General features: G+C 45.6%; 194 protein-coding genes and 1 tRNA gene (2 of these 195 only partly in view). 106 read left to right on the top strand and 89 right to left on the bottom strand.

Features of this window, described 5'->3' with window-relative positions; translation table 11 throughout:
- From prsR to AC27G9_RS11430, 5 genes are all read right to left on the bottom strand, one after another.
- Window positions 1-143: the 5' portion of a PEP-CTERM-box response regulator transcription factor gene (gene prsR, locus AC27G9_RS11450; RefSeq protein WP_487074263.1), read on the bottom strand. The gene continues 1,219 nt to the left of window position 1, outside the view; the window shows 143 of its 1,362 coding nt (coding positions 1-143); its start codon is at window positions 141-143; its stop codon lies beyond the left edge, outside the window.
- An 84-nt stretch (window positions 144-227) separates the two neighbouring features.
- A complete protein-coding gene (prsK, locus tag AC27G9_RS11445) occupies window positions 228-2,255 on the bottom strand; it encodes an XrtA/PEP-CTERM system histidine kinase PrsK (protein ID WP_487074261.1) in 2,028 nt (675 codons plus the stop codon).
- A gap of 71 nt (window positions 2,256-2,326) precedes the next feature.
- Window positions 2,327-3,451 (bottom strand): beta-ketoacyl-ACP synthase III, encoded by a 1,125-nt coding sequence (locus tag AC27G9_RS11440; protein ID WP_487074259.1) that lies wholly within the window; start codon window positions 3,449-3,451, stop codon window positions 2,327-2,329.
- A gap of 182 nt (window positions 3,452-3,633) precedes the next feature.
- Window positions 3,634-5,346: a choice-of-anchor I family protein gene (locus AC27G9_RS11435; protein WP_487074257.1), complete on the bottom strand. Its 1,713-nt coding sequence runs from the start codon at window positions 5,344-5,346 to the stop codon at window positions 3,634-3,636.
- 237 nt (window positions 5,347-5,583) lie between these two features.
- On the bottom strand, window positions 5,584-6,045 hold the full coding sequence (locus AC27G9_RS11430; protein WP_487074255.1) for a hypothetical protein: 462 nt from the start codon (window positions 6,043-6,045) through the stop codon (window positions 5,584-5,586).
- Between the two features lie 155 nt (window positions 6,046-6,200).
- On the opposite strand from AC27G9_RS11430, the gene AC27G9_RS11425 reads away from it, so the two are divergent.
- The gene (locus AC27G9_RS11425; protein ID WP_487074253.1) at window positions 6,201-7,004 is read left to right on the top strand and encodes a M48 family metallopeptidase; all 804 of its coding nucleotides are present in this window, start codon (window positions 6,201-6,203) and stop codon (window positions 7,002-7,004) included.
- Window positions 7,005-7,061: 57 nt separating this feature from the next.
- Here AC27G9_RS11425 and AC27G9_RS11420 read toward each other — a convergent pair whose 3' ends face one another.
- The gene (locus AC27G9_RS11420; protein ID WP_487074251.1) at window positions 7,062-7,883 is read right to left on the bottom strand and encodes a mechanosensitive ion channel family protein; all 822 of its coding nucleotides are present in this window, start codon (window positions 7,881-7,883) and stop codon (window positions 7,062-7,064) included.
- A 350-nt stretch (window positions 7,884-8,233) separates the two neighbouring features.
- On the bottom strand, window positions 8,234-8,404 hold the full coding sequence (locus AC27G9_RS11415; protein WP_487074249.1) for a hypothetical protein: 171 nt from the start codon (window positions 8,402-8,404) through the stop codon (window positions 8,234-8,236).
- 91 nt (window positions 8,405-8,495) lie between these two features.
- Between AC27G9_RS11415 and AC27G9_RS11410 the strand changes: the two genes are divergently transcribed.
- The 6 genes from AC27G9_RS11410 (at window position 8,496) to ruvX (ending at window position 13,387) form a co-directional block, all read left to right on the top strand.
- Window positions 8,496-8,666 (top strand): hypothetical protein, encoded by a 171-nt coding sequence (locus tag AC27G9_RS11410; protein ID WP_487074247.1) that lies wholly within the window; start codon window positions 8,496-8,498, stop codon window positions 8,664-8,666.
- Between the two features lie 126 nt (window positions 8,667-8,792).
- Window positions 8,793-9,521 (top strand): 16S rRNA (uracil(1498)-N(3))-methyltransferase, encoded by a 729-nt coding sequence (locus AC27G9_RS11405; protein WP_487074245.1) that lies wholly within the window; start codon window positions 8,793-8,795, stop codon window positions 9,519-9,521.
- 128 nt (window positions 9,522-9,649) lie between these two features.
- Window positions 9,650-11,092, top strand: a complete 1,443-nt coding sequence (locus AC27G9_RS11400) for an ATP-binding protein (RefSeq protein WP_487074243.1) — start codon at window positions 9,650-9,652, stop codon at window positions 11,090-11,092.
- Window positions 11,093-11,431: 339 nt separating this feature from the next.
- Window positions 11,432-12,397, top strand: coding sequence for a glutathione synthase (gene gshB / locus AC27G9_RS11395; RefSeq protein WP_487074241.1), 966 nt, complete (start codon window positions 11,432-11,434; stop codon window positions 12,395-12,397).
- A complete protein-coding gene (locus AC27G9_RS11390) occupies window positions 12,397-12,963 on the top strand; it encodes a YqgE/AlgH family protein (protein ID WP_487074239.1) in 567 nt (188 codons plus the stop codon). The genes gshB and AC27G9_RS11390 overlap by 1 nt, the downstream gene beginning before the upstream one ends.
- Entirely contained in the window at window positions 12,956-13,387 is a 432-nt protein-coding gene (gene ruvX, locus AC27G9_RS11385) for a Holliday junction resolvase RuvX (protein ID WP_487074237.1), read from the top strand. The genes AC27G9_RS11390 and ruvX overlap by 8 nt, the downstream gene beginning before the upstream one ends.
- A 24-nt stretch (window positions 13,388-13,411) precedes the next feature.
- Here the strand turns inward: ruvX and AC27G9_RS11380 are convergent, their stop codons facing one another.
- Genes AC27G9_RS11380 through AC27G9_RS11370 form a run of 3 tightly spaced genes read right to left on the bottom strand, consistent with a single transcriptional unit; the run spans window position 13,412 to window position 15,912 of the window.
- On the bottom strand, window positions 13,412-13,747 hold the full coding sequence (locus AC27G9_RS11380; RefSeq protein WP_487074235.1) for a putative signal transducing protein: 336 nt from the start codon (window positions 13,745-13,747) through the stop codon (window positions 13,412-13,414).
- The gene (locus tag AC27G9_RS11375) at window positions 13,747-14,859 is read right to left on the bottom strand and encodes a PilT/PilU family type 4a pilus ATPase (RefSeq protein ID WP_487074233.1); all 1,113 of its coding nucleotides are present in this window, start codon (window positions 14,857-14,859) and stop codon (window positions 13,747-13,749) included. Before AC27G9_RS11375 ends, AC27G9_RS11380 begins: the two co-directional genes overlap by 1 nt.
- Before the next feature lie 9 nt (window positions 14,860-14,868).
- Complete coding sequence (locus tag AC27G9_RS11370) at window positions 14,869-15,912, bottom strand: type IV pilus twitching motility protein PilT (protein ID WP_487074231.1); 1,044 nt, start codon at window positions 15,910-15,912, stop codon at window positions 14,869-14,871.
- 30 nt (window positions 15,913-15,942) lie between these two features.
- Between AC27G9_RS11370 and AC27G9_RS11365 the strand changes: the two genes are divergently transcribed.
- The 4 genes from AC27G9_RS11365 to AC27G9_RS11350 are packed head-to-tail and all read left to right on the top strand — an operon-like array spanning window position 15,943 to window position 18,479.
- Window positions 15,943-16,650, top strand: coding sequence for a YggS family pyridoxal phosphate-dependent enzyme (locus tag AC27G9_RS11365; RefSeq protein ID WP_487074229.1), 708 nt, complete (start codon window positions 15,943-15,945; stop codon window positions 16,648-16,650).
- An 8-nt stretch (window positions 16,651-16,658) separates the two neighbouring features.
- Window positions 16,659-17,477 (top strand): pyrroline-5-carboxylate reductase, encoded by an 819-nt coding sequence (proC, locus tag AC27G9_RS11360; protein WP_487074227.1) that lies wholly within the window; start codon window positions 16,659-16,661, stop codon window positions 17,475-17,477.
- An 11-nt stretch (window positions 17,478-17,488) separates the two neighbouring features.
- Window positions 17,489-18,031: a YggT family protein gene (locus tag AC27G9_RS11355; protein ID WP_487074225.1), complete on the top strand. Its 543-nt coding sequence runs from the start codon at window positions 17,489-17,491 to the stop codon at window positions 18,029-18,031.
- A gap of 10 nt (window positions 18,032-18,041) precedes the next feature.
- The gene (locus AC27G9_RS11350; protein ID WP_487074223.1) at window positions 18,042-18,479 is read left to right on the top strand and encodes a DUF4426 domain-containing protein; all 438 of its coding nucleotides are present in this window, start codon (window positions 18,042-18,044) and stop codon (window positions 18,477-18,479) included.
- 37 nt (window positions 18,480-18,516) lie between these two features.
- Here the strand turns inward: AC27G9_RS11350 and AC27G9_RS11345 are convergent, their stop codons facing one another.
- Window positions 18,517-18,852 (bottom strand): VOC family protein, encoded by a 336-nt coding sequence (locus tag AC27G9_RS11345; protein ID WP_487074221.1) that lies wholly within the window; start codon window positions 18,850-18,852, stop codon window positions 18,517-18,519.
- 20 nt (window positions 18,853-18,872) lie between these two features.
- The gene (locus tag AC27G9_RS11340) at window positions 18,873-19,502 is read right to left on the bottom strand and encodes a glutathione S-transferase family protein (protein ID WP_487074219.1); all 630 of its coding nucleotides are present in this window, start codon (window positions 19,500-19,502) and stop codon (window positions 18,873-18,875) included.
- Window positions 19,503-19,678: 176 nt separating this feature from the next.
- Here AC27G9_RS11340 and AC27G9_RS11335 point away from each other — a divergent pair, with 176 nt between their 5' ends.
- The 5 genes from AC27G9_RS11335 to AC27G9_RS11315 all read left to right on the top strand — a co-directional run bounded on the left by AC27G9_RS11335 (window position 19,679) and on the right by AC27G9_RS11315 (window position 27,214).
- Complete coding sequence (locus AC27G9_RS11335) at window positions 19,679-20,794, top strand: hypothetical protein (protein ID WP_487074217.1); 1,116 nt, start codon at window positions 19,679-19,681, stop codon at window positions 20,792-20,794.
- 76 nt (window positions 20,795-20,870) lie between these two features.
- Window positions 20,871-21,260 (top strand): hypothetical protein, encoded by a 390-nt coding sequence (locus AC27G9_RS11330; protein WP_487074215.1) that lies wholly within the window; start codon window positions 20,871-20,873, stop codon window positions 21,258-21,260.
- Window positions 21,261-21,341: 81 nt separating this feature from the next.
- A complete protein-coding gene (locus AC27G9_RS11325; RefSeq protein ID WP_487074213.1) occupies window positions 21,342-22,637 on the top strand; it encodes a TolC family protein in 1,296 nt (431 codons plus the stop codon).
- A gap of 1 nt (window position 22,638) precedes the next feature.
- The gene (locus AC27G9_RS11320; protein WP_487074211.1) at window positions 22,639-24,120 is read left to right on the top strand and encodes an efflux RND transporter periplasmic adaptor subunit; all 1,482 of its coding nucleotides are present in this window, start codon (window positions 22,639-22,641) and stop codon (window positions 24,118-24,120) included.
- Window positions 24,110-27,214 (top strand): efflux RND transporter permease subunit, encoded by a 3,105-nt coding sequence (locus AC27G9_RS11315; protein WP_487074209.1) that lies wholly within the window; start codon window positions 24,110-24,112, stop codon window positions 27,212-27,214. The genes AC27G9_RS11320 and AC27G9_RS11315 overlap by 11 nt, the downstream gene beginning before the upstream one ends.
- A 20-nt stretch (window positions 27,215-27,234) precedes the next feature.
- Here the strand turns inward: AC27G9_RS11315 and AC27G9_RS11310 are convergent, their stop codons facing one another.
- From AC27G9_RS11310 to AC27G9_RS11295, 4 genes are all read right to left on the bottom strand, one after another.
- Complete coding sequence (locus AC27G9_RS11310; protein ID WP_487074207.1) at window positions 27,235-27,576, bottom strand: 5-carboxymethyl-2-hydroxymuconate Delta-isomerase; 342 nt, start codon at window positions 27,574-27,576, stop codon at window positions 27,235-27,237.
- Window positions 27,577-27,650: 74 nt separating this feature from the next.
- Window positions 27,651-28,841 (bottom strand): flagellar assembly protein T N-terminal domain-containing protein, encoded by a 1,191-nt coding sequence (locus AC27G9_RS11305; protein WP_487074205.1) that lies wholly within the window; start codon window positions 28,839-28,841, stop codon window positions 27,651-27,653.
- Between the two features lie 6 nt (window positions 28,842-28,847).
- Window positions 28,848-29,600 (bottom strand): flagellar basal body L-ring protein FlgH, encoded by a 753-nt coding sequence (locus AC27G9_RS11300; protein ID WP_487074203.1) that lies wholly within the window; start codon window positions 29,598-29,600, stop codon window positions 28,848-28,850.
- Window positions 29,597-30,424 (bottom strand): hypothetical protein, encoded by an 828-nt coding sequence (locus AC27G9_RS11295; RefSeq protein WP_487074201.1) that lies wholly within the window; start codon window positions 30,422-30,424, stop codon window positions 29,597-29,599. The genes AC27G9_RS11300 and AC27G9_RS11295 overlap by 4 nt, the downstream gene beginning before the upstream one ends.
- Window positions 30,425-30,847: 423 nt before the next feature.
- Here AC27G9_RS11295 and AC27G9_RS11290 point away from each other — a divergent pair, with 423 nt between their 5' ends.
- Window positions 30,848-31,753, top strand: coding sequence for a LysR family transcriptional regulator (locus AC27G9_RS11290; protein ID WP_487074199.1), 906 nt, complete (start codon window positions 30,848-30,850; stop codon window positions 31,751-31,753).
- A gap of 226 nt (window positions 31,754-31,979) precedes the next feature.
- Here AC27G9_RS11290 and yaaA read toward each other — a convergent pair whose 3' ends face one another.
- Window positions 31,980-32,756 (bottom strand): peroxide stress protein YaaA, encoded by a 777-nt coding sequence (gene yaaA / locus AC27G9_RS11285; RefSeq protein WP_487074197.1) that lies wholly within the window; start codon window positions 32,754-32,756, stop codon window positions 31,980-31,982.
- Between the two features lie 193 nt (window positions 32,757-32,949).
- On the opposite strand from yaaA, the gene tal reads away from it, so the two are divergent.
- The 3 genes from tal (at window position 32,950) to AC27G9_RS11270 (ending at window position 36,090) form a co-directional block, all read left to right on the top strand.
- Window positions 32,950-33,909: a transaldolase gene (gene tal / locus AC27G9_RS11280; protein WP_487074195.1), complete on the top strand. Its 960-nt coding sequence runs from the start codon at window positions 32,950-32,952 to the stop codon at window positions 33,907-33,909.
- Between the two features lie 134 nt (window positions 33,910-34,043).
- Complete coding sequence (pgi, locus tag AC27G9_RS11275; RefSeq protein ID WP_487074193.1) at window positions 34,044-35,693, top strand: glucose-6-phosphate isomerase; 1,650 nt, start codon at window positions 34,044-34,046, stop codon at window positions 35,691-35,693.
- Between the two features lie 220 nt (window positions 35,694-35,913).
- A complete protein-coding gene (locus tag AC27G9_RS11270; protein ID WP_487074191.1) occupies window positions 35,914-36,090 on the top strand; it encodes a DUF3545 family protein in 177 nt (58 codons plus the stop codon).
- A 108-nt stretch (window positions 36,091-36,198) separates the two neighbouring features.
- On the opposite strand, the gene ung is transcribed toward AC27G9_RS11270, so the two are convergent.
- The 10 genes from ung to AC27G9_RS11220 all read right to left on the bottom strand — a co-directional run bounded on the left by ung (window position 36,199) and on the right by AC27G9_RS11220 (window position 45,371).
- Window positions 36,199-36,852, bottom strand: a complete 654-nt coding sequence (gene ung, locus AC27G9_RS11265; RefSeq protein ID WP_487074189.1) for a uracil-DNA glycosylase — start codon at window positions 36,850-36,852, stop codon at window positions 36,199-36,201.
- Between the two features lie 2 nt (window positions 36,853-36,854).
- On the bottom strand, window positions 36,855-38,144 hold the full coding sequence (gene thrC / locus AC27G9_RS11260) for a threonine synthase (RefSeq protein WP_487074187.1): 1,290 nt from the start codon (window positions 38,142-38,144) through the stop codon (window positions 36,855-36,857).
- Window positions 38,145-38,155: 11 nt separating this feature from the next.
- Complete coding sequence (thrB, locus tag AC27G9_RS11255) at window positions 38,156-39,118, bottom strand: homoserine kinase (RefSeq protein WP_487074185.1); 963 nt, start codon at window positions 39,116-39,118, stop codon at window positions 38,156-38,158.
- 1 nt (window position 39,119) lies between these two features.
- A complete protein-coding gene (gene thrA, locus AC27G9_RS11250) occupies window positions 39,120-41,585 on the bottom strand; it encodes a bifunctional aspartate kinase/homoserine dehydrogenase I (protein WP_487074183.1) in 2,466 nt (821 codons plus the stop codon).
- Window positions 41,586-42,076: 491 nt separating this feature from the next.
- Window positions 42,077-42,532 (bottom strand): DoxX family protein, encoded by a 456-nt coding sequence (locus tag AC27G9_RS11245; protein ID WP_487074181.1) that lies wholly within the window; start codon window positions 42,530-42,532, stop codon window positions 42,077-42,079.
- 16 nt (window positions 42,533-42,548) lie between these two features.
- Window positions 42,549-43,331, bottom strand: a complete 783-nt coding sequence (locus AC27G9_RS11240; RefSeq protein WP_487074179.1) for an HvfC/BufC family peptide modification chaperone — start codon at window positions 43,329-43,331, stop codon at window positions 42,549-42,551.
- A gap of 38 nt (window positions 43,332-43,369) precedes the next feature.
- The gene (locus AC27G9_RS11235; protein ID WP_487074177.1) at window positions 43,370-44,239 is read right to left on the bottom strand and encodes an MbnB/TglH/ChrH family RiPP precursor modification enzyme; all 870 of its coding nucleotides are present in this window, start codon (window positions 44,237-44,239) and stop codon (window positions 43,370-43,372) included.
- A 24-nt stretch (window positions 44,240-44,263) separates the two neighbouring features.
- Window positions 44,264-44,554: a BufA1 family periplasmic bufferin-type metallophore gene (locus tag AC27G9_RS11230; RefSeq protein ID WP_487074175.1), complete on the bottom strand. Its 291-nt coding sequence runs from the start codon at window positions 44,552-44,554 to the stop codon at window positions 44,264-44,266.
- 10 nt (window positions 44,555-44,564) lie between these two features.
- Entirely contained in the window at window positions 44,565-44,891 is a 327-nt protein-coding gene (locus tag AC27G9_RS11225; RefSeq protein ID WP_487074173.1) for a thioredoxin family protein, read from the bottom strand.
- On the bottom strand, window positions 44,892-45,371 hold the full coding sequence (locus tag AC27G9_RS11220) for a YHS domain-containing (seleno)protein (RefSeq protein WP_487074171.1): 480 nt from the start codon (window positions 45,369-45,371) through the stop codon (window positions 44,892-44,894). It abuts the gene before it with no gap.
- Between the two features lie 161 nt (window positions 45,372-45,532).
- On the opposite strand from AC27G9_RS11220, the gene AC27G9_RS11215 reads away from it, so the two are divergent.
- Window positions 45,533-46,360 (top strand): AraC family transcriptional regulator, encoded by an 828-nt coding sequence (locus AC27G9_RS11215; RefSeq protein WP_487074169.1) that lies wholly within the window; start codon window positions 45,533-45,535, stop codon window positions 46,358-46,360.
- A 10-nt stretch (window positions 46,361-46,370) separates the two neighbouring features.
- On the opposite strand, the gene AC27G9_RS11210 is transcribed toward AC27G9_RS11215, so the two are convergent.
- The gene (locus AC27G9_RS11210; RefSeq protein ID WP_487074167.1) at window positions 46,371-46,736 is read right to left on the bottom strand and encodes a response regulator; all 366 of its coding nucleotides are present in this window, start codon (window positions 46,734-46,736) and stop codon (window positions 46,371-46,373) included.
- A 197-nt stretch (window positions 46,737-46,933) separates the two neighbouring features.
- On the opposite strand from AC27G9_RS11210, the gene aceK reads away from it, so the two are divergent.
- Complete coding sequence (aceK, locus tag AC27G9_RS11205) at window positions 46,934-48,658, top strand: bifunctional isocitrate dehydrogenase kinase/phosphatase (protein WP_487074165.1); 1,725 nt, start codon at window positions 46,934-46,936, stop codon at window positions 48,656-48,658.
- Window positions 48,659-48,742: 84 nt separating this feature from the next.
- On the opposite strand, the gene AC27G9_RS11200 is transcribed toward aceK, so the two are convergent.
- The 3 genes from AC27G9_RS11200 to AC27G9_RS11190 all read right to left on the bottom strand — a co-directional run bounded on the left by AC27G9_RS11200 (window position 48,743) and on the right by AC27G9_RS11190 (window position 50,341).
- On the bottom strand, window positions 48,743-49,072 hold the full coding sequence (locus AC27G9_RS11200) for a DUF3718 domain-containing protein (protein ID WP_487074163.1): 330 nt from the start codon (window positions 49,070-49,072) through the stop codon (window positions 48,743-48,745).
- Window positions 49,073-49,283: 211 nt separating this feature from the next.
- Entirely contained in the window at window positions 49,284-49,820 is a 537-nt protein-coding gene (locus AC27G9_RS11195; protein WP_487074161.1) for a DUF3833 domain-containing protein, read from the bottom strand.
- Window positions 49,817-50,341, bottom strand: a complete 525-nt coding sequence (locus AC27G9_RS11190; protein ID WP_487074159.1) for a chalcone isomerase family protein — start codon at window positions 50,339-50,341, stop codon at window positions 49,817-49,819. Before AC27G9_RS11190 ends, AC27G9_RS11195 begins: the two co-directional genes overlap by 4 nt.
- Before the next feature lie 413 nt (window positions 50,342-50,754).
- On the opposite strand from AC27G9_RS11190, the gene AC27G9_RS11185 reads away from it, so the two are divergent.
- The 3 genes from AC27G9_RS11185 (at window position 50,755) to nspC (ending at window position 54,198) form a co-directional block, all read left to right on the top strand.
- Window positions 50,755-51,642, top strand: coding sequence for a 1-aminocyclopropane-1-carboxylate deaminase/D-cysteine desulfhydrase (locus tag AC27G9_RS11185; protein ID WP_487074677.1), 888 nt, complete (start codon window positions 50,755-50,757; stop codon window positions 51,640-51,642).
- A gap of 198 nt (window positions 51,643-51,840) precedes the next feature.
- Complete coding sequence (locus AC27G9_RS11180; RefSeq protein WP_487074157.1) at window positions 51,841-53,043, top strand: saccharopine dehydrogenase family protein; 1,203 nt, start codon at window positions 51,841-51,843, stop codon at window positions 53,041-53,043.
- 18 nt (window positions 53,044-53,061) lie between these two features.
- On the top strand, window positions 53,062-54,198 hold the full coding sequence (gene nspC, locus AC27G9_RS11175; RefSeq protein ID WP_487074155.1) for a carboxynorspermidine decarboxylase: 1,137 nt from the start codon (window positions 53,062-53,064) through the stop codon (window positions 54,196-54,198).
- Here nspC and AC27G9_RS11170 read toward each other — a convergent pair.
- The 3 genes from AC27G9_RS11170 to rsmI form a co-directional block, all read right to left on the bottom strand.
- A complete protein-coding gene (locus tag AC27G9_RS11170) occupies window positions 54,195-55,325 on the bottom strand; it encodes an ATP-binding protein (RefSeq protein ID WP_487074153.1) in 1,131 nt (376 codons plus the stop codon). The genes nspC and AC27G9_RS11170 overlap by 4 nt on opposite strands.
- Before the next feature lie 143 nt (window positions 55,326-55,468).
- On the bottom strand, window positions 55,469-56,839 hold the full coding sequence (locus AC27G9_RS11165) for a M20/M25/M40 family metallo-hydrolase (RefSeq protein WP_487074151.1): 1,371 nt from the start codon (window positions 56,837-56,839) through the stop codon (window positions 55,469-55,471).
- A 23-nt stretch (window positions 56,840-56,862) separates the two neighbouring features.
- Complete coding sequence (gene rsmI, locus AC27G9_RS11160; protein WP_487074675.1) at window positions 56,863-57,702, bottom strand: 16S rRNA (cytidine(1402)-2'-O)-methyltransferase; 840 nt, start codon at window positions 57,700-57,702, stop codon at window positions 56,863-56,865.
- A gap of 135 nt (window positions 57,703-57,837) precedes the next feature.
- Between rsmI and AC27G9_RS11155 the strand changes: the two genes are divergently transcribed.
- The 4 genes from AC27G9_RS11155 to AC27G9_RS11140 are packed head-to-tail and all read left to right on the top strand — an operon-like array spanning window position 57,838 to window position 61,296.
- Window positions 57,838-59,730: a penicillin-binding protein activator gene (locus AC27G9_RS11155; RefSeq protein WP_487074149.1), complete on the top strand. Its 1,893-nt coding sequence runs from the start codon at window positions 57,838-57,840 to the stop codon at window positions 59,728-59,730.
- A 2-nt stretch (window positions 59,731-59,732) separates the two neighbouring features.
- Complete coding sequence (locus tag AC27G9_RS11150) at window positions 59,733-60,068, top strand: YraN family protein (RefSeq protein ID WP_487074147.1); 336 nt, start codon at window positions 59,733-59,735, stop codon at window positions 60,066-60,068.
- Window positions 60,069-60,093: 25 nt separating this feature from the next.
- Entirely contained in the window at window positions 60,094-60,693 is a 600-nt protein-coding gene (locus tag AC27G9_RS11145) for a phosphoheptose isomerase (protein WP_487074145.1), read from the top strand.
- 3 nt (window positions 60,694-60,696) lie between these two features.
- A complete protein-coding gene (locus tag AC27G9_RS11140) occupies window positions 60,697-61,296 on the top strand; it encodes a BON domain-containing protein (RefSeq protein ID WP_487074143.1) in 600 nt (199 codons plus the stop codon).
- A 65-nt stretch (window positions 61,297-61,361) separates the two neighbouring features.
- Here AC27G9_RS11140 and AC27G9_RS11135 read toward each other — a convergent pair whose 3' ends face one another.
- Entirely contained in the window at window positions 61,362-63,629 is a 2,268-nt protein-coding gene (locus tag AC27G9_RS11135) for a TonB-dependent receptor (RefSeq protein ID WP_487074141.1), read from the bottom strand.
- 681 nt (window positions 63,630-64,310) lie between these two features.
- Between AC27G9_RS11135 and AC27G9_RS11130 the strand changes: the two genes are divergently transcribed.
- The 6 genes from AC27G9_RS11130 to AC27G9_RS11105 all read left to right on the top strand — a co-directional run bounded on the left by AC27G9_RS11130 (window position 64,311) and on the right by AC27G9_RS11105 (window position 71,501).
- Window positions 64,311-64,967, top strand: a complete 657-nt coding sequence (locus AC27G9_RS11130) for a GntR family transcriptional regulator (protein WP_487074139.1) — start codon at window positions 64,311-64,313, stop codon at window positions 64,965-64,967.
- Window positions 64,968-64,984: 17 nt separating this feature from the next.
- A complete protein-coding gene (gene prpB, locus AC27G9_RS11125; protein ID WP_487074137.1) occupies window positions 64,985-65,863 on the top strand; it encodes a methylisocitrate lyase in 879 nt (292 codons plus the stop codon).
- 51 nt (window positions 65,864-65,914) lie between these two features.
- Entirely contained in the window at window positions 65,915-67,036 is a 1,122-nt protein-coding gene (prpC, locus tag AC27G9_RS11120) for a bifunctional 2-methylcitrate synthase/citrate synthase (protein ID WP_487074135.1), read from the top strand.
- 9 nt (window positions 67,037-67,045) lie between these two features.
- Window positions 67,046-69,631 (top strand): Fe/S-dependent 2-methylisocitrate dehydratase AcnD, encoded by a 2,586-nt coding sequence (acnD, locus tag AC27G9_RS11115; protein WP_487074133.1) that lies wholly within the window; start codon window positions 67,046-67,048, stop codon window positions 69,629-69,631.
- Between the two features lie 8 nt (window positions 69,632-69,639).
- Window positions 69,640-70,815, top strand: a complete 1,176-nt coding sequence (prpF, locus tag AC27G9_RS11110) for a 2-methylaconitate cis-trans isomerase PrpF (protein ID WP_487074131.1) — start codon at window positions 69,640-69,642, stop codon at window positions 70,813-70,815.
- Window positions 70,816-70,970: 155 nt separating this feature from the next.
- On the top strand, window positions 70,971-71,501 hold the full coding sequence (locus AC27G9_RS11105) for a hypothetical protein (RefSeq protein WP_487074129.1): 531 nt from the start codon (window positions 70,971-70,973) through the stop codon (window positions 71,499-71,501).
- A 13-nt stretch (window positions 71,502-71,514) separates the two neighbouring features.
- Here the strand turns inward: AC27G9_RS11105 and AC27G9_RS11100 are convergent, their stop codons facing one another.
- The 3 genes from AC27G9_RS11100 to arcB are packed head-to-tail and all read right to left on the bottom strand — an operon-like array spanning window position 71,515 to window position 75,968.
- The gene (locus AC27G9_RS11100; protein ID WP_487074127.1) at window positions 71,515-73,056 is read right to left on the bottom strand and encodes a PH domain-containing protein; all 1,542 of its coding nucleotides are present in this window, start codon (window positions 73,054-73,056) and stop codon (window positions 71,515-71,517) included.
- Window positions 73,057-73,059: 3 nt separating this feature from the next.
- Window positions 73,060-73,587 carry a PH domain-containing protein gene (locus tag AC27G9_RS11095; RefSeq protein WP_487074125.1) on the bottom strand — a complete coding sequence of 176 codons (528 nt, stop codon included), beginning with the start codon at window positions 73,585-73,587 and terminating at the stop codon, window positions 73,060-73,062.
- A gap of 29 nt (window positions 73,588-73,616) precedes the next feature.
- A complete protein-coding gene (gene arcB / locus AC27G9_RS11090; RefSeq protein ID WP_487074123.1) occupies window positions 73,617-75,968 on the bottom strand; it encodes an aerobic respiration two-component sensor histidine kinase ArcB in 2,352 nt (783 codons plus the stop codon).
- Between the two features lie 597 nt (window positions 75,969-76,565).
- Here arcB and gltB point away from each other — a divergent pair.
- From gltB to AC27G9_RS11045, 9 genes are all read left to right on the top strand, one after another.
- Window positions 76,566-81,032 carry a glutamate synthase large subunit gene (gltB, locus tag AC27G9_RS11085; RefSeq protein WP_487074121.1) on the top strand — a complete coding sequence of 1,489 codons (4,467 nt, stop codon included), beginning with the start codon at window positions 76,566-76,568 and terminating at the stop codon, window positions 81,030-81,032.
- 17 nt (window positions 81,033-81,049) lie between these two features.
- The gene (locus AC27G9_RS11080) at window positions 81,050-82,465 is read left to right on the top strand and encodes an FAD-dependent oxidoreductase (protein WP_487074119.1); all 1,416 of its coding nucleotides are present in this window, start codon (window positions 81,050-81,052) and stop codon (window positions 82,463-82,465) included.
- A gap of 184 nt (window positions 82,466-82,649) precedes the next feature.
- The gene (locus tag AC27G9_RS11075) at window positions 82,650-83,039 is read left to right on the top strand and encodes a hypothetical protein (RefSeq protein WP_487074117.1); all 390 of its coding nucleotides are present in this window, start codon (window positions 82,650-82,652) and stop codon (window positions 83,037-83,039) included.
- A gap of 270 nt (window positions 83,040-83,309) precedes the next feature.
- The gene (locus AC27G9_RS11070; RefSeq protein ID WP_487074114.1) at window positions 83,310-83,897 is read left to right on the top strand and encodes a DUF2726 domain-containing protein; all 588 of its coding nucleotides are present in this window, start codon (window positions 83,310-83,312) and stop codon (window positions 83,895-83,897) included.
- Window positions 83,898-83,990: 93 nt separating this feature from the next.
- Window positions 83,991-84,692, top strand: a complete 702-nt coding sequence (locus AC27G9_RS11065; RefSeq protein ID WP_487074112.1) for a 5'-methylthioadenosine/adenosylhomocysteine nucleosidase — start codon at window positions 83,991-83,993, stop codon at window positions 84,690-84,692.
- 6 nt (window positions 84,693-84,698) lie between these two features.
- A complete protein-coding gene (locus AC27G9_RS11060) occupies window positions 84,699-85,643 on the top strand; it encodes a cobalamin biosynthesis protein CobD/CbiB (RefSeq protein WP_487074110.1) in 945 nt (314 codons plus the stop codon).
- A 72-nt stretch (window positions 85,644-85,715) separates the two neighbouring features.
- A complete protein-coding gene (locus AC27G9_RS11055; protein ID WP_487074108.1) occupies window positions 85,716-86,096 on the top strand; it encodes a rhodanese-like domain-containing protein in 381 nt (126 codons plus the stop codon).
- Between the two features lie 68 nt (window positions 86,097-86,164).
- Complete coding sequence (locus AC27G9_RS11050; RefSeq protein ID WP_487074106.1) at window positions 86,165-86,548, top strand: DUF2721 domain-containing protein; 384 nt, start codon at window positions 86,165-86,167, stop codon at window positions 86,546-86,548.
- A gap of 257 nt (window positions 86,549-86,805) precedes the next feature.
- Window positions 86,806-90,477 (top strand): M4 family metallopeptidase, encoded by a 3,672-nt coding sequence (locus AC27G9_RS11045; RefSeq protein WP_487074104.1) that lies wholly within the window; start codon window positions 86,806-86,808, stop codon window positions 90,475-90,477.
- A 58-nt stretch (window positions 90,478-90,535) separates the two neighbouring features.
- Here AC27G9_RS11045 and AC27G9_RS11040 read toward each other — a convergent pair whose 3' ends face one another.
- The gene (locus AC27G9_RS11040; RefSeq protein WP_487074102.1) at window positions 90,536-92,563 is read right to left on the bottom strand and encodes a hypothetical protein; all 2,028 of its coding nucleotides are present in this window, start codon (window positions 92,561-92,563) and stop codon (window positions 90,536-90,538) included.
- Between the two features lie 207 nt (window positions 92,564-92,770).
- Window positions 92,771-93,970, bottom strand: coding sequence for a tyrosine--tRNA ligase (gene tyrS, locus AC27G9_RS11035; RefSeq protein ID WP_487074100.1), 1,200 nt, complete (start codon window positions 93,968-93,970; stop codon window positions 92,771-92,773).
- A gap of 191 nt (window positions 93,971-94,161) precedes the next feature.
- Between tyrS and AC27G9_RS11030 the strand changes: the two genes are divergently transcribed.
- Both AC27G9_RS11030 and AC27G9_RS11025 read left to right on the top strand, forming a co-directional pair.
- Window positions 94,162-95,472, top strand: a complete 1,311-nt coding sequence (locus AC27G9_RS11030; RefSeq protein ID WP_487074098.1) for an OapA family protein — start codon at window positions 94,162-94,164, stop codon at window positions 95,470-95,472.
- A gap of 7 nt (window positions 95,473-95,479) precedes the next feature.
- Complete coding sequence (locus AC27G9_RS11025) at window positions 95,480-96,589, top strand: anhydro-N-acetylmuramic acid kinase (RefSeq protein WP_487074096.1); 1,110 nt, start codon at window positions 95,480-95,482, stop codon at window positions 96,587-96,589.
- A gap of 1 nt (window position 96,590) precedes the next feature.
- On the opposite strand, the gene AC27G9_RS11020 is transcribed toward AC27G9_RS11025, so the two are convergent.
- Entirely contained in the window at window positions 96,591-98,366 is a 1,776-nt protein-coding gene (locus AC27G9_RS11020; RefSeq protein ID WP_487074094.1) for a trans-sulfuration enzyme family protein, read from the bottom strand.
- A 106-nt stretch (window positions 98,367-98,472) separates the two neighbouring features.
- Here AC27G9_RS11020 and AC27G9_RS11015 point away from each other — a divergent pair, with 106 nt between their 5' ends.
- Window positions 98,473-99,432: a D-2-hydroxyacid dehydrogenase gene (locus AC27G9_RS11015; RefSeq protein WP_487074092.1), complete on the top strand. Its 960-nt coding sequence runs from the start codon at window positions 98,473-98,475 to the stop codon at window positions 99,430-99,432.
- Window positions 99,433-99,441: 9 nt separating this feature from the next.
- On the opposite strand, the gene AC27G9_RS11010 is transcribed toward AC27G9_RS11015, so the two are convergent.
- The 3 genes from AC27G9_RS11010 to AC27G9_RS11000 form a co-directional block, all read right to left on the bottom strand.
- Window positions 99,442-100,017 (bottom strand): glutathione S-transferase family protein, encoded by a 576-nt coding sequence (locus AC27G9_RS11010; RefSeq protein ID WP_487074090.1) that lies wholly within the window; start codon window positions 100,015-100,017, stop codon window positions 99,442-99,444.
- A gap of 101 nt (window positions 100,018-100,118) precedes the next feature.
- Window positions 100,119-100,463, bottom strand: coding sequence for an iron-sulfur cluster insertion protein ErpA (erpA, locus tag AC27G9_RS11005; protein WP_487074088.1), 345 nt, complete (start codon window positions 100,461-100,463; stop codon window positions 100,119-100,121).
- A 127-nt stretch (window positions 100,464-100,590) separates the two neighbouring features.
- The gene (locus AC27G9_RS11000) at window positions 100,591-102,207 is read right to left on the bottom strand and encodes an HAD family acid phosphatase (protein WP_487074086.1); all 1,617 of its coding nucleotides are present in this window, start codon (window positions 102,205-102,207) and stop codon (window positions 100,591-100,593) included.
- A 721-nt stretch (window positions 102,208-102,928) separates the two neighbouring features.
- On the opposite strand from AC27G9_RS11000, the gene AC27G9_RS10995 reads away from it, so the two are divergent.
- A complete protein-coding gene (locus AC27G9_RS10995; RefSeq protein WP_487074084.1) occupies window positions 102,929-103,606 on the top strand; it encodes a transporter substrate-binding domain-containing protein in 678 nt (225 codons plus the stop codon).
- Here AC27G9_RS10995 and AC27G9_RS10990 read toward each other — a convergent pair.
- Window positions 103,603-104,304, bottom strand: coding sequence for a DUF6776 family protein (locus AC27G9_RS10990; protein ID WP_487074082.1), 702 nt, complete (start codon window positions 104,302-104,304; stop codon window positions 103,603-103,605). The two genes, AC27G9_RS10995 and AC27G9_RS10990, sit on opposite strands and share 4 nt — an antisense overlap.
- 144 nt (window positions 104,305-104,448) lie before the next feature.
- Between AC27G9_RS10990 and AC27G9_RS10985 the strand changes: the two genes are divergently transcribed.
- Together AC27G9_RS10985 and hemJ are read left to right on the top strand one after the other, a co-directional pair.
- On the top strand, window positions 104,449-106,125 hold the full coding sequence (locus AC27G9_RS10985; protein ID WP_487074080.1) for a chloride channel protein: 1,677 nt from the start codon (window positions 104,449-104,451) through the stop codon (window positions 106,123-106,125).
- Between the two features lie 20 nt (window positions 106,126-106,145).
- A complete protein-coding gene (gene hemJ, locus AC27G9_RS10980) occupies window positions 106,146-106,574 on the top strand; it encodes a protoporphyrinogen oxidase HemJ (protein ID WP_487074078.1) in 429 nt (142 codons plus the stop codon).
- Between the two features lie 473 nt (window positions 106,575-107,047).
- On the opposite strand, the gene AC27G9_RS10975 is transcribed toward hemJ, so the two are convergent.
- A complete protein-coding gene (locus tag AC27G9_RS10975; protein ID WP_487074076.1) occupies window positions 107,048-107,728 on the bottom strand; it encodes a UPF0149 family protein in 681 nt (226 codons plus the stop codon).
- A gap of 137 nt (window positions 107,729-107,865) precedes the next feature.
- Between AC27G9_RS10975 and AC27G9_RS10970 the strand changes: the two genes are divergently transcribed.
- A complete protein-coding gene (locus tag AC27G9_RS10970; RefSeq protein ID WP_487074074.1) occupies window positions 107,866-109,065 on the top strand; it encodes an Nramp family divalent metal transporter in 1,200 nt (399 codons plus the stop codon).
- Here AC27G9_RS10970 and AC27G9_RS10965 read toward each other — a convergent pair.
- From AC27G9_RS10965 to typA, 3 genes are all read right to left on the bottom strand, one after another.
- Window positions 109,051-110,187 carry a MalY/PatB family protein gene (locus AC27G9_RS10965; RefSeq protein WP_487074072.1) on the bottom strand — a complete coding sequence of 379 codons (1,137 nt, stop codon included), beginning with the start codon at window positions 110,185-110,187 and terminating at the stop codon, window positions 109,051-109,053. The genes AC27G9_RS10970 and AC27G9_RS10965 overlap by 15 nt on opposite strands.
- A 15-nt stretch (window positions 110,188-110,202) precedes the next feature.
- Entirely contained in the window at window positions 110,203-110,583 is a 381-nt protein-coding gene (locus AC27G9_RS10960) for a response regulator (RefSeq protein WP_487074070.1), read from the bottom strand.
- Window positions 110,584-110,766: 183 nt separating this feature from the next.
- Complete coding sequence (gene typA / locus AC27G9_RS10955) at window positions 110,767-112,599, bottom strand: translational GTPase TypA (protein ID WP_487074068.1); 1,833 nt, start codon at window positions 112,597-112,599, stop codon at window positions 110,767-110,769.
- A 493-nt stretch (window positions 112,600-113,092) separates the two neighbouring features.
- Between typA and glnA the strand changes: the two genes are divergently transcribed.
- The 5 genes from glnA to AC27G9_RS10930 all read left to right on the top strand — a co-directional run bounded on the left by glnA (window position 113,093) and on the right by AC27G9_RS10930 (window position 118,245).
- On the top strand, window positions 113,093-114,502 hold the full coding sequence (glnA, locus tag AC27G9_RS10950) for a glutamate--ammonia ligase (protein WP_487074066.1): 1,410 nt from the start codon (window positions 113,093-113,095) through the stop codon (window positions 114,500-114,502).
- Between the two features lie 80 nt (window positions 114,503-114,582).
- The gene (locus AC27G9_RS10945; protein WP_487074064.1) at window positions 114,583-115,095 is read left to right on the top strand and encodes a DUF4124 domain-containing protein; all 513 of its coding nucleotides are present in this window, start codon (window positions 114,583-114,585) and stop codon (window positions 115,093-115,095) included.
- A gap of 128 nt (window positions 115,096-115,223) precedes the next feature.
- Window positions 115,224-116,303, top strand: a complete 1,080-nt coding sequence (glnL, locus tag AC27G9_RS10940; RefSeq protein ID WP_487074062.1) for a nitrogen regulation protein NR(II) — start codon at window positions 115,224-115,226, stop codon at window positions 116,301-116,303.
- The gene (gene glnG / locus AC27G9_RS10935; RefSeq protein ID WP_487074673.1) at window positions 116,303-117,715 is read left to right on the top strand and encodes a nitrogen regulation protein NR(I); all 1,413 of its coding nucleotides are present in this window, start codon (window positions 116,303-116,305) and stop codon (window positions 117,713-117,715) included. Before glnL ends, glnG begins: the two co-directional genes overlap by 1 nt.
- 137 nt (window positions 117,716-117,852) lie before the next feature.
- Complete coding sequence (locus tag AC27G9_RS10930; RefSeq protein ID WP_487074060.1) at window positions 117,853-118,245, top strand: MerC domain-containing protein; 393 nt, start codon at window positions 117,853-117,855, stop codon at window positions 118,243-118,245.
- A 201-nt stretch (window positions 118,246-118,446) separates the two neighbouring features.
- Here the strand turns inward: AC27G9_RS10930 and AC27G9_RS10925 are convergent, their stop codons facing one another.
- The 3 genes from AC27G9_RS10925 to AC27G9_RS10915 all read right to left on the bottom strand — a co-directional run bounded on the left by AC27G9_RS10925 (window position 118,447) and on the right by AC27G9_RS10915 (window position 121,913).
- Complete coding sequence (locus tag AC27G9_RS10925) at window positions 118,447-118,881, bottom strand: MerR family transcriptional regulator (protein ID WP_487074058.1); 435 nt, start codon at window positions 118,879-118,881, stop codon at window positions 118,447-118,449.
- Between the two features lie 120 nt (window positions 118,882-119,001).
- Entirely contained in the window at window positions 119,002-120,720 is a 1,719-nt protein-coding gene (locus tag AC27G9_RS10920; protein ID WP_487074056.1) for a DUF4153 domain-containing protein, read from the bottom strand.
- Window positions 120,721-120,785: 65 nt separating this feature from the next.
- On the bottom strand, window positions 120,786-121,913 hold the full coding sequence (locus AC27G9_RS10915) for an HD-GYP domain-containing protein (RefSeq protein ID WP_487074054.1): 1,128 nt from the start codon (window positions 121,911-121,913) through the stop codon (window positions 120,786-120,788).
- Window positions 121,914-122,240: 327 nt separating this feature from the next.
- Here AC27G9_RS10915 and AC27G9_RS10910 point away from each other — a divergent pair, with 327 nt between their 5' ends.
- The 3 genes from AC27G9_RS10910 (at window position 122,241) to AC27G9_RS10900 (ending at window position 124,248) form a co-directional block, all read left to right on the top strand.
- A complete protein-coding gene (locus AC27G9_RS10910; RefSeq protein WP_487074052.1) occupies window positions 122,241-122,960 on the top strand; it encodes a 1-acylglycerol-3-phosphate O-acyltransferase in 720 nt (239 codons plus the stop codon).
- Between the two features lie 40 nt (window positions 122,961-123,000).
- On the top strand, window positions 123,001-123,390 hold the full coding sequence (gene rraB, locus AC27G9_RS10905; RefSeq protein WP_487074050.1) for a ribonuclease E inhibitor RraB: 390 nt from the start codon (window positions 123,001-123,003) through the stop codon (window positions 123,388-123,390).
- 183 nt (window positions 123,391-123,573) lie between these two features.
- Window positions 123,574-124,248, top strand: a complete 675-nt coding sequence (locus tag AC27G9_RS10900) for a hypothetical protein (RefSeq protein ID WP_487074048.1) — start codon at window positions 123,574-123,576, stop codon at window positions 124,246-124,248.
- 34 nt (window positions 124,249-124,282) lie between these two features.
- Here the strand turns inward: AC27G9_RS10900 and AC27G9_RS10895 are convergent, their stop codons facing one another.
- A complete protein-coding gene (locus AC27G9_RS10895; protein ID WP_487074046.1) occupies window positions 124,283-124,579 on the bottom strand; it encodes a hypothetical protein in 297 nt (98 codons plus the stop codon).
- A 122-nt stretch (window positions 124,580-124,701) separates the two neighbouring features.
- Here AC27G9_RS10895 and AC27G9_RS10890 point away from each other — a divergent pair, with 122 nt between their 5' ends.
- A complete protein-coding gene (locus AC27G9_RS10890; protein ID WP_487074044.1) occupies window positions 124,702-125,520 on the top strand; it encodes a helix-turn-helix domain-containing protein in 819 nt (272 codons plus the stop codon).
- A gap of 69 nt (window positions 125,521-125,589) precedes the next feature.
- Entirely contained in the window at window positions 125,590-126,294 is a 705-nt protein-coding gene (locus AC27G9_RS10885; RefSeq protein WP_487074042.1) for a choice-of-anchor H family protein, read from the top strand.
- Window positions 126,295-126,383: 89 nt separating this feature from the next.
- On the opposite strand, the gene AC27G9_RS10880 is transcribed toward AC27G9_RS10885, so the two are convergent.
- Window positions 126,384-126,515 carry a hypothetical protein gene (locus AC27G9_RS10880; RefSeq protein ID WP_487074040.1) on the bottom strand — a complete coding sequence of 44 codons (132 nt, stop codon included), beginning with the start codon at window positions 126,513-126,515 and terminating at the stop codon, window positions 126,384-126,386.
- A 57-nt stretch (window positions 126,516-126,572) separates the two neighbouring features.
- On the opposite strand from AC27G9_RS10880, the gene AC27G9_RS10875 reads away from it, so the two are divergent.
- Window positions 126,573-129,248 (top strand): hybrid sensor histidine kinase/response regulator, encoded by a 2,676-nt coding sequence (locus AC27G9_RS10875; RefSeq protein WP_487074038.1) that lies wholly within the window; start codon window positions 126,573-126,575, stop codon window positions 129,246-129,248.
- Between the two features lie 65 nt (window positions 129,249-129,313).
- Here the strand turns inward: AC27G9_RS10875 and AC27G9_RS10870 are convergent, their stop codons facing one another.
- From AC27G9_RS10870 to pepA, 3 genes are read right to left on the bottom strand one after another with little or no spacing between them, the layout of a single operon-like run.
- Complete coding sequence (locus AC27G9_RS10870; RefSeq protein WP_487074036.1) at window positions 129,314-132,166, bottom strand: valine--tRNA ligase; 2,853 nt, start codon at window positions 132,164-132,166, stop codon at window positions 129,314-129,316.
- An 8-nt stretch (window positions 132,167-132,174) separates the two neighbouring features.
- Complete coding sequence (locus AC27G9_RS10865; RefSeq protein ID WP_487074034.1) at window positions 132,175-132,600, bottom strand: DNA polymerase III subunit chi; 426 nt, start codon at window positions 132,598-132,600, stop codon at window positions 132,175-132,177.
- A 6-nt stretch (window positions 132,601-132,606) separates the two neighbouring features.
- The gene (pepA, locus tag AC27G9_RS10860; protein WP_487074032.1) at window positions 132,607-134,112 is read right to left on the bottom strand and encodes a leucyl aminopeptidase; all 1,506 of its coding nucleotides are present in this window, start codon (window positions 134,110-134,112) and stop codon (window positions 132,607-132,609) included.
- A gap of 270 nt (window positions 134,113-134,382) precedes the next feature.
- Here pepA and lptF point away from each other — a divergent pair, with 270 nt between their 5' ends.
- Window positions 134,383-135,486, top strand: coding sequence for an LPS export ABC transporter permease LptF (gene lptF, locus AC27G9_RS10855; protein WP_487074030.1), 1,104 nt, complete (start codon window positions 134,383-134,385; stop codon window positions 135,484-135,486).
- Entirely contained in the window at window positions 135,486-136,550 is a 1,065-nt protein-coding gene (gene lptG, locus AC27G9_RS10850; RefSeq protein ID WP_487074028.1) for an LPS export ABC transporter permease LptG, read from the top strand. The genes lptF and lptG overlap by 1 nt, the downstream gene beginning before the upstream one ends.
- Window positions 136,551-136,562: 12 nt before the next feature.
- On the opposite strand, the gene AC27G9_RS10845 is transcribed toward lptG, so the two are convergent.
- On the bottom strand, window positions 136,563-137,006 hold the full coding sequence (locus AC27G9_RS10845) for an RDD family protein (protein ID WP_487074671.1): 444 nt from the start codon (window positions 137,004-137,006) through the stop codon (window positions 136,563-136,565).
- A gap of 174 nt (window positions 137,007-137,180) precedes the next feature.
- Window positions 137,181-138,380: a serine hydrolase domain-containing protein gene (locus AC27G9_RS10840; protein WP_487074026.1), complete on the bottom strand. Its 1,200-nt coding sequence runs from the start codon at window positions 138,378-138,380 to the stop codon at window positions 137,181-137,183.
- A 392-nt stretch (window positions 138,381-138,772) separates the two neighbouring features.
- On the opposite strand from AC27G9_RS10840, the gene AC27G9_RS10835 reads away from it, so the two are divergent.
- The 3 genes from AC27G9_RS10835 (at window position 138,773) to AC27G9_RS10825 (ending at window position 140,286) form a co-directional block, all read left to right on the top strand.
- Window positions 138,773-138,859, top strand: a tRNA-Leu gene (locus AC27G9_RS10835).
- 373 nt (window positions 138,860-139,232) lie between these two features.
- Window positions 139,233-139,742, top strand: coding sequence for a hypothetical protein (locus tag AC27G9_RS10830; RefSeq protein ID WP_487074024.1), 510 nt, complete (start codon window positions 139,233-139,235; stop codon window positions 139,740-139,742).
- 103 nt (window positions 139,743-139,845) lie between these two features.
- Window positions 139,846-140,286 carry a DUF3010 family protein gene (locus AC27G9_RS10825; RefSeq protein ID WP_487074022.1) on the top strand — a complete coding sequence of 147 codons (441 nt, stop codon included), beginning with the start codon at window positions 139,846-139,848 and terminating at the stop codon, window positions 140,284-140,286.
- Between the two features lie 72 nt (window positions 140,287-140,358).
- Here AC27G9_RS10825 and AC27G9_RS10820 read toward each other — a convergent pair whose 3' ends face one another.
- From AC27G9_RS10820 to AC27G9_RS10810, 3 genes are all read right to left on the bottom strand, one after another.
- Entirely contained in the window at window positions 140,359-140,880 is a 522-nt protein-coding gene (locus AC27G9_RS10820) for a hypothetical protein (RefSeq protein WP_487074020.1), read from the bottom strand.
- 10 nt (window positions 140,881-140,890) lie between these two features.
- Window positions 140,891-142,996: an LruC domain-containing protein gene (locus AC27G9_RS10815; RefSeq protein ID WP_487074018.1), complete on the bottom strand. Its 2,106-nt coding sequence runs from the start codon at window positions 142,994-142,996 to the stop codon at window positions 140,891-140,893.
- A gap of 364 nt (window positions 142,997-143,360) precedes the next feature.
- Window positions 143,361-144,284, bottom strand: coding sequence for an alpha/beta hydrolase (locus tag AC27G9_RS10810; RefSeq protein WP_487074016.1), 924 nt, complete (start codon window positions 144,282-144,284; stop codon window positions 143,361-143,363).
- A gap of 200 nt (window positions 144,285-144,484) precedes the next feature.
- On the opposite strand from AC27G9_RS10810, the gene AC27G9_RS10805 reads away from it, so the two are divergent.
- Complete coding sequence (locus AC27G9_RS10805) at window positions 144,485-145,561, top strand: serine hydrolase domain-containing protein (protein ID WP_487074014.1); 1,077 nt, start codon at window positions 144,485-144,487, stop codon at window positions 145,559-145,561.
- On the opposite strand, the gene AC27G9_RS10800 is transcribed toward AC27G9_RS10805, so the two are convergent.
- Window positions 145,545-147,089, bottom strand: a complete 1,545-nt coding sequence (locus AC27G9_RS10800; protein WP_487074012.1) for a winged helix-turn-helix domain-containing protein — start codon at window positions 147,087-147,089, stop codon at window positions 145,545-145,547. The two genes, AC27G9_RS10805 and AC27G9_RS10800, sit on opposite strands and share 17 nt — an antisense overlap.
- Window positions 147,090-147,317: 228 nt before the next feature.
- On the opposite strand from AC27G9_RS10800, the gene AC27G9_RS10795 reads away from it, so the two are divergent.
- Complete coding sequence (locus AC27G9_RS10795; RefSeq protein WP_487074010.1) at window positions 147,318-148,670, top strand: hypothetical protein; 1,353 nt, start codon at window positions 147,318-147,320, stop codon at window positions 148,668-148,670.
- A gap of 57 nt (window positions 148,671-148,727) precedes the next feature.
- Here the strand turns inward: AC27G9_RS10795 and AC27G9_RS10790 are convergent, their stop codons facing one another.
- Complete coding sequence (locus tag AC27G9_RS10790; RefSeq protein WP_487074008.1) at window positions 148,728-151,994, bottom strand: VPS10 domain-containing protein; 3,267 nt, start codon at window positions 151,992-151,994, stop codon at window positions 148,728-148,730.
- A gap of 282 nt (window positions 151,995-152,276) precedes the next feature.
- Between AC27G9_RS10790 and AC27G9_RS10785 the strand changes: the two genes are divergently transcribed.
- From AC27G9_RS10785 to AC27G9_RS10770, 4 genes are all read left to right on the top strand, one after another.
- Complete coding sequence (locus tag AC27G9_RS10785; RefSeq protein WP_487074006.1) at window positions 152,277-153,035, top strand: hypothetical protein; 759 nt, start codon at window positions 152,277-152,279, stop codon at window positions 153,033-153,035.
- Window positions 153,036-153,080: 45 nt separating this feature from the next.
- Complete coding sequence (locus tag AC27G9_RS10780; protein ID WP_487074004.1) at window positions 153,081-156,164, top strand: WD40/YVTN/BNR-like repeat-containing protein; 3,084 nt, start codon at window positions 153,081-153,083, stop codon at window positions 156,162-156,164.
- A gap of 184 nt (window positions 156,165-156,348) precedes the next feature.
- Window positions 156,349-158,043, top strand: a complete 1,695-nt coding sequence (locus AC27G9_RS10775) for a protein adenylyltransferase SelO (RefSeq protein WP_487074002.1) — start codon at window positions 156,349-156,351, stop codon at window positions 158,041-158,043.
- 40 nt (window positions 158,044-158,083) lie between these two features.
- Complete coding sequence (locus AC27G9_RS10770) at window positions 158,084-158,539, top strand: flavodoxin domain-containing protein (RefSeq protein ID WP_487074000.1); 456 nt, start codon at window positions 158,084-158,086, stop codon at window positions 158,537-158,539.
- Here AC27G9_RS10770 and AC27G9_RS10765 read toward each other — a convergent pair whose 3' ends face one another.
- A complete protein-coding gene (locus AC27G9_RS10765) occupies window positions 158,540-158,923 on the bottom strand; it encodes a winged helix-turn-helix transcriptional regulator (protein WP_487073998.1) in 384 nt (127 codons plus the stop codon).
- A gap of 190 nt (window positions 158,924-159,113) precedes the next feature.
- Between AC27G9_RS10765 and AC27G9_RS10760 the strand changes: the two genes are divergently transcribed.
- The gene (locus AC27G9_RS10760; protein WP_487073996.1) at window positions 159,114-159,662 is read left to right on the top strand and encodes a nuclear transport factor 2 family protein; all 549 of its coding nucleotides are present in this window, start codon (window positions 159,114-159,116) and stop codon (window positions 159,660-159,662) included.
- Between the two features lie 9 nt (window positions 159,663-159,671).
- On the opposite strand, the gene AC27G9_RS10755 is transcribed toward AC27G9_RS10760, so the two are convergent.
- Window positions 159,672-160,331: a Crp/Fnr family transcriptional regulator gene (locus tag AC27G9_RS10755; protein WP_487073994.1), complete on the bottom strand. Its 660-nt coding sequence runs from the start codon at window positions 160,329-160,331 to the stop codon at window positions 159,672-159,674.
- An 84-nt stretch (window positions 160,332-160,415) separates the two neighbouring features.
- Here AC27G9_RS10755 and AC27G9_RS10750 point away from each other — a divergent pair, with 84 nt between their 5' ends.
- Both AC27G9_RS10750 and AC27G9_RS10745 read left to right on the top strand, forming a co-directional pair.
- The gene (locus AC27G9_RS10750; protein ID WP_487073992.1) at window positions 160,416-161,237 is read left to right on the top strand and encodes a sterol desaturase family protein; all 822 of its coding nucleotides are present in this window, start codon (window positions 160,416-160,418) and stop codon (window positions 161,235-161,237) included.
- Between the two features lie 97 nt (window positions 161,238-161,334).
- The gene (locus tag AC27G9_RS10745; RefSeq protein ID WP_487073990.1) at window positions 161,335-161,970 is read left to right on the top strand and encodes a peroxiredoxin-like family protein; all 636 of its coding nucleotides are present in this window, start codon (window positions 161,335-161,337) and stop codon (window positions 161,968-161,970) included.
- Window positions 161,971-162,145: 175 nt separating this feature from the next.
- Here the strand turns inward: AC27G9_RS10745 and AC27G9_RS10740 are convergent, their stop codons facing one another.
- From AC27G9_RS10740 to AC27G9_RS10710, 7 genes are all read right to left on the bottom strand, one after another.
- Window positions 162,146-163,465, bottom strand: coding sequence for an MATE family efflux transporter (locus AC27G9_RS10740; protein WP_487073988.1), 1,320 nt, complete (start codon window positions 163,463-163,465; stop codon window positions 162,146-162,148).
- Window positions 163,466-163,482: 17 nt separating this feature from the next.
- Window positions 163,483-163,956: a glycosyltransferase gene (locus tag AC27G9_RS10735; RefSeq protein ID WP_487073986.1), complete on the bottom strand. Its 474-nt coding sequence runs from the start codon at window positions 163,954-163,956 to the stop codon at window positions 163,483-163,485.
- Complete coding sequence (locus AC27G9_RS10730) at window positions 163,953-164,396, bottom strand: hypothetical protein (protein WP_487073984.1); 444 nt, start codon at window positions 164,394-164,396, stop codon at window positions 163,953-163,955. Before AC27G9_RS10730 ends, AC27G9_RS10735 begins: the two co-directional genes overlap by 4 nt.
- A 201-nt stretch (window positions 164,397-164,597) precedes the next feature.
- Window positions 164,598-165,515, bottom strand: a complete 918-nt coding sequence (locus AC27G9_RS10725) for a glycosyltransferase family 2 protein (RefSeq protein ID WP_487073982.1) — start codon at window positions 165,513-165,515, stop codon at window positions 164,598-164,600.
- Between the two features lie 70 nt (window positions 165,516-165,585).
- Entirely contained in the window at window positions 165,586-166,692 is a 1,107-nt protein-coding gene (locus AC27G9_RS10720) for a glycosyltransferase family 4 protein (RefSeq protein ID WP_487073980.1), read from the bottom strand.
- 24 nt (window positions 166,693-166,716) lie between these two features.
- Complete coding sequence (locus AC27G9_RS10715) at window positions 166,717-167,910, bottom strand: hypothetical protein (RefSeq protein WP_487073978.1); 1,194 nt, start codon at window positions 167,908-167,910, stop codon at window positions 166,717-166,719.
- 71 nt (window positions 167,911-167,981) lie between these two features.
- Window positions 167,982-168,866 carry a sulfotransferase family protein gene (locus tag AC27G9_RS10710; RefSeq protein WP_487073976.1) on the bottom strand — a complete coding sequence of 295 codons (885 nt, stop codon included), beginning with the start codon at window positions 168,864-168,866 and terminating at the stop codon, window positions 167,982-167,984.
- 436 nt (window positions 168,867-169,302) lie between these two features.
- On the opposite strand from AC27G9_RS10710, the gene AC27G9_RS10705 reads away from it, so the two are divergent.
- From AC27G9_RS10705 to AC27G9_RS10680, 6 genes are all read left to right on the top strand, one after another.
- Complete coding sequence (locus AC27G9_RS10705; protein ID WP_487073974.1) at window positions 169,303-170,265, top strand: thrombospondin type 3 repeat-containing protein; 963 nt, start codon at window positions 169,303-169,305, stop codon at window positions 170,263-170,265.
- An 11-nt stretch (window positions 170,266-170,276) separates the two neighbouring features.
- Window positions 170,277-173,111: an SLBB domain-containing protein gene (locus AC27G9_RS10700; protein ID WP_487073972.1), complete on the top strand. Its 2,835-nt coding sequence runs from the start codon at window positions 170,277-170,279 to the stop codon at window positions 173,109-173,111.
- A 22-nt stretch (window positions 173,112-173,133) separates the two neighbouring features.
- A complete protein-coding gene (locus AC27G9_RS10695) occupies window positions 173,134-174,093 on the top strand; it encodes a hypothetical protein (protein WP_487073970.1) in 960 nt (319 codons plus the stop codon).
- 3 nt (window positions 174,094-174,096) lie between these two features.
- Window positions 174,097-174,705, top strand: coding sequence for a hypothetical protein (locus AC27G9_RS10690; RefSeq protein WP_487073968.1), 609 nt, complete (start codon window positions 174,097-174,099; stop codon window positions 174,703-174,705).
- Window positions 174,706-174,758: 53 nt separating this feature from the next.
- The gene (locus AC27G9_RS10685; RefSeq protein WP_487073966.1) at window positions 174,759-175,160 is read left to right on the top strand and encodes a hypothetical protein; all 402 of its coding nucleotides are present in this window, start codon (window positions 174,759-174,761) and stop codon (window positions 175,158-175,160) included.
- Between the two features lie 304 nt (window positions 175,161-175,464).
- Window positions 175,465-178,275: a bifunctional aconitate hydratase 2/2-methylisocitrate dehydratase gene (locus tag AC27G9_RS10680; RefSeq protein ID WP_487073964.1), complete on the top strand. Its 2,811-nt coding sequence runs from the start codon at window positions 175,465-175,467 to the stop codon at window positions 178,273-178,275.
- 116 nt (window positions 178,276-178,391) lie between these two features.
- On the opposite strand, the gene AC27G9_RS10675 is transcribed toward AC27G9_RS10680, so the two are convergent.
- The 3 genes from AC27G9_RS10675 to AC27G9_RS10665 all read right to left on the bottom strand — a co-directional run bounded on the left by AC27G9_RS10675 (window position 178,392) and on the right by AC27G9_RS10665 (window position 180,970).
- Window positions 178,392-179,108 carry an enoyl-CoA hydratase/isomerase family protein gene (locus AC27G9_RS10675; RefSeq protein ID WP_487073962.1) on the bottom strand — a complete coding sequence of 239 codons (717 nt, stop codon included), beginning with the start codon at window positions 179,106-179,108 and terminating at the stop codon, window positions 178,392-178,394.
- A gap of 2 nt (window positions 179,109-179,110) precedes the next feature.
- On the bottom strand, window positions 179,111-179,989 hold the full coding sequence (locus AC27G9_RS10670) for an alpha/beta hydrolase (RefSeq protein WP_487073960.1): 879 nt from the start codon (window positions 179,987-179,989) through the stop codon (window positions 179,111-179,113).
- A gap of 108 nt (window positions 179,990-180,097) precedes the next feature.
- A complete protein-coding gene (locus AC27G9_RS10665; protein ID WP_487073958.1) occupies window positions 180,098-180,970 on the bottom strand; it encodes a lysophospholipid acyltransferase family protein in 873 nt (290 codons plus the stop codon).
- A gap of 175 nt (window positions 180,971-181,145) precedes the next feature.
- On the opposite strand from AC27G9_RS10665, the gene AC27G9_RS10660 reads away from it, so the two are divergent.
- The 4 genes from AC27G9_RS10660 to AC27G9_RS10645 all read left to right on the top strand — a co-directional run bounded on the left by AC27G9_RS10660 (window position 181,146) and on the right by AC27G9_RS10645 (window position 185,359).
- Complete coding sequence (locus AC27G9_RS10660) at window positions 181,146-182,714, top strand: BCCT family transporter (protein ID WP_487073956.1); 1,569 nt, start codon at window positions 181,146-181,148, stop codon at window positions 182,712-182,714.
- Between the two features lie 130 nt (window positions 182,715-182,844).
- Complete coding sequence (locus AC27G9_RS10655) at window positions 182,845-183,459, top strand: chalcone isomerase family protein (RefSeq protein WP_487073954.1); 615 nt, start codon at window positions 182,845-182,847, stop codon at window positions 183,457-183,459.
- A gap of 22 nt (window positions 183,460-183,481) precedes the next feature.
- Complete coding sequence (locus AC27G9_RS10650) at window positions 183,482-184,291, top strand: alpha/beta fold hydrolase (protein ID WP_487073952.1); 810 nt, start codon at window positions 183,482-183,484, stop codon at window positions 184,289-184,291.
- A 324-nt stretch (window positions 184,292-184,615) separates the two neighbouring features.
- A complete protein-coding gene (locus tag AC27G9_RS10645; RefSeq protein ID WP_487073950.1) occupies window positions 184,616-185,359 on the top strand; it encodes a PEP-CTERM sorting domain-containing protein in 744 nt (247 codons plus the stop codon).
- A 46-nt stretch (window positions 185,360-185,405) separates the two neighbouring features.
- Here the strand turns inward: AC27G9_RS10645 and sdhD are convergent, their stop codons facing one another.
- Entirely contained in the window at window positions 185,406-185,741 is a 336-nt protein-coding gene (sdhD, locus tag AC27G9_RS10640) for a succinate dehydrogenase, hydrophobic membrane anchor protein (RefSeq protein WP_487073948.1), read from the bottom strand.
- Window positions 185,742-185,745: 4 nt separating this feature from the next.
- On the bottom strand, window positions 185,746-186,126 hold the full coding sequence (gene sdhC, locus AC27G9_RS10635) for a succinate dehydrogenase, cytochrome b556 subunit (protein WP_487073946.1): 381 nt from the start codon (window positions 186,124-186,126) through the stop codon (window positions 185,746-185,748).
- A gap of 225 nt (window positions 186,127-186,351) precedes the next feature.
- Between sdhC and AC27G9_RS10630 the strand changes: the two genes are divergently transcribed.
- Window positions 186,352-187,221 (top strand): helix-turn-helix domain-containing protein, encoded by an 870-nt coding sequence (locus AC27G9_RS10630; RefSeq protein ID WP_487073944.1) that lies wholly within the window; start codon window positions 186,352-186,354, stop codon window positions 187,219-187,221.
- Here AC27G9_RS10630 and AC27G9_RS10625 read toward each other — a convergent pair.
- On the bottom strand, window positions 187,205-188,092 hold the full coding sequence (locus AC27G9_RS10625; protein ID WP_487073942.1) for a LysR family transcriptional regulator: 888 nt from the start codon (window positions 188,090-188,092) through the stop codon (window positions 187,205-187,207). The genes AC27G9_RS10630 and AC27G9_RS10625 overlap by 17 nt on opposite strands.
- A 99-nt stretch (window positions 188,093-188,191) precedes the next feature.
- Here AC27G9_RS10625 and AC27G9_RS10620 point away from each other — a divergent pair, with 99 nt between their 5' ends.
- The 4 genes from AC27G9_RS10620 (at window position 188,192) to AC27G9_RS10605 (ending at window position 194,777) form a co-directional block, all read left to right on the top strand.
- Window positions 188,192-189,367, top strand: coding sequence for an MFS transporter (locus AC27G9_RS10620; RefSeq protein WP_487073940.1), 1,176 nt, complete (start codon window positions 188,192-188,194; stop codon window positions 189,365-189,367).
- 238 nt (window positions 189,368-189,605) lie between these two features.
- The gene (locus AC27G9_RS10615; protein ID WP_487073938.1) at window positions 189,606-192,173 is read left to right on the top strand and encodes a reprolysin-like metallopeptidase; all 2,568 of its coding nucleotides are present in this window, start codon (window positions 189,606-189,608) and stop codon (window positions 192,171-192,173) included.
- Between the two features lie 44 nt (window positions 192,174-192,217).
- Window positions 192,218-192,493: a hypothetical protein gene (locus AC27G9_RS10610; RefSeq protein WP_487073936.1), complete on the top strand. Its 276-nt coding sequence runs from the start codon at window positions 192,218-192,220 to the stop codon at window positions 192,491-192,493.
- 349 nt (window positions 192,494-192,842) lie between these two features.
- Window positions 192,843-194,777: a YfiR/HmsC family protein gene (locus AC27G9_RS10605; protein WP_487073934.1), complete on the top strand. Its 1,935-nt coding sequence runs from the start codon at window positions 192,843-192,845 to the stop codon at window positions 194,775-194,777.
- Between the two features lie 21 nt (window positions 194,778-194,798).
- On the opposite strand, the gene AC27G9_RS10600 is transcribed toward AC27G9_RS10605, so the two are convergent.
- The 5 genes from AC27G9_RS10600 to AC27G9_RS10580 form a co-directional block, all read right to left on the bottom strand.
- Window positions 194,799-195,287, bottom strand: coding sequence for a helix-turn-helix domain-containing protein (locus AC27G9_RS10600; RefSeq protein ID WP_487073932.1), 489 nt, complete (start codon window positions 195,285-195,287; stop codon window positions 194,799-194,801).
- A gap of 292 nt (window positions 195,288-195,579) precedes the next feature.
- Window positions 195,580-197,550, bottom strand: coding sequence for an alpha/beta hydrolase family protein (locus AC27G9_RS10595; RefSeq protein ID WP_487073930.1), 1,971 nt, complete (start codon window positions 197,548-197,550; stop codon window positions 195,580-195,582).
- Between the two features lie 167 nt (window positions 197,551-197,717).
- Window positions 197,718-198,713, bottom strand: coding sequence for a LacI family DNA-binding transcriptional regulator (locus AC27G9_RS10590; RefSeq protein WP_487073928.1), 996 nt, complete (start codon window positions 198,711-198,713; stop codon window positions 197,718-197,720).
- An 87-nt stretch (window positions 198,714-198,800) separates the two neighbouring features.
- Entirely contained in the window at window positions 198,801-200,327 is a 1,527-nt protein-coding gene (locus AC27G9_RS10585; protein WP_487073926.1) for an MFS transporter, read from the bottom strand.
- Window positions 200,328-200,345: 18 nt separating this feature from the next.
- Complete coding sequence (locus tag AC27G9_RS10580) at window positions 200,346-201,680, bottom strand: GH1 family beta-glucosidase (RefSeq protein WP_487073924.1); 1,335 nt, start codon at window positions 201,678-201,680, stop codon at window positions 200,346-200,348.
- A 205-nt stretch (window positions 201,681-201,885) separates the two neighbouring features.
- On the opposite strand from AC27G9_RS10580, the gene AC27G9_RS10575 reads away from it, so the two are divergent.
- The 9 genes from AC27G9_RS10575 (at window position 201,886) to AC27G9_RS10535 (ending at window position 215,945) form a co-directional block, all read left to right on the top strand.
- Window positions 201,886-204,429 carry a glycoside hydrolase family 3 protein gene (locus AC27G9_RS10575; RefSeq protein ID WP_487073922.1) on the top strand — a complete coding sequence of 848 codons (2,544 nt, stop codon included), beginning with the start codon at window positions 201,886-201,888 and terminating at the stop codon, window positions 204,427-204,429.
- A gap of 2 nt (window positions 204,430-204,431) precedes the next feature.
- Window positions 204,432-205,775 (top strand): MFS transporter, encoded by a 1,344-nt coding sequence (locus AC27G9_RS10570; protein ID WP_487073920.1) that lies wholly within the window; start codon window positions 204,432-204,434, stop codon window positions 205,773-205,775.
- A 3-nt stretch (window positions 205,776-205,778) separates the two neighbouring features.
- Entirely contained in the window at window positions 205,779-208,151 is a 2,373-nt protein-coding gene (locus AC27G9_RS10565) for a GH36-type glycosyl hydrolase domain-containing protein (RefSeq protein ID WP_487073918.1), read from the top strand.
- Entirely contained in the window at window positions 208,151-208,684 is a 534-nt protein-coding gene (locus AC27G9_RS10560; RefSeq protein WP_487073916.1) for a gluconokinase, read from the top strand. The genes AC27G9_RS10565 and AC27G9_RS10560 overlap by 1 nt, the downstream gene beginning before the upstream one ends.
- Window positions 208,647-209,441: a sugar-binding protein gene (locus AC27G9_RS10555; RefSeq protein WP_487073914.1), complete on the top strand. Its 795-nt coding sequence runs from the start codon at window positions 208,647-208,649 to the stop codon at window positions 209,439-209,441. The genes AC27G9_RS10560 and AC27G9_RS10555 overlap by 38 nt, the downstream gene beginning before the upstream one ends.
- A gap of 179 nt (window positions 209,442-209,620) precedes the next feature.
- A complete protein-coding gene (locus tag AC27G9_RS10550; RefSeq protein ID WP_487073912.1) occupies window positions 209,621-212,617 on the top strand; it encodes a TonB-dependent receptor in 2,997 nt (998 codons plus the stop codon).
- Window positions 212,618-212,723: 106 nt separating this feature from the next.
- Window positions 212,724-214,268: a tryptophan halogenase family protein gene (locus tag AC27G9_RS10545; protein ID WP_487073910.1), complete on the top strand. Its 1,545-nt coding sequence runs from the start codon at window positions 212,724-212,726 to the stop codon at window positions 214,266-214,268.
- Window positions 214,265-215,737 (top strand): tryptophan halogenase family protein, encoded by a 1,473-nt coding sequence (locus tag AC27G9_RS10540; protein WP_487073908.1) that lies wholly within the window; start codon window positions 214,265-214,267, stop codon window positions 215,735-215,737. The genes AC27G9_RS10545 and AC27G9_RS10540 overlap by 4 nt, the downstream gene beginning before the upstream one ends.
- Window positions 215,738-215,801: 64 nt before the next feature.
- On the top strand, window positions 215,802-215,945 hold the full coding sequence (locus AC27G9_RS10535) for a hypothetical protein (protein WP_487073906.1): 144 nt from the start codon (window positions 215,802-215,804) through the stop codon (window positions 215,943-215,945).
- Window positions 215,946-215,984: 39 nt separating this feature from the next.
- On the opposite strand, the gene pta is transcribed toward AC27G9_RS10535, so the two are convergent.
- Together pta and AC27G9_RS10525 are read right to left on the bottom strand one after the other, a co-directional pair.
- Window positions 215,985-218,120 carry a phosphate acetyltransferase gene (gene pta, locus AC27G9_RS10530; RefSeq protein ID WP_487073904.1) on the bottom strand — a complete coding sequence of 712 codons (2,136 nt, stop codon included), beginning with the start codon at window positions 218,118-218,120 and terminating at the stop codon, window positions 215,985-215,987.
- Between the two features lie 9 nt (window positions 218,121-218,129).
- Window positions 218,130-219,314, bottom strand: a complete 1,185-nt coding sequence (locus AC27G9_RS10525) for an acetate kinase (RefSeq protein ID WP_487073902.1) — start codon at window positions 219,312-219,314, stop codon at window positions 218,130-218,132.
- A 398-nt stretch (window positions 219,315-219,712) separates the two neighbouring features.
- Between AC27G9_RS10525 and AC27G9_RS10520 the strand changes: the two genes are divergently transcribed.
- The 3 genes from AC27G9_RS10520 to AC27G9_RS10510 all read left to right on the top strand — a co-directional run bounded on the left by AC27G9_RS10520 (window position 219,713) and on the right by AC27G9_RS10510 (window position 222,263).
- Complete coding sequence (locus AC27G9_RS10520) at window positions 219,713-220,369, top strand: crotonase/enoyl-CoA hydratase family protein (protein ID WP_487073900.1); 657 nt, start codon at window positions 219,713-219,715, stop codon at window positions 220,367-220,369.
- Between the two features lie 76 nt (window positions 220,370-220,445).
- Window positions 220,446-221,237 (top strand): DUF6671 family protein, encoded by a 792-nt coding sequence (locus AC27G9_RS10515; protein ID WP_487073898.1) that lies wholly within the window; start codon window positions 220,446-220,448, stop codon window positions 221,235-221,237.
- Window positions 221,238-221,351: 114 nt separating this feature from the next.
- The gene (locus tag AC27G9_RS10510) at window positions 221,352-222,263 is read left to right on the top strand and encodes a LysR family transcriptional regulator (RefSeq protein WP_487073896.1); all 912 of its coding nucleotides are present in this window, start codon (window positions 221,352-221,354) and stop codon (window positions 222,261-222,263) included.
- A 29-nt stretch (window positions 222,264-222,292) separates the two neighbouring features.
- Here the strand turns inward: AC27G9_RS10510 and AC27G9_RS10505 are convergent, their stop codons facing one another.
- Entirely contained in the window at window positions 222,293-223,267 is a 975-nt protein-coding gene (locus AC27G9_RS10505) for an L-threonylcarbamoyladenylate synthase (protein WP_487073894.1), read from the bottom strand.
- Window positions 223,268-223,469: 202 nt separating this feature from the next.
- Entirely contained in the window at window positions 223,470-226,715 is a 3,246-nt protein-coding gene (locus AC27G9_RS10500; protein WP_487073892.1) for a S41 family peptidase, read from the bottom strand.
- Window positions 226,716-226,933: 218 nt separating this feature from the next.
- On the opposite strand from AC27G9_RS10500, the gene AC27G9_RS10495 reads away from it, so the two are divergent.
- The 3 genes from AC27G9_RS10495 (at window position 226,934) to AC27G9_RS10485 (ending at window position 229,325) form a co-directional block, all read left to right on the top strand.
- Window positions 226,934-227,425, top strand: a complete 492-nt coding sequence (locus AC27G9_RS10495; protein WP_487073890.1) for an SRPBCC family protein — start codon at window positions 226,934-226,936, stop codon at window positions 227,423-227,425.
- A gap of 22 nt (window positions 227,426-227,447) precedes the next feature.
- Window positions 227,448-228,305: an AraC family transcriptional regulator gene (locus AC27G9_RS10490; RefSeq protein WP_487073888.1), complete on the top strand. Its 858-nt coding sequence runs from the start codon at window positions 227,448-227,450 to the stop codon at window positions 228,303-228,305.
- Window positions 228,306-228,416: 111 nt separating this feature from the next.
- Entirely contained in the window at window positions 228,417-229,325 is a 909-nt protein-coding gene (locus AC27G9_RS10485) for an SDR family NAD(P)-dependent oxidoreductase (protein ID WP_487073886.1), read from the top strand.
- Window positions 229,326-229,555: 230 nt separating this feature from the next.
- On the opposite strand, the gene AC27G9_RS10480 is transcribed toward AC27G9_RS10485, so the two are convergent.
- On the bottom strand, window positions 229,556-230,686 hold the final stretch of the coding sequence (locus AC27G9_RS10480) for an alpha/beta hydrolase family protein (RefSeq protein ID WP_487073884.1). 1,287 nt of this gene lie beyond the right edge of the window; the window shows 1,131 of its 2,418 coding nt (coding positions 1,288-2,418); its start codon lies beyond the right edge, outside the window — the gene reads right to left on this strand; it ends in the stop codon at window positions 229,556-229,558.

Raw genomic sequence — 230,686 nt, 5'->3', positions numbered from 1 at the left:
ACGACTTTAGGTTCATGACGGCGCAATTGGGCAATAGCGGATGCTCTGTCCTCCGCAAAAACCAACTCATAGTCCGTAAAGCTCCATTTGAGCTGTTTCTGAATACCCAAATCGTCGTCGACAATCAGTATTGTATCGGTCATTCCGTTTTTTCCAATTCCAAAGCGTTATTATTATTGTAGCGAGGCATTCACTCAACAGCCGTCTTGAGCGATGATATACATCCGCTAGTTTATCGGGAACAAAAGTGTAAACTCGGTTCCGACTCCAACGTCACTTTTTACGGTCAAATGCCCACCGATTGACGTCATGTAATTCTTCGCATCATATGCCCCAATCCCCATTCCTGCATTCCCTTTAGTCGTATCAAAGGGTTTAAACAGGCGGTCAGCAATAAATGCGTCATCCATACCACAACCATTGTCGATTATCTTGACGGTTTGGTATTCACTACCAGGTTCGTAGCTCAAGCTGACTACCACACTACCGTCATCTGATGTCGCTTGTTGCGCGTTGCTCACCAAATGATATACAACGTTGCTCAATTTATCTTGATCGACTACAACGTCGGTTTCATCTTGTATCTCGAGTTTGGGAAGCGGCAAATAGCTCATACAACGCTGATGAATGACTGATTCTATCAAGTGACTGAGTTTGTTAACAGATTCTGCTCCAGGTTCTACTACCTTTTTTTCAGTAAGCTGGCGCAACATTTTGTCCATTCTAGCTTTGGTGTGCTCCAAGGTCTCGAATGTGTCATCAATAAACTCCGGGTTGTGCTTGTGCTGCTGAGCATTACTTAGAATGAGATCAATCTGAGCGAGTACGTTTTTTAGGTCGTGTAATACAAAGGCAGACATTCGATTGAATGCAGCAAATTGCGCGTTTTCAGCTACAGCCTGCGCAGCCTCGTAATGATGAACATATGTCGAAATCTGTTCCGACACGGCGTTGAGATAATCTCGTACTTCCCAATTGAGATTGATACGTTCTGAAGACGTGGCCGTCAATAACGCGAACCCCCAAAGTTCATCTTGTAGGAAAAAAGGAATAGCAAGTTGAAAACTCGCGCCCTCTAAGTCGTCTCTAGACAGTTGTAGGCCGTCATAATCAAAAGGCTTTATCTTGTACGCATCGATATCAATTAGCCAATGGTTACTGCCACAAAAAGACGCGAGCTGGCGTAGAATATTTAAATCATGCTCGTTGAGTGAGCTGTGATTTTGATAACAAACCGGCGTCACTTGATTTCCTTGCAGCTTAACTATTCCTCCTGATTCATAGTCCACCGCATTAAGTAAGCCCCGCAATGCATTTTGATACACATCATTAAGGTTCTTAGGGGATGATGCCAACGCTTGCGTCAGTGCCACCCATTCGATTCGATAATCGTATTGGTTGGCGAAGAAGTGTTTGGTAATAAACACTTTTATTTTCGTTCGAAATGCGCTCGACATAAATACGGCAACGAGCAACACCAGAGAAAGAGCAACCAGGACAACTTGGACAGTCAACCCCCAACTTCCGCCAATGAAATTGATCGCATAACCGATAAGCGCCATTACGAACAAATAACCACCCGCAACCATCAACAAAGAGCTATGCAGCACCACGTCACGAGAAATAAAGATATCGATTCCCCAATGGCCAATCCGGCGAATCGCAATGACCAATAACGGTAGCAAAAATACGTATACATAACCTCTAGCTGCCACGTAGGCAGGCTCTATGGTATTGACCATAGTCGCATTGGCATAAGTGACAAACTCGAGTAAATTCACGGCGCCCAAATAGAGTACAAGCGGTTTGATTGCCCATTTTTGTTCACCAGCTTGACGGTAAACGACTTCCAGTAGAATCAAGACTTCTAGTGCAAGCACGGTGTGCATTAAATAGAGCCAAGTACCACTGAGAACAAAGAAATACGGCAACAATAGGGTAAGGGTGGGAACCAGCAAAATAAATAACGTGGCGGGGCGGCGAACAACTTGCCACAAGTCAGTGAAATTTTGTTGTAAGCAACCTGCAATAAACAACAACCAGACAAATTGTTTTACTGCGTCTGCCGAAATGACATAGCCTAAGTCAAGTTCACCAAATAGCACAGTGATGTGTCCTACTGACCACAGCATCGTCGTCAATGACGCCAACACCAGTAAATGTTTGGCCAGCCCAGACTTACGCACAGTAAAAAGGAGAAGCAAAAGAACTAAATAAGCGCCAGCATTTAAGCCATAACCAATATCTGAAATCATCCTTTTACTCTACTCTCCTATCACCATCTAAAAAAACACCAATAGCTTGGCGTTATACTATCGCAAGTTGACTACCGTTTTTTGATAACCAAACTACCAATCGAGTAACCCGCACCAAACGAACATATTACCCCCAAATCGCCGGCATTAAGGTCCTCGTGATACTTGGCAAACGCAATAATCGAGCCCGCAGACGCCGTGTTGGCATATTGATCCAAAACGATTGGCGCCTCATCTGCAGATGCTTCTCTACCGAGTAACCGTTTCGCAATCAAGGTATTCATATTGATATTCGCTTGATGTAGCCACCATCGAGTCACATCTTGTGGCGTAAGCTCGTGTTTGGTGAGGTGATCAGCAATATGCTGTGCAGCCATTGGGCAAACTTCTTTGAATACTTTTCTTCCCGCTTGGTGGAATAGTTTGTCGGCACCATAAGGGTCAGCATCGGTTGCGTGGCTCATGTAACCAAAGTTAGAACGGATATTGCTCGAGTATTTTGTCACCGCTTTAGTGCTGAGTACATCATAGACGTGCTCAGCATTGGCGCCGTCAGCATTTTCAAGCACAGTCGCCGTAGCAACATCCCCAAAAATAAAATGGCTATCTCGGTCTGTATAATTCACTTGAGGTGAGACCAACTCTGGGTTAATCACTAGTACGCAAGCTGCATTGCCCGCCGCAATCATTTCATAGGCCCTATGCATACCGAACGTTGCAGCAGAACACGCCACTAGCATGTCAAAACCAAAACCCTCGATACCTAACTCATTCTGGACTTCAATAGCAATGGCAGGATAAGAACGCTGAGTGTATGCGCAAGATACGATAACAGCATCAATTTGGTCGGGTGTTTTGTTGGCTGCTGCCATGGCTTTTTTAGCCGCATATACCGCGATTTCAGCTTGATGCGACAACTCATCGTCGTTTCTTTCATCTATGATCGGACGCATCCGATTAACATCGAGAGCCCCTTCTTTGCGATAGATATAGCGGCTTTTAATACCAGACGCCTTTTCAATGAACTCAGCACTTGAGTGCGGTTTGGAAGCAAGTTCTCCTGCTTCGATTTGTGTCTTGTTTTCTTCGTTATAATAGTCAGCATAAGCATTATAGCTTTCGACCAACTCTTCATTTGAAATAGAAAATTCTGGTGTCCAAACACCAACACCACTGATTACAATTTGTTGAGACATAGATGAACTCTTTCTTTTACGTCAACCACTAAATCCGCACCACCTCCAGGCTAGGTGTAATGCTAGATTGGTTCTTACTTGGCATTATGCCCCTAGCTTAGCGTTTTGTAGAGAAAAAGTCATGAAACAAAAAAACGGTGCCGAAGCACCGTTTTTTTTTAATAACACTGACAGTGTTAGAATTAGTTTGGCGTGACTTCGTAAACTGTAACTGTGCCACTCACTTCACTACCAACAAGTAGAAGTGCTTGCCCTGTAGGACTGTCTGCAGCATCGACGTAAACCAAGCTTTCAGGCGCCAAATCACCAATCACATCGGTATTTGTCAGACCTTCAGTAAGGTTGCGGTTGATGACGTAATCCGCAAACTGAACATCGTACGGGTTAGTCACGTCGTAAACCATGATACCGCCCATACGCTCCAAACCGATGAACGCATAAGTGCGATCACCAAGCGTACCTACTGTTACGGCTTCTGGCTCAGGGCCTTTGTTTTCCGAGCGCGAATCACCTTCGTTTTCGTCGTCATTGTTATTGAATTGAGCACCGTGGATAGACGCGGTGATGCGTTCAAAATCGTCACCCGAATCATAAACTACTAAACCGTTTTGATCCCAAATTGTGAATGAACGAGAGCCGTAGGCGTAAGCCGCGTCGAACTCTCCGTCGCCATCAGCATCACCCAAGAATCGGGTTACGCGTAAATCATCGGCTTCACCATTTGCCTGAAGTGTTTCAAGCGCAGAGCCGGATTCAGCAGTTAGCTCACTTACTCTGACTTCATCAGTAAATGTGCCGTATTCACGAGCGTCACCTTCGTTTGCTGTTACTAGGAAGGTAGCGCCTTTCCAAGAGAAGTTAGCAATGCTGTCCGGCATGTAAACACCGTACAGACCCTCGTATTGTCCAAAACTTACACTGCTATCTTCTTGAACGTCGATATTTAAGCCAGACCAAGATTTCGCCCCCAAACCAATAACGCTCACAGACAAATCTTCTAGATTTACGATTGCCAATCCGTTGTTTTCTTGCAAGGTGACATAAGCAGTGTCATTCGTAGCCGTGATGTATTCAGGCTCCAAATCTTGTGCGACAGTCGCACCAGATTCATTCGGGAAATGCATGCCTTGTGCTTCTAGAGCTGCTTGCGTGCCATTTAGGCTAGTAAAGCTCACGATATCCGCCGTTTCAGCAGGCTCACCGCTGGCCAATACGTCAATCACGGCAACCGACCCTTCAGGGTCAACTGTGTAGTCGGCGTTAGGCTCACCTTCGTTAGCCACCAACACTTTTCCACCATCCGGAGTAAAAGTGACCATGTCAGGCAAATTGCCTACTTCAACCGAGTCAAGGAAAGCAGGAGCGCTAGCATCCAACCCGTTATAGAACAAAACAAAACCGTTTGTTGCGTGATCAGCAGCAGGCACAGCAACCGCCATTAGGTCGCCGGAGATTGCAATACTGGTCAAACCGCCCAGTGCTACTCCGCCAATGTCAGCAGGCAAGGTAACAGAAGACACGGTGAGGTTTACCGTATTGATTGGATCTGCCAAAACGGCAGAGGTTGCGCCCGATGCATCAATGACGGCAATAGTATTTGTTGCTCCATTTGTCGCGTAAATCGTTTGCGTTGCTGCGTGATATTGAACGATTTCAGCAGCACCTGACGCTCCCAACGCGGCACGAGCAACAATCGACATGCTCAAACCAAGTGATGCGTCTTGGCCATCTGCACCCGGTGCGCCAGCTGCGCCATCTTGACCTGCTTCACCTTGGGGACCTTGCGCGCCCGCAGCACCCGTTGCACCGTCGTCACCATCGAGGCCACAACCTGTTAGTGCCGCTGATACAAATAAAGCGAGAATTCCGTACTTAAACTTGTTTTGAGCCGTCATGTGCTATCCTTTTTCATTGTTTTGGACATTGGCGTGTAGCCATAACAGTACATTAACATAACCAAAATTGGCAATGCTTGCTGTTGATATGGCGCTAAATTTTTCCAACACTACTGTCGATGTATGACACAAATATTAAATTAGCACAGTAAAAGCAAGTCTCAAAAGGGGTTTCTCGGTCATGTTAACCGTGTCGATCTCGCTAGAGAAGGCGGCAACAACTAACCTGCGTTCAGATTACCAGTTGCTACCTTCACAACGGTAACTAGAAACCCGATTGATTTGTACATCACCGGCTACGGTGACTTTGACACAATCTCCAGGGCGCGCAGCATAATAATCGGTTGCAACAGAAACCAAATCACCGTCAATCGCCTCAAGTTCGTAGATATAAGCGGTGTTATCCCCCTCAAAAATTGCCGTTACAACACCGGCTATCAATCCCCCCCAAATAGCCCCTTCTAACACATCTCCTCGATATCCCAAGTTGGCTATAGCGCCATGTGAAGCGCCGACTAGAACGGCTTCATCAACATGAGAATCAAACTCCCCTTCTTCATAACTGATGACATAGGCATAAAACTCAGTGACAAATTGGTTTCTGCCATGCTCGGGAATTCCCGTGACGGCGACACAGCCCGATAAAACAGTCAAAACGGCCGCGAGCAAACTGATTGTTAATAATTTTGGTTGAAACATGTTGGCTTTCCTTCAAGTCAGTTCTCTTTGTTTTACTCCTTGGGGCTGAACACTGCCTTAATGGCAGCTTAAAGGTGGCGATTACTCACTAATGCTTTGCGAAGACATTGAATCAGACTACTATAAAGCCAATAGTATTCGGACAAGGATAATCAATGTTCAATTCTCTCCTAAAGACAAGTGTAGCAACCGCCCTTATCTTGGCACTCTCGGCTTGTGCAACATCGCCTACGGGTCGCAAACAGGTGTTGCTCTATCCTACGGATCAGCTTGACGAAATGGGTACCCAAGCGTTTGCATCGATGAAATCAGACTTGCAGATATCCAACAAAAAGACAGAAAACAGTTACGTACAATGTGTCGCAAACAGTATCACCAAGAACGTACCCGCCAATGTTTTTGCCGGGCAATGGGAAGTGGTGGTTTTTGATGACGACCAAGTTAATGCCTTTGCCTTACCCGGTGGGAAAATTGGTGTGTACACAGGACTATTAAAGGTAGCGACCAATCAGGACCAGCTTGCAGCCGTTATTGGCCACGAAGTAGGTCATGTTATCGCACATCACGGTAATGAGCGCATGTCACAGAGTACGCTTATCAATATGGGCTCTCAAGCGGTAGGCCAGATTTTGGAAATGAATGAAGTGCAAAATTCGGGACCGATTATGTCTGCTATTGGGCTTGGTGCACAGGTCGGTATTCAGTTACCGTTTAGCCGCAGCCACGAGTCAGAAGCTGATGTCATTGGTCTAGTCCTAATGGCACAAAGTGGCTTTGACCCAAGAGAATCCGTGCAACTTTGGAAAAATATGGATGCCGCGAGCGGTGGCAATAAACAACCAGAGTTGCTTTCCACTCACCCATTGCCGAGTAGTCGAATAGAGAATTTGCAAAAAAATATGCCGCAAGCGTTAAAAGACTATAATCAGCAGCAAAACCGACCGAACTGTAAGCAATAGTCAGGCAAAATCATAAAAAAAGGGGCGTTAAAGCCCCTTTCTCACAATACACTTTTATTATTCTGCGTCTTTTATGACATGTACGTCCATTTGTGGGAATGGAATTGAGATGCCTTCTTGATCAAATCGCAGTTTGACTGCTTCTGTGAAATCAAATTTCACGCCCCAAAAATCAGCTGTTTTCACCCAAGGGCGAACAACAAAGTTTACACTGCTGTCTCCCAGCTCGCCTACAGCAACCGTTGCCCCCGGCTCTTTCAGAATGCGTTCATCACTTGCTATTAACTCTTCTAAGACTTGCTTCGCTTTTAGAATGTCATCGCCATAACCAATGCCAAACACCATATCAACACGACGCGTTGCTTTTGCTGAATAGTTAATTATGTTGCCGCCGTAGATAGCGCCGTTAGGTACGATAACGTCTTTGTTGTCCGGCGTGATCATATTGGTTGTAAAGATGCCTATTTTGGCAATGCTGCCCGATGTACCGCCTGCTTCAACAAAGTCTCCGCTTTTAAATGGCTTGAAAACCAACAACATAACGCCTGCAGCGAAGTTTTTAAGCGAGTCTTGCAGTGACAAACCAATCGCCAAACCAGCAGCACCCAAAATCGCGACGAGCGAGGTCGTATCGACGCCAACTTGATTGAGCGATGCTACGACAACAAACAGGGTCAATACCGCACCCAAGATAGATTTAAGGAAATCAACCAACATCGCATCATAGTTCGATTTCTCCATCAAGCGACCGAATACTGACACTATGGTTTTGGCCACAATTCGACCAATAACAAAAATTAAGATCGCCATGGCGATGTTTATTCCCCATGGAATTGCATAAACATCTACATAGTTTTGAATTTCTTCTGGTGTGAACATGTTTCTTCCTTGCTAAGAGCATTTTTAGTTATAACTCGACTACGTTAGCAGTGAATTCTCTAGCTGCCAACTTCATCGGTTTATACATTAGACTAGTATTTTACTTTCAACCGCATAATTATTTGCCGTTTTTTTGTCAAATGGCCAAATCAGAAGAATCATTCTGTGCTAAAAAACGGAGTAAAAAAACAAACAGCCAACCTAAAACAGTCAAAGCAAAATCGACTTACTTTTTAAATTCTATACCTTTTACGTGACCTAAACTAATTCCTCTTTTAAGTGAGAGGAACATCAAACCCGCGTCACTCACGAATAAAAATTGCCGATAGTATAGTTTTAAATCAATCGTGTTAAACCGTCATGAGAATGTCATCTGAGCCCGCTAATCTTGCGGCGCTGGTTGAGGTTGTACCATTTGAATTAACGGTCAAAAAAACTGGAAAGCGAACGATAAAGGGTGATATTATCACGCCGCTTTGGAAAAGGATTTCGGTAAGCGTAATGAGTTGATAGCGATTCATACCTATCGCTCTTTTATCATACGTACAGGTAACTGTTCGTACGCTAAGATAAAAATCTAAATCTTATTATGTAATACAAAGGATTTGCGAAATGCTCTTTTTTACAGTGTTAGTGTCTGTTGTCGTATTGTTACTCGCTTATGCAATGATGTCCGACAAAGGTAAAAATACCGAACACGCAAGAAAACCCGAACAAACTCAAAGTTACTCTCAACAAACAGTAAAGCATGTGACTGTGCAGGAAAATCAAAAAGCAGCGTAACGCCGAGGAACATTTTTGCTAAAAAGCGCCCTATACGGCGCTTTTTTTGTTTCTAGAACGACAATGTTGTACGACAAAAGAGCATGACGGTATGATAGCGGTAATTCAAGATTTAAGAGCTAAACTATGCGAATCCCTCGCCTTTTCTATCCAGACACCATCGCCCTTGACGTCGAGTTTGAGCTAACTTCGGATGCCGCTCACCATGTTGGCAATGTTTTGCGACTCAAGCCCAATCACCCTGTCGTGTTATTCAACGGAGACGGCAACGAATACAGCGGTATATTGACTTCCGTCGCTAAACGCAAAGTCATGGTAGAAATCGATGCCAAGCTATCCCTCGACGTTTTGTCTCCATTGCCTATTCACCTAGGACAAGGCGTCAGTAAAGGCGATCGGATGGATGTGGTACTGCAAAAAAGCGTTGAACTCGGCGTGTCTGAAATTACCCCTGTTTTAACAGAACGGTGTGCAGTGAAACTAGACCCATCGAGATGGGAAAAGAAACAACAACAGTGGTTAAAGATCATCATTGGTGCATGCGAGCAGTGTGGTCGCAATACGCTTCCTGTACTGCATCCCCCAACCTCTCTCAACCAGTGGCTTGGTGAATCGACTCAGGCAACGCGTCTTGTACTCTCACCTTACGCCGAATCTTCAATTACAAAAGTGCCTTACAACACTGACGGCTTTCGACTACTGATTGGTCCAGAAGGAGGGTTGACTGAATCTGAAGTACATCAATCCTCTGAACGAGGCTTTGTTCCCGTAACAATGGGGCCGAGAATATTGAGGACTGAAACCGCAGCACTGGCGGGAATCAGCATTTTGCAGGGGATACACGGCGATCTGTAACCCTGTCTCGCATTTGTAATAAACGCAATATTGCTTGATTTTCGCCCCAAAACAGGTTAAAAAACCAGCAAATCAAAACGCGCTCAATTTACGTTAACGACACTAATAACAATAAAAAGAGTTTAACGATGAATCACTTCACCGTATTCGAAGGTTTTTCAAGTCAAGTTACGTCATCCGATACCAGAAAAAGCATTATTGATGATGGTAAAGCCCAAGCTTTAGACAGTATTCTCGCAGGTAATCCACTTGCAGCCGTCATGAGTGTATTCCTTGTGTCTCTAGAAAGCGTGAACGCGAGCTTTCGTTGCTTAGTGATGCAACCAGATTACGCTCAAAGAACCCTCAATCCCATTGCCGCTCCCAGTTACCCTTTTGCGTATGTATCAGCGTTAAAAGATCTGCCGATGGAACCCAGTGGCAGCAGTATTGGCGCGGCAGCTCACTCAAGAGAGCCAGTGGTGGTATCGAACATATTCAACCACCCAAATTGGCAGTCTTTTGCTCACCTGGCCAAAAAATCTGGTATTGGTAGCTGTTGGACTTATCCTGTTATCAGCCAAAAAAGGCTGATTGCCACATTATCTGTTAGCCAAGATATCGGGGAACTGCCCTCTGAAGATGAGGAAAAGTTACTCGTATACGCCGGTGGCATTATTGCACTGCTAATCAGCCGTCATGAGGAATTTTCTACCTCCCAACGTGAGCTGCAATCGATAAAAGCTAAACTCGAGGAGCAAAGTCACACGTTGGCGGACACTGCAGGTTTATTGCAAAAAGCCATTGTTCAGCGCAATGAGGTTCGCGAACAGCTCATTGAAATGGAGAACATGGCAACCCTTGGCACCATGATGTCCAGTCTTACACACGAAATTAATACACCGGTTGGTGTTGCTATTACTGCTTCAAGCTATTTGAAAGCGGCCCAAGAGAAATCATTAGACTTGTTAAACAGCGGCCAGCTCAAACGATCTGACCTCAAGCGCTTCTACGAAGATTGCCGTGAGGCCAGTGATATCATCGAGCGCAATCTACTTCGCTCAACAGAGGTGATTAAAACCTTCAAACAATTGGCTGTCGACCAACACAGTTTAGATCTCAGAGCCTTCAACTTCTGTGACTACCTCAATGAGGTCTTACTGTCGCTGAAACCAAAGTTAAAACGCACTCGTCACGCATTTTGTATCGACGTCGACCCTGCACTTGTTGTCACGACCAACGCCGGAGCAATCAGCCAAATTTTGATTAACCTGATCGAAAACGCGATTCATCATGCATTTAGTCGAGAAGAACGCGGTCATTTGCATATTCAAGCTACTATCCAAAAAACGCAGACGGATAGAAAGATGCTAAAGATTACCTTCTCAGATAATGGCACGGGTATGGATGAAGAAACCTGCGCCAACCTCTATAAACCTTTCTTTAGTCTCGCCAAACAAAACGGCGGCTCTGGATTGGGTATGCATATTTGCTACAACCTTGCTGTCAACGTGTTGCAGGGGAGCATCGCCTGTAACTCACAGCTGGGTAAAGGCAGTCAATTTACGGTTTTGATCCCATTGGCAGATTGACTTCTCTATCGCTACACGTGCGGTTTACCCATAAATCCCAGCCATGTATTACTGCGTTTGTTTAGCGAGTTACAGTTCATAGAAAGCATACAGGATGATAACGATACTGAGGCGCTGCGTAAGAGTTCGATGAAGCCACAGAAATAAAGTATGAGCCATTACCGATAGCTATTGTTGTCCACCTCAGTGACACGACATCAGCCGCTATTGGGTTGAAAATATCGATAACAACGCCATAGTATAGAAACAACAACACAGTAGTTGGGCGTCGGTTCATACATTGCACACGCAAATACGTCTAGCCCACCCTTTATCCTGACGACAACAGTGAGATTGCTAATGTCTTATTCTCTTGGCGTAGTGATGGATCCTATAGCGGACATCAAGCCACACAAAGATACCAGTTTTGCCATGATGCTAGAGGCGCAAAAACGCGGCGCGACTATCTACTATTTCGAACTAAGTGACCTCTTTATTGACAATGGTAAAGCCAAAGGCTCGGCAAGAAAGGTTACGGTTGAAGACCGCGCTGAAGATTTTTACACATTAGCCGAACCGACTATCGTGGAATTGGGCGACATTGACGTATTGTTGATGAGAAAAGATCCCCCTTTCGACAGCGAATTTTTGTTTGCGACTCAAATGTTGAGTCTGGCACAACAAGATGGCGCACTAGTCATAAACAACCCCCAGGCCCTGCGTGATTTTAATGAAAAGTTGTTCACATCGTGGTTTCCGGATCTCATCCCTGCCACTCTGGTCGCCAGAGACCCAAGTATCATCAGACAGTTTCATGCTAAACACAAAGACATCATTTGCAAGCCGCTAGATGGCATGGGCGGGACTTCAATATTTAGAATTCAGCCTGATGGTGTCAATTTGGGCGTTGTCATTGAAACGCTAACCGACTTGGGCTCGCAGTACATGATGGTTCAAGAATACTTACCTGAAATCAAGGAAGGCGACAAACGCATCCTTATTGTTGATGGTGAAGTAATGCCTTACTGCTTGGCTCGCCTGCCAACCAAAGGGGAGACTCGAGGTAATTTAGCCGCCGGTGGTACAGGACGACCTCAACCCATCTCTGATTCTGACCGTGCCATCGCCGAACGCGTAGCCCCAGTTGCTAAAGCAAACGGAATTCTATTTGTTGGACTGGACGTGATTGGCAGCAAAGTTACGGAAATTAATATCACCAGCCCGACTTGCGTGAGAGAAATAGAAGCAGCTTTTGATATTAGTATAATGGGCAAGTTGTTCGACGCTATCGAAAACGAGCTAAATCAAAAACGAGGAACGGCCTAATGTCACAAATGAAAAGTTTGGAACACCATTTTCTCATTGCCATGCCGTCTTTGGATGATCCTTACTTTTCCCGTTCACTCACTTATATCTGTGAACACAATGACCAGGGAGCAATGGGCTTAGTCATCAACCAACCAACGACCATGAACTTGAAACAATTGTTGGAACAAACAGATAAGGACGCCATTGTCTTGCCAGAGAAGGCGGAGCAAATTATTTTAGCTGGCGGCCCTGTTAGTCAAGAAAGAGGCTTTGTGCTGCACTCAACCCAAGACGGTTGGTCTTCTAGCCTGGCGTTGACAGAGACGTTAATGGTCACCACTTCGGTTGATATTCTCAGTGCACTGGGGAATGCGGCTGGTCCCGACAAATCTGTTGTCACTTTAGGCTACGCAGGTTGGACTGCTGGCCAGCTCGAAGAAGAAATTCAGCACAATTCTTGGTTGACGGTTGAAGCAGACGAGACCATTTTGTTTGATACGCCCATACATCAAAAATGGCAGGCCGCCGTTAACAAGCTTGGTGTTGATATTTGGCAGTTAGCGCCGGATGCTGGTCATGCCTGATATCGGTCAGCGCACGGTGCTCGCTTTCGACTTTGGTACAAAAAGTATAGGCGTCGCAGTGGGGCAGGAAATCACTGGCACAGCATCTCCCCTTGCTGCTTTAAAGGCCAACGACGGTATCCCCAATTGGGAGCAAGTTCAAATGCTCTACGATGAATGGATGCCGAATATTGTTGTTGTTGGCTTGCCATTGAATATGGATGGAACAGAACAAGACGTAACTCACCGGGCCAAAAAGTTTGCTAACCGCCTTCACGGCCGATTCAGAAAGCCGGTAGAGACTTGGGATGAGCGGTTGTCTACCGCTGACGCTAAAGCAATTTTGTTTGAACTAGGTGGTTACAAAAAACTCAGCAAAGATAAAGTGGACAGCGTTTCTGCTTGCGTTATTTTTCAGAGCTGGGCAGAGGCACAATACGATTGAAAAAGGGAGTGTCGACTCCCTTTTTTATTGTGAATTGGGCTTACTAGCTTGGCAGGACCAGCAGATAACAAAAACGCCGTCGTTCATTTCATTGCACTCGGCACATTGCCATTCTTCTTGATGGATTTGTTCTTCGCCCTGTGCCACTAACTCGTCAACTAGCCTCTTGGCTCTATCCAACCAAGCATCATCCGTTAACCACACTTCTTGAACGGTATCCAGAGGAGCGAGCTCTCCTATGGCGCCGGATGCAAATTGGTTTTTGACAAAATGCGGAATGCCGAGTCTCTCGAGCTCAGTTTGCAGCATCTGAAATAAAAAAGGGTCGTCATTGGCAAATAACTTTCGTCCGCTCGTCATTAATCATCCATATCAATTGATACACCAGACAAACTGCCTAACCCCGAACCTTCAGAGCTATCCAGCTTGATCATTAATCGCAGGTCATTCGGCGAATCAGCATGATGTAGTGCTTGATCTAACCCAATCCTATCCGCTTTGTAGAGGTCATATAGCGCCATATCAAAGGTTTGCATCCCCATTTCACGGCCTTTGCTCATCGCCTCTTTTAACTCTCCCATTTCGTTGCGCTGGATCATATCGGCAACCAAAGGGGAGTTAAGTAAAATTTCGATTGCAGCGACTCGTCCTTTACCGTCTTTTGTCGGAACCAGCTGTTGAGCGACAATAGCGCGAATATTCAAACTCAAATCGAATCTCAATTTATCGTGCAGATCCTTCGGTGCCAGATGCATGATTCGCTCGATGGCTTGGTTAGCATTATTGGCATGCAGGGTAGCGACACACAAATGGCCAGTGTCTGCAAACGACATGGCATATTCCATTGTCTCCATAGACCGGATCTCACCGATCAAAATTACATCAGGCGCTTGGCGTAGAGAACTTTTAAGTGCGTCGTCGAAACTCTGTGTATCAATACCAACCTCTCGCTGTGTTACTACACATTGATTGTGCTCGTGTACGAATTCGATTGGGTCCTCAATGGTCAGAATGTGCCCATGAGAGTTAGCGTTTCTGTGCCCAATCAATGCGGCTAGAGAGGTTGATTTACCGGTCCCAGTACCACCGACAAACAACACCAAACCGCGTTTAGCCATGATGATATCTTTGAGTACTTTGGGTAAACCGAGATCATCCACTTGCGGTATCTGAGTCACGATACGACGTATTACCATGCCGGCCTGGTCACGCTGCCAAAAGGCACTGCATCTAAAGCGCCCTATGCCCTCTCTGGCAATAGCGAAGTTACATTCTTTAGAATCGTGAAACTCAGTTTGTTGCTTATCGTTCATTGCCTCATGAACTAAATCTAAAGCGTCTTGTTCGGTTAGCGTAAGATCAGCAATGGGCACCAACTTACCATTGATTTTGGCACTCACTGGATAACCGGCCGTTACAAACAAATCTGAGGCCGACTCGTCTACCATACGAGCGAGATAATCATCTAACATACTCATACCTTAAAAACCGCTACTTTGTTGCTTATCAATCATTTTAGCCGCCGCATCTTGTTGGGTGATCTGGCCCATTGCAACAAGACGCTGTAAACACTGATCCATTGTTTGCATACCATGTTGTTGTCCCGTCTGAATCACAGAGTACATTTGTGGCACTTTGTCCTCTCTAATCAAGTTTCGAATAGCGGGGATCCCGATCATTATTTCATGAGCAGCAACTCGCCCCCCACCCACTTTTTTGAGTAGTGTTTGCGAAATGACGGCGCGAAGGGACTCAGACAGCATAGAACGCACCATGGCTTTTTCCTCGGCGGGAAATACGTCGATAATACGGTCTATCGTCTTAGGTGCAGAGTTGGTATGCAAAGTACCGAAAACCAAGTGCCCGGTTTCCGCGGCTGAGATCGCTAACCGAATGGTTTCTAAATCCCGCAATTCCCCAACCAAAATCACATCGGGGTCTTCACGAAGTGCCGAACGTAAAGCGTTGGAAAAGCTGTGAGTATCGCGATGCACTTCACGTTGGTTTAACACACTGAGTTTGTTGTCATGAACGAATTCGATTGGATCTTCTATCGTTAGGATATGTTCGCGTTTGTGCGTATTAATATGGTCAATCATCGCCGCTAGGGTGGTACTTTTACCCGAGCCCGTCGCTCCAGTAACAAGGACAATGCCCGTGGGTTGATTAATAATGTCTTTGAAAATGGCCGGCGCGCCTAAATCATCCAGTGTCAGTACTTTGCTTGGAATAGTACGTAACACGGCTGCTGCGCCACGGTTTTGCACAAATGCATTTACCCTAAAACGAGATAAATCTTTTACCTCGAATGAGAAGTCCGTTTCGAGATTTTCCTCGTACTCTTTACGTTGCTTGTCATTCATTATTTCGTAAATGAGAGCATGAACTTCTTTGTGTTCTAAAGCAGGGACATTGAGACGACGCATCTCGCCATCGACACGAATGATAGGAGGAAGACCTGCAGTTAAATGCAAGTCTGACGCTTTATTCTTAACACTGAAGGCCAAAAGTTCGGTAATATCCACTGCCAACTTCTCCGTTTCCTAAGGTATTTAATGCAAACAATAGCAGAACGGCTGAAAACCGCACAAGACAAGATTGCCCATGCCGCAGCCTCGGTCAATCGTCCTCTAAATTCGATAAAATTACTAGCGGTAAGTAAGACGAAACCCGTATCCGATATTAAGCAAGCGTATGATGCTGGACAACGTTTGTTTGGAGAAAACTATATTCAGGAAGGCGTTGAAAAAATTCAGAATTTAGCTTCCTTGGAAGATATCGAATGGCATTTAATCGGGCCCATCCAATCAAACAAAACCGCCGTTGTCGCACAGCACTTTGATTGGGTTCAGTCTGTTGACAGAAGTAAAATAGCGCGCCGCTTAAATACGCAGCGCCCTGACAATCTACCACCACTCAACGTGTGTATTCAGGTGAATATAGATAACGAAGACACCAAGTCTGGTGTACTGGAGCGTCAACTCGATGACTTAATTCGAGAAGTCGATTCTCTTACGCGCTTAAATTTACGCGGTCTGATGGCTATTCCTTCACCTAATCTTGATGCCGACCAGCAAATGGGTTCGTTGAAACGACTAAGGGCATTGTTTGAACAGTATCAAATAGGTCGTCCACAATTCGACACATTATCGGTTGGGATGAGCAGTGACACGACAGCCGCCATTGAAAACGGCAGTACTATGGTTAGAATTGGCACCGCCATTTTTGGCGCACGAAGTGCAAAACCAAGCAATCAGCAATAGGGATTGACATGACATATCGCAAAATTGCGTTTATCGGCGCAGGCAACATGAGTCGGAGTATCATATCTGGCCTAGTTAAATCGGGTTACCCAGCAGATCATATTATGGCGAGTAACCCCTCAACGCCCAAACTAGAAAGCCTTAACCAAGAATTCGGTATCGCGATTACTCAATGTAATGCGACTGCTTGTGAATTTGCTGACGCTATCGTGCTGGCGGTCAAGCCACAATTGATGGCAGTGATGTGCGCTGGCCTAGATGGAGTCGACCTGTCTGGAAAGCTTTTCATATCTATAGCAGCAGGGCTTACCGTCGGCCGTTTGCAAACAATGCTAGGCGGTGATTACCCAGTGGTCAGAGTCATGCCAAACACACCGAGTCTACTTGGAAAGGGCATGTCTGGTTTGTATGCCCAGGCCACGGTCAACAGCGAAGACAAAGACTATGTGTCGCACGTGATGTCTGCCGTTGGCGAAGCCTTGTGGGTAGATAACGAGAACGATATCAATGCTGTCATTGCGGCTGCGGGCAGCAGCCCAGCGTACTTTTTCTTGTTTCTCGAAGCAATGGAAAAAGAAACCATGGCATTAGGGTTATCGAAATCACAAGCGCGGCAGCTCGTGCAACAAGCTATGCTTGGCGCGGCTGACATGGTTTGTCACAATCCAGAACTTGAATTAAGTGAACTTCGTGCCCAAGTTACTTCTAAGGGAGGCACAACCGCAAAAGCGGTTGAGCACTTCCAAGCGCAACATTTAGAACAAACCGTAGCAGGCGCAATGCGAGCTGCGGTCACTCGTGCCGAAGAAATGGCCAAACAACTATAGGAACATTTTGTATGAATGCGGCAGCATTTTTAGTCAGCACCATTTTTGAACTCTATTTAATGGTGGTTATCCTGCGTCTGTGGTTACAGTTTGTTAAGGCGGATTTTTACAATCCCTTTAGTCAGTTCATCGTCAAAGCCACCCATCCCATTGTTGGGCCAATGCGTAGACTTATTCCCTCGATTGGCTCATTAGATACCGCGACCTTACTGCTCGCATTCGTCGTATCACTCGGTAAGTTTGTGACCCTGAATTTCCTCTTCAACGGGGTGATACCAAGCATGGGGAGCTTAGCGGTCGCTAGCCTAATCGATTTGTCGAAGCAGTCCCTTCAGCTCGTTTTTTATGTCTTGATTTTACGCGCCATCTTGAGCTGGGTAAGCCAAGGCCGTTCGCCCATTGAGTACGTATTGAATCAACTTACAGAGCCTTTCCTAGCGCCAATCCGACGAATTCTACCTCCCCTAGGTGGCCTGGATTTGTCAGTGCTGGTTGCTATTATTGGGTTACAATTTTTCCAGATTTTACTCTCAGACTTGCTTCGGTCTTTCTAAGGAAACACAAATGATGCGCAATACTCTCTTTCGATGGGCAATAGCGACCTTTGTTCTCGCGAGCGTGTCTTTCGTTAGTTCAGCAGAACAAAAATCGACTCTAGGCCAATGGGACGTCCACTACATCGCGTTTGGCAGCACGTTCATAACACCTGACATTGCAAAAAATTATGGGATTGTCCGTAGTAAATACAATGCAATTGTTAATATTTCAGTTCTCGACAGTACATCGCAAGAAGCACAAAACGTTTCAATGACAGGCAAGGCTACCAATTTATTGGGCACTGCGAAGACGCTAACGTTTAAGAAGGTCACGGAAGGGGAAGCCATCTATTATCTAGCAACTCTCAAGTTCGACAACATGGAAACCTATCGATTTGAAATCGATATTCAACGTGGTAATGAAAAGCAAACGCTTAAATTTTCGCAAAAGATGTATGTCGATTGACACCTTTGGCCTGTCAACCGTGACAGGCCATGTTGTATCAAAACTGGTCGAACATAATCCGGTTTCCGTCAGGGTCAGTTAACACGCAGTGACCAGGCCCGGATTCTCCCTCAACGTCGCGCTCTAACTCAATGCCATTGGCTTTTAAATGTGCTGCTATCGCTCTGACATCGGAAGGGTTGAAGGTGAGGATATTCTTGTCGAACATCCCTTCAAACAAACCGATGACGACACTGTCTTTTTGCAATATCAGCCATTTGTCTTCTATCGAACCACAGCCATCCAAGGCAGAAAAACCCAAGACTTCGTAGAATCGTTTGGATTCACTGATGTCTTTTACCGTCAAACTTACAGAAAATTGCCCCAGTTCCATACTGATACCTCTGCTGTTAATTAGCCCTCTAACTGACTTCGCTCAAAACGCCACGCTTTTTCATGAGCGGGCCTAGACAACACGCGTTCCATATATGCTAAAACCGTCGGACTTTCTATCGGCATATCAGCGTTTTTCGCCCACGCAAGAATTTGAGCAGCCATTATGTCAACCATAGTAAAGGTTTCGCCAAGTAAAAAGGGCTGGCTACCTAAAATTTGGGTGAAAACACCGAAAGCTCTTGTCCATTCGACTTTTGCCGTTTCTACCATGCCATCCCATCGAAGCTCGGGCGGTAATGCAAAGGTATGCTTAGCGAGGTTCCAAATGGGTTGTTCTAACTCGGTAACCAGAAAAGACATAACTTCGTTGTACCGCGCTCTTTGCCATGTCGCTTCTAGCGGAATCAGTGTCCCTTGGGCGTGACTTTGGGCAATATAAGTGAGTATCGCACCGGATTCCGCCAGCACCCCCGATGGTGTGGCTAGCAGCGGGACTTTTGCGCCAGGATGTATCGCTTTGAACGCTTCTTTAAAGTGCTCACCGCGCTTGAGGTCAACCACCTTGTAATCGTAAGTCTGATTAGCTTCTTCTAGTGCCCACGCAACGCGGACCGAGCGCGTTTTTGGATAACCATATAGTGTGTACATAACTTCTCGTCTTGTAAAAAAAACCTATACAGGCTTACACCCTAAACTACAGGCTTTCAAGTTGAACAGACAAATGGTTACAAATAAGCTGGGCAAATATCTCCTCGTAGTGCTTGTTTAACAAGGCCTTAGTGTTTATAACTGTATGTATTATGCGAAAGGCTGAGGATGACAATATGCGCCATCAAAGGCCACTATTTAGACATATCAGAAACCACGACGCTTTGTTTACTGAATTGGCTTCTATCCGAAATCAATTCGTAAACGAACACATGTCACTTAACGGTTACCAGTACCATAAAACGCCAAAGTACATGGGCAAAGATGGTAAACGCCTGTGTATAGAACCTGAACGCAGCATCATTATTGCCGACTACGAGCAATTTAAAGGCGTCAAAACGCGATTAAATCAGGCTCTGGACAAATTGACGTTAGTCCCCAAGAGCGATATTGGCTTCCGCTACCCTACTGCCGCAACGGCGGGCTGGGATGCACCTTATATCAAACGTTTTCGCTCGGAATACTTTCATCAAGTCGATGAAGATAGACACATTTGTCGGCCAGTGAATCTATCTTGTGGAATAAAAAGCCGGGGAAAATCGGACAATCGTGAAGAATATGAAGTATGGCTGCCCAATGAGAATATTGAAGCCGACCCTTCCCCTTTATTCATTGATAAATTTGGTGAAGATCTGCCTGAAGATGTGCTCAACTTTGCCTCACAACCACCGATAATTTATGGCTGGATGGGCGTAAAACGCGCGGCATTTGATGCAATTTACTTTGATCCACCGAGATATGGAGACATCGCCATCAACATAGGGTTATCCGTTGACGCATACAATATCGGAGCGCGCCCAGATCTGTCTTATTCCCCCTTGTCTGAGAGTTCTATAGCGGTTGGCAATGCCGAACTCGAATGGGAAGTAATGGGCTACTATGCGCCACGCGGAGCATATCTCAGCCAAGACCAAATTTGGAATGCGATCAATGGCGCTCTCAATCTGATTTCTGGACCATTAGAATCGGACTATGAGAAACAAATACTCCCCTTTGAGTTAAGTAAAACAGAACGAATACTGGACACCATTGCTCAACAAGGGTTCTCCCAGAGCGATATAGAAGCATGGAATCTCAAACCATGGGAGTTTTTGCAAACCGAGAGCACATACCGGCGAAAAGCTCACGACCCTACCCGCACGGTCAACTTACTGGGTAGATTAAATCGCCTCTTCTACCAACCAGAGCATAGACTACCGTCACTGCAAGCATTGCACGATTTAATTACGTGAGTCGATTGAAATCTAATGGACTTTTAACAGGTCTTAAAATCGTGATAATATCGTTAAAGGTAACGATGAGGTAATTGTGGCTAAACCGTTCTCAACTTGGATATTGTGTACAGTACTAGCATTGGGCGCGTTTGTGGCTCAGGCTAAGTCTTACTCAATAGAAAGTTGCGAAATGTCTATGGCATCGACGTCTAGCCTGATGTATGAACACGATGAGATGAATCACCACATGCATATGCAGCACGCGAGCGAAACACTTGATATGCAGCATGGAGAAACGTCTAATCTCAATTGTTGTGGCGATGATTGCCGTTGCGAGTTATCCATCACAAGTGTCGGGCTCCCCAGCCTTTCTGAAGCCTCAGTAGCCATAATCGATCAAATTCCATTACCTGAAATGGCCATCAACGCGCCTTTCTTTAGAACGCAGTCTCTCTATAAACCACCAATAAACCAGCTGACCTAGAACAGATCCGTCTGCTGCTCTCGGTTTGATGAGCACAGTATTACGTTTTTTGATTACCTACACACAGGTTCAGCTACCATTATGAAATTCGTACCGCTGCTATTATCTATAGCGTTAGTGTGCCCGGCCGCACAATCCACAACACTCGAACAGCTCATCGACGAAGCCATTCGCTCTGATGATTTGAATCAACAGCTAGCCCTACAGCAAAAGGCGTTGGCCGAACAAAGTAAAAGTGTGGACACACTGCCCGACCCAACAATTTCCCTGTCGATGGCGAATCTACCAACCGATGGTTTTGATCTCAATCAGGAGCCAATGACACAAGTAATAGTGGGGGTTTCGCAAGCACTGCCCCGTGGTGACAGCAGAGCCATTGCCGCCCTGATAAAACGTAAGGAATCGGCAATAAAGCCCAATGAAAGAGACGTCAGAGCTGCCAAGCTGACGATGCTCATCACTCAACAATGGGCCAAATTAGCCGGGACATCTCGCCAACATGACTTGATCAAAGATGCAAATCAATGGCTGGAGCAACTTATCACGGCAACAGAATCCCGATATGCCAGTGCAAAATCGGGTATCAGACAAAGAGATATACTCGCCGCACAATTACAACAAGCTCAGTTAACACAAGACTCACTAGCGATTGAAACCAGTCTGCAGCAGCAAATCGCTTCATTCTATCAGTGGAGTGCTTTGCCAATACTGACTTCTGACCTAGCCAATACAGAGCTCAACCAGCTCGACGAGACACTCGCGACGACAAGTAAAGGTTTAATCCATCTCAAAGACGAGACGCAGCTGCGGATATTGATGCAACATCCTGAATTCCGAGTGTTAGATAGCGAGATAGACGTATCACGCTATCAAATTCAACTCGCAGAACAAGACTACGCCCCTCAATGGAAATTTAACGCTAGCTACGGTCTTCGCCAAGATGACGACGCCGGGAATAGCCGAGCTGATTTTGTGTCGATTGGCGTTGCCGTTTCAATGCCACTGTTTTCCGCTAAGCGACAAGATTACAAGGTATCCGCACTGCAATATCAAACCGAATCCAAAAAAACGTACAAACGCTTAGTTTTAAGGCAAAAACTCTCAGAATGGAAAACCTTGGCCGCTAGATTGGAAGGGATTCAGCGCAGAGAATTTCAATTTCAAGACACTATTATTCCCCAGTATCAAGATTTGCTGGATAGCCTTACGGCGTCCTATGCCAATGACCGAACTGATTTAACTGAAGTTATCCGAGCCAAAGTGGATTTAGTGGCGGCTGAACGTCAACTGGTCAATTTACAAGTCAGCAAAATTGAGACTATGGCAGCACTGAATTACTTCTCTCCCCAATTACTTACTCAAACTCAGGAACAGTAATATGAAGCCCATTATCTGGTTTATTATTGGTATTGCCAGCGGTGGCCTTGTCGTCTCGCTCCTGTCACAGCCAAACAGCCCCCTTTCTAACGATGCACAAGAGGCTACAACAACGAACGCATCGCCCTTGTACTGGGTTGCACCGATGGACCCTAACTATCGAAGAGATAAGCCCGGTAAATCACCGATGGGGATGGATCTCGTTCCAGTGTACGAACAAACCGACAAAGCGGCGGTGTCCATTTCTGCGAACATCGAGCACCAATTGGGTATCACAACGTCAACAGTGACCAGAGGGATATTACGCGACACCATTCGTGTTTCCGGCAAAGTCGCCTTCAATGAGAATGATATTCACCATTTGCACCCGCGAGTAGAGGGCTGGATTGAAAAGCTATTTGTCAGAGCAAAAGGTGAAAGTGTAAAGGTGGGGCAAGCTCTGTATTCCATTTACTCTCCAGAGTTGAGCAATGCCCAAGAAGAATATTTATTGGCGTTAGACAAAGGCTCTTCAGCGCTAATCAATGCCACACAACAACGTTTGATAGCCTTAGGCATGCCGCGAGTATCATTGCAATCCCTCGAAAAGACGCGAAAGATTCAAGCATCTGTGACGATATATTCCCCCATCAGTGGCGTAGTTGAAATGCTGCCGATCAGAGAGGGATTCTTCGTCAAACCCGATGCGAACATCATGTCTATCGCAGCGTTAGATAGCGTTTGGGTCTTGTTAAACGTCCCTCTTTATTACGAGCAATCATTGCAACTCAACCAGCAAGTCACTATCCAAACGATAAGCTTACCCAATCATCAATGGCGCAGCCACATTGAGTATATCTATCCAACAATTGATGAAAAAACACAGACACTAACGGTAAGGGTGGTTCTCGATAACTCAACCCAGACGCTGAAACCCAATGCCTTTGTCGAAGCCAATATTGATGTGACACACCCTCAAACTGCTTTGCTTGTCCCTACCACTGCTGTAATTAGAGACGGAACTCATGATCGCATTGTCGTGCGTGATGAACCGGGCCAATACCGCTCGATAGACGTCGGCATTGGAATGGCGAATTCCGAACAAACGCAGGTTATAAGCGGTTTACAAGAAGGGCAAAATGTCGTCACTTCTGGCCAATTTTTGATTGATTCTGAATCCAACATCGCTGTCGAGCTAGCCAAACTAGCCGAAGAGGAAGTCGAGAAAGCAAATGACAATACTGCCACTGTAACAGGTACCGTTATCAATATCGATGGTACAACACTGACTATCGCAAGAGGCCCGATAGCAAAATGGGGACGCGGCCCTGCCACTATGAGCTTCAGCTTATCTAGTGATATTTCTATTAGACATATCGCCTCCGGTGACAAAGTCATCTTTACTTTCGTGGCAGACCAAGGTGAGTTTACGATTATCGAGCTCGTCAAGGTTGAGAACCCTACACCGTCAAGCAGTTCACAGGGAAGCCACCATGATCATTAACATCATTCTATGGTCTATTCGTCAGCGTGGACTTGTTGTACTAGCGACACTTGGCGTCATTATCGCTGGTTGGTTTGTTGTAAACCGTGCGCCTGTTGATGCAATACCCGATTTATCCGACGTTCAAGTTATCGTAAAAACCAGTTTCGCTGGGCAGTCTCCGACGGTTATTGAAGATCAGGTTACCTATCCGATATCCAACGCCATGTTGTCTGTACCGGGCGCAAAAGTAGTAAGAGGCTTTTCATTCTTTGGAGATTCTTACGTTTATATCATCTTCGACGAGACAACCGATATCTACTGGGCTCGGAGTCGGGTACTGGAAGTGCTATCGCAAGTCAGAGGGACACTACCATCAGGAGCTATACCCGCACTTGGGCCCGATGCCACAGGCGTCGGTTGGGTATATTTGTATGCACTTGTTGACGAATCAGGTAAACGAGACGCAGCAGAACTAAGACGCTTACAAGACTGGTTTGTCAAACTGGAATTACAAACGGTCAAAGGCGTTGCAGAAGTCGCCTCGGTCGGAGGCATGGTTAAACAATACGAGGTGCAGCTGTCGCCAGAGCGACTCACCGCCTTTAATATCACGCCCCAAATGGCCACACAGGCCGTGCGCAATGGCAATGGAGAAACAGGTGCGTCAGTTATTCAACTTGCAGAAGCAGAATACATGATCAATGTGGATGGCTATATCCAAGATATCGTCGACTTGGAAGACATCCCGTTGCAAACCAGTGAACAAGGCAGTGTGGTTTACCTAAAAGACGTAGCAACGATAAGAATAAAGCCCGCGCCACGCAGAGGTGTCACCGATTTCAATGGCAAAGGAGAAGCCCCTGGCGGCATTATTGTCATGCGTTACGGAGAAAATGCGATTGACACCATCAAGGGTGTAAAAGCAAAACTTCAGGAACTGCAAACCAGTTTGCCAGATGGCATCACCATCGTCCCTGTTTATGACCGTTCCACTTTAATCAACAATACCCTCGATAACTTGTGGAACAAATTGAAAGAAGAAATGTTGATTGTGACCATAGTATGCGCTGCATTTTTGTTTCATTTACGGTCATCTTTAGTCGCCGTTATTGCTTTGCCGGTCGGCATGTTAGTGGCTATGATAGCCATGTATTGGCAGGGTATTACCGCCAATATGATGTCTCTCGGCGGTATCGCGATTGCGCTGGGAGCCATGACCGATGGGGCAATCGTGATGATAGACAATTATCACAAACACCTAGCCCTTGAGCAGAGCCAAAACAAAGACAGATGGCAGATATTAGCGCAATCATGTGCCGAAGTCGGTCCTGCTGTATTCTTCAGTTTGCTAGTCATAACGGTGAGCTTTCTGCCCGTTTTTATGCTCGAAGACCAAGAGGGTAAGCTGTTCTCTCCACTGGCCTACACCAAAACTTATGCCATGGCAGCTGCGGCCGTGATTTCTATCACGCTGATCCCCGTCATATTGGGATACAGTGTGAAAGCACTCCCGTCCTATACCGAGAAAAATCCATTAAATCGGCTGTTTCTCGCCCTTTATCACCCTTTGCTGACGCGCGTGTTGCACTATCCCAAACTAAGTCTACTGGCGGTGCTAGCCCTTTCCCTCTCAGCACTTGTGCCATTGAAACAATTGCAAACCGAGTTTATGCCAGATATCAACGAAGGCAGCTTAATGTACATGCCTACAACCTACACTGGTGTATCAATCAGTGAAGCACGGGATATTCTCCAACTTACCGATAAGCTGATTATGACAATCCCAGAGGTAAAGACCGTTTTTGGTAAAATTGGACGCGCTGAAACGGCTACTGACCCCGCGCCATTGACCATGATTGAAACCTTTATCGAATTAGTACCACAAAGCGATTGGCGTGATGGTATGACAATAGAAAGACTCAAAGCCGAGCTCGAGCAAACGGTGTCATTGCCCGGTTTAACCAATGCGTGGGTGATGCCCATTAAGACACGTATTGATATGTTAACAACAGGGATTAAAACGCCTCTTGGTATCAAAGTATCAGGCAGCGATCTCACGCTCATTACCGACTATAGCTTAGAAATAGAAGCGTTGTTGAATAGCATGCCGGAAACGGTATCGGCTTATGCAGAGCGCGCCGCAACAGGTCGTTACATCAACATTCATATCAAACGCGAGAATAGTGCGCAATATGGTCTGAATGTGGACGATATTCAACAGCATATCAAACTTGCGGTGGGTGGTATGCGAGTATCGGAAGCAGTAGAAGGCAGAGAGCGCTATGGGATTTCACTGCGGTTTGGGCAAACCTACCGCGATACACCAGAACAGTTGGCGAAGCTTCCCATTTCCGCTCCAACGGGTGCCCAAATCGTACTTGGTGACGTAGCTGACATCTCAGTCAGTACAGGCCCAGCAGGAATCAAAAGTGAAAATGCGCGGCAGGCCAATTGGATTTATATCGATTCAGGCAACGCAGACATATCCCAATACATCAGTGCTGCAAACGACCTGTTTCAATCGTCTCTAAGTTTACCGCCTGGGCTTACGATTGAATGGGTCGGACAGTATGAAAGCATAGCTCGGGCAAAAACGAGCTTGAGCTACATCATCCCAATTACCATTGTACTGATTGGGCTATTAATTTATCTGAGTTTCAAGAGAATAACAGAAGTATTGATAGTGCTGGGCACCTTACCCTTGGCTTTAGTCGGTGGTATATGGTTAATTTCGCTCTTACAATTCAAAGTGTCAGTCGCGGTTATCGTTGGTTTTATCGCGTTGGCAGGGGTTGCTATCGAAATTGGCGTGTTGATGTTGGTGTATCTCAATCAAGGTTATGACGCCTTGAAGAGCCGAAATCAACACCAAAGTCTTACCCATCTCATCGATATGACTCAACACGCAGCAAGCCAAAGGCTACGTCCAATTCTGATGACAACAACCACAGTCATTGCTGGGTTACTCCCCCTACTCTTTGCGCAAGGCGCTGGAGCAGAAGTCATGCAACGCATTGCTGCGCCAATGGTAGGCGGTATGCTATCCGCACTATTGCTATCACTTTTGGTGTTGCCCGCGCTCTACATAATCTGGCGACAAGCGAGCCGATAACCCACGACCACTATGAGTGGTTAAAGCACTTGCTTGGCATAACTTGGCGTGTCGATATCGAGAATCTCTACCGACACGTCTACGCCTTTATCAATGCCGTTTGACACGCCTCGCAGAACACGTTGAGATAAGTCTCGCTTTTGTGACTCTGTCCTGCCAGCTAAGATACGAATGCTGACGTGAATAAATCCTTTGTTTCCACTACCAAGCAGAAAATGTTCTACACACAACGCTCTTGTTTTTATTGACACGGCATTAAATAAGCCACTGTCGTTAGCACTTTGATGCACGTTTTCAACCAATGTACTGATACTGATCTGGTCTTCGATTGCGGGGGTGTATTCAATGATACAGTGGGGCATCACGCTTTCTCTGTTATTAAAAAACGTAATGATAACGTTTAAACGCCCATTGCGCTCATAAAACCATTCTCAGGCTACCACTCATGTGATTCATTTTTTCTTGCCCGAGAATGGAAAGTTGCTGGCGAAACCAAATCAAACACTTGCCCTTCCAAGCCTTGCCCTAATCGCTGAGGGGTAATTTTGGCGGTTGTTGCGCTCAGCGCGATAACACTCAATCGCGTGTCATCTCGTAAATTCAAAAACTGTTGCGGCGAAGCTGACCGAACTCGGTAACCCAACGACTGATGCATGGCAAATTCATCGCCAATCTGTAGGCCATCGTGTTTGCCAAGATTAATAATAAAACCATCCGTATGACGAGCAATAATTTGGCCGAGTTGTGGCTCACATTGCATGTTGTCTGTTACATCAACAATGGCATCAGCAATACTCCCCAGGACGCTCCTACCATATGCTGACTGCCAGAATAAACTGCTATTCAAGTCAACGGGTTGATACAAATCGAAGTCCCAATCAGCTTCAACATGATAAGACTCTTCCATGACAATGCGCGATTGAAACACATCCATCACGTACAAACGCATCGTAAAATTGCGCTTGATTTGTGTTTCATCACCTGACCACTGCCGTTCTGTTTGATTAAACAAACTGATATCCCGCAGATACCCAAATAGTACATATTGCGTCCCATACTCCCGTGCTAAATACTCTGCTTTCGCAGTCAGCGTTTGTTGATCGGCGAGTTCGAAAGGAGGCTTGCGCAGCACCACTTGTCCCAATAAATGCGCTTTAAAGCCATAGTTAGACAAATTGATTTGTTGCTCAAACCGTTTACCAACGTGCTGACCAAACGCCACTAACCCGCCGACTTTGGTATGATGGGGGCTTTGAATTACAAATGGGCTAACGAGTAAGTGGCGTCGATACTGTGACGCTTCGCACTGATGAAAAACAGCAAGATCGACGTCGACTATAACTGTCAGCACATTATCTTGAACCTGTTCACTCAACACTTTGACTCGCCGAACCGCCCCTTGAGATTCAACTAAAACCTGGCTGCCTACGATAACACCATTCAATGAAACCTCTTCTGCACTTACCATTGCGCCCGCCATATAAGACGCATTCGCTATGGCATTTTTGATCGTTTGCTCGCGGATCTGTTCCAGCGGTGCATCGCCGATTGGCATACTTGCCTCGCCTGTAAACCACTGAGAAGCAAACACGGGATAAGAAAAGAAAAGTAAAAACCACCAACGCATGACGCCCTACCCTATAATCGACAAAATTTTACTGATCAGCGATTGCGCTTGATTGTCTTTTTGACGCCCAGCCCCACTGTATTCAATCCTAGCGTTGCCCAATTTCGTGGAGCTGATCGTATTTTGTGGAGTAATATCTTGAGAACGCACTTCACCTGTCACACGAATGAATTCTTGACCTTCGTTGAGCGTGATCCATTTTTCACCCGCCACAATCAGATTGCCATTGGCTAAGATATCGCTCACAAATACGTTAATAGTACCCGCCAAAGAATTTTGTTGACGTGTATTAGAATTACTTTGAAACGCGCTATCTTGTTGATGGTCAAGCTCAACGTCGCCACTATTAATGCGCAACGGGCCTGCCGCTAGCTTCAATGGGGCGACATTCAACTCTGCACTATTGGATTTATTGAGCTCTTGCTGTTTGGTCGCGCTTGTTTGTTCTTCTAATACCAACTGCACCATATCACCCACTTTGTAAGCCCGATTTTGAATCAAAATTCCGACAAAATTGTTCGCGTCAAACAGTGAACCGGACGGCACTCTGAGTACCGGCGTCGGCGTCGTTCTGATCGGCGCATATTTGGGATGATCCGGTAACGTCGGCGTCGGCACTTTTTCAATCTTTGTTAGCGCCTTCTTAACGTTGGGCTTTGTGGGCAAGGAGTCTACAACGGATGGCGCTTCAATAACGGGCACGGCACAACCACTGACAAGCAAACTCAAAAGCAGGCACTGGTATTTGATAATTCTCATCGGACACCTCCATTATTAAACGTTGGCGAAGACAAGCCGGCAATGGTGTCATCAGGTTGCGGCGCCGTTGATGTGACTGGCGATTCTGAATTGGCCTCATCAGACATCATTGAGTTAAACAAATCGGTAGCAAAGTTCACCGCGTTACCCACCAGCGATTCGCCACTGAGTTGCTCGGTCGCAATATTTACCGCCGAGATAGCGAGCCCCGCTGGACCGTAGAGCATGAAACTCCCTGCCAGTGATGAAAATGCATCGACCGTATTATCGCTCACTTCTTGATAGACATCGGAGACGATCGGGATATGATTCAGTACATTGACGGCATCAAAGACGTCATCCATGCCAAATCCATCATCACCGAACGATATATCTAGAATCGACTCTCCTAAGCTTTTTTCTGATGCCGTATCGCCAGTCATAGTGTCATCAATGGAAACAAGGTCAGTTTGTTTTTGAACCTCTGTCTCCACTTGAGTTTGAACTGGTGATTGATACAAAGAAGCGGTAAGCGCTTCCAGTAAACTGTTTTGAAACAAGTTCACGAGTTCTGGCGAAATTGACTGATTTTTTGGCGCATTATCAAGCGCCGTTGATATCGCGTGATTAACAATATTCGAAAGCGGTGCGCTAGTAGCTGCGCTCGCAGCTTTGCCGACTTGATTAGTATTGACGCTATCAGTGGTAGGCGTCGCCTCGTTCAACCCATCATCAGAAGCAAATTGCGATAGCAAATTGGTAAAGAAGCTCTGAGTTTGATTCGGGCTGGGCTTTGTAGCAGAAACAGTATTGTGAATCTGATTAGGGGAAGCTGAAATCTCCATGACACACCTTAGTCGTTGGCTATTTGCCAATCAATCTAGCCCCAAAGCGCTAATTAAGATGTATCGTATTTTCGATCTTGGTGTTTGGGAATTCTTTACAAGACCCCTTCAATGAGGCGGAACTGCTTGCCTCACGATGGGTACAGAGTTTACTCAAAGACGTAAGTATTGCGTAAGCCTTATTGAGTTGAATGGCACCAACTGCTAGTCTTTGTGCCTGAGGGTATAAGGCGTCTGTTACTTCACGGTGTTGATGATAACTTGGCGTTTGGTAGTGACTTTTGCGAGTTGAGGTCGCAAAACAAAAGCAAATTATCTTGGTTAAAAAGGTTATCGGAACGACCTTGGCAAACTTTAGATTTTTTTGATCCGACACAGCAAAACAGGAAGTTGATGCTGAGTTGAATATTGACTACATGACTTATGACCCTTGACCAATTGAGGGCGTTCGAAGCCGTTGTAAAGCACGGTTCAGTTCGAGCGGCCAGTCAACACATGCACAAATCTGCACCATCGATCAGTACGGCAATCCGAGCGATTGAAGATAGTCTAGCCATCGAATTGTTCTCGCGAGAGAGTTATCGTCTTGTGCTAACGCCAGAAGGCAGTGCGTTTTATGATAAAGCGCGTCTTGCCCTGCGGTCAGTCACCGAACTCAACGATTTTTCTAAACAAAAATGGCGTAAACCCCCTAGCAAATTTGCTATCGCTGTTAGTCATTTTGTCTCTGAGTCTCATGTCGTGAGCCTTATTGGCCGGCTTAACAAAGCGTTTCCTAATCTACAACTGAACTTGATGACAGAGACTATTGCCAATAACGCCAATGCCATCAACACTGGCACATCTGACATTGCTATTACCCCTATGACGACGGATATTAGCAGTGAGCTAGAATTCAAATATTTGTTTTCTGTCGAACGCATTGCAGTAGCATCTGCACACAGTCCTATCGCTCAATTGCGTCAGCCCTTAAGCAGTGCGGCATTACTGGATGAAACACAACTCGTACTAAAAGACGCAGAACAAAATCCACAGCTCGCGTTTAAGTCTATCATCTCTGGCGCCAGAACATTTCAAGTGAATGACCTGAAAACACAAAAATCGTTAATACAAGCTGGTGTCGGCTGGGGATGGTTGCCAAGGCATATGATCGAGACTGAGCTTAAAAATGGAGAAATGATACTGCTCGATATTGACGGTTATCCTGTTGATACCATTGAGCATTTCTTAGTGAGAAAGTTGGACGTAAATCACGGTGATATATCGCAGCGCATATGGAACGATGCCCATCTAGTGTCGTTCGACGCTATTGACGATGCGATAATGTGAGCATGTAAATACGCCTATATCGCCATGTAAGGAAGTGTTTTCTTTGAGTACATGGCTACCTTAGCGGCCTCTCTCTTGATTCGAAAACCTAGCCAACTGTGATGCAGCAAACCATCACTGTTGCCGCTTGTCTACTGTCAAATATGTCAGGGACGTGCTGCTAAAATACAGGCTTTGTTACTAGCAAAGCCTGTATTCTCAATCATCGAAAATACGCCTTGCCGCCTTACACAGCTTCATCACGTAAAAAGACAAAATCCGTTGGTGAGCTTTGCTCTTCACTAAAGCGATAACCTGCTAGGTCAAAATCTTTGAGCTGTTCAACGTCAGTCAACTGGTTTTGGATGATGTATCGCGCCATCAACCCGCGGGCTTTTTTGGCAAAGAAACTGATAACTTTATACTGGCCATTCTTGAGGTCTTTAAAGTTTGGCGTGATGATCATAGCTTCCAACGACTTTTTCTTGACCGATTTAAAGTACTCGTTAGACGCTAAATTCACTAAGACATTGTCGCCTTGCTCGGCCAGAGCTTGATTCAGTACTTGAGTAATGTCTTCACCCCAATATTGATAAAGGTCTTTCCCTTTATCTGTCGCTAACTTTGTTCCCATTTCTAAACGATACGCTTGCATCAAATCCAATGGACGCAACAAACCATACAAACCAGATAAAATGCGCAAATGAGATTGGGCGAAGGTTACGTCTCGCTCTGATAACGAGTATGCGTCTAGGCCAGTGTATACGTCACCGTTAAATGCGTACATTGCTTGTCGAGCATTGTCGGGGGTAAAAGGACGGCTAAATTCGGCAAATCTATCGGCATTCAATACAGATAATTTATCGCTAATACTCATCAACGACGCAATATCTGCAGGTGAAAGCGTCTTACAAAACTTGACCAAATGGTCAAGTTGATCCAGCATAGCTGGCTGGGTAAAGGTGTCTACCGGGATTGGTGACTCAAAATCTAAGTTTTTTGCGGGAGAGACAACAGCTAACATAGGAACTCCTAACGAAATTTGTTCCAGATTATACCACCTTAGTAACGTTTTCGATCTATACTAGCTGGATTCGATCTGGTTTCATCATCCGGACACAGTTACCCTACACAATAAACAGCATAACAATAATGGCATGTCCGAGAAGGCAGCGTCGTGCTGTTTCATTTTCAACGAAAAAAGATCAGAGAGAGATATGAGCAATCAACTTGAATCTTTGCGTCAGCTAACAACAGTTGTCGCAGATACTGGCGACATCGAAGCAATTAAAAAGTATCAGCCTGTCGATGCAACAACTAACCCTTCTTTGTTGTTAAAAGCAGCGGGACTTCCTCAGTATGCAGAAACGATTGAAAAAGCGGTAGCGTGGGCAAAGACTCAATCGGATGATGCACAACAACAACTCACTGATGCATCTGACAAACTCGCGGTAGAAATTGGTAAGGAAATTTCTGCTTTAATCCCAGGCCGCATTTCAACTGAGGTTGATGCAAGGTTGTCTTACGACACGCAAGCGACCATCGAGAAAGCCGAGCGCTTGGTGCAACTTTATCAGGACGCTGGCGTTGATAAGTCTCGAATCCTTATCAAGATTGCGTCAACTTGGGAAGGCATCCAAGCTGCCGAAGCACTTGAGAAAAAAGGCATTAATTGTAACCTGACACTGCTGTTCAGCTTTGCCCAAGCAAGAGCCTGTGCCGAAGCTGGAGTTTTCCTCATTTCTCCTTTTGTCGGCCGTATTCTTGACTGGTACAAAGCGAGTACAGGTAAAACGGATTACACTGCAGAAGACGATCCAGGTGTAGTATCCGTCTCACAGATTTACGACTACTACAAATCTCACGGTTACAACACAGTAGTCATGGGGGCTAGTTTCCGCAATACAGGCGAAATCATTGCCCTTGCAGGCTGCGATCGCCTGACGATTAGTCCGCAGTTACTTGAAGAGCTCGCCAATCAACCGGGAGAATTAGCGCCTCGTCTAGTTGACAAAGGAGCAACACAGACGCCAGGAGAGAGACTGAGCGAAAGTGGCTTCCGTTGGGACATGAGTGAAGATGCGATGGCGACGGAAAAACTTGCCGAAGGTATTCGTAATTTTGCCGCGGACCAGCGCAAACTTGAAGCGATGCTCCAAGAAAAATTGGAAGCGTAAAACGAAAAATCACAGTTGGATCAGGCGTGGCTATCGATTAACAATTAACTCGAACTTTTTCTCCACGCCTGCTCAACTGAGCATAGGCAATATGTGATAGATCTCAATCCATAGGCCAAAAGACTGGGACAAATATGACGGTATTAACTAGCTTGCCTGCTTGGCAAACACTTTCACAACTATATACAACTGTCGGTGCAGAGCACATGCGTGATTGGTTTGATGCCGATCCAAAGCGCGCCGAAAATATGCAAATTGAAGCCTGCGGCATTCACCTAGACTATTCAAAGAACCGAGTAAATAGTGCCGTTTTGGATGCGCTTTTTGAGCTAGCAGATGCTCAAGGTTTAGCTGCACATCGCGATGCCATGTTTTCTGGAGAGCATATAAACAGTACCGAAGACAGAGCCGTTTTACATACTGCTTTGCGCAACTTCAGTGGCGAGCCTGTTGTGGTAAACGGCACAGATGTCATGCCCGAGGTAGCAGCAACACTTGATAAAATCGAGGCATTTACTCAACGAGTGCATTCAGGTGAACACAAAGGCTGCACGGGTAAAGCGGTAAAACACGTTGTTGCCATCGGCATTGGAGGCTCTTTCCTTGGCCCCAAAATTATGACCGAAGCGTTAAAGCCTTATCGTGATAACACTGTCAAAGTGCATTTTGTCGCCAATGTTGATGGCTGTCACATTCACGATGTTTTATCCGAGCTCAACCATGAAGATACCTTGTTCGTTATGTCGTCCAAGTCGTTTTCTACGCAAGAAACACTGCAAAATACATTGAGTGCGAAGGCGTGGTTTTTAGCACAAGGCGGTACGCAAGAGGACATTGCAAAACACTTTGTTGCCGTGTCTTCGAATGTGAGTGCTGCCACCGAATTTGGTATTGCTCAGGACAATATATTCCCGATGTGGGATTGGGTTGGCGGGCGATATTCACTATGGTCAGCCATCGGTTTGCCTATCTCGTTGGCTTTGGGCTTTGAAAATTTCAAGGCTTTGCTTGAAGGCGCTTATGAAATGGATGTTCATTTCAAAACTGCACCAAACCATGCCAACATTCCGGTGATCTTAGCGATGCTAGGGGTCTGGTATCGTAACTTCTTTGGTGCCCAGTCTCAGGTTTTACTGCCTTATTACCACTATTTACGTGGCCTACCGGCTTATGTGCAGCAGTTAGATATGGAAAGTAACGGTAAATCTGTCACTCAAGATGGAGACGTTGTCGATTACCCTACTGGGCCCATTATTTGGGGAAGTGAGGGCACGAACGGCCAACACAGTTTCCACCAGCTTATCCACCAAGGCAGCGGCATCATTCCAGCCGATTTTATGTTGCCACTGAATGTACCAAACCAAGACGAAACACATCACGCTATGCTGGCGTCAAATTGTTTCGGCCAAACACAGGCGTTGATGCAAGGTAAATCCTTTGAGGACTGCTTTGCAGACTTAGATGGCAAGGGCCTTGACGATGCAACACGCAAGCAGCTTGCGCAGCATAAGACAATGCCTGGCAATAAACCAAGTAACACGTTCCTGTTTGAAAAACTGGATCCTAAAACACTTGGCGCGTTGGTTGCAATGTATGAACACAAGGTGTTTGTACAAGGGGTTATCTGGCAGCTAAATAGCTTTGACCAATGGGGTGTAGAGCTAGGCAAAGTGTTAGGTAATCAGGTACTTGCAGGGATTGAAGGTACGGCAGACAACAGTGCTTTTGATGCATCAACACAAGATTTAATTGCACGATTTAGACGTGCTAATGCACCAAAATAACACATCTACCCTACCAAGCTGTTCAAAAAAGCGCTGAGTTATTCTCTCAGCGCACTTCCCCAAACACCTTGTTGATTGTCATCACAATGTCACAAAATGTTAATAAAAGGTAAATTTACTTATTTTATTTTGTTGTCAGCTGTGGTAAAAAATTAGTCAGAGGGAAATTTATACAATTTACTCTGTGACTGTAGTAAGCGGTAACAACAAGGAGATCTCCGTGGATAATTCCGATCTATTTGCAATGTTAGACATCGAGCAACGTCCAGCAAAAACCAAAAGCAAAAAACGCAAGTGGAGAGAAATCGAGGCGATTCAGGATCGCTTCAAACTAGAGAAAGAGTTAGTCGATATCGACCTAAGTCTTGAACTAGAACTAGATAACCTAGAGAGATAATGAAAAACGGCCACCTCAAATGAGGTGGCCGTTTTCGTTTCTACTCAATGTGGTTGTGAATACGATTCGCTATTGCTTGTCGTAATTGCATAGTTGAATACTGCAGACTTACCACTTGATGGGCGTCTTTCCTGCACTCGTCAAAAGTTGGTTAGTTTGCAAAAAGTGGTCACATCCAAAAAAACCTCTGTGCGCTGACAATGGCGAGGGGTGTGGTGCCTCTAGTACAAAGTGGCGGTCTCGATTGATGAGTGCGCCCTTTTTCTGCGCATGGGCTCCCCACAAAAGAAATACGACCTGATTTGTGTGTTCGTTGAGCGCAGCAATAACCCTGTCTGTGAAAGTTTCCCAGCCCCACCTGGCGTGGCTGTGTGCCTTACCCTGTTCAACCGTAAGTACAGTATTTAACAAGAAGACCCCTTGCTGAGCCCAATGTATCAGGTTGCCAGACGAAGGAATCTCAAAATCAGCGACACTGTTTTCCAACTCTTTATACATATTACGTAAAGAGGGGGGGATCTTTACGCCGTCTTGTACCGAAAACGCCAAACCGTGAGCCTGAGCTGGCCCGTGGTATGGATCTTGTCCCAATATTACCACTTTCACCTGATCCAATGGTGTGAGTTCGAATGCGGTAAAAACCTGTTCAGAGGGAGGGAAAATAGTCGTCCCGTTCGCTCTCGCCTGACTTATTTTCTGTTGCATAGACAAAAAATAAGGGGCAGATTTTTCTGCCCCTAGCAACGTTTCCCACGATGCCATAGCTAGGCGTCTTTGAGTAAATCAAACATATGCGCTTTCAGCGCTGCATAGTCGGCAGGTAACTCTTGCGCCAGACTTTCTTTACCCGCAACATCAGCCAACGCTTGAGGCAAGCTAATAGGTTGCCCCAGTACATTTTCTACTGTCTCGCGAAACTTAGCTGGGTGGGCTGTCCCTAAGAACAAGCCAGTTTCACCAGGTTCTAAGTCATGACTAACCGCGCGGTACGCAATCGCAGCATGGGGTTCACTCGTATAACCTGCTTGTTGCAACTGACGCATTGCTAATTGCGTGTATTCCTCATCAACTGACTCACCTTTTAAACAGGCTTTGTCGATATAACCCTGTTCAATCAGAGCTTCGATTCTTGGCCAATTATTCGGTTGGCTTACATCCATAGCATTAGACATGGTTGCGACAGTCGCATTCGGAGCCCACTCACCTGTTTTCAAATAACGCGGTACAGTGTCATTGGCATTCGTTGCTGCAATGAAACGCTTAATCGGCAGACCCATAGATTTGGCGATCATTCCCGCTGTTAAATTACCAAAATTGCCTGATGGCACTGAAATAACCAGCTCGGCTCGCTTTTCCGCTGGCAATTGAGCCACGGCTTCAAAGTAATAACAAACCTGCGCTAACAATCTACTGATATTAATCGAATTGGCGGAGTTAAGGTGTAAACCCTCTCTCACTTCAGGATCATCGAAAGCCGTTTTTACTAATGCTTGGCACGCATCAAAGTCACTTTCAACCGCGACGGTATGAATGTTGTCGCCCAGGGTGGTAAACAGCTTTTCTTGAAGCTGACTGATTTTTCCTTTAGGAAACAAAATGACGACGTTAATATTATCGATACCATGAAATGCGTGAGCCACTGCTGCGCCCGTATCGCCTGATGTGGCAGTGAGAATAGTAATCGGTGAACCGTCGCTAATGGTCGATAAACACTGGGCCATAAAACGGCCACCAAAGTCTTTAAACGCAAGTGTAGGACCGTGGAAAAGTTCTAGGCTGTATATCTCTTCTGTAACGGCTTCTACTTTCGCTGGGAAGTTAAAGGCATTTGCCACGACCTCATCCAAAACCGATTGTTCAAGCTCGTCACCGATCAATGTCGAAAGCACCTTCTGACTGCGTTCGACAAACGGCATTGCCAACAGACTGTCAATATCATCAAATTCTGGGATCGATGTGGGGAAATACAACCCCTGATTCTGCCCTAGGCCGCGTTTTACTGCTTGTGCAAATGACGCCTTGTCACTTGCGACTTTTAAATTTACCAATTCCACGTTTTTATACCTTAAACTTGTTCTTTTGCTGTAGCGCCTTCCAAAGGAACGCGACAAATGTGGCTAAAGCCATCTTCATTCTGTATATAGTTGTCATTCAACCACGCTTGTACTCGCTGCGCTACCGCTAGGTCGTCGCACACGGCAAAAACTGTTGGGCCAGAACCAGAAATCCCAAACGCCAATGCCCCGGCTTCAACACTTGTCGCGCGTGCCTCTTCAAACCTAGGTAGCAGTGATTTTCGATATGGTTCGGCGATAACATCTTGCATTACCGATGCCGCCAATGAGGCATCATTACTGTGCAATGCATGAACAAAAATACCTAACTGACGACCGAATGTCAGGGCTGTTGATAACGGGATGTCCTTCGGCAGTATGTCTCTTGCTGCTGCAGTCGATACGCTGATACCAGAATAACAAGCTACCCAGTACCAATTTGACATAACGGGAAGAGACGCGGTTACTGGCGAGTCTTGCCCTGTCATCAGTGTCAGGCCACCTAGATAGCAAGGCGCGACATTGTCATAATGAATACTGCCACTGATTTGCCCCTCTAATTCGCCCATCATCATTAAGAGCGCATCTTGCTCAAAAGGAGAGCCAAAATGGGCATTCAACCCATGAAATGCAGCGACTATGGAGCTGGCACTTGAACCTAAGCCACTGCCAATAGGCAAATTTTTTTTAAGCTCAATATGTACTGGTGAAACAACCACGCCAGCCGACTTCGCTTGTTCGGCAAAATAGTCATAGCAATGAGTGACGATATTTGTCGCTGGATCTTGTGGCAGTTTATGAGCAAAAGGCCCAGATACCGTCAAGCCATATCGTTGCGCATCTTCGATAATCACTTCATCACCCAACACGCTTCCATCGATAGGCTCCAGCGCAGCGCCTAACACATCAAAACCAAGACTGACATTACCTATCGAGGCTGGGGCGTATGCAAAGGTTTGCTTTTTACTACTCATACTAGTGACCTACCTGTTTCCACGGCATGGTTCTCAAGATATCTGCGAATACTCCAGCCGCCGTCACTGTAGCGCCAGCGCCATATCCACGAATCACAAACGGAATAGGTTGATAATAGTCACTATGAATCGCCAACGCATTCTCACCATCTTTTACTGCCGCAAGCGGGTGTTCAGCAGGCACTGACTGGATACTAACTTTACACTGTGTGCCTTCAATACTACCAATATATCGCAGCACTTCTCCACGTTCAGCGGAGGCTTTGACTTGAGCCTGAAAGGCACTATCTAATTCGGGTAGCTGCGTCATAAACTCTTCAATTGATGCTCCCTCGGCAAAGCCCTCCGGAAGAACTGACTCAATGACAATGTCCTCAAGCTCCAATTCCATTCCCGCCTCTCTTGCCATGATCAACAATTTGCGAGCGACATCCATACCACTGAGATCATCTCTCGGATCGGGCTCGGTGTAACCGTTATCTCTTGCTATCGTTGTTGCTGCAGAAAGGCTCATACCTTCATCCAGTTTACCAAATACATAAGACAAACTTCCCGACAAAATACCCTCAAACCGATGAAGTTTATCACCCGCACTGAATAGCTTTTGTAAGTTATCAATTACTGGCAAACCGGCTCCAACCGTTGTTTCATAAAGATATTGACGGTTCGTGTTTAGGGCTGTTTCTCGCAACGAGCGATAGTAAGCCATCGTATCGGTATTCGCTTTTTTGTTTGGCGTAACAACGTGAAAACCATTTTCCATCATATCGACATATTGCGCCGCAATACTTTCGTTGCTAGTACAATCTACGATAACAGGGTTGACCAAGCTATTTTCGTTAACGAAAGATTTCAATCTTTCAATTGAAAAAGCATCGGTACTTGCCGCTAATGCAGGTTGCCAATCGCTGTCGATAGCAATGCCGTCTTTGTCGAGCAGTAGTTGGCGAGAATTGGCCAAGCCGTAAACGCGAACTTGAATATTACGCTCTAGCAGCGCCTGCTGCTGCTTAGCAATCTGGCTCAGCAACTCAGCACCGACCGTACCGCATCCAATCATAAAAATATCAATCGCGTGCTTATCTGAGAAAAAATTCTGGTGAATCACTTTCACCGCTTTCTTCGCTTTTGCACTCTCAATCACTGTTGAAATCGAACGCTCTGACGAGCCTTGAGCAATGGCGACATTGTTGACTCTAGCTTGAGACAGCGCATTGAAGAATCGTGCTGCTAGGCCTTTGGTATGTCGCATGCCATCCCCAACAAGGGTAACGATAGCCAAGTCTTTTCGCACTTCAATCGGATCAAGTAAATGATTTTGCAACTCGAGAGCAAACGCGTCTTCAAGTAACGACAATGCTCGCTCCTCATCCTTACTGTGAATACAAAAACTAATGCTGTATTCAGAACTGGACTGGGTGATCAAACAAATAGAGATATTCGCGTTCGACATCACTTCAAATACCCGTGATGCCATGCCTACCATCCCTTTTAAACCAGGACCTGCGACATTGAACATTGCCACGTCATCTAACTGAGAAATACCTTTAACACTTGTCCATACCGTGCTCTTTTCGTTACTGATTAATGTACCTGGAGCACTCGGGTTAAGTGTGTTTCGAATTAGGCATGGAATATGGTGCTGAGCAATAGGGCCAATCGTTTTTGGGTGCAATACTTTGGCACCGAAATAAGACAATTCCATCGCTTCTTGATACGTTAATTTATCAAGTAAAACAGCGCCCTCAACTTGGTTGGGATCGGCATTGTAGACACCATCGACATCCGTCCATATTTCACAGCATGACGCGTCGATACACGCGGCCAGAACGGCAGCAGAATAATCCGAACCATTGCGTCCTAGCGTGACTTTCTCGCCGTTTTCATTTGCTGCCACAAACCCGGGCATGATCAACAGCTGGCTGCCATCGGATATCACGTCGTCAAAACGCGCCTTCGACAATGCCACATCGGCAATACTGTCTAGGTATTCTCCTTCGGCAACAACGTAATGTGCAGGGTCAATGATGCGATTTTCAATGCCTTTAGATGACAATATTTCACTAAATAATGTGACACTGATGTATTCACCAATACTTAGGATACTGGCTGCCACTGAGTCTGGCGCGGTTGACAATAATGCCATCCCGTCTAATTGTTGCTTCAAACGCGCAAGTTTATCGTCAATGAACGCTTTTACTTTATCACTATTAAAGCCATCGAGAGTGTGTCCCAATTCCGCTGAAATGCCACTCACTGTATCATTCAACTTATTGAATAGCGGGCTAAAGTCCTCGCCACGCTCTGCTTGTTCACAGAGTAGAGACAAGGCATTTGTTACTCCCTTTGGAGCAGATAATACGACAGCCGCACCGTCGGTTTGGTGGGTATCGACACTAATCTCGGTCACGCGAAGGTATCGCGTTGCATCGGCCAGAGATGAGCCACCAAACTTTAAGACTTTCATGTATTGCTCCTTTGTTCACCAATCAGCATATTTGCCACAAATTCATGCAAAAAAAAACCCGCTCTGAGTTAGGGCGGGCTTTCGTTGTCTTTTGCATTTTACGCACTAGCCAGCGACCGCCCTAAAAAAGGTGGTAATCATCATGCCGGTGGTGCTAATAATCGTTTTCATAGCGTCAATTTGCCGTATAGACGTCTATATGTCAACCATCATTTCATGAATTCTTTATTTCAATGCAAACAAAATATACTAAAGGCAACAAAGATATGAATTTTTGTCCGCGATTTAAGGCTTTTTTGGGATAAAAAGGTTAAACGAGTGAAAAAATAGCCAATTTCATAATTTCACCTTTTACGAAAGTAAAGGTGGTCGAATGAGTGAGCGTGGAAAGGAATTGAAAAAAGTCCAATAGTAGTACTGAGACCTATGATGAGGGGCATACATCTCAATACTACTTTGGACTTCACTGCGTAAGACGTTTAGCAATCTGCTTATTGTGGTAGCGCATTGCGTTTGATCAATCGGTCAAGGCTGAAAGTACCACCGCCATAGATTGCAACTTGGGCCATAAGAACGCCCCAAAGCACATGTAGATACAAAGCGGCAGCAGGCATTTCACTCAAACTCAACACTGCCACAACGTTAACAACAAAAAGCGCTATGGCTGAAAATCGGCTCGCCAGCCCCAGAGCCAAAAGCACTGGAAAAACAATTTCACCGAAGGTGCCTAAATATGCGGCAAATTCGAATGGTAAGAAAGGCACACTGTACTCTTCTTCGAATAGGAACAGTGTCGTATCCCAATCCTGTAGTTTCACTAGACCCGCTTTGAAAAATACGTTTGCAATATACAAACGAGCCAATAGCGCGCCTACAGATTGTAGTTTGTTTAAACCCCAGACCCCTTTGGCATAGGGTATGGATAACTTTTGAATTAAGGCTGTCATTACCTTTCTCCTAATATCAAATATTGTTGTTACGTCGGGCAATACCAATTACCCAACCCTCCTGAATGGCCTTTTGCAGCCATCCAGCAAAATCAAAATCTGGAAATTCACTGAGTAGTTGTTCAAGAGACCAGCCCTCTTGTACTTTTGCTAGCCAAGTGAACTCTGCCTCGCTGAGCCCCACGACGTTTGGTAAACCATCTCGCTGTGCGACGGTGAGAAGTTCGCAGTTCGAGGCCTGCTCAACAACCAAGGCTAACTCGCCGTGAGACGGCAAATACTTCGGGTCAAATGGCCGGTGCACTGTGCGCAACTGATTTATCGGAAAATCGCTTTGCAATGTTGTTAACGACGGCGATAGCAACAGATAGATTTGCGTCAAATCTTCGTGTTCTAACAAGGTTAAGGAGTCGACGTCCAATGAGACTTCCGCCATCTTACCAACCGTGTGAGTGAGCCATTCCAACTTCGCCATATCCGCTAAGTAGGGATGCGTCGTATGCAAAGGTGTGCGCTCGATAAGTTCGCTGAGCATCTCTCCCCACTCTGCCCAATCCCCTTTTTGTGGTGGTGATAGAGATAGTAACTTCGTCGCCAAAAATGCCATTGCATCATCGCCAATCATTTTCGCTATGACCGGATAACTCAGAGATAAACTGCGTTTTGCCGTTGCCAACATGTTGTTCCGATAAACAGCCAAACCTTTGCGTTTTGCTTGTGTTAGGTTATCGAGAGACAAGTCACCTTTTACCATTTGCATAAATTGCGTTTGGAAATGCGATATATCTGTTGCAGCCATTGCTTTCTCCAACTTCAATGAATTCGTTTCAATACTGGTTAAACCGACGCCATGATGGCTCTTGCTTTGTCTGCTTCTGACTTCAGAACTGCCCATGAAGGCAGATCATTGTCCCATTCGATCAGTGTTGGTTTTGGTCCCATTTGCGACATCACCACGCGATATAACTGCCAACACATATCGCTTACTGGTTGGCTATGATCATCAACAACCAAGGCATCGCCCTGCACAGAACTAAAACCCGCCAAGTGAATTTCACCGACGACGTCAGCAGGAATTTTGGCAAGCCAGTTTTTTGCTATGTCCAAGGGGTGTCTGGTATCAAAATTAATGGCATTGACGATTAAGTTATTGAGATCCAACAGTAAACCAGCGCCTGTTCGCTTGGTAAGCTCAACCAAAAACTCGTTTTCATCGATAAAGTCCTTATTACGGGGCACATAACTCACAATGTTTTCCACCAGGATTTGTCGTCCCAATTGGTTTTGCACTCGGTCAACATTGTTAGCGATGACGTCAAGGTGGGCTTCATCAAACTTCAACGGCAGTAAATCCCCTGCGTGCATCACTTGGTTCCCCTCACCTGTCCAACAAAAACAAGCGTGATCAGACACCAATAAAGGTTCGATTTGCTGTGTAAGACGTTGAAGTCGCGCCAAATAGCCTGAATCAATACCCGCCCCAGAGCCCAAGCCCATTGCTGTGCCGTGCAAGCTAATAGGAATAGTCTGTTGAAGCTGAGACAAATAGCGTGATATTACTCCGCCTTCAGCGAAAAAGTTTTCACTATGCACTTCAACAAAATCGATACCAGATGTCTCTTCCAACACGTCCTGGTAATGTTCGGAGCGCAGTCCAACACCAACAAGACCGGTATCATGGTGCGTTTGTTTTGGAAAATGAGACATCTGAATATCCTCTAGTGCTTACGACTAACCGTTGTTCTTTTGCTGCTCTTGATAGCGTTTTTTCGCTTCTTTTTTCAGCATACCGCCCAAGGATTCACAGGTGCCTTTAGCAACCAGTTTCCATTCGCCTGGATCATTGTCGACAGTCGACTGGCCGGCGCATGAGTGGGTTCCTGCTAGGTTGCCACAGTCATTTTGACCGGCGGCTGAAATGCCATAGCACTTCTCTTTTCCCGCTGCATGGACTGGCGATGAAGCGATTGTTGCTACTGCCATCGTTAAAGCTGCTGCCGCAACGCGTTGTTTATTGTTCATCAGATTTTCCTCATTGGTTAATAAACAAATGTTTGTGCTGCTCAAACCAGCGGTTGAGTTCTTCAGGGTGTTTAAAGCCACTTGTTCGCTCAACCGCGTTACCATTGACGGTAATGACCAAACTCGGCACCGCTCGCACTTGGTGCTTGAGTGCTAAGTTACTTGAGTCATCCACATCCACTGGCCGCACATTTACTGTAGATTTATTGGCGTCGATAAAAGACGCCATCACAGGATTAAAGTACTTACACGGACCGCACCACTTCGCAGAGAACCAGAGCAATTCGACGCCGGTTGCCTCCTGTTCCAATAGCGCAGTCTCATGTTGAATAGTCACTTATTCGTCCTCTGCGTTCGCTTCTTCTACTGACAAGTTTTCAATGCCATCCCAAACGCGGTACGCCGTTTTCAGGTTGCTAGGCACATCTTCTAGCCATTTCTTTTGCACTGCGCTGTTTAAGTTGAGATAAAGCTTGTCATCAGTGATGTAAAACGCTGCAGGATCGACATCTAGTTTTTTGTCTAGCGCCACACCCATCGCACAGAACCCACCAAACTGAGGCGCGTACTTGTCCGTATTCGCTTTGAAAAGATCGCGGTTCTTCGCACTTGAGAAACGATAAATGGCGCCATCATGTACAGCGGTAAACTGCTCTTGACCTTTTACTGGCTTGGCTTGCGTGAAGTAAGCAACAGGGTCGTAACCGTGAATGGCAACATCGTTAACACCTGTGTTAACCGAAGATGCAAATGAAAAAGAACTAAAAAGTATTGCGGCTGCAACGCTAGCAAATTTAAATGTTTTACCTAGTTTCATAATCAAATCCTTACCTTTATTGAGATTTAACTGTTAGAGTTTCGAATGTAAGCGGTCTAATACTTGGCTACCGCTCATGTGGTAAAGATTAAGAGGATTTCGGTGAAGGAAATTAACCAATCCGCCAGAAAAAACGGCCAATCATCCAAATAGAGAGAAAAATGGACCCATTAAGTGTGTTATTGCAGGACCTTGACCTTCACGCCAAAGTCTTTTTTAGTGGTGGAATTTGTGGGTTACAACACTTTGAACACAATGAACAAGAAGCCCATATCCATTTTTTAAAGTCAGGTTGCATGAACCTAGAGACTGAATCTGGTCACAAAGTGATGGTAGATAGACCCAGTGTCATATTTATCCCTAGCGGTCATCGTCATAAGATTCACATACCAGAGTTTCACGATTGCGAATTGGTTTGTGCGACTATCAAATTTAAACCACACCAGAAACGCATATTAGTAGACAACCTGCCTAAGTTTCTGATCATCAGCGTTGATGAAACGCCGCTTTTACATACCGCAACACAATGGATATTCAATGAAGCTTTCGGTCAAGAAGACGGCCGAGAAGTGATGATTGACAGGCTGTGCGATGTTTTCATGCTCTATTTGCTACGCTATGTGGTAACCCAAAATATCTTGTCGCTATCTGAGATAGCCGCTCACTCTCACCCGCAATTAAACTCGGTGATTACGCACATCAATAACGAATACAACCAGTATTGGTCAGTCGATAAAATGGCAGAGACTGCGGCTATGTCTCGCTCTAAATTCTCTGCGTTGTTTAAAGACACACTTGGGCAAGCGCCAATGGATTACTTGACCGAGCTACGAATCGATAAAGCCAAATCGATGTTAATGCTCGGCCGCCCTATCACCATGGTCGCGGAGCAAGTCGGTTATGAAGACGCATCGTCACTGTCTAGAGTGTTTAAAAAACGGTTGGGACAAACGCCTAGGGATTGGCTAAAGCAAGTGAAAAATCAGTAAGCTCAAAATCTTAATACAAGCCATAACGATTGAGTATGCTTGATAAGTGCCCTGAATTAATTGGCTTGGCAATAAAGTCCAATGCGCCTAAACCCATTGCTCTTTCGCGCATTTGCGGCTGAATATCACCAGATATCACGATGACAAAGACTTCCAACGACAGGCGTTTTATCTCTTCTAACACGCCAATGCCGTCCAATACCGGCATCGTCAAATCCAAAAGGAGTAATTGAATCCGGTGCTCTTGAAGCAGTGATAGAGCTTGCTGCCCATTCTCCGCTTGATACAAGCTACCAACAAAGTTTTCAGGCAAGCTTCGCTTTGCCATTTTTCTTGCCAGTGATGAGTCATCACAAATTAGTACCGAGAAGTCCACAGGGAATTTCCTATTGTTATTATCTGAATCATTTGTGCTGTCTAACGACTAATGATCCATGTTCCAAAGACAACCGAGTTATACCCTACCCCATCACAGTGCAATTTTGAACCACTACCTTAGACTATAGTTTCATGCCAAATAGCCACTTTTCTCGTCATTTTGCCGCCTTTTGTATGATAATGTAGAGAAAAAACATGAGAGCATTTATGGTAGATACCCTACTCGCCAAAAAAGTGGCTTATCAGATTATCAGTGGCTTTGATAAAAGTTTCCGCTGGTTTAGTCGCATTACCAAAGGCGCGCAACAACGTTTTGAAGAAGGATTGTGGGCCGCAACACACCAAGCGACACGTGAACGTATCACCATTTACGAGCAGAGTTTGTCTGACGTTGTCGCTGATATATATCACCAAATAGAGGTCCACCAGCAAGACGATCAGTTTTGGATAGCCATGAAGCAGGCATATTCTGTTCTGCTAAACGGCCATCCTCAATTCGAACTAGCCGAGACGTTTTATAATTCTGTTATTGGGCGGGTTTTTAGACATAAAAAAATCGACAATGCATTGATGTTTGTGCAACCGAATCAATGCTTTTTGCCAGGCCGAGACAGAGAAAAGGTCATCCACAGTTTTGACCCGACAACTACCGTCAGGCAAATGTATGAATCCATTTTTAAGGTTTACCGCTTCACCATTCCATTTGAGGATAGAGAGCGAGACATGCAAAACCTTGATGACGCTCTGAGACAAAGGTTAGCGCAATCTCAATTGGAAAGCGTGACCGCTGTGGAAATTCTCAAATCCGTGTTTTTCCGAGGCAAGGCTGCTTACCTCATCGGCAGAATATGTATGCCGAATCACACCATGCCTTTTGTCATTGCTTTGCAAACCAACGAAAAGCAAGCGCTATTTGTAGACGCCCTGCTTACCGACCGCAAGGACTTGAGTGTGATATTCGGTTTTGCTCGTTCTTACTTTATGGCCGATACTCACCACCCAGCGGAAGTCGCGGCGTTTTTGCAAGAACTATTACCGAACAAGAAACACTTCGAACTCTATATGGCACTGGGGTTTTACAAACATGGTAAAACGGTATTCTATCGCAATTTTATCGACCATTTAGATGCCTCAACTGACCAATTTGAAGCAGCGCCAGGTATTCGAGGGTTGGTAATGGCTGTGTTCCACTTACCTTCATATGGGGTTGTCTTCAAAATCATTAAAGATGAGTTTGCCGAGAGTAAAAAGATTACCCGCGAACACGTCAAAGACAGGTATCGTTTGGTCAAAATGTCTGACCGTGTGGGCAGAATGGCGGATACCCATGAATACGTTAATTTTCGCTTACCTTTAGAGCGCGTCTCTACAGAACTGCTAGACGAGCTTCAGCAAGTCTGTGCGTCAAGTTTGGTCATCACTGAACACGAGTTGATCATCAAACACTTATACATAGAGAGAAAAATGACGCCACTGAATCTCTACCTTCAACAAGAAGACGATGAAACTAAACTCCGCAGTGCTATCAATGAACTCGGCCTGTGCATCAAACAAATTGCTTTAGCCAATATTTTTCCTGGCGACATGCTGCATAAGAACTTTGGGATAACTAAACACGGGCGGGTCATTTTCTATGATTACGACGAAATTTGTTATATGAATGAACGCAATTTTCGCGAATTGCCCAAGTCTGATGATCCCTACGCTATCGATACCTTGTCAGTTGCACCAAACGATGTTTTCCCCGAACAGTTTGAGCACTTTATTGTCGGAAAAAAAGTATTTAAGGATATGTTGAAAAGCCTTCACGGTGATTTGATGACGCCCCAATATTGGCGAGAGTTGCAAAAGGTTGCAGCGAGCGGTGAGATTCAGCATTTCACCCCCTACAACGAGGCGATGAGACTACCTAGGAATTAAAAAAAGCCCCCACAACGCAGTGCGTGTGGGGGAAGAAGACTCATATGTCCAGGGGAGACAAATGAATGAGTAGCGTCTAGTGACTTAGTAAGCAACTTTTGCGACTACGTCTTTCGGCTCATATCGGCCACTAGTGATGTATTCATTTACTGAGACAACGTTTGCGCCGTATTGTTCAACGAACTCTACAAGAGGCATATCGTTACAAGTGACGTTGTTGGCAACGTATTGCTTGCTTAGACCCGAATGTTCAACTGCATTACGCACTTGTGAACGACTGCCTTTTGCTGCTGCTTCACAAATTTTCGATGTGGCGAAATCGTCCGCTGCTTCAATTTCAGTTTGAGCCGAAACTGTTGCTGCAAGAGCGAAAGATGTACCTAAGATTACCGCTAGTTTATTCAAAGTTTTCATTGCACCGTTTCCTTTTTGGGGGAGAGAAAATGTCAGTTGCTATAACATAATCAACTGCTGTACCAACTTTGAAAAAACTTTAATTATCAATAATTTATTAAAATACAAACGCCATCACACTCATGCATGATGGCTTTTTTGATTAACTAGCTTAGCGGATTTGACTAACATTTAGTCAAATTAAACTTTAGTATAAGTTTTGGGGTGTTTGTCATGATTCTCGCTGCATGAAAATGGTCACCTCAGCCATCACCAAACCAAACTTTTTGATGTAAGAGCGATTCATCATGGTATTTTCATCCATGGCGAAAAACCAATCGTCAAATGCAACTCGATAGGTCGTGTCGTCGACGGGTAGATCCATTTCGTAAGAGAAGTTAAAGGCATTACCGTGCGCTATTCCTGTCGCTGGCGATTCGATATCACTCGCCTTTCCCGAATAAATGCCATCAGAAACCTGCGTAATCGTCCAAGTTCTTTCTTTGGGTCCATCACCCAAGCCGTATTTGAACGTTTCATCCAACACCAATGTCGCACCGTCGTATCGGCCTTTTATGACGACTTCGAAACGTTGCACAACTTCCCCCGAGCGGTTTTGCACTATACCCCATGCCCTCACGTTACCGTCAAAAAACTGGGTTATGTTGAATTCTGGCGTCTGGCTTTCATAATCATCCCCCGATAGAGAAACCGAGCACCCAGATAGTAAAAAAGCCATAAAGGCTAGTAAAAGAATTCGTTGTATCATTGAGATATTCCTTTCAGTAGTTTGGCTCTGAAATTGGGTTCTGACGTATTCTTTCCGAGCCAAATATCAAAGAAGCGTTGGGTGAATTCAGGGTCATCAATCACGCCTATTTTTTCGGCGTTAAAGTAAAAGTGGCTAACACTATTGTTGTCTGCAATTCCTGTAATAATTTGTTCCTCGCTAACATCGGGGAACATCGCCTTCATCTGTCTTTCCCAACGATTGAGTTTGTCATCGTCGTCGGCACCTTGTTTTCGCATCTCTTCAATTGAACGTTCGGCTATGGCATCACCATCTAAATCGCGTAAATAAGTTAATTCCAAGGCAAACGGCGGAGTAAGGTCTTCAGAAGCTTTTGCCGTGTATAGTGCGGCATCATAAACATCCCAAAACAAAAAACTAAAACGCGCCTCACCGACTTTTTGTGGTGCTTCGACATAATTTGATATCACATCGAGATCTGCCATCACATAAGGTGAAAAGCTAGTTGCCAACGCGATAGCATAGACGATTTTTTTCATGACTGATTCCTGGCTAGGTATAGTGCTTATACCCCGTTTCTATAAACAATGATCAACTCCATACAAATTGGTGGGTGATATCAATTGGTAAAGATAAATGATCGTTTTACGTCATCATTCAACCTAGATGGCAAGGCACGTCTACAAAGCTTAAATTGTCGTAAAAAAATAGTATTAACACAGCCAAATAGCTCGAAGACCACATTTAGTCGAAGAGTGAACAGGCGTTTGACTTTGTGTAGCCCCGTTCAATAAGGCGATAAACGTTACCGCAAAGCTACACCGTAATTTTGCGTCCAATACGCTATCTGTAGCGATCATTTATGTTTTCAGATGGGCATTATCAGTTCTCAGCCTCCGTGCCCCCTGTTAAACTTCAAATGTATTCAGAACTTCAGAATAAATCGATAGACATGACAGAAAGCCAGGCTATGAGCTCGCTGGTTATCCCTTCTCCTTTGCAGAAGATAACCCCAGATTGGCGAGGAGTTGAAAAGCTAAAACTTTACGTAAAAAGAGACGATGACATTCATCCTGTAGTTTCGGGAAACAAATACAGAAAGCTCAAAAGCACATTGACTCAACTCGCTTTTCAGCCACAGCCCGTTGTGAGTTTTGGCGGAGGTTTCTCTAACCATATTCATGCATTAGCATACTGTTGCCAAGCCCTGAATTGTCCATTCACCGCAATTATTCGTGGCCACTATCCCTCTCTCACTCCCATGTTGAATGACATTAAAAGATGGGGCGCCGATATCCAATTCGTTGACAAAAAAACCTATCAACAGCGGCATAACAACCACTACTTAGCCGAACTTCAGACTGCGTATCCCGGAGCATTGATTATTCCAGAGGGAGGCAGCCAGCAAAGTGCACTAGACGGAATTCGGGATATGATGGATGAAATCAATGTCGATTTCGACATTATTGCGGCTCCAGTAGCCAGCGGAGCAACGATGGCAGGCATCGTATCTTCGTTGAGCCAACAGCAACGTGCCATTGGAATTGGAGTGTTAAAAGGACACGACTATCTCACAGAATTAGTTTCTCAGTTCCTTGGCGTTCAACCAACAGCACCATGGACAGTAGATGGACGCTTCCACCACGGAGGCTATGCCAAAAAAACGCCAGAGTTAAGTGCATTTTGCGATCAATTCCACGCTCAAACCAATATTGCTTTAGAGCCTGTGTATTCGGGAAAGCTGTTTTATGCGCTCAAATTTATGGTTGAGCATGAGGAATTTGCTGCAGGTAGTACAATTGTAGCCGTTCACACTGGTGGTTTGCAGGGTTCGAGGTAGTGCCCAGTTTACAATAGCCAATACGGATGGATTTTAGGGTGTGTTCTCGACGCTAGACGCTATCTGTGTTCGTCATCTATAGTAAACCAAAATGCTAACTGATTTCATTCATAGAGCTATTAACAAGGCTTGCCAATTTGTCGATGTCTGCTAGCATTCAGCCAAAATTTATAATCACCCCCAAGGGATGAAACAATCATGTCTAAAGTTTTAATTATTGGTGCCGGTGGCGTCTCGACAGTTACAGTAAAAAAGTGTGCTCGTTTGCCCGAGCACTTTGATGAAATTTATCTCGCTAGCCGCACGGTATCAAAGTGCGAAGCATTGCAAGCTGAAGTCGGCGCGGATCGCGTCAAAGCGGTTTTTGCTGTGGACGCAGACAACGCATCAGAAGTAGAAGCGCTAATCAATCAAGTGAAACCGGATCTCGTCGTCAACTTGGCGCTACCCTACCAAGACTTGCCAATTATGGATGCGTGTTTAGCAACAGGTACTGACTATCTAGATACCGCTAACTACGAGCCAAAAGACGAAGCAAAATTCGAATACTCGTGGCAATGGGCTTACCAAGAACGTTTCAAAGAAAAAGGCATAATGGCACTACTTGGCAGTGGTTTTGATCCGGGTGTAACCAATGTCTACACCGCGTATGCAGCCAAGCACTATTTCGATGAAATTCACTATTTGGACATCGTCGACTGTAATGGTGGCGATCACGGTCAAGCTTTCGCAACGAACTTCAACCCTGAAATCAATATTCGTGAAATCACACAACGCGGTCGATTCTGGGAAAATGGTGAATGGAAAGAAACTGATCCATTGAGTGTACGTGAAGATCTTCACTACCAAAATATCGGTGAACGTGCATCATACCTGATGTTTCACGAAGAGCTCGAGTCATTGGTTAAGCATTTCCCTACGCTAAAACGCGCCCGTTTCTGGATGACTTTCGGCGATGCTTACCTCAATCACCTTCGTGTACTTGAAGGCATTGGCATGACTAGCATCGAACCTGTCGAATTCCAAGGTCAGCAAATCGTGCCATTGGAATTCTTAAAAGCCGTATTGCCAAACCCGGGGTCTCTTGCTGAGGGTTACACAGGCATGACGTGCATCGGTACCTACATCACAGGTATCAAGGACGGTAAGGAAAAAACCATTTTCATCTATAACAACTGCGATCACGCCGTTTGCAATGAAGAAGTTGGCGCGCAGGCAGTATCTTATACAACAGGCGTACCAGCGATGATTGGTGCTGCACTAATGCTAAATGGCACGTGGAAGCAAGCCGGTGTTTGGAATATGGAGCAATTTGACCCTGACCCATTCATGGCGATGCTCAATGAGCACGGATTACCATGGCATGTTATTGAATGTGACCAGAGTCCATTCGCGAAATAGCAATACAGGAGACTGACATTGACCAATTTAGCTTCGCGCACTGACATTCCCTCTCCTTGTTATGTGTTGGAAGAGGAAAAACTAGTTCGCAATCTCGAACTGATGCAACGCGTCCAAGATGAGTCAGGTGCGCGCATCATTCTAGCCTTGAAAGGTTTTTCTATGTGGTCGAGTTTCGACATAGTGAAGCAATACCTACACGGCGCCACTGCGAGTTCAGTATGGGAAGCCAAATTGGCAAGTGAAATGGGCAAAGAGGTTCATGCCTATTCTCCAGCTTACAAGCCAACGGATGTTGAAGAACTAAAAGACCTCGTAAATCATATTTCGTTTAATAGTTTTGGCCAGTTACAGCGCTATCAAGCAACCTTCTCAGCAGCTGGGGTTTCAATGGGCTTGCGCATCAACCCAGAACACCAAGAAGCTGATACCCCCCTGTACGATCCTGCTGCGCCCGGTAGTCGTTTAGGGGTGAGGGCCGTAGAAATCGAAGGCCAAGATTTGACGGGATTAGAGGGGTTTCATTGTCACAACTTATGCGAATGTGATTCGTTTGCAACGGAACGCACTCTGTTAGCTATTGAAGCGCGTTTTGGCCAGTGGTTGCCTCAGTTAAAGTGGTTGAATCTCGGTGGTGGCCACCTCATGACCCGCGAAGGCTATGACGTTGACCACCTCATCAAAACGCTCGCAGACTTCAAAGCCCGACACCCGAACTTGGACGTCATCTTGGAGCCAGGTTCGGCAGTCGCCTGGCAAACAGGGCCTTTGATTGCTGAGGTCGTAGACATTGTAGAAAACGATGGTGCAATAGCGATTTTAGATATTTCCGCTACGGCACATATGCCTGATGTGTTAGAGATGCCTTACCGCCCAGCAATACTTGGGGCCGGGGACAAAGACGAAAAAGCCTTTAACTATCGCTTGGGTGGCAATTCTTGCCTAGCGGGCGATGTGATTGACACTTACAGCTTTGATACGCCCTTATCGATTGGTGATCGCATTCAATTTGAAGACATGATCCACTACACCATGGTAAAAACGACCTTCTTCAACGGTGTCGAACACCCGGCTATCGCCATATTGAGAAGAGACGGTAAGCTCGATGTCATACGACAATTCACTTACGAAGACTTTAAAGGGCGCTTATCTTAAGCGCCTTTTTTATGACCCACCGACTCTGGGTAGTGTTGTTCAATGTAACGCCTCAACCCAGGCCTCTCGATGTGGTACTCCCCTTTGGCAATTCTGCTAATCAAGTGACTCTCAGTTAGCCTCTGCAGAGCTCTTTGAATGTTTGACTGAACACCTTTGACATTAGTTTCTTTGTCTATCCTCGCCATCAAGCTTTTACTGAACGGGTTTTCACCTCGACATAGCACCAAAAAGAGTAGTCTGTCGATAGGCTTCATCTTCTGCGCCGTTCTCGGGTAATTTTCAGCCGCTTCTATTACATCAAGAATGTAGGCTTGCGCAAGCTGGACATCCTCTCGATGAATAATAATTCGCATAATCAACTTCATCATCCAATACGGAGAGCGATCTAACGCTTGAAACGCCAAATCTAACGCCAGTAGCTCACATTCGACACCGTGGTGGTCGATGAGTTTATTGCGCAAGAACAACAAAAACTGATCGTCTAAATCAGGAAAAGGGAGCGGTTCGACAAAGTGATAAAACGGGGATTGAGATTCGTTGAACAACAAATCCATATAATGACGAGAAGACCCCGTGAATACACTTTTAACCTTACCTTGCCGCTTATCCAGCATAGTCCGAAGTGCGTGAGTCAATCCATCAAATTTAGACGAAGTCGCTAAATGTTGAACCTCGTCAATTAACAATAATACCGTTTTTTGCCCTGCGAGTTCGATTAGCTTGTCCAACAACTGATCGATAGTGTTAAGTTGGGAGCTCGATGGCGCTGCGGGTGCATCTGCAAATTCCACCTCCATTTTCCCTAACAACTCATTGCTAATTGTGGTTTTTTTGACTTTGGTGTTAAGTATACGAGATAGCGTAGATTGGCTTTCCAAAGACATCACCGCTTCTTGTAACGCCTTGATTATTCCCTCATGAGGATTATTCGTGTCGTGCCATAAACTCGCGTAAACCGGCAAGTAATGGTGCTTTTGCGACAAGGGCGCAAGATCACGCAGAATAAATAGCGTTTTGCCTTTGCGACGTGGCGCAATGATCGCAAAGCTTGAAGATACACCAAGCTGCAGCACATCTAGGTAGTGCTGAGCAAGATCTCCCCTTTCATAGTGCCAACCTTCCATACTGCATCTTTTCCAAAAATACGTTAGCAATATAGTGCCAATTACTCATAATTATGCAAGGACTGCGTAATTATGAGTAATGACGTCAACGTTGACAGAATCTGTTTACTAAGAGAAAAAAAGCGGCTGTCGCCGCTTTTTAGTTACTTTCGAAAGTCTTCGTCAGTATTCGCCATTATCCAGGCAAACACCACATAAGCTGCTACGTTTTGTTGTAGCATTTTGGGGTCAATTTTATCCAATGTGTCATCTGGTGTGTGATGTAAATCGAAATAGTCTCGTCCATCTTGACGAAGTCCGACAACAGGCATACCCATATACATCAAGGGAATCAAGTCAGGACCACCTGATCCTTGGTTGTTCCCCTGAGCCACTCCCAGTGAATACAGTTCCTGTGCAAGGGTAGTAATAACGGGCAAACTGTCTTCAGACACACGAGAGGTAATTTGCCAAATAGGGCCCGCACCAAAATCCGATTCAGCGCCAATAATATGATTTTCAATTTCACCTTTGTGCGCATCAGCATAAGCTCTGGCACCGAGTAAACCGACTTCCTCGGCTCCCCAATGCACTAACCGAATAGTTCTTTTCGGTTGAATGCCCAGATCTTTAATCAATTTTGCCGCTGCAGTAGTAATCGCGATACCCGCACCATCATCAACAGCACCCGTGCCTAAATCCCAGCTATCGAGATGTCCACCAATGATGACAATTTCTTCTGGACGTTCAGACCCTTTGATATCGGCAATAATATTGCCCGACATTTGATCACCAACCGCTCTTGGCGTCATTGTCAACTTCACTTGAATGGGTTGTCCACGTTTTACGATACGCGCGATTTGGTCCGCATCTGGTGCAGAGACCGCAGCGACTGGAATTTTCTTAATATCGTCAGCATATTGCATTTGACCAGTGTGAGGAAAACGGTGGCTAGACGTCCCAATAGACTTAATTAGGATAGCCAACGCGCCTTTTGAGGCTGCGACAGAGGCTCCGTCACGTCGCAATGGAACTGAGTAACCGTAGGATGACCCGTCCTGTGTTTTACGCATATGATGACCGACATACACCACTTTACCCGCCAACGCCCCTTCGGGTAGCGCTTTAAGGGCAAATAGGTCATCTACCATTACCAACTCTGCCGTAATTCCTTCAGGAGATGTTCCCACACTGCCACCAAGTGCAGTGATAGAAAGAGGCTGAGGAAAAGGTGCGAGAATTTCTGCAGTCTCATTACCTCTCACCCAAGTCGGCATAGCGAAAGGTTCTTCACTAACGTGGCTAAATCCCAGTTCAGCCAGTGTTGCTTTCGACCAGTCTCTCGCTCTCGCTTCAGCCTCTGTGCCCGCCAAACGCGGACCAACTTCTGTTGTCAGAGACTCAACCACTTCGTATGCGAGGTCGCTCTGCAACGCTTGTGCTTTTAGCTGCCTTGCCTGTTCCAACACGGAATCAGGCACGTTGGCCAACGCAGACATAGAGATAAGCCCTAACCCAAGTACTAGCTTCTTCACTATTTTTGTTCTCCTTTCTGTCGTTATTGCTTTTGTTCAAGCCCAGCTTGATAGAGGGCATTCTTTTTCAAATCATAATGTTTAGCGACGATCGCCGCCGCTTTTTTCAGCGGCAATTCTTCGGCCAATGCGGAAAGTAGATTCATCGCCTCTAGAGGAATTCCAGTTTCTTCCAACTGTTCACCCGCGATCATCAATACAAACTCACCTTTCTGATGGGCTGGTTCAGCGGTTAGCCATGCGATGACATCATCTGCCGTGCCACTCACATAATGTTCAAATGTTTTGGTCAGCTCTTTGGCCAGTACAAGATGACGTTCGCTACCTAATTCAGTTCTGATCGTTTCAATCGTGGCTAACACGCGACGAGGTGCTTCATAGAACACACTGGTATAGGAGCGGCCTTTCAACTCCCCCAGTGCTTGGCTCAATGCCTGTTGCTTGACTGGCAGGAATCCTTCGAACTTAAATTTATCTGTCGCTAAGCCTGCGGCACTGAGCGCCGTAATGGCAGCGCACGGCCCAGGTAATGCAGTCACTTGTAAGCCCAGTGCTCGGCACTGTGACACAAGCACATAACCAGGATCTGAGATCAGAGGTGTACCCGCATCACTTATCAACGCAATGGATTCCCCTGATGCTAATTTCTGACAAAGCATTTGAGTGCGTTTTGCTTCATTGTGCTCATGCAATGACAAGGTGCGAGTATTTACACCCAAATGCTGTAACAGCTTGCCACTGTGCCTGGTATCTTCTGCCGCGATCCAATCAACATTGTGTAAAACATCGATTGCTCGTTTGGTGATGTCATCGAGATTGCCGATCGGAGTCGGTACGATGTAAAGGATGCCTGTGTCTGCCATCTGATTGCTTCTTTTCATTCAAAATATCGCGCTTTTTCGATCTTAAGGACTGAATCCGAGTTCAACCATAGATTTTCATCGGCGATACGGTACACTGCATTAGGATGCAGCCAATGTTAAATAAAGGAATTTTTCGTGCGCCAGTTTTGTTCTTCTCGCACCTTATACAGCCTTACCACCGCGGTATTTCTGCTGATACTCTCGGGTTGTGGTAGTACGCCAGCTCCCGTTGTTTCTCAACCCACGACTCAACCCGTTGTGACGACAGAACCTCAAAATTTGCCGAAAACGGGAGACGAGTGGGAAAACATAGCAAAACAAGCTTACGACGCTTCCGCATCCAGTTTTGAAGTGAACTCAGCTTTACTCAGCGCGGCAGAGGCTCACATTGGCCAAGGAAATTACCAGCGTGCCCAGCACATACTCTTAGCCTTAAAAACGAAAATCACTGACGAAAAACAGCGACAATACTACCACTTTTTAATCGTGTTGGCGTATCAAAATTCCCAACAAGTATCACCAAACGATTTATTAGCTCTGCTGCCAGTTCAGCCGCCAAGAGAAGACTTAGCGAAATCTCTGTCGATAATACGCAGCGATCTACTGTCGCGTAACCGAAATTGGTACGAGGCAGCAAATGCCTTAGTCGACTTTGCGGATGACCGTCAATCGGTGCTTCGCGTTTGGCAACTTGTTAATCAAGCTCTCAGTGAACAAGGCTCAATAACGCCGTCACCGAAGCCCAATTTGGTTCCCTACTTGTCTCTGGCCGAGATCATCAACGAGTTTGGTTTCGATGTGGCAAAACTGCGGGTTGCCATCAATGACTTCCAACAAGTTTTTACCTCACACCCGTTGGTTAGTTTTTGGCCTGAAGAAATCGAAAAAGCGGTGCTCCTGACAACGAGCTCCCCGGATGACATAGTCGTATTACTCCCTTTATCAGGCCGTTTTGCCAGCACAGGCAATACGGTAAAAGAAGGCATTCTCGCCGCTTATTTCGAGTCCAAGCAACAACAATACTCAGCACAAGAAAATGCGCTAGACACACAAATTCGTTTTATCGACACTCACGGTAAATCGATTGAGTCTATAGTGGCAGAAATTGGCGATAGCCAATGGATTATTGGCCCGCTGCTTAAACAAAATATCGAAGCACTAGTGAATCAACTCGATGGCAATCAGACAATCCTGGCGTTGAACCGCATCGATATCAAAACCGCTAACCTTCCGATGTATAACACCAACACTACGTATTTCTCTCTTGCGCCAGAAGACGAGGGCCAGCAACTGGCAGAATTGTTAAGTGAAGAAGGCATTGCAAATCCAATAATCGTTTCTGCTGACAGCCAACTTTACTCGCGAATGCACGAAGCCTTCTTAAATCGCTGGCAACAACTATCCACATTAACGCAAGGGTCTCACAAAATAACTGAAGTCAGGTTCAATGATAATGAGTCGTTGCGAGATGGTGTAACAGGGGCATTAGATGTTGCACAAAGCAATGCGCGCATCAAAGAAGTTGAAGATTTACTGACGGAAGAGCTTTACAAGATGCCGAGAAGTCGACGAGACGTTGACGCGATTGTCGTGTTTGCGTCACCCGATCACACAGAGCTGCTCAATCCTGTGGTCGAAGCAAGTGTTAGCCCATTCATTGGTAAAGATATCCCCGTATATGCCAGTTCTCGGTCAATGGATTATCAAAAAGGCCCGAACCAATGGCGTGATCTACAAAAACTGCAATTTATCGATATTCCTTGGCTGCTACCCGGTAATCCGTGGCAAAGGCTGGCCAATGAAGTGAACAGCGTTAAAGCCAACAATACGGCAAATCAATCTAGACTGTTCGCCCTCGGATTTGACGCATTTAATTTACTGCCGAAAACCAGCAATATGGCAACGCTGCCTCAACTGTCTTCTACCGGATTAACCGGCACGTTATTTATTAATAGCAACGGCGAGGTGGTGCGCATTCTGCCAAGAGGAAAGGTTAACAGTGATGGTATTGAAACCGTCGTTCAATAACCATGCGTAATATAGGTGACAAAGCCGAAGACCGCGCATTGAACTTTTTGCGTCAACAAGGGCTCCAAATTCTTGCAACGAACTACTCAAGCCGCTTTGGCGAGGTGGATATCATTGCCCTTGATAAGGAGGTTTGGGTTTGCGTAGAAGTAAAATACCGACGAAGCAATAAATACGGCGATGCAGCAGAGTTTGTCACCACCCAAAAACAATCCAGAATGATTGCTGCGTTTCAGCAGTATTTGATGGATAATGGAAGAAATCCCGCGTCGACTCCCATTCGGCTAGATGTCGTCGCGTTTAATCACGAAAACGTACAATGGCTTAAAAATATTTGAGCCTCAATAAAGACTGTAGTCCACTATGATTGAACAAATAAAAGCGAATTTTACCGAAAGTATCCAAACCAAAATAGCTGCCTCGGAGATTCTCCCAGAAGCGATTGAAAAAGCGGCCAGCATGATGGTTGAAGCGCTAATAAGAGGCAATAAGATACTAAGCTGTGGTAACGGCGGTTCTGCAGGTGATGCACAGCACTTTTCATCAGAGATGCTCAATCGATACGAGCGTGACAGACCCAGCCTACCTGCGATTGCTTTGTCCACCGATACGTCAACACTGACATCAATTGCAAACGACTATAGCTACGATGAAATATTCTCAAAGCAAGTTCGAGCTCTCGGACAACCAGGCGACATTTTACTGGCGATTTCAACCAGCGGAAACTCAAGAAATGTGATTGCGGCAATGGAAGCGGCACTGGCAAGAGACATGACAATTGTCGCTTTAACGGGGAAAGACGGTGGAGAAATGGCCGGCTTTTTGAGTGAGCACGATGTCGAAATTCGCGTGCCATCCAACAGGACTGCGCGTATTCAAGAGGTACACCTTTTGATTATTCACAACCTTTGTGAATGCATAGATGATAGTTTGTTTCCAGCTGATCACGGTGAGGATAGCTAAGTTATGCGAATGAGAGCACTTGCACTTACCTGTGCCCTTGTCACCGCAGCTACGGCTATGTCTGGTTGTGCCGTGGTTGCACTCGGTACCGCAGGTGTCGTAGCAAGCAATGTTGCTCAAGACAGACGAACGGTGGGTACGCAACTCGACGACCAAAATGCGGAAAACCAAGTCGCCTACAAACTTTCTCAAAATGAAGCCCTGAAGGAGCAAGCACGCCTTCAGGTAGATGTATATAACGGTGTCGCGTTGCTGACAGGTCAGGCACCAAGCCAACAATTAGTCGATGCGGCGCAAGAAACCGCAAAATTAGTCCCTTACATTGAGAAGGTTCACAACCAAATTAGAGTCGGACCGCCGATTGACGCTGCGGCTCAAGCCAATGACCTGTGGCTAGCATCTAAGATCAAAACACAGATGCTGGCAAATGAAGATGTGCCTTCTGTTCAAGTTGAAGTCATCGTACAAAACGGTGAAGTCTTTTTAATGGGAAGAGTGACTAACCAAGAAGCAACCGCAACGATTGAATTGGTGCGCAACGTCAATGGCGTGAAACAGGTAATTCGCGCTTTCGAAATCTGCAAGCCCAGGACGTGTGTGTAAATCATAGATGTAACAGCAACAAAAAAAGCGGCAAATAGCCGCTTTTTTTATTCTTATCTCTCGAATTAAAATTCGGTAGAGAAACGCACCCCAAACTCGCTCGCATCATTGCTTAGAATGCGAAGTACGTAGTCACCCGTATTCAAACGCGCATTGTCATAGCGTTCATCAAAAATATTGCGTCCGTACAAGGCAACGGTATAGGCATCGTTTTCAGGCGTATAGGCAATATCAAAATTGACCAATTCGCGACTCTCGATCTGCGTCAGACGACCTGGATCAGCGCTTGGCTCTCCGTACATATCATCGCGGTAAGAATAATCTACTCTTACACGAAGGTCAGCGCCGTTGGCTAAATTGAAAGTGTAGCTTGGACCAATAGCAAGCGTTAAGTCTGGCGTAAGTGGCGCGACAGGTTGGAAACCGTCCTGCTCATCGACATCAACATCCATCAAGCCCACGCTGGTTTGCATGCTGAAGTTACCAAGATTCAAAGTAGCGTCAAATTCAATACCGCGAGAAGTTTGCTCTACGACTAGATTAGCAGTATCAAAGCCACCGTCTCCAACACGGCTAACTTGATAAGGAAGGTCTTCGAATTCCGTATTGAATAGGGCGACGCTGACATCGAGATAGTCTGTTACACGGCCTTTTACACCAACTTCATAATTCACAGCCGTAATGTTATCAGACGCAACGAAGCAGTTATCTGCGCGCACAGATGCCACGGCATTGTCCAAATCATCAAAGCCACCAGCACCGAAGAATTGGCCGATCAAGCAGAATGGACGAGCGGGATATTGACCAGACTGATAGCCTGTCTGAATCGTCGCATAGGCATTCATGTTGTTTTCAAACGTATAGTTTGCCGCGACTTCCCAGGTCAGTTCGTCCCAATCGTTCTCATCAAAAATGGTACCTAATGGCGGGAATACATTGGCAGAAGCTTCTTTCTCATCCTCGGTGTATCGCAAACCACCAGACAAACGCAATGCGTCAGTGACGTCATAGCCCAAGTTAAAGTAGGCTGCTTGGCTTGTCGTTTCTTGGTCGAGTTCAAGGGTGTTACCACCCGCGTTGAAGCTAGAGTCGGCTCCCTGGCGGTTGCTACCTTCTTCGTTGAAATAGTATAGACCAGCGACAAAGTCCATGGTTTCAGACAAATAGCCGTTTAATTGAATTTCAAATGAGGTTTGGTCCGCTTCACCACGCTCTGGATAATGATCGAGGGCGTAAACCGTACCATCGTCATCCAAGCCCGCTTTGTAGTTAGAAGTACGGCGACTTGCAACCACTTTCAAGGTGTAATCATCGTTCATATCCCACTCAGTGGTTAACGATACGCCACGTGCCTCATTTGACGTACTCGCTACTTCAGCGGTTCCGGTTGCATTGTCATATATGTCTGCGCCTGCAGGCACCACATCAGAATTACGCAAGCCAAAACCTAAACCATTGGTATCTGAATACAAACGACCTGTCGGGACTTCGTCGATTAACGTAGTGTAAGGGCGCAAACCACCATCACCGTTGTTTGCGTCAGCAGTGAAGACCATTCTAAACGTATCCGACGGTTCATATTTCATCGAGAAACGGCCATACACCTCTTCAGTTTCACCGACATCATACTCAGCATTAGGCAAGTTGATGAATTCACCCAAGCCATCGCGACGGTTAAAACCAAGGTTCATATTGAAAGACAAAGTGTCAGACAAACCATGATTGACAAACAAGTCTGTCTTCAATCGACCGCGACTTCCCGCTTCTACGTTAACCTTAGTAACATCAACCTCATTGGGCTGTTTGGTGATGATGTTTATCGCCCCACCAATTGAGTTTCGACCATATAGCGTGCCCTGTGGACCGCGTAATACTTCGATTCGCTCAATGTTATTAAGGCTCCAGTTTTGACCAACTTGGCGGCCAAGATAAACGCCATCAACATATACACTCACGCCAGGGTCTGTCGTGATCAAATGGTCTTGTAGACCGATACCGCGAATAAATGGATTTACCGATGAAGTATGGCCAGCACCAAACCCAGTAACGTTTAAGTTAGGCACAAATTTACCCACATCCGTCAGGTCGGTGATGCCCTGTGCGGCTAATTTGTCGCCATCAAATGCACTGATGGCAATTGGCACTTCGTATATAACTTGTGGGCGTTTGGTGGCTGTTACCGTGATAGCTTCGAACTTTTCATCGTCTGATGCTGCGTCAGCATCTTGAGCAAGTGCAGGGGTAATAGAGCCTGTAGCAATTAACGCTACAGCCATTGCTACTGGAGATAATCGAGCAGCGAATGTTTTTGACACGTCGTCAAAATTGTTCATTAGTAACCTCATTGTGTGTGTTTCAGGTTTCTTTTAATGGTTATTAAAGATTCTGACCAGAACGAATTGGGGCTTCCTCGCCTCCAAGTTCAACTCACAGCAATGACAGTCAAATGTATGTCGTAGTCGCTCATCTACTGATAACCAATAAATGCAAAGATTACCTGCCCCATATACAATCTGTGGCGTGCAATTAACTTACAACATCCAGTCGCTATCCTTTGCTCGAGAGCATTTCAGGTTGCAGACTGGGGCCGCATGATACCCCTGTCTTGTTTCAATTCAAAGCGGAGTGAAACAAGTTTTTCTGATGCGAGTAAAAAATAGACCATTTGGTCAAATTTCACTCCCAGATAATACAAAACTGTTAACACAAAGCCAAATATATGTGATCAAACGTAAAGTTTTTTGCGCAACACCAATGAATGAAACACTAAACAACCTCCGCTCTACTCATTCATATCCGACCAAAGTCTCATCTCAAACCTCGTTGCTACCTTGAGACACATAAGTACGCTGATCTGCCTAGCTTTTTTCAAATGGGTCGAAACTACATTGGCAATACTATCGAATAAAACCTTGGTAAAAACACCAAATTGTCGACAATAAAGGCTTTAAAAATTGAAAAAATATGAATTTACACCTATATTGTCGACACTTCATTAAGCGTGAGAAAGCGAAATGAGCGAAAACGCGATAACCAATGCCGATCGAACCTTTTTACAAATTCGCAGGGATATTGTCGAAGGCGAGATCCCGGCAGGCTCAAAATTGAGCGAGGTCGAATTGTCGACAAAGTATCAGGTAAGCCGAGCTGTCATCCGAGAAGCCATTAATCGACTAACGAGTTGTCACTTGATTGAACGCAAAGCCAATGTCGGCGCTAGAGTCGTTTCATTGTCGCCTGAGGGCTTAGTCGATTTGTACCAGGTTAGAGAAGCGTTAGAAGGCATGGCAGCTAGGTTAGCAGCTAAGAATATGTCGGATGATGAGATCGAAGACTTACTCACCTTGCTTGATTATCACTTTGATACCGTAAAGACCGGCGAGACTTATTATCAAGAGGCCGGCGACGTCGACTTTCACTACCGAATTATACAGGGTAGCAAAAACAGTCATTTAATCAGCATGTTAACAGACGGGCTGTATCACTTGGTTCGCATGTATCGCGTCCAGTTGGGTATGGTCGGCCCCAGAGTTTCTACCGCCTATGATGAACATCGTCATATTGCGCAAGCCATTTCAAACCGAGATGAGGAGTTGGCAGAAATACTTATGCGCCGACACATCTTGTATTCAAAAAATAGTATCGCCAACAAACTTCAGAGCGACAAATAACCCTATAGAGGATTGATATGAGTCCAGGTAAAAAATTTCGTCAAGCACTACTTGATAACAAACCACTGCAAATTGTCGGCACGATCAATGCCTACACGGCAATGATGGCAAAATCCATTGGCCATCAAGCCATCTACCTTTCTGGTGGCGGCGTTGCCAACGCGTCTTACGGGTTACCCGACCTTGGTATGACCTCACTCAATGATGTCATTGCCGACGTTCAACGTATTACTTCAGCATGCGATCTACCGCTTATGGTTGACATCGATACCGGCTGGGGTGGCGCGTTTAATATTGCCAAAACCATTAGAGATATGGAAAAAGCAGGTGCTGCAGCGGTGCACATGGAAGATCAGGTTGCCCAGAAACGCTGCGGACACCGCCCAAACAAAGAAATTGTGTCAACACAAGAGATGGTTGACCGTATCAAAGCCGCTGTCGATGCTCGCAGCGACAAAGACTTCTTTATCATGGCGAGAACCGACGCATTTGCTCAAGAAGGGATCGATGCTGCTATTGCTCGAGCCAAAGCCTATGTGGCAGCCGGTGCTGATGGCATTTTCGCTGAAGCCGTTCAGACTGAAGCACATTACCGCGCTTTCGCAGAGGCGCTTGACGTACCTATCCTTGCCAATATTACTGAATTTGGCAAAACGGAATTGTGGAACAAAGAGGAACTCGGTGAATGGGGAGCAGCCATGGTGCTTTACCCATTGAGTGCATTCAGAGCGATGAACAAAGCGGCTGAAAATGTATACCAAAGCATTTTGTCAAATGGTGATCAGAAAGCCGTTGTCGATACGATGCAAACGCGTATGGAGCTTTACGATTACCTCGGCTATCACGACTACGAAAACAAGCTCGATGCCCTATTTGCCGAAGGCAAAAACAAGTAACGAATAAACAGAATATCAATTTGTACCCTATTAAAAATCAGGAGATAACTCATGGCTAAAGTACTCAGTGGCGCAGGACTGCGCGGCCAAGTTGCAGGTAAAACCGCACTTTCAACAGTAGGTGTTAGCGGTTCGGGATTGACCTATCGAGGTTATGATGTCAAAGATCTTGCTGAGCATTGCGAGTTCGAAGAAGTGGCGTTTTTGTTGCTCAAAGGACACTTGCCTAACCAATCCGAGCTAGCAGAATATAAAGCGCTACTCAAGTCCATGCGGGGCCTGCCGCAAGCGTTAAAGGATGTACTAGAACGCATTCCTAAAGACGCTCACCCTATGGATGTGCTGCGTACTGGCTGCTCTATGTTAGGCAACCTTGAGACTGAACAAGACTTTGAGCAACAAGGTGCCGTTACTGATCGTATGCTAGCCTGCTTCCCTTCCATTATTTGCTATTGGTATCGCTATTCTCACGATGGCGTTCGTATCGATGTTGAGACCGATGACAACTCAATTGGCGGGCACTTCCTGAACCTTCTACATGGTAAAACGCCAAGTGAACTGCATGAAAAAGTGATGCACGTTTCTTTGATTCTTTATGCAGAGCACGAATTTAACGCTTCGACATTTACCGCGCGGGTTTGTGCCTCTACGTTGTCCGATATGCATTCGTGTATTACCGGAGCGATTGGCTCTTTGCGAGGTCCTCTGCATGGTGGTGCGAATGAAGCGGCAATGGACATGATTGAACAATTTACTTCTGCAGACGATGCAGAAGAAAAAATGATGGGTATGCTAGCGCGCAAAGAAAAAATTATGGGATTTGGACACGCGATTTATTCAGAGTCGGATCCGCGTAATGAAATCATTAAAGGTTGGTCTCAAAAGCTAGCTGAAGAAGTGGGTGACACGGTTCTCTACCCTGTATCTGTGCGCTGTGAAGAAGTCATGTGGCGTGAGAAAAAACTATTTTGTAATGCCGACTTCTTCCACGCTTCCACCTACAATTTCATGGGTATCCCCACAAAATTATTCACGCCAATTTTCGTGATGTCGCGACTAACGGGTTGGGCTGCCCATGTCATGGAACAGCGCGCAGACAACCGGATTATTCGTCCATCAGCTGACTACACTGGTGAAGATTTACGTCCAGTTACTCCCATTGCTGACCGTTAAGGCCATACCATGAATACACAGTACAAAAAGCCTTTACCGGGTATGTCACTCGAATACTTCGACACGCGAGAAGCTGTCGAAACCATCGAGCCTGGTAGCTATGACCGATTGCCCTACACTTCTAAAGTGTTAGCCGAAAACCTTGTGCGTAAATGCGATCCCACGCGTTTAACTGATAGTCTTCGCCAGTTAATTGAACGCAAGCGAGAACTCGATTTTCCTTGGTTCCCTTCGCGAGTTGTGTGTCACGATATTTTGGGTCAAACAGCCCTTGTCGACCTTGCCGGTCTGCGTGACGCAATTGCTGAAAAAGGTGGCGACCCAGCAAAAGTTAACCCTGTCGTGCCGACGCAATTGATCGTTGACCACTCTCTCGCCGTCGAGCACGCCGGTTTTGAACCTGATGCGTTTGCCAAAAATAGAGCCATAGAAGACCGTCGAAATGACGATCGTTTCCACTTTATCAACTGGTGTAAAACCGCGTTTAAAAACGTCGATGTTATTCCTCCGGGCAATGGCATCATGCACCAGATAAACTTGGAAAGAATGTCTCCTGTGATTCATGCAGAAAATGGCATTGCTTACCCAGACACCCTTGTCGGCACGGACAGCCATACTCCTCATGTTGATGCGCTTGGCGTCATCGCAATAGGTGTAGGTGGATTGGAAGCCGAAAATGTGATGCTAGGCAGAGCATCTTACATGCGCCTACCCGACATTGTTGGCGTCGAGCTGACAGGTAAACCACAACCTGGCATTACTGCAACAGACATCGTCTTATCACTCACTGCATTTCTACGTGAGGCCAAAGTGGTGTCGTCATATTTAGAGTTTTTCGGTGAGGGAGCAAGCCACCTTACCCTTGGCGATAGAGCAACGATTTCCAACATGACACCAGAGTATGGTGCGACCGCGGCCATGTTCTATATCGACCAGCAGACTATTGATTATTTGCGTCTGACAGGCAGAACAGAAGACAATATTGCACTCGTTGAACAGTATGCTAAAACCTCTGGTTTATGGGCAGACGGTATGCAAGATGCAGAATATGAACGCGTGTTGAGTTTCGATCTGAGTCAGGTACAACGGACAATGGCAGGTCCTTCTAACCCTCATGCACAATTGCCCACATCAGACCTTGCTTCTCGAGGCATCGCGACAGGTGTTGAGGAAACTGAAGGCGAAATGCCAGATGGGGCAGTCATTATTGCGGCAATCACAAGCTGTACCAATACCAGTAACCCTCGAAACGTGATTGCAGCGGGCTTACTTGCCAAAAATGCTAATGCCAAAGGGTTAACCCGAAAGCCTTGGGTGAAAACATCATTGGCACCTGGCTCAAAAGTCGTTAAGTCATACTTACAAGAATCTCAACTTCTACCTGAACTCGAGTCGTTGGGTTTTGGCGTAGTCGCATTTGCCTGTACTACTTGTAACGGCATGAGTGGCGCATTAGACCCGGCCATTCAGCAAGAAATCATCGATAGAGATCTGTATTCGACCGCGGTGTTGTCGGGCAATCGAAACTTTGATGGCAGAATTCACCCTTATGCGAAACAGGCATTCCTAGCGTCACCACCCTTGGTCGTTGCTTATGCCATCGCAGGGTCGATTCGGTTCGACATAGAGAAAGACGTACTAGGCCATGATGTGCTGGGTAACCCAGTTACACTGAAAGATATTTGGCCTTCTGATGAAGAGATCGATGCGGTACTGGCAAAAGCGGTCAAGCCAGAGCAGTTCACTCGCGTATACGATCCAATGTTCGATATCAAAGTAGACTACTCAGCGGCGATCTCTCCGCTTTATGACTGGCGCCCCAAAAGTACTTATATTCGTCGTCCACCTTATTGGGAGGGGGCGTTGGCAGCACCTCGCACACTCTCAGGTATGCGACCTCTGGCAATCCTCGGTGACAACATCACTACGGACCATTTATCGCCTTCCAATGCGATTTTGGCGTCGAGTGCTGCAGGCGAATATTTGGCAAAAATGGGCTTGCCTGAGGAAGATTTCAATTCTTATGCCACCCACCGCGGCGACCACCTTACCGCCCAACGAGCAACGCTTGCCAACCCTAAACTATTCAATGAAATGGTTCAGGAAAATGGCCAAGTTAAGCAAGGGTCTTTGGCTCGCATCGAGCCTGAGGGTAAAGTCGTTCGTATGTGGGAAGCCATTGAAACCTATATGAACCGTCGACAACCTCTGATAGTGGTAGCCGGTGCCGACTATGGCCAAGGTTCGTCTCGAGACTGGGCCGCAAAAGGCGTTAGGCTTGCTGGTGTTGAAACTATCGTGGCCGAAGGGTTTGAACGCATTCACCGCACTAACCTAATAGGCATGGGAGTCTTGCCGCTACAGTTCAAAGCCAATGATAGCCGCATTACCTTGGGCCTAGACGGTACTGAAACGTTCGATGTTCAAGGAGAACCGTCTCCTGGTTGTGAACTGACGCTTGTAGTCAACCGCGCCAACGGTGAAAAAGTAGAAGTGATGGTTGATTGTCGTTTGGATACCGCAGAAGAAGTGTCAATTTATCAAGCAGGCGGTGTTTTACAACGCTTTGCTGAAGACTTCTTAAGCAATCAGTAGGAGTGAGCATGTCGTTCAAACCACAGCAAAAAGTGAAAGCCACTTACATGCGCGGTGGTACGAGTAAGGGCGTATTTTTCGCCCTTACTGATTTACCTAAAGACGCACAAGTGCCTGGGGAAGCAAGGGATGCGCTTTTACTTCGAGTTATAGGTAGCCCGGATCCATACGGCAAACAAACTGATGGTATGGGTGGCGCAACATCGAGTACCAGTAAAACGGTGATTTTGAGCAAAAGTAAAAAACCGGATTACGATGTTGACTACTTGTTTGGCCAAGTTGCGATTGATAAGCCATTTGTTGATTGGAGTGGAAATTGTGGCAATCTCACCGCCGCGGTAGGCGCTTTTGCGATAAGTAATGGTCTCGTCGATGCTAGCCGCATACCGGAAAACGGCATTGCACAAGTCCGTATCTGGCAGGCCAATATCGAAAAGGCGATTGTCGCTCATGTCCCTATAACCAATGGGTATGTACAGGAAACCGGTGATTTCGAGCTCGATGGCGTCACCTTCCCCGCTGCAGAAGTGAAAATCGATTTCTTAAATCCGGTCGATGCTGATGAGGCCATGTTCCCCACTGGGAACTTGGTCGACAAACTCTCTGTACCGGGTATTGGCGAATTCGATGCCACCTTCATCAACGCGGGCATTCCCACCATCTTTATCAATGCCGAGGCATTGGGTTACAACGGAACTGAACTGCAAGAAGCCATCAATGGCGATGCCGAAGCACTGTCGAGATTTGAGACAATTCGAGCTTATGGTGCCATTAAGATGGGTCTGATAAACCATATCGAAGAGGCGCAAACAAGGCAGCATACGCCTAAGATAGCCATTGTAGGCAAGCCTCGTGATTACGTGGCATCGAGTGGGAAGAGCGTTGAGGCAACGACTATCGATTTAAACGTTAGAGCGCTATCAATGGGGAAATTACACCACGCGATGATGGGGACTGCGGCAGTTGCAATTGGTACGGCGGCATCCATTCCAGGTACGCTTGTTAATCAAGCCGCCGGCGGTACAGCCCGAGACAGTGTCGTTTTTGGCCATCCTTCAGGCACACTCAAGGTAGGCGCAATGACCAAAAATGTTAACGGTAAGTGGCAAGTCAACAGTGTTAGCATGAGTCGTAGTGCTCGTGTGCTTATGGACGGCTTTGTATATCGTCCTCTAACACCCTAATGGAAAAGAGCTGGTCATCAGCTCTTTTTACTCGAATTATTCTCGATGCAAGCTGTGCGAAAAAACGATCCATTATGCTAAGTATTACTTATACTTAAAATAATCCATAACTTGTCGATAAACGGTATTGAAACCTGTTTCGCCTAGGAGAGGACTTGCATCATCAGTTGCTAGAAGACGAACTCGTTGGTAATGCTGCGTTATTCACTGCGCGTAAATTTGCCTATGCGGGATTGTTTTGCCCCATTTCCGGCAAAGCCATGGTTAATCGCCCAAAGGCCGCTGCGGCAATTGTCAGTCAATTCAGTCACCATCGATCTCTCGTGGTAGCAACATGGCTCCATTATCCTTTGCGATATGGCCTTGCAACTCGTCAGGAAACTCGGGCTTTAGCAGGCTCCACTACATGCGATATTATCGACGAGGTGATGCGGCTCCACCTTCCTATTCAACCACAACAACAAGATCTGATGGACAACCTTGGCAACATTGGCGCCATCTCTGCGGAAAGCCAACTCATTGTCCTCGCCGATTGGTACTATCTGCTCGAAGTTCGTTGCGACCATGGTGACACACCCGCCACTGATTATGCTCGCTGGCTTAGCGAGCAAATTGACGGGTTTGACAACAAAAATGAGCACCTTATAAAACGCTTGCAGCATCTGATGCAAACTTGCATTGAGTGAAAACGATTTCGCGTCACATCCATTTGGGCTTTTCTGACTCAACTCGGTGCAAACCTTTATTCAAAATGTGGTTCGCAGTTTCTTGAGGAAGAAAAGGGACACGCGCTTTACCACTTGCCAATATAAAATGTGGGCTGGCAAGTGCTTTGTTACGCATAAAAACACTCTGTTTGAATCGTACTTGCTGAATTTTTTCGTACGGGAAACATTCGTAATCCACACCCAACAACCCACGTCGGATATAGATGTAATTTGCATCAAATGCTACCCCCCAACGTTTCCAGCGAATGTAAGCACCGCCCACAGCGAGTCCTAAAATTGCGACACCTATTAACGACCCAACGATAGAGTGTGCTCCAATCGCCAGAGTGAGTGCTAGGATGTATAAGGGTAGCAGCCTCAAACACAACACGTGTATCAAATAACGAGGGCTAATAGGACTATACTCAATACCCCGAATATTGTGATGGGGAAAGACATCTGCACTAATGCTATTAGCTTCGGTAGGCGTAACAGAAGGAACCAATAGTTTGTTGTTCGCTTTCAGTTCATTGGTTTCTACGTTGTTACCGGTTACATTCTGTTCAAAATAGAGGTTGATGCGTTTAAGCAGTACGTCAAGCCAGTCTTGTTTCATCCTGACCATTTGTACCCGCGACTGTTTCATACCGACTTCTTGCTTGTTAACCAAGCCACTACGGCGAATATATCTGTCCCCTTCTTTGAGCAGGGTATAACCATAAAACACGAAAATGCTTCCAGCGATTGACAGCAGCGCGAGACTGGCCATGAGCACAACGGCAAACAACACTCCCACCACACTCAAATACCAGAACTGGCTAGAGCCTGTTCCGAGCATTTGTTCTACTTGTGGTTGCATGTCTTCGATCCAACCAAATACAACACCGTAAACGTCGTCATAAAATGGCGCGGCGGCCCCCACTAGAATCCACACTCGATTATTTGTAATACCATGAAGCACTAAGTCTGCAACTGAGCGAGTATTGAGAACATTGGTATTGGTAGGCTCAACACTAGACACCTCGTTCGTATCATCAGCAGCCACGCGTAGTTTACATTGCATAACGTGTTGTTTCAGACGTTCTGCGTAATCCAGAGACACCGCCACGATAGCGGCCTCTTCTTTCGCCGAACCCGCCGTATCCAGAGTGATAATGACGAGTTGTAACCAGCGGTAATAAAAGGGCTGGTCGATTTTGACGTTCTGGATGCGCTCAAACGGTAAATCGGTATACTTGCGTTCCAACAGGCCCGTTTTTATTTCTATTCGATTGTCGTGAAGAAGAAACAAAAAGGTCCAATATCGAACAAACCCACCGAGCAAAATAAATACGACGAGCCCACTAACAATCGCGTAAAGGATTTCTGTCGATTCCAGCCATTTGTTTAGGCCAACAGCGAACACGGGTAACGCATAAATCCCAGAACTGATTAATTCTCTGAGCTGTTTAAAGACAAAATGTAAAATTGACCAAGGAGACAGCCGCTGCCAATCCTGCCCTTCATTAACTTGTGTATGGGTTTGATCAGTCACAAGCTATCCCACGGTTAAATCTTTGTGATTTAAAACAAATTGGCGCATTGTTTCTGCTTGCTCTACGGGTAATCCGGGAATCGCCAGAGTGTGAGCACTGCCACCAGCTGAATAGACTTGAAGCGTTGCGAGACCTGCCATTCGCTGTATCGGGCCCCGTTCAATATCGATGTGTTGAATGCGCAATATAGGCTGGCAAATGACTTGTTTGAACACCAACCCTTTGTACAGCACTAGGTCTTGCTCTCGCAATGTAAACCTGATGAGGACGTCGGCGAACCAGTGGTAGACAAAAATCGTTGTTCCGAGTAAACCTACACCAGCCATGATAAATGGAAAGGCAAAAGCTAAGTCCTCTGGCAAGGGATTCCATGTCTGCAAATATGCCGTTGTCATTGCGCTGAGAATCAGCGTAAAAATACATGTGGTTATCACCAAGTTGATAACTCTGTACTTTGGTGAGATTGGCTCAGACGCCAACGTCGCAATACTCGGTAATTGTTCAGTATGAATCACTTCATTTGACATCATCTAACTATCCCTATTTGAACACTCAAGCACTAATCATCAATATTTTGCTGATTCAGCCACTCTTGCATCGACACCATATCCTGCTGAATTGCCATCTGTAACTCCTCAACCCAATCGTGTACATTCTGCCACCAGGCCGGATGATCGCCCTGTTGAATCTGATTTGAAATTCTTTGCACACGAGCCAAACCGACGGAGCTGGCCGCCCCTTTAATCTTGTGTGCCTGCGCACAGACTTCTGATTTTTCGTCCGCACTCAGACTCAGTTGCAATATTTCCATGTACTCCGGAATTTTCTCTTGGAACACTTTAATACTGGTGCGAATCATATCTTCACCAATGGTATCCACTAACATTTGCAACATTTCCATATCTAAAATGTTGGTCAAAGACTTTGTTGTCTCTTCCACTTTTGGTGTGACATCCTTTTCCATTGGACTTTCCTCAGTAAACAACTCATTGAACACTTCAATCACGCGGCTTTTCTTTATTGGTTTGGCGATAATATCGTCCATGCCGTTTTGTAAGTATTCTTCGCGCTTCTTAATGACATTAGCCGTCAGTGCCACAATCGGTGTTCCCATGACCAAGTCTTCAGTATGCAAGGTACTAGCAACATCAAATCCAGTCATGTCCGGCAATTGAATGTCGAGCAGTATCAGGTCGTATTGCGTTTCTCTGACTTTGTCGATAGCCTCCTGTCCCGTCATAGCGACATCAACGTGCTGCCCCAATTTTTCGAGTAAGGCTTTAGCCACCATAACATTCAACTCAATGTCCTCAACCAGTAAAATGTTAAGACCTGTTACATTGAGTTCGGCTACGCGCATCGGTTGTTTCGAAATTTGCAGCGGCAACTCGATAATGAACTGAGTACCTCTACCGACTTGGCTGGTTACGTGGATTTGTCCATCCATCAAATCGACCATTTGTTTACAGATGGCTAAACCAATACCTGTTCCTGTGGCCGACTGGTGATCAGGGTGATCGACCTGATAATACATGGCGAAAATTTTATCCAAGGCCTCTTCTGGGATCCCTACGCCTGTATCTTGGATAGTAAAGGTCACCAAACACTTATCCTCGTTAGGCTTGGAAGCATTAACGGATAAATCGATATGACCCTTTTGCGTAAATTTCACGGCGTTGAACAAGATATTCCAAAGAATTTGTCTCAGACGTGTGCCATCAACCTCAACCAATTGAGGCAAGGGTTCATGGATAGTGGTTTTAAGTTCCAGTGACTTGTCTGCCGCAAGTAGACGGATAATACTGCTTAGTTCTTCGGTGAAATCTTTTAACGAGACCGTTTTCAATGATAGCTCTAATTTATCGCGGTCTAGCTTGTCCAAGTCGATGATGTCATTGAAGATGTTACCCAACGTAATTGCACTGGCGTAAATCGTACTGACCCAGTTGAACTGTTCATCCGACAACTCAGTGTCACGCAACATTCTGCTTAAGCCGACGATACCATTAAGAGGCGTTCTCAACTCATGACTAATGGTGGCTATGAACCGCGTTTTATCTGTCGACGCTTTAGCCGCTGCATTTTCAGCTTGCTTGCGTTCAGTCATGTCTCGCCCAAAGGCCAATAGCCCCAAGCGGTTACCTTCCATGTCAAAAAATGGCACTTTGCGCATTTCAAAATAGCGTCTTCGACCGTCTGCGAATCTCAACCACAACTCTTCTGTAATGCTGGCATTGGTCTCAAGTACTTCATGGTCACTTGCTACGACTTGCCTTGCGAGATCTTCTTCATAAACATCATGGGGAGTCAGGCCCAAGAGTTCTTCTTGTGTTTTGCCCGTCATTTGTTCAGCAACGCGGTTACAACCCGCAAATCGACCTTCTTCATTACGGTAATAAATCAGGTCAGGTGAAGCATCGATGATAGAGCGTAGTAAAGTAGAAAGGCGTCGAGCTTGTACTTCCTTTTCCGACTTATCTTGAATCTCTTTTTCCAGTTCCTTAAAAACGGTCTCCCGCTCTTCTTGTGCGTATTTACGCTGTTCTATTTCGTGATTGAGCTGACGGATATTACTTTGCAATTCGCGATTCAAAAACACATCTTCTTCACGAAGTCGCTCGAGCTGACTGACGACTTCTTTCAGGTTAGTTCGCGAATTTTCGAGTTGTTTTACCAACTCACTGAAAAAGTAAAGCACCCAGGGGGCCGATAGCACAACAAGGATGATCGCACTGATAAAATCATCGGGTTCGACCTGACTGCCCAAACTCACGCGAATGACATAGGAACCGCCCAACGTAAAAGCCAATGTAAACAAAACGAAAACGACGCTGAGTTTGATTGTGCCGAAGCGTTTTACAAATTGAGCGAACCGAATTGCCCAAGAGTCGAGAGGCGTTTCATCGTGCATGTATCTAAGCCCTGTTTTATCACTATAATTTAGGCTCGTATCGTATCAGGCTTTGTAGGTCACACCAAACACGCACGTACTTGTAGACCCACATATTCATATAAATGAACAATAAACCAGTTAATTTGAATAAGTGTGCAACTATAAACATGCATCGAATCGCGCATTTAATGCATAAATAAGCATATTTATTACATTTTAATTCACATTTAACATTTTATTAATAAATAGACTTTAGTATAAACCTTTCGTTTAGTCTCTGTTTAACCTGACCAAACAATACAAGAAATAAACCCTAAGTGTATGATTTAAATAATAATATTAACCTTTATTCATTTTGCTCACATAGATGAACATTTTATAATTTGATTTTATTCATCATAATGGGTATTTTGTACGGCCCGCATATCTAATATGCATAAAAATGCGGTAGACGACTGGTACCCTCAAATAATAATTAACGACAAAAATGGTGCCGTGACTGGATGGTAGATCCGTTCACTGCAGTAAGCGCCGAACTGATGTTGTGGTACGCAATACCTCAGCGTACACAAACAACGTTTACCTTGCCCAGTCAAAGGTTGAAGGAGTTAAGAGATGAGTTTATATAATCCCACTGATTCTCGGGACAACTGTGGTTTTGGGCTTATCGCTCATACCCATGGCGAGGCCAGTCATACATTGGTGAAAACTGCTATTCAAGGCCTGGATAGAATGCAGCACCGAGGTGGCATTGCTGCTGACGGTAAAACCGGTGACGGCTGTGGCCTGCTTTTACAAAAACCAGATGCATTTTTCCAAGCAATTGCTGAAGAAAATGGCTGGAAACTGAGTAAAAAATATGCCGTCGGCATGATTTTCTTGAGCCAAAACGCAGAGCTCGCCCAAGCGGCGAGAGAAGTGTTAAATGAAGAGCTCGAGAAAGAAACACTGAATGTTGTTGGTTGGCGCGAAGTGCCGGTCAATCCAGACGTACTCGGCGAGCTTGCCCTCACTGGCGTGCCTCAAATCGAACAAGTCTTTGTTAATGCGCCAGCAGGTTGGCGCAAACGGGACGTCGAACGCCGTCTTTATATGGTTCGCCGTCGCGCAGAAAAACGCCTAGAGCAAGATCCTGATTTTTACGTAGCTTGTCTGTCTGGTCTTGTTACCATATACAAAGGCTTAGTGATGCCAAAAGATCTGCCAGAATTTTACGCAGATTTGGCTGACGAGCGCCTGCAGAGTGCTATTTGTGTTTTCCACCAACGCTTCTCGACCAATACGTTACCACGTTGGCCACTTGCACAACCTTTCAGATTTCTTGCCCACAACGGTGAGATTAATACGATTAAAGGTAACCGAGATTGGGCAATGGCGAGAACAGGTAAATTTGCCACTCCCCTTATTCCTGATTTAAAAGATGCGGCGCCTTTCGTCAATACTTCAGGTTCTGACTCGTCTTCACTGGATAACATGCTAGAGCTATTTCTCGCTGGTGGGATGGATTTGTTCCGCGCAATGCGATTACTCGTGCCACCGGCTTATCAGAACAATGAAACGATGGATCCTGAGCTTCGTGCATTCTACGAGTTTAACTCAATGCACATGGAACCATGGGATGGCCCAGCTGGTATCGTGTTAACTAACGGCCGCCATGTGGCGTGTAACCTGGACCGAAATGGTTTGAGGCCTGCTCGCTATGTCATTACGAAAAATGGCTTTATTACTTTGGCGTCTGAAGTTGGGATTTGGGACTACGACGCGGCTGACGTTGTCGAAAAAGGCCGAGTTGGTCCAGGTGAAATGCTCGCAGTGGATACCTACACTGGAAAAATCTGGCGTTCGACGGAAATTGATGATGACTTAAAAGAACGTCATCCATACCGCGAATGGCTGGATAAACACATTCGTCACCTCACGCCAATTGAGAAGCTCGATGCTGCGCTTATTGGACAACGTGTTTTCGACGACGACACTATGGCCGTGTATCACAAACTGTTTAACTACAGTTATGAAGAAATCCAGCAAGTCATCAAAGTCTTAGCGAAAGATGGCCAGGAAGCGGTAGGCTCTATGGGTGACGATACACCTATGGCTGTCATGTCATCAAAACAACGTACCGTTTACGATTACTTCCGTCAGCAATTCGCACAGGTGACCAATCCGCCAATTGACCCATTGCGTGAAAACCACGTGATGTCGCTCGCGACCTGCATTGGTCGAGAGCAAAATGTGTTTAGCGAAACCTCGGGTTATGCTGACCGCGTACTGTTTGACTCTCCTATCCTAATGTATACGGATTTAAAGCAGTTGCGCGAGTTCAATCCAGATAACTATTATTCTGAAGTTGTAGAACTGCAATACACTGCTGAAGAAGGTCTCAAAAAAGCCATTGAGCGCGTGTGCAACGAGGTTGAATATCTCGTAAAACAAAAACGAGCTGCATTCGTGATCTTGTCAGATCGCAACATTAAAGAAAATCGTTTGCCTATACCAGCGGCAATGGCGGTAGGTGCCGTGCAACGTCGCTTAGTGGATAAACAGCTTCGCTGCGATGCCAACATCGTTGTTGAAACAGCCTCTGCACGTGATCCACACCACTTTGCTGTACTGTTGGGCTTGGGCGCTACTGCGGTATATCCGTTCCTCGCCTATGAAACTATTGAACAGATGGCAGAAAAAGGTGAGTTAGACATTTCTGCATTGCAAGCGGTGCTCAACTATCGCAAAGGCATAAACAAAGGTCTTTATAAGATCATGTCGAAAATGGGTATTTCGACTATTGCTAGCTACCGCAGCTCGAAACTCTTCGAAGCTGTTGGCGTCAATGAAGACGTCGTTGAATTGTGCTTTAAAGGGATACCTGCGCGTATCCAAGGTGCAGGTTTTGATGACTTCCAGCAAGATCTTGTCAATTCAGCACGAGTCGCGTGGATTAAGCGCAAATCTCTATCACATGGTGGCTTGCTGAAATATGTTCATGGCGGTGAGTACCACGCCTATAACCCGGACGTAGTGAAAACGCTGCAACAAGCTGTCGTATCAGGAAACTACGCTGACTACCAGAAGTACGCTGAATTAGTCAACGACCGTTCCCCTTCACATTTACGCGATCTTTTGGGCTTGAAACAAGACGTCACCCCTATTGATATTGACGACGTAGAAGCGGCGGAAAACCTATTCCCGCGTTTCGATACCGCCGCAATGTCGATTGGCGCGTTGAGTCCTGAAGCGCATGAAGCACTGGCGATTGCGATGAACCGCTTAGGCGGTCAATCCAATTCAGGTGAAGGCGGTGAAGATCCGGCGCGTTTCAACACCGAAAAGAACTCCAAAATCAAACAAGTTGCTTCAGGTCGCTTCGGTGTGACCCCCCATTATTTGGTCAATGCAGAAGTCATCCAAATCAAAGTGGCACAGGGTGCAAAACCGGGTGAAGGTGGACAGCTACCAGGTGACAAGGTCAATAAGTACATTGCCACATTGCGATTCTCGGTACCTGGCGTAACCCTAATCTCGCCACCTCCGCACCATGATATATACTCAATTGAAGATTTGGCGCAGTTAATATTCGACTTGAAACAGGTCAACCCAACGGCTTTGATCTCTGTGAAATTGGTATCTGAACCTGGTGTTGGAACGATTGCGACAGGTGTCGCGAAAGCTTATGCCGATTTGATCACAGTTTCGGGTTATGACGGCGGCACAGGTGCCAGCCCACTAACCTCAGTAAAATATGCCGGTAGCCCTTTTGAATTGGGATTATCTGAAACGCAACAAGCGTTGGTGGAAAATGGCCTTCGCCACAAAGTTCGAGTTCAGACTGACGGTGGCTTAAAAACCGGCTTAGATGTAATTAAAGCCGCCCTATTGGGTGCTGAGAGTTTTGGTTTTGGTACGGGTCCAATGGTTGCATTAGGCTGTAAATACTTAAGAATCTGTCACCTAAATAACTGTGCGACAGGTGTAGCAACTCAAGACCAAAAACTAAGAGATGATCATTTTATTGGTCTACCTGAAATGGTGATGAACTACTTTAAGTTTATTGCACAAGAGGTGCGTGAACTCATGGCCGCTCTTGGTGTTGCTAAGTTCGAAGACTTAGTCGGTCGCACAGAACTACTAGAACTATTGGATGGTCAAACAGCAAAACAAAACCGTTTGGACTTAAGCCCACTGCTTGAAAAGCCGACGGCTGGCGAACATACCAAATTGTTCTGTAGCGAAACGACAAACGCGCCACTAGACAAAGGTGAACTCAACGCTCACATGTTGGCTGATGCGAAAACGGCTGTTGCCACCGCATCGGGTGCAGAATTCCATTATGACATTCGCAATACCGACCGCTCGGTTGGCGCTTTGTTATCGGGCGAAATTGCCAAACATCATGGCAATCACGACATGGAAGATTCGCCAATCAAGGTCACTTTCACGGGTACATCAGGTCAAAGCTTCGGTGTCTGGAATGCAGGCGGCCTTCATATGCACTTAATTGGCGATGCGAATGACTATGTGGGTAAAGGGATGACAGGTGGCAAGATTACGATCAACCCACCAAGCAACATTTCTTACAACGCGCATGAAAGTGCCATCATGGGTAACACCTGCTTATATGGTGCTACCGGCGGTAAGCTCTTTGCTGCTGGTCGTGCTGGTGAACGTTTTGGTGTTCGTAACTCAGGTGCAATAGCGGTTGTTGAAGGTATCGGCGACAACGGCTGTGAATATATGACTGGCGGTATTGTTGCTGTACTAGGGCCAATCGGAGTGAACTTCGGTGCAGGTATGACAGGCGGCTTCGCCTATGTAATGGATGATAATGACGATCTAGAGCGCCGCGTAAACGGTGAGCTTGTAGAGGTGATGTCAATCGAAGATAAGGTCATCCTTGCTGAGCATTTGCGCGGGCTAGTTAACCAACATTATGAAGAAACTGGCAGTGAGCACTCGTTGTCATTGCTCACAGACTTCAGTAAAACATTGGCGCGATTCAAATTGATCAAACCAAAGACCAGTGATGTGAAAAACCTATTGGGTCACATTAGCCGTTCAAGCGCAGAATTGCGCGTTCAGGCACAATAGGAGAGGTAGGAAAGATTATGGCAAAGAACGTTTATCAGTTTGTTGACGTTGAAAGAATCGACCCGCCTAAGAAACCGATTCAAGTACGTAAAGAAGAGTTTGGTGAAATTTACCAACCGCTTAGTCAGTCTCAGACAGAAGGCCAAGCCGACCGCTGTCTAGACTGCGGCAATCCCTATTGTGAGTGGAAGTGCCCAGTCCATAACTATATCCCTCAGTGGTTGAGCTTAGCCAATGAAGGTCGTATTTTGGAAGCGGCTGAACTTTCGCACAAAACCAACAGTTTACCAGAAGTCTGCGGACGAGTTTGTCCGCAAGACAGACTGTGTGAGGGTGCCTGTACACTCAACGACGAATTTGGTGCGGTAACCATTGGTAGTATCGAGAAATACATTACAGATACGGCATTTAAAATGGGCTGGCGCCCAGATATGTCAGGTGTTACCTGGACAGACAAAAAAGTTGCGATCGTCGGCGCGGGCCCCGCGGGACTGGCCTGTGCAGATATTCTGGTGAGAAATGGGGTTAAACCTGTCGTCTTCGATAAGTATGAAGAAATTGGTGGGCTACTCACATTCGGTATCCCGTCATTCAAACTTGAAAAAGATGTCGTTAAACTGCGTCGCGAAATCTTTACCGAGATGGGTGTAGAGTTCGTTCTCAACACCGAAATTGGTAAAGACATTCAGTTCGAACAGCTACTTAACGAGTATGATGCTGTATTCCTCGGAATGGGCACGTACAAGTACATGAAAGGCGGCTTTGATAACGAAGCGGCTCCCGGTGTCTACGAAGCGCTTCCCTTTTTGATCGCTAATACCAACCGCCTCATGGGTCTTGAAAAAGATCCCACTGACTACATCGACATGCGCGGCAAGAAAGTCGTCGTGCTTGGTGGTGGTGATACCACCATGGACTGTGTGCGAACGTCGATTCGACAAGGCGCTGACAGCGTAACTTGTGCGTACCGACGCGATGAGGAGAGCATGCCGGGCTCTCGTCGTGAGGTAGTCAATGCGAGAGAGGAAGGCGTTAAGTTTGACTTCAATGTGCAACCTCTTGACATCGCCGTAGATGAGCAAGGCAATACCATAGGTGTAAAAGTTGTTCGCACTCAAATGGGTGAACCCGATGCAGCTGGGCGCCGACAGGCAATTGCAGTAGAGGGCTCAGAACACGTCATCGAGGCTGATGCGGTAATCATTGCTTTTGGCTTCCAGCCGAGCCCTGCGCCATGGTTTGCAGATTACGGTATTATTCTGGATCAGAAAGGTAGAGTGATTGCACCTGCAAATGGCAAGTTTGCATTCCAAACGTCTCACCCGAAAATCTTCGCCGGCGGCGACATGGTGCGAGGCAGTGACCTCGTTGTTACCGCGATTGATGAAGGGAGAAAGGCGGCTGATGGTATCATGGACTACCTCGGCGTATAACCTTGCCCTCCTAATCAAAGCCGAGCAATTGCTCGGCTTTTTTATGTAACGCTACTGAAACCATCTTACCGCTAAACTTTCATACGATTTCTGCCGCACACATACCCAAGAATCGAGGGTTTGCGTTGCATTGCCCATGCCCCACCACTATATTTAGGTTTCAGATAGTCATTCGGATAAGAGTATGAAGGTGTTATTCAAGAATCATTTAGCAAAAGCCAACAACACATTGCTGAGTTTGGCAGCCGCTTCTGTTTGCTTATCACCTGTTGTTTTGGCTTCAGAAGGGCCTTCTTTGTCTTCATGCCCTTCGTCATTTCACAATGTGCCTCTGACCCAAGAAGCAAAACAGTGTCAGCTTTTTGAGGATGACTTTCCGGCGTCGATGATTTACCACGACACTCGTACTCCCGAGTCATTAATCGCGTATTACCAAGCAACGAATCCCACTTTTTCTGTTCACTCGGCCTTTAATAAACGGACGCTATTGATCGATCAATCCGAAAATTTACGGGTTGTCATTTCACCTGATGGCAAAGGCAGTCAAATCGATATTTTGGTGATCGCAAACTAGGACATTGCGCGCCTTACATCCAAGGCTGCGTTTAGCCAAAGCTCGTTTGCTGTTTTTTGCCACACCGCTGTCGCGCGGTAGGGTCTGCCAAATCGTACAAAGGCGTTCTGCTTACTCAACATGTCACACATGCAATACGCATGGTTACCGCTCAAAAGTAAACAACAACCATGTTGGCATTGCCCTTGCTCTAGCTAGGTATCGAAAGCACTTCGAGCGTGCTTCGTCAAACTATTGACGCGTTTGTACCGTTAGATTGTGAGGTGAACTATGGAAATTGCCATTATCTTAATGATGTTGTTACTTTTGGTTTCAGTCGGTGCCATTAAATTGGCAGACAACGGAGTTGCCTTTCCGTTTAAAAGGCGACAACAACTCTTTACTCCTGTGGAGCATACCTTTCTCAATTTGCTCGAACAATCAGTGGGCCGAGAATTTCGTATAGTCTGTCGTGTTAAGCTAAATGACCTTGTTCAAGTCCGTCAGGCTAGCAACAAAAAGCAAGCTACTGCGGCTCTTTCAAGAGCGACGGGTAAGCAATTGGATTTTGTGTTGTGTGATCGAAGAGACATGAGCCCAGTTCTCGCGATCGATTTGGTGCATAAAAATACCAATGGCAGTTACAAAGCACAACGTGATTGGTTTACCACAGGCGCATTAGATGCCGCTGGGGTTCCACATGCTAGAATTAAAGTGAAATCGGGCTATTCCACTGAAGAAATAAAAGAATGTGTTGAGTCCAAGTTAGTCGCTTATCGCAAACGCCAGACGCGAGAAGCGCAACCTGGCATTCACAACCCTGCCCCAAATACGCGCCCCACTCGGCCATTGCGTTCGAGTCGACCTGCCGCTGCATAGTAGGCTAAGAATACTGTCAGCGGGAAGTCTCTTCCCGCTGACTATCCTTTGCAGTAAAATAGCGCTCAATTTCAATTCAGCGAAACCATATTTATGAAAATAGGTATCCTCGGCGCCATGGATCAGGAAGTGGCGTTACTAAAAGCGTCACTGTCGAATCTCGAAACTCATACTTGGAAGCACCTCACATTTTACACAGGCACACTTCACGATACTCACGTTGTGCTAGTTAAATGTGGAATTGGCAAGGTTGCAGCAGCGGTTGCCACAACTGCACTGATCGAGCAATTCTCACCTGATTACGTCGTTAACACGGGTTCGGCGGGAGGATTCGATACCGATTTAGACATTGGTGATCTCGTTATTGGTGAAAACGTGATTCACCACGACGCCAATTTAACTCACTTCGGTTACGCATTGGGTCAAATGGCGGGCATGCCAGAACACTATACCAGCGACGAGCGCCTCGTCGATGCTGCTGAGCAAGCAGCACAAAAGTTGACAAACTTACGTTGCAAACGCGGTCTTATTTGCACTGGAGATGCCTTCATTGGTTCCGATGAAGCCGCAGCGACATTGAGATCTCAATTTCCAGCGATGAAAGCGGCGGAAATGGAAGGCTCGGCAATAGGCCAAACCTGTTATATGCTGGACGTCCCCTTTCTCGTTATCCGTTCGCTGTCAGATATCGCAGGCAAAACCTCTTCCGTATCATTCAACGAATATCTGGAAGTGGCCGCAAAACATTCGGCCGAACTAGTGATGGATATGATACACAACTTGAGTCACCAATAATAAACCATGTCTGGCATCTCGCTCGCGGGCTTTGAACCTGTATTTGTAATACTTGTTGTGGCGTTAATAAACACCATGTGGGCGATACCCGCGAGCATCCAACCACTGACTCTAGTCCGCTTTCTCGCTCAACGGATGGGTAACAAAGTCTTACCCAAAGCAAGCTTACCGCCGCTTCAACACTACATTTCGTCAACTTTGGGGTTTGTCGTGCTCGTAGTCCCTATCGGCGTAATACTTACCATACTCATTGCTGCTGCACAGTTTCCATGGTTCTTTGATGGCCTTTTGTTACTCTTTGCTTTGAATTACAACGATGTAGTGAAGACATACCAGCGCGTACAGCTGGCAATTGGCAAACAAAAAAAGATTCTCGCGAGACAAACTCTAAAACAGGTCGTCATCAGAGAAACAGACTCATTATCTGAAGTGGGTGTAGCAAAAGCGGCAATTGAGTCTCTTCTCTTGAGGTACTACAAGCAATATTGTGCCGTCCTATTTTGGTATGTGTTGGCTGGGCCTATCGTGGCATTGGGCTATCGCTGCTTATTGGAATTTGCCTGGACCTGGAATAGCAGACAACAAGGCTATCGGTATTTCGGTATTCCACTGAAAAAAATGACCAACCTAATGGCGTTAATTCCTACTTATCTTGCTGCCACTTTGATGTTGATTGTCACCTCACCTACTGGTGCGCTAAGTGCTTGGCGACGTTGTCCTCACCAAGATACCAGCTCAAGGTTGCTCGCATTATTTGGCGGTGGATTAGATATTCAATTAGGGGGGCCTGCAATTTATGCTGGTCATAAAATCCGCTACAGCCGTGTCGGCGGCAAACGCTTAGTGAAATACTCAGATATGACTTTCGCTTACAACGCCATTCAACGTAACACGATTCTTTGGTTAGTACTGCTGGTGCTATTGGGTTTGATCACTGCGGCAATAAAATAGCTTTATACGACTTTTTTGATTCTTCGCACCATTGTATTAGACTGACAGAAATCCAATTGTGAGAGTCTAGCCATGCCGTTTAAACGTTTCGTTTCTTTTTGTTTAATGTGCTTGTTCATTCCGAATACCCATTCTGCTACAACACAAGAATCGTCTATTGAAATTATTGAGCAGGCAAAGAAAGGGGAGATGCTCATCCTCGATGTGAGAAGCCCCGAAGAGTATGCTGATGGACATGTACCCGGAGCAATCAACATCCCTCACAACGACGTCGCTAGCCAAATCGATAGTATTCTAAAATTCAAAACTCAGCCTGTGGTTGTTTATTGTCGTTCTGGCTACCGTGCAACCAAAGCGATGAAGGTGCTTTCAAAATATCAATTCGAAGATATCCGCCATTTAGATGGCGACATGCAAGGCTGGCGCAAAGCGGGCTTACCCGAGGAGAAATAGCGCACATGGCAGCCATTTGTTACCATGTGTAGCTACATGCCTTTTCGACTACGCAATTTGGCCCTTTTATGATTATCGATCTCGCGACACCCGCGATGCTGTTTCCCGCAATATCATTGCTTTTGCTCGCTTACACCAATCGCTTTTTGACGCTGGCGACTATCATCAGGAATTTTGATGATAACGACGAGGACACCAGTGCTCAGATAAAAAATCTGCGCCTGAGAATTCAGCTGATAAAACGCATGCAAGAGGCAGGTGTACTGAGCTTTTTCCTATGTGTTGTTGCAATGTTGGCCATTTATCTCGGATATCAGATTGTCGGCAGCTGGATATTTGCAACCAGTCTAGTGTTCTTATTGTATTCGCTGTGGATGTCAGTGCGTGAAATCAGAATTTCCGTTGAAGCCTTGGACGTGCATTTGAATAGCCTCAAAGCGAATGAAGAGTAAATGAGACCTCAACAAAAAAGCCCGCTTAAAGCGGGCTTTTTATCACTCCATCTTTGTTATGTTATATCATTTTATTTTCATTTTAAATCAATGGTTTATCTTGTTTTGAAATGGAAGTGATGCTAGTTTTGATGATTGATAAGTGAAAGCACAGGTGAGTGCAAATCAATTGCTTATCGCATTACACTTAAAATAACGAATCAGTGCCAGGGATTGGCAACGCGATGCTTTCGCTGGCCTATAAATGGAATTAGCTAATGAAAAACACGTCACTTCTTATCGGTGGCTTGGTCGGTGGCATTTTATTGTCTAACCAAGCGTTTGCAGCCGAAATCATCAAGCCGACATCATTACCCAACGCGAACCAATTCAAATCCAGTACTCCAGTCGCTTCCGTGAGAGATGCGATTTTGAACCACTACAATATGAATAGTGATTATCAATTGGAGGTGAAAACGAGCTTTCTCGATAAAGTCGGCAATACGCATTCAAGAATGCAATTACGATATAAAGGTATGCCAGTGTGGGGTCATCAGGTAATAAGCCACACGTTGCGCCAAGGAAAGGGTTTGACGCTGAGTGGAAGCTTGGTTGCTAAGATTGAACAAGATATCTCAACCGATGAGCCCCCGAAATACACGGGCGAGCAAATCGTGACCCTAATGAAGCCTCGGTTGGACCAGAAGCTTGGAAAATTTAAGCACTACGACCGGGAAGATGCAGAGTTAGTAATTTATTTTGATTCGACAACAGGTAAAGCAAGGCGAGCATACCATGTTGATGTATTTGGTTTTCTGGAATCTGGGGAACCTGCACGTTACAAAATGATCGTTGATGCCGAGAATAGTTCAGTATTAAGAAGCTGGAACGCTATGGCATCAGCCGATATTCACGGCCCCGGGGGAAACACAAAAACCGGCCGTTATGAATTTGGCGTTGACTATGATGCTCTTAATGGTACGGATTTAGGTAACGGTCAGTGTTCGTTGGAAAACGAAAATGTACGTGCAGTTGATTTAATGCATACCTTTAACGATTTTCTCAATGACCCGTTTATCTTTGACTGTTCAGAAAATACCTACAAAGAAATCAACGGTGCCTACTCACCAATAAACGACGCATTTTACTTTGGTAATTTAGCGTTCGATATGTTCAGAGATTGGTACGAAACCGCGCCATTACCATTCCAGTTGTCAATGAAAGTACACTTTGGTGATAGTCACGAAAATGCTTACTGGACCGGTAGTGCTATGTTGTTTGGTGATGGTCAAAGCCTGTTCTATCCATTGGTAGACGTGAACGTATCAGTTCATGAAGTCAGCCATGGCTTTACGGAGTTTAATTCTAACCTGATATACGCTAATGAATCTGGTGGTATGAATGAAGCGTTTTCCGACATTGCAGGCGAAGCGGCAGAATACTATTGGAAGGGCGAGGTTGACTGGCTTGTAGGCGGAGATATCTTCAAAGCAGAAAACCAGGGATTGAGATTTTTCGAAGATCCCACGTTAGACGGCGTTTCAATTGGTCATTTTAATGACTACGTCGACGGCATGGACGTGCACTTTAGTAGCGGCGTATACAATCGAGCATACTATTTACTGTCCAATACTGAAGGCTGGAACCCAAGAACCGCTTTTGATGTATTCGTGCTAGCTAACCAAGCGTATTGGAGTGCTGATGAAACTATGGCAGGTGGTGCTTGTGGTTTGATTCAAGCTGCTTTTGACCTCGAATATCAGTGGCTAGACGTATATGCGTCTTTGGCTACGGTAGGCGTGCAATGTACCACGAATACCATAGACGAAGATAACGATGGAATGTCTGATATTGCAGAGTTAGTAATCGGTTTTGACGCAAGTAGCGCTGAAGATGCATTACTTGATTTTGATGGCGACGGTATGTCAAACCGAGCAGAATTTAATGCAGGCACTGATCCAAAAGATATTGATACGGATGATGATGGTCTGAGTGATAGTGATGAGATTAGCCTAATCGGTTCATCCCCTTTGCTTACCGACTCTGATGACGATGGTATTGCCGATGGTTGGGAAGTGGAATTTGGGCTCAATCCATTCTTCGGCGAAGATGCGAATGAAGATACTGATAACGATGGCGTATCTAATTTGAGAGAATACCAGACTCAAACTGACCCAACCGATGCTAACGACTTTATTCCTGCTGGATTGAATATCAACACTGTGTTTGATTTTGAAGATCAGGACTCGAGTGAATTTGTACCATTTGCGGGGGCTAATGGAGCGTTTGTCGTCGATAATAGATACGCTTTTGAAGGCACTTATAGTTTGGCAAATGAAGATATCGACGATGGCGAATTTGCTTTGGTTGAGCTATATGCCAATACCGAAGACGGAGAGTTGACTTTTGACCTTAAGACTTCAACCGAAGAGTTTTGGGATTTTTTCCGAGTATATATCGATTTCGAGTTAGTCTACGAGCAGTCAGGTGACTATGACTGGCAAGAGATTTCTATCCCCATTACACAAGGCGAACATATCATCGCATTTAGCTATTTCAAAGACGGCATTATTAGCTCTTTTGAAGATACAGTTTGGATAGACAATGTGTTCTATTCCGGCTTAGCGGTTGATAGTGATGAAGATGGTATGACCGATGAATGGGAAACTCTATTCGGACTAGACCCAGAAGACGCCGCCGACGCTGGATTGGATGGCGATGAGGATGGTTTGACTAACCTCGAAGAATTTACATTGCTGACCGACCCGACTGAAGTTGATAGTGATGGTGATTTATTGGCAGATGGAGCCGAAGTCGCTGATTACCTAACATCACCAACCAATGCCGACACTGATGGGGATTACGTAAGTGACGGAGAAGAAGTCGCGGCGGAACTTGATCCTCTAGATGCTGCAGATGGCGCTGGTGATTTAGACAATGATACCTTCTCTAACTCTTTGGAGGGCAAGTACGGCAGTGATATCAACGATGCGACGAGTATGCCAAGTACTGTAACCGTTGTGAACGAAACATTTAGTTCTGTACTTTCTGATTTGTGGACAACTCCTCATACCTTGGAAACGTGGGATACAAACAACGGCGTTCTGCGTTCGCAAGCGGTATCCAATGGTAAAGCTGCTTCTATTGAAATGGCTAACTTGTTCAGTGCCGGTACCTTGTATTTTGACTACATAGCTGACACTGAAGAAGGGGGCGACTATTTAGAAGTTTGGGTAGATGGCGAAAAAGTCGTGAATGCCAGTGGCGATGTTTCAGATAGCTTCGAGTTAGAGATTGCTCAAGGTGAACATACGATTTCGTATGTGTATCGCAAAAATGCAGTAGCAAGTTCCACATTGGATTTCGCCTCTATTGATAATATGGCCTTCTTTGTCCCTGACGGAGATGAAGACGGCGATGGGTTGTCAAACGTTGAGGAATATAAAACACTTGGCACTGACTTCACGAATGCTGATACGGATGGTGATAGCGTGAATGATGGTGTTGATGTTTTCCCATTAGATGAAACTGAGTCTGTGGATACAGATGGCGATGGCACAGGCAATAATGCTGACACTGATGACGACAATGATGGTGTAGAAGATGCAGAGGATGCTTTCCCATTAGACGCAAGTGAATCTATCGATACAGATGGCGATGGCACAGGTAATAATGCCGACACTGACGATGACAACGATGGTGTTGCTGATACTACGGATGCTTTCCCATTAGACGCAAGTGAATCTGTTGATACAGATGGCGATGGTATTGGAAATAATGCAGATACTGACGATGACAACGATGGTGTGGCAGATGCAACAGATGCCTTCCCTCTCGACTCTACACGCTCAGAACAGCCAAGTTCTGGAGGAAGTTCAGGACCTGTATTACTCTTGATTGGTTTTGTTGTGATGTTGTCCAGACGTTATAAATTGAGCGTTAGACGATAAGAATCGTCGCAACAAGTTCTATAGAAAAGCCCGCTTAAAGCGGGCTTTTCGTAACGATTTATCGAACTGGAAGAACCAGTTCACCACTTTGACTGTCAGAGCCTTCAACGCGATACTCATAGGAAATAGTAAACGCATTCACGTCACTTGGTTTGTTGTCACCAAGAAATTCATTCAAACCTAAGCGATAAAAATACTGGCCATTTGGTAATGTCGTTCCGGAAACATAAGAACGACCTACAAGATTCTGAACGTTTTCGTTTTCCGCAACGGAAATAGCAAGTAATTTACTCACCATTACTCGGTTATTTTCAACTACGTTGTAGAGGTTAGATCTCGGGAAGTCACTATTGTTTTCAGTGTAACTTGTCACCGTAATAGTGAGATACTCCAATCCCTCGATACTTGTAGGTAAGAAGAGATAAGCAAACCGGTCGCGCTCACTAAAAGTACTTTCAATACCCGCGGAGTTTTCAGAGCGCAAAATTGCACCGTTAGAATAGAAGTTTTGGTTGTCTACAACTAGCGAATCAACCGCAAACACGCTGCTATCTTCAATTGGTGTAGTAAAGGTTCTGTCATCAGTTCCCAATGCCACCTCTATGCCATCAGATTTAGCTGACACGTTTCCGATCTCGTAACGATATTCCGTATTGCCTTTAATCTGTTCTCCAGGAGTCACAATTATTCTTGCATCATTAAGTTCTGTGCTCAAACTAATTGGAACATCAACTTGTACTTCATCAATGGCGGTTGTGCCATTCGGAACGTTGTCATTTGCATTTTCATCACCGGCAATAACAGTAACATTGTCATACGCTAGTGACACTTGGCCTTCTGACAAATTAACCGGTTCGGAATAAAAAACAGATAGTGCGTAGTTATTATCCGATTCAACAGAAGCAGTAATCACTTCTAAATCTGAGCTTGGTTGTACTTCCCGGCCGACTAGAACAATCTGCACATTGTCCGTATCGGGGATACGATAGAATGAATTGGAGTTGAAGCCATTAGTAGATACTTGCAGCTGCGTTTCACCCGTTTGAAAGTTTGTTTCTCTAGACACATTGATTGACCCGGACGAATATGTTTTTTCATCCTCCATGAATGAACCCATATTAAGTTGAAGGCTACCATCGAAAGGTAATTCAGCCGTATACTGAGAAACCGAATCGTCATAGACCACTTGTCCAACATTTCCTTCTTCATCGTACAAGAACGTGCCGCCCACTAGGGACTGATTGGCTTCGTCTAACAATTGAATAGAGATAGTTTTAGTTTCTGCAATGGCATCATTTTCATCTGTCAGACGAATATCTAGTGTTTCTAACTCATTGGCTCGGCTAACGATAAGTTTACCAACAACAATGCTCGCATTGCCGCTCTCGACACGATCAAATTCAGGAGCGCCGTCACCATCTAAATCAAGAATTGCTTCGATAGAAACTCTCAAATGTCTGGGTAATACAATCTCATATTGGTTAGTAGTGTCATTGAAAGTAGAACGGTGGGCGTAATCGAAAGCTGTACTACCAAGTGCGCCTGAGTGGGATAAACCAATGAATTCAAGGCCAGTAACTGGGTCACCATTTTGTTCATTAGTGACACTAAAAGATAACGTCACTGGTTCAGACACAAGCAAACGGCCAATATCGCGATAGACATTACTTTCTGCTGTTGGTGGCGTTGTAAAGTAGAAAACACGATCAACAAAGGCATTATCGGTCGATGTAATCAGCAAAGTGATATCAGTACTCGGTGGCAGATCAGTGATTTCGAATCCACCATTTTCGTCGCTAACCAAATCGGTTAGCACCTCATTGCCTCGCAATACGCTAATCTGCGCGCCTGAAATATCAGCATTCGATATGACATCAGAAATGGCACCAACGAAAGTAACACTGAATGTCGCTTGCTCATTTTCAATTTGCTGATTGAGTAGGTCATTTTGTTCCGACAGAATCTGATTTTGCTGATTGAGGGTTTCAACTAATTCGTTGTTACTGTCGTCGTCAACTTCAATACAAGCAGTGAGAGAGAGCGCACTGATAATGGCAACCGAAAGGTGTTTTTTTGGAAAATTCATGATAAGTCCTTGAAACAATTAACTTCAATGAAGAAACGGATACATCAAGGATTGAAAAACAAGTAGTGAATAGGTTCAGAAAAATACTACATCTTCATCCTTGAAGACGCGTCTAGAATACAAATTTAACTGCGTAACAACAACTTAAATTATTCAAATGAATAACTAAAAGCCCGCTTGAAGCGGGCTTTTCTAGAAAAATATGAGTTAGCCTAGCGTCACTCTGGCGAATTTACGTTTACCAACCTGGTAAACGTTGGTACCAGACGCTGATACTAGTAAACGTGTATCTTCCACTTTCTCGCCATCTATTTTCACTGCGCCCTGCTTTATCATGCGCATCGCGTCAGAAGTTGACCCCACTAGGCCAGCTTCTTTGAGCAAGTTTCCTATCGCAATACCTTCTGCTGGTAGCGCGATATCGACTTCAGGCATGTCATCGGGAATCGCGTTTTTCTGAAAACGCTGTACGAAATCCTGCAGTGCGGCCTCGGCATCTGCTTCAGTGTGAAAACGAGCAATCAGTTCTTGAGCTAATGCAATTTTCACATCACGGGGGTTAGCACCTTGTTCAATGCCTGCTTTCAATGCCGCCACTTCCTCTAGCGGTTTAAAGCTGAGTAAGTCGTAATAGCGCCACATTAACTCGTCAGAAATAGACATCACTTTACCAAACATCTCCGTAGGAGTATCGGTAATACCAATGTAGTTGTTCAACGATTTCGACATCTTCTGAACACCGTCTAATCCCTCTAACAACGGCACCATTACAATAGACTGTTGTTTTTGGCCTTGCTCTTTTTGCAACTCTCTACCCATAAGTAGATTGAAGCGCTGATCCGTGCCGCCAAGCTCGACATCAGCTTCTAATGCGACCGAGTCCCAGCCTTGAACTAGCGGGTATAAAAACTCGTGAATAGCGATCGGTTGGCCGTTAGCGTAACGCTTTTTGAAATCATCTCGCTCTAACATACGAGCAACAGTTTGGCTTGCTGCCAACTTAATCATGCCCGCTGCACCTAGCGCATCCATCCACTCAGAATTAAATCTGATTTGCGTTTTCTCTGGATCCAAGATCTTAAACACTTGCTCTTGATAAGTTTTCGCATTTTCAAGGATCTGTTCTTTGCTAAGCGGCTTACGAGTGACGTTTTTACCTGTCGGGTCACCGATTAGGCCAGTAAAGTCACCAATCAAGAAAACGACGGTATGACCGAGCTGTTGAAATGTACGTAACTTGTTAATCAATACCGTGTGGCCAAGATGAAGATCTGGAGCTGTTGGATCGAAACCCGCTTTTACGGTTAACGTTTTGCCCGATTTCAGCTTTTCAATCAGGTCTTCCTCGGGAAGAATTTCGTCAACTCCCCTTTTAATTTCTGCCAACGCAGTTTGCCAATCACTCATCTATGCAATTCCGGAACAATATAATATCTAAAAAATCAAACCCGCCATTTTACGCATCCCCCCGACGCAATTAAAGAGAAAAGGCGACAAAGCATTCGCTATTTTTCATTTTTATTGAGAAAAGTGCTATTTTTAGGCAACTAAACTAGAATCGTGAAGTCGAACCCTATATTCTCAATTTGAGCAGTAACATGAGATTGATAAAAACCGTGGTCATCAGTACATTCAACCAGCTCCCCAAACCACACAAAATTGGCGTGGTCGCTATCGGATTTTTCGTTGGTCTGTTGACGGTATTTCCCGCTGAAGAAGTTGAAGCCAGTAAGCACGACCAAGCCTATGTATTAGACCCTGGTGTTCGATATCCCTTGGATTTAAGTGTTGCCGAGTCGCCAAATGTGATTGTCGATGTAGAAGACGACGCGTGGCGAACGGTAACGGTCAAGCGTGGTGACACGCTAGCGAAAATTTTTAAGCGTGTGGGATTTACGGCCCGAGATACCTACAACGTGACTCAAAGCGGCCAGTTGGCAAAGACATTAGTTAGCCTGAAACCTGGTGAAGAATTAAGAGTAAAATCAAATGAAGATGGCAGTTTTGCCGGGCTTGCCTACGTTAAATCCCCGACAGAGACACTGCAAATATTTCCCGATAGCACCGGTAAGCTAACCCCCTCTATCGACAAAAAAGAAATTGAAACGCGATACAATTTTGCCCAAGGGGAAATTACCTCTAGTTTCTGGAACGCTGGTGTTGAAGCCGGCCTCACCGACAACCAAATTATGCACCTCGCGGGCATTTTTGGCTGGGATATTGATTTTGCCGTGGGGATCCGTGCCGGAGACTATTTCAATGTAGTGTTTGAAGAGCAATACATTGAAGGCGATTTTGTCGGTTATGGGGATATCGTCGCTGCCGAGTTTGTCAATCAAAACGAAGCCTTTACTGCGATTCAGTATTCTGACGGTAACTATTACACGGCTGAAGGCCGAAGCATGCGTAAGAGTTTTCTCCGTGCTCCAGTTAGTTTCAAATATGTTAGCTCAAACTTTTCAAAAGCCCGTTTTCACCCGGTTCAAAAACGCTGGAAAGCGCACCGCGGTACGGACTATGTGGCAAAAGTCGGGACGCCAGTCGTTGCTACAGGGGATGGTAAGGTCATTCGCGCTTCATATGACAAATACAATGGCCATCACGTCTTTATCCAGCACGGCGAAAAATACACGACAAAATACCTCCATTTTACTAAACGTGCAGTCAAGGTTGGTCAAATGGTAAAACAGGGGCAAACTGTGGGCTATTTAGGCGGCACCGGTATGGTATCGGGCCCTCACGTTCACTATGAATTCCTAGTTGATGGCGTGCATCGCAACCCAAGAACCGTTAACTTGCCAAAAGCACGACCGATTGATAAGTCTGAACGTCAAGCGTTCGAAGAAATCGCCCATATTCGTTTGAATCAGTTAGGTACAAACAAACGCATAATGCTGGCTATGAAGTAGGCTGGCCGTGCGCTATTTTATCGGCTTAATGTCTGGCACCAGTATGGATGGCGTTGACGCCGTCCTCTGCCAACAATCCGGCTCAGATTTTTCGACGATTAACGCCGTTTCCACTGAGTTTGACAGCGCCTTATTGCACCAACTCCACCAATTGTGTACACCCGGTTTTGATGAAATACATATTGGTCAGCAAGCCTCAGTAGCATTGGCTCATCACTACGCTCGAGCGGTTCAGTTACTGCTCGAAAACAGTCAGTTAGCACCGCAACACATTGCAGCTATCGGTTGTCACGGTCAAACCGTTAGGCACGCACCACCTGGTACGGGCACACGCTACCCCTACACTTTACAATTGGGCTGCCCAGCTACATTAGCCACACAAACGCAGATTGACGTCGTTTCTGACTTCAGAATGAAAGATATCGCACTAACAGGGCAAGGGGCACCATTGGTCCCCATTTTCCATCACAGTGTCTTTGCCTCTGAGCAGAACAGGCGCTGTATTATTAATATTGGTGGTATCAGTAATGTCACTGTATTACAGGGCAAACAGCCGCCCCTTGGCCATGATACGGGTCCGGGCAATACATTACTTGACCAATGGATTCAAACTCACCACCACCAGCCTTACGATGACAAAGGCCAATGGGCAGCGTCGGGAACCATAAACAGAGCGTTACTACTAGATTTATTGAACGACGCCTATTTTCTAAAGCCAGCTCCAAAGAGTACGGGGAGAGAATACTTTAATATGGAGTGGCTGAATTCCATACTTCAGAACCACAATGATGTTGGCACACAGGATGTTCAGGCAACACTTGTAGAGTTAACGGCGCAAAGTATCGCTGAATCTATCGAACAAACCGCTCAAAGCGACGAATACTTTGCTTGCGGGGGTGGTACATACAACGCCTATTTGATGGAGCGTCTTGCACATCATCTGGGGGCAAAGCGCTTGGTAACGACTTCAGAATTAGGTATTCATCCCATGCAAGTCGAAGCGGCAGCATTTGCTTGGTTAGCAAACGCCTTTGTCGACAGAAAGCCTGGTAATGTGCCAGCAGTTACTGGTGCAAACAAACCCACTATACTGGGTTCGTTCACACCATTTGCGTGATTTAGTCGAGTAAGCTCGACAACGACGGCACAGCGGCAATATTATCGTCGTTCACCTTTCTCGCGACATCTGTATACAACTGATCTAGATGTTCCGCACTCATAAAGGCATCACAAAACCCCGGTACTTCAGGCTCAACAAATTGTTTAGCCGCGGCAATAAATTGCGCGATGAGTTGTTTAACACAATCCGTGCCCATAGCAATTCTCATCGTTGTCAGCTCAATCCCCGCTTTTTTCTGCTCGTCACTACTCAACTCAGAATGGGACGTGAGGGCCGGGCACAGAATAATCGTATTGGTTTGCCCTATACTGACTTGGTGACTAAACGCCGGCTCTAAGGCATCAAAGAATCGAGTAAACACATCTCGCTGTAAATTGGCGGGCGCCATATCAACGGTAAACAACGCACATGGCCAGCCATTGGCGTGCTGCTTTTCACACAAACCTGCGTTTTCATGAGTCGCAACAGCATGACTGTTGACTCTAATTTTTGGATGCGAAGCGAGAAATTGGGTGAAGACCCTAGTATTCACTACCTTGGCCATCATTCGCTGCTTCAACGTTTTCATACCATTGAGCACATCAAACGCTTTTTCTGAGTCTAAGAATGCGCCTTTAATGTAATACACATCCCAAAACAACGTTCTCGACCAATCCCAACCGTTTACGCAATCGCCCTTGGCCTGAAACATTCTGAACGTTTCACCAATCACAACACCAGCGGTCGTTGCGCCGCTACCACAAATGTCTTTTGTATAACTGTGGACAACATAATCCGGTCTCGCGGCTTTATCTTCATTTTGTAAAGGCGTATGAAGCACTGGCGTGGCCAAAGTCGAGTCTAACATCACCAAATGCCCGTCCGCGTGAGAGATACGGCATATTTGTGGTACGTCCAAAACATAACCGTGAGGGTTACAAGGCGACTCTAGGTATACGTGCAAATCGGCGCCATCTTCGAGTTCTTTAGCGTATTTCGATTTTGTCTCACTGAGAAATTGTTCAAACTCTTCGGCGCTATATCCATCGAACCATGCGAGTTTGATATCCATTCTATTTGCTCTGGCAAAATAGTCGTGAAGCAGTTGGTATACGCCGCCGTATACATTTCTCGATACAACCAACACATCCCCGTGACTCAACACATTGGACAATAGCGCATCAATTGCAGCCATACCCGAGTTAAAGTTCCATGCGAGATAATCTGCAGCATATTTGCCTGCTTCCATGTCCACAATGGCATTGGCTAGAGAGATATTGGTTGGATTGAGCAAGCGCGAATAAATTTGGTGAGTTGCCTCTTTGCCCTGAAATGCATCATCTACCCATTCAGTACAGGCATATACGTAAGTCGCGGTCCGCACTACTACAGGTGTTGCAGAAAAAAGCGCCGTGACATTATCAAACAAAGGGTAATGTCCTTGAGACTGTTGGCCCGATGACAAGCTCTGGTAGGTTTTTCTGAACGGGTTTTGCAACGTATCGAGAATCTTCGCAATCTGGAATGAAAGAAACTTTTTCGCGTTGAAGTAAGAAAGCTTATCTTCCTTATTCATGCCTTCCAGTGTTTGATTAGTAATTTCCCACAGTGAAGAAACATTCGCCTGAGCGTGGTACAGGTTTGACGCTGTCGCAGCCAGGGCTTGACCGTATTGGCTGTCTTTATCGATTCCGAAATGTGCGAGTTGTTCTGATACAAGGCCTTCGACTGATTCTTCCGTTGTCGTATTACGTCTAGGAGAAAGACACTTGGCTGCACTAACGATGTTTGTCATATAGATTACTTCCTGTTTATTTTTACAAGAATGTAAAATTCTAAAAACAATTTTTAAACATTCAGCGTGCTATCATTTGCAAAAAGGCAGGAAAGAAATCTTTACTATGCAAGCTAAGCCTATCACACACACACCCTTAGCGGTCACCATACTCAGCCGTGATGCCGGCCGCTATGCCGAGCGATTAGCAGACAATAAACTTGTTGATATTATTCAATATTCCACCCGCGCGGAAGAGATCGATTGTCACCGAGTTGTTTATCTTTTAGCTGACCCTAACCTTGCAGCAGAAGTGATAGAACAATGTGTGAATGTAAAATGGATTCAATCGACTTGGGCCGGCAATACTCCCCTGCTTCAAGCTCAAAAAACAAACTATGTGCTCACTGGCGTCAAATCCGTATTTGGCCAACAAATGTCTGAATTTGTCTTCGCGCACATCCTCTACTTTAGCCGCAATATTGCGGGTTTTATCAAACAGCAAGGCGAGCCGACTCAACGCTGGCGCCCGCAACCATATACATCTCTAAAAGGCAAAACTCTGGGCATTCTCGGAGCGGGTAGTATTGCAAGCGCATTATTACCTGTTGCAGAGCAATTCGGTATGCAGGTAATTGGGCTAAACCGAAGCGGGGAATCTAAGCCAGGATATCGCAAAATGTTTGCCATGCACCAAGGGAATGAGTTTGCAAAACAGGTTGATTATTTGGTGTCGCTATTGCCTGACACGGCGCAAACGGAAAACTTTATCGACAAGTCATTTTTGACAGGTTTGTCACCAGATGCGGTACTGATCAACGCCGGTCGAGGTTCGGCAATACGTGACGATGACTTAATAGAGGCAATAAAAAATGGTCGGTTACGAGCAGCTGTGTTAGACGTGTTTCGACATGAACCCTTACCCGATGACCACGCTTTTTGGACGACGCCAGGCATTCTCGTTACCCAGCATACAGCGGCGGAATCATTCCCCGACGACATTGCAGATATTTTTGAACGCAACATCAACAAGTATGTTTCAGGGGAAGCCCTAGACTATCAATTTGATTTTGATAAGGGATATTGAGAGCGCTGATTATTCTACTCTGGGGTCTGTTGCAGTGACCTCAATGCGTTCGCAATGCTCAACTCTAAAGCGTTTCAATGCATCAAGGCCCTGCAAACTGTGTAATTCTCTAAATTCAATCCAGTCGATTAGCGAATAAAGGCACATTGCTGGGTAGTTCCACTGGTTGAAATATCCTTCATTCACCATACTATCAAGCGTAGATAGCGTGGTTTCAATTCGCTCGTGCTGTAAATTAAAATACTGCTTGTCTTCCTTGATATCGAACCCAGAGCGTTGCAGCATGAGTAGCTGAACGAATGTATCATTGGCGGCATCGATTAACGTCAGCTGATTTTCTTCATCCCATGTCAGTGGCGTCATGCCTAACTTTTCCGACAAGTATTGAAAAATCACTCTAGAGTCAAAAATGATATGGTCGTCCGCTTCGAGCATTGGAATTTTGAGCGTTGGATTTTTCTTGGCCAGGATGGCCCTATCATCTCCAGAAAATATCTGCAGATTAATGAATTCGTGCTCTACGTTTGCCAACATTAGGCGAATTCGACGAACGAAAGGAGAAGGAATAGAGCCGTATAATTTCATACTAAACATCCAATATAACGCATATACGCTATAGCATACTCTGCTGTTTGGAATTTAGCCAGATATAAGCTTACGGCTCAAACAATAGAAATAACAACGCTCTAGACGCTGAAGCTAGCACCGCAACCACACGTTGTCGTGGCATTTGGGTTGTTGACTAAGAACCTAGACCCCTCTAGACCGTCGACGTAGTCGACAATACCACCAACCAAATACTGTAAGCTCATGGGGTCAACGACAAGAGTGACATCGTTCTTCTCGATAGTCATATCGCCGTCATTCACTTTTTCATCGAACGTAAAACCATATTGGAAGCCAGAGCAACCGCCACCTGTTACATAGACGCGAAGTTTTAATTCTGGATTTTCTTCTTCCTCTACCAATGCTCGAACTTTCAGCGCGGCAGCATCAGAAAACTCAATTGGAAGCGCTGTTTCTACTGTCATAATAACCTCTTAAAAAAACAATACGAACACGCCCCGTATTGTCGGCGCAATTATCCAATACCCGACTAATTTAATCAAGTATTATCACACCAAGAAAGTGGAGGCCGTAGCCTCCGCTATCAATCGCTCACAGCCAAGAACCGTACATCGCATTTGGCAATAAAATGTATTCTCCTTGGTGACGCTCCAAAACGTCATCTAGATTTTCATCGTGTTGTCTTACGTGGATAAAATCTTCAACATTATCGCCCACTTGCATAACAATTTTTAATGGGGAAAAGAGGTTTGCTCGCTCGTCACCAGGAACATAACAAGACGCGCGCCCTTCGCTGATTTGTAATCTGCGTAAATCTTTATCATTGATGATGTTTGTGCCGTCCATTGCCGATTTATCCTCGGCAGAGCGCCCCATCAAACACGTATTCGCCGTAGACACGGGTAATCCCATTGCAACGAGATTACGCCAAGTATAAACATCTAGATCACGAGGTCGATTAGTGATCAGCGCAAGCTTGGCGCCCTTATCCAGAGCTTTGCGAATAAAAGAGTCGACACCAGGTACTAAGGTCGCGCTTTCAGACCGAACCCACGCCGCCCATGAATCACTGGAGTAATTACCGCCAATTCGATTCAACTGAGCTTGATATTCGCTGTTGTCTAGAACCGTTTCATCAACGTCCATAACAATCACAGTAGATGGACCGACTTTGTTCTCGAGCGACGTTTCGGCGTCGGCATACAAACGCTTAGTTAGATTTCGATATTCAGCGCTTTGTGTTGTCCAAACCACTGACCTGCTCAACGGCAAGGAATTGACGGTTACATCAACCGAAACCGCGCAATGATCACTTAACATAGCATCGGGTGCCATATCCTCATAAAGGTGTGAGGTGGCCCTCAGTTCAGTATTGTCCTCGATATTGCCAAACATGATGTGGTCGATTGGGGCGGGGTATCTGGCGTGGCAGCCTAAAATTTCCGACGTAGGGAATGCCATGCCATTTCCATTCTGACCAGCGCTCGCTGTTAACTCTCGTGTCATACGATTATATGGCGCAGAAAGTCGATGATTCATATCACCCATCACAATGTAGGGTAAATTACTACTCGCTAAGCTGCTGACCTTTTGGTTGAGTAAAACCGCCTGACGAGCATAGGTCTTACAAGCCTCGGTATCGCTCTGGCTGTAATCATCAACAAAACAGCCGCTCTTCATGTGTAAGTTGACTATCGATGTACGACCAAGCGGCGTGTCGACGACGATTTCCAAACCATAACGCAAGCCCGTGCTATCTAATCCAAATTCGGCAAGAGAATTGACGGCTTGAATATCTAACCCTTTTCTCACTGCGAAAGCGACTTTCTGCTGCGTCGATTCATTGCCGTTTCCGCGACACTCGAAAGGCTCGTTGCTAGCTCTATTCGACAAGACGACTTGCCATTTGTCGGCCGGGAACAACTGACTAACAGCTTGTACGGAATCGACTTCTTGTAATCCAATCACATCAGCGTCGATAGACGTTGCATAGACTTTCATCGCTTCGATTTCTTGTGAGGTTCTGGGTCGACAACCCGACGATGGTTGTGTTGCCAAGTGTTCAGCGTTCCAACTTGCCACGGTAAAGCCCGCGCTATTCAATACCGAGGGCTCCTGTTCTTTTGCCGCGTCAGCGGGGTTGGCGATACTAACAGAGTGTGTTGTGAGCAGTCCCGCACACAATAAAGCGTGTTGTAGTTTAATCAAATTTTTTGTCCGTTTTGACTAAGCCGACGTATACCACTTCGGGATACGACGGATGTTTATAAAATAAAAAATATTGTTACTTTATAACACAAGCTGAGAGAGCACGGTGGTCATTTTCGCTCTTGCTTGTGTAAATATTGATAGAAAATGGCTTCTCCAATCGCGGTCATAAACAATTACCACCATCCAGTAGAACGAACTGAGAGTTTGCGTTTCTCTTCTCGATACTGACACATTCACGTACCAACATATCGTGTTTAACGAAAACTTTTCACGCCCTAGCTCCACCTGCTATTCGTTGTTTTAAACACACAGACAGTGGGAGTTTGAATGTTTAGAGCTAAGCATTACATCTTCATATTCGCTGAAAAATAGGCGTAAAATACGAGTGGACTTTACTCCTCTCCCAAAGCCAATCTAGTTTTGCGATTGGCGTAACTAACTTTATTTGATGTATTCCTCACAAGCTTCCGTTCAGTATGAAGTCTCATTCAGTGGGAGAAGACAATGAAATCGAATTTGCGTTTTGCTATCGCATCAACGACTGCACTCACATTCTATATATTAGTTCTTACCAATATAGCGTCGGCCCTAATATCATAGTAAGTGCTCACTATTAATCAACCAGCTAATATATTTAACGCATTATCCTAATTGGGAGTTGTCGGTTCATTAAGAACTGCTAGTCTTAAGATATCGTTAAGTAACAAAGTGATTTAGTTTGTCGCGATTAATTTTTTTGTGCATGTTGTTAGCTTGCAGTTGTGTTTACGGCAAACAGCCTGCCTACACTTACTTTTACAGTGATTTTCCACCACTGGAATACGTGGGTAAAAACGGGCAAGCAGACGGGATAATTATTCGACTCGTCGAACGGCAATTTGCTGAGCACAATATCGACATTAAATTTATTTACAGTTCACTAAAGCGAGGAACGGGTCTGCTGCATTCTGGTGCTGTAGATTTGGTGGCGACAATTCAACCTACTCCATCTTCACTTGAAACATTTGAGACAATCGGCCCGCCTTTCACCTATATCAATCTGTCTATCTTGCGTCACAACGAAACACCAGCCATCACCGCCATCGAACAATTGAAAGACGTATCATTGTCTAAATATGCTGGGGCGTCTTTCTTTCATTTGGGTGAGCATCACAATGAAATATTGGCCAAAAGGGACGAGGTAGATATTGCCGATATGGACACGGCAGTGCGGCTCATTGAAGCTAAAAAAATACGTTACTTTCTTACCTACTCGGCACCAAACCAGGCACCTCCTTGTCGTCAGTGCACTTACGATGCGCTTGAATCTTTACCGGTATTTCTCACTATTTCGAAATTCCACCCACAAAAAGAAGCACACATGGAAGCTCTCAAAAGCGCTTTTGAGGCGCTTTAATTAGCCAATGCATCTTGCCAATCGAACAGTTGTTTGTAGTTTCCTCGCACTTTCTTAAATTGATAAACGGTTGTCGCAACTTGGACATTGGTTGGCACAAAATTCTCTGGCATTTCGAACACGGCATCTATCGCTTGAAAATATCGAAAACCATATTTAAAACTGCCGGAATCCAGCATATCAGTGGTAAGTAAGAACGAATCAGGTTGTCCATCGCGCGTACCAATCAACGTTATGTCTAGGTTGCCGGACACCATCGCTCGATTTCTCCGCTGCTGCAATAGCACGAGGTTTAGTTTCCAAAACGATGTGTTCTCGATACGACTCACACTGAGCGCTTCGGTCTTAAACCCTTCTTGCGTTACTTCTGGCGCAACCACTCGTTGGTAAAAATCAATTTTTTCCTGCAATGCTGCCACTTGCTCAAACGCTTCAGTCTGCTTGTTTCTCGCTTCCTGCACTGCCATGTTGGCAATAGTGATCTGTACCTGTAGCTGATTTTTCTCGGTCAATAAGGACTCATTCTCTTTCTTTAGTCGAGATAGAGACTGTTGGGCTTGCAGCAAATCTGCTTGGGTGGAGGCATTCAAAAATCCTGCTAAACGAAATCCAAACCACGCCATTACAGCCATCGCCAAAAATACCAAAATCGTAAGGCGAAATGTCCCCAGCCGCTGCTTTAATTCAGCTAAATGCATCTATCAATCACTCTTTGTCGCATAACATTGAAGTTGCGTCTAAAACGCGTATTCATAAAGGCTACCAGTTTACAGATAAGCTTATGAAAACCAAACAACTATGATAACCTGATACCCTGATTCACTTTTCCCCAAAACACTGCCATGCGTTTACAAGCACTGCGCGAGGAAGTTGCGCACCCCAGAACGTCTATTCAGCTATGCCTGCTGGGTATTTTTGGTGGTGTCAGTGCTGCGTCAGTTATCATTTTGTTCAGGCTTTGTATTGAATGGGTCAATAAGACGGGCATTAGCTTGCTAGATGAGTGGTTTGGCAATACCACAGTGACATTCTTCCTGCTCCCGTTGCTCGCTGTATGTTTAATTTTGCTGATTGCGGTGCTAACAGGCTTTAAACACTACAGGATGGGGATTCCGTTTATCATCCATCGAGTCAAGTATCACTATGGCCAAGTGCCATTTAGGACGACAATAAACCAGTTTTTTGGTGGCATGATGGCATTAGCGGGGGGCTTTGTTGTTGGTAGAGAAGGTCCTTCTGTTCACTTGGGAGCCGCTGGAAGCAGTGTATTTGGGCGATGGCTAAAGCTACCCTATAACAGTTTACGGATTCTTGCAGGCTGTGGTATTGCAGCGGGTATTTCGGCATCATTTAATACCCCGTTTGCAGCTGTTATCTTCGTCATGGAGGTAGTGTTACGAGAATACAAAATCCATATTTTTGTCCCTGTTATGCTAGCTGCAGCGTGTGGTTCTGTGCTCACGCGAATCGTGTTTGGCGAAATCAATGAGCTTCACTTCCTTGTTTTCAGTGGTTTTAGCCAGTGGCTGTATTTGTACTTAGTCATAGTAGGCGTAATTCTCGGTGGCGTAGCAGCCTTATTCAACAACCAACTCATGTTTATTATGCGTACATTCAGACGGGTAAACATGATTTATCGCCTATTGCTTGCCGCTTTGATTACAGGCATTACAGGCGCAATTTTGCCGCAATCTCTAGGAGCAAGTTTTGTCGATATCGAATCCTTGTTTGAACTGTCTCCGGCCATTGGTTTATTGCTAGCCATTCTTATCAGCAAGTTTTTCTTAGCCGTATTTGCGATTGGGCTTGGCGTACCAGGCGGCATTATCGGCCCCGTTATGGTTTTGGGCATGTTGTCTGGTGCAGTACTCGTATTTCCATTAGGCCATTTTATCAATATTGAAGAATACACTAGCAGCTTCGCGTTGCTGGGTATTGCCGGTATGTTAACCGCCGTACTGCATGCACCTTTAGCTGCACTATCAGCAGTAATGGAATTATCCTACAGCCCCCAAATCATTCTGCCAGCCATGCTAGTTATCGTGCCAGCTTACATTACATCCACACAGTTTTTGGGCAATCGTTCTATTTTCATTCGCCAGCTAGAATATCAAAACCTGCCCTACGGCGTGTCTTCCATAAGAGAAGTGCTGGAGAAAGTAGGAGTGCTTGCCGCAATGGACAAACACTACAAACTGTTCTTCGATGCACCTGAGGAAGCAATAAGACTGTACCTATCTAATGCGCCGACTCAAACTGTAGTCCAACACCAAAAATTTGAATTATCCTCGCAGTATCGGCTTGCACAGTACGATGTCAGTTTAGAGCACGACGCTCATCCAATCAGTTACTCTGATATGCACGGGCTAAACGCACAGTCGACGTTAGCAGAAGTATACGAACATTTAAAAGGCGCTAGAGCTGGTGCCGTCTTCATCTATGATCAAGAACCAGATAAAATTATCGGCGTAATCACTTGGAATATTTTGCAGAGCTATTTGCAAAAAGCCCAATTTTAATTTGAGAGAGTACTAAATTCATGACCATACTATGGTTAAAAGCGTTACATGTTTTCTTTATGGTGGCTTGGATGGCCGGCATTTTCTATCTACCCCGTCTGTTCGTTTACCACGCAAGCACTGACGAGCAAGCCGTTAAAGATCAATTTAAAGTGATGGAACGCCGATTATGGTTTTTTGTCACACCATTTGCTCTTCTGACGCTCGTATTCGGCGTTGCCTTAATTTGGACTTACGGCATGAATTGGTTAAAGCTGTCAGGCTGGCTCCACGCCAAACTCACCCTCGTTGCTGTCTTGTATGGCTACCATTTTTATCTCTACAAGCTAATGAAAGCATTCGAAAGGGACGAGAACCAACACAGCTCAAAGTTCTATCGTTTCTTAAACGAAGGGCCGGTTTTTTTCCTGCTGGGTATTATTATTCTCGCCGTCGTCAAACCTTTTTAACAAGAAAATAACAAAACTAAAATATATGGTATAAACTGAAAGAAAGGCCGAAGGATTAGCGCCTACACTACCATAGGAAAAGTCACATGGACGTAAACAATGAAAAATTAAAGGTGCTGTTCGAGAGAGTGGATGATGCCTTCAAGGCACTGATGCGGGACCCGAACAGCCGGCCATTACACGAAGAATACGAGCTCGCCAAACACGAGTTAAACTCGTGTCTAAGCTCAATGCGAAAAGACCTAAACCATACAAACTCGCATGCTAATTTAAAACATCACTAAGCCAAACCTTTTGCCTCGCAGTTATACCAATTGGCAAAGGTAGATGCACTGCCCAAAGAGGCTATGACTCCCTAGAGCATGGTGAAGTAATGCTTAATACGTTGCGTTAGGCGCCAACATATAAGTGAAGGCCTGCTGACTCTTTTTGGGCGAGGCCCGCTAGTTCGACTACTCACCCACCGCGACCATTTATGTATGTGGATTGGTGTTACTACTTTGTACAAAGGTTTCAAATTGATTGGGCAGGTACTCGGCCAATACGCCTGCCAATTTAACATAGTCTTTCAACATGTTAGGAACCTGATTGGCCAAGGTAGCAAAATTGTCTCTCAAAGCGTCGGCCCGCTCACTCTCGAGATTCGACAACGACAGTGTTGGTTTTGCGAGAGTAGTAAATAGTTTTATGCATCGGGTGAGGTCTGCTGACATCTCTGGCAATATGTCAGGCTTTTTCTGTTCAAGTTTATCCCAAGCAAACTGCCATGTATGTTCTACACAGTGATGCCCTTCCATTAACCCACACAACCACTGGCAAAAACCTGAATTATAGTCATTGTCTTCCCATTGTAGTCTGCTGGGTAAGAGCTTTCGGCCTTGTCTCATTACATTGAGACTGTCTCGCAACTCGCTCATCAAGGCTGTCGCCAATTCGTCGACTTGTGCCGCATCAAGTTGAGATTGCGAGGAGTGGCGTCGAATCACCTTTGGCATCCATTCTTCTGGCATGGGAATGTCTGGACTTGAGGCAACCGCAAAAATAAAACCCTGCGCAAAATCGTATTCAGGCAGAACGGAATGGTAAACGGGGTTATCGTACAGCGCGAAAAGTGTCATTGCAGATAGCTGAACTCTAGTCTTGAATAGCTTCATGATACGTCAAAATAGAACTGTCGCAACCAAGACAACTCTTTGTGTTTATTCAATTAGTTATCAGGCTATGTGCCCTTGCACTCCCCTGCCCCAAACGCTAATGTGAACGTATTCGGCCTCACAAAATGAGAACAACCATGGCCTCGAAGAAATCTGGATACTTAATCGCCGCCGCCTTTATTGGACCGGGTACTATCACCACGGCCAGCGTCGCCGGTGCAACGTACGGTGCATCACTGATTTGGGCACTCGTTTTTTCCGTTATAGCGACAATAGTTTTACAAGACATGGCGGTTAGGTTGGGGGCCGCGACAGGCAACGGGCTCGCGACAAACTTACAGTCTCTAGCAAAAAACCGAACATTTCGTTGGGTAATCTCACTGTTAATCATCAGCGCCATTGGCATAGGTAATGCCGCCTATGAAGCAGGTAATTTAACCGGTGCGGCAGTCGGGCTCAATACGCTTTTTGATTTAGGAGTGACCCAATGGGCAGGTCTCATGGGGCTTGTGGCTGGTGCCTTGTTATGGAGTGGAAAGTACAAGTTAATCGAAGGGGTATTAGTGAGTTTGGTCGGGCTAATGACCCTGGTATTTGCCGTCACCCTCGCTTTCGCTGGTCCCGATTGGACTGAAGTCTTAAGTGGTGCATTCTCGCCCAAACTCGACGGTGAAGCTATGGTCATTATCTTAGCACTGATCGGCACTACCATAGTCCCATACAACTTGTTTCTCCACGCTAGTCTCGTTGCCGACGAAGCCAAAAACCAATATATCGATGATGTGATGGCTCAAGCTCGCAAGCAGTCATTCACCGCGATAGTCATAGGCGGATTGATCACTTGTATCATTATGCTAACCGCGATGGGGGCTTTTTATGGCAGAGATATCGCGTTGACGACATCAACGATGAGTCAGCAACTCACACCCATTTTAGGTGAGCATGCCGCGTGGTTTTTCGCTATTGGATTGTTTTGTGCTGGCATCACAAGTGCAATTACTGCTCCTCTTGCTGGTGCCTATGCCGTATGTGGCGCGTTGGGATTATCGAGTGATATCACCAGTAAAGCGTTTAGATCAGTGTGGATGACCATTTTACTGTGTGGTGTACTCACTACTGTGATTGGTATCAAACCCATCCTTGCCATCGTTTTCGCTCAAGCGACTAATGGCATGCTGTTGCCGATAGTCGCGGTGAGTTTACTGTTGGTAATGAATCGTAATGAGCAACTTGGCCCGTTTAAAAATCGCTTGCTGTCAAATAGTGTTGGCGCTTTTGTCGTTACGATCGTAAGCGCCATCACCCTTTACAAACTTTGGGGGCTATTTACTGGCTAACCTCGAGACAATAGCCTCAAGCATATTGCGACTACAACCGTAATTAATACGAAAACATTGAGGGGCACCGAAGTCCTTGCCAGGTGAGGGCCCTACTCCTTTGGATTCACACCACGCTTGCACGTTATCAACGCCCAACCCACTGGCGTCCACCCACAGCAAGAAAGTGGCGTCGGGTGACAAAGCTTTTAAACCAGGAATACGGTTAATTGCATCCACCAAATAATCACGATTGCCACGTAAGTAATCCAATTCCTGTGCATGCCATTGTTTAGCCTCAGTAAAAGCCGCTTCTGTCGCTACTAACCCTAGTACGTTTACCCAAGGTACCAGACCAGCCATTGCTTGAGAGAAAGCCTGGCGTACTTTACGGTCAGGGATGATAGCGAACGCCGCGCCAAGCCCTGCTACATTGAATGTTTTACTCGCGGCCATTAGCGTAATACTGTTGTCGGCTAGCTGCTTATCTCGCCCCGCTGGCAAATGCTTTGCGTCCGGCTCTAGCACAAGGTCGCAATGAATTTCGTCAGAGCACAACAACACATCGTGAGTATTACAGATATCAGCGATACGCGTTAATTCCTGCTGGCTTAGCACCGTACCCACGGGATTCATCGGGTTACAGACGATAAACAACTTACAGTCTGGATCAGCGGCCGCTTGTTCTAATGCTTCGAAATCAATAGTTAGTCTGCCCTCAATTTCCACTGTACCGACTTCCACCTTGGTTAGTCCATTTAGCTGAGGTGCTGCTAAAAGAGGCGGATAATTTGGAGTCTGGACAATTACCTTTTGACCGGGCTGACAAAAACCTTTGCATACCGCGTTGAAACCCGGAACCACTCCCGGTACCCAAACGATCCAATCTGATTGAATTTGCCAATCATGCTGCGTGTCAAGCCATTCCACAATTGCCGTATTCGCAGGTTCATACTGAGCGGGTAGGTAATAACCTAAAATACCGTGGTCTACGCGGGTCTTGATTGCGTCTAAAATCTCCGGCGCACAAGCAAATTCCGTATCGGCCACCCACGTTGGAATGATGTCTTTACCTTTGTATTTTTCGTACTTAAATGCATAGGTATTGGCGCGATCAGGTGTGCTGTCGAATTGGCTTGTCACTACTAAGATTCCTTATTACTGGGCTGATGTTAAACTCACAACTTTACGAACGAGGTTATCGATAGCAACGGGTTTCGCTAAAAATGCGGTAACGTCAAGTTGACGCGCTTTAACCACTGTATCTTTAGTTGCATTGGCCGTCAGAAGTATAAAGGGCACATCATTTTGCAATTCTCGACACGTCGCCAACAGTTCTAGTCCAGAGTATTCCGGCATTACCAGATCACTGATCACTAGGTGAATACTATCGTGCGATTGTTGCTTGAGAAATTCTAACGCTACCTTGCTTCGCGAAAACGCAAACACGGTCGCTCCTAATTTGTCTTCCAAGCCTGCGACAATGATATCTAAGGAAATTGTATCATCATCGATTACTGCAATAGTTAAATCAGTCATATTGATCTCTTTGTATGTCCGAATAGTAGACCGTGAGATCACCCAATTGATTGCTCGAATTGACGTGAGAAAAATAAAATCGTTCGATGCCTAAAGCATAACTATGATTGGTGAAGTTGCAAAGTAGGAAAACAAAAACAGGTGCCGAAGCACCTGTTTTTAATCAGAATAAATGACTATAACTTAGTCTTTTTTCTTGTCTCTTGACGCGCGTTTACGTTCGTTTTCAGTCAGTAATTTCTTACGAATACGAATGCTCTCAGGTGTCACCTCGACAAGTTCATCATCATCGATAAACTCAAGCGCTTGTTCAAGTGACATTACAATTGGCGGTACCAAACTTTGTGCTTCATCAGTTCCTGAAGCACGAACGTTGGTTAACTGCTTACCTTTTAGTGCGTTAACTGTCAGGTCATTGTCACGGCTGTGAATACCAATCACCATTCCTTCGTATACTTCAACACCGTGTCCGATGAATAAACGTCCGCGATCTTGAAGGTTAAACAAGGCGTTAGTCAGTGCTTTACCCGCGGCATTAGCGATAAGTACACCGTTCTTACGTTGGCCGATAATGCCGCCTTTGTGGGCACCATAATGGTCAAACGTGTGATATAGCAAGCCAGAACCAGACGTTAAGGTCATGAATTCTGTTTGGAATCCAATTAAGCCACGACTTGGAATGATGAAGTCCATACGAATACGGCCTTTACCATCAGGAGACATGTCAGTTAACTCACCTTTACGCAAGCCGATTTGCTCCATGATTGAGCCTTGATGCTCTTCTTCACAGTCAATTGTTAGCGTTTCGTAAGGCTCTTGCAATTCGCCGTCTACTTCGCGAATGATAACTTCTGGGCGCGATACGGCCAGCTCGTAACCTTCACGACGCATGTTTTCGATAAGAATGCCTAGGTGCAATTCACCACGACCAGAAACACGGAATTTATCTGGATCATCGGTCTCTTCAACACGAAGGGCCACGTTGTGAACCAACTCAGCATGCAAACGGTCAAGGATATTACGCGATGTTACGTACTTACCTTCTTTACCAGAAAACGGAGACGTGTTGACCTGGAACGTCATTGTTACTGTTGGCTCATCCACCGATAACGGAGGCAAAGCTTCAACCGTATTAATGTCACAGATCGTATCTGAAATCTTTAGTTCACCTAGGCCAGTAATCGCGATGATATCACCAGCATGAGCGGCTTCCACTTCGTGACGCTCTAAGCCCAAATACCCCAGTACTTGGCCAACTTTACCATTGCGAGTGGTACCATCAGCCATGACTATTGTCACTTGTTGATTAGGTTTAACACTGCCTCGAGTCACACGACCAACACCAATAACACCAACATAAGAGTTGTAGTCCAGCTGCGAGATTTGCATTTGGAATGGACCTTCGACATCAGTATCTGGTGCTTCTACTTGCTCAACAATAGTTTCGAACAAAGCGGTCATGTCTTCTGCTTGTTCGCCATCATGTGACGCCCAGCCATTCAATGCTGACGCGTAAACAACTTGGAAGTCCAACTGTTCGTCAGTGGCACCCAAGTTATCGAACAAATCAAAGACCTGATCCATTACCCAATCAGGGCGAGCGCCAGGCTTGTCGATTTTATTAATAACAACGATTGGCTTAAGGCCTTGGGCAAATGCTTTTTGCGTCACAAAACGCGTTTGTGGCATAGGACCTTCTTGTGCATCAACCAACAGTAATACTGAATCAGCCATCGACATAACACGCTCTACTTCACCACCGAAATCGGCGTGTCCTGGAGTATCAACGATATTGATGCGGTAATCGTTCCATTTGATCGCCGTATTCTTAGCTAGGATGGTAATACCGCGTTCTTTCTCAATGTCGTTTGAGTCCATTACGCGTTCTTCAGCTTCGCCACGACTCTCTAGTGTTCCCGACTGCTGTAACAATTTATCAACCAAGGTTGTCTTACCGTGGTCAACGTGCGCAATAATTGCGATGTTCCGTAATTTACTGATATCAGTAGTATTCATGAAGTTTTATGCCTGTAAACATGCGGCTCACTTAGGGGTAAAACCCCAGAGCCTTTATATCGAAAGCGATTTAGAGCTATAAATGTGCGCGGATTGTACAGAAAAATCCTCACTAATGCGCCACTTTTTTTCACTATAGCCGGATAATAAATAGCTGGAGTTGCATTGCACCAAATAAGCCAAACTTCATCATTTTGTAACACAGCTGTCTTGAGAGTGGGTCAAGCTGACTCAAATCAAGGAAAAGCGTGTTATGTCTTTGTAGGTTGAGGCTTCATAAGCTAGTCTTTGAGTACGAAAACTCAGTCAACGCACCAAATAGGTGCACAATTGCACCATGCAGGTGCATAAAAACAGATTTTTGATAATCTTTGTTCGTTTAAAGCCACTGAACTCGGGTGTTGACTAAATGGCATGATTATCGCTTCAAAAAGTACCAATTGTTGGGTTCACCATTTTTGACCCACGTAATGACAACAACCTGGAGGACACGATGTCAGTAGAAAAGGCATTAGAACTAATCAAAGAGAGTGAAGCCAAATTTGTTGATTTGCGTTTTACGGATACTAAGGGTAAAGAGCAGCACGTTTCTATCCCTGTTCACCAAATCGACGAAGACTTCTTTGAAGAAGGTAAAATGTTCGATGGCTCTTCAATCGCTGGTTGGAAAGGCATCAATGAATCTGACATGATCCTAATGCCAGACCCCGCTACCGTCGTTCTAGACCCGTTTGCAGAAGAAACTCAGGTCAACATTCGTTGTGATATCCTTGAACCTTCAACGATGGAAGGTTACGAGCGCGACCCTCGCTCTGTCGCTCGCCGCGCAGAAGAGTACCTTAAGTCTACTGGTATCGGTGACACTTGTTTCTTCGGTCCAGAGCCAGAATTCTTCATGTTTGACGACGTGAAATTCCACACTGACATGGCCGGTTCTTTCTATGCTATTGATTCAGAAGAAGCAAAATGGAACTCAGGTGCAGACTTTGAAGACGGCAACCTTGGCCACCGTCCAGGCGTTAAAGGCGGTTACTTCCCAGTACCTCCGGTAGATTCAGGCCATGATATCCGTACAGCAATGTGTATGGTTATGGAAGAAATGGGCCTAGTTGTTGAAGCGCATCACCACGAAGTGGCGACAGCAGGTCAGAACGAAATCGCTTGCCAATTCAACACTTTGGTTAACAAAGCAGACGAAATTCAAATCTACAAGTATGTTGTACATAACGTTGCACACGCTTATGGCAAGAGTGCGACTTTCATGCCTAAGCCACTTGTAGGCGATAACGGTTCTGGTATGCACTGTCACCAATCTATCTCTAAAGATGGTGTTAACGTGTTCGCAGGCGACAAGTACGCTGGTCTTTCAGAAGAAGCACTTTACTACATCGGTGGTATCATTAAGCACGCTCGCGCAATCAATGCGTTCGCGAACGCTTCAACTAACTCGTACAAGCGTTTGGTTCCTGGTTTTGAAGCACCTGTTATGTTGGCATACTCTGCCCGTAACCGTTCTGCATCTATCCGTATTCCATTCGTTACTAGCGACAAAGCACGTCGTATCGAAGTACGTTTCCCAGACCCAACTGCAAACCCATACCTTGCTTTCACAGCAATGTTGATGGCTGGCCTAGACGGAATCAAGAACAAGATTCACCCTGGCGATGCAATGGATAAAGACTTGTACGACTTACCAGCTGAAGAAGCATTGGAAATCCCTACAGTTGCAAGTTCTTTCGAACAAGCTCTTGAAGCATTAGACAATGACCGTGATTTCCTTACCGCTGGTGGTGTAATGACTGATGACATGATCGATGCTTACATCGACCTTAAGTCTGAAGAAGTCACGACACTTAACATGACAACTCACCCAGTAGAGTTCGACATGTACTACAGCGTGTAATCGCGTTTTAGTTATTACATTCAATACGAAGCCCGCATTTGCGGGCTTTTTTTTCGCTGGGTTTCCCCTACAATGGAAGTATGAAAAAAAGTTTATCGCTTATTGTACTCGCCACCCTAACAACATCGGCAGTCAGCGGGACAATCTACAAGGTTGTACTCGAGGACGGTACTGTTCTGTTTACCGATAAACCAGTGAAAAATAGCCAGCCATTGGCAATCCAATCGACCACGGCAAACTCTATGCCTGCGCTAGCGTCACCTACCAACAACGCAGCCGCCAATACGCCTTCCCAACAATCCTATTCTGTATCCATTAGACAGCCGGCGAATGAAGCTACTATTCGCAATAACAGCGGTGATATCACTATTGCCAGTGCGACAGAAAGCAAAGGCAGTTTTACCTATCAACTCTGGTTCAACGGTGAACCAATTCAAAGCAATAACAGCGGTCTATTTAGCCTCACGGGTATTAACCGTGGTGCCCATCAATATTTTGTTCAACTTAAGGATAATACGGGCAAGACTCTTGCATCATCAGAACAAAGAACGCTTTATTTACATAAAGCATCGGTGCTGATTAACCGTAACTAGCTGCCCAAGCCCGCGTCATACACGCACCATAAGCAAGCAGAGTGAAAAACTAAATAGCACCAAAATGATACTGATTTTTGATTCTCGACTATAATGCACCAAAATAGTGCACAGGAGATTTGCTCGGTATGAGTATTCCCGAGTTAGACAAAGACAATTTATTAGATAACGTCAATACCGCATTGGTTGTCGTAGATGAAAATCTCGATATCGTTTACGCCAATCATGCTGGTCAGGCGCTGTTTGAAACCGGCACTAAGCATTTGTATGGCCACCCGCTTAGCGACTTTTTCACGGCGGGTACAATCAATGAATCCCGTTTAAAAGCGACGCTTCGCCGTGGCGACGACTTTACCGAAAACGAAATAAAACTTTGCTTTAAAGACAATCGTTATGTGCTTGCCGATTTAACCGTAACTAACTATCGGTTACATGACGCTCCCGCCCTGATCTTTGAAGTCAAGAAAATCGACAAACAACGTCGAATATCGAGAGAGAATCAGCAACATGCACAACACTACGCTGCTCGGGAATTAATTCGTGGCCTCGCTCACGAAATCAAGAACCCACTTGGTGGTATTCGCGGCGCGGCGCAGTTACTAGAGAAAGAGCTACCCGGCGCGGACCAACGAGAATTCACCCAGATGATCATCGAGCAATCTGATCGACTGCGCAATCTCGTGGACCGACTTCTCGGCCCCAACTCTCTGCCCCGATTGCAGTGGAGTAACGTGCATCAAGCCCTTGAAAAAGTTCGCAGTTTGATGCGTATCGACTCTGCCAATGCAGTGCAAATTATTCGAGATTACGACCCCAGTATTCCCGATTTGCATATCGACCAAGACATGATTCAGCAAGCTGTGTTGAATATTGTGAGAAACAGTATTCAAGCATTAACTGAGCACAAAGTAGAAATGCCACAAATTAGGTTAGTGACCCGCATTGAACGTCAGATGACGATTCATGGTGTCAGGCACCCTCTCGTGGCCAAAATAATAATAATCGACAATGGACCTGGTATACCGACAGAAATACGCGACACGTTGTTTTATCCGATGGTAAGCAGTAAAGAGAATGGCACAGGACTTGGCCTTTCTATTGCGCAAACGCTTATCAATCATCACAAGGGTAAAATTGACGTAGACAGCTACCCGGGCCATACCGAGTTCACTCTCTATATTCCTATCGACAGAAAGGAGTCACAATGATGAATACCGAAGCAGTCTGGATTGTTGACGATGACAGTTCCATTCGGTGGGTACTCCAAAAAGCCCTTCAAGCCGCAAACATACCTTGTTGTAGTTTCGAAAACCCGCAGGATTTGATCTTACAACTCGAAACCGGTCAACCACCGGAAGTGATCGTCTCAGATATCCGTATGCCACAAATGGATGGAATGACACTCCTAACAGAGGTGCAGCGCATTGCTCCCTACATACCGGTGATTATCATGACAGCGCATTCGGATCTCGACAGTGCCGTCAATGCGTACCAAAGTGGTGCATTTGAATATTTACCTAAACCTTTCGATATTGACGAAGCCGTCACACTCACCCAGCGAGCACTTGCTCACGCTCGAGAGAACAATCGCCAGCTTCAGGCGCCAACCGATGAAAGCGATACCGAAATCATTGGTGAAGCGCCAGCTATGCAAGAAGTTTTTCGCGCTATAGGCCGATTGTCTCGATCGTCAATCAGCGTACTGATCAACGGTCAGTCGGGCACCGGTAAAGAGTTGGTCGCCCACGCTCTTCATACGCACAGCCCCAGAGCGGCTAACCCGTTTATTGCGCTCAATATGGCGGCTATCCCTGCTGATTTGGTCGAGTCTGAATTATTTGGGCATGAGAAAGGCGCTTTCACTGGTGCACAAAATGCACGTCAAGGTCGCTTTGAGCAAGCCAACGGCGGTACACTTTTCTTGGACGAAATTGGCGATATGCCACTAGATGTACAAACCCGATTATTAAGAGTGTTGGCTGACGGTCAATTCTATCGCGTTGGTGGTCATCAGTCTGTGACTGTAGACGTGAGGATTATTGCGGCGACTCATCAGAATTTAGAACAGCGTGTCGCCGAAGGTAAATTCCGCGAAGATTTATTCCACCGCCTCAATGTTATACGCATCCATATACCCTCTCTTGCAGAGCGTCGTGAAGACATTCCGTTGTTGGCGAGACACTTCCTCAGGCAAGCTGCGATTGAGCTGGATGTTGAATCCAAGCTCTTGAGCAAAGAGGCTGAAAAACTCATGATGCAATTGCCTTGGCCGGGTAATGTCAGGCAATTGGAAAACGTGTGTCGATGGCTAACAGTAATGGCTAGTGGCCAAGAAGTGTTACCTACCGACTTACCGCCAGAAATTCACGCAGAAGGGCGCGTTGAAAAAACCGCAACGCAGAGCGGTGACTGGCAGGAGCTTCTCGCATCATGGACAGATAAGCAACTGCGCGATGGACATTACAATATTCTCAACGATGCCGTTATGACGTTTGAAAAAATTATGCTCGAGCGAGCATTGCATTTCACTCATGGCCACAAACAAGATGCCGCTAAGCGCTTGGGTTGGGGACGGAACACGCTGACAAGAAAACTCAAAGAGCTTGATTTCGGCGATTGATTAAAGCGGGGCAACCCGCTTTTTTTTACTCCAAGCAAAAAAGTGCGAACGACATACCTCTCTTAACGCTATACGTGAAATGTGATAATGTAACGGCAATTTCGGTCTTAAATTCAATTGCCTCAATCTAATTAATAATGAAAAATCTTCAAGCTTTCGCTGATAAAGCCGCTGTCAGCCTTTCGGTTATCTGTGCAATTCACTGCATGGCAATGCCGATTATTCTGGTCGCCATCCCTACACTTACAGGACTTTTTTTTACTGAAGAAAGTTTCCATTTATGGATGGTTGTGGCTGTTTTACCACTCAGTGTTTATGCACTGACAGTAGGGTGTAAAAAACACAAACGCTACCGCGTACTTGGCATTGGCGCAGTCGGCTTAGCGATATTGATCGGTGCCGCTTTATTTGGTCATGACCTCGTCGGCGAGGATGGCGAAAAAGCGCTGACGGTAATCGGTGCGACGATTATCGCTATAGGCCACATTCTGAATTTCAGACTATGCCGTCAACACGAAGAGTGTAACTAAAGAGGGGTAGAACACTCTCACCAAGCAATAGAGAGTGTTCTGGTTCGCTGTTACATTAACAGCAATCTGAATCTTTACAGCAGTCTCCACAAGCGCAGCTTTGTGCGCACTGACATGCATCTGTATTGCAGCAACATTCAGCCGTATTTTGGTTGTCTTCGCAACATTGGCAAGCATCACTCATCGTTTTTCTCCTGATGTCTAGTTTGATTGTCCACAACATGCCCAATCATTTTCAAAGCAATCGAGCAAATCACAGCCTGTAGATGGGTTATTGTCAGCGCCACAACTATTCGAAAATCGTTCCAACGCATTTACAGCTAACGCCAAATCTTCAATTTTCTGATTCAACTCATCGATTTTTGACAATGATTTCTGCCTGATAACGTGCCGCGAATTCCCACAACAGTGGTCAAACTCAAGAAATGGTTTAATTTCTTCGAGCGTGAAACCAACGCCTTGCAACTTTTTGATAAGGCGAATATTTCTCACATCATGCTCGGAATAATACCGAAATCCTTCGCGTTTCGGAGGTTGATTAATTAGCTGCTTACGCTCGTAAAAGCGAATGGTTTCAACACCAACTTCGGCTAACTTTGCAACTTTTCCAATGGTTAACTGACTAGGCTTTTTCATCACAATCCAAACTATACACGCCGTACATAGGTACAGAGTCAAGCACAAATCTATGTAATTTAATACCGATTACAGCGCCCTATGGCCTTTTTATCCGTTGCGGACCTAAAAACCAGTGCGTCATTCGTTAACGGTTATCAGCACATCACCTATCTTGAGATGTTGCCAAGTCGGTTCTACTGTCTCTAAAGGGTAGGTTTTGAGTAATGTACCAATGAGGTCACTCTCAGGAGAATCATCAAACTTTCCCGATTGATTTTGCCAGCCGTCACTGGTTTCAAACCAGACTCGGACTGATGTGAAGTCATTGTTTTCCGCAAGGTAAACGTAATCGGCCACGTTATCTTTATTGAGATCAACTTGTATCAAATAATAGGAATTTGAATTGCGTTCCCAATATGCATTGTCGCTGTTGTACGTTTCTATTGCCGTGATAAGCGCATCAGGTATGACAGTACCTTCTGGCCAAATAACAATATCACCGATGAGTGGAGTATTTTGGCTATCGTCACCATCATGCCTGCGAGAATAGGAATAGACAGGGTAAAGTCTCGATAACTTTAACGCTAGGTCAGGATTATCTTGTTCTACTGACTTTTCTAAACGCTTAATCGCCAAATAGCCCGAGCGCCCCAAACGATGAGAGAGATAATTGAAATCGAGAGAATCGTAGGTCAAATTAGCCATCTCTATTCTTGCAAATTGGCTTTTTACTACCCAAGACTGAAAGTTGGCCAGTGGAGAATTGACAGCGACCATCGAGCCCAAAACCACGAGTCCCATCGCAATATTGACCCGGTTTCTCAGGTTAAGCCAATCATCTCTGTCTTTTACGATTGCGGCCAAATAACCAATCGCAAATAGAGCCGCTAAAAACCATACCAAGAGTGCCCAGCAACGCGCGATAGTCAATCCATACTGGTCGATACGCAACCACAAACCATAGCCAGCAAGGATAGAATAAATAGGCAATATCGCGATGGCCAGGTAAACGCATCTGTGTATGAGCTTAGGATAGGGCGACGCATGTTGTTCAACATAAACCACATTTACTAATAACAAGCTCGTGAGTTGCAACCACAGCAAAAGCGACGTTCCATTCCCAGTAGCCCATAGTTTTTCCAAACCCGAAAACGGAATGGCAATTAGAAACCCGATAGACACCAAAGCTAATAGTGGCAGCAGATATTTAATCAGAGAAGTGAGTACATCAGTTATCGCAATCGTAGGGGAAAAAACATTGCGGAGAATAACGGTAGCAAAACAAAATGCGAAGGCGAACAGTGGGATATTGAACCAAGCTTTGTCGAGTATTTGACTTAAAATATCGATGCCAATCACTGAAAATAGCGCGCCAGCTAAATGTAAAATCGCAAACAAGATACCTGTGAAAGCAAGGCTGCCTCCAAACACAACGACGTTAATCCAGGACGCGGAGAACAACTCGGCGTAACGAATATCCTTTCGATCGGCCCACAGTTGCACATACATTAGCGCTTTAAAAAATGCGATTGAAACTGTAAGGACGAACACAAAACCAAGTTCGTCTTGAGCAAGCTGATCCACTGGCATTTGTTGCCAGCCGACGTAAGCTCCTGCTGCAGCTGCAATCAGCGAGAACGTCACAGAAGCGGATAAAACTCGCTTGATATTGTCTGCGGTAATGGCAAGAAAAACCATCCACGGAAAGGTGAAACTGAATGTTGCTAGGCCATAAAGCCATACTGGAGAATCGACTAGCCAACCCCCTTGCTCCACATTTCGGTACAACCAAGTGAGTACGATACCTTGCAGTAATGCTACGAATAGGCAGAGATACTTGGGATGAGAGTGATTCATGGGGCCTCCTTGCTGGTTTTGTAGCAAGCCCACCTTCCAACTTGGTGGGCGTCGTGAATGTATACTTATGACTGTGTTAACAACGTTGTCATTGCCTGATTAAATAGTCGAATCCATTTCATACTGAATTGTCCCCGAGCGACTCGATTTATCTCAATTACGGCATGCTTCTTAGACATACGCGTTTCCGCATTGTGTGCTCGAGAATGCGTCATTGCATCGTAAGTGTCGAGTATGGCGAGCAATTTTGCGCCATCACAAATTTCTGGCTCTTTGATCCCCAAGGGATAGCCTGTGCCGTCAGTTCTCTCGTGATGTTGCATAACAATTTTACGCGCCATATCCCATTGATCTAGATGCTCTAACAACCTTGTACTTTTATACACATGAGAGCGCATTAAATTAAATTCATTTTCACTCAATTGCTCTTTTTTATGTAGTAGTTTCAGCGGCATAAAGGCCATACCAAAATCGTGCACATAACAGGCGACTGCGAGCTGATCGTCATCGATAGGTTTGCCAGCAATATGGTTAATATAAAGCGCGAGCTTAGCGATTCGATCGCCTCTCCCTGCCCAATAGTTAGAGCGATGCTCGATGGTTTTCATCATTTCCCTGAAAAACAAGATATCCATGTGTTTTTCAGCGCTCAAATCTTTTGGAATACCAGTTCGAGACAAGGTAGGTACATTTGCCTCTTCTACTGTGCCATCATCCCCGATGTCGAGATCCGGATTTAACAACAATACAGCATCGGTTAGTAGCTTTCCGTGCTCGCTGTTGTTTTCAGGCGTAATACGGCCAATCGCCATCACTAACTGGTTAAACAGGGTGCCATCATATTCCGCTTGGCCCGAGGCCATAACCGCTTCTACGAATACCTTAACTCGGTCCATCGTTAACAAAACCAAGTCACTCATAGTACTGGTGTATTCAATTTGCCCTTTTCTCAGAAAATCCAATAAATCTTCTACATGCTGCAGTAGTGGAATCATGGGAGAAAAGTTAACCAACCCAAGGTCACCTTTAATAGTGTGAACCGAACGAAACAAGGCTCGTTGAAGTTCATTATCGTCAGGCCGTAATTCTAATTCGATGAGAGTCTGTTCACTGGCTTCGTACAGTTCATTGATCTCCTCCATTAGATCATTGAGGATATCGCCTTCTAACTCTTCTGGGACAAATGTTTGCATGGTTATTCCGCTATTTCATTGACACCTAGTGCCTACATGGCACTTGGTTACAAACCTAGTGAGTTCAATAGGTTATGGGTACTAGTTAGTGATAGACCGAGTCAGTTTATTGAACCCAGTGTATAACATATTTACATCGACCGACGATCTTTCTTCTTTAATTCACAAAATGTTATACGCCTCAAAAATGGCCAACCTGAGGCGAACATCGGGCATTTAGGTCACAAATTACGAGTTTCGTCTCGTATTTCGGAAAAAAGACTGATCGGAGAACTATTCATACTCAGATACAGTATACTGCGCGCAAATTTATGACTTGGTTGTATTGTGCTAGCTATTATTCGAATTATCGTTCTGTTTGTTGCCTTTATCGCGATAAACTTTTCTCTACTGCTCATCTGTTTATTCCGCCCGTTTCACAGAGATAATGTCCACATTGCTGGGCAAATGTATTCGTCCATGTCAAAAATCATCGGTTTGAAGTTGGACATGCGAATTTCAGATAAAATCGACAATGATACGCCTTACGTTGTTATCGCCAATCATCAAAATAGCTATGATATTTTTACTATCTGTCGCGCGGCTCTGCCTGGACTCGTCACCGTTGGGAAAAAAAGTCTCATTTGGATACCCATTTTTGGCCAGATTTACTGGCTTTCCGGCAACATTATGATAGACCGAAAAAATTCTAGCCGCGCAAGAAATACGTTGGAATACACCGCCAATAAGATGCGCACCAGAAAAATGTCTATTTGGTTTTTTCCAGAGGGGACTCGCAGTTATGGCCGTGGGCTACTGCCATTTAAAGCGGGCGCTTTCAAGTTGGCAAGTCAAACCGCAGCGCCAATCGTTCGAGTGACCTGCTCAAACACACACGAGAAAGTAAAGCTGAACCGCTGGGACAATGGCACTGTAATCATCGACATCAGTGCGCCAGAAACAATGACAGAAGAGCACACCATCAAAGAATGGATGAAAGTGCACCATTTACGCATGGAGCAAACCTTTGAACGACTGAACGATGAAGTCGCTCAAATAGAAAAATAACGGTACACTAGCCTCCTTGCTAAGTTAAAGAAGAACAATTATGACTCAATACGAAGAACGTGAAGAGTGGTATGCCTTTAATCAAGAAACCATTGAAGCGCTTTTGGATGACGGCAGTGTGGCAGATGCTGACTATACAATAGAGCATCATCTTGCTAGTACCGATTTCGATGTTTTAGAAAAAGCCGCTGTTGACGCCTTCAAAGCTGGTTTTGAGGTCTCTGATGCAGAAGAATTAGTATTGGATGATGGCGGCACAGTGTTCTGTTTTGATGCGGTAATTGTCAGGCCACTGTCAAGAGAAAAGCTTGACGCTGATACCGATACCTTGTTGAAAATTGCGGATAAACACAGCGTCCATTACGACGGCTGGGGCACCTATTACATTTCACCCGAAGGTGAAGACGTCGAAATAGACGAAGAACATTAAAAAGAGCCACAAGGCTCTTTTTTTGTATTCTTAATCGGGTGCTATTACTTTCAAAATGTCAGCTTTTTTTACACCTAAATATAGGTCGAAGAAGGTGATTCGAGTAACTCTTTGTTTACTATAGTTTTAGTATTTTAGGCTCAATATATGCTTAAAAAACACACAAACATGAGGGGCTAATCTATGAAAAAGTTTATCGCTGCATTTGTGCTGTTTACATTTCTATCTTCGAATGCTTTTGCTGCACTTATCTTTGAAGACTTCAGTTCTGGTCTCAATGGTTGGGGACATATACAAACCTCAGGCGGTACCAGTACCGGCGGAAGCTTGGGTACAGGAGATCCCAAAAGCATTGTAGCCACTGGCGGGCCGAGTGGTACCGGAGATAGCTACTTACAATATCAAGACGTCAACGCTAGTTTTATGCATGCGATCTTTGGTAATGGCTGGTCAGGTGACCTTTCTGCTTACAATAACGGAACGCTTTCATTTGATTACATTCAAACAACTCCCTCTACTGGTAGCGCATTTATAGGCTCTTTTGGTTTTTTGAGGATATCGGGCGGAGGTTTAACATTTGGTTCTGATGTCATATCAGGTAATCCATCTACGGCATGGCAAAACCAAACTCTCGTTTTCAATGCCGCATCTTTTGGAGCAACAACCTCTCAGTGGAATACAGTATTGTCGAACGTCACGGAAATACGCTTAAATGTAGAAAGTTGGAGCGGAATTCAAGAGTTTGTGGGCCTTGATAATGTTTCTCTTGAAGCCGCAAGAGTCAACAGCCCATCAATGGCGTGGTTACTCTCACTATGCGTTTACATCATCCTATTGACGGCGAAAAAACGCAAATAAGGTCTAATAAGGGAGCTAACAGCTCCCTTAAATATCACTTTATCTCGGCAGGTTTTCTAAAGAACGCCAAATAAAGTAAAGGTCCGAATGATCCTAATGCTAATGTCAATGCCACCCATGGTAAAACGCTTTTCTCCACTCGTTTAAGCTCTGGACCTATGTAAGCCAATACAATAATTAAAGATACTACTAAATCACACAATACTTGCCAGCCAGCTGGCTCAGCCAATTGATATTGGAACAACCCGACATACCCCACCTGCCACAGTGCGTAAAGTGACAATGCACCAAAAGGCAATAAAGTGAACACAGCAAATTTTTGTAAATTCATTTTTGTCTCCTTAGTCTGTTGGCTTCAGTATCATGCTGAGGGTGCTTCACCGCAATTACCTCCGAGGTTATTGCAGTGAGCCCAATTTACCTGCACAGTGGTATGCAATGAGGAGAGCATCAATGCAAGATATCCAGTTAGCCAGTTTCCCCCAAGCCTGCAAAAAGTGGCGGCTGTTTCGCAAGCTATCTCAATTAGAGTTGGCATTGGAAGCAAACGTATCACAACGACATTTAAGCTACTTGGAGACCGGAAGAAGCCACCCAAGTAGGGAGATGGTCATCCGTTTATCTGAAGCGCTGGATATTCCCTTAAGAGAGCGTAATACCCTCTTAAAGTTGGCGGGTTACAGCAATATTTATCAAGAAACTCGACTAACTGAACCCCAAATGACGCCTATTTTTGAAGCGGTAAACCGTGTTCTCGACCACCATGAGCCTTACCCCGCCATTGTCATTGATCGATTTTGGAATGTAATACAGGCAAATACCCCTGCAACGTATTTGTTTGGACTAACACTAGATCCTTCTGCGCGCTCGAGCGGTGAACCACTCAACATCGCCTTAATGACGCTACACCCAAATGGCATGCGGCGCTTTATTAGCAATTGGAATGAGATTTTACCTTTGTTAGTCAAACGCCTGCGTAGCGAAGCATTGGCTTCTGGTGATCCTGAAGTTCAAGAAAAACTGATGAACTACTTAACACTGGTTGAAGGAGAACCCCTCGAATTAACGACAAACCTCAATCTGTTACCTGTTATGCCTTTAGAGCTAGCGATCAATGGATCATCACTCAGTTTCTTTTCCGTTATATCAACGTTTGGCACACCTCAAGACGTTACAACTGACGAACTGCGTATCGAAACCTTCTACCCCACCGATCAAACAACCCGTGATTTTTTCAGCGCATTGCCATCCACACTCGCCAAGGACATTTAGTTTCCTTTCAGCTTAAATTCATCTAACAGGCCGCATCCTTAACTCAACCTCAAAGAGAAGGATACGACTATGAACTACTTTCAAATGGCGCTAAGCGCAACGGCTCTCAGCGCAACCCTTATGGCTTCAGCCTATGCAGAATCAACCACGTCTGAGCAGAAAGTGGTGAATATCAAAGTCTCACAGTTCGATCAGGAACTAAAGGCGACGGCTGGCAAAAACAGTGCGTCTGCGCAAAACAAACTGGCCCAATTATCCAGTATTCAGAGAAAAAGTAGTTTCGTACCCAACGAAAATGTTTGGATTTTTGATAGCTGGGTTACGCTAAATTATGACGACGACTTTGATGGGTTTTATTCTGAGTTTAGTGTGGAGTTCGACGTCGACACCGTATATGAACATGTACCTGTCTATGCGATTGTCTACCTGGGAAGAAATGATGTATTTGACCCGATTCACGTATCTGAAACCTTTGACATCTATGGTGATAGTTCTTCAGATAGTTTGATCGTTGATAGTGAACTGGTCTCTGGTTTTGCTCCAGATGATTATGAAGTCATGATTGAGATATATGATGCAGTTGACGACACGTTATTGGCTTACACCGACGGTATAGAGGACGCGGATCTAGCCTTTCTCAGTCTGGAAAGTAAGACGTTTGAGGATTCAGGGCAAAGTACGGTCGTTGTCGTAGAAGAATATGGCGGCAGCATTGGCTGGACTCTAGCCTTGGGATTGGGCCTCGTTGCCGTCTTTCGCCGCAGGCAAAAATAAGGCATCACAAACGGGCTAGCGCGACTAGCCCTTTTCTTTTCCATCCCCCTGTGACATTCTTCTAAAAGCAAATTGGTAAGTCGCTCGATTTACTGCCAAAATAGTAGGTAAAGACCAAAAACACACGGATCGAACATCAATGACAAGGTGGAATTGTCACCAAGCCGCGCTTCACTTTGCTCGTCTAAACGACTCTTGCCCAATAGTCCAAACTGAGGCATTTTGCTTTCTCGATCGCGCCGTTCAAAACCTATCTGTTTATTCAGGGTTGCGTCTTAATGTTTAGATCAATCCGTGTTCAACTTTCCCTAGTGCTTGCAGGTTTAGTCACCTTACTGTTAATGCAAGGTATCGTTGGGCGTACTAACCTCTCCACGTTAAAAGACGGGTTGCAACTCACCCAAGGCGCTATTGCTGACGTAGGGCTGGCCCGAGAACTTGAGCGGGATGTCATTGACCTGCAAAAGAATGTATTGGTCTTCAAAGATTCGGCAAGTCCTACGGCTGTCAGCAGATTTCAAAGCTTGATGACTGAAATTTCGAGAAAACTCGACGTTTTGGAGTCATCCGTCTTCTTCCAGCAACCTGAATTAGAAGAAGAAAATATTGTCGTTTTAATGCGCAAACACCTTGCCGAATACCAAGACAATTTCATTGCCGTTGTAGAAACTCGAAACAAACAGGATGGCATGATTGCATCAGGTTCACTTGCCAATTTAGACAACCTCAAATGGTCAGTAGAAAACTGGTCTCCGCGAGATGGCCAACTTGTCATTAGCAAAGAACAAATGCACACGCGTATCACTCAGGCCGAGTTAGCCATATTTAAATACCTGAACACACCTGATTTTCAGTTTGTTGAAGAGTTTAATACAGCAATTGGTGCAATTCGCCAATCCTTAATGGACCATGACGTCGATGACTTTCCTACGGGAATAGAGGCGGAATTAGACGATGCCCAAGAGCGATTTTTCCAACTGACTCAGCTGATTCAAGGAAACTCATTTTTAATCAATGTTGTGATGGCAGGTACTGCCAATGAATTTCTGTACCTCAGTGGAGAGTTGGTTGACGAAGTAAGTGAACGCACACAAACAGTAAATAGCAAAATCAGTCAGAGTACGACAGATGCGCGTAAAAAAGGGAATTTGTTCACGTTTATCGGTATTGTATTAGCACTGCTTACCGCATTGTTTACTGTGTATCGGGTGTTAATCCCCATCCGTAACATTACTGATGTATTTATCAAACTGACTAACGACGCCAAAATAAAAGCGATTCCCGGTTTAGACAGAAAAGACGAAGTTGGCCAACTTGCCAAAGCGGCGAATGTATTTAGAGATAAAAATAAGCAAACCGAGCATTTGTTAATAAACGCACAAGAGTTAAACGTCAAGCAGGAGCAGCTTAACAAAGAGCTCGCCGAATCTAAGCAACGCGCTGAGCAAGCAACGATATCAAAAAGTATCTTTCTGGCGAACATGAGCCATGAAATACGTACACCAATGAACGGCATCATCGGCCTAATTGACCTCGCCCAAAAGCAGCCCATGTCGACAGTCTTGAAAACCTATATCGAAAAAGTGAGTTACTCAAGTCAGATATTGATGAGTGTGATCAATGACATTCTCGACTTTTCGAAAATAGAAGCGGGCAAAATGGAAATCGAAAATGTGAGTTTTTCACTTCATTCTTTATTCGACAACTTGCTTGCCGTGATTGCCATGCGTGCACAGGAGAAAAACCTCAGTATCCATTTAGAAATTGCGCAACACATTCCTCAACAAGTCATTGGCGATCCGTTGCGAATATCTCAAATTCTTATGAACCTGTGCAGTAACGCCGTTAAATTTACCGAGCAAGGCGGTGTCACCATCCGTTTTGATGGAAAAATGAATGCCAAAGGCAATGCGATTGATTTGCAAATTGACATCATTGACAGTGGTATTGGCATGTCGAAGGTGCAGGTGAGTCGCATCTTTCAACCCTTTATTCAAGCTGACGGCTCTACCAATCGCAAATACGGTGGCACGGGTTTAGGCTTAGCCATTGTGAAGCAACTGATCGAACTGATGAATGGAGACCTAACGGTAAAATCGAATCAGGGTGAAGGGAGCACGTTTACGGTTAATATTCCATTGCGAGTCTTCAAAGGCCAAACCGCAATGTTAGCGTCATTGCCTACCCTTCCCTCAGATACGCTAATGGTTTCAAACAAGCCTCTACTATCTCAAGATTACGCCAGAGCTCTTGGGGTGTCGTCCAGCCCGACGCCATTATCGGCGCTAACCGATGTCGTCCAACTACCTGAATGTATCCTCATTGGTGTCGACGATTACGGTGAATTTAAATCTCTACTCCCTGTCATTGAACAGCTCGATTTAGAACAAACGAAGGCAGGGCTGATTGTTGATACACAAACTTCGCAAATGCAGGACAAAATAAATAGCAAATGGCCCTATGCCATGTTGATGCACCCATTCAGCCCAAGTCAGTTTATTCAGTTTATAGAATCTGTCATGGGTATCAGAGAGCTCGAAGAACCGGGTAATGCCACTGCGGATGACGGTCAACGTCTAGACGGCCATATATTGTTGGTGGAAGACAACAATATCAACCAAATTGTGACGGGTGAAATGCTGCAATCTATAGGGCTTACCTTTGATATCGCAGAAGACGGGCAGCAGGCTGTGACCAAAATCGAAAATGCACCTCATTATGACCTCGTCCTGATGGATGTTCAAATGCCGGTGATGGACGGGTACGAGGCCACAAAAACACTGCGAGAGAAAGGCTTCTCGTCTTTGCCTATTATAGGTTTATCAGCCAACGCCATGAAACAAGATAGTGAGAAAGCCAAAATTGCTGGCATGGATGATTACCTCACTAAGCCCATAAAACGGGACGCTATCGTCAAAAAACTTACGCAATACTTGAAAGTGAGCTCGGTATAAAATTGACAATTGTGAGACACAAAAAAGCCGCCTGAATGGCGGCTTTTTTATCGATATCAGCTCGTTTAGAGGGCACTGATTGTCGCTTGTTGCTCTTGTAACTTCGCCAATTGCATCTCAGCGTCGGCAAGCTTAGCACGCTCTTTTTCGATAACCGCTTCAGGCGCGTTGCTCACAAACTTCTCATTAGACAACTTACCCTTGGTGCGCTGTACATCCTTATCTATTTTCTCCATCGCCTTGGCGATACGAGCCAGCTCTGCTTCTTTATCAATCAAACCAGCCATAGGTATCAGGATTTCCATTTCACCAACCAAGGTTGTCGACGACGCTGGTGCCTCTTCATCGGCCGCAAGTACTCGAATGTCCTCGAGCTTCGCCATGGCTTGCAAGAAGTTAGCATTTTGATCTAAGCGACGCTGATCATTGTCACTCACGTTCTTAAGCAAAACCGATAGCGGCTTGCTTGGCGCAATGTCCATTTCCCCACGAATGTTACGGATGCCAACAACAAACTGTTTGACCCATTCCAAGTCATCTATCGCTTGTTGGTCTACCAAGGTCTCGTCGAATTCAGGGAACGCTTGAAGCATGATCGTATCGGCTTCAATTCCTGCAATGGGTGCCACGCTCTTCCAGATAGTTTCTGTGATGTAAGGCATCAAAGGATGCATCAATCGCAACAGCGTCTCCAGCACGCTAATTAACGTACGGCGAGTGGCTTTTTGTTGCGCTTCAGTACCTTTGAACAATACTGGCTTGGTCAATTCTAGGTACCAGTCACAGAACTGATTCCATGTAAACTCATACATCGTATTGGCAGCCAAGTCGAAACGATAGTTATCAAGGTGATCTCGATACGTTTTTATCGTATTTTGCAACTGACCTTGTATCCAACGGTCCGCTAATGAAAACGCGAGATCATCCGTCGATTCACTGAATCCACAATCGTGTTCTTCTGTGTTCATCAGAACGTAGCGGCTTGCATTCCAAAGTTTATTACAGAAATTGCGGTAACCCTCTAGACGGTTCATATCCCAATTGATATCGCGTCCAGTAGAGGCCATTGCTGCTAAAGTAAAGCGCAGTGCGTCAGTACCATGTGCTTCGATACCTTTTTCAAACGTCTTCCGCGTATTCTTTTCAATCTTTTTGGCAAGCTGTGGCTGCATCATGTTGCCAGTGCGTTTCGTCACTAAGCTTTCAAGGTCAATACCATCAATCATATCGATGGGGTCGAGCACATTTCCTTTCGACTTAGACATCTTATCGCCATTTTCATCGCGAATCAGCCCAGTAACATACACCGTTTTGAACGGCACTTGTGACTTACCATTTTCATCTTTAATAAAGTGCAGCGTCATCATAATCATGCGCGCTACCCAGAAAAAGATAATGTCGAATCCAGTGACCAACACATCTGACGGATGGAAAACTTTCAGGTCTTCGGTATTCTCTGGCCACCCCAATGTAGAGAAGGTCCATAAGGCCGAGGAGAACCAAGTATCAAGCACGTCTTCGTCCTGACTCAGAACTACGTCCTCTGCCAACTCGTATTGCGCACGCACTTCAGACTCATCACGACCAACGTATACATTGCCTTCGCTATCATACCAAGCAGGAATTCTGTGACCCCACCAAAGCTGGCGTGAGATACACCAATCTTGTATGTCATTCATCCATGAGAAATACATATTCTCGTATTGTTTTGGCACAAACTGGATATCGCCGTTTTCAACCGCCTGACGAGCTGGTTCAGCCAAAGGACCAACACGAACGTACCATTGGTCGGTTAACAGAGGCTCAATCACTACACCTGAGCGGTCGCCGTACGGCTGGGTCATCGCATTTTCTTCAATGGCTTCTAGTAAGCCCAATGTTTCGAACTGTGCAACAACTGCTTTACGCGCCTCAAATCGGTCAAGGCCGTGAAGGTCTTCAGGGATAGGGGCATCTAAATCAAAAGGTTTGCCATCAAACGTGTAACTCTCACCAGCAGCGAGAATTGCCGCGTCCTTGTCAAAGATATTGATCATCGGCAATTGGTGGCGCTTACCTACCTCATTGTCGTTGAAGTCATGAGCTGGGGTGATTTTTACGCACCCCGTGCCCTTCTCCATATCGGCGTGTTCATCGGCAACGATCGGAATACGGCGATTGACCAATGGCAACAGAATCGCTTTGCCAATCAAGTCCTGATAGCGTTCGTCATTCGGGTTAACCGCAACCCCTGTATCGCCGAGCATAGTCTCAGGGCGAGTGGTCGCAACAACGATATAATCTTTGCCATCTTTGGTTTTCACGCCGTCCGCTAACGGATAGCGGAAGTGCCACATTTTTCCTTTTTTGTCTTTGTTTTCGACTTCAAGGTCCGAAATGGCAGTGTGAAGTTTAGGGTCCCAATTTACCAAGCGCTTGCCACGATAAATCAGGTCGTCTTGGTACAAACGGACAAAGACCTCTTTTACTGCGCTGGACAGTCCCTCATCCATGGTAAAACGTTCGCGTTCCCAATCAACAGACGCGCCTAGACGGCGAAGTTGCTTAGTGATCGTGCCACCTGATTCGCCTTTCCAGTCCCAGATACGTTTGATGAACTCGTCTCTGCCCAAATCATGGCGAGTTTTCTGTTCTTCAGCAGCAAGCTTGCGTTCAACAACCATTTGCGTCGCAATGCCAGCATGGTCAGTACCAACTTGCCACAATGTATTGTTGCCAGACATACGCTTGTACCGAATCAGCGTATCCATAATGGTATCTTGGAATGCGTGGCCCATATGCAGGCTGCCAGTCACATTCGGTGGCGGAATCATAATGGAATAAGATTCACCTTGACCAGATGGCTTGAAATAGCCTTTCTCTTCCCAATTTTGGTAAGTTGCCTGTTCAATAGTTTGTGGATTAAAGGTTTTATCCATGATTTCTCTCATTGACCAACAGCGAGGAATTGCATCTGGCATCTCGCTTGTTGATATTGTTTGTAACGAAGACGTGCCGCTTGTTTCGCTTCTTCAGCTTGCGGCACAAAATCTATAATTTTTTGGTACTGGCTATGAGCTTGAATGACTTCTGCGCTCATATTGACTACAAGTGCACGGCGACTCAATTGTTCAGCAGACCAGCAAATCTCCAGTGGTGTGCCAGCTGCAGGCCCTTCGCCATACAGGTTGTGTGGAATGAATCTGTCAGCGGGAAACTGCCATAACAACTCGTCGACCTGCTCGGCTTCTTTCTGCGAGGCACAATAAACAAGAAGCTTTTGCTTCTGGGAGAAAGCTTTAGCAGCGATTTCACATACTTGTTCAGCTAGCTGATTATCATCAGCCAGCTGATAAAAAACGACTTGCGTCATTAGCGCTTAGTCCTCTTGGGCCACACCAGCTCGATTCATTAAGAATTGAGTCAACATAGGTACAGGACGGCCTGTCGCACCTTTGTTTTTGCCACTGCGCCATGCAGTACCAGCGATATCCAAGTGCGCCCAGTTGTATTTTTTGGTGAAACGAGACAAGAAGCAAGCGGCGGTTACCGTACCTGCTGGGCGGCCACCCAAGTTTGTCATATCGGCAAACGGGCTTTCTAATTGCTCTTGGTATTCATCCCACAAAGGTAAACGCCACGCACGGTCAGAGCTTTGCTCAGACGCATTGATGAGTTCATGAGCTAATGGGTTATGTGCACTCATCAAACCGCTGGCATGATGGCCAAGTGCGATGATACAAGCCCCCGTTAATGTGGCAATGTCTACGACCAATTCAGGATCGTAGCGTTCAACGTAAGTTAGCGCATCACACAATACTAGGCGGCCCTCAGCGTCGGTGTTAAGCACTTCAACCGTTTGCCCAGACATAGTAGTGAGAATATCACCAGGGCGGTAACTGTTGGCATCAGGCATGTTTTCACATCCGGCCATAATACCAATAACATTGATAGGTAGGTTCAGTTCGGCCACGGCGTGCATAACACCAAGAACTGAAGCCGCGCCCCCCATGTCGTATTTCATTTCGTCCATGCCTTCGCCTGGTTTCAATGAAATACCGCCTGAATCGAAAGTTAGCCCCTTACCAACAAGCACAATTGGCGCTTCATCATCTTTACCGCCCCTGTGGTGCATGATACTCATGATAGATTCGTTATGAGAACCTCGGCCAACTGCGAGGTAAGAGTTCATTCCCAACTCTGCCATTTGCGCTTCATTAACGCTTTCGATCGAAATAGAATCGTGCGCCGCAGCAAGCGCTTGAGCTTGTTCGAGTAAATAGGCTGGGTTACAGATATTTGGTGGCATGTTAGCAACGTCTTTTGTTGCTTTCATTCCCGTAGATACCGCCAAGCCATGCTCAAGTGCACGTTCGCCAACCGGTAGCTCTCGACGGGTAGGTACGTTGAATACGATTTTACGCAATGGCCTACGAGGTTCACCTTTTTTCGTTTTCAACTGCAAAAAGGTGTACAAAGAGTCTTGTGTCGCTTCGACCGCTTGTCTGACTTTCCAATAAGTATCTCGGCCTTTTACATGTAGCTCAGTTAAGAAGCACACCGCTTCCATTGAGCCAGTCTCGTTAAGCGTTTTGATTGTCTTGGCGATAATTTGTTTGTACTGACGCTCATCAAGCTCGCGTTCTTTGCCACAGCCAACAAGTAACACGCGTTCTGACAACACATTAGGAACATGGTGAAGCAATAGCATCTGGCCTGCTTTGCCCTCTAAATCGCCGCGACGAAGTAAGTTACTGATGTAACCTTCGCTTATTTCATCTAGTTGTTCTGCAACTGATGTTAAGCGACGAGGTTCGAAAACTCCCACCACGATACAGGCACTTCTTTGTTTCTCAGGGCTGCCGCTTTTTACACTAAACTCCACGATGTCACCTCGTTTTTCTTATCTGTCTGGTCTGCAAAGAGCAAAATTCACATAACGTTTTGCCCAGCTTTGTGTTTTAATACGCAGCCAAACTTGCAAGCTGGCGGCGTTTCGCGCAATGTATCGTATAAACAGCCTAAAGCGAGCGACACGAGCGCTAAATTTCGATGCAGACGGTTATTGAATGCAGGCAAAACTTGTAAAAACACTTAGTTTACTCAAAATTGTGGCTTCTTTCACTATAAATCCAAATTTTCCAGTAGGCCAGAGATGCTGATATTCCGCTATTTACTTAAGGAAACCCTTAAATCTCAGGTCGCCATATTTTTAATATTAATGGCAATCTTCATTACCTTGCGCTTTGTTAGGGTATTGGGGGACGCATCTGACGGTGATATTCCTGCCAGCCTAGTGATTGGCTTCCTAGCACTATACGCCCCTATCCTATCCTCACTGATAGTGCCAATCAGTGCCTATCTGGGGATAATGCTCGCACATGGTCGACTCTACGTAGACAGTGAGATGACTGTTATGCGTGCGTGCGGGATCAGTGAATGGTATGTCACTCGTGTCATGCTAGCTTTGTCTGTGCTCATCATGATAGTCACAGGGGTAATTACCTTGTACTTAGCACCAACAGCGGCAGAGAATGAATATCGCTTGCGTGAAAAGGCCACGTCAGAAGCCGGCCTAGCGGCAATTATTCCGGGTAGATTCCAGCAAACGGGTAACGAAAAAGCCGTCATTTTTGTACATGACATTGACCCAGAAAATGACAATTTACAGCGCGTATTTCTATCTCAACATCATAATGATCCCGAACAACAACGTGTCCGAGTGGTGTATTCAGATACGGGAAGTGTTCAGCAAAACCCAGACGGCACGCGCAACCTAGTATTGAAAGAAGGCGTGCAATACGAAGGTATCCAATCGCAAAGCGATTATCGCGTCGTCGCATTTGATGAGTATCAAATTCAGGTGAGCGAACCAGAGCAAACCCAAAGCCGCAGAAAAGTATCAGTCTTGCCGACTCAAGAACTGTGGAATGACGATTCGATCGAGGCCGTCGCTGAGCTCCAATGGCGTATCGCTATTCCGTTATCAATTCCATTTTTAGTCTTGATTGCCGTCCCATTGAGTGCTGTAGACCCTCGTCAAGGCCGCTTCGGTAGAATGTTCCCAGCGATATTATTATACCTCGGCTATTTCCTGCTTTTACTGGCCAGTCGACGTGTGCTTGAGGATGGTAAATTGCCACCGCAGCTCGGCCTTTGGTGGGTGCATGGCATTATGTTGGTGATTGGAGTGACCCTACTGGTGAGAGACAGGAAAACCGGTACCCAACTGCGCGCGAAGCTATTGGGGAAAAGTTAATGTTTAAATTATTAGACTTATACATTGCCCGAACGTTACTCGGTACTGTCACGGTCACACTGTCGGTACTTATCGGCCTCAGTGCACTGATCAAGTTTGTCGAACAATTACGTAAACTCGGTGAAGGTAATTACGACATGACCATTGCCGCTGTTTATGTGATTTTGAGCCTGCCTCGCGATCTAGAACAGTTTTTCCCTATGGCGACGCTATTGGGCGGGCTGATTGGAATGGGTCTGCTCGCCAGCAATAGCGAGCTTGTAGTTATGCAAGCTGCGGGATTAAGCCGTTTTAATATCATTGCCAGTACAATGAAATCGGCAACTGTCATGATTTTGTTTGTCATGTTGATAGGCGAATTCGTGACTCCTGTCAGTGAAGCTAAAGCGAAAGAAATACGGACTGAAGCCATCTCTGGGGGCAGTTTATTTTCCTCCGACCAACTGGTTTGGGCCAAAGACGGTAGTAATTTCGTGAGTATCGGCCAAGTTGTGACCCGGGAAAATCTGCAAGAAATCACTATCTACGACTTTGAGCAAGACCTGACGTTAGCGCGCATTACTTATGCTGAAGACGCGAGATTTGACGGTGATGTTTGGTGGCTTAATGACGTCAGTATTACCCGTTTCAATGCATCGAAAATTGATGTGGAGGAACAAAGCGAAGTACGTTGGGACTCGACTTTGACACCGGATAAATTGGGTGTTGTTGCTGTCAAACCTGAAGCGCTGTCGATTCAGGGGTTGATGGGGTATGTGACATATTTAGAGAATAATGCGCAAGATCCCAGCCGTTATGAATTGGCGCTGTGGCGAAAAATCCTACAACCAGTGTCCGTGGGCGTTATGCTGCTGATGGCACTCTCGTTTATCTTTGGTCCATTGCGAAGTGTCACCATGGGCGCAAGAGTGATTATGGGCGTGCTAACAGGCTTTGGCTTCTTTATCACAAATGAAGTGTTTGGCCCCTTGAGTTTGGTTTATCAACTGCCCCCATTCTTAGGGGCGCTGTTACCCAGTTTATTGTTTGCAGGCATCGCCATGATGCTGCTGAGACGAAGATAGCGCAACCGCGAACTACCAGTTTTTATGGTCGTTCGCGTTTTTGGTTAGCACTAGCATTTCCGTCTTCGCCATACGATCTTGAAGCGACTGTTTGTTTTTGAAATCCAGTAAAACAAGAAGAGTACCTAGACCACCCAATGAGGCTACCAGCCGCAAAATCAATCGTCCCCATGTCATAGGCGCATCGACAGTACTATAAATTCTCAAACGCCAAGCACGCATCCCTAACGTTTGGCCACCTTTCTTCCAAAACCAAAGGAAAAACCCCGTCACCCAAATCAATACCCAAGCTTGAATAATAGATTTGTAAAGCAAAGAAGACTGGATAGCTTCATTGGGCTGTTCGAAACCCCGATTATCTAGCACGCCTTTGTGAATCATCACTACCATTGCAACAATGATAACCATAGCGGCACACATACCAACCGCTGTTGCGACAAGCGTGTCATAAACCATGGCAGCCAATCGACGCACAAAGCCAGCTCTTTGGCCTACTTCATTCTGCTCTACCGTTTCGGATTTGATATCTGATGACAATTTTAAACCTACTTAAAAACGTACCTAAGTGTAAATGCGCAGAGTGTGCCACAGATAAAAGCCTGACCCAAACGCTATTGTTGGAAAAGCGTATTACTGACTGGCCTTGACCAACGCCTGAATATCTCTATACATACTCATTCTAGCGGCAGATAACTCTGGCACTTTTGCCCCGGGCCAATTGCTGTTCACCGCAATCACCAGCTCATCATCGGGTGCGATGAATATACCTTGGCCAAAAATACCTCTTCCTTGGAAGGTACCATCATCATTGGTCCACCATTGGTAACCATACCCAGCATTGTCAGAACCAATATCGGCTTGTTTGGTCGTGGCGGCTTTCAAATATCCCTCTGGCAAAATGGATTCGCCACCCACCATTGCTCCGTTGAGAATAAAGTCACCAAACAAGGCATAATCACGGACGGTAGCTTGAATACAGCACCCACTAATTTCATGTCCAGTTGCACCAAGTAACCAAGACGCATCTTGCGCCGCTCCAGTATGCTGCCAAATCTTTTCAGATAGGTAGTCGGATAGTGTTTGTTGAGTAGCTTCTCTTAACAATACACCGATGAGATTGGTTTCACCTGTGCTATAACGCCAATGGCTTCCAGCGGGGTGAGCTCGGTCTAGCTTTCGCATGTAACTCACTGTGGCATCCACACCAGGTTCTGGTTCACTGTAATTAAAACGATTCACATCTGAGTCGGGATCGGTGTAATCCTCATTCCATTCGATACCGGACGTCATAGAAAGTAGCTGCCTAATCGTGACGGTTTCGTAGTTGCTGCCGACTAAATCTGGAATATACATCGCAACTGTGTCATCCAAACTTTGAATAAAACCATCCTTGATCGCCGCGCCCACCAGCGTCGATGTGAAAGACTTAGCGACAGAGAAGCTTGTCCATTTGCGGCTGTTGTCCAACCCCAGAGCGTACTGCTCGTACACCAGCTCGCCTTTATGAAGTACAACAAGGCCCGCGATACGTTGTTGCGCAAAATATTGTTCGGTCTGTTCGGCTGGAATAGGTAGCGGGGATGTTATCGTTAATGAGCGAACATCGGACCCTTTTTTAACAACCGTATAAGGTATCGCATTGAGCATTTCCAGAGATTGAAAGGCCGCATCTCGTTGCTTAGTATCCCAAAAAAGAGGGTTGGGCTGACTGGGTTGATTCAGAATAATATAGCGAACCGATTTATCGAGGCTAAACCAATAAGCGCCCCCTGCGACAATCAAAATTGCGATGATGATGACGCCAAATTTTAAACGTGTGTTATTTCCCATGTCACATTACTTCCATTTGTAAATTTATTGTTATTATCATTTCCAACCACCATCATACCGTTTGGTTGAGATAAATCACGCGCTAAAATTCTCTTGTCTTTACCTTTCATTAAAGATAGGTCTCGATTCTTGTTTCCGATCACTTTTCAAGCCAAATCAATTCGGTGGTAAAAAGGCGAAAGAGAGCAAAATAGATTGTCGAGCGGCATCGCTTCCGCGTTGCTTTCTTCATTTTTCACTGGCAAACGGGGGAAGGTTGGGCGAAGAAAAAGTCCAAGGTGTTCAGTTTTTCAGCGAACAATCGAAAAATCAAAAAAAATGCTTGCCTCGTTCTGACACGCCGCTATAATTCGCAGCCTAACAACGACATACGTTGTAGCACACTTACCAGTGCCAGAGTGGCGGAATTGGTAGACGCAGCGGATTCAAAATCCGCCGCCTTTGCGGGTGTGCCGGTTCAAGTCCGGCCTCTGGTACCACTTTTAAGTGTGAACATAAACCGACGAAAGTCGGTTTTTTTGTGCCTGAAATTCAATCAAAGCACACCCGTGGTATGCCGACCGTAACCGGGAATTCGAAGCCCGAGCCTCTGGTACCACTTTTAAGTGTGAACATAAACCGACGAAAGTCGGTTTTTTTGTACCTGAAATTCAATCAAAGCACACCCGTGGTATGCCGACCGTAACCGGGACTTCGGAGCCCGAGCCGCTAATGCCGCTTCACCTATCGGAATTAAAATTTGTTCAATAACCTGTTTTCTATCCATTAATCCAAGTGTTTGAACGTTTTTAGCTACACCCATACAGCAGCCTTGATAAGGTGGCTTACGTAATTTGATACGTGGAGTTTTAAATGAGAACAGTCATTTTGTTGGCTAGTCTATTCGCGGGAGTATTCTCTGTTGCTTGGGCCGAAGAAGAAAAAAGTCAGCAACAAATTGAGATAGAAAAACTCAGTTTTTTGGTTGGCCACTGGGCAGGTCGTGGCCAAACTTTTGCTAAAGATGGCACTAAGTCTACTTATCACGACGACGAACAAGTTTGGTTCGACGTGCAAAATTCCTTATTGATTATCCAGGCTAATGGTTCAAAAAACGGCAACCACTATTATGGAATTCACACGGTTATTTATTACGATGTAGAAGCTGAGCACTATTGGTACAACCCCTTTACCGCAAGAGGTAGTCGCCCGTATCGTTGTAATCTTGAACAACAGTTGTTTCGATGCTATTCACTAGATCAAAAAAACCGCCTAAGTTTTCTGCGCCTACCAGGTGGCGAATGGAATGAGTATGGAGAAACACTTGAGGATGGAATATGGCGAAAAACCTTTGAAACCATCTTAACCGCTACAGAGAGCTAAAATAAACGTTGCGTATTCAGGCGCGCAGCATTTGCGAATCGTTACTGATAACACAACGCCTGAAAAAGGATATACTTAAAGCCGGATATTTAAAGGAACAAGAATGAAAGTCTTTGGTGTTGATTTAAAAAGTAATGACGCGACTGTGTGCCTGTTGTCACTTGTTGATGATATGTTTCATATTCCCGATTGCAGAACTCGTCGCTTAACCCTGGCTGATAATAGTGCGAAAGGCCTTAAGCACTTTCAAAACACCTTTGCTAAATTAGCTGATGATTACAATGTAGATGCGGTCATCATTCGGCAGCGCCAGAGCAAAGGTAAATTCGCTGGTAGTGCCGTTGGGTTTAAACTCGAAGCGACAATCGAGCTCATTGAGAATCTAGAGGTTGTCGTCTTTGGGTCAACCGAAGTCAAAGAGTCTTTGCGAAGGCATCCTCTCGCTGTGCCTTTCTCAGAAACGGGTTTGAAGCAGTTTCAAGAGCCGGCTTTTACGACTGCCTATGCCTGGTTGATGAAAAATACGGGAGAGAATGACGCCTAGTTCGATAGAACAAATGGAAGAAACAAAAACGCCTGCGATTGAATCGCAGGCGCATACACTTTAACACGCTGTTTAATTTACAACGATTGTCCAACTTGCATTGCCATTGGTAGCGGACCAATAATGGTTTTGTGGCTCAGCTCCTTCTTCGACAGCCCAAACTTGAGCGACTAGACGTTCTACATCACCACCAATAGTCAGCTGATATGCGGTAGATCCCGCTGGCAACGTCGTACGCAATTGGCATGTGCTGTAGTCTACTTTCACTTCACCGTTTACTGTTGAGTAGTCGTTGCAAACGTTCAGGTACACTCTCTTCGCATCAGCATTGTTGTTCAAAGACAGGGTAACCGTGTTTTTGCCAACGAAATCAAACGTCTTATCACTTACAAGGTCCGCCGTTTCTTCTGGGTCACCATCAGATACCGGATCTGTACTAGGTGGTGGTGTCGTAGCTGGAGGCGGAGTCGTCGCGGGAGGCGTCGTCTGCCCTGAACTGTTTGCACCTGATACTGGCGCATCACTGCCGCCACCACCGCCGCCACCACATGCTGCTAACACTAAAATCGCTGGAATGAATAATAAATGTTTCATTGGTAGCTCCTTAATAAGAATAAACTTTAGTTGAATCGGCCTTAGCTTCCTTGAACCATGAGCGATTCTCGGTGCCGTTAGAGTTTACGTATTCTGCGAACTCAGGGTAGGCGCGTAAGATATCCACATACTCTCTTGGGTGTAGCCAATTACTATTTGTACTTGCATTGATTGCTATTGCCCAAGGTAATCCGTTCTCTGTTTGGTAAGTTTCGCCAGAAGCTAAATCTGTTGAGTCTTCTGCCAAACCAAAGTAGCTGGTATTGGCTAGTGAGGTCGGCGTTTTATTCTTGAGGTGAATCTCTAAACCTCTTCCTGGGTTTGAGCCAAACACTTCTCCATGCTCCGTCCCTTCAGTTGCAAAAATAAAGGGTTTGTAAGGAGCCTGAGGAAACGCATTGACACTGATATCTCGAGTAAATTGAAGCGAGATTGTGAACTGGAACTCTTTTTGCGACGTGCAGCCATTTTCGGTCTTAAAGAACCAACAACCACCTGCGTTTACGTGTTTCCACAAGTCATCACTAATTTTCAATACCGCATTCTGAGTGCCACTTTCTAGCAATGGCGTGGTGACTTCAGTGCCATTAATCGTAAATCTCAGTGTATCTGTGTCGATATCTTCATTGGTGATACCTTCGAGCTGAATCGCGAAACCATTGTTGTATGAAGCGCCCATCGCAGTTAACTCACCAGAGAGACTGAGTTTTTTAACGTGGTTTTCTTGCGATACAATCATCGAGGAATTCAAGCGAATGACAACATCATTGAAATCATAGTCGCCCGTTTCAGGCCAATTGTCTTCAAAAGCCAAGAAGTAAGGCACATTGTTCACCAAACTATTACCTGAATTAACTACTGCTACTCGATAGTCTTCTACTTCACCATCATTCACGCCACCACTAGGACCTACTCCAGATGTCGTTGTATAACGTACACGAGCCCACGTGATTCCTGTAGCCACATCCAGCGGCGTGTCTTCAAAGATGAAATGGGTACCAGTAGTCAAACTCTTATCTGCTACCAATTGGTCTTTGGCATCAAAAGTACCGTCTTGATCCCAGTCGACCCAGATACTCAAATAGCCGTCGCCTTGAACTGTGACTTGCATAAAGCTATCAAGACCGCCTTCAAATGCAGTGATAAAGTTCACGCCATCTTCATCGCCATTACTGGTTTCGTCACTGTAGGGAGAAACGTGAGCATCGTATTCACCGTCGATGGTGTTACCTAGATGAATCCCATCAACAATACCGTGTCTTGCGCCATTGCTAGACAAGGATGTGAGGTAGCTATCCGGTGCATCACCAAAGTCAGTTGTCGGTGGCACTGATTCATCAATAATTGGCGCCATTGCGCAACGTGCTCCGTCGTTATTGCCCGAACTTGGGCCATAGGCAAATAACTCCGCCTTCGGATTATCACCATCTACGTCGATTCTAAAGATGTTCCCATCTTGGTTCCGGCTAATGTAAAAGGTGCCATTAAGGTCAAAATATACGGCTCCGAAAGTACCTCTCTGCCCGACATTACTTACTTTGGATTTAGTACCGTTAACCACATCGATTCGATACAAATCACCATACTTATCAACAGAATAAGCATAGCCATCGGTGGGGTGGAATGCTAAATCATAAATTAGCATCGATAAGGAGGCACCATCAGTGACGCGCTGCATGTCCAAATAATCGCTATCATTCTCATCAAGTGAAACACGATATAAACCATAGTTACCGCCCTTCTTGTAGAGATAGTAGGCGTTTTCCGAAAGTGCCACATCGCCCACGAAAAAGTTTACGCCAGGTTTATTGGTTACAGGCAACGGCTCTATTTGGTAGTCATTACCGATTTTTACGATGGTGTTGTTTTGGTAACCCCAACCGTATAGATATCTGTCGTGATTACTGAATCCGAAGCCATTGATACGATCGCTTGTACCGAGGTTACTCGAGAGAAGGCTTACGTTTCCCGTAACCAAGTTAACACCGTAGAGCTGTGCTGTGGTGTCTTGCATCAAAAAAGCTTGTGAAGGGCAACTGTCAAAAGCATCACTAGCCATGCTGTATGACGGGAATGCGATTAACATCGCAACTGCTAGTTGAGACTGTTTGTTCATAGAAGTTCTCACAATTAAGGTAAAGTTATAACTGTGATTACAATTTACATGCCAGCGCACAAAGCTCGTGAAACAAATCCACCTGCAGAATATTTAGTTATTTAAATACAGTGACTTATGGATTTTTCATCGTTAGTCATTGATAGGTAAAAGTAACTGTAGTTTTCACTTGGCAAACTGAAATTCTCATTTTGCGAAGCATCCAACGGCGATAAATTTGCAATAGGAAAAAGGAGGTTGTTTTATGCGTTTTGAAAAAACTGTTGCGTGTAAAGTTTGCTAGCCGACTAGCACATAAACAAATAGAGGGTGAGAATAGGCACTTAAAGCGTACCTATTCTTGGAGAGTAAAAGTGCAACGCTTTTACGATTTATTGAAAAAAGCGGCTACAGCATCTGTTGACGTTTTGACAGCTTCGGGCTTGTAGTAAAAGTCTACATGGCTACAGTTTTCCAGCTCCATTACTTCATGCTCATTGGTCAGTTTCTCAATAAAGTTGGTAGAACACACAGATGTTGGAGCGCTTTTACTGAATATAATCAGAGCAGGTTGCACGATTTTGTCGGCATAGTGCTCGGCAATGGAAATCAGCGATTGCATTGGCTGGTCGGCAATATGCAGATTGGTATAATTTTCTATGGTATTGGGCCCACGATAGCCATCTTTACCATAGTAGTCATAGGTTTCACTGCCCATTTCTCCGGCAATAGCAACATAGTCTTGTTTCGACTGCTCATCATCTAGGCCAAATGGTGCAGTATAGTCAGCCTCCCCTGTCGCATAGATGTGTTGTGCCGATGTATTCGCGGCAGCGATCATTTGATTCGCCATGTTTCGATCTGCCCATTGGAAACCGTCAGCAGCCATCATCCCTGAAACCGTTGCAAACTTTTTGATTCGGTGATCCGTTACTGCAGCAGAGGCGATGATCGATCCTCCTTGGCAAACCCCCAAGCCATAGACTTCTTCAACATACGGTAAAGTATTGAGAAATGACACTGCGTCCCAAGTGTTTTCGAGCAGCCTAAACATGTAACGCGACTGCTTGAACTCTCCTGGTAGTGCCGGGGAATCTCCCATGCCTAAATAATCAAAGCCAAGAAACACAAATCCTCGTTTAGCCATTTCAGGACCGTAGGTTGCGAGAACCTGTTCTTTGACTTGGGGAAACGGGCTAGCCCCAACAATCGCTTTGTATTTTTTGGATTCATCAAAGTTATCAGGCAGGTATAGGTCACCAACCAACTCAACACCAAATGATTTAAACGCGACTTTTTTGATTGTCATCACTCTTCACCTTTGCTTTCAATTCAGTGATGTCAGTATCCAATCAAAGAGCTTGCACGTCAGTGCACAAAACTGCGCAATTTGTATACAAACCTGCATTAAGACTCATTCTTCATAAATCTTCATTCTTTTTTCATGCACTTCATTATTGTTTTTGATGAATTGAGACCTCTGTTTCAGCACTCAAATAAGGACTCGAAATGAGCACTAGCTTCAGGGTATTTAGCAAGGCAACAACACTATTGGCAATCATCAGTATGCAGCTTTGTTACGCTGCCTCAACTTCGCCTTTGACATTGTTCAATGATACGCAACACCAAACCGAATACAGTGGCATTACTAGCGTTGTTGTAGCGCAAAACGACACTATTGTTTACGAGCGTTATTTCGAAGGTAGCGATGAAAGTACACTCCATAATACTCGCTCAGCAACCAAAACCTTGGTTGCCTTGCTAACGGGTATCGCTATTGAGAAAAACTACCTTCAGTCAGTAGATGAACCGATTCTCACCTTGTTCAAAGACAAGTTTACATCCGAGAATGTAGACCCTAGAAAACTGGGCATAACATTCGAAGACATGTTAACCATGAGCTCATTGTTGGAATGTGATGATGAAAATCAATTTTCCCGCGGCAACGAAGAACGCATGTACATTATCGAAGACTGGGCGTCATTTACCGTGAATTTGCCAATAAGAGGGTTTCCCGCATGGGTCAAGACACCCGAGGCATCACCCTATGGTAGAGCATTTTCGTATTGCACCGCGCAATCTGCGTTGCTAGGTATCGCACTCGAGAGATTAATAGAAGCGCCCCTTGATGCCTTTGCCAATCGCCACCTATTTAAACCTATGGGTATCAAGCGGGTCCAATGGCAATATACACCAAGTGGAGAGGCTTCGACTGCAGGCGGAACACAGCTCTCTAGTCGTGATTTACTGAAACTGGGTCAACTTCTGCTGAACAAAGGAAAGTGGCAAGGCAAAACATTACTCAGTGAAAACTGGATCGAACAAATGCTGACCCCAAGAGCACAACCTCGTGAGAATTTCGGCTATGGATATCAGATATGGCAGATGCCATTTGTTTATCAAGGGGAAAATATTCGTGTTTGGTCGATGTCTGGAAATGGTGGAAACTACGTCATCGTCTCACCAGCACTCAAGCTCGTCGCGGTGATCACCAGCACCAATTTCGGCCAACGAGACGGGCATCGCAAAAGTCAATCCTTCTTCCAGGACATCATATTGCCCTCTATACCTAGTCCTCAGCCATAGCCATTTTGAGGTGCTCTACAGGCACATTCTCGCGTTGTGCGACAACCAATTGGTCAAGCAGACGTGATGTATTTTTGAAGTCAGGCAAGTCTCTAAGAGATGAAAATAGACGAGACCGCTCCAGAAGTAGGCTATCGAGATAGCCTACTTTAATGGCATGAACCAGCATCTGCTCTGCCTTTTGCGTATGGCCGAGTGTGCTGTATACCAGCGCTAATTCAAGTGCTGCATAAGCGTTGTCTTCTAAGCCGGAATAAGACTCGATCTCAGAAGCCCGATTTTCCAAATAGTCAGAGTCTAAAGGCACTGTGAGTATTACGCGCAGAGTTTGATAGTAGTAATTATTGGGCTCTAAGGAAATGGCCTGTTGCAGTGACTCAAGAGCGGCACTGCTATCACCAGCAAGTAAATCATGCTCAGCTTGCAACACGTAAAAATCAGCGTGGTGTGGACGCTGTTTTGCAACGTCCATAATGACTCTAGACTGTTCGAATTTACCTTGCTTGAACAAATAAAATGGCAAAGCAACATTGGAAAAAACATTGTCGGGATACAATTCAAAACTGAGTTGGTAGTAGCCCGCCGCCAGCTCGTGATATTGCAATAATTCGTAGTTTCTACCCAACTGGAGATACAAAAAGTCCTCTCTCACTTGAAGGTTTTCTAATGCTTTGTGAAGCGCTAATGATTCCGCAATAGCGCCGGTTTCACCCAACAAATAAGCCAACGCTGATGTATTAACACGCTCAGGGTCTGATGCCCGCTCAATCGCTTGTTTGTAGTATGAAATAGCTTGGCGTGTGTGTCCTCGACAATCGTGACTAAAGCCCAGGGTGAAATAAGCATGAGTCGCCGTATCGTCAAGACTCAACGCGCGTTTTGACAAAGTTTCGGCTTCTAGGGCCAACACGGCATCGGCACCATATCGGCAAACACTGGCGCTCAACGCAAAACTTTTGGCGAGCAACCAGTCAGGATCATTGCTTCCATCCAATTGAATCAATTCCAACAGAGTAAGTGCCCGTTCAATATCTGCTTTTTCTCCCTGATTCAAATAGTGTTGCGCTCGTTCTAGCCGTTTCTGATAAGTCGTTAGTGGTGATGAATCTTCAGAACTCGTAAACAACACGCCAATAAAAATCAACGAAAGCAGCAAGAAAAAAGCACCAGCTAAATGGTACAACTTCAGTGAAGGCGTTAACCGAGTCTTCGCTGGCAGCAACAATTCAGGTTGAGAGCAAAGCTGATAATCCGATCCTCTCACTGAACGTATGTATTGGGAGAATTCACCCGTTGGATTGAGAGCGACTCTGAGCAACCGTACTCTTTGAGCAATCGTCTCATTATTGACTTGAGTAGGAGACCAGACGCCCTCGATAATTTGATCGAATGTGACAACTTCCACATCGTGTTTAAGCAAAAATGCTAATAATTTAAAATTGAGCCCCGATACCTTCAGTTCATCGCTTCCTCTATAAACGCGCTCTGCGATGAGATCTATCTGCAAGTCGTCGAGACGATACTTCATTTACTGTTCAACCTATCCTAGCAACATGTGTAACTTAACGTTACCTTGTTTCCATTAACGCTGTAAACCGCTCAAAAAATATAGAGCAAAGGCCTTAGCAAGGTATGTCGTGCAATCCAGATTAATCTGCGACATAATCAAATGGCTATTTTAAATCATAGAGTTAGCGAATATTAGTAATAAGCATTATCGAAAAAACGCTATTCAACTACGAAATGGAGACACGTTATGATTAAAGGGAAATCATTATTTGTAGGCGTTAGCTTACTCATCAATACCTCTTTGGCGACCGCCCAAAATAACGCCGAATTCCTCGAATTTTATCCCGATTGCGGTTTTGAGATCGTCGATACCGTGAAACACACTGGCATGATTCGCAGTGACTTCAAAGAAAGCCCACAGTTTTATATTTCCAATAAAATGAAGGAATTACACCAAGATATCCTCAAAAAAGCACAAGACAATGGTGTTCAGTACCTCGTTGTAAAGAATCGAGAACTACTACCCGCTTATGATGAGTCTATGCGATTCCATGTAACTGTCGAACATTTGAAAACTTGTAGTGCGCCTCATGAACTTGGTGGCAAAGCCGCTGAGTTTGACGCGCTTGGACAAAAGCTCGCATCGTTTGGTCAGGTGAAAATTGGAGAAAACAAAACTCTCACATTCGGTCTTCCACAATCGATTGTGCGCCCTGAACTGAACAGTAACGTTAATGTCTCTTTTACCGATGGGTTGTACGGCGTTAAGTTGGGCACGCCGAGAGACGAGGTTATCAAGGTTTTCGGTACGCCCTCATTTTGGTCAAGTGACAACAAAGATATGGAGCTCATTGCCTATGGTAGACGTCACTGGTTAACGTTCCAAAATGGCGTTCTGGTTGCCGCGAAATTTGGCAAAAGTTTGTTCAACGAAGAGTTGATGAACAAGTTGGTGTTTGACGATAGATTCGACGATCGCAAATGGGTTGCAGGGGGAACCGTAGAAAGAGGAGAAGCCCTCGCAAGTACAGATGCCAGCGACACTCCCAGTTTCAATACGCCATCACAATCATTGACTCTCGATACGCAAGTCTTTTTGGAAAATCAGCGAGAAGAACGAAATCGCAGAGTGATTGGTTTTGAGTTAAAAACGAAAGACTCAACGCCTATCGTTTTTGATAGTAATCAGCTCTCTAAATCAACGAGTCTAGATTATCTCTATACTAGCTTATCGAGCTTGGGAGAGTTTACTGAGATAGATTCAGCGCCTCTACTTCAGTCGTCATTGGGTAAAACCTCTAAAGAAAACGGTAGACAATACCTGCTGATCGATGCCAACACCTTAGTAAGAACCGCGGTAGATGGCGTGAAAAAAATTCTGCTTTCTTCAAGTTATATTGATGGTATTTCACCAACGTGGCATTTTGGCCCTTTCTACGCTGGGCAATCGTTAGATGACGCCTTAGCTGCTGCCGGTGACAACGCATTTTATATGTTAGATATCATTGAAATCGACCACGACCGGTACACCATTAAATTGTTTACTTCTGAAGAAGACAGCGGTACGCAAATAGATGCGATGGAAGTTTCTATCTTCTGATTCAATGAGTAGAAATGAAAAAGGCCGCTTAATGCGGCCTTTTTTATTACTATCTTATTAGTCTATCGTCGGAATACGACCTGGTGTCCACGGCGCGCCAGCTGACTCAAGTTCCGCTTCAAGCGCTGTGATATCAGCTTGCAGCGATTTAAGTTGATCTGCCATTCTAGTGTACTCTGCTTCTGCAATATCCAGTGACGCTAGGTGGTTCCCAGATACGCGATTTTGACTACCGCTAATGGCGTAGTAAAGACTAGATGTTCTACCCGATACTGACCATGGTACTGGCTCTTGTCTAGCGCGCACTGTTGAATCCCCATCAAGCAATACACTCAGTTGGGCGAGACGAGATGCCAGTTCTCGTGCCTTTTGCGCTTGCTGTTCTGTGGCACTAGGCGTTAGATCCACAGCGGCCGTGAGGTGCTTAATCCGTGTTTTCAATTCGCCTTGAGCTCTTGAAGCCCCGCGGACTGAGCGGAACAGGTTCGCAGCTCGTTTTTGCACGGCCATTAGGCCTTCTCGATCCTGACTAATTTCAGGACTATTGTTCAATAGTTTAAGATTGAAAGTTTGTGGCTCGGCTAATGTCACTACTTCACCAAATTGACGCTTTTTCAAGGTCACTGTGTATTCGCCCGGTAGTGCAATAGGTCCTTTCGGAGGAATGGCCCAAGGTGGCACATAACCCGACGGTGATGACAAACTCACTGGCGCACTTGAAGGGTAATGCATATCCCAAGCAACGCGATGGAATCCTTTGCTCGCTGGCGCGTTGACACGACGCACTAGGTTGCCATTTGCATCTTTCACTTCCAAGAAGACTTTTGGCGCTTCTTCTTGGTCTTCTTTACGCAAGGTGTCCCAACTTGGATATGGCGTATCGCCACCAGCCTTTTCGATTTCTCGCTCTTTGGCTCGACGAATTTGCTGAAGTGTTTTGTAACCGTCTTTCAAATAGTAAGAGAAAACGGCGCCATATGGAGGGTTATCCGCACTGAAAAACGCGTTTCCATTAGACCCATTGCGCTCACCACCATATTGATAACCTTCTAAATACAACCAAGTATCTTTGGCTGGGAATAGCGTGGCTTCTTGTTTCGTCAACTGCTCAGTAGAACTACGAAGTGGCGTATAATCATCGAGGATATAGATACCGCGTCCAAATGTACCCACGACCAAATCGTTTTCACGACGCTGTATTTCTAAATCGCGAACAGAGATCGTTGGGAAATTCCCTTTCATTTGCGACCAGCTCTTTCCACCATTTTGACTGACAAACAAGCCGTACTCAGTTCCTAGGAACAATAAATTGGGGTCTACATGGTCTTCGGCAATCGTATGGGCAGAGCCCCACTCAGGAAGATTGTTACTGATCAGACGCCAGCTTTTCCCCTTATTCGTCGTTTTCAACACATAAGGTTTGTAATCGCCTCGCTTGTGGTTATCGAATACCGCGTAAGCGACATTTTCATCATGTGACGAAGGAATAATATCTTCGACCAAAGACATATCGGGAACACCCTTGAACTTATCTTCAGTTCGCCAATTGGCACCACCGTCTTCGCTGACACTGATTAAGCCGTCGTCGGTGCCCACGTACAAAAGTCCTTCTTTCACAGGACTTTCATTCAACGCAATAATCGAACCGTACATAGAAGTGGAGGCATTTTTTGCAATGGTATCTACGCTCCACACTCTATCCATAACTTTAAGCTTGTTGCGGTCGAGTTTACGCGTCAGATCTGGGCTGATCACACGCCAGTTTTCACCTCTATCATCTGATTGAAAGACCTTTTCTGCAGCATAAAAAATGCGCGTTGGATTATGAGGGCTCAGCAGTAAAGGTGTATTCCAATTCCATTTGTAGGCATCTTCTCCCATTTTCGGATGTGGCGTAATCGACACTCTCTCGCGAGTACGCTTGTCATAGCGCGCTAAACCACCGTATTGGTACTGAGCATAGATGATGTTGGGGTCATTAGGGTCAATCTGCGGTTTGTAGCCATCGCCACCAATCACAATGTTCCAGTCTGCGTTTGTAATACCGTGAATAACGTCTGTACGAGACGGCGCACACAATGAGTTATTGTCTTGCGTACCACCACAAACGTTGTAGAAGGGTTCAGCATTATCAGGCTGAGCACGATAAAATTGGCCTAGTGGCAAATTATTGGCCCAACGCCACTTTTGTCCTCTATCCCAGCTTTCGTAAACCCCACCGTCTCCACCAATTAACAAGTGATCCGTGTTATCAGGGTCAATCCAGAGCGCGTGATCATCTACGTGACGAAACTCATTGGACATGGATTTAAAGGTTTTACCACCATCTTCTGACACTTTAGAGAAAGTATCCAATGAGTACAGCCTGTTGGGATTGTGAGGGTCGACGACGATTTCATTGTAATACTGAGGACTGCTAGTCATGTGGCCTGAGCGTTTCGACCATGTTTGGCCAAAGTTTGTGGAACGGTATACGCCCTTTTCCTTGTCATTGGACTCGATGATAGCGTAAAGCATATTGGGAGAGGACGGTGCCATCGCAATACCAATACGGCCCATGTTGTCTGTTGGCAAACCAGACGTCACTTTTGACCAAGTTTTACCACCATCGGTCGTTTTGTGAATCCCACTACCCGGGCCACCATTTATTAATGTCCACACATGGCGACGACGTTGATAGCTGGTTGCAACAATATTATTCGGGTTCTCAGGATCAACAACAAACTCGTTAATCCCTGTGTACTTGTCAATGTCTAAGATTCGATTCCACGTATCACCGCCATCCTTGGTTTCATACAAGCCTCTGTCACCACCATTGCTCCACAGTGGCCCCTGAGAAGCCACCAATACGTGAGCTGCATTGGTGGGGTCGATCCAAATCTGAGAAATATGGCCTGAATTTTTCAGTCCCATGTTTTTCCAGGTTTTGCCACCATCTAGAGACTTGTAAACGCCATCACCATAGGCGACCGAACGTTGAGAATTGTTTTCACCCGAGCCAACCCAGAGCACATCAGGGTTTGACGGTGCCATTTCAATCACACCAATCGAATAGGCGCCTTGATGCTCAAACAAGGGGGTCCAAGTCGTCATATTATTTGACGTTTTCCACAAATTACCAGACGCCGTAGCGACATAGAATTCACTCGGTCTGCTCGGATTAACCGCGAAATCTGAAATTCGTCCCGAAATCATAGCGGGCCCGATATTTCTGAGTGGAATACTTGCAAGTGGACTGGTTGCCTCGTCTTTGGCCGCCACTCCCGTCGAAAAAACAAGGGCAGCAGCAAGGCTACACAATGTTAGGTGCTTTGATATTGGCATTTTATTTTTTCCCCTGGGGTTGCCCTTCTGTCATCGGGCTATTGGTAGAGTTATCCGTTTTAACATAACACAGAAAAACGGTACTGCTAGTTATCGTGACCGAAACAAAATGTCACACTTTTTTTACATAATGAGATAGTGTAACAATAGCAGCGTCCAATATACTGCTTTATCGATTACATGAAGTTTAAATACGACGATTTGTAATATTTTCGCGTTATCACTGACTAACGACACTTGTAACGAAAATAAAATTTGGTTAATTGCAACAAGGATATCGACATGAAACTAGCAAAAATTCTAATGCCAGCACTTTTACTTAGCATGGGTTCTTTCGCTCAAGCGGCTGACGTAAACGAAATTATCACGACTTACCATGAAAATATCGGTGGTGAAGAGGCCTTGAAAGCCATCAAGGGCATGAAGATCAGCGCAGAGGTGAGCCAGGGTCCAATGACTTTCCCATTGGAAATCGTTCAACAAGCATCGGGTAAGCAATACACAAAAGCGACAGTACAAGGGCAAGAAATCATGCAGGGCGTATTCGACGGTGAGACGCTATGGAATACCAACTTTATGACAATGAAAGCGGAAAAAGCCCAGGCAGAACAAACTGCAAACATGAAACTCAACATCAACGACTTCCCTGATTCACTCATCGACTATGAAGAGAAAGGTTATAGCGCCGAGCTGATGGGAACAGAGACAGTAGATGGTGAAGATGCATTCAAAATCAAGCTGACTAAAGAGCCAATCACAGTAGAAGGTCAAGAAAAACCAAACATTGAGTATTACTACTTTGATGCCGAGACTATGATCTTGGTTATGACTGAAAGTGAAGTCAACGCAGGCCCGATGAAAGGTCAAATGCAGCAAGTCAAAATGAGCGATTACCAAGAAGTGGATGGAATCTACTTCCCATTCTCTATGACACAGAGCATCAAAGGCCAGCCAGCTTCAGCTTCACCAGTAACAATCAATGCCATTGAGCTAAATCCAACGGTAGACGAAAGCGTATTTGCATTTCCGGCTGCACAATAAGTCGAAATCAATACCACTACAGTATGTCTACAAGGAGATAGAATCATGAATCAACTCCCTAAACGTTGGGCGTTGGCGGCAACTATTGCTATGACTATGGCTTCGTCTGGCTCAGCTTTGGCTGCCGACAAAGCCAAAGGCAGCCCTATATTTGGTGACTTACAAGCTCGACATATCGGCCCGGCACTCATGAGTGGCCGATTTGGTGACATTGAAGGCCACCCAACTAACAGCCGTATTTTGTACGCAGGCGCAGCAGGCGGTGGCGTATGGAAAACCTCAAATGGCGGCGCGACGTTTCAACCTATTTTTGATGACTTCCCCCAGTCCATTGGTGCGATAGAAGTCGATCCTAACGACCCTGATAACACCGTTTGGGTTGGCACAGGTGAAATTTGGACACGTAACAGCGTTTCCGTTGGCGATGGTCTGTTTAGAACTACCGATGGCGGTTCAAACTGGCAATTGATGGGTTTTGAAGGTTCAGAGCGCATCAGTAGCGTTATTGTCAATCCCAACAACAGTAACGAGATCTACGTTGGTGTACTCGGCGGTTTGTGGGGAGATAGTACACAGCGCGGTGTATATAAATCTGTAGATGGCGGTAAGACCTGGGAACAACAACTTTATGTTGACGAGACTACCGGTTGTGCCGATCTCATTATGGATCCCAATGACCCTAATGTATTGTATGCATCCATGTGGGAGTTCCGTCGCACAGGTTGGTCGTTCAACTCTGGCGGTACAAACAGTGCGTTGTACAAATCCACAGACGGCGGTAAAAGCTGGGATAAGATTCATCAAGGTTTCCCTGAAGGTCAGCTAGGTCGGATTGCGGTAGCGGTAGCGCCATCGGATCCAAACCGACTTTATGCTGTACTTGAAACAGAAAAAGATGAAGACAAAGGGCTATATGGCTCGACCGACGCCGGTAAAACTTGGACTCACCTAAACAGCGATTTCGGCTTAGTCGTTCGTCCGTTTTACTTCTCACGTATCACGGTCGATCCTAAAAACCCGGATATCCTAGTAAAAGGCGGCCTATTTGGCTCTATTTCTAGAGACGGCGGTAATACCTTTACTAACTTGGGTACCATGCACCCAGATATTCATGATATTTGGTTTGACCCTAACGATTCAGACAAGCTGTTTGTCGCAACTGACGGCGGTGTATATCGTTCATGGGATGGCGGTTCTACCATGGAAATCGTTGAGAACATTCCCGTTTCCCAGTTCTATCATGTCAGTGTCGACAATGCCGAACCGTACAATATCTATGGTGGTTTGCAAGACAACGGTAGCTGGTATGGGCCATCTTCTGCAACGGGCGGTGTGAAAGCCGGTGATTGGAAAAGCGTGGGTATGGGCGACGGTTTCCGTGTTTTGAAACACGCGACCAAGCCAATCATCTACTCAGAGATGCAAGGTGCTGAAAATGTATGGCGCTTCAACACTAAACTGAAGCAACTAAAAACCATTCAGCCTTTGCCTATCGAGGGTACACCCAAATTCCGTTTCAACTGGAACGCACCAATCACATTAAGCCCTAATGAACCAGACCGTATCTATATTGGAAGCCAGTTCCTACACGTGTCTGATGATATGGGCGATACGTGGAAAATTATCTCTCCAGACTTGACGACCAATGATCCTGAAAAGCAAAACCAAAGCGAATCAGGTGGTTTGTCCATGGACAACTCGGGTGCCGAAAACCACGCGACTATCTTCACCATTGCCGAATCAAGCCGTGACGAAGATGTTATTTGGGTGGGTACGGATGACGGTAACGTACAAATTACCAAAAACGGCGGTAAGTCTTGGACAAACGTTGTCGAAAATATTCCCGGTCTGCCAGCCAATACCTGGGTATCTCACATCGAGGCCAGCGTACACGACAAGAAAACCGCCTATGCAACGTTTGAAGGTCACACCTCTGGTGATATGAAAGCGTATGTATACAAGACAAGTGATTACGGTAAGACTTGGACACCGCTGCACAAAGACAACATCGAAGGCTTTGCGCGTAATATTCAAGAAGATACTGTCAATCCTGACTTGTTGTTCTTGGGTACTGAGTTTGGCTTGTATGTGTCGTTAAACGGTGGCGAAAGTTGGCAACGATTTACCAACAATATGCCTGCAACTGCGGTTCATTACATTGCACTGCAAGAGCAAACTAACGATCTTGTTTTGGGAACACATGGTAGAGGCGTCATTATCATCGATGACATTTCACCACTGCGAACTCTCAATGACGAAGTCCTCGCCAAGAAGCTGCATTTCTTGCCTTCTGACGGAGCTACCATTATCGATGAAGAGCAAGGCTTTAGTGCTGGTGCTTATGGAAGAGAAACTCAGTTTGTCGGCCGTAACCCCAACAATGATGCCAAAATTGCTTACTACATGAAGAAAAAGCATATCTTCGGCAAAATGAAGATAGAGATCTTTAATGAAGACGGTGAGCGTGTCGCTGAACTGGCAGCGGGTAAGAAAAAAGGCATCAACATTGTAAATTGGGATTACCACCTTGAAGTGCCCAAGATTGCGACAGGCAAAACGTTCACGTTTGGTGGATTCTCTGCGCCAACGGCGCCAGCAGGCACCTACAAAGTTGTGCTGACCAAAGGTAAAGAGACTTACGAAACCACGTTGGAATTGAAAAACGATCCAGACTCGCCTTTGTCTAAGCGTCAGCGTCGTAAGCTTCAAGATACCACTATGAAGCTTTATGACATGACACAAGACCTAGCGTACCTAGTGTATCAAGTTGACCAGTATATGGCGGCAGCTGCACAAAGTGAGTCTGAGGAAGCGAAAGCGATTTCCGACAAGTTGTTTAAACTGAAAGAAACCTTGGTTATCACGACAGGTGACAACTACGTTGGTGCTGCAGAGCCACAACTACGTGAAAAACTGGCCGATTTGTACAGTAAAATCACGCAGGGCTTTGTGCCTCCCTCTAAGTCAGAGTTACAAAATCTAGACTTGATTGAGGGCATGTTCGACAAAGCAAAAACTGAGTTCAGCGAGCTTCAGAAAACCGACATTCCAGCACTAACACAGTTGTTAGAAGCCGAGAAAGCAGCAAAAATCGATATTAAATCCTTCGAAGATTTTTTAGCTGATTAACGCCATTCTCGAGAAACACTAGCCCGGCAGATGCTCAAGTCTACCGGGCTTTTTTTATCCTTTTTTTGCTATAAACACGCTTCGCTATGAAGTAATCACAAGTCAGAGTTGAAGAAACGATTGATCGAACCCATTTATCAAAGACGTAGTGATGTAAAATCTCAGTCCCATTGATAGTTAGGGTATGCCGGTGAAAAATGACAGTGGTCTTGTAACAACACTCAATGAATTCGCAGAGCGAATAGATTATTCGTTGCTGAATACGCTCAAAGCCGATCCCAATTCAACAGAAACAGGAATCGACTACCGTCCAAGGCAAGTGTTTTCAGGGCACTATGTGCCAGTGAAACCCACCCCCATTGGTAACCCTGTTTATATTAGTCACAGTGCGACGTTTTTTAACGAACTGGGCCTGAGTGATTCTTTGGCGACAACACCAGAATTCATGGCCTTGTTTAGTGGCGATATGGACAAGCTCCCTTCCCCCATGCGTTCACATGGGTGGGCAACAGGCTATGCCCTATCCATTTATGGCACCGAGTATATTCAACAATGCCCATTCCAAACGGGCAACGGCTATGGTGATGGACGAGCCATTTCCATTGTGGAAGCCGTATTGAATGGCCAGCGTTGGGAAATGCAGCTCAAAGGCGCTGGTCCAACGCCATACTGTAGGGGCGCAGATGGTCGTGCGGTACTGCGCTCAAGCGTACGGGAGTTCTTAGCACAGGAACATATGCATGCCCTCGGTGTGCCGACTTCTCGGTCATTGTGTTTGTTTGCTTCAACCTCAGATACCGTTGATAGGCCTTGGTACCTAGAAGATTCAGATTCAGTTGATCCTGAAATTTTAGTCAGCAATTTCGTTGCTATATCAACTCGAGTTGCTCCCTCTTTTCTGCGAGTCGGCCAGCTTGAACTGTTTGGGCGGCGGGCGCGTAGCCTTGAACACCCCAATGCACATCAAGAGCTCAAAGCGATTGTGCAGCATTTGATACAACGGGAGTACGCCGAGGATATTGACTCAGCATTGTCATTTGACGATCAACTAATGCAACTGGCCATAGCATTTCGTGATCGTCTGACTTCCCTTGTAGCCAATTGGATTCGCGTTGGTTATTGTCAGGGCAATTTTAACAGTGACAACTGCGCTGGCGGTGGGTTCACGCTGGACTATGGCCCTTTCGGATTCTGCGACAAGTTTGACCCTGTCTTTCAGCCCTGGACTGGAGGGGGACGTCACTTTTCATTTTTGAATCAACCTGTTGCCGCCGAGAAAAATTATGAAATGTTTTGCCGAGCTATCACACCATTGCTAGCAGAATCACCTGATAAGCTCAATTATCTTGAGCAAATTCAAGATGAGTTTGCCACTGTTATGGATAACAAAATGCAGGGTATGTGGGCAGCGAAATTAGGGTTAGCAGAATATGATCACACCTTGGTCATCTCATTGCTCCAACTGATGATGCGAATCGGTGTGGATTACACCATTTTCTTTAGAGAACTTTGTGAACTACCACGAGACGTATCTCATCTTAATCAAAGTTTTTACACTACCTTGAGTAGTGACAATATCAACGCTTGGAATGATTGGTTAAACGCCTGGCATACGGCGTTGAGCACGGACAATAATCCCGTCGCAATCAGTGCTGAAATGAAGCGCGTCAACCCCAAATATACTTGGCGCGAGTGGCTAGTTGCACCAGCCTATAAACAAGCAGAACGCGGCGACTACTCGTTGATTCACGAGCTGCAAGCTGTACTTAACGCGCCATACGACGAGCAAACTCAAGATATCTCGGAAAAATTCTACCAACGCAAACCCTCTGAGTTATTTGGCACTGGTGGTATCTCTCATTACAGTTGTTCTTCCTGATTGAGATCGACCGTTTACATAAACTTAGAGGCATTGCATTTTGGCGTCAAAACCCGTTCTTCACATTGTTGTTGGTTCAGTTACAGGTACTGCTCTGGCAGCTGCTAAGGCACTGCGAACGGAACTTGAACGAGATTACACCATTGTATTCCACGAGTACGCGACCCTCGACGATATATTAGTGCAACCAAACCAAACACTGTTGTTTTGCGTGTCCAACACAGGCGAGGGTGAATTATCACCCTGGATGCGGCGTATCCACGTTCAACTCTCCGAAAGGCACTATGACATGACAGGGCACCAGTACCTGCTCATTAATTTCGGCGATAGCCGCTACAAGGCCTTTGGCCTCGCTGGTCAAACCCTTGATACGGCACTGAAGTTCAGTCACGCCATTCCTCTCAGTGACATATTGACCCTAGACGCATTTAAAGCGACACCAGCCGATACGCCTTTGTATGAATGGGTATTGTCGGGTTTAAAAAACGCGAAGTGATTACGGCTTCGCGTCGAAGCATTGCCTCGCGCTTTTGATATCACTGTGGTGTTCATCGGCCCACGAAACCAGTTGATAAAGTGGCTTAACTAACCCTCGCCCCATCTCTGTCAGCGTGTATTCCACTCTTACCGGTACTTCAGGATAAACCGTACGACTGACAAACCCATCTCGTTCAAGATCTCTTAATGTTTGGGTTAACATTCGCTGTGAAATACCCACTATGCGCTTTTTAAGCGAGTTGAATCTATCTTCACCATCGACAAGCGCAAACAATATTAATACTGACCACTTGTCACCAATTTGTGCGACAACATTTCGAATTGGGCAATTTTCATCGTTCAAAAATACTCTGCGTTCACTAGTATTCGATTGCTCAGACATATACACCTCTCGTAATTTCTCAATATCGCTAAGCTCACTGTTCAAATGACGTTCCAAATGTATCCGCGAGTTACCAAAAGGTAACTAACCGACGTTTTGGTGCCTAATTGAATCCTTATTTTTTGTATTTTACTATAAGTATACATTAGTAACTAACACTAAATTTTTATACTAAATGGGATGAATCATTATGCGGAAAATCATACTTATCTTGTCTTTGCTTTTGACTGTGACAGCGGCGGAGGCCGACACCAACTCTAATACTGAGATGGTCATCAACATCAATAAATTTTCTCAAGACCATTGGTCAGAATCTGAACAGCGCAATGTCGCTAGTGTCGTTGATTTCGTTCAAAAGCTAATGAACGAGCACAATTTTGACTACATACTCACCCATTACAATGACAGTAGATATGTTCAACACAACAGAAACATTCCAGATAAAATCACTGGATTGGTCGGCTTTCTTGAAGCGTTTGTCGAGGATTATCCCGACTATCGCTATGACGTAAAACGCATCACCGTGGATGGCAATTATGTGACATTCCATTCTCATGCAACACTAGACAAAGCGGATAGAGGTGATGATGAGAAGGGTCTCAATATCATCGATACGTGGCGTCTGGAAGACGGTAAGATCGTCGAACACTGGGATGCGATACAAGCTCTCGATGGCTTTATGCGATTTTACGCACTACTGGCCGGCGGCGACATTGAGAATGATAACGGGGTGTTTTAGTCGGTCGGTCTATACGTGTGAAAGGCTAGACGCTTGTTTGACCCAAGACTTGAGCTTTGTTAACTGGTCGATAGTGATAGTTCCATATCCAAGTGTTATCAATTCATTATCGACTAAGTTTTTTAGCGCTTTATGAACAGACAAAACCGTGACCCCTAAAATCTCAGAAAGCTGATTTTGCGTCATCGTTAGCGTCAATTTTGATGGATGTTGGCTTTGAATGGCCAGTATCGATTTAGCCACTCTCACGGGTAACGGTAAACGGCGAATGTCGTCCAAGAGTTCTAAACTATCGTGTAGTTTAACGGCCAGCGTCGACAGGAGTGCCGCGGTGAGATCCGGTAATCGTTGACTCAGTGCATTGAATTGCTGACGAGTAACTTGAATAACTTGGGTATCGCCAACCGCTTCGGCATTGTGAGTTCGAAGTAAATCTGCGAATAATGTGAACTCACCGAAGGTTTCTCCACTTACCAGAATTCGAGTCAGGCAGTATTTCCCTTCTTTGCCGTAGTTACCTACCTTCACTTGGCCCTGTTTCACTATCGACAGCCCAGGCTTAGCGTCACCTCTCTCGTGAATAACCTGTCCATCAGTGTAGTTTACTAGCGCCCCCACATTTTCCAACGCTTCGACAAGTGCTATGGGTAAACTGTGCTGATCGTTCATATCCACCAAAACTATAAAAGTATATTTTTGGTCAGTTAAGCAGATGCTAGCGTGTGAATCAAATAAGTGAACTGGAAATCAATTATGAACGAGTCCTTGGTCATATTCGTCGTATTTATCGCATTTGGTCTAATTGAAGCGTACCGCGGAAAATTGTTTCACAAACAATCTGAAGTCGCAGACGACATCAAAGTGGAAACAGTTAGTACCTTAACCTTGTTTGCCTTCACCCAACCGTTGATCTTGTTTGTGGTACATGAGCTGCTGGCGCACTTTGCACCACACCTTAATGGGGCCTTTATCGACCTAGCTGTGGGCTGGCAAATTCTTTGTTTTCTCATTCTCGATGACATGACTCAGTATTGGTGGCATCGCGCATCACACACTTTCAGACCTTTGTACAATTTGCACAGAGCTCACCACAACGGCAAATACATGAGTGTACGCATCGTGTATCGCAACAATATTTTTTATTATCTGATGATGCCCTCAATATGGCTCTCAGGAGTACTTGTCTACTTGGGTTTCGGCACCGTGTATGCAGGCTACTTGATTATCAAACTCACAGTTATTATCGGTGCCCATGCAGAATGGAAATGGGATAGATTCTTGTACCGTTACCACTGGCTATCTCCTGTCGCGTGGATAGTGGAAAGAACAATATCGACACCTTCCACTCATTCAGCCCACCATGGACTGCACGTGGAGGACGGCATTACGCACTACAAAGGTAATTTCGGTAATCTATTATTCTTTTGGGATGTCTTGTTTGGTACGGCTAAGATTTCTCGACAGTACCCAGCGGCTTATGGCGTTCAGGGAATGCGTAAAGCCAACTGGAAAGAACAACTGTTGTGGCCCATATACAAAACGCCAAGGGGCGCTTCACCGCGAAGACAGGACTAGGGGTGATCTACCAAATATGAACGATCGTTCAAAAAGTAATTGACTTTCAACTGGCTCTAGCTATTATTTGAACACTTGTTCAAATAATGGAGTGATTATGTCTCTTACACAACAACTCGCAGAAATGCGTAATGCGGCAGTCGAAAATATCCCGAGCGATATCTATGAGGTCATGGCGGGGGCAACAGCGGAGCTCAAAGCGAAAGCACTTGAGCAATTTGCGCCCAAAGTGGGAGAGGTTTTTCCAAATTTCTCTCTCAAAGATCAATTAGGTCGTGAAGTCACACTCAACGAAATGACAGAGTCAGGTGCGGTTGTCATCACTTTTTATCGTGGCGGATGGTGCCCATACTGCAATATGGAATTAAAAGCCTATCAAAATGTATTGGCAGAGATACAAGCGAAAGGGGCGTCTTTGGTTGCGATATCACCAGAATTACCTGATGCCTCTCTTTCTACTACCGAAAAGAACGAACTTGATTTTAAAGTCTTGTCTGACGTAAACGCCGACTTTGCCAAATCACTCGGTATCGTATTTTCTTTACCTGAAGCACTTCGTCCTATCTATTCAAGTTTTGGTATTGAAGTCGAAAATCACAATGGTGAGGGTCAATTCGATCTACCGTTGGCCGCCACTTTCGCCGTTGATAAATCGGGAACCGTGATATTTGCTGATGTTACAGCAGACTATACTCACCGTGCCGATCCTAAAGACGTACTCGCGGTGCTATAAGCACTAGGGCGGGAAACAATGTGGCCACTCAAATGGTGGCCACATTAGCTTGCTAAATGCTCAAGTTCACTCACATAAACCAATCGTCCTCGTACAAAAATCCGGCCTCTCCATTACCCAATGTAGCTCGAGCTCTGGACTCACTGACAAGTAGGCGAACCGCAACATCAATGGCTTAAGGTACAGAGCGCCAAAAAGCTAACGTGTTGAAGCCCAATTGCTTTTTCACCTGATACACGCCCAATAGATTCTGTGAGGCAACACCAGCGGCGTAAGCGATAGCCGCTCCCATGACACCCTGATTTGGGATAAGCAACACACCCAGACCAATACTCACCAATCCACTGATCAAGACGTTGTCGCGAACTTTCTTTTCGTTGCCTGTCATACTCAAGAGATAACCCACTGAACCTGTGGCAATGTTAACGAATTGGCCAAGTGCTAAAATCATCAGTGCAGGCGCTGCGGCTCTAAACTCTTCGCCAAACATGCTCATTAACCATTCGGGAAAAAGTAAAATAAAACTCACAGCAGGCACGGCTACCACTAACATCATACGCACTGAGAAAATAGCCATTTTCTCAAGCCCTTTACTATCGCCAGCGGCGTGCATTGCTGCGAATTTTGGCGCGGCAATAGTGTTTACTGCAAATAGAATAAAACTCGTTAGCATCGCGGTGCGCTGTGCAGTGGCAAAAAACGCGACATCTTCCGCAGACCCCCATCCTCCTAACATGAGTTGAGACGACCATTGGATGACTTGGTGCAGAATCGCGACCATCCATAGCGGCATGCAGGTTTGAAGCAGTAATTGAGAAGAAAATACTTCAGGTGTTTTCACTGTTGGTGATACCGCCATATACATAGCGACACCGATAGCTAGCGTTAACAAACAGGATGCAAGAAAATACCAAGCCAAAGTAACAGCATTGTCGGTTGGCGCAACTAACGCCATCATCAATAGACTGATAGGCAGGATAACGCTCAGTACTAGCATGGAGCGAGATACTTTTTTGAGCCCCTGGAGCGCGTGAGCATGAATAACAAATAGGGCCATTATGGGCGTCGCCACCACCATGATTTTCAACACTTCGCTAAACCCGGCTAAGCGAAAAACATAACGGTTAAGCGAATCACCACAAAGCCACACCACAGCGGTTATACAAAGACTTGTAATCAGCGACCACAACACCGCCTTGCCGTAGACATTGCGCAAGCGGCCAAACGCCTGATTGGCGCTTTCAATTGCAACAAACCTCACCAACGCTTGCTCAAGGCCAACGCGACCAAAGGTTGCGAGGATAGTGACAAGCGTAAAACCAAGGAAAAATAGACCGGCTTCAGATGCGCCAAGGTAACGTGTAACGACAACATTCATCGCAAACAAACTAATAGCAGCCAATACTTTTACAATTAAGCCGGCAAGACTCCCCATCAACATTTCTCTTAGATGGGGCTGAGTCAAATACGCCTTTACATTGAGCACCTTATCCATAAGCCAATTACTCTACCTTAAGTTGAAATAAAGTCTTCGATGCTCTTCAAAAGGTCATTATTGGCATACAATCCCAACGAGCCGGCCTGAAGGTCTTTGATGTTATCGAGTCGTTCTAATAGCTGATTTTTTTCGTAGGTAACGTAGCACCCTTCAAGCTCTGCAAGGTTTTCACAGGTTGCCAGTTGATGTTCATTCCTGTGTTCTCCCAACGACGCTTTGCGCGGAAAAACAACGACAGGTTTTGATTCAATCAACGAAGTGATAATTGAGCCCATTGCGGCATGGGCGAGCACAACATTGGCTTTATCGAACTGCTGTTTATATGATTGCTCATCGAGAAAGGCGCAATATTTTATGTGTTGGGGTTTGTAGTCCCCCTCTCCTATTTGACCAAAAATCTCGACCTCGGGGTTTTTCGCCGCCCATTGGTCAACGATTTCAACAAAACGGTCAAAGGGCAGTTGGGTGCCAACAGTAAGAAAAATCATAGTACTCTCCCTTGATATTTAGGTCCGTTTGGCGTGACGAGAGCAGGCCATTGTGTTAACCACAGATCGGCAAATGTACCCGCTTTTTTACCCGACAGTGATAGCTCTCCAGCATTTGCGATACTGTCGATCCATATGGTTTTTGCACCGACGATTTTGCCAAGCATGACAGCAAAGAAACCCGGCGCGGCACCACTTGATATCACAACATCGGGGCGTTTTTTCAGTATGATCCAAGCCATTTGAAAAAACAGTACAAGTAGCTTGAATTTTTCATCGCCGTTCGCATCAATTATAGATGAGAAATCGTCTCCCATCCCCTCGCGATAATGGTTTGAAACATAGCTAGTTTGGAAACGATCAAAAACAGGCTTTAGTCTGAGCAATTGGATTAGGTGACCACCTTGAGATGCGACCGCAAGTACTTTTTTCTGTTTCATAGCAAGACTCCCACTCGTACTGAGTTAGATTGATTTTAAAGTTGATTGCTATTGCTAGTGCAAAGGCCATTCCAATATAAATATTTCATAAAATTCAAAAACTTAATTGAATCACAAGTAAAAGCATGTCGCTGAATTCGCAAAAAACAAATGTGGATTGCAATTTATGTGCAGAATGCGAGGGGACAATCACAAAAGACGTTACACATTTGCCAACAAATAACGATGCTTTCTTAGAATCAAATGCCGTACGGCGCCCAAAACGCTCGACAGTGGTGGCATGTGGTGTCGATTAGATGTCACAAACGTACGCCACTTCGCCAAGGCCAATGCATCGTTGATTACCTCTTTTCTGTACTGAAGCGCGTCGACTAGGGTTAGATCCTTGTGCTGTGCTTGTATCGCCATGCGTTCAAGTCTTTCAATGACATCCCTGACGCCTTCGAGGAAGGCCATTTTGTCTCCTCTTGATAGAGAACTGGGCAACTCTGTTCGAATGTAAAGTGGTGTGTTTAAAAATCCGAACCTCACGTCGTGCATCAATAACTGGGTGTACAACAACATGTCTTCACCTGATCGCACGTCAGCAGAAAAAGACAGTTGGTATTTATCGATAACTGCCTTACGAATAAGAGGCTTTACCGAGCCCAGCCCATGCCTAACGAAGTTTGCCGAGTCCACTTCCGTTACTTGGTCCTTAGTAAACAAAGACGTCATTCGAGTCTTAGCAGAGACTTGTGTTTGAGACGGAGAAAGGTAATAACTATCAGCAATCATATCTAGCCTGTGTGCATTTGCACTCGTTAGTAACTGCATCAAACGTTCGGGTAAAAATGCATCGTCGGCATCCAGCACCGCTACCCAATCTCCTTGCACACAATTTAGTGCGAGATTGCGTGCCTGGCTTGGACCGACGTTTTCTTCCAACGTCAACACCTTTATGTTTTCATGGCGGCTTGCATAGCGCTTTGCAACTGCCAAGGTGTCGTCTGAAGAAGCATCGTCTACGATGATAATTTCATTTGCTTTGTAGTGCTGCGCTATTACAGATTCAACTGCCTTACCCAGTGTGTCTTGCGCATTGAAGGCGGCAATAATTACTGAAACCTGAGCAGACATTGTTCCCTCCCTCAGATTAGCGTGAGTCTTAGATTGCTTGACAATTTTTCGCCACCACCATTGTCACGCCTTAAGAACGCACAGTTTGATCTTGACTGAGCAACCCATTTAACACACTGCGAATGACAACAAGGTTTGCTTTGGCACTGTATGTAGTCTCGTAGCGCGCTCTCGAGTTCCTTGCCGCCGTTTCGATCAGTCCCTCTGTTTCTATAAACCGGCATATGGCCCCAGAGAGCGCTTCAGGTAGCCCCGGTTCGATCAATAAACCATAGGTATCGTCTGGAATAGCCTCGGGAATACCGCCAACCGTCGTACTCAAAACCGCTAATCCCGCTGACATGGCTTCCACAATGGCAATCGGCAAGCCTTCATTGTGTGACGGCAATAAAAGTAGGTCCGACTCCTGAATTAACTGATACTTTAAGTCGCCAGTTACCCAGCCAATGACATCAAAATAGTGCTCGACGCCCTTTTCACTGATCATTGCTTTTAATTTGTCAATTTCCCCGTTCCCACCAACCTTAATTTTAAAACCAGTAACACCCCGCTGTTTGAGTAACACAACTGCATCGACTAAATCGTAAATGCCTTTGCGTGGCCCGATAAACCCCAAAAATAACAATTCCAAGTCCGTTTTTTTGGAAAAATCGCGGGTGTCGAACAATGCTTCAAACACCGGGGAGGGAAAGTTATTGATAATCCGAATGTCATGATTGTTCGAGATAGACTTTACATAGTTAGCCCAATATTCAGACAGGACAAATACGCTATCAGCATGATTGAGTACATAGCGCACCATACGCTGATAGAAGCCACCCGCATTATCGTAAGTTCGAGCAAACACGGAGCCGTGCAGATGGAAAATGACCTTACAACCAAATAACCGACACAAGAAAATAAAGAAGGCTTTTCTAAAAATACTGCCTTTGTGAGAACCATGGAGATGACAAATTGAAATCTTTCGAGTCATCAATAATCCCAATAACGAAAACATCGCTGAGAAATAAACGAGAAATCGTTTCGTTACGCTTCCATCATCATGTGAAGCAATGAAGTAATGATGATAGCCATCGTAAACACCGGCTTGAATGTGATTTTCAATCACTGCTCGAATCCCGCCACGGGCTTTGGTCCCAATAATAGCAATCCCCTTGCGTTGCTTGTCATTACTCATCGTCGATCTCCTGTATCATCAAAGCTAAGCCGTCACAGCTCGACCGCTCATTTCTTCCCGCCAATCTCGTTTGTCACTCTCAAACAAGGTGATAAACCAGCCGAAAATGGTCAAGTGATAGAGTGATTGTGCATTCGAGGACAATGCACTGGTCAATAATAAAAGGAACAACAGTAAACTGGCTTCAGGACGCTTCAATGCGCAAACCATGAATGTCATAGAAAGCAGCAAGAAAAAGTAACCAGGAATACCGGTTTCTCCAATTACATGCGGCCAATACGTATCATAAAAATATTGACCAAGTTGAATCCACCACAAGTCCTTCATGGCGTTGTACTCATAAACATTGGCGACATCGGCGGCAGCGTGACTGCCTATCGTGCCCCAACCACTACCCAAAAAATTGCTATTGAACAGTTCAAATACCGCTTCCACCAAAAAAATAACGCGAGGTGACTCAAAGTTTTCCAACACTATCCATGCGTGGTCTTGATCCCAAGAAAGGTAAGTAATCAACCAGGTGAAAAAGCCAAATACGATCAATGACAAAACAAACCGGTAGTCAAAGTTCATAACGCGTTGCACCTTCAATGCAAGCAACGCCATTAACAAAAGCATCAATTCCAAGCGCTGAATAGACAGAATGACAAACACTACACATAAAAAAATCAGAGAGTGTCCAAAGCGCAGATTACCGCGCTTAAACTCAACGCTAATCAAGACAGCTGCAATGGTAAAAAACAAAGCACTTTGCCCGGGATGCCAAAACCAACCAACAAAACGGGGTAATAACATTCCCCCAAAGTGGCCGGGTTCAAAATGCCCACCACTGCTAAATACGGCGTCATACGCCCCAGAAGCCCCTATTTGAAATAGTATTAGCAAAACACACATGAACATGAGTGGTTTAATTATTTTTACCGTTCGGTTTATCCATATGGGATCAACCCGCGCCACAGAGAACAGCATCATCATGGGAAAAAACTTCAACTCGTGATACATCTGCACCAATATGATTTTCATCCCTTTTTGATGAGCAAGAGAAATTAGCACGCCATAGGCTAGGTAGCAGAGATAGAGAAACAACGCTGCCCACCATTGCCAATTGAGGCGTGGTCGAATAACTGTCACCAGTAGCCCAATGGCGATAATCGGAAATAGCTTTTCAAACAAATCAAATGGGCCATAGAGTGCCAAACTCACCTTCTTTACCATCAAGAAGAATAGCTCCAACACAAACATCCCAAAAAGAATGTGTGGCACAATGGAAATTTGCTTGGTGTTTTCCATCACTGATACAGCGCACTCAATAATGCTGTGTCAGGCGTACCGGGCAGTATTTTACTTTTTTCATCCGCGAGCAATTGCTTGAAGTACGCCTTCTCTTCAGCCGTAATCTCTGGCTTTTTACCCGTATTTTTTTCCATTAATGTCCGCTTGAGTTTCGTCACAAAAGCCTCTGGAAAGGCCTTAACAAAAAAGGTTTTTGCGACGGACTGACGCATCAATACTTTTTGTAATAGCTTAGAGTGAGGCACACCAGAACGGTTGGCAAAATCTTGTTGCCAATCAATTGAAGAAATGCCAATGAAGTCAGCCAAATTATCCATAACACGTTGATTGTCTTTGGCGTAGTCTCGGTAATTCACGACTCTCAGTCTGTCGCCAAATAGTTTACGGGCGAATTGTGTAGCTTCAACGAATCGGCTCGATTGAATGTTTTGCCAAATTGGCAAGTAAGTTTCTCGTTCCCCGTTGAGCTCTTGGGCTATGGCTTGTTTAAAACTCACGGTTTCTCGCGCATCCCTTACGAGATGCGAATAAGCTGAAAACGCGCGCTCTACTGGGTCTCTGAGCATAATGATAAATTTAGCATTGGGGAATTGTCGATTGATTGCCTCTAGCACTCGTGGATGCTCAATTGACATCGCTGAGCCGTCAATCGCCAGCTTACCCGGTTCATACAACGCTTCATACTGCGACGCTTCCGTTACGAACATCTGACTTACTGTGTCGTTGTCCGCAGGTCCGTCGAAGTGCTCTCCCATGACTTGGGCGAAGTGATAATGGGGCTCCTTGCGCTTCGTATTCGATACGTCAGGGTGTTGCATGAATTGGTTGTACATACTTGTTGTAGCACATTTCGTAAAACCCAAAATAAAGACATCCGGCACGATACACCTCCTTGAATACTAACAACTATAGTTGGTTAGCACGATTAAGTTAATAAATTGGATTAACTGGAGTAAAGCGAGATGCGTGCCAAATAGAGTGCAACGTCAGCATCCCTTAAAAGACGTGCATCTGGACGATTTTGTGCCGATTGCAAAATCATTCTAAGTGCTTCTCAAATTGCAATTTGCAATGCATTCTAATAATGAAAACGCAAAATGCCTTTAATATGAATCACATGGCAATATCGTGGAGCCGTGATTCGTCTTCTATACCCTCTTATTAATAAACATATTTCGCAAATAAAAACATAAACTTACAAATAGCGACTATACTTTTTTTTGCATAATCGAGTGCAAAGGTTCAGTTCTTGCTCTTAGAAATCTATCCCTAGCGTTTCCATACTGAACATGGCTTTGTTATTAAAGGACGAAAATCATGAGATTAAAGCAGTGGTATAAACTTGTGTTTACGACATTGATTGTCGCTTGTTTGGCAGGTTGTATGGCGACTGAGCAACTCGTTCACGTGCCAGCTCATGAAGAAATGGCAACGGTCGATGAGTATGACACTCGCTTGTACCAGAAATCGGTTCATATCTTTAACCCGATGCCAATCGATTCACGTGTAGCGCAATTGAGACTGCAGCCAAGAGTCGAGCATCTCGTTTTAATCGTTGACCAAAGCTCAGCGCTTGAAGGTACGTTTAGAGGTTACGACACTCGCTTCTACGCAAGAGAAGTGGTTCGCCGTTTCGTTAAAACTATGCCTAATAAACCGTTTAGTAGCACCATAGTGTCCTACCGTGACACGTTAATACCACAACTCTACGCCCCTCTTGATTCGCGCTTGAGCATTAGCCCTGTTGCACCTAGCGAACTTGAACTCTCGCTGGGCGAAAACAGAGCATCTCAGCATGTTGATGTGCCGACACTGTCGGTCGCACTGGATTATGTATCTGAGCTAGTGGGTAACTTACCGGGTAGTTCTGCGGTAATTTTAGTCACAGCATGGTCACAAATTGATGAGTCGGTAGAGCAAGCTGTGATGCGCATGCGCCAGAGGGTCAGCTTCAACACAGCAGCCCATGTCGTATTGCCAGAATCCAGCGCTATTGCTTGGCCGAATAGCCACGCGGGTCTGTGCTTTTACACGATAGGTGTGGGTAATCGTATGTCTCGTAGCCGACTAGAAAGCGCCGATAGTTGTGGTTTTTCCGCTGCGGTAGACAAGGTGGCACAACCAAGCAATATGGCTAATTTTGTGGAAACGGTCTTATACAAAGGGCCGGCAGACAAAGACAACGATGGCATATATGACTATCAAGATTTATGTCCCTTCACTCCCCCCGGCAGAATCGTAGATTACAGCGGATGCCCTCGTTTTCAATCGAATCGTTAAAGGAGCTAACAATGACTAATTGTATTACAAAATTTACCGCAAGCTTGTTAGTCACTTTTACCTTTGTCGCTGCAAGTTCGGCCCAACAAGAACGTGTTGGCGTTAAAACGTTTGAAGACGAACAACGCCGCCAAGCCATTATCAGCGCTCAAATGACTGACACCGATAAAGATAACACGAGTTTTCAGGTGATTGTGAAAGAGGAGATGCCTGTTGATTCTCAACCTTCTCAGCTTGAAAAGAATGTCTCGAGTTCACTTGAACCCATTTCCTTGGAAGAAGAAATCCAGCAACAACAAGTACAGAGTAAATTAGAGCTCTTCGGCTATGACATGTTTGCTGGCGTCGCAACAACATTTGCTCCGGTCGCCGATATGCCCGTACCTTACGACTATATTATCGGGCCAGGCGATACCTTCACGGTCCAAGCGTTTGCCGCAACCAACGTCCAATATTCACTCACGGTAACCCGTGAAGGTATGATCTTGATCCCTGACGCCGGTGCGGTACCAGTGAGCGGCCTGACATTTGAAGAAGCCAAACGCGCGATATCTGAAGCCATTGAAGTACAACGTATTGGTATCAAATCCGTTGTTACCTTATCGGAATTCCGTTCAATCCAAATCATGCTTGTTGGCGAAGTCACAAGACCTGGCAGTTATTCGGTAAGCGGGTTTTCAACGTTGCTAAATGCCTTGATATCTAGTGGAGGCATCAAACGCACGGGTTCTTTGCGTAATATTCAAGTGAAAAGACAAGGCCGCGTTGTCGCGACAATGGACTTGTATAATCTGCTACTGCAAGGCGACGACAGCGCCAACATCTACATGCGTCAAGGTGACCTGATATTTGTTCCTCCAGTTGGTCCCACCGTTGGCATCGCCGGAGAAATTCTACGTCCTGCCATCTATGAGCTTTCAGCCGAACAGAAAGTCAGTGACATTGTTTCACTGGCTGGCGGCCTACTACCGACGGCGAACCCCAAAAATGCACAGATTGAGCGTATATCAAATGGCGGTATGTACACCTTGATGCAGGCTAACCTGTCCAATAACCGTCAACCTGTAGCCGTGCAAAATGGTGACTTGATCAGAGTGTTTCCAGTATTGGATAAAATGGATGATGTAGTGTTGTTATCTGGTCATGTACTCACACCAGGTGGTTATCAATGGAATGCGGGCATGCGAGTCTCTGATTTGATCAACACTAAGAGTATTTTAAGACAAGGCGCAGAATTCGATGCTGCAATGATTCAGCGCGAAAATCGTGATGACAAGCGTACAGAAGTCATTTATTTCAATCTTTGGAATGCTATGAGTGACCGATATTCAAAAGATAACATTGAGCTTCGTCCTCGAGATCAAGTGATTATCTTCAATACGCATTCTCCAAGAGCAAATCAATTGTCTAAAGTCGTTGATAAGCTGGAGCGGGAGGCGACAGCTGATGCGCCAGTCAAGATCATTGATTTCAAAGGCGCGATTCCGCACCCAGGTACTTACCCTCTGCAAATGGGTACGAGATTACTCGATATGGTGCGTTACGCAGGTGGCCTAGAAGCCGGTGTTGATATGGGTTATGCGCTGTTGGCAAGAACTGACGAAATGACTGACCGTTTGTACTTTATACACATTGAGATAAGCCAAGCACTGCAGGCTAGACAAGGCGACCACAACCCAGTCTTGCAGCCAAAAGATAAACTGTATTTGTTTAACAAAGATATCGACCGTGCAAGCTTAATAAAAACACCTTTAGAGCGCGTCCAGCGAGAGACGCAGTTCGGCCAGCAAGCTCCTGTCGTTCAAATCAGCGGAGCGGTGTTCCACCCTGGCGCCTACCCCATGGTGCCAGGCATGCGAATTGAAGATTTAATTGAAGCCGCTGGCGGCATGAAAGAGGAAGCCTATGGGGTTGCTGCAACCCTATCTCGTCAAGTGCTAATGGACAGTGAATTTAGTCGCACCGATTCGAGAGCGATAAGCTTAACCAACAAGGACCCTTTGTTAGACACGTCAGATTTGATTTTACACCCGAAAGATCACTTGGTTCTTCGCGTTAAACCCGAATGGATTACCAAGCCGCAATACGTCGAAATTGAAGGTGAGATTACCTTCCCCGGTCGCTATCGCATCGACAAACGCGAAACCATGTGTTCACTCATGCAAAAAGTGGGCGGCTTTACCGAGGACGCTTATTTATTCGGCACGATATTCTTGAGAGAGAGTGTTCGCCGCAAAGAGCAACAAGCACTCGATCGTATGTTTGACCAACTAGAGAGACTACTTGCTGACACCCATGTTTCTCAAGGCGTCAACAAAGACGAGAAAATGCCAAAAGACCAGCGTGCGAAAGACGTATTCGACGTACTGAAGAAAATGTCGCCAGAAAAAGCGTTGGGCAGAATGGTGGTTGACGTGCACAGTGCCGTGACTCGCTGTGACGAAGCCTCAGATATCGTCTTAGAAGATGGTGATCGAATTGTCGTACCTAAGTTCCAAGACGAAGTCAGTGTTATCGGTCAGGTTTACTTCCCAACGTCACACAAATTCCGCAATGACCGTGCAGCACTGGACTATATCGGACTAAGTGGCGGTGTAAAAGAGCTTGCACAGTACGAGCATGCCTATATCGTACAGGCAAACGGCGAAGTCATGTCAATCCGCTCGAGTACCAGTTCTTGGGGTTGGTTCAGTTCGCCTGCAAATGTAAAAGTCACACCGGGTTCAACCATATTCGTGCCATTGAGTGTTGACCGTATAAACGGCCGAGAGTCAGTAGAGAAGTGGGTGGATATTTTCTACAAAAATATCATCTCCACAGCCATGCTAGCCAATCTACTGAACTAGACGGGAATGGAGTGTAGTAATAATGCCAAATAAAAATGATGGAACGACACATGTGGCCGAGTACGAATTGCTTCTCAAGTACATTCACCAACTGTCAAAGTACAAATACCGCATCACGCTATTGTCTATTTTTGGCGCAGCAGTGGTACTGGGGTTGTCACTATTGATAGAAGACCGCTTTTCAGCGCAGGCCACAGTCGCCATAAACTTTAGCGAATCACCAGGTGGTGTGCAGCCCAATAATTATCGTGGCGTTAACACCATAGGTGTACTCGAGTACGACTTTATCATCGATGGTATTCAAGAAAATGAGAGAGAACGTCTACTCGCTCGTATGGATTCGTTCGGTTACATCAGCAATTTTATTCTCGAACAAAATTTATTGCCATGGTTGTACGAAGACAATTGGGATGCGGCGAATGAAAAGTGGATAGACGGTATTCCACCAGATATGCGTGAGGCGGTAAAAAAGTTTAAAACTGAAACGCTGTACGTATTCACTGACAAAAAAACGGATTTACTGAATATTCGTATTACCTCAAAGTCAGCCGAATTTTCGACTGAACTCGCCAATACGTTTGTCCACTCATTTAATAGCTATTTGAGAATGTTAGATCTCAAAGAGATCAAAGACAGAAGAGAGTATTTGGAGCAACGGTTAAGTGAAATTAAAAATACCGAAATCCAACGCTCTATTTTTCGCTTACTCGAAACGCAGTTAGCAGCCGAGTCTCTCATCAATGCAAGGGCCAATTACCCACTGGAAATCATACAACCTGCCACTGTGCCCTTGTTTGAATCTTACCCAGCCCGTAAAAAGTGGGCCGCTATTACTTTAGTGTTGCTAGTGTTCCTGGGTAACGTGGGTGTCATTGCGATGAATGTTGTCTCAGCACTGCGGCGGGATCTACGAGAATACGCCGAACGTCATGAGCAAAAGCGATTAAATGCGCCGCAGCCATCTCAACAGCCGGGAGAATAAACCATGTTTAAATTTTTGACCCCGCTATTACAACCCGGTACTGGGGGGAAACGGTTCACATTTGCGATATTTTATTTACTTCTCATTGCCCCTCCTCGCGCATTCGATATCAAACACAACCAAGTTCGGATGAAAGGCGAACTGGCGAATTTACCGACCTTCATGATTGCTGCCATCGAATTAGTTGTGAGAGTCGCCATTATTTTACTTTTGGCAACGGGCATTGAGTCACAGTTAGGCGACGACAATTACGAAACCTATCGATTGGATATTTTTTTCAGCGTTGTTGTAGTACTGGGTAGCCTGCACAGTGTGAGTTACTACCTGGCATTTGCGTGGATGGCAGAGCGCTTTACATCAAAGACAACGAACAAATTTTATCGCCTCGCGAGAAATACCTGTTACTCGGCATTGCCCGGTTTTGCTGCCATTATCCCGGTATTGATTTTGCGTTGGGACCAAGAACTCCCACCTTATAACGATGGGTTCGCACTTCAGCTATACTTGTGGACAACAGCAGCAATGTTTGTCATTGGTGTAATCGAGTCTCTCTTTGTGCCGCACAAACCGATAGACGTAGTTAGCCATGAAAAAGTCGAGGCTCAAGCTTAATCCGGCAAAAGAGCGTATTCTCTGAGGTAAACGTAAATGGAGGTGACACGATAATGAGCCAAACTCCCCATGGGAATTCCGCCGTTTACTGGCAGCAGAATGTTTTGATCATTAAACCCTCGGGCATATTCAATTTAGAGGGCATTCGACATGTGGCACAAAAAGTAAACCAGTGCATCGAGCAGCGTCCCAAAGGGAAATGGGCTCGTTGCGTGGTATTTGAAGACACCACTACCATTGGTCCCATGGACAGCTTGCCCCTGGTAGTTGAACAATACAAAAAAAGTAAAGAAATAGGCTGTATTGCTGTTTTCTCAACGGGTGGTAGTGCGCTTAACCAACATAACATGCGTGAAGTTTGCGAAGGCGCAGAGATGCCCTATGAACATCACCCCAGCCTTGAATCGACTATTGTCGCTGCCGAAGCTCTCCTTCAAAGCCAAACCGACACTTAAGCCCTGATGGCGTCGCCCCAACAACTGTCACTTTTTGCGGATTTATCCGGAAATTGCGATTCTCGCCCCGAGCACGGCAAATTTCCAGAATAAACACACGAATAAGAATCATTATCAATAAAGAGTCAAAAAGTACAAGCTTTTATTTTGTTTGGTGTGAATTATTTATAGATTTCGACAGGAAATAATGAGTATACGGTGCATTTCTACCACCTTTTTGCGAGTAAATATGTCTCAACGACGTAAAATCAGGTAAAATCATTGGCCAATTTTTGCGAAATAACATTAGCCCCGAGAGATTTGTATGAGTTTGTATTCACAATACATGGAAGAGATTCAGGTCCGTAAGGCGGAACTTGGTCTTAGCCCCAAACCTATCGACAGTGCAGACCTTTTGTCTGAAATCATTGAGCAGATCAAAGATACTGGCAACGAGCACCGCGAAGATTCGCTTAACTTCTTCATTTACAACACGCTTCCCGGTACAACAAGTGCTGCAGGTGTAAAAGCGAAGTTTCTTAAAGACATCATTTTAGGTGACGCGTCAGTAGAAGAAATTTCTGTTGAGTTTGCATTTGAATTACTTTCTCACATGAAAGGTGGCCCTTCTGTAGAGGTATTGCTAGACCTAGCACTTTCAGACGATGCGACAGTTAATGCACCCGCAGCTGAAGTACTGAAAACCCAGGTATTCCTTTACGATGCTGACACGGCTCGCCTAGAAGACGCATTTAAATCAGGTAATGCCATAGCAAAAGACATTCTTGAAAGCTACGCGAAAGCCGAGTTCTTCACTAAGCTACCTGACATCGAAGAAAAGATTGACGTTGTGACTTATATCGCTGCAGAGGGTGATATCTCAACGGACCTTTTGTCTCCGGGCAATCAAGCTCACTCTCGTGCAGACCGTGAACTTCACGGTAAATGTATGATCACGCCAGAAGCGCAGCAGGAAATTGTTGAACTAGGCAAAAAACACCCGAACGCTAAAGTCATGCTTATCGCTGAGAAAGGCACTATGGGTGTAGGCTCGTCTCGTATGTCGGGTGTTAACAACGTAGCGCTTTGGGCAGGTAAGCAAGCTAGCCCATATGTGCCGTTCATCAACATTGCGCCTGTTGTAGCAGGTACCAATGGTATTGCCCCCATTTTCTTAACAACCGTTGGCGTAACCGGTGGTATCGGTCTTGACCTGAAAAACTGGGTTAAGAAAACCGATGAAAATGGTGAAGTAGTACGTGACGCAAACGGCGACCCGGTATTAGAAGAAGCGTATTCTGTTGCCACGGGCACAGTGCTGACAATCGACACCAAAGCGAAGAAACTATACAACGGCAGCGAAGAGCTAGCTGACGTTTCTGACGCCTTTACACCACAGAAAGTTGAATTCATGAAAGCTGGCGGTTCATACGCAGTAGTTTTCGGTAAGAAACTTCAAACTTTCGCCGCTGAAACACTCGGTATTGATGCGCCACAAGTTTACGCACCTTCGAAAGAAATCTCTGTAGATGGCCAAGGCCTAACTGCTGTTGAGAAAATCTTCAACCGCAACGCGGTTGGTGTTTCCTCTGACGCACCACTACACGCAGGCTCTGACGTACGTGTCAAAGTTAACATCGTTGGTTCTCAAGACACAACTGGCCCAATGACATGTCAGGAATTAGAAGCGATGGCCGCTTCTACTATCTCGACCAGTGTTGACGGTGCTTACCAATCAGGTTGTCACACGGCATCAGTGTGGGATAAAAAGGCGCAAGCAAATATTCCTAAATTAATGTCATTTATGAATGACTTTGGTGTTATCACTGCACGCGATCCTAAGGGTGTTTACCACTCAATGACTGACGTTATTCACAAAGTGTTGAACGATATCACTATTGACGATCGAGCGATCATTATTGGTGGTGACTCACACACTCGTATGTCAAAGGGTATCGCATTCGGTGCTGACTCAGGTACGGTTGCACTAGCATTGGCAACAGGTGAAGCAGCGATGCCTATTCCTGAGTCAGTAAAAGTAACGTTCAAAGGCAGCATGAAAGAGCACATGGATTTCCGTGATGTAGTTCATGCTACACAAGCGCAAATGCTTAAAGAATTTGCTGGCGAAAACGTCTTCCAAGGTCGCGTTATCGAAGTGCAAATCGGTACCCTCCTTGCTGACCAAGCGTTCACCTTCACTGACTGGACGGCAGAAATGAAGGCGAAAGCGTCAATCTGTATCTCAAATGATGAGACGATGATTGCTTCCCTTGAACTGGCTAAGAGCCGTATCCAAATCATGATCGATAAGGGTATGGATAATGAAGCTAACATGCTTCAAGGCCTAATCACTCTTGCTGATGAGCGTATTGCAGGCATTAAGTCTGGTGAAACTCCAGCGCTTGCACCAGACAACAATGCGAACTATTACGCTGAGTTGGTTGTCGATCTGGATCAGATTGAAGAGCCAATGATTGCTGACCCTGATGTTAACAACGAAGACGTGTCTAAGCGTTATACGCATGACGTTATCCGTCCGGTATCATACTACGATGGTAAGTCTGTTGATTTGGGCTTCGTCGGCTCATGTATGGTTCACAAAGGCGACATGCAAATTATCGCACAAATGCTTCGCAACCTTGAAAAACTCAATGGTTCAGTAGAGTTCAAAGCGCCTCTTGTTGTGGCTCCACCTACATACAACATTGTTGACGAATTGAAAGCGGAAGGCGATTGGGAAGTATTAGCCAAATACGCAGGCTTCCAGTTTGACGATGACAAGCCAAAAGAAGCGGCACGTACTAAGTATGAGAATATTCTTTACCTAGAACGCCCAGGATGTAACCTATGTATGGGTAACCAAGAAAAAGCAGAACCTGGTGATACGGTTATTGCAACATCTACCCGTTTGTTCCAAGGTCGTGTTGTTGCTGACTCTGAAGAGAAAAAAGGTGAGTCACTTCTTGGTTCTACGCCGCTAGTGGTTCTTTCAACGGTATTGGGTCGCTTCCCAACAGTTGAAGAATACAAAGCTGCAGTTGAGGGGATCGACCTTACTAAGTTTGCTCCACCTTCTGAAGATTTGGCAGTAAAGCCAAAGTTTGAAGCAAACGTTGCAGTTAAGCGCATATAATTATTCCTAAAGAATAAACGAAAAGCCTCAACTTCGGTTGGGGCTTTTTTTTAGACAAAAAGAAAAGCCAGCGTATTTGGCTGGCTTTTATCTGAACGCTTCAACAAACGTATTATCTAGACCATCAGACTGAGCGCCTCAATTAACGGCGGATTCTCAGTTTCGATAACCTCAATCATTTGTTTGTGTAATCGCTTCTTATGCTCTGAGAAGATACCTCGTTTCTTGTCAAAACCCGAGGCGTATTCAATCGCTTTATCCAACACCTCATTTGCGCCATCGACCGCTTCCACCACAATATGTTCTTGTTCTAGCTCCCTCCCCCCGGCTCGTCTGCCACTGAGTTTCATCTCATTAAACCGGTGATACGGCAGAGCCTTTTTCACAAATGCAATTTGGCCCGGAAGAAACGGGATAGATAAGTCGACTTCGGGAAAACAGAAAAAACCTTTGTCAGCGCGCATAAACCGAAAATCGCAAGCACAAGCCATGATCGCCCCATTGCCAAATGCATGGCCGTTAATCGCAGCAATGACTGGCATAGGGAACAGCAGTAAGGCCTTAAATACCTCATCCATGTCATACATAAAATGCTTCACTTCATCAAAGTGTTGAGCCTGCATAGCGGGCATTAACCAGTCAGTATCAATACCCAAGCTCCAGCTTTTTTCATCATTCGACGCTATCACTAACGCTTTGTATGACTCATCCGCTTTAATTTCCTCTAATCTCACTAACATTTCTTTTGCGAAAATCGGATTGTGGCGATTCTCTGTATTGCTCATCGTCAAGACTGCAACACTGCCTTTGCGACTCAGTGTGGTTACCGCCATAATTACTGCTCCTTATCGTTGATTCTGAAAAAGTGATCAATATCTTTGGCAACGTCAACATCATCAGCAAACCACGGGTGTAACTTCATCATAATACTAATGTGGCTCACCTCGTCCCCGTATAAGATATTTTCGACGTCTTGGTCTGCACGCGTTAGATCCGCAAACAAAGTCTCTTGATTGAACTGTCCTACTGCACTGTCACCCGTACTGTGAATCAGCAGCATTGGGGGCTCATCGCCATTGACGTGGGTCGACGCCTTCATCGTTTCAAAGTTAGCTTCACCAAATGTGTCTATGTATTGCTGCCACTTAGGCGTGAAATTGTAGGGGCCTGCAATGCCGGCAAAACCACGGATATTCCTCGGCGTCATTCCCACTTTCGCCAGATAACGCGCGTCGGTACTGAGTAATGCACCTGTGTGTGCGCCAGCTGAATGGCCAGACAGGAACAGGCGATTTGGGTCGCCGCCAAATCGAGCAATATTGCTTTTCACCCAAGCCAACGTTTGCGCGCCATCTTCGATAAACGCAGGGAATCTCCCCTCAGGATATTTCGTGTAATCCGGAACGACAACAACATACCCACGACGAACAAAGGCATCGGCAGCAAAGTAATAAAGATCTTTGTTTCCCCAGTACCAAGCACCACCGTGAATAAAGACAATGACAGGCGCTAGAGCTTGTGAGTGTTGTGCGGGGTAGACGTCCAACTTTTGCCAGGGCTCATTGCCAAATGCGATATCGCTATCAACATCAATGGGTTGAGAAATTTTCAGCGCGGTGTTGAGCACCGTCATGCCTAAGACACGAATATCGCCAAAAACGAAAAACGCGCCTCCTAATACAAGTGAAATACCTATCAGTAAGTATTTTTTCACAGTAAGAAACCCTAGCATTGTTTCAAAAAAGCACAGTGTGCCCCAGAACCCCAAGTTGAGTCACATTTTCTTACGTGATACTTAGATATTAAAGCGTGTTGGTCACCACTATCTTGTCATGCTTTGGGATCCGTTACGAATCGCGCCAGTATCTTGCACTTTTTGATACAAAAATTGGGTCAGTGCCAAACGACTATCGAACACCTCCATTTGACTCCAGTTAATTGGCTCACCAATATCAAATTCCACGGCTGAGTGGAACTTATTGAGGGCTTCATTGACCAGTAGTGCCATTCGCAGCGGAAGCGCAATGTGTGAGGCGACATGGAACAAACGACTATTCTGCCCGTGGAAAAACACCGGCACCACGGTCGCATGCGTGTCTCTAACGAGTTTTGCAGTAAACGTACTCCACGGGCCGTCAACCACTCGTCCGAAACCTCGTCTATCTGCAGTCGACACCATTCCTGAAGGAAAAACAATAATCGGGATATCTTGTTCTAAACAGGCCTTCGCTACTTTTTTAGAGCGAATATTCGTCTTCATTGCCTGCCTATCATTGCTAAAATCAATAGGCAAAAAATAGGGAGCAAGATCTTTATCCTGACACAGTAGAGCATTGATCAAAATGCGAAACTCTCCCCGAGTTTTTGCCGCAAGCTCGCACAGAATTAAGCCATCGACCACACCAAAGGGATGATTCGCAACAAAGACTAATGGGCCGGAACGAGGGATGCGGTCGAGCTGAGTAGATGGGTAAAATCTATGAATTTTCGCCAAGTTCAGGGCGTCAGTGAAAAAATCTTCAACAGAAAAAGGCGACTGCTTGAGTTCGTTGTAAATGCCTTCCAACTTTTTGCGGCCCAATATGACTTCCAACGTCGAGACAAACGTTCGAATCAGCCAAGGATCATGGGGCTCTACGTAGGTAATTCGCGGATTGTCACGCAAATACGGCGCGGCGACAAAACTATCAGACATGTTCACACTCTATTTTAAAGTCACACCACACTGGGCCACTGTATCACTAGAGCGTGTTTGAGTGACAATATTATTACAGCACCACTCACTATTCTGACGTCAAATTGTGATACGGTAACCTTACGCTAAAATACACAAACCAAAAAGCAAGGGGACCCTCATCCGTATTCATCAATTGATTCCGTCTGTCCGCCCTATTGTTTTTTGGCCCCCGTTCACCTTGCTATTCGTCGCCATGATATTAAGTTTCGTCAATCTAGAGCAGTACCTCTCCACTGTGACGGCAATCAATACTTGGATACTGGCAACCTTTTCATGGCTCTTTAGTTATTCCACCTTTGCATTGTTGATGAGTCTCTTCATTGTTCTGGTTTCACCTTTGGGAAAAGTTCGGATAGGTGGAGAACATGCCAAGCCCCTATTGACCAAATGGCGTTGGTTCTCAATTACACTATGCACCACCATTGCAACAGGCATATTATTCTGGTCGTCGGCTGAACCTCTGTATCATATGTACTCGCCGCCGCCCTCGCTGGCTATTGAGAGTAATTCACCACAAGCACAGCAATTTGCCATGGCGACGATGTTTATGCACTGGTCGTTCACGCCCTATGCCATATATTGTGTGCCAGCTCTCGTCTTTGCTCTGTGTTTTTACAACCTGAAAAAGCCTTTCTCTATCAGTGCATCATTGAGCTTGTTAGTCGGCGATCGTATTTTTGGAAAACCCGCTCAGTTGATCGATGGTATCGCTCTGTTTGCGCTTGTTGCTGGCATGGCCGCGTCACTCGGCACAGGTATCTTGATATTGGGTGGCGGCATTGCCTCATTCACCGGCATCGATAATTCTACGTTTTTGATGGCCGGTGTAGCGCTTGCTATCGTTGCGACCTTTGTTCTGTCAGCGGTGAGTGGTTTAAAAAAGGGCATCGCCCGACTTTCGAATATCAACGCCCAAGTGTTTATTTCGATATTCTTTTTCGTCATGCTGTTTGGCCCAACGCGGGAAGTCATTACCGCTGGGCAAGAAGGATTAGTCGCCTATTTGGATTCATTTGTCTCAAGGAGCTTAGATACCTACGTCGCAAAAGACGACGGCTGGTCGCAAGATTGGACGGTATTTTACTGGGCAAATTGGTACGCTTGGGCTCCTGTTACCGCTCTGTTTTTAGGGAAAATTTCCGTCGGTTACACCGTCAGAGCTTTCATTGCGATTAATTTGATAATACCAGCTATTGCGGGAATAGTGTGGATGACGGCATTTTCAGGCACGACATTATATATAGACCAGCTGCTCAATGGCGCCTTGTACCAGCAACTTCAAACCGCGGGGCCAGAGTCCGTGATCTATTCTGTATTTGACTCACTTCCCTTTTCGGAGCTTATTGCTGCGGTATTTATTGTGGTGACCTTCATTTCGTTTGTTACCGCAGCAGACTCCAATACCGATGTCATTAGTCAGCTTTGTCAAAATGATAGAGAAACACAAACGTCTGCCAGTTCTACATCGTTGAAATACATATGGGGTGCGAGTATCGGCATCATTGCCTGGGTTATGGTTAGCTATGCCAGCATAGAAGGTGTGAAGATGATGTCTAACTTAGGTGGGTTACCCGCTATGTTTATTATCATTGGGGCAAATGTCGGACTACTGATACTCGTTGTAACAAAACTGCGCGGTGGGACATTTGAGCCTCATCAATCTGCTTATAAAGATCAATCTAATTCCCGCTCTCAAACGTAAATAATAAGTATTGGAACTAGTTTATAACGTAAAGTTATGCGATATTTTGTACATAATGCAAGCTGAGTGGCCGGACTAGGCCCTTTAACACGCGATTATGATATCTGAACTGACAGCGCCTCGACGCGCAATGACAACAGGATTCTTAGCTTGGCTACTGATGCTAGGAAGCGTGCCCCCTGCGTTTGCAAAAATCGACGATATCCTATTCCATCCGCGCCTCGACGTGACCTACGACAATCAAACTGTCGGATTATCTCTCACTGGGCATGCCAAACGAAAAATCATGTTTTTCCCGGTTTACTCCGTCGCCCACTACGTCAACCCTAACGACATTGTTGCGCCGGACGGTGACGTGTATGAGGCCATAATGGCTTCTCCAAGCCCAAAACAAATATCGATTGTCTTTGACCGAGATTTAGACGCTGAAAAAGTTCAAAAAACACTGACGAAAGGCGTAAATAAAAATTGCGTTGGCGACGAGTTTTCGCAAGTAAGCGCAGCGTTAGATCAGTTTAAACAGCTTATTAACCAGGACGTAAAGCGCAATGATCTGTTCGTTTTACGTTGGTTACCTGATGGACGACTATTGTCCATCTACGAAGGCGAGGTTGTCGGTGAGGTTCAAAGTCCTCTGTTGTCGCGATTACTCTGGTCAATATGGCTTGGCGATCACGCCGTAGTCGATCGAGAAAAGATGATTGCTAACCTGAGTGCACCTGCCGCAACACAATCAAAACAATAAAAACAAAGGGCTCCAATAGTCAATGAAAGTAGTAAAAGGAAAAGTCAATGTTGGTCGGTTTGAAGTACCTTATCGCATCTACGGTGAGGCACAAGAAACGATCATATGCGTAAGTGGCGCCAAACAAACTATGGCGGCATGGAGAAGCTTTGTTAGCCGTTTTGTAGAGCAGTACTCTGTTGTTGTATTCGACTTACCCGGTCAAGGTCGAGCCAAGGTGTTATCTGGAGATCCTGCGATTGGATTCGATGAACAACAAGAAGTGCTTGTTCGAGTGATTTCTGAAACGAATCGCAACGGCAAAGTCACTATCGCTGCTGCATCCTGGGGAACCATAGTATCAGCCGCTGTTGCGGCAAAACATCCGGAAATGATCGATAAGCTGATGCTCGGTAGCTTTGGTGTCAAACCGAACAGAGAGATCCTCGGCGTCATTCACGCCGGAAAATCCCTGTTTGAAGAAGGCCGAACCGAGGATATCGCACCATTAATGATACAAAGTTTTGGGCAATTCATTCCCGAATCGCAAAAACGGCAAATCGTTGAACAATTCAGTACCATGACCCATGAAGAGTTCTTGAGTTTCTATGCACATTGCATGTTTGTAGAGCAAACCGAAGACTTAGAAGAGCATATTGATCTATCAAAAATTACCGCTAAAACGCTAATTATGAATGGTGAATTCGATATGATTTTGGACCATGAACAAATTCGGGCGGTTTCTGATCGGATCCCAAATTGTGTGTTCAAATTGATCCCGGAGGTAGGCCATTTCCTGCACTGGGAACGCCCAGAGCTATTGAATACCTATAGCGACTTTTTGTCTGCCTAGTTTACCTATTGGGGCGGACAAAGTCCGGCCCCACTTTGTCAATACAGCGAAATTCAAACGGTATCGGTCGCCCTTTTCCTTGTCCACTGACCCGAATCGATCTGCCTAGACGTCACCAGTTCTCGTCCTACAAAGATGCGATCCCTATCGTAGCGTCTTCTTCCTTTTCAACCACCAAATCTAATCGTTCAATTGCGTTTAGTTTTAAAATTCGCAATGCATTTTGCAAAATCCCATGGCACCAAAAACAATTTAATCAATGAAATCATACAGTTATATTTTGGCACATTATTGGCAACTTCTCAGTTTTAATGGAGGAGAAGCATGATGAAAGTGAGCAAAACCTTGTTTACCGTATTTTTCACAACTTTGATGATGACCAACGCTCATGGGGCGCTCATTTTCACGTTATCGGCACCGGAGGAGCAATACGCGTCAACCACATCGCCCACGATAGTAGAAACGTTCGATGATTGGCAATCTGGTAAATTTACTGGCACCAAAACCAATGCATTTGGCACCTATGAAGCAACTCGAGGTAAGGTCAAAATCAATAGCGCGAATAAATGGGGAGGGTCCGGTGGTTCAGGTAAATACCTATTTATTCCGAGAGGCGGCAATGAAATGACCCTGACTTTCACACAACCTGTCGGTTATTTTGGTTTTTGGTGGAGTGCTGGAGACGGAGGCAATCGCCTTGGCGTAAAAACTCGGACTCAAGATTTTGAGTTCTCAACGAGCGATATCCTCAATTCGCCATCTTTGACTGCGGCACACTACGGCAATCCATCGTGGGGCAATCCAAGTTCTCCTGCTCAGTATCACGCCAATTGGGAACCGTTTGCTTTCGTTAACCTGTTCGCCGATACACGCCTCGACGAGATTGAATCCATTCGCTTTTATGGCAGCAACTTTGAAAGTGATAATCACACGGTCATTAGACAACTTATTAGACCGACAGGTGCACGGATCGCTCAGTTTGGCGTAACCGCCGTACCCTCGCCGGCATCCTTTAGTCTACTGGCGATGGCACTAGCGTTCTTAGTCATAAGACGCCGTAAACAATAGACATAAAAAAAGCAGGCTTAAGCCTGCTTTTCTCTTTAATGTGTAGTTACCACAAAATGTACAAACCAAAAGCGAGTAATCCAATTGAAGCAACCGTATAAAAAGTATGGAACATAACGCCGAACCCGGGAATCGGTACCTTTTGTGTATAGTCGGTGCCAATTTGCCACCCGGCTAATAGCGAGTTTACCATCGCAATAACAAGGGTTACTGACGCAAACACTTTGAACCATGTCGCTGTATGGAAGGCTGACCAAGTAGCATAATCTATGCTGTCCATTGATAAAATAGAGCCAATGTAAACGCCCGCAAAAACAAAGATCAATACATTGCTAAAACGTTGGAACAACCACTCTCTTACACCATTGCGTTTTGTTGTCATGATCTTATCCCCATACCCAAAATGCGGTTAGTATGCTCAGCACAATACCTAATCCCAGTGCCACTTGTGATATTAAGCGGCCACCTTCCAAGGTTTCAAAAAAACCAAACTCTTGAATAATATGCTTGAGGCCACCACACACGTAATAACCAAGAGCTGTTAAAAAGCCCCACGCGAAAAACTGTGCAATAACATTATTTGACAGCATCGCTTGTACATTTTGCAAACCCTGCGCATTGGATAGCGAAACGTAGAGTGTTGGAAGAAAATAAAACAACCCAACCCAGATAACAACCGCACTAATTCGGTGTAAAATCGATGCCAATCCCATTACTGGGAGCTTGATCGTAGCCAGGTCTAAATTTTTAGGCCGATTTCGGTTCATTCACAACTCCTTACATCTGACAGCTCAACGAAAAAAGCGATAAGAGCTATTAAAAATTTGCTCTATTCTAATTTGCTAACGCCCACAACTCAAACGGTAATCAGTATCAATCCTTTGAATACACAATGAATTAGCGTGCTAAAATGCAGATTGATTATTGATACTAAAACGTCACTGTGAATGGTTTACTATAATAGTGGCTTCTCGCAAACTGAATAAGAGTAAATGATAGAGTTAGAACCTAGTGCTCGTCGCTATTCAAATCAAGGTGAACCATCACTCACTCACCTGCCTAGATGGGGAATGAGTTTATCGTCTCAGCACTATCACTATCATTTGTATCCCCCAAAACGTCATCGCTTTCATTGCAAAATTGATAAGTTCGTCCTGCTTCATACCTTTTCTCATGGTAAGGGCTTGTTGACTGCGGATCATCGACAAACCCGTAAGCAAGAAATTGAGGCGCACAGTACTTTTTTGTTTCCAGCCAATCAGTATTTTCATATCGACTTTGATGATCCACCAGAGTACATCGCAATAGGTATCGAACTCGACGTTGCCCCAACGGCCTTGGTAGTAGATGTACTGACAATTGCGCCAGAGGTAGGCATCAATACGCTGTTTAGCGAACTTAGACGCAGCCTATTAGCTGATACCGCAGTGGATTTATTGTATCTCGATGCGTTGTCGAAGGCTCTTGTCCAGAGAGTGGGTTTATGTGAAGCCAGTATGCCAGGCAAAACTGTTCAGGGAGCAGAAACCTTGACGCTCGATACCGTACAAACTATCAAACACTATGTTGACCAACACATTGGTGAAGAACTGAAAGTAAATCGATTGGCCGATATCGCAGGATTCAGTCGCTCGCACTTTTCCCGTGCTTTTACGAACAGTGTTGGCGTCTCCCCGCAACGTTTTGTTTTACTGAGAAGAGTGAGCTTAGTCCGCCATTATTTATCTATGACTTCATTACCGATAACAGACATTGCGAATTTGACCGGGTTTTCGAGTTTGCCTCACTTGTCTGTGGCCTTCAAAAAAGAAATGATGCTTTCCCCCAGACACTATCGAGAGCGATTTACAACTCGAGCCTAGGCTTTAGAAAATCCATGAATGCCAAAATGCGAGACGATACAGCACTATTTTTATAATACACGGCATGAACCGCCTCTCGCGTATTAGGTGTAACCACTGAACCGGGCAGAATCTCGACGAGGTCCCCGCGGCGGATGTCTTGATAACACATAAAGCGCGACATCAATGCAATACCTTGACCACACAAACACAGTTGTCTAATTGTCTCGCCGCTACTCGCTTGCAGTGCAAAAGTCAGGTCACACGCCTCGCTTAATGGCCAACGATTTAATTTCGATCTACCACTGAAACCAATCAGTTGATGCTGCATCAAGTCCGAGACTCTGGTTATCGAAGGGTTTGTATCGAGATAGCTTGGACTGCAGACTAACATCAGCCGACTGCGTCCGAGCAGTTTGTAATGTAAATTTGAATCTTTTAAATCACCAATTCTTATGGCGATATCGGTTTTATGTTCGAGCAAATCGATAATCCCTTCGTGGGAGGTAATATCTAGCCTGATATCAGGATACTGCTGAGAAAATGCCCCAACATGAGGTGCTATTTGATGGAAAACAAACGGGCTCGCTGCATCGACTCTAAGCAAACCTGATGGCGCGGTATGCATCGAACGGAGGCACTCCTCTCCCCGTTCAATCGCGTTCATTCCCTCTCTGACATGCGCTAAGAATATTGATCCTTCTTGCGTTAACTCAACTCGCCTAGTGGTGCGGTTGATCACACTAACGCCAAGACTGGCCTCTAACCTTGCAATGGAGCGAGAAACACGTGCCACTTGCACTCCACGCAATTCCGCCGCGGCAGAAAAGCCCCCCGCATCGACAACCGCAATAAAGTTTTCTAGATCTTCTGTTTTTGAACGAACTGGCATCACTTTCTCATTTTCAACAAAAATGTTTTCTAATTATTGTCGTTTTTATCAAAATTAAAAAGAGTAATACTCCGCTCACATTAAATCACAGGAGTTTTTATGCCTATTGCATTATTCGCTCTGACACTGAGTGCCTTTGCTATTGGCACAACAGAGTTTGTTATTGTGGGTTTGATACCCACTATCGCTGCCGACCTCGATGTATCATTACCCTCTGCCGGATTACTCGTCAGCTTGTATGCCGCGGGCGTCGCAGTCGGTGCCCCGGTGCTGACGGCTTTAACAGGCAAGTGGCATCGAAAATACGTGCTGCTGGCGTTGATGGCATTGTTCATTGTTGGGAATTTATTGGCGTGGCAAGCACCAAGTTATGGTTCATTGATTGCCGCCCGAATCTTAACAGGGTTAGCCCATGGCGTTTTCTTTTCGATCGGGTCCACAATTGCAACGTCTTTGGTTGCAAAAAACAAAGAAGCAAGTGCAATTGCCATTATGTTCACTGGCTTAACCGTTGCTTTAGTCACAGGCGTCCCATTGGGAACCTGGATTGGGCAAATACTTGGTTGGCGTGCGACTTTCCTGATTGTCTCATTATTGGGCGTTGTCGCATTTATTGGTAGTGCATTGTTAATTCCCTCCGATATAAAGCAACCACCTAGTGCAACGTTAAAAAACCAGCTCGATGTCTTACTTCAACCTCGGTTGCTTTTGGTTTATCTGATGACAGCACTGGGTTATGGAGGGACATTTACCGCTTTTACCTACCTTGCACCGATACTCGAGCAGGAAGCCGGTTTCGCTTCTACAACCATAGGGCTGATCATGCTAATTTACGGTGTCTCCGTTGCCATCGGTAACATTTGGGGAGGCAAACTTGCGGATAAACGCGGGCCCCTTTCGGCCTTAAAAACCATTTTTACTGGTTTAACTCTCATTCTCGTCGCATTCACTTTTGCTATGTCATTTAAATTTGCAGCTTTAGTGACTGTGTTAATTTGGGGAGCATTTGCCTTCGGCAATGTTCCACCATTACAAGTCTATGTTGTTCAACTTGCCGAAAAACACGCTCCAAGAGCGGTGGATGTGGCCTCGGGACTAAATATCGCCGCTTTCAATGTCGGTATTGCCATCGGTTCAATAACTGGTGGGACGATCGTTGATCATTTCACTTTGCGCGATACCGCCTGGGTGGGAGCTGTCATCTCCGCGCTCGCATTGGTTTTGACATACTTCAGCGCCGCGCTAGATGACAAAATGATGCGTCGCAGCCAATAGTATCCTAACTGCTGTTTGATCGATGAATATATGTATTGCCGCCAATACCATACAAAAATTTAGTCATTGTAAGTTTGGCGGCATCTACAGTATGGTGACGTCAAAGACCGATGCAACTTATTTGTATGTAAAGTGGTCTACGTATCTAACAAGGTTGTTCTATCGTAAACAGCCGACAATTCAGGTCACACACTTAGCCGGTAGCATAAGGCAATGCTATTGGTTTTAGGAGAATACTATGAGGCTACGCCGTACCCTACTCAGCCTATCTATACTTGCCGCCACAGGACAGGCATTGGCGAGTGAACAACTTGATGCCAATCAATGGTCTAAGATCGAGCACGTCAGCACGACTGACAATCGAACAAATTTTAAAGCACAAACCTTTAGTCAGCATTCGGTCTCGATGACCACGTTGAAAGATGCGCTCTCTCAGTCCAGCCCCAAAATTACTTTGCCTCTGCCCTCTGGAGAGTTTGTTACCTTTCAGCTTAAAGCCACAGAAGTCATGAGCCCGGGCTTGGCCGCACGGTATCCTAATATTAAAACCTTCGAAGGTTTTGACGTTGAAAATCCGCATAATAAGGGGCGATTTGACCTGACTCCATCTGGTTTTCACGGTATGTATTACTATGATGATGCAATGGTGATGTTCGATCCTGCATCCTTATCGAATAGCGACGATTACGTCAGCTATTACAAAAAAGATGCTTTACCCATCACCCCATTGATAGCCCAGCAGCAGCCAGTTGAAAAATTAAACTTCAATCCTCAATTAAGTGAGAGTTTTGAAGCAAAAGCGCTACCTCAACGCAAGCGCTACCGATTGGCGGTATCAGCAAGTGGTGAATATACTGCGTTTCACGGCGGCACCAAAGAATCAGGGCTTGCCGCGATTGTCACTATGGTCAATCGCATAAACCAAGTGTACAGCACAGATATGAACATTGAGTTCCAACTGGTCGAGAATAACGATGATATTATTTTCACCAATGCATCGACCGATCCGTTTGAAAATACCGACGGTGATATCGACCTAAATCAAGCTGTAGTCGATGATGCAATTGGCTCTGCCAATTATGACATTGGCCACATTGTGAATACGGCTGGTGGCGGTTTAGCGGCTTTTGGTTCTGCCTGCGTCAACGGTTTTAAAGCAGAAGGCGTCACGGGCTCTGGCAACCCTGTAAATGATTTTTTCTGGATTGACTTCGTCTCTCACGAACTTGGCCACCAGCTAAGAGCTAGCCATACTTTTAGTGCTAATTCAGGTGCATGTAGCAGTGGCACAGTAGCACGAGATAGCGCTTATGAAGTGGGCAGTGGTAGCACGATAATGGGTTACGCAAGCCTTTGTGGTGCGCAAGATATTCAAAGCGCCGCCCATGATAACTTTCATATCCGATCCATCGATCAGATGACGAACTATCTTACCTCAGGTGCCATCGCCAGCTGTGGCGAAGTATTGACACAAAGCAATGCGGAACCCGTTGTCGATGCCGGCGCCAATTTCACTATTCCGGCCAATACGCCATTCACCCTAGTCGGGTCCGCAACCGACACCGATGGGGACACCCTCAGCTACAGCTGGGAGCAATTTGATCTCGCCGATTATGATGATTTGAGCAATACAGCGATAGGCCCATTGTTCAGAGTGTTTGCACCAATGGACAATGGTGCTCGTACCTTCCCCCAACTATCGGATGTATTAAACGGAACGACGACCTTTGGTGAACGTTTGCCCGACCAAGCTCGGGAAATGAATTTTCGCCTTGTCGTGAGAGATGGAAATGGTGGTCTTAACGACGATGCTATGGTGGTGACCGTGGTCAACAGCGATGGCTTTAGTGTTACCGCCCCAACCGATAGCACAAGCTGGAATGGAGCACAGCAAACCGTTTCATGGAACACAGGGGGTACAGAATCTGCTCCTGTTTCCTGCGAACAAGTTAACATATTGCTCAGTAGTGACAGTGGTGCAAACTTCAATACCACTTTGGTAACCAATACGCCTAATGATGGCAACCAAACCGTCACGCTGCCGACGCTGAATACCGATACAGCCCGAGTTAAAGTGGAATGTAGCAACAATGTATTTTTTGCTGTCAATACTGGCGATTTCAGTGTCACTAGTGACGGCAACCCCGACAATCAAGCCCCAGTTATCACTGGCCAGAACCCAATATCGGTTGATGAAGATGCCAGTGTCACCTTGTCAGCGGATATGTTCACTATCGAAGGTGACACAGTTGACAGTATCGCCATAACTGCAGGTGAAAACTACACAGTTGAAGGCCTTACCCTTACGCCTTCAAACAACTTCAATGGGGCCCTTACAGTGGCAGTTACTGCTACACGTGGAGGGTTAACCAGCGCAGCATTCAATGCGAATGTGACAGTGAACGCCGTTAACGATATACCTGTCGCGGTAAATGATAGCCTGACGGTAGACCAAGGTGCGGATAGCACCGCAGTGAACGTGCTCGACAATGATACGGATATCGATGGCGATACCTTATCCATTACCAATGTGGCCTACTCGGGGTCAGGCACAGTTAGCTTTACTGCAACATCCGTATCCTATGCACCAGCAGCCGATTTCAGTGGCACTGAATCAGTGAGCTATGAGATATCCGATGGGAATGGCGGCACCGCAACAGGCACATTGAACATTCAAGTCAATGAGTCAGCTCCGCCTCCAACGCCCCCTGCGCCAACACCTACCTCTTCTGGCGGTGGCGGTAGTGTGGGTTGGTTATGGCTGCTTGCGGGAATGACCGCCATCTTTAGGAGAGTGAAACCGTGAAGTGGCTCATTTCCATACCCTTAGTATTATTAAGTGCTTGCAGTATGACAAATAACGAACACAAAACTGAAGCGGAACGCGCGGTCCAAGAGGCAATTACAAAATCAGACTTGCGTTTTCTCGCCACTCAAGGGCGCCGTACCACTTTTCCTGGATTAGACGAAACGGCAGATAAAGTGTTAATTGACCACTGTGGGTATCGATTCCTCGAGGGCACAGGAGACGTTATCAAAAGTGCTGAAGACAAAGTACTGCGCAAGGAAAAAGTGGTTTATGCCAGTGAGTATAACCAACTGATAAAACAACACTGTAAGCCTTAGGGCGTTTTGGCCTGGGTCTTACACTCTTGAGAAAGCTGGTCTATCTTTTAGATGACCAGCTTTTTTGTTGGCGAAAACGAACGTAAAAATGGTCCGCTCTCATTGATTTATGTTCACAATTCCAACAACTTCTGATAAACATAGAGTCTAACGTAGTCAATCGATTCGAATTCGGTTTTTCGAATGGGTCTATGACAAATCTTGCTACGGAAATGCGCAAGATAAATTATCGCGAAGGAAGTGCGAGCCTATGGAAATGAGCTCGGCGATACCGTGCTTACCTGCAGTTGATATACGACCTCCTTTTCGCTGGGCGTCGGTTGTTATAGAGAATCGCGAAGGCTATTGAATGATAACTACGAGATATGTTGCCCCCCTAAACCTCGCTAGTTTTAAACTCAAATTGCTGGTCATTAGCCTACTTCTTTCCGCTGGACTTACTCTCTCCAAAGCTCAAGCGCAAAACTATAAAATTGAAGAAGTCAAAGCCGCTCTCGTCGTACAAGTTATCCGAAATTTAGAATGGCCAAACGAGCAAGACTCTCGTTCAATTGATATTGCCATTTGGCAAGATGAGGCCCTCAGTCAAGCATTTGCACCAATCAATCAATTGTCAGTAAGAGGTCTACCTTTACGTGTATACATTGCAGATAGCTTAGCTCAGCTGGGCAATGCAGACGTAGTCTATATCCCAGAAGCGTATATTGCAGATGTCGGCCAACTTTCTTTCAATCTCAGAGGCCAAGGTATATTGGTAATGACGGAAGAAAGCCCGTCCTTGCACAATATCATGATAAATATTTTGCAGCGCCAGCAAGAGAACACAAGCTCTACCCTCAGCTTTCAAATTAACCGCCCTAATATAGCGTTTGAACAAATCGCGATTAAGCCAGAACTTGTCTTATTTGGTGGAACTGAAGTCGATGTGGCAGAGCTCTATCATCAAACCGAAGCGGCAATTCAAGCCCTCAGGCAACAAAACGAAGCGAATTTTGAAAAACTTGCGGCGCAACAGCTGGCTTTCGAACAGCGAGAGGACCAATACAAAACCTTGCAGGCGAGACTTGAAAACTTAGAAGGCGTACTGGACAAAAAACAAGAGAGCATAGTGTCTAACCAAACCAAGCTCAGTCAATTGATGTCCCAAATTGGTAATGTCGAACAAGAATATGCAAAGGCACTGGCTCAGGTCGATAGTAAAGAAAAAGAACTTCAAGCTGCTGAAAGAACCCAACAAGAGTATGAAAACAACGTTGCACAGCAAATCCAAGTCTTAGACGCACTGAATGCTGAAGTAGAAGCCAATAAGAAACTGCTCGCCAACCAAGAAAGTCAGCTTAACGAGGCGCAGACAGAAGTAAAATACCAATCTGAATTGATCGATAAACAGCGCGATATCATTTACGTAGTTTTGTTCGTCGTCGCCGTCGCGTTGCTCGCTGCGGTCTTAATTAGTCATTTATTCTTCAAAAACAAACGTACAAAAGACCAATTAGCGACCGCGTTGGATACACTCACACAGGCAAAAGAACAATTAGTGGAAGCGGAAAAAATGGCGTCACTAGGAAGTTTAGTGACTGGGGTTGCTCACGAAATCAACACGCCTATCGGTATTTCTCTCACCGCTATTAGTACCCTCGGGGCTGACTCTAGAGAATTCAAACAACTCATCGAGTCAGGTCAACTGAAAAAGTCTACGGCAATCAAATTTGCCGATAAACTAGACGAGTTAGACAACTTAATCGTCGGGAATCTACAACGTTGCCATCGCTTGGTTGAGAGTTTTAAACAGGTGTCGGCGGATCAAATTGTCGAACAAAGCCGCCAAATCAAATTGAATGATTACTGTCATAGCATCATGAACACGATGACGGCATACTTAAAACAACATCACGTCAAATGGACAATCAGTGGGGATAACCCACTTCACAGTATTGATCCGGGTTTGCTCAGCCAAGTCATTAACAATTTAAGCACGAATGCAGTCAATCACGCTTTTGAAGGGGTTGAGGATAAACATATCACTATCGAAGTGGCAGTGAAGGATTCAATTAGCCTTGTGAAGTTTAAAGACAATGGTGTTGGCATGGAGCCTACCGTGTTACAGCGTATTTTCGACCCTTTCTACACAACGAAACGAAACGAAGGGGGAACGGGTCTTGGCCTCAATATCGTTTACACCATAGTGACTACGAAATTGAATGGCCAGATTTCGGTCAATAGCGAATTAGGCAGCGGCACAGAGTTCACGATCAGCATCCCTGCTGACAGTGGGCAGACTTAACGCCCCGTTGCCCTCTCAACATCAGCGTTCGGAATCTAAGGTATGCGCTAAGAGTTTTTTCTTGCCCATATGCTCGACAGCAATATTGAGCGCCAATCCCATAAACCCCACAAAAAAGCTGATGCCGCCAAAGTCGAGATAACGAAAATTACCATGTATCTCATACTGCTGATTAAAGTCAGCGCCTTTTAATGTTGGAATGAGAATATCGACAATCCACATACCAAAAAACACACTTGATAGCGCAAATGCGACGAGCCATGCGTATTTACAAATAAACTGAAACGTCGCCACCTCAACTCTGTTGCTACGCTGTAGCTCATCCGGAGACAGGTTAAACACCGCTGCTAATGCCTTGGTCGTCTCCAAAGAAGCGGTACCGTTTTTCTCAACTCGCTGTATGGTTCTTACGCTGACATCACAGGCTGCAGCCAGTTCATCTTGGCTCCAGCATTTCAATAATCTTAACTTTTGAATTTTGTCATTGTTGAGTTGCACATCTTTACTCATTGTTCGCCTCATCGATTGTTGTCTTCGAGAGGCCATGTTAGTGAAAATAAGACGAAGCTACGGCGACATCCCAGTGAAATCATACTGACACCATAACGACAAACCACTGACATTTCCACGACACTTAGCTGACATCGGGCCGAAACGTGAAAAATGAAGCATAAAAAGTGAAGAGTTCAGGGAAAACAGCTGCACTAAACAAAAATGGCAAGTACACCAGCATTTACCAATACATGCCAAAAAGCGCACAAAAAAAAGCGGCTAGGTAGCCGCTTTTCTGACACTAATTAGACTATGCTTTTTTGAGGTTTTGCTCGAGGAATTTCAATACACCTTCGTACAATTCCTGTTGGTTTTCCTCATCATAAACACCGTGTCCAGCCTGGCGATACTTAAGATACACAGCAGGGTTGCCAGCGTCTTCAAGTTTTTCAGCTAACACTTCTGAATTGATCTCAGGTGCACGACGGTCTCTAGAGCCGTGAATAAGCATAACTTTTGCCTTAATCTTATCGGCATGATGCACTGGCGAGTACTGCTTCAATTCCGCCTCGTCTGTACCGAGAGCGCGCTCTAAATAAGCCTGCCCACCCCAGTTATTTGGGATATCAGACTCGGTATAAGCAAACTGCAAGTCATAAATACCGACGTAACCGATCGCACATTTATATAGGTCTTGTTCCCTAATGGTTGACATGACTGCCGCATATCCGCCGAAGCTATCTCCGAATGTACAAATATTGTCACCGTCCACATAACCTTGGTCGATAGCCCATTTGGTCGCGGCAGTAATATCATTTATGACTTTTCCGCCCCACTCTCGATTACTCGAATTTCTAAAATCCTGGCCATAACCATCACTGCCTCGGTAATTTATCTGTAACACCGCATAACCACGGTTCGCAAACAGTTGTACCTCGTTATTATACGCCCAGAAGTCCCGCACTTGCGGGCCACCATGGATCATCACCACCATCGGCGGCTTTTTGTCACCGGTTTGTTTCGGCAACGTCAGGTAACCGTGTAAATCTTGGTCATCATCGCTTTTGACAACAATTGGCTGCATTGGCGCAAGGGTTCGTGGGTCAATCCAAGATTTATTTGCCCACAAAAACTGAGCATTCAAAGTATCACGGTCGAAAAAGTAATACTCACCTGGATTAACATCGCTACTCACTCGAACCAAGAGTGTTTTTCCATCCTCAGTACGGCTCTCAATATCAACAGACTGGCCACCAAAAGCATCCACTAACATCTTGTGTATTTTTGCTGTGCGAGACTTGCCTTTTGCGTATACATATTCTGATTTACCGGGATAAGTTACCCCGACCGCTGGCATACCGTTAGTATCAGCGATTAACCACTCGACATCAGTTGCATGTTCGCCAAAGACTTCGCTGATTTCACCCGAGGCCAAATCTAAAGCAAAGTAGGTGTAAATTGATTTTTCACCTCGATACCCAGAGAAATAGACGAACTTTTCATCCTCACTTAAGCCAATAGGGAAAAGCTCACGGCCTTCTTCAGACTCCAGATTCAGTGGTTTCCAATCGTCATCTTCATTTTCGCGATACGCCGATTTCGTATAGCCTTGTTCATTTTCCCAACGGATAAAATTGATACTGCCTGACTTGGTTGCCAATACTTTGGCTCCGGGGTGAGGAATGGTTTCAACCTTGCTTTTCCGACCCGTGTAAACATTCAACTTACTGACAACCGGCTGTTTTTTACGGTTGTCATACCAAGTGTTGGAGATCAGCGTCCACGGGTGTTCAAGAATCAAAATGTGTCGATCATCACCTTCCAATAAACTGATAATCTCTTGTGTGGCAAACGAATCTTTTCGACTCGACAAACGACTTCCAGCAGATTCATCACCCGCACGATAACCATAGATCATCAGTCGTTGACTGTTATCTATGTTGGTTGCGTATAACTCACCTGTTGCAACAGGTCTATCGAAGTTACTTTGCTTCTCGGCATATTCGAATACGAGTCGCTCATTACTGATCCAATTTACAGTGTGAATAATGTCGTTGTTGGCTGGCTTCAAACCGCCAACAACTTTCATCGTCGCTGAGTCGAGAATCGCCATCATTTCGCGACCACCAACACGAACACGTGCGGCAATGTGTTTACCATCCGGTGACAGTTTCATATCCAAGTAGTCGCCGCGCTTGACGAAATGGCTGATATGAATTTCTTGGGCAAATAGAGGGGTGGTGCTAATCAACATTAGCAGGGAAAGAAGAATCCTCTTCATAGTACATTCCTTTTCGCTTTCTTATTTTCTTGTGTGTGGTGTGTCAGGTAAAAACCTCTCATGTAGGCTGAATAAATTTCAACCAAGCACATCACCAACCGGACACACTATACTGAGTGCGTCACAGTTACAATGTCCAAAAGTCCAATTTTGACTTATTCTTTAGTCTAAATTTTTGCTACAGAGTCACGTTCGATTAATTCGGCATCGTAAAGTAGCTTGAGTTGATGTTTTTGGTCATAAACGCGGGATAAGATAGATTTTGCTGCCATCTCCCCCATTTTGTAAACGGGGTTGCTCACAGTGGTGAGTTTGGGATAGACATGGTGGGCAAATACCACGTCATCGAAACCGACTATGGATAATTGTTCAGGCAACTGCAAACCCAGATCACGGGCACAGCTCATTGCTCCTGATGCCATCCAGTCGTTTGCACATACCAGTGCAGTAAAACTGTCGTTCTCTTTCCGAAGGGCTAACAAGCCTTCTTTACCGTCCTGCTCTTTGTAGTTCCCTTCGTAAATCATACTGTCAATAACAGGTATACCAGCCTCAATCAGGGCTCGTTTGTGCCCAGCCAACCGCTCCATGGCATCGGTTTTACGAGCAGGCCCAGAGATGTAGGCAATGCGCGTATGGCCGTTTTCGATCAAATGCTGTGTCGCGAGATAACCGCCTTGTTCGTTGTCCAAACAAAAGCAGGCATTGTCGAGCCCGTCAACGTCTCGGTTAATCACGGCAATAGGAAGTTTGTCGCGATTGACCGCGAGCAGTTGCTCATCAGTCATTCCCTCTGAATGCATAATGAGAGCATCGCAATTTCGACTAATCAAAAAATCAACAGCATCAACTTCTTGCTGCTGATCATTGTGTCCCACGGTGATGATAACGTGTTTATTCGCTTCTCTTAACGTGGCTTCAATCGCCTGCATCATTTCACCGAAAAATGGCGTGTCTAATTCCGAGACCAGCACACCAATACTATCTGAACGATTGGTTGCCAAGGAGCGGGCGACAGAGCTGGGTCGATAATTCAGCTCTCGCATAGCAGCTTCAACTTTTTCTCGTAGCTTTGGATTCACCGTTTTACGGCCATTCAATACCCTGGAAACCGTCGACAAGGACACCCCAGCGTGTTCAGCTACTTCATAAATTGTTGCCATTACTTCACTCCCTTTTTTCCGAGCATTGTACACTCGTTTTTCTCAAAGTGCTGTTTGCGTTCCCGCGGGTTATACAACTTCGACCAGTTATGTCGCCGCCCTACGTTGTAGTAAGTCTATTGTGATACGCTCTTGTTTAGCATTATCCAAAGGATAAAAGCTCATAAGCAGGGCTGCTGCTACGCCAAAGCCGGCAGGGATAAAGCTCATACACAAAATCATTCCGGGAATACTGTTCTCGACAGTAGTCAGGTCACTACCGTTGTAACCATAGTGGCCCAATACCAGTAGCATTAGTGCCCCCGCGAATCCACCACCCGTTTTTTGCACAAAAGTGCCGGCGGAATAGACCAACCCTGTGGCTCGTCGCCCCGTTTTCCACTCTGAGTAATCCGCTGCATCTCCAAGCATCGAAAAAAACAAAGTCGGCATTACCGCGGCAAAAAACTCAGCCCCAATACCCAAACTAAAAATCATGACAAGATTATCCGAGGGCACCCAAAACACCGCAGCCGTCAGCACACTCGATGCCAATAATGCGGCGATAAACAGGGTTTTCCTTCCTAATAATCGAGAAAGCGTTGCCGTTGACAGCGCGCCGACGACCGACACAACAAGCAAACCAATAAAATATTGGCCTGCAAGCAGCTCATCGCCAATGTAATATTTGAAGTAATAGGCAACGGCTCCGATTTTAATGCCATTGAACATCATGGTTAAAAAGCCTATGCCTAACAAAATTAACCACGGTGTATTAGAGAGTAAGTCGAGCATATCCTGCTGTGCGCCACTGAGTTTTTCTGTGTCTGCACGTTTCAATTGTTGAATACCCAAGACAATAGCAACCAAAACAACAAAGAAGATAAGGCCTGAAAGCCAGTCTCTGAAGTAGAAAAATGCACTCATTGACGCCAGCGGTATAACAATCAAAGGTAATTGCTTTGACAATGTAATGAATTCCGCCTTCAAGCTTATCGTACTGTCATAGGCTACTTGAATACGTTCTTTAGTGGTATAGACAGTTATCAGCATCATGGCTACGAGTAAGACGGCATAAATGAACATCGCATATTGATAGCCTTGGCTCTGATCCCCTTGCCCCAAAATGTCCACCAAATAAGGGAGAAAACCCATGACAAACAATCCCCCAAGAAACGCACCAGCAAAACGAAAACCCGAGAGTGAGGTACGTTCATTGTCATCAGGAGTCATGACCCCCATCAAAGCAGAATAGGGCACATTATTCATGGTATAAGCCAGAGTCAGGCCGATGTATGTCACATACGCAAACACCAGTTTTCCGGTATCATCGAAATCTGGAGTGGTAAAACACAACACCATAAACAAACCCAGCAAGGGCGCAGACCACAAGATCCAAGGGCGAAATCGTCCCAACGACGAATGGGTTCTGTCGGCAATCATGCCCATTATGATGTCGGTGACACCATCAGAAAGCCTGACTACTAGGAACAACATTGCGGTTGCGCCTGCTGCGAGGCCAAAGGTGTCAGTATAGAAAACAGCGAGATAGGCTAACGCGCCGCGCCACACCAAATTTGCCGCGGCATCGCCCATGCCATAACCGATTTTTTCTGTCAGGGATAACCTAGTCACTGTTTTTCCTCTTTTCGGCTATGTTCGACTATTGAGCAATGCTTTGTACGCTAATGCGCTGTGTTTTAACGTGCGCTCTTGGGTATCAAAATCAACGTACACTAAACCAAAACGTTTTGCGTATCCTTCAGCCCACTCAAAGTTGTCCATCAGGCTCCATGCAAAATAACCTGCTACATTCACTCCTTTTTCAATCGCATCCGATAGCGCATTCAAATGGGCATCGTAGTAGGCAACTCTGTCACTATCGACAACTTCTCCGCCTTCCATCTTATCCGCCATAGCTGCACCATTCTCGGTGATATAAATTGGCGGCAATGTGTAACGCTCGTGAAGTGAAACTAACCAATCCGTTAATGCTTGTGGGTAAATTTCCCAGCCAATGTCGGTTAACGGTGCCTGGTGTGGCAGCTCTTCGTATAGTTCATCGGTATGGCGCGGTGCACCATAGCGCAAACGGGTGTAAAAATTGATGCCAAGGAAATCCAAGGGTGCCTGCATTATGGCAAAGTCACCATCGTGAATGTCGGGGGCATCATCTCCTAGCAAATCGATAACGTCTGGATATTTCCCTTCCATCAGGGGTTGAATATACCAATGATTGATATACTCGTTGGCTCGTTGACACGCGTCAACATCAGCCGCATTTTGCGAAATGGGATAGCAAGGTGTGAAATTGAGTACGATTCCATTCAGCGTGTGCGGTGAGTGCAAAGACAATTGCGCCATTCCCAACCCATGTGCCAACAAAATGTGATGAGCAGCTTGCCTTCCGTTCTTGCGACCGAGCTTACCAGGCGCATGAACGCCAATTTCATAGCCTAAAAATGCTGAGCAAAACGGTTCGTTGAAAGTAGCGTACGAATCAACTCTGTCTCCCAGAGCCGGCACTATCTTACTCACATAGTCAGCATACATATAGGCCGTCTCACGATTCAGCCAACCACCTTGATCTTCGATATATTGAGGTAAATCCCAATGATACAAAGTGACAAAGGTTTTGATACCTTTTTGTTTTAAACCGTCGAGCAACCGCGTATAGAACGCCACCCCGTCAGGGTTCAGTTCACCATTTTGATTCATGACTCGAGGCCAAGATATCGATAAGCGATAGGCATCCACGCCAAGCGATTCAATCAAGTCGATATCGTCTTGCCAGCGAAAAACGTGCTCACATGCCACTATACCGTTCGACCCATCGGCGATCTTACCCGGCGTTGCACAAAATGTGTCCCAAATACTGGGCAAACGCGAGGCCGCATCCCCCTCTATTTGAAAAGACGATGTAGCCGTACCGAATAGGAAGTTTTTACTGAGTAGCGGCGAATTTTCGGCCAGCTTTATTGAAGTCATGCAAATGCCCTTTGTGTTTCCAAATAACTCGACAGACCAGCCAGTCGCGAGCTGTCGAATTTAATAAAAAATGTTGAATTTATGTTTATACCATGTAATCTTTGCTTTGAGAAAGCGCTTTCTCAATTTATAAAACAAAATGAACAGAAAAGAAAGCCGCATGTCATGAGATGTGATTTATCGGAACGTTTTTGAGGTTTTACCTATGCCAAAATTTAACCTGACACTCCTTGCTGCATTTAGCATGCTTGTTGGCTGTCAACCAACAAACTCAGTGTCTTCAGCAGATTCTGACAGTTCACCTGAGGTCAGATGGCCAAAGGTTAATAGCGAAGTAAAAACCGATCCCGGACTAGAGAAAAAAATCGCAGAGATGGTCGCGGTCATGACAGTTGAACAGAAAGTTGCACAAATGATGCAACCAGAAATTCGCGATATCACAGTAGACGACATGCGCAAATACGGTTTCGGCTCCTACCTCAATGGTGGTGGTTCTTTCCCAGAAGGAGGAAAACACGCACCGCTGAGCGCGTGGGTTAAGTTGGCTGACGACATGTTTCTGGCGAGTGTCGACAGCAGTGAAGACGGTTCGACAATACCGACTATGTGGGGTACCGATGCCGTACATGGACACAACAATTTAGTTGGGGCGACGTTATTTCCACACAACATTGGCTTGGGCGCCATGCGTGACCCTGCACTGATTGAAGCGATCGCAAAAGCGACAGCTATCGAAGTCAGAGCCTCTGGTATCGACTGGGCATTTGCACCGACTGTTGCCACCGCACGAGATGATCGCTGGGGTCGAACTTACGAGAGTTATTCCGAGTCACCGGCGCTGGTAAAAGACTATGCCAAAGCCGTGGTCTACGGTATTCAAGGTCGACCCGATAACCATTTTCTGAACGCAGATCACGTCATTAGTAGCGTCAAACACTTTGTCGGCGATGGTGGTACACATCTCGGAGACGATCAAGGCGACAATAGAGATAGTGAGGCTGACCTCAGAGATATTCACGCCCAAGGCTACATCAGCGGACTAGGTGCCGGCGCGCAAATCGTCATGGCATCATTTAACAGCTGGCATGGTGACAAAGTTCACGGCTCCAAACATCTATTGACGGACGTACTCAAAAAACAAATGGGGTTTGACGGTTTCGTAGTAGGAGATTGGGCTGGACACGGACAAGTTGCAGGTTGTACCAATGAAAGCTGCCCACAAGCCATTAATGCCGGCCTAGACATGTTTATGGCGCCGACCAAAGCGTGGAAACCGCTTTATGAAAATACAGTTAATCAGGTTAAATCCGGCGACATTCCCATGTCGAGAATCGACGATGCAGTCACTCGGATTTTACGTGTAAAGGCGCGAGCTGGTCTATTTGAGCAAGCTCCACCAAGCCAGCGCTTACATGCATCAGAAGTCGAATTACTGGGAAATCCAAAACACCGTGACATCGCTCGCGAAGCCGTCAGAAAATCACTGGTTATGCTAAAAAACCAGCATAATCTTTTGCCATTATCACCAAAGCAACACGTACTAGTAGCAGGAGATGGTGCTGACAACATCACCAAGCAATCCGGGGGCTGGACACTCACTTGGCAAGGCACCAACAATACGAACGAAGACTTCCCCAATGCGAGCTCAATTCTGGATGGTATTGAATCTCACGTCGTCGCCGCGGGCGGTGAAGTCACATTTGCCCTCAACGGTGAAACAGACGCCAAACCTGATGTGGCCATCGTCGTCTTTGGCGAAGATCCATATGCAGAGGGCCATGGCGACCGAGCGGATGTCAATTACCAACCTGGTGACAGACGAGATTTGGCATTGCTGCAAAAGTTGAAAAGCCAAGGTATACCGACAGTATCAGTATTCCTGTCGGGCAGGCCTATGTGGGTTAACCCGGAAATTAATGCGTCAGATGCTTTCGTGGCAGCTTGGTTACCCGGCAGTGAAGGGGCTGGCGTTGCCGATGTATTGTTCAGTGATGCCAATGGTCAAATTGGTTACCCGATTACGGGCAAGCTTAGCTTCTCTTGGCCAAACTCGCCTTTTGATCAAATCAATCTAGGAGATGGCCAAACACCGCTCTTTCCTTACGGATATGGGCTGACATATGGTCAGGACGATCCTATTTCACTGGCATTAAATGAAGTTGTCGAGCAGCCGACGGTAGAAAACACTGAGAAGGTGTTGTTCGATGGCAAACTGCATAAGCCTTGGCACATCCGCCTTGCGACTGCTGGGCAAACCATGCAAGTGACAAGTAATACGGCGAACCTTGAGACAATAGCATACCGCACAGCGGACAGGTTTATTCAAGAAGATGCCATTCGAATCAGTTTTAGCGGCAACACGCCACAAGCGGTGCGATTCAATAGTAAGAGTAGCTTCAGAGAAGATTTACGCAGTGACCTGTTAGCCAATGGGACACTGACCTTTAATATCAAGCTAAACGATCAACCGTCTACTGACATGATGGTAGCAACTCAGTGTGACAATGATGAGGGGCGTCCTTGCGGCGCGACACTCCCCCTCGATACTCAAGCGTTAGCGGTCAATCAGTGGTACCAGGTCGCGATACCATTGACGTGTTTTGCAGAGGCAGGCATGGAGTATCAAAACACCGTTGTGCCATTTTCCATTGAGTCTTCTGGCCAAGCCGACTTTACGTTAAGTCAGGTTTCCTTCGAATATATGCCGACTGAAAACGACTCAGTTTGCGTTGATATCAAGGCGCAATAGTCATGTTTTCAAGCAGTAAACTGAATTGGAAAGAAAAAGTTGGGTACTCGCTGGGCGACATGGCATCCAACTTTTATTGGCGTGTATTCGATCTGTTTCTCTTTATCTTCTACACCGATGTATTTGGTTTATCCGCGGGCGCAGTCGGTACCATGATGCTAGTCACAAGGCTCATTGATGCCGTGTCAGACCCTCTCATGGGTGCGTTGGCTGACCGCACGAAAACTCGTTTTGGTAAGTTTCGCCCATACTTACTTTGGGGCGCGATTCCGCTCAGTGTAGCCGGCGTATTGACGTTTACCGTGCCAGATTTAGGCGACGATGGAAAACTGGTGTGGGCCTACGGCACCTATATTTTTATGATGCTTGCTTACACCTTTATCAATGTCCCTTACGGCGCTTTGATGGGAGTGATGACTGGAGAATCGCAAGCTCGTACCCAACTTACTTCATTTCGATTTATCGCGGCATTCAGTGGCGGTACTCTTGTCGCCTACCTCACACCAGAATTGGTCTCCTTGTTGGGTGGAGGTGATGAGTTGAGAGGGTGGCAACTCACAATGTCGCTATACGGTGTTGTTGCTATTGGCTTGTTTGCAACCACATTTTTGACGACCAAAGAACGAATTTCACCGCCGGCAACACAGCGAACAAGCGTTTGGCAAGACATCGGCGACCTTGGTAAAAATCGTCCGTGGCAAATTCTGTTTATGCTCGCACTGATCATCATGGTTACCATCAGTTTGCGCGGCAGTGCCGGTACTTTTTACCTCAAATATTATGTCAATAGAGAAGATTTGATCGGACTCTTTAGTGGCGTATACATGGTGTCCTTAGCGATAGGGGCGGCAATCACGCCACTACTCTGCCGTGTCGTTGAAAAGCAAACCTTACTCATCATCTTAATGGCATTAGTCACCCTGTTTTCTGCCCTACTCTATTTTGTTCCACCTGATCAACTATTTGCGATTTTTGCTTTACAGTGCCTGATTGGGTTGTGCCTAGGGCCCAAATCGCCCTTGGTGTTCTCTATGTATGCTGACACAGCAGATTACAGCGAGTGGAAAACTGGACGTCGTGCTACGGCGATGATTTTTTCCGCTGCAGCCTTCGCTCAGAAATTAGGAGGAGCGTTAGCAGGTGCAACCATTGGTTGGGTACTTGCTGGTTTGGGCTATGCCGCTAACCAAGTGCAAACTGATGCGTCTCAAATGGGGATAGTGTTACTGATGACAGTGATTCCTGCCGTTTTCGCCGGCTTATCCGTTGTTGTCGCACGCTTTTATCGCCTCGACCAATCCAAACTCGATTCGATTCATCAAGAACTCAACAGCAGGAGCGCCTGATTCATGGCCAAGGATCCCCTCTATTCGTTAAACCCGGCCTCAGACGAAATTGCGCTGCACAGTTCAACGGCGCTACCCGCCGCAACTGGCTACCTTTGGAATAGCCAAATGTTGTTAAACATGAGTTGTCAGGGCTACGCCAATGTGCATTTTATGCAGCCCGAGCCTGCAACATACACATCGGGCCCCGCACTTGAAGCCAAAACATTTTTACAACCAGAGCATCAATATTACCCGGGTCACCCAGGTCGATTCTTTTATTTTAAAGACAAAAATAGCTATTTTTCTGCCCCTTATGCTCCGGTGAAGCGAGTCGCAGACGCGTTTGTTTTTACCATATCGTCGGAAAAAATAACGTGGCAGATCAAACAAGGCCCTTGGCAAATTGATTTAGAAGTGATGCTTGCAGGCGATGAAGTGGCAGAAGTCTGGTCTCTAACGATAAAAAACCTTGTAGACCAGCCGCAAACCTTGCAAGTCTGGCCTTGCTTCAATATCGGCAATCAATCTTGGATGAACCAATCCGCAGACTTCGATTCCACGCTCAATGCGATAGTGGCAGACAAAGTCACCCCGTATCAAAAGACTGCAGACTACTTAAAACAGCGTCGGTTTAAAGAAAAAACTTTTTTTGCTAGCTCTCAAGTGCCGGATAGCTGGACCACATCATTGGCAGATTTCCTTGGAGAGGGAGATTGGCAATACCCTCAAAGTCTTGACCAACAGCGTTTAAATCAAGCTCCCGCGATCTATTGCTCTCCAGTGGCTTGTATGCAATTTGAATTGGCGTTTGAGCCGCAACAAAGCAAATCATTTACCTTCGTCTTTGGCGCTGCAAAATCAAACAGTGATATACAAAGTCTGCTGGACCGTTTCTGCAATGAACAAGGCGTCGTTGAAAATAAACGGCGAATCGCTACTAACCAGCTCAAATGGCGAGATGCATTTACGCTGACATCGCCAGACCGCGACTTCAACCACTTCGTCAATCATTGGCTTACTCGGCAAGTGTATTACCACGGAGAAACAAACCGCCTGACAACCGATCCGCAGACCCGTAATTACTTACAAGATGGCATGGGCATGTGCTTTGTCGAACCCAGCAAAATGCGTGAAGCGCTGCTGACCACGTTGTCCCAGCAATCCGTCGACGGCGAAATTCCAGACGGGGTACTTTTGCACCCAGACGCTGAGCTAAAATATATCAATCAAGTGCCCCATACTGACCATGCAGCTTGGGTGCCCATTTGCCTCAAGGTATATCTTGACGAGACTAATGACTTTGCTATGTTGGACGAAGTCCTTCCGTTTGCCGACAGCTCAGAAACGGCGACGGTTTGGGAACACATTCAAAGAGCCATGACGAGCTTACAAATCAACCTTGATAGTAGAGGGTTGAGCTTGATCAGTCAGGGAGATTGGTGTGATCCCATGAATATGGTGGGGCACCTCGGAAAAGGCGTTTCAAGTTGGTTGTCCATGGCGACATCGTGGAGTTTTCAACAATGGAGTCAGATTTGCCACGACTTTGATAAACGCAAGGCCAGTGATTATTGGCATCAAATGGCAATCAAACTCAATGCCAATATCAACGACTACTTCTGGCAGGAACAATGGTATGCCCGAGGTATCACAGATAGAGGCCGTACATTTGGCACCGCACAGGATACTGAGGGTCGCATCTTTTTGAACCCACAAAGTTGGGCAATGCTCTGCGGCGCCGCAGACAGTAAGAAAATGCCTCGGTTGCAACAGGCGGTGTCCGAGCAATTGATGACACAGTTTGGGCCGCAGATGTTAGCACCCGCTTATACACATATGCACGAGGACGTCGGCAGACTCACGCAAAAATTTCCAGGTGTCGCAGAAAACGGCGCCATATATTGCCACGCCGCAGCCTTCTATATCTATGCGTTGGCCAAACAGGGTCAAATCGATACTGCCCTGGCAATACTCAAAATGTTGATACCCGACGAAGGTAGTTGTGAGCAGCGTGGACAACTACCTAACTACATTCCCAACTATTATCGAGGTGCGGCTCAGTTATATCCGTCTGAATGCGGTCGTTCTAGCCGCCTATTCAACACAGGAACGGTCGCGTGGTTAATGCGGACCATTGTAGAGGAGATTTGTGGATTCCAGGGGCACAAAGACGGTTTAAAAATTGAACCAAAACTGCCAACTTCATGGGACAAGTTATCGGTAAATCGCCGATTTAGAAGTCATCAGATCCACCTTGATATACGCAGAGGTGACCATAAAGGTGGCTCCATCGTGTCGATGGAAGGACGAACTATCAGGGACAACACCCTAACGCTCCCCCACAGTAGTAGCAACTTACGTATTGACGTTGTTTTACCGAAAGGAGCACCTTAGTGACGCCACAACTGATCATTGTCATGGGTGTGACTGGATGTGGTAAGTCTACCCTCGCAGACCGTTTAGCAAAGCACTATCAAGTACCACTAGTTGAAGCAGACGACTATCACTCCGACCACGCCAAGTTCGTTATGTCTAAGGGCATTGGGCTAACAGATAGTGAACGTATACCTTGGCTCGATAAGGTGAAATCTGCATGTTTAAGTAAAATGCACACCCACAGTCCTGTCGTATTGTCGTGCTCCCTGCTTAAGCAAACTTATCGAGAGCGCTTTAGACAACATACGTTTGCATCAACATTTATCTGGCCTAATACGCCAAAGTCCTTGATTATTGAACGTTTAAAGCACCGTACAGGCCATTTTGCTTCCGCGACGCTACTCGACAGTCAATTCCAAGCGCTGGAATCGCCTACCAAGGAGAAAGACTGTTTTGAGATTAACGGGACGAAATCCGCAGAACATCAGTTTACTGCGAGCCTGGCGATACTGAATGCACGACTGGAAACCAATACTAATGAAACTCGCTAAGCTACCTTTATCCATGGCTGCCATAGCCCTGTGGGCTTGGGGGCCTTACTCCGATGCTAACACCTCGTTGCCACAAGTATACAAAACCGCTACTGCCCCCATTATCGACGGACAAGTCGATAGTTTATGGCAGGCTTACAACTGGCAACCAATGGATTTTTTAATATTAGGCGACAAACCAACAGCAGAAGACTTCAGTGGTCGATTCAAGCTTACATGGGATGAAAATGCCCTCTATCTGTTAACTGAAATTACTGATGATGTACTTTCTGATGCCTACCCCGACCCTACACAGAGTTACTGGGACGATGATTGTCTCGAGATTTTTCTCGATCCAGATGGGTCTGGCGGAGACCACTTGTACAATGATTCGGCATTCGCGTATCACCTTGCGCTTGATGGACACGCTGTAGATATCGGCAATAAGGCGGGCGAAATCGTGTTGCTAGACCACCACGTCGAAAATCAGTGGCGACGCCAAAATGAAGCGCCTTATCGCCTTATTTGGGAGGCAAAAATTGGATTTTTCGATTCCATTGCGACTCTTTCTCCCTCTGAGTTAAAAGCCGAGCAGATTTTTGGCTTCATGTTGGCTTACTGCGATGCCGATGGTCAGGGGTCTCGCGAACACTTCATGGGATCCACACCTATCACTCCCATAGATAATGATAAAAACCTTGGCTATAAAACTGCTGATGTATTCGCCAAGATGCAGCTCAATAATGAAATAAGATCACAAAAAAACGAAATTAAATAACCATTAATTTCATATACTTATCAGAATTACTGTAAAATTTATGTAAATTATATGTTGATCTTTTGAGCGATGTGACATAACTTGAGAAAGCGCTTTCTCGAGAAAGCAAAAAAAATAAATCTTTTCGAGAAAGCCCTTTCCCGAAGAATGGACAGACAACACCGAAAGAGAGAACAACAGTGAAAAGCACAACGTTTAGCAAAACCAGATTAGCAACCAGCTTATCTCTGATTCTCGGCAGTAGCTTTATCCATACAGCTATTGCTCAAGAAGCGGACGATGTAGAAGTAATCCAAGTACGAGGCATTCGCGGCAGTATTCAAGAATCTATGAGTATCAAGCGCGATTCAGCGGGTGTCGTAGATGCAATCTCTGCAGAGGACATTGGTAAGTTCCCAGACACCAACCTTGCTGAGTCACTCCAACGTATTACAGGTATTTCAATTAGCCGTAACAACGGCGAAGGTAACCAGGTGACGGCGCGTGGTTTTGGACCTGACTTCAACATGGTTACGCTAAACGGCCGCACAATGCCGGGCTCTGCACTTCCTGGTGGCGGTGGTACAGCTAACTCGCGTGCATTCGACTTCTCTGACCTAGCATCAGAGGGTATTCGCGGTGTTGACGTCTACAAAACAGGCAAAGCGAGCATCGCAACCGGCGGCATTGGTGCAACGATAAATATCCGTACTGCACGCCCTTTTGATGCCAGCGAAACAGGTTTCAGTGCATCTGTTGGAGCAAAAGCGCTGCACGATACAACAAACCGTGTCGGTGATGATGTCACGCCAGAGGTGTCGTCATTCATCAATTGGGTCAATGAAGATTCAACGTTTGGATTAACCTTCACGGGTTCTTTCCAGCAACGCGATAGCTCTGCGGTTGGTGCATTTGTCAACCAATGGCGGGTAAACCCGTTTGATGGCACGGTACCACAATCTCCCGATCCGTCTAACCCAGCGAGTGGCGATCCCGTTGTACTCAATAATGCGCCCGCAATAGGCCAACTTTTTGCGATTCCTTCTGACTTACGTTACTTCGTAGCAGATAGAGAAAGAGAAAGAACCAATGCGCAAATTACCGCGCAATTTGCACCCAGCGATCGTCTAGTTGCTACATTAGATTACACCTACTCAAAGCAAGACTTGTTTGAAGCGCGTGCTGAGCAGTCGATTTGGATGGATGACCGTTATTTTACGAATTTAACATTTGACGACGAAACGGTAAAAACTCCCGTTCAAATTACCCAAGAACGTCGTGATCTCTTACCAAGAGACTTGGGTTTAGCGTTACAAGAACTCAATCAAGTGAATGAAAACAAATCATTCGGCCTTAACTTAGAATATCAAGTTAACGATGATTTCCAGCTCGTATTTGACGCTCATCATTCAAGTGCAGAAGGCCGCCCTGATGCGCCGTATGGTACATGGGTCAACTTCGGTCTCGGTGCGAACGTGGTTCGTGGCCAAGGTGTTGATTTCAGGGGTGAGTTCCCCATCATGCTGGTTGACTTCGACGACGCCTCGCGCGGTAACCTGAATCCAAATGGAGTGCTCGACCAAGACGATGTGGGTACATCAATCTTGGACATGAACTTCAGCTCTCAAGACACTGAAGTCACACAAGCTCGCTTGGACGGTACGTACGAATTAGATACGGGTGCGATCAACTTTGGTATCGAATCTCGCTCTATGGAAAGTACGTCGCTACAGTCATTGACTCGTCACACTATGGGTAACTGGGGTATCGAAAACCCAGGTGAGTTACCGGCTGGCTCATTGACGCCATTGAACCTAGCTTCTGAATTTGAAGACTACAATACTAACGGTATTTTCTCACAAGGCTTTACTGGTAACGTCGCCCAGCTCGGCGCCTTTGCTGCTCAAGAGTATGGCTTTGAGTTCAGAACTACGAACCCATTTGCCACCAACCGTACAATCCAAGAAGACATCACCGCAGTTTACTTCGAATTTGATTTAGAAGGTGAGCTTGGAGGTATGCCATACAACATCTTGGCGGGTATGCGTTATGAAAATACCGATACTACGTCTATCGCCAATGTCAGTTTACCAAGCGGCATCGCGTGGGAAGGTAACAATGACTTCAATGTGCGATTCGGCAGCGACATGGAAGATGTATCGATCGATTCTAGCTATGACCACATTTTACCAGCATTGGATTTCGATATTGAATTTGCGGAAAACATGATTGGTCGCTTCAGCTACAGCAAAACCATTGCTCGTCCAACATACAACAACCTGAGTGCAGCATCCTCAGTATCGCCACCAAGTGGTCCAACGTTGCTAACGGATGGTGCGACTGCCACGGCAAGCTCTGGTAACCCAGCACTTGTTCCACTGGAATCTGACAACATTGACTTGTCTTTCGAATATTACTTCGATGACACCAGCTATGTTTCCATCGGCTTCTATGACAAGCGTGTAAGAAACTTCATTGGTAACGACCAAGTTGAAGAGAACGTATACGGTCTGCGCGATGCGACTGCAGGTCCACGTGCACAAGCTGCACTTGCCGAATTGGAACGCTTAGGTATCCCTGTGAGTGACACCTCTTTGTTCAACATGGTTGCGGCGATGGAAAACGGCGTTGACTACTTCTCATTGACCGATGAGCAATTCGAAGCAGCTTACGACGTGCTGCCAGAGTCTGACGATCCATTACTGACGTTTATCAACTCTAAACCGGTTAACAACGAAACCGCGAATATCTACGGTTTCGAGCTCGCTGCACAGCACTTCTTTGGCGAAACAGGGTTTGGTGTTCAAGCCAACTACACTACGGTAAATGGTGATGTCGGCTTCGACGTAAACGCCAATCCTTCGGTCACACAGTTTGCATTAGTTGGTTTAAGTGACACTGCCAACTTGGTACTGATGTATGAGAAAGATGGGCTACAAGCCAGAATCGCCTACAATTGGCGTGATAAGTTCCTAGATACTACATCGCAATTTAGGAATGAGCCTGGCTTCACTGAGTCCTTCTCGCAAATTGACTTCAACGTCTCATATGACGTGACTGAAGATCTAACTGTGTTTGTTGAGGGTATTAATATTACTGAAGAAAATGCCCGACGCCACGGTAGAACAAGCGCCATGCTGTGGAGAGCTGAACAGTTTGGTGCGCGTTACGCACTAGGAGCAAGATACCGCTTCTAATTCTGTTGCTCATTACGTCTATCACGGGTGTGTCCCCTGTGATAGACGTTTTTGCGCTTATGGGTATACACTAGAAGGCGTAACGGCGACAACATAAGGCAAGTCAATGTCAGAGAATACGCAACATATTGTAGTAGTTGGTGGCGGTAGTGCAGGTTGGCTATCAGCGTGTTTTATCGCGGCATCTCAAAACAGTGAAACAACCACTGTCACTCTGATTGAATCTCCGAATATCCCCACATTGGGCGTTGGCGAAGGAACTTGGCCTTCGATGCGCAATACTCTCAATACTATTGGTATTCCCGAAGCACAGTTTTTATCTGTTTGTAACGCCTCGTTCAAACAGGGATCAAAGTTTGTCGGTTGGCGAGATGGCACTGATAGCTACTACCACCCTTTCATGGTGCCCGGCGGTTACAACGAAATCAATTTGGCCGCCCACTGGCAAGCTCACTATTCTGGTACGCCCTATGACTATGCGTTCTGTCCACAACCTGAGGTATGCGACCACTTCCTCGCCCCAAAACAATTAGCGACACCTGACTACGCCTTTGTCACGAACTATGGCTATCATTTCGATGCTGGGAAACTTACAGCGCTGCTCACTGAGCACGGCGTAAACAACTTGGGGATTCGCCATGTTATCGACGATGTTATCGCTATCCATGCGCACCCTAGCGGAGATATTCAAGGCCTCGAGACTCGCCATCATGAGATATTGTCGGGAGACATGTTCATCGACTGTAGCGGTATGCGTGGTTTACTCATCCACGGCCATTATCAAATACCGTGGCACCGGGTTGGCGACACACTATTAAACGACTCGGCTGTCGCCTCGCAAGTCAAATACGCCGACGATAACGCACCTATTCAGTCCACGACCATTGCCACCGCACAACCCGCGGGTTGGACCTGGGATATTGGGCTTTACCATCGTCGAGGTGTGGGTTTGAGTTATGCCAGTAGCCACCTCGGGAAAGAGGCAGCCGAAGAAACGCTTGCTAAGCATATTGAGTCAACGGGCGCGTCAACAGATGAGGTATCGATGCGCCATTTGAGTTTTACGCCGGGTTATCGAACCGAGTTTTGGCATAAGAACTGCCTAGCGATTGGTATGTCTGCTGGTTTCATCGAACCGCTAGAAGCATCAGCACTGGCCATGGTTGAGCTCAGTTTGGCCATGCTTACCGAGGAATTTCCACAGAACAGGGCTCACATGGAAATGGTATCAAAACGCTTCAATAAGCGCTTTGACTATCGCTGGCAAAGGGTTATCGATTTCGTCAAGTTACACTATGTACTGAGTGAGCGGTCAGAAGATTACTGGTTAGCTCAACGGGCACCTGAAACGCTACCCGACGCCCTAAAAGACTGGTTGGCACTATGGCAATATCAAGCGCCATCGCGTCATGACTTTATTGAAAATGAGGAAGTTTTCTCATCGACGAGCTACCAGTTTGTTTTATACGGTATGCAATTTAAAACTCGATTTGGGGCTAGCGCAACTCCACCTGCTGCGCAAAAGCGCGCCCATCGACTGCATACCGAATTACAACAGCATCAACAAAAGCTGCTGGCGGCCTTGCCGACTAACCGAGATTATCTAGCCACGCTACGCCAGCACCTTTCTCAACACAGGAATACGGCATGAAGCCAGTAAAAGAAGTCGTCATCGCCGGCGGTGGCACCGCTGGTTGGATGGCTGCGGCATCACTATCCAAACTGCTAGGAAAAAGCGTAAACGTCACGCTAATCGAATCTGACGACATTGGTACCGTTGGTGTAGGTGAAGCCACTATCCCGCCCATTCGCACACTGCACAAATTGCTAGGTATAGACGAAAAGCAATTTATCCACGATACCAATGCCACTTTCAAACTTGGCATCCAATTCGAAAATTGGGGCCAAGATGGCGACAGCTACGTTCACTCCTTTGGTATTACTGGCCGTGAATGTTGGGCTGGAGAATTCCATCATTTTTGGTTGCGAGCCAAACGCGAAGGCGCGAGCAATGCCTTTGGTCAGTATTGCTTAGAGCATGAGGCTGCACTCGCTCACAAATTTGGCCTATCCCAACAGGCGCCACTGAATTTTGCATATCACTTAGATGCTGGTAAATACAGCCAATTTTTGGCAACGATGGCCAAGCAAGCCGGTGTTCGACGTGTCGAAGGAAAAATCAAACAAGTACAAAAAGATCCTTCAAATGGATTCATTTCGGCTTTGGAATTAGAGGACGGCCAATGCATTAACGGTGACTTTTTCATTGATTGCACTGGATTTAAAGGTCTGTTAATCGAGCAAGCCCTACACACTGGGTATGAAGACTGGTCACACTTTTTGCCCTGTGATAGTGCCATTGCGGTGCAAACAAAACTACACCATGCTCCGGTTCCCTTCACTCGCTCTATCGCTCATGATGCAGGTTGGCGCTGGCAAATCCCATTGCAACATCGAATGGGCAATGGTTTGGTTTATTGCCGTCGCTATTTATCTGATGAGCAAGCGAAAACTAGATTATTAGAGTCAGTCTCAGGCGAGCCTATCAACGAGCCCAGAGTGATTAGGTTCACGCCGGGTAAACGCCGACAGGGCTGGAATAAGAATTGTGTTGCGCTTGGCCTAGCGTCAGGGTTTATCGAACCGTTAGAGTCAACCAGCATTCATTTGATCATGACAGGTATTGTCAGGCTGATGCGTTTATTCCCGTTCGAAGGTGTCACCCAGTCAGCTATCGATGAATACAACAACAAGTTCGACAGCGAAATGCAGTGTATTCTCGACTTCATCGCCATGCACTATAAGGTCACAGAACGGGATGACAGCGAATTTTGGCGTCATTGTAGAACGATGTCAGTACCAGTATCGCTCAAACACAAGCTCGATTTGTTTAAGCAGACGGGCCGAGTATTTTTGGACGATGGCGATATTTTCCGCGTCGATTCTTGGACGCAAGTGATGCTGGGACAACGGCTTGAACCCGAGCAGTTTCACTGTATTGCAAATGAAATGTCGCAAGATGAATTTAATCGATTTATGCAAGGTCTTCGCGATCAAGTTAAGCAACAATTGCAGCAGTTACCTTCTCATAGCGACTTTTTGAAGCATATTGCGTTATAATTGAGATTGAAAAATAATCAACTAGTCCCATATTTCTAGTGTTTGTAACAGAAAAGAGGTCGTTATGGATATTGAAAGATTTGTGTTTGACTTAGACACACCAGCGCCACAAGAGCACCATGTCTTAATCAAGACAAGTGCAGAACACCAAATAGCATTTAATGATGCGTGGCAAAGCTACATGGACAGCAAGCAAAATGATGAGTAAAAAAAGCGCATAGTATGCGCTTTTTTTATCTTTCTTGTTTTATTGCGTTGCCTGTATGGCAGTTAACGCTATTGTAAATACAATATCATCAACCAAAGCACCGCGACTCAAATCGTTGACTGGTTTTCTCATACCTTGCAGCATTGGCCCAATACAGATTAAATCAAAGCTGCGCTGAACGGCTTTATACGTGGTGTTTCCAGTATTCAAATCTGGGAAGATGAACACCGTTGCCTGTCCTGCCACTTTGCTATTTGGCGCTTTTTTCTTAGCAACGCTATCGATAACAGCCGCGTCGTATTGCAATGGGCCGTCAATCAATAAATCGGGACGGCGTTGTTGAGCAATCTGTGTTGCCAATCGCACTTTTTCAACGTCATTGCCAGTACCCGATGCCCCTGTGCTATAGCTAATCATAGCTACCCTAGGCTCTATACCAAACATGGCTGCCGAATCGGCAGATTGTATCGCGATATCTGCCAATTCATCGGCAGTGGGATCGGGGTTAATCGCACAATCGCCGTAGACTAAAACTTGCTCTGGCAACAGCATAAAAAACACTGAAGACACGAGGGACGCTTCTGGCGCCGTCTTTATCAGCTGCAGCGCCGGCCTAATCGTATTGGCCGTCGTATTCACTGCGCCTGACACAAGTCCATCGACTTTGCCTTGTTGTAACATCATAGTCGCCAGTGTTGTGTCGTCTTTGAGTACTTCTTCAGCGAGTACACGAGTCATCCCTTTGTGCTCACGCAGCGCAACCAGTGGCTCAACGAAGCTATCTCTGACGTCAGTAGGATTTACAATGTCGATACTAGTAGGCAGTTCTATGCCTTGTTGCTCAGCGATACGCGTAATCTCTTCTGGCTGACCAATCAATACAGGCCTTGCCAAACCTCGCTCCGCACAAATCGATGCCGCTTTGATGGTTCTTGGCTCTGTTCCCTCTGGCAATACGATACGTTTGTTTGCCGCTTTCGCTTTTTGTGCGAGAGAATAGCGAAACGCAGAAGGCGATAGCTTGTTTTGACGCCTTACGCCACTGGCGAGTTCAGTCAACCAATGAGTATCGATAGAGTCTGAAATATGCCCCATCACCTTGTCGATACGCTGTTGATCGTCTGTTGGCACCTCTTGATTGAACGTATAGAGATTCTGAGACGTTTGCCACGTATTTTCTTTGACAATCATCATTGGTAAGCCACTCTCCAACGCCTGATGACACAGTGCCATCACGCTCGGCTCGGGTCGATAACCGCCAGTTAACAATATGCCGCCAATCTTGGTTCCATTCAAAGCGGCAAGACAGCTCGCCACCAGCACATCGCTGCGATCGCCAGACATAACGAGCAAAGTACCGGGCTGAAGTGCATGGGTCATATTGTGAATTTCGCGGGCACAAAACGAAACACTTCTCACCCGACGAAACTCGGCATCACCTTCATTGATGAACTCTGCATTCATATGCAAAGCTATATCTGCTACGCGAGGAGCAACGAGTTCCAAATCCCACGTTATTGCCCCCAAAAAGGCAAAGGATTTCTTGAAAATTGGCAAGTTATTAAGCGCGGCAAGTTGCTGCTCAGTATCGATGTCGTGTTCGGTTGTTTCCGTATGCGTCATAAAACGGCCATTGGAATCAACAGGGGCATTCACCTTATTGAAAATGCACCCCATCACTCGCTTACTTTTGTGGCCGCCATAGGTATCCACGACAATTTCTAGCTTGTGATTAAGTTGCTCATAGTCCTCGGTACCAGGCGTACAAACGAAAACCATTTTGGCATCAAGCGCTCGACTGATCGCGTAATTTAGTCTCTCTGCATAAGGGTGACGTCGTGTGGAAACCAAGCCTTCGATTACCGTCACTGCTTGCGGATCGTGTTGTTGTTGAAACTGAGCGACAATTTCTTCCAACAGTCCATCAATATTATCATTGCCAATCATGGCTTCAGCACGAGCAGTATCTATTGGTGCTGGCGGTTCAATGTTGCTGTACTGACGGACAATCGTCGTAGACTTTTCTGGCCCAGTATCTCCTTTTCGAGGCTGCGATACGGGTTTGTGAAATTGTACTTTAACGGCTTGCTGCTCTAACGCTCTCACTAAGCCCAGACTCACTGATGTAAGACCAACACTCGTTCCAACGGGAATCAACATAATTCGACTAGACATACTGTACCTCTACGCCTGACTACTGAGAATGAGAGCTTCTTTTGCAATAACCCACTCTTCATTGGTGGGGATCACGAGTATCGGTATTGGGCCACTCGCAATATCTCCGCTTTGTCCAAATCTCGCTTCCAGGTTCTTAGTTTGGTCTAGAGCAAACCCCATGTGGGTAAGAAAATTGATTGTAGTTTGACGAATAAATGCTGAGTTTTCGCCGATGCCGCCAGTAAAAACCAATCCATCTAACGGGCCCGTTACGACCATATAAGCACCAATGTACTTAGCCAATCGATAACAAAAGATATGAAGTGCTAAGGCAGCATCTTCGTCTCCATTTTCCGCTGCCTCTTCGAGAGCGCGGCAATCATTGCTCAAACCAGAGAGCCCAAGTAAACCGGAAGACTTGTTTAAGAGCCCGTCTACTTCAGACATTGACATATTGAGCATCGAAGCGAGGATGCCTGGCAAACTCGGATCTAAATCGCCACATCGAGTTCCCATTACCAAGCCTTCAAGAGGTGTAAAGCCCAAACTAGTATCGACCGCTTTACCGCCTCTAATTGCTGCGACACTGCATCCATTACCCAAATGCGCGGTGATCAAGTTTGTGTTGTCTAAAGGTTTATTCAGAAGTGTTGCGGCTTTGTCTGACACAAACTGATGGCTAGAACCATGGAAACCATAACGACGAATACCATGCTCTTCATAGAGTGACTTGGGTAAGGCATAAAGATAGGCGTGTTTAGGCATCGATTGAAAGAACGCGGTATCAAACACGGCGACATGAGGTAAGTCAGGGAACGCTTGCTGCGCAGACTCGATGCCCGCCAAATTCGCAGGGTTGTGTAGCGGCGCCATGACAGCGTGGTCGGCAATTGCTTGTTTCACTGAGTCGTCAATCAACACAGCTTGTTTAAAGGTCTCTCCACCGTGAACGACCCTGTGTCCAACCGCCACCGGCACTGCTGGTTGGGCGTTGATTACTTTTTGGATCTCGGCTAATGCTTGCTCGTGACTTGCACCACTTACGAGTGGTATGGAGTGTTTTTGACCTTCAACTTTATACGATAACGATGCCGTATCGTTACCTAAACTTTCCGCAATACCAGACAGCTGCGTATCGCCAGTAGTCGCATTCAAAATCGCAAATTTGATAGAAGAACTACCACAATTCAATACGATAATATCTTGTTTCATTTAATAAGAACCTGATCTTTGGATCATAAAAAGTATGAGAGAGCAACGTAGCAGCGAGAGCACACCGCAGCATCGTATCGCGCCACGAGCCAAAGGTATTGCGTAGCGAAAGCGTCATATCAATCATAGGACATCAAGTGACTAAGCAGCGAAAGTTTCAAAACTACCCACGTTCATCTGTGCGTTTATTATACTAAAATGGTTGTGAACTGTCGCTTTATTTTGCGCTTTAAATAAAGAAATATTTCAATAAAATTATAAAGTTACATCTTTTAACTTATTTCGAAACACAAGTTAACAACCTCTGTATTTAAGTTTACATAAGTAAATTTTATTTGCTTATTTCGTTCACTCTTCTCACACTTAGGTCACAACAAATCTGACCAGTAGGAAATGGTATGTCTCTTGAGTTAACGATCGAAAACGAAATCGCCCTTATCAAGTTCGATGACGGCAAGGTTAACGCGGTAGGGTTCGATTTAATTGACGCATTCAACACGGCGCTAGATCGCGCAGAACAAGAAGCAAATGCGGTTGTACTCTATGGTGGCGAAGGGAAGTTTTGCGGCGGTTTCGACTTAACCGTAATGAAGGCAGAAGATAAGTCTCTGCAAATGAAGTTAGTGACACTCGGCGCTAAATTAGTCAAGCGTATGTACAGTTTTCCAAAGCCACTAATCGCAGCAGCAGAAGGCCACAGTATAGCTTTAGGCGCGATTTTTTTGATGGCTGCGGATCTGCGCATTGGTAAAGACGGTGAAACCAAATACGGACTGAATGAAACCGCTATTGGTATGGTCCTTCCCCCATTCGGTATGGAACTAGCAAAAGCCCGTTTGGCGTTGGCATGCCAAACTGAATCATTGCTGTTTTCTCGTATCTATCAAGGCAAAGAAGCCGTAAAAGCCGGTTTCTTGGATGCTGCAGTCCCCCAAGATCAAGTCCTAGCGACGGCTATGGGTTACGCGGAACAGCTTAAAATGTTGCCATCTAACGCCTTTGCTCAATCTAAACTGCAACTGCGCCAAGATACTCTTGACCGAATGGGCGTGTAGAGCAGCAATATTTAACTGAGGACGAGCAAGGATTAATACGCTAAGCTCGCCCTCAACGACCTTACATTCTGATCTCATGCATCAAGTAGCCTTTTGCACCAAACACCACAAAACTGCGATCATTGCACCATTACTACAAAGTTTGGGCTTCAAACTGGTGGAGTATGCGGCATTTGATACCGACTCTCTCGGCACATTTAGCGGCGAATGCCCAAGAACATTGACACCTGACGAGGCGGCGCTCGAGAAAGCCAAACAAGCTTGCCAGGCGACATCAATGCGATATGGATTAGGTAGCGAAGGCTCTTTTGGTGGAGGTCCCTATCCTGGATTCGTCAATTGGAATCACGAATTACTGTGCCTGTATGACAGTCATAGCGAGCAAATCATATACGCCAGCGCTCAAGGGCCGACGTCTCTGGAGCCTATGGTATTTGAATCCTTTGCTGAGTTGAGTCGCACCTTACCCTTGCTTGGTGAACAAAGATGGATATTGAATGGTGAAAACCAACTATACAAAGGCCAAACGCTGGCGTCGCTTAGTCAGTTGGAAGATAACAATACACTCACCTATCCAGTCACTCTCGAGCCAGATTTTCGCGCGATGTATTGCCCAGAACGCCAACAAATGATTCATAAAGCCGGTGCAGATTTAGTGAAGCGCTTGGCTGCAACATGCCCTGCATGCCAAGCCCCCAATTTTGTCGTGAAAGCAACCGAAACAGGGTTAACCTGTTCCCATTGTCATTATCCGACACAACAAGTGAAATCGGAAACTTACCACTGCGACATGTGTCATCACGAGTCGATCCAAACCCATCCCGACTTTTCAGCCGATCCTGCTCAATGTGGCGTGTGCAATCCATAAAAAATTTAGAACGTAAATCACGTAATCACTCATATTCTTTGACCAAGAGCACACAATCTAATCCTAATTGTTAAATTTACTGTATAAGTTGTTTAGCATAATCAAGGATGCAGTATGGCTCGGATGAACTATCACCACTTATATTACTTCTGGCGTGTCGCATGCGCTGAAAACCTGACCCAAGTGGCGAATGAAATTCATCTATCGCAGTCGGCCATTTCCGCGCAGCTCAAGCAATTTCAGCATAACTTGGGAATGCAGCTCTTTGAACGTCAAGGCCGGAAACTCGCATTGACCTCAGTAGGTCGTCAGGTACTCGCGTATGCCGAAGACATCTTCTCCAAGGGGGAAGAGCTCGAACATATGCTCGCCAATGGATTTTCAGCACAAGAAAAACACGTATCAATTGGTGTTCTCAATAACCTATCGAGGAACTTTGTAGAAAGCTTCACTTTACCTCTGATAGAGGATGAGTTCGCGACCTTTTCTCTGCAGAGTCGCAGTTTGCCTAACTTGCTGGAAGGGCTAACTAATCACACATTCGACGTCATTTTGACCAACCATAATGTCGAAGTTGGACATCAAGCGCCCATGTGGCACAGTCAACTGCTCTCACGGCAAGCAATCGCAATAGTAGGCCCCGCCTCTACAGGCATCACGCGAAAATTCCCGCAAGACTATCAAGATATTCGCTGGGTCGTCCCCACCGCGAACAGCGAGATTCGCTCGGCATTTACCATCGCCTGTACGCAACACCAATATCAACCGATAATCAAAGCAGAAACGGATGACATGGCGATGCTGCGTTTATTAGCAAGAGACACGGGCGCGTATGCCGTGTTGCCTGAAGTGGTAGTAAGAGACGAAATATCCAGCGGTAACCTGAGCGTGCAGCAGCGCATACCTGGCGCATACGAACACTTCTATGCCGTTACCCTAGCCAAAAAAACGACTCCAATGGTTGTCCAATCGCTAATAGAAAAAATGAAAACTGACCCGGCTTTCGCGGAGGATACACCGCCTTGAGAAGGTAAAATAGGCAAGGTAGCGGCGAGTTAGGCTACGGCTCGTGAAACGCGATCCAGAATAGCAACCCACTCGGCTTCTTGAGGTGGGTACTCTATCCATATTTCATCCACACCTTCGGCATCTAATGCGTGTAATGCACCATACAGCCCTTTGGCATAAACTCGATGATCGCACGATAAATGCAGGTGCTTACCTGTCTCGAAGACAAGCGCTGAAAATTGTGACGAGCAACTAATCAAACCGACATTTGGATTGTTGGCTAAACCTTGCGTAATCTCATCAACTGACTTGAGAAATGCGGGTGTTTTGGGCTGATAATGTTGTTTGACATTACCCGGAACCGCTTCACCAGTTACGTTTTGACGAATCACGTTTCGCCCTGTTGCCGCTTCGATTTGCTCAGCACTAATTGGGCCTGGGCGCAAAATGACAAGGTCTTCACCACGCACATCAACAATCGTCGATTCGATCCCTTGATGACTATCACCACCGTCGACAACCGCGGGTATGCGCCCACCAAGGGTACTGACAACATGATCTGCTTTCGTTGGACTGATGGTTTTGTACAAGTTCGCTGATGGCGCAGCAAGACCGAGCTTCGAATGCTGCAAAATAGCGCTAAATACAGGGTGAGATGGCACTCGCAATACTATTGATGGCTTGCCACCAGTCACCGCATCAGGCACATGAGGTGCTTTGTCGAACAGCATCGAAAGCGGCCCTGGCCAAAATGCTTTAGCCAATGTTTTCGCAATGGGTGGAACGGCCGCAGCCCAATTTGATAACCGGGTGACGTCGGCAATATGGACAATCAAAGGATGGTTTTGTGGTCGTTGTTTCGCAGCGAAAATCTTTGCAACAGCCTCTGGCTGACTTGCATCTGCCGCCAATCCATACACCGTTTCCGTTGGCAGCGCAATGCACTGCCCACCTTTCAATAAGGTAGAAATTTTTTCCAAATCAGTAGGGTAACGGAGTATTTCAGTAGATATATTCGGCATCGCTAAGTACAAGGTGGAAATCAAAGAGACCGCACTTTTGAAGAAAGTGCCCAAACGGCGGTATTTTAATAAGATTGTGGCAGATTATCCAATAACAAACACAAAATTTGAGCTGTTCAATGGGATGAGGGGAAATACTGTGAATCTTAAAAAGAAAAAGGCCCCAACAAGTGAGGCCTTTTAACTATATGGCTAACGCCGATTACTGAGCGGCGTCCAATTGATTAAGCAACACGCTGACCGCTTTTTCAATCTGCTTGTCTTTGCCATTTGCAGACGATTGAGGGTCATTTTTTACTTTGTGATCAGGTTCCGTTTGATTGTTCTCTAAGTACTCGCCTTTGGTGTTTTTCATACCCACTTGCGGTACACCCGCCCTGAAGTCACCCGAGATGCCGGTTTCCCACCAAACCGCCGTCATAGTACCGGGCACAGGCATACCTACCATTTCTCCAAGGTCTAGCTGATCGTAGGTGTAAGAGAATGCATGAGCATCACTGTAGTTACCTTCATTGATAACCAGTACAGACGGTTTATTCCACTGATCGAGTGGGTCACCATGGTACTGACGACCTCGTACGTGCATTGTAAAGTACTCATTACCGGATAGTAACTTAGCAAGGTCGTTGTGAAGCCAACCACCACCATTAAAGCGAGTGTCGACCACGACAGCTTCTTTGTCGAAGTGCTTACCTAGCAATGAAGAATAAACCGTTCTAAAGCTCGGGTCATTCATGCCGCGAACGTGCACATATGCAAGCCTACCATTAGACAATTTATCGACAAGTGCTTCGCGATTTGCTACCCAACGCTCGTAAAGTAGCCCACTTTGTGCACGCAGCGAAATTGGTTTGATGACTTCATCAAACGGCTTACCATCTTTGCCTTTAAACGAGAACCTAACACGCTTGCCGGCTTTGCGATTCAACAACTGATAAACATTCTGCTTACCGTCCAGCTCTACACCATCAATGGCTAGGAGTTTTGTACCTGCTGTTACCTTTGAATCCGCTTTATCAAATGGTCCCTTATTCATCACTTCAACCACTTCCAGTGGTCCAGACGTATCCGAGAGGTCAAAGAATAGTCCTAATGCCCCGGTTGAATCATTCATCGGATTTCTCTGTGGACGATAAGATGACCCAATATGAGAGGCGTTCAGCTCGCCTGTCATCTCCGCAAACATATTCGCAAAATCACGGTTGTGACCAATTGAGGGCAGTTTCGCACGATACGACTCTCCCATCTCATCCCAATCGATACCGTGGTAGTCATCGCGATAGAATTTATCTTTAATCACTCGCCAGCTGTGATCAAACATAAAAGCCCGTTCTTGGGCTTTCTGAAGATCCATAACCGGCTGAACAGTCACAGGTTTTAAACTGATTTTCTTACCGAGTTTGCCCTGCTTCAGTCGGCCGTCGGCTAGGATATAAATACTTTTGCCATCTTCACTGACAGACATAGTCGCTCGTCTTGCATTTAGCTTTGACACTAACTCCGTCTTTTTTTCACGAATGGTGTGACGCCATAGATCGTAACCTTTCTCAAAACGCGCTAAGTAATATAGCTCTCCAGCATCTTTGGTTAAGTACGCATTACCCAAGTCTGACGCGTGCATCGTTAAGCGCACCGTACGGCTATCAATGTCACTCCAGTTGATATCAAGTGGCGTGTTACCCTCGCTCTCTTCGTCCTTTGCTTTATCGTCGTCTTTTTCCTCAGATTTAGCTTTGGCTTTTTTCTTTTCGAGTGTTTTGTTTAACGCGTACTCTTCTTTTGATAAGCGGAATTTATCAAACGCATCTTGCGTCAAAAATGCAGCCATCACGTCAGCTTCTCTTCCCCAACTACCGTGATCTCTTTGGCCGTAACGAGTACTTGCCCAAATCACAGTATCACCGCTAGGTGTCCAAGTTGGCGCGCCATCAGAATAGCCTGATAAGCTAATATCAACTGGATCTGCCGATCCATCCGAAGGAAACACGCCTACGTTGGTGATAAACAAGCGGTTACGGGGTGCAAAACTCGCACTCATCCAATAGCTATCTGGTGCCCAACTAAAGCTAATATCGCCGTCTGCGTACGAGTAGTTGTACTGTTTACCCAAGGCAACATTCGTTTTCTTGGATTCTCTGTCAAACACTTGTATTTCGTCTCTGGCAGACAAAAAGGCGATTTTACTGCCATCGGGTGAATATACTGGCTGGAAGCTGTCTGTATCTGCTACATGTATGGCTTTCTCATCAAGTGTCGTCGCCGCAAAGAAGTAAGGTTCATTGTCATCGACTATTGACGTCTCATACAAACCCCAGCGACCTTCTCGTTCTGCCGCGTACAACAAGGTTCTACCATCTTTGTGAAACGACACTGAGCGTTCTTGTTCAGGAGTATTGGTTACCGCGCGAGTCGTTTTAAACTCTGTACTTGCGACAAACACCTCGCCACGAGCCACAAATGCGACTTCTTTGCCGTCTGGAGAAACTGCAAATTCCGTAATCTTGCCGCCTAACATCGTCGGCAAAAGCGCGTCTTCTTGGGTGTCATTCGCGATATCGACTTTCACGTATTTAGGCTTTTTGCCCTCTAAAGTGTAGATACTGCCGTGATGAACAAAAGCCAACTTGCCTTTGTCACTGACCGACAAGCTGCGTACTGGATGCTCTTTAAACGAAGTCAGCTGTTTTTTGTTGCCACCATTCAGATCTGACTGCCAGACATTGAACGCGCCTGTACCCTCTTCGGAGGTATAGTAAAAGGTATCTTTGTCTTTCCATACTGGGTTATGGTCACCACCAGCGAATGTCGTAAGCTGAGTATGTTCACCAGACTTCAGATCATGCAGCCAAATATCTCTAGCGAATGCCGACACATCATGTTTACGAAATTGGTTTTCATACGCTTTTTCATCGCGATACAGCAACTTCTTGCCATCCATCGAATATTGTACTTCCGATGCCGGGGTAGTCGATACCATCTCTGGTGTTCCTCCTTTAACCGGTACCGAGTACGTTTCAGTCAAACGCGTAGTAGGAAAGAAAGTGGAAGAGGCTGAGTCCACTCTGGCGCTGGTAAACAATACGTCTTTGCCATTGCGGGAAAAATCTTGAGGGATATCAGTGCCTGAATAATACGTAAGTCTTTTAGCCACGCCACCTTGAGACGACATCACGTAAACATCTAAGTTACCACTGCGATCACTTGCAAACGCGATTCTTTTGCCATCACGAGACCACACTGGATGGCCATCCCAATCACTGTGTATCGTCAGCGCTCTGGCTGTGCCACCAGCCGCAGGGACGGTGTAAATATCCCCCTTGTAAGAAAACGCAATGGTTTTTCCATCGGGAGAAATACTGCTGTGTAAAAACCAATCATCGTCCTTGTCAGCAAACGCTGAACAAGACATCACGGCTAACGCACTTAGCGCTATTTTATACTGTCGCATAGGTGAACCTTGTTGTTGTTTTTAAGGGCGCTGCACGCGCTTTTTTAATATTGATACATTATTACAGCTACCCACCCTCTATCAACCAGCGTGCTACGAATGGCTTTAGATTGTCTATCAGTGGCATGTATTAGTAATCAGATCAGCAAGAAATATCAAAAAAAGCAGCTAAAGAATCGCTACATTTTGACGTCTAACGCAACTTGAGGATAACCGATATGAAAATCACTAAAACAGTTACAATTAACAAGCCTGCGGATCAAATTTGGCATCTCATTGCTCAAGACTTCGACAAAGCGCATCTTTGGATGGGACCGATTCCAAAATCATCCGCACTAGGCGAAGGTAAAGGGATAACAGGCGCTCCTATGGCGGGCCGTATTTGCGATTTGAGTGATAACCCTGAAGGCGCAAAAGTCAAAGAAGTGATTACGCAATTTAACGAACAAAACCAAACTATTGCTTTCGACGTGCTGCCCATCAATAACCCGGCAATCGTTCCAATTCGTCAAAATCACGTAAAGATGCAAGTTCGTCCAATAGGGCCAAAAAAATCGCAGGTTATCTGGACTTCAACACCACGACTAAAACCCATAGCCTATGCGTTTTACCCTTTGTTGCGCATCGTTTTTCCCATTGCCTTTGGTAAGTTATTGAACGGCTTAAAACACTACGCAGAACAAAATAGTCTAGTATCATCTAACGCATAGATTTCATATAGGTAACGCCTTTATGCAGCGCTTTTTTAAAAGTATTGAATACATTGAAAATCACCTAGGCGACAAAATCAGTGTGCACGATATCGCCGCAGCGTCGCACTATTCCACGTACCATTACAGTAGAGTATTTAAAGCTTTGGTCGGAGACACACCTAAAGAGTACTTGCGCAAGCGTCGACTCACCCTCGCCGCTAAACGGCTTTTAACTGAAGAGATAGGCATTCTGGAAATCGCTTTGGAATGTCAGTTTGATTCTCAGGAAGCGTTTACTCGTGCGTTTAAAGCCCTATTTAACATGACCCCTGCGCAATACCGAAAGATTAATGAACCATTCAGACTACTTTACAAAAAACCTTTCGGGCAGAACGATTTGGACTTCCTTCAATCAAACATTAGCATGGAGCCTGAAATCATCTATCAAGACGCAATGAAGATAGTCGGTATCGCCAACCCGTACAGCGACGGCGATTTGAGTCTTCCTAAGTTGTGGTCAGGCTTTGCTCCATTTCGCAATCAAATAAACAATCGCATAGGCCAGTCCTTTTTTGGCATCTACGAACAATACCAAGAAACTGAAGACAGCACTCAGTTTATCTATATTTGTGCCGCTCAAGTCGACAACTTTGATGATGTGCCTCAAGGTATGATTACCCGTGAGTTGCCTGCGCAAACCTATGCTAAGTTCACGCATGTTGGCCCGCTTGCTAAGCTGGAAGAGACACTAAAGTACATATGGGGAAGCTGGCTACCCAAAAGTGAATTTAATTACGCCAATACGCCTGATTTTGAGTTGTTACCCGAAGGCTTTAATGACAAGGATCCACACAACAGAATATATTTACACATCCCGGTCACTCCGAAGGAAAGTTAATTTCTAGCGTTCTCAATTGTATAACTCAGCAAGAAATATCAAAAACCTCCTACTGACACCAAATAGAATGATGCTTGAGCTAATTGCTATGTAACGTTTTACGGGGGAAATATGAAAACAGTGCTGATTACCGGAGCCAATGCTGGCCTAGGCAAGGAGACCGCAAAGCAACTTGGAGAAATTGAACACATCGAAAAGATCTTACTCGGTTGCCGCAACCTGACCAAGGCACGACAAGCCAAAGCTGAACTTACAGCAATAACGGGAAGAGATATTTACGATATCGTCAACATCGACGTTAGCAACCTAGATTCGGTTCGTATGGCAGTCGCAGCCCTGCCCTACAGTGTAGATGGTCTGATCATGAATGCCGGCGGCACAGGAGGAAGAGCTTTTAGCAAGCTAACAGACGCAGGCGTGACTCAGATTGTTGCAGTCAACTTATTGGGACATGCAGTACTGACTGAGGAACTCTTAAAAGCCCAAAAGCTCAACAGTGTCGCAATTTATGCGGGATCTGAAGCAGCTCGTGGCGTGAAAGAAATGGGCATGCCACGTCCAAATTTCCCAAAGTCATCGATACAAGAATTTATCGAACTATGCCAAGGCAAAAGGTTTGTAAGTCAATCAGATGCAACGGTTCCATATGGCCCAATAAAGTACATGGCGGCCTTATGGATGGGAGCCATGTCGAGACAATACCCCAAAATTCGATTTGTCACTATGAGTCCTGGGGCAACCACAGGCACCGAAGGCTTTGATAGCCTTTCACTTGTTCGCCGCACCGTGATGAAAAGTATGATGCGAGTAATGCTAGCACTTGGCAAAGTTCACAAAATCGATGTGGGAGCGAAACGGTTCGTCGATGCTTTGCTTAATAGCGCCTATTCGACTGGCACTTTTTATGCGAGTAAAAAAGGACTAACTGGAGAGATAAGCGACCAAAGTACACTTTTTGGTGATTTGGCAGATCTGGACATTCAAAACAACGCGAAACTGGCGTTATCGCATTTTATGTAGCAAAAAAACAAGAGTAAAAGGGAGGACGAATCCATCGTCCTCCAACCCATCCATGGGCCCTTTTTCTTCATCGCAATGTCAGTCACACACTGACAACAAAAATGTTATAACATAACAATTATAATTGCCAATATTAATTTCACCTTATTGTTAATTTTATTTCTGGATAAAAATAACGACGCGAGTCATGCACAAAAAAGCCGGGCTAAACCCGGCTTTCACACTATTTTTTATTGCTTGTTTTTCACATGCTTTTCCAGCCATTCATCTTGTTCCCACAGCATATGCAAAATACTTTCCTTTGCTCGATAGCCGTGGGACTCCTTGGGCAACATGACCAGCCTCGCCGTTGCTCCTAACCCCTTGAGTGCATTAAAATAACGCTCACTTTGCATGGGGTAGGTCCCACTATTATTATCGGCTTCACCGTGAATGAGGAGTAGCGGCGTCTTCATTTTATCCGCATGCATAAATGGCGACATCGTGTAATACACCTCAGGCGCATCCCAATAGGAGCGTTCCTCAGATTGGAAACCAAAGGGCGTCAATGTTCTATTGTAAGCGCCACTTCGCGCGATTCCCGCCGCAAACAGATCCGAATGAGACAATAGATTCGCAACCATAAAGGCGCCATAACTATGGCCACCGACGGCAACGCGCTCAGGATCGATAACACCTCGCTCATTAACGGCATCAATTGCCGCTTTTGCGTTATCGACTAGCTGAGAGCGAAACGTATCGTTGGGCTGAGCATCGCCTTCTCCAACAATCGGGAAGGCGGCATCATCGAGCACTACATAACCTTTGTTAACCCAGTAGATTGGGCTGCCCCAATAGGGATAGGTGAACTCATTGGGGTTCTGCGTATTTTGTGACGCACTATTTTGGTCTTTAAATTCTCTCGGATACGCCCACAAGATCATAGGGTACTGCTTACCTTCTTCATATCCGACCGGCAGATACAAGGTGCCAGATAACGCTAAACCATCTTGCCGTTGGTATTGAATCACTTCTTTCTTCACATTCTGTATAGCCTTGAAAGGATTGTCGAAGAAGGTGATCTGCTGCAATGTATCGGCTTTGATATCTCTGAAGAAACGATTGGGAAATTCGTTTTTTGATTCGATACGCACCGTTAATCGGTTTGTGTTCGCATTGTAATCACTCAAGCGTTCCAACTTGTCAGTGAACTGTGATTGATACAAACGCTCCGTTTTCAAAGTCGTCAGATTGAGGCTATCCAAGAAGGGGAACTGACCTTCATCTGAGAAGCCATCGCCAATCAAAAACACGTTACCGTCCTCGAACGCGAGTACCGACTTACCATAACTATTGCGTTCAGTGACAAAACTCCCTGGGTC

It is taken from the genome of Alteromonas sp. 5NS40-0096 (genome assembly GCF_057544385.1).
This window is presented reverse-complemented; position numbering and strand designations above follow the sequence as displayed.

Bases quoted from the DNA above. Each gene is read 5' to 3' on its own strand.
- AC27G9_RS10800 (WP_487074012.1), bottom strand. From the start codon at position 147,089: ATGAAGTATCGTCTCGACGACTTGCAGATAGATCTCATCGCAGAGCGC.
- AC27G9_RS10555 (WP_487073914.1), top strand. From the start codon at position 208,647: ATGCACGACTGGAAACCAATACTAATGAAACTCGCTAAGCTACCTTTA.
- AC27G9_RS11015 (WP_487074092.1), top strand. From the start codon at position 98,473: ATGCAAGCTAAGCCTATCACACACACACCCTTAGCGGTCACCATACTC.
- AC27G9_RS10875 (WP_487074038.1), top strand. From the start codon at position 126,573: ATGTTTAGATCAATCCGTGTTCAACTTTCCCTAGTGCTTGCAGGTTTA.
- AC27G9_RS10845 (WP_487074671.1), bottom strand. From the start codon at position 137,006: ATGGTTTATGACACGCTTGTCGCAACAGCGGTTGGTATGTGTGCCGCT.
- AC27G9_RS11230 (WP_487074175.1), bottom strand. From the start codon at position 44,554: ATGAACAATAAACAACGCGTTGCGGCAGCAGCTTTAACGATGGCAGTA.
- AC27G9_RS11070 (WP_487074114.1), top strand. From the start codon at position 83,310: ATGGAAATTGCCATTATCTTAATGATGTTGTTACTTTTGGTTTCAGTC.
- AC27G9_RS11305 (WP_487074205.1), bottom strand. From the start codon at position 28,841: ATGCGTTGGTGGTTTTTACTTTTCTTTTCTTATCCCGTGTTTGCTTCT.
- AC27G9_RS10975 (WP_487074076.1), bottom strand. From the start codon at position 107,728: ATGAAGCTATTCAAGACTAGAGTTCAGCTATCTGCAATGACACTTTTC.
- AC27G9_RS11380 (WP_487074235.1), bottom strand. From the start codon at position 13,747: ATGACGAGCGGACGAAAGTTATTTGCCAATGACGACCCTTTTTTATTT.
- prsK (WP_487074261.1), bottom strand. From the start codon at position 2,255: ATGATTTCAGATATTGGTTATGGCTTAAATGCTGGCGCTTATTTAGTT.
- AC27G9_RS11185 (WP_487074677.1), top strand. From the start codon at position 50,755: ATGACAGAAAGCCAGGCTATGAGCTCGCTGGTTATCCCTTCTCCTTTG.
- thrA (WP_487074183.1), bottom strand. From the start codon at position 41,585: ATGAAAGTCTTAAAGTTTGGTGGCTCATCTCTGGCCGATGCAACGCGA.
- AC27G9_RS10485 (WP_487073886.1), top strand. From the start codon at position 228,417: ATGAAAACAGTGCTGATTACCGGAGCCAATGCTGGCCTAGGCAAGGAG.
- AC27G9_RS10730 (WP_487073984.1), bottom strand. From the start codon at position 164,396: ATGAAACAGAAAAAAGTACTTGCGGTCGCATCTCAAGGTGGTCACCTA.
- AC27G9_RS10545 (WP_487073910.1), top strand. From the start codon at position 212,724: ATGTCAGAGAATACGCAACATATTGTAGTAGTTGGTGGCGGTAGTGCA.
- AC27G9_RS11435 (WP_487074257.1), bottom strand. From the start codon at position 5,346: ATGACGGCTCAAAACAAGTTTAAGTACGGAATTCTCGCTTTATTTGTA.
- AC27G9_RS11290 (WP_487074199.1), top strand. From the start codon at position 30,848: ATGACCCTTGACCAATTGAGGGCGTTCGAAGCCGTTGTAAAGCACGGT.
- AC27G9_RS11220 (WP_487074171.1), bottom strand. From the start codon at position 45,371: ATGAAACTAGGTAAAACATTTAAATTTGCTAGCGTTGCAGCCGCAATA.
- lptG (WP_487074028.1), top strand. From the start codon at position 135,486: ATGTTTAAATTATTAGACTTATACATTGCCCGAACGTTACTCGGTACT.
- AC27G9_RS10620 (WP_487073940.1), top strand. From the start codon at position 188,192: ATGCCTATTGCATTATTCGCTCTGACACTGAGTGCCTTTGCTATTGGC.
- AC27G9_RS10915 (WP_487074054.1), bottom strand. From the start codon at position 121,913: ATGCAAACATTTGTCCCAGAAGAGTTAGAAGGCGATATCCTCAATGAT.
- AC27G9_RS11200 (WP_487074163.1), bottom strand. From the start codon at position 49,072: ATGAAAACTTTGAATAAACTAGCGGTAATCTTAGGTACATCTTTCGCT.
- AC27G9_RS10930 (WP_487074060.1), top strand. From the start codon at position 117,853: ATGAAAAATCTTCAAGCTTTCGCTGATAAAGCCGCTGTCAGCCTTTCG.
- AC27G9_RS11315 (WP_487074209.1), top strand. From the start codon at position 24,110: ATGATCATTAACATCATTCTATGGTCTATTCGTCAGCGTGGACTTGTT.
- AC27G9_RS11355 (WP_487074225.1), top strand. From the start codon at position 17,489: ATGAATGCGGCAGCATTTTTAGTCAGCACCATTTTTGAACTCTATTTA.
- AC27G9_RS10590 (WP_487073928.1), bottom strand. From the start codon at position 198,713: ATGGCAACAATTTATGAAGTAGCTGAACACGCTGGGGTGTCCTTGTCG.
- hemJ (WP_487074078.1), top strand. From the start codon at position 106,146: ATGACCATACTATGGTTAAAAGCGTTACATGTTTTCTTTATGGTGGCT.
- sdhC (WP_487073946.1), bottom strand. From the start codon at position 186,126: ATGAACCGAAATCGGCCTAAAAATTTAGACCTGGCTACGATCAAGCTC.
- AC27G9_RS10690 (WP_487073968.1), top strand. From the start codon at position 174,097: ATGTTTAAATTTTTGACCCCGCTATTACAACCCGGTACTGGGGGGAAA.
- AC27G9_RS10615 (WP_487073938.1), top strand. From the start codon at position 189,606: ATGAGGCTACGCCGTACCCTACTCAGCCTATCTATACTTGCCGCCACA.
- glnL (WP_487074062.1), top strand. From the start codon at position 115,224: ATGAGTATTCCCGAGTTAGACAAAGACAATTTATTAGATAACGTCAAT.
- AC27G9_RS11410 (WP_487074247.1), top strand. From the start codon at position 8,496: ATGCTCTTTTTTACAGTGTTAGTGTCTGTTGTCGTATTGTTACTCGCT.
- tal (WP_487074195.1), top strand. From the start codon at position 32,950: ATGAGCAATCAACTTGAATCTTTGCGTCAGCTAACAACAGTTGTCGCA.
- AC27G9_RS11040 (WP_487074102.1), bottom strand. From the start codon at position 92,563: ATGAATTTTCCAAAAAAACACCTTTCGGTTGCCATTATCAGTGCGCTC.
- AC27G9_RS10970 (WP_487074074.1), top strand. From the start codon at position 107,866: ATGGCCTCGAAGAAATCTGGATACTTAATCGCCGCCGCCTTTATTGGA.
- AC27G9_RS10495 (WP_487073890.1), top strand. From the start codon at position 226,934: ATGAAAATCACTAAAACAGTTACAATTAACAAGCCTGCGGATCAAATT.
- yaaA (WP_487074197.1), bottom strand. From the start codon at position 32,756: ATGTTAGCTGTTGTCTCTCCCGCAAAAAACTTAGATTTTGAGTCACCA.
- AC27G9_RS10735 (WP_487073986.1), bottom strand. From the start codon at position 163,956: ATGATTTTTCTTACTGTTGGCACCCAACTGCCCTTTGACCGTTTTGTT.
- AC27G9_RS11345 (WP_487074221.1), bottom strand. From the start codon at position 18,852: ATGGAACTGGGGCAATTTTCTGTAAGTTTGACGGTAAAAGACATCAGT.
- AC27G9_RS11180 (WP_487074157.1), top strand. From the start codon at position 51,841: ATGTCTAAAGTTTTAATTATTGGTGCCGGTGGCGTCTCGACAGTTACA.
- AC27G9_RS11350 (WP_487074223.1), top strand. From the start codon at position 18,042: ATGATGCGCAATACTCTCTTTCGATGGGCAATAGCGACCTTTGTTCTC.
- AC27G9_RS11365 (WP_487074229.1), top strand. From the start codon at position 15,943: ATGCAAACAATAGCAGAACGGCTGAAAACCGCACAAGACAAGATTGCC.
- AC27G9_RS10880 (WP_487074040.1), bottom strand. From the start codon at position 126,515: ATGCCTCAGTTTGGACTATTGGGCAAGAGTCGTTTAGACGAGCAAAGT.
- AC27G9_RS10790 (WP_487074008.1), bottom strand. From the start codon at position 151,994: ATGCCAATATCAAAGCACCTAACATTGTGTAGCCTTGCTGCTGCCCTT.
- AC27G9_RS10525 (WP_487073902.1), bottom strand. From the start codon at position 219,314: ATGAAACAAGATATTATCGTATTGAATTGTGGTAGTTCTTCTATCAAA.
- AC27G9_RS11030 (WP_487074098.1), top strand. From the start codon at position 94,162: ATGAGATTGATAAAAACCGTGGTCATCAGTACATTCAACCAGCTCCCC.
- AC27G9_RS10625 (WP_487073942.1), bottom strand. From the start codon at position 188,092: ATGCCAGTTCGTTCAAAAACAGAAGATCTAGAAAACTTTATTGCGGTT.
- AC27G9_RS10925 (WP_487074058.1), bottom strand. From the start codon at position 118,881: ATGAAAAAGCCTAGTCAGTTAACCATTGGAAAAGTTGCAAAGTTAGCC.
- AC27G9_RS11195 (WP_487074161.1), bottom strand. From the start codon at position 49,820: ATGATACAACGAATTCTTTTACTAGCCTTTATGGCTTTTTTACTATCT.
- AC27G9_RS10515 (WP_487073898.1), top strand. From the start codon at position 220,446: ATGCATCAAGTAGCCTTTTGCACCAAACACCACAAAACTGCGATCATT.
- AC27G9_RS10765 (WP_487073998.1), bottom strand. From the start codon at position 158,923: ATGTCTGAGCAATCGAATACTAGTGAACGCAGAGTATTTTTGAACGAT.
- AC27G9_RS10795 (WP_487074010.1), top strand. From the start codon at position 147,318: ATGATTAAAGGGAAATCATTATTTGTAGGCGTTAGCTTACTCATCAAT.
- AC27G9_RS10895 (WP_487074046.1), bottom strand. From the start codon at position 124,579: ATGAATTTACAAAAATTTGCTGTGTTCACTTTATTGCCTTTTGGTGCA.
- AC27G9_RS10810 (WP_487074016.1), bottom strand. From the start codon at position 144,284: ATGACAATCAAAAAAGTCGCGTTTAAATCATTTGGTGTTGAGTTGGTT.
- AC27G9_RS10605 (WP_487073934.1), top strand. From the start codon at position 192,843: ATGATAACTACGAGATATGTTGCCCCCCTAAACCTCGCTAGTTTTAAA.
- AC27G9_RS11055 (WP_487074108.1), top strand. From the start codon at position 85,716: ATGCCGTTTAAACGTTTCGTTTCTTTTTGTTTAATGTGCTTGTTCATT.
- AC27G9_RS10865 (WP_487074034.1), bottom strand. From the start codon at position 132,600: ATGACGCAAGTCGTTTTTTATCAGCTGGCTGATGATAATCAGCTAGCT.
- AC27G9_RS11375 (WP_487074233.1), bottom strand. From the start codon at position 14,859: ATGTTAGATGATTATCTCGCTCGTATGGTAGACGAGTCGGCCTCAGAT.
- AC27G9_RS10815 (WP_487074018.1), bottom strand. From the start codon at position 142,996: ATGAACAAACAGTCTCAACTAGCAGTTGCGATGTTAATCGCATTCCCG.
- sdhD (WP_487073948.1), bottom strand. From the start codon at position 185,741: ATGACAACAAAACGCAATGGTGTAAGAGAGTGGTTGTTCCAACGTTTT.
- AC27G9_RS10665 (WP_487073958.1), bottom strand. From the start codon at position 180,970: ATGTCTGATAGTTTTGTCGCCGCGCCGTATTTGCGTGACAATCCGCGA.
- AC27G9_RS10890 (WP_487074044.1), top strand. From the start codon at position 124,702: ATGCAAGATATCCAGTTAGCCAGTTTCCCCCAAGCCTGCAAAAAGTGG.
- AC27G9_RS11425 (WP_487074253.1), top strand. From the start codon at position 6,201: ATGTTCAATTCTCTCCTAAAGACAAGTGTAGCAACCGCCCTTATCTTG.
- AC27G9_RS10820 (WP_487074020.1), bottom strand. From the start codon at position 140,880: ATGAAACATTTATTATTCATTCCAGCGATTTTAGTGTTAGCAGCATGT.
- AC27G9_RS10990 (WP_487074082.1), bottom strand. From the start codon at position 104,304: ATGCATTTAGCTGAATTAAAGCAGCGGCTGGGGACATTTCGCCTTACG.
- AC27G9_RS11130 (WP_487074139.1), top strand. From the start codon at position 64,311: ATGAGCGAAAACGCGATAACCAATGCCGATCGAACCTTTTTACAAATT.
- AC27G9_RS10870 (WP_487074036.1), bottom strand. From the start codon at position 132,166: ATGGATAAAACCTTTAATCCACAAACTATTGAACAGGCAACTTACCAA.
- AC27G9_RS10740 (WP_487073988.1), bottom strand. From the start codon at position 163,465: ATGGATAAGGTGCTCAATGTAAAGGCGTATTTGACTCAGCCCCATCTA.
- AC27G9_RS11335 (WP_487074217.1), top strand. From the start codon at position 19,679: ATGCGCCATCAAAGGCCACTATTTAGACATATCAGAAACCACGACGCT.
- typA (WP_487074068.1), bottom strand. From the start codon at position 112,599: ATGAATACTACTGATATCAGTAAATTACGGAACATCGCAATTATTGCG.
- AC27G9_RS10535 (WP_487073906.1), top strand. From the start codon at position 215,802: ATGGATATTGAAAGATTTGTGTTTGACTTAGACACACCAGCGCCACAA.
- AC27G9_RS10725 (WP_487073982.1), bottom strand. From the start codon at position 165,515: ATGTCTGCTCAGGTTTCAGTAATTATTGCCGCCTTCAATGCGCAAGAC.
- AC27G9_RS10805 (WP_487074014.1), top strand. From the start codon at position 144,485: ATGAGCACTAGCTTCAGGGTATTTAGCAAGGCAACAACACTATTGGCA.
- AC27G9_RS10775 (WP_487074002.1), top strand. From the start codon at position 156,349: ATGCCGGTGAAAAATGACAGTGGTCTTGTAACAACACTCAATGAATTC.
- AC27G9_RS11240 (WP_487074179.1), bottom strand. From the start codon at position 43,331: ATGGCTGCAACAGATATATCGCATTTCCAAACGCAATTTATGCAAATG.
- AC27G9_RS10840 (WP_487074026.1), bottom strand. From the start codon at position 138,380: ATGGGAAATAACACACGTTTAAAATTTGGCGTCATCATCATCGCAATT.
- gshB (WP_487074241.1), top strand. From the start codon at position 11,432: ATGTCTTATTCTCTTGGCGTAGTGATGGATCCTATAGCGGACATCAAG.
- AC27G9_RS11190 (WP_487074159.1), bottom strand. From the start codon at position 50,341: ATGAAAAAAATCGTCTATGCTATCGCGTTGGCAACTAGCTTTTCACCT.
- AC27G9_RS10645 (WP_487073950.1), top strand. From the start codon at position 184,616: ATGATGAAAGTGAGCAAAACCTTGTTTACCGTATTTTTCACAACTTTG.
- AC27G9_RS10595 (WP_487073930.1), bottom strand. From the start codon at position 197,550: ATGAAGAGGATTCTTCTTTCCCTGCTAATGTTGATTAGCACCACCCCT.
- AC27G9_RS11145 (WP_487074145.1), top strand. From the start codon at position 60,094: ATGATTGAACAAATAAAAGCGAATTTTACCGAAAGTATCCAAACCAAA.
- AC27G9_RS10610 (WP_487073936.1), top strand. From the start codon at position 192,218: ATGACAAATAACGAACACAAAACTGAAGCGGAACGCGCGGTCCAAGAG.
- AC27G9_RS10630 (WP_487073944.1), top strand. From the start codon at position 186,352: ATGATAGAGTTAGAACCTAGTGCTCGTCGCTATTCAAATCAAGGTGAA.
- lptF (WP_487074030.1), top strand. From the start codon at position 134,383: ATGCTGATATTCCGCTATTTACTTAAGGAAACCCTTAAATCTCAGGTC.
- AC27G9_RS11095 (WP_487074125.1), bottom strand. From the start codon at position 73,587: ATGATGTCAAATGAAGTGATTCATACTGAACAATTACCGAGTATTGCG.
- AC27G9_RS11405 (WP_487074245.1), top strand. From the start codon at position 8,793: ATGCGAATCCCTCGCCTTTTCTATCCAGACACCATCGCCCTTGACGTC.
- proC (WP_487074227.1), top strand. From the start codon at position 16,659: ATGACATATCGCAAAATTGCGTTTATCGGCGCAGGCAACATGAGTCGG.
- AC27G9_RS10885 (WP_487074042.1), top strand. From the start codon at position 125,590: ATGAACTACTTTCAAATGGCGCTAAGCGCAACGGCTCTCAGCGCAACC.
- AC27G9_RS11215 (WP_487074169.1), top strand. From the start codon at position 45,533: ATGGACCCATTAAGTGTGTTATTGCAGGACCTTGACCTTCACGCCAAA.
- AC27G9_RS10500 (WP_487073892.1), bottom strand. From the start codon at position 226,715: ATGCGACAGTATAAAATAGCGCTAAGTGCGTTAGCCGTGATGTCTTGT.
- AC27G9_RS10650 (WP_487073952.1), top strand. From the start codon at position 183,482: ATGAAAGTAGTAAAAGGAAAAGTCAATGTTGGTCGGTTTGAAGTACCT.
- AC27G9_RS11390 (WP_487074239.1), top strand. From the start codon at position 12,397: ATGTCACAAATGAAAAGTTTGGAACACCATTTTCTCATTGCCATGCCG.
- rsmI (WP_487074675.1), bottom strand. From the start codon at position 57,702: ATGGCAGACACAGGCATCCTTTACATCGTACCGACTCCGATCGGCAAT.
- AC27G9_RS10520 (WP_487073900.1), top strand. From the start codon at position 219,713: ATGTCTCTTGAGTTAACGATCGAAAACGAAATCGCCCTTATCAAGTTC.
- AC27G9_RS11320 (WP_487074211.1), top strand. From the start codon at position 22,639: ATGAAGCCCATTATCTGGTTTATTATTGGTATTGCCAGCGGTGGCCTT.
- AC27G9_RS10510 (WP_487073896.1), top strand. From the start codon at position 221,352: ATGGCTCGGATGAACTATCACCACTTATATTACTTCTGGCGTGTCGCA.
- acnD (WP_487074133.1), top strand. From the start codon at position 67,046: ATGAATACACAGTACAAAAAGCCTTTACCGGGTATGTCACTCGAATAC.
- glnG (WP_487074673.1), top strand. From the start codon at position 116,303: ATGAATACCGAAGCAGTCTGGATTGTTGACGATGACAGTTCCATTCGG.
- AC27G9_RS11400 (WP_487074243.1), top strand. From the start codon at position 9,650: ATGAATCACTTCACCGTATTCGAAGGTTTTTCAAGTCAAGTTACGTCA.
- AC27G9_RS11295 (WP_487074201.1), bottom strand. From the start codon at position 30,424: ATGGAGATTTCAGCTTCCCCTAATCAGATTCACAATACTGTTTCTGCT.
- AC27G9_RS10920 (WP_487074056.1), bottom strand. From the start codon at position 120,720: ATGAATCACTCTCATCCCAAGTATCTCTGCCTATTCGTAGCATTACTG.
- AC27G9_RS10945 (WP_487074064.1), top strand. From the start codon at position 114,583: ATGAAAAAAAGTTTATCGCTTATTGTACTCGCCACCCTAACAACATCG.
- tyrS (WP_487074100.1), bottom strand. From the start codon at position 93,970: ATGAGTGATTGGCAAACTGCGTTGGCAGAAATTAAAAGGGGAGTTGAC.
- AC27G9_RS11300 (WP_487074203.1), bottom strand. From the start codon at position 29,600: ATGAGAATTATCAAATACCAGTGCCTGCTTTTGAGTTTGCTTGTCAGT.
- AC27G9_RS10700 (WP_487073972.1), top strand. From the start codon at position 170,277: ATGACTAATTGTATTACAAAATTTACCGCAAGCTTGTTAGTCACTTTT.
- AC27G9_RS11010 (WP_487074090.1), bottom strand. From the start codon at position 100,017: ATGAAATTATACGGCTCTATTCCTTCTCCTTTCGTTCGTCGAATTCGC.
- AC27G9_RS11325 (WP_487074213.1), top strand. From the start codon at position 21,342: ATGAAATTCGTACCGCTGCTATTATCTATAGCGTTAGTGTGCCCGGCC.
- prpF (WP_487074131.1), top strand. From the start codon at position 69,640: ATGTCGTTCAAACCACAGCAAAAAGTGAAAGCCACTTACATGCGCGGT.
- AC27G9_RS10675 (WP_487073962.1), bottom strand. From the start codon at position 179,108: ATGGCGGTAACCACACTGAGTCGCAAAGGCAGTGTTGCAGTCTTGACG.
- AC27G9_RS11135 (WP_487074141.1), bottom strand. From the start codon at position 63,629: ATGAACAATTTTGACGACGTGTCAAAAACATTCGCTGCTCGATTATCT.
- ruvX (WP_487074237.1), top strand. From the start codon at position 12,956: ATGCCTGATATCGGTCAGCGCACGGTGCTCGCTTTCGACTTTGGTACA.
- AC27G9_RS10830 (WP_487074024.1), top strand. From the start codon at position 139,233: ATGAGAACAGTCATTTTGTTGGCTAGTCTATTCGCGGGAGTATTCTCT.
- AC27G9_RS11340 (WP_487074219.1), bottom strand. From the start codon at position 19,502: ATGTACACACTATATGGTTATCCAAAAACGCGCTCGGTCCGCGTTGCG.
- prpC (WP_487074135.1), top strand. From the start codon at position 65,915: ATGGCTAAAGTACTCAGTGGCGCAGGACTGCGCGGCCAAGTTGCAGGT.
- glnA (WP_487074066.1), top strand. From the start codon at position 113,093: ATGTCAGTAGAAAAGGCATTAGAACTAATCAAAGAGAGTGAAGCCAAA.
- AC27G9_RS10505 (WP_487073894.1), bottom strand. From the start codon at position 223,267: ATGCCGAATATATCTACTGAAATACTCCGTTACCCTACTGATTTGGAA.
- AC27G9_RS10565 (WP_487073918.1), top strand. From the start codon at position 205,779: ATGGCCAAGGATCCCCTCTATTCGTTAAACCCGGCCTCAGACGAAATT.
- AC27G9_RS11020 (WP_487074094.1), bottom strand. From the start codon at position 98,366: ATGACAAACATCGTTAGTGCAGCCAAGTGTCTTTCTCCTAGACGTAAT.
- AC27G9_RS11065 (WP_487074112.1), top strand. From the start codon at position 83,991: ATGAAAATAGGTATCCTCGGCGCCATGGATCAGGAAGTGGCGTTACTA.
- thrB (WP_487074185.1), bottom strand. From the start codon at position 39,118: ATGAGTAGTAAAAAGCAAACCTTTGCATACGCCCCAGCCTCGATAGGT.
- AC27G9_RS10695 (WP_487073970.1), top strand. From the start codon at position 173,134: ATGCCAAATAAAAATGATGGAACGACACATGTGGCCGAGTACGAATTG.
- AC27G9_RS10900 (WP_487074048.1), top strand. From the start codon at position 123,574: ATGAAAAAGTTTATCGCTGCATTTGTGCTGTTTACATTTCTATCTTCG.
- AC27G9_RS11170 (WP_487074153.1), bottom strand. From the start codon at position 55,325: ATGGAAGGTTGGCACTATGAAAGGGGAGATCTTGCTCAGCACTACCTA.
- AC27G9_RS11140 (WP_487074143.1), top strand. From the start codon at position 60,697: ATGCGAATGAGAGCACTTGCACTTACCTGTGCCCTTGTCACCGCAGCT.
- AC27G9_RS11245 (WP_487074181.1), bottom strand. From the start codon at position 42,532: ATGACAGCCTTAATTCAAAAGTTATCCATACCCTATGCCAAAGGGGTC.
- AC27G9_RS11415 (WP_487074249.1), bottom strand. From the start codon at position 8,404: ATGAATCGCTATCAACTCATTACGCTTACCGAAATCCTTTTCCAAAGC.
- AC27G9_RS10600 (WP_487073932.1), bottom strand. From the start codon at position 195,287: ATGAGTAAAGATGTGCAACTCAACAATGACAAAATTCAAAAGTTAAGA.
- AC27G9_RS10490 (WP_487073888.1), top strand. From the start codon at position 227,448: ATGCAGCGCTTTTTTAAAAGTATTGAATACATTGAAAATCACCTAGGC.
- AC27G9_RS10825 (WP_487074022.1), top strand. From the start codon at position 139,846: ATGAAAGTCTTTGGTGTTGATTTAAAAAGTAATGACGCGACTGTGTGC.
- pgi (WP_487074193.1), top strand. From the start codon at position 34,044: ATGACGGTATTAACTAGCTTGCCTGCTTGGCAAACACTTTCACAACTA.
- erpA (WP_487074088.1), bottom strand. From the start codon at position 100,463: ATGACAGTAGAAACAGCGCTTCCAATTGAGTTTTCTGATGCTGCCGCG.
- AC27G9_RS11235 (WP_487074177.1), bottom strand. From the start codon at position 44,239: ATGTCTCATTTTCCAAAACAAACGCACCATGATACCGGTCTTGTTGGT.
- AC27G9_RS10985 (WP_487074080.1), top strand. From the start codon at position 104,449: ATGCGTTTACAAGCACTGCGCGAGGAAGTTGCGCACCCCAGAACGTCT.
- AC27G9_RS10570 (WP_487073920.1), top strand. From the start codon at position 204,432: ATGTTTTCAAGCAGTAAACTGAATTGGAAAGAAAAAGTTGGGTACTCG.
- AC27G9_RS10540 (WP_487073908.1), top strand. From the start codon at position 214,265: ATGAAGCCAGTAAAAGAAGTCGTCATCGCCGGCGGTGGCACCGCTGGT.
- rraB (WP_487074050.1), top strand. From the start codon at position 123,001: ATGACTCAATACGAAGAACGTGAAGAGTGGTATGCCTTTAATCAAGAA.
- AC27G9_RS10785 (WP_487074006.1), top strand. From the start codon at position 152,277: ATGAAACTAGCAAAAATTCTAATGCCAGCACTTTTACTTAGCATGGGT.
- aceK (WP_487074165.1), top strand. From the start codon at position 46,934: ATGAGAGCATTTATGGTAGATACCCTACTCGCCAAAAAAGTGGCTTAT.
- AC27G9_RS10685 (WP_487073966.1), top strand. From the start codon at position 174,759: ATGAGCCAAACTCCCCATGGGAATTCCGCCGTTTACTGGCAGCAGAAT.
- arcB (WP_487074123.1), bottom strand. From the start codon at position 75,968: ATGCACGATGAAACGCCTCTCGACTCTTGGGCAATTCGGTTCGCTCAA.
- AC27G9_RS10705 (WP_487073974.1), top strand. From the start codon at position 169,303: ATGAGATTAAAGCAGTGGTATAAACTTGTGTTTACGACATTGATTGTC.
- AC27G9_RS11075 (WP_487074117.1), top strand. From the start codon at position 82,650: ATGAAGGTGTTATTCAAGAATCATTTAGCAAAAGCCAACAACACATTG.
- AC27G9_RS10960 (WP_487074070.1), bottom strand. From the start codon at position 110,583: ATGACTGATTTAACTATTGCAGTAATCGATGATGATACAATTTCCTTA.
- AC27G9_RS10745 (WP_487073990.1), top strand. From the start codon at position 161,335: ATGTCTCTTACACAACAACTCGCAGAAATGCGTAATGCGGCAGTCGAA.
- AC27G9_RS11050 (WP_487074106.1), top strand. From the start codon at position 86,165: ATGATTATCGATCTCGCGACACCCGCGATGCTGTTTCCCGCAATATCA.
- AC27G9_RS10750 (WP_487073992.1), top strand. From the start codon at position 160,416: ATGAACGAGTCCTTGGTCATATTCGTCGTATTTATCGCATTTGGTCTA.
- AC27G9_RS11440 (WP_487074259.1), bottom strand. From the start codon at position 3,451: ATGTCTCAACAAATTGTAATCAGTGGTGTTGGTGTTTGGACACCAGAA.
- AC27G9_RS10575 (WP_487073922.1), top strand. From the start codon at position 201,886: ATGCCAAAATTTAACCTGACACTCCTTGCTGCATTTAGCATGCTTGTT.
- AC27G9_RS11150 (WP_487074147.1), top strand. From the start codon at position 59,733: ATGCGTAATATAGGTGACAAAGCCGAAGACCGCGCATTGAACTTTTTG.
- AC27G9_RS10720 (WP_487073980.1), bottom strand. From the start codon at position 166,692: ATGAGTAATGACAAGCAACGCAAGGGGATTGCTATTATTGGGACCAAA.
- AC27G9_RS11420 (WP_487074251.1), bottom strand. From the start codon at position 7,883: ATGTTCACACCAGAAGAAATTCAAAACTATGTAGATGTTTATGCAATT.
- AC27G9_RS11060 (WP_487074110.1), top strand. From the start codon at position 84,699: ATGTCTGGCATCTCGCTCGCGGGCTTTGAACCTGTATTTGTAATACTT.
- AC27G9_RS11430 (WP_487074255.1), bottom strand. From the start codon at position 6,045: ATGTTTCAACCAAAATTATTAACAATCAGTTTGCTCGCGGCCGTTTTG.
- AC27G9_RS10580 (WP_487073924.1), bottom strand. From the start codon at position 201,680: ATGACTTCAATAAAGCTGGCCGAAAATTCGCCGCTACTCAGTAAAAAC.
- AC27G9_RS10680 (WP_487073964.1), top strand. From the start codon at position 175,465: ATGAGTTTGTATTCACAATACATGGAAGAGATTCAGGTCCGTAAGGCG.
- AC27G9_RS11080 (WP_487074119.1), top strand. From the start codon at position 81,050: ATGGCAAAGAACGTTTATCAGTTTGTTGACGTTGAAAGAATCGACCCG.
- AC27G9_RS10780 (WP_487074004.1), top strand. From the start codon at position 153,081: ATGAATCAACTCCCTAAACGTTGGGCGTTGGCGGCAACTATTGCTATG.
- ung (WP_487074189.1), bottom strand. From the start codon at position 36,852: ATGGCATCGTGGGAAACGTTGCTAGGGGCAGAAAAATCTGCCCCTTAT.
- pta (WP_487073904.1), bottom strand. From the start codon at position 218,120: ATGTCTAGTCGAATTATGTTGATTCCCGTTGGAACGAGTGTTGGTCTT.
- AC27G9_RS11045 (WP_487074104.1), top strand. From the start codon at position 86,806: ATGAAAAACACGTCACTTCTTATCGGTGGCTTGGTCGGTGGCATTTTA.
- prpB (WP_487074137.1), top strand. From the start codon at position 64,985: ATGAGTCCAGGTAAAAAATTTCGTCAAGCACTACTTGATAACAAACCA.
- AC27G9_RS10655 (WP_487073954.1), top strand. From the start codon at position 182,845: ATGACAACAGGATTCTTAGCTTGGCTACTGATGCTAGGAAGCGTGCCC.
- AC27G9_RS10755 (WP_487073994.1), bottom strand. From the start codon at position 160,331: ATGAACGATCAGCACAGTTTACCCATAGCACTTGTCGAAGCGTTGGAA.
- AC27G9_RS11310 (WP_487074207.1), bottom strand. From the start codon at position 27,576: ATGCCCCACTGTATCATTGAATACACCCCCGCAATCGAAGACCAGATC.
- AC27G9_RS10760 (WP_487073996.1), top strand. From the start codon at position 159,114: ATGCGGAAAATCATACTTATCTTGTCTTTGCTTTTGACTGTGACAGCG.
- gltB (WP_487074121.1), top strand. From the start codon at position 76,566: ATGAGTTTATATAATCCCACTGATTCTCGGGACAACTGTGGTTTTGGG.